This is a genomic window from Chryseobacterium lactis, assembly GCF_003815875.1.
Taxonomy (GTDB): domain Bacteria; phylum Bacteroidota; class Bacteroidia; order Flavobacteriales; family Weeksellaceae; genus Chryseobacterium; species Chryseobacterium lactis.
This window is the reverse complement of sequence record NZ_CP033924.1, coordinates 4,036,773-4,267,458: the sequence shown is the minus strand read 5'-3', so window position 1 is coordinate 4,267,458 and position 230,686 is coordinate 4,036,773. Positions and strand designations below refer to the sequence as shown.

General features: G+C 35.9%; 215 protein-coding genes, 1 other RNA gene, 1 pseudogene and 1 riboswitch (1 of these 218 running past the window's edge). Of the genes and pseudogenes, 118 read left to right on the top strand and 99 right to left on the bottom strand.

Features of this window, described 5'->3' with window-relative positions:
* The first annotated feature begins 207 nt into the window (after positions 1-207).
* The 3 genes from EG342_RS18970 (at position 208) to EG342_RS18960 (ending at position 2,346) form a co-directional block, all read left to right on the top strand.
* Positions 208-816 (top strand): outer membrane protein, encoded by a 609-nt coding sequence (locus tag EG342_RS18970; protein WP_103292243.1) that lies wholly within the window; start codon positions 208-210, stop codon positions 814-816.
* Positions 817-1,024: 208 nt separating this feature from the next.
* Positions 1,025-1,687, top strand: coding sequence for a porin family protein (locus EG342_RS18965; RefSeq protein ID WP_103292244.1), 663 nt, complete (start codon positions 1,025-1,027; stop codon positions 1,685-1,687).
* A 14-nt stretch (positions 1,688-1,701) separates the two neighbouring features.
* Positions 1,702-2,346, top strand: coding sequence for an OmpW family outer membrane protein (locus EG342_RS18960; RefSeq protein WP_103292245.1), 645 nt, complete (start codon positions 1,702-1,704; stop codon positions 2,344-2,346).
* Between the two features lie 81 nt (positions 2,347-2,427).
* Here the strand turns inward: EG342_RS18960 and ffh are convergent, their stop codons facing one another.
* The 3 genes from ffh to EG342_RS18945 all read right to left on the bottom strand — a co-directional run bounded on the left by ffh (position 2,428) and on the right by EG342_RS18945 (position 5,396).
* Entirely contained in the window at positions 2,428-3,789 is a 1,362-nt protein-coding gene (gene ffh, locus EG342_RS18955) for a signal recognition particle protein (protein WP_103292246.1), read from the bottom strand.
* 83 nt (positions 3,790-3,872) lie between these two features.
* Positions 3,873-5,129 carry a radical SAM protein gene (locus tag EG342_RS18950; RefSeq protein WP_103292247.1) on the bottom strand — a complete coding sequence of 419 codons (1,257 nt, stop codon included), beginning with the start codon at positions 5,127-5,129 and terminating at the stop codon, positions 3,873-3,875.
* A gap of 57 nt (positions 5,130-5,186) precedes the next feature.
* Positions 5,187-5,396 (bottom strand): hypothetical protein, encoded by a 210-nt coding sequence (locus EG342_RS18945; RefSeq protein ID WP_103292248.1) that lies wholly within the window; start codon positions 5,394-5,396, stop codon positions 5,187-5,189.
* A gap of 596 nt (positions 5,397-5,992) precedes the next feature.
* Here EG342_RS18945 and EG342_RS18940 point away from each other — a divergent pair.
* The 34 genes from EG342_RS18940 (at position 5,993) to EG342_RS18775 (ending at position 40,788) form a co-directional block, all read left to right on the top strand.
* A complete protein-coding gene (locus EG342_RS18940) occupies positions 5,993-6,364 on the top strand; it encodes a hypothetical protein (protein ID WP_103292249.1) in 372 nt (123 codons plus the stop codon).
* A 59-nt stretch (positions 6,365-6,423) separates the two neighbouring features.
* Positions 6,424-7,521 (top strand): F0F1 ATP synthase subunit A, encoded by a 1,098-nt coding sequence (atpB, locus tag EG342_RS18935; protein ID WP_103292250.1) that lies wholly within the window; start codon positions 6,424-6,426, stop codon positions 7,519-7,521.
* 47 nt (positions 7,522-7,568) lie between these two features.
* Entirely contained in the window at positions 7,569-7,763 is a 195-nt protein-coding gene (gene atpE / locus EG342_RS18930; protein WP_002979108.1) for an ATP synthase F0 subunit C, read from the top strand.
* A gap of 82 nt (positions 7,764-7,845) precedes the next feature.
* Entirely contained in the window at positions 7,846-8,343 is a 498-nt protein-coding gene (locus EG342_RS18925; protein WP_103292251.1) for a F0F1 ATP synthase subunit B, read from the top strand.
* Positions 8,344-8,345: 2 nt separating this feature from the next.
* Positions 8,346-8,885, top strand: a complete 540-nt coding sequence (atpH, locus tag EG342_RS18920; protein ID WP_103292252.1) for an ATP synthase F1 subunit delta — start codon at positions 8,346-8,348, stop codon at positions 8,883-8,885.
* A gap of 16 nt (positions 8,886-8,901) precedes the next feature.
* A complete protein-coding gene (gene atpA, locus EG342_RS18915; protein WP_103292253.1) occupies positions 8,902-10,479 on the top strand; it encodes a F0F1 ATP synthase subunit alpha in 1,578 nt (525 codons plus the stop codon).
* Between the two features lie 77 nt (positions 10,480-10,556).
* Entirely contained in the window at positions 10,557-11,420 is an 864-nt protein-coding gene (gene atpG / locus EG342_RS18910; RefSeq protein ID WP_103292254.1) for an ATP synthase F1 subunit gamma, read from the top strand.
* Positions 11,421-11,688: 268 nt separating this feature from the next.
* Positions 11,689-13,047: a hemolysin family protein gene (locus EG342_RS18905; protein WP_103292255.1), complete on the top strand. Its 1,359-nt coding sequence runs from the start codon at positions 11,689-11,691 to the stop codon at positions 13,045-13,047.
* A 15-nt stretch (positions 13,048-13,062) separates the two neighbouring features.
* A complete protein-coding gene (locus EG342_RS18900; protein ID WP_103292256.1) occupies positions 13,063-13,368 on the top strand; it encodes an ATP-dependent Clp protease adaptor ClpS in 306 nt (101 codons plus the stop codon).
* Positions 13,369-13,575: 207 nt separating this feature from the next.
* Entirely contained in the window at positions 13,576-14,190 is a 615-nt protein-coding gene (gene udk / locus EG342_RS18895; protein ID WP_103292257.1) for a uridine kinase, read from the top strand.
* A 2-nt stretch (positions 14,191-14,192) separates the two neighbouring features.
* Positions 14,193-14,549 (top strand): FtsB family cell division protein, encoded by a 357-nt coding sequence (locus EG342_RS18890; RefSeq protein WP_103292258.1) that lies wholly within the window; start codon positions 14,193-14,195, stop codon positions 14,547-14,549.
* 102 nt (positions 14,550-14,651) lie between these two features.
* The gene (locus EG342_RS18885; protein ID WP_103292259.1) at positions 14,652-15,812 is read left to right on the top strand and encodes a methylmalonyl-CoA mutase family protein; all 1,161 of its coding nucleotides are present in this window, start codon (positions 14,652-14,654) and stop codon (positions 15,810-15,812) included.
* A gap of 143 nt (positions 15,813-15,955) precedes the next feature.
* A complete protein-coding gene (locus EG342_RS18880) occupies positions 15,956-17,125 on the top strand; it encodes a class I SAM-dependent methyltransferase (protein ID WP_103292260.1) in 1,170 nt (389 codons plus the stop codon).
* A gap of 136 nt (positions 17,126-17,261) precedes the next feature.
* Entirely contained in the window at positions 17,262-17,528 is a 267-nt protein-coding gene (locus EG342_RS18875) for a hypothetical protein (RefSeq protein ID WP_103292658.1), read from the top strand.
* Positions 17,529-17,694: 166 nt separating this feature from the next.
* Positions 17,695-19,074 carry a dipeptidase gene (locus tag EG342_RS18870; protein ID WP_103292261.1) on the top strand — a complete coding sequence of 460 codons (1,380 nt, stop codon included), beginning with the start codon at positions 17,695-17,697 and terminating at the stop codon, positions 19,072-19,074.
* 225 nt (positions 19,075-19,299) lie between these two features.
* A complete protein-coding gene (locus EG342_RS18865) occupies positions 19,300-20,106 on the top strand; it encodes a T9SS-dependent choice-of-anchor J family protein (RefSeq protein ID WP_103292262.1) in 807 nt (268 codons plus the stop codon).
* 190 nt (positions 20,107-20,296) lie between these two features.
* Complete coding sequence (locus EG342_RS18860) at positions 20,297-21,214, top strand: T9SS type A sorting domain-containing protein (protein WP_103292263.1); 918 nt, start codon at positions 20,297-20,299, stop codon at positions 21,212-21,214.
* A 116-nt stretch (positions 21,215-21,330) separates the two neighbouring features.
* Entirely contained in the window at positions 21,331-22,083 is a 753-nt protein-coding gene (locus EG342_RS18855; protein WP_103292264.1) for a hypothetical protein, read from the top strand.
* An 8-nt stretch (positions 22,084-22,091) separates the two neighbouring features.
* Positions 22,092-23,804 carry a T9SS type A sorting domain-containing protein gene (locus EG342_RS18850; protein WP_103292265.1) on the top strand — a complete coding sequence of 571 codons (1,713 nt, stop codon included), beginning with the start codon at positions 22,092-22,094 and terminating at the stop codon, positions 23,802-23,804.
* Positions 23,805-24,083: 279 nt separating this feature from the next.
* Positions 24,084-24,974, top strand: coding sequence for a T9SS-dependent choice-of-anchor J family protein (locus EG342_RS18845; RefSeq protein WP_103292267.1), 891 nt, complete (start codon positions 24,084-24,086; stop codon positions 24,972-24,974).
* Between the two features lie 276 nt (positions 24,975-25,250).
* Positions 25,251-26,252, top strand: a complete 1,002-nt coding sequence (locus EG342_RS18840) for a T9SS type A sorting domain-containing protein (protein ID WP_103292268.1) — start codon at positions 25,251-25,253, stop codon at positions 26,250-26,252.
* A 75-nt stretch (positions 26,253-26,327) separates the two neighbouring features.
* Positions 26,328-27,035 (top strand): SDR family oxidoreductase, encoded by a 708-nt coding sequence (locus EG342_RS18835; RefSeq protein WP_103292269.1) that lies wholly within the window; start codon positions 26,328-26,330, stop codon positions 27,033-27,035.
* A 197-nt stretch (positions 27,036-27,232) separates the two neighbouring features.
* Complete coding sequence (locus EG342_RS18830; RefSeq protein ID WP_103292270.1) at positions 27,233-27,979, top strand: electron transfer flavoprotein subunit beta/FixA family protein; 747 nt, start codon at positions 27,233-27,235, stop codon at positions 27,977-27,979.
* A 122-nt stretch (positions 27,980-28,101) separates the two neighbouring features.
* Positions 28,102-29,049, top strand: a complete 948-nt coding sequence (locus EG342_RS18825; RefSeq protein ID WP_103292271.1) for an electron transfer flavoprotein subunit alpha/FixB family protein — start codon at positions 28,102-28,104, stop codon at positions 29,047-29,049.
* Positions 29,050-29,226: 177 nt separating this feature from the next.
* Positions 29,227-29,826, top strand: coding sequence for a bifunctional nuclease family protein (locus tag EG342_RS18820; protein WP_103292272.1), 600 nt, complete (start codon positions 29,227-29,229; stop codon positions 29,824-29,826).
* A 21-nt stretch (positions 29,827-29,847) separates the two neighbouring features.
* Positions 29,848-31,230 (top strand): nucleoside permease, encoded by a 1,383-nt coding sequence (locus EG342_RS18815; protein ID WP_103292273.1) that lies wholly within the window; start codon positions 29,848-29,850, stop codon positions 31,228-31,230.
* A gap of 295 nt (positions 31,231-31,525) precedes the next feature.
* Complete coding sequence (locus EG342_RS18810; RefSeq protein WP_103292274.1) at positions 31,526-31,930, top strand: hypothetical protein; 405 nt, start codon at positions 31,526-31,528, stop codon at positions 31,928-31,930.
* Between the two features lie 2 nt (positions 31,931-31,932).
* Entirely contained in the window at positions 31,933-32,343 is a 411-nt protein-coding gene (locus EG342_RS18805) for a hypothetical protein (RefSeq protein WP_103292275.1), read from the top strand.
* A gap of 57 nt (positions 32,344-32,400) precedes the next feature.
* Complete coding sequence (locus EG342_RS18800) at positions 32,401-33,579, top strand: acetyl-CoA C-acyltransferase (RefSeq protein WP_103292276.1); 1,179 nt, start codon at positions 32,401-32,403, stop codon at positions 33,577-33,579.
* A 106-nt stretch (positions 33,580-33,685) separates the two neighbouring features.
* A complete protein-coding gene (locus EG342_RS18795; protein ID WP_103292277.1) occupies positions 33,686-35,176 on the top strand; it encodes an MFS transporter in 1,491 nt (496 codons plus the stop codon).
* Between the two features lie 168 nt (positions 35,177-35,344).
* Positions 35,345-37,507: a M12 family metallo-peptidase gene (locus tag EG342_RS18790; protein WP_246008661.1), complete on the top strand. Its 2,163-nt coding sequence runs from the start codon at positions 35,345-35,347 to the stop codon at positions 37,505-37,507.
* Between the two features lie 184 nt (positions 37,508-37,691).
* Positions 37,692-38,618, top strand: coding sequence for a mevalonate kinase family protein (locus EG342_RS18785; RefSeq protein WP_103292279.1), 927 nt, complete (start codon positions 37,692-37,694; stop codon positions 38,616-38,618).
* A gap of 10 nt (positions 38,619-38,628) precedes the next feature.
* On the top strand, positions 38,629-39,558 hold the full coding sequence (locus tag EG342_RS18780) for a UbiA family prenyltransferase (protein ID WP_103292280.1): 930 nt from the start codon (positions 38,629-38,631) through the stop codon (positions 39,556-39,558).
* 63 nt (positions 39,559-39,621) lie between these two features.
* A complete protein-coding gene (locus EG342_RS18775; protein ID WP_103292281.1) occupies positions 39,622-40,788 on the top strand; it encodes a proline dehydrogenase family protein in 1,167 nt (388 codons plus the stop codon).
* Positions 40,789-41,229: 441 nt separating this feature from the next.
* Here the strand turns inward: EG342_RS18775 and EG342_RS18770 are convergent, their stop codons facing one another.
* Positions 41,230-41,766 carry a helix-turn-helix domain-containing protein gene (locus EG342_RS18770; protein ID WP_103292282.1) on the bottom strand — a complete coding sequence of 179 codons (537 nt, stop codon included), beginning with the start codon at positions 41,764-41,766 and terminating at the stop codon, positions 41,230-41,232.
* A 954-nt stretch (positions 41,767-42,720) separates the two neighbouring features.
* Between EG342_RS18770 and EG342_RS18765 the strand changes: the two genes are divergently transcribed.
* The gene (locus EG342_RS18765; RefSeq protein WP_103292283.1) at positions 42,721-43,830 is read left to right on the top strand and encodes a M14 family zinc carboxypeptidase; all 1,110 of its coding nucleotides are present in this window, start codon (positions 42,721-42,723) and stop codon (positions 43,828-43,830) included.
* Between the two features lie 79 nt (positions 43,831-43,909).
* Here the strand turns inward: EG342_RS18765 and EG342_RS18760 are convergent, their stop codons facing one another.
* Positions 43,910-44,410: a DUF4920 domain-containing protein gene (locus tag EG342_RS18760; RefSeq protein ID WP_103292284.1), complete on the bottom strand. Its 501-nt coding sequence runs from the start codon at positions 44,408-44,410 to the stop codon at positions 43,910-43,912.
* Positions 44,411-44,552: 142 nt separating this feature from the next.
* Here EG342_RS18760 and EG342_RS18755 point away from each other — a divergent pair, with 142 nt between their 5' ends.
* From EG342_RS18755 to EG342_RS18730, 6 genes are all read left to right on the top strand, one after another.
* The gene (locus tag EG342_RS18755) at positions 44,553-45,959 is read left to right on the top strand and encodes an APC family permease (protein ID WP_103292285.1); all 1,407 of its coding nucleotides are present in this window, start codon (positions 44,553-44,555) and stop codon (positions 45,957-45,959) included.
* Between the two features lie 318 nt (positions 45,960-46,277).
* Complete coding sequence (locus tag EG342_RS18750; RefSeq protein ID WP_103292286.1) at positions 46,278-46,718, top strand: GPW/gp25 family protein; 441 nt, start codon at positions 46,278-46,280, stop codon at positions 46,716-46,718.
* Positions 46,719-46,743: 25 nt separating this feature from the next.
* Positions 46,744-48,627: a type VI secretion system baseplate subunit TssF gene (locus EG342_RS18745; protein WP_103292659.1), complete on the top strand. Its 1,884-nt coding sequence runs from the start codon at positions 46,744-46,746 to the stop codon at positions 48,625-48,627.
* A 24-nt stretch (positions 48,628-48,651) separates the two neighbouring features.
* Positions 48,652-49,581, top strand: coding sequence for a DUF3829 domain-containing protein (locus EG342_RS18740; RefSeq protein WP_103292287.1), 930 nt, complete (start codon positions 48,652-48,654; stop codon positions 49,579-49,581).
* 236 nt (positions 49,582-49,817) lie between these two features.
* Positions 49,818-52,646, top strand: a complete 2,829-nt coding sequence (gene uvrA / locus EG342_RS18735) for an excinuclease ABC subunit UvrA (RefSeq protein WP_103292288.1) — start codon at positions 49,818-49,820, stop codon at positions 52,644-52,646.
* Between the two features lie 308 nt (positions 52,647-52,954).
* Positions 52,955-53,359 (top strand): hypothetical protein, encoded by a 405-nt coding sequence (locus EG342_RS18730; protein ID WP_103292289.1) that lies wholly within the window; start codon positions 52,955-52,957, stop codon positions 53,357-53,359.
* A gap of 330 nt (positions 53,360-53,689) precedes the next feature.
* Here the strand turns inward: EG342_RS18730 and EG342_RS18720 are convergent, their stop codons facing one another.
* Positions 53,690-54,238: a hypothetical protein gene (locus EG342_RS18720; RefSeq protein WP_103292291.1), complete on the bottom strand. Its 549-nt coding sequence runs from the start codon at positions 54,236-54,238 to the stop codon at positions 53,690-53,692.
* 106 nt (positions 54,239-54,344) lie between these two features.
* Between EG342_RS18720 and EG342_RS18715 the strand changes: the two genes are divergently transcribed.
* The 4 genes from EG342_RS18715 (at position 54,345) to EG342_RS18700 (ending at position 55,997) form a co-directional block, all read left to right on the top strand.
* Positions 54,345-54,857 (top strand): DUF421 domain-containing protein, encoded by a 513-nt coding sequence (locus tag EG342_RS18715; RefSeq protein ID WP_103292292.1) that lies wholly within the window; start codon positions 54,345-54,347, stop codon positions 54,855-54,857.
* A 5-nt stretch (positions 54,858-54,862) separates the two neighbouring features.
* Positions 54,863-55,354: a GNAT family N-acetyltransferase gene (locus EG342_RS18710; RefSeq protein WP_103292293.1), complete on the top strand. Its 492-nt coding sequence runs from the start codon at positions 54,863-54,865 to the stop codon at positions 55,352-55,354.
* 102 nt (positions 55,355-55,456) lie between these two features.
* Entirely contained in the window at positions 55,457-55,645 is a 189-nt protein-coding gene (locus EG342_RS18705; protein WP_103292294.1) for a quinol oxidase subunit 4, read from the top strand.
* 124 nt (positions 55,646-55,769) lie between these two features.
* Positions 55,770-55,997 (top strand): hypothetical protein, encoded by a 228-nt coding sequence (locus EG342_RS18700; protein ID WP_246008660.1) that lies wholly within the window; start codon positions 55,770-55,772, stop codon positions 55,995-55,997.
* Between the two features lie 53 nt (positions 55,998-56,050).
* Here the strand turns inward: EG342_RS18700 and EG342_RS18695 are convergent, their stop codons facing one another.
* Positions 56,051-56,365 carry a DUF4286 family protein gene (locus EG342_RS18695; protein WP_103292295.1) on the bottom strand — a complete coding sequence of 105 codons (315 nt, stop codon included), beginning with the start codon at positions 56,363-56,365 and terminating at the stop codon, positions 56,051-56,053.
* 148 nt (positions 56,366-56,513) lie between these two features.
* Between EG342_RS18695 and gyrA the strand changes: the two genes are divergently transcribed.
* The 8 genes from gyrA to EG342_RS18655 all read left to right on the top strand — a co-directional run bounded on the left by gyrA (position 56,514) and on the right by EG342_RS18655 (position 65,222).
* Complete coding sequence (gene gyrA / locus EG342_RS18690) at positions 56,514-59,102, top strand: DNA gyrase subunit A (RefSeq protein WP_103292296.1); 2,589 nt, start codon at positions 56,514-56,516, stop codon at positions 59,100-59,102.
* 27 nt (positions 59,103-59,129) lie between these two features.
* Positions 59,130-60,155 carry a tetratricopeptide repeat protein gene (locus EG342_RS18685; protein WP_103292297.1) on the top strand — a complete coding sequence of 342 codons (1,026 nt, stop codon included), beginning with the start codon at positions 59,130-59,132 and terminating at the stop codon, positions 60,153-60,155.
* Between the two features lie 367 nt (positions 60,156-60,522).
* A complete protein-coding gene (locus EG342_RS18680) occupies positions 60,523-61,359 on the top strand; it encodes a 1,4-dihydroxy-2-naphthoyl-CoA synthase (RefSeq protein WP_103292298.1) in 837 nt (278 codons plus the stop codon).
* Between the two features lie 74 nt (positions 61,360-61,433).
* Entirely contained in the window at positions 61,434-62,363 is a 930-nt protein-coding gene (menA, locus tag EG342_RS18675) for a 1,4-dihydroxy-2-naphthoate octaprenyltransferase (RefSeq protein ID WP_103292299.1), read from the top strand.
* Between the two features lie 17 nt (positions 62,364-62,380).
* Positions 62,381-62,827: an SRPBCC family protein gene (locus tag EG342_RS18670; protein WP_103292300.1), complete on the top strand. Its 447-nt coding sequence runs from the start codon at positions 62,381-62,383 to the stop codon at positions 62,825-62,827.
* 66 nt (positions 62,828-62,893) lie between these two features.
* Complete coding sequence (locus tag EG342_RS18665; protein ID WP_103292301.1) at positions 62,894-64,066, top strand: hypothetical protein; 1,173 nt, start codon at positions 62,894-62,896, stop codon at positions 64,064-64,066.
* A 3-nt stretch (positions 64,067-64,069) separates the two neighbouring features.
* A complete protein-coding gene (locus EG342_RS18660) occupies positions 64,070-64,405 on the top strand; it encodes a hypothetical protein (protein ID WP_103292302.1) in 336 nt (111 codons plus the stop codon).
* Positions 64,406-64,535: 130 nt separating this feature from the next.
* Entirely contained in the window at positions 64,536-65,222 is a 687-nt protein-coding gene (locus tag EG342_RS18655; protein WP_103292303.1) for a metal-dependent hydrolase, read from the top strand.
* Positions 65,223-65,337: 115 nt separating this feature from the next.
* Here EG342_RS18655 and ffs read toward each other — a convergent pair.
* An RNA gene (ffs, locus tag EG342_RS18650) (signal recognition particle sRNA small type) lies at positions 65,338-65,435 on the bottom strand.
* Positions 65,436-65,566: 131 nt separating this feature from the next.
* On the opposite strand from ffs, the gene EG342_RS18645 reads away from it, so the two are divergent.
* From EG342_RS18645 to EG342_RS18585, 13 genes are all read left to right on the top strand, one after another.
* Entirely contained in the window at positions 65,567-66,169 is a 603-nt protein-coding gene (locus EG342_RS18645) for a DUF4199 domain-containing protein (protein ID WP_103292304.1), read from the top strand.
* A gap of 17 nt (positions 66,170-66,186) precedes the next feature.
* Complete coding sequence (locus EG342_RS18640) at positions 66,187-67,137, top strand: glycosyltransferase family 2 protein (RefSeq protein ID WP_103292305.1); 951 nt, start codon at positions 66,187-66,189, stop codon at positions 67,135-67,137.
* Positions 67,137-67,529, top strand: coding sequence for a hypothetical protein (locus EG342_RS18635; protein WP_103292306.1), 393 nt, complete (start codon positions 67,137-67,139; stop codon positions 67,527-67,529). The genes EG342_RS18640 and EG342_RS18635 overlap by 1 nt, the downstream gene beginning before the upstream one ends.
* A gap of 332 nt (positions 67,530-67,861) precedes the next feature.
* Complete coding sequence (locus tag EG342_RS18630) at positions 67,862-68,563, top strand: GIN domain-containing protein (protein ID WP_103292307.1); 702 nt, start codon at positions 67,862-67,864, stop codon at positions 68,561-68,563.
* Positions 68,564-68,693: 130 nt separating this feature from the next.
* On the top strand, positions 68,694-70,409 hold the full coding sequence (locus EG342_RS18625; RefSeq protein WP_103292308.1) for a phospho-sugar mutase: 1,716 nt from the start codon (positions 68,694-68,696) through the stop codon (positions 70,407-70,409).
* Positions 70,410-70,426: 17 nt separating this feature from the next.
* On the top strand, positions 70,427-71,344 hold the full coding sequence (locus EG342_RS18620; RefSeq protein ID WP_103292309.1) for a hypothetical protein: 918 nt from the start codon (positions 70,427-70,429) through the stop codon (positions 71,342-71,344).
* Between the two features lie 21 nt (positions 71,345-71,365).
* Positions 71,366-72,619 carry a pyridoxal phosphate-dependent aminotransferase gene (locus EG342_RS18615; RefSeq protein WP_103292310.1) on the top strand — a complete coding sequence of 418 codons (1,254 nt, stop codon included), beginning with the start codon at positions 71,366-71,368 and terminating at the stop codon, positions 72,617-72,619.
* A 203-nt stretch (positions 72,620-72,822) separates the two neighbouring features.
* Complete coding sequence (locus EG342_RS18610; RefSeq protein WP_103292311.1) at positions 72,823-73,326, top strand: hypothetical protein; 504 nt, start codon at positions 72,823-72,825, stop codon at positions 73,324-73,326.
* Positions 73,327-73,454: 128 nt separating this feature from the next.
* A complete protein-coding gene (locus EG342_RS18605; RefSeq protein ID WP_103292312.1) occupies positions 73,455-74,447 on the top strand; it encodes a phosphatase PAP2 family protein in 993 nt (330 codons plus the stop codon).
* A 233-nt stretch (positions 74,448-74,680) separates the two neighbouring features.
* Positions 74,681-75,403: a 3-deoxy-manno-octulosonate cytidylyltransferase gene (gene kdsB, locus EG342_RS18600; RefSeq protein WP_103292313.1), complete on the top strand. Its 723-nt coding sequence runs from the start codon at positions 74,681-74,683 to the stop codon at positions 75,401-75,403.
* A gap of 90 nt (positions 75,404-75,493) precedes the next feature.
* Positions 75,494-76,156 carry a histidine kinase gene (locus tag EG342_RS18595; protein WP_103292314.1) on the top strand — a complete coding sequence of 221 codons (663 nt, stop codon included), beginning with the start codon at positions 75,494-75,496 and terminating at the stop codon, positions 76,154-76,156.
* 36 nt (positions 76,157-76,192) lie between these two features.
* The gene (locus EG342_RS18590) at positions 76,193-76,768 is read left to right on the top strand and encodes a glutathione peroxidase (protein WP_103292315.1); all 576 of its coding nucleotides are present in this window, start codon (positions 76,193-76,195) and stop codon (positions 76,766-76,768) included.
* A 74-nt stretch (positions 76,769-76,842) separates the two neighbouring features.
* Positions 76,843-77,358 (top strand): VOC family protein, encoded by a 516-nt coding sequence (locus EG342_RS18585; protein WP_317126827.1) that lies wholly within the window; start codon positions 76,843-76,845, stop codon positions 77,356-77,358.
* Between the two features lie 53 nt (positions 77,359-77,411).
* Here the strand turns inward: EG342_RS18585 and EG342_RS18580 are convergent, their stop codons facing one another.
* Positions 77,412-78,068: an NAD(P)H-binding protein gene (locus tag EG342_RS18580; protein ID WP_103292316.1), complete on the bottom strand. Its 657-nt coding sequence runs from the start codon at positions 78,066-78,068 to the stop codon at positions 77,412-77,414.
* 71 nt (positions 78,069-78,139) lie between these two features.
* Here EG342_RS18580 and EG342_RS18575 point away from each other — a divergent pair, with 71 nt between their 5' ends.
* From EG342_RS18575 to EG342_RS18565, 3 genes are all read left to right on the top strand, one after another.
* Positions 78,140-78,499, top strand: coding sequence for a toxin-antitoxin system YwqK family antitoxin (locus EG342_RS18575; protein ID WP_103292317.1), 360 nt, complete (start codon positions 78,140-78,142; stop codon positions 78,497-78,499).
* A gap of 51 nt (positions 78,500-78,550) precedes the next feature.
* Complete coding sequence (locus EG342_RS18570) at positions 78,551-78,907, top strand: MmcQ/YjbR family DNA-binding protein (protein WP_103292318.1); 357 nt, start codon at positions 78,551-78,553, stop codon at positions 78,905-78,907.
* Between the two features lie 87 nt (positions 78,908-78,994).
* On the top strand, positions 78,995-79,492 hold the full coding sequence (locus EG342_RS18565) for a hypothetical protein (protein WP_246008659.1): 498 nt from the start codon (positions 78,995-78,997) through the stop codon (positions 79,490-79,492).
* Between the two features lie 60 nt (positions 79,493-79,552).
* Here EG342_RS18565 and EG342_RS18560 read toward each other — a convergent pair whose 3' ends face one another.
* Complete coding sequence (locus tag EG342_RS18560; RefSeq protein WP_103292319.1) at positions 79,553-80,473, bottom strand: bifunctional riboflavin kinase/FAD synthetase; 921 nt, start codon at positions 80,471-80,473, stop codon at positions 79,553-79,555.
* Between the two features lie 208 nt (positions 80,474-80,681).
* Between EG342_RS18560 and atpD the strand changes: the two genes are divergently transcribed.
* The 3 genes from atpD (at position 80,682) to EG342_RS18545 (ending at position 83,452) form a co-directional block, all read left to right on the top strand.
* A complete protein-coding gene (gene atpD, locus EG342_RS18555) occupies positions 80,682-82,190 on the top strand; it encodes a F0F1 ATP synthase subunit beta (RefSeq protein WP_103292320.1) in 1,509 nt (502 codons plus the stop codon).
* 81 nt (positions 82,191-82,271) lie between these two features.
* A complete protein-coding gene (locus EG342_RS18550) occupies positions 82,272-82,553 on the top strand; it encodes a FoF1 ATP synthase subunit delta/epsilon (protein WP_103292663.1) in 282 nt (93 codons plus the stop codon).
* An 80-nt stretch (positions 82,554-82,633) separates the two neighbouring features.
* Entirely contained in the window at positions 82,634-83,452 is an 819-nt protein-coding gene (locus EG342_RS18545; RefSeq protein ID WP_103292321.1) for a hypothetical protein, read from the top strand.
* 356 nt (positions 83,453-83,808) lie between these two features.
* On the opposite strand, the gene EG342_RS18540 is transcribed toward EG342_RS18545, so the two are convergent.
* Complete coding sequence (locus EG342_RS18540; protein WP_103292322.1) at positions 83,809-85,998, bottom strand: B12-binding domain-containing radical SAM protein; 2,190 nt, start codon at positions 85,996-85,998, stop codon at positions 83,809-83,811.
* 192 nt (positions 85,999-86,190) lie between these two features.
* Here EG342_RS18540 and EG342_RS18535 point away from each other — a divergent pair, with 192 nt between their 5' ends.
* Both EG342_RS18535 and EG342_RS18530 read left to right on the top strand, forming a co-directional pair.
* Positions 86,191-86,778, top strand: coding sequence for a Crp/Fnr family transcriptional regulator (locus EG342_RS18535; RefSeq protein ID WP_103292323.1), 588 nt, complete (start codon positions 86,191-86,193; stop codon positions 86,776-86,778).
* 137 nt (positions 86,779-86,915) lie between these two features.
* Positions 86,916-87,566 carry an NADPH-dependent F420 reductase gene (locus tag EG342_RS18530; protein WP_103292324.1) on the top strand — a complete coding sequence of 217 codons (651 nt, stop codon included), beginning with the start codon at positions 86,916-86,918 and terminating at the stop codon, positions 87,564-87,566.
* 36 nt (positions 87,567-87,602) lie between these two features.
* Here EG342_RS18530 and EG342_RS18525 read toward each other — a convergent pair whose 3' ends face one another.
* The 3 genes from EG342_RS18525 to EG342_RS18515 form a co-directional block, all read right to left on the bottom strand.
* Positions 87,603-88,481, bottom strand: a complete 879-nt coding sequence (locus EG342_RS18525; protein ID WP_103292325.1) for a DMT family transporter — start codon at positions 88,479-88,481, stop codon at positions 87,603-87,605.
* A 75-nt stretch (positions 88,482-88,556) separates the two neighbouring features.
* Positions 88,557-89,828, bottom strand: a complete 1,272-nt coding sequence (locus EG342_RS18520; RefSeq protein WP_185126911.1) for an aminotransferase class I/II-fold pyridoxal phosphate-dependent enzyme — start codon at positions 89,826-89,828, stop codon at positions 88,557-88,559.
* An 82-nt stretch (positions 89,829-89,910) separates the two neighbouring features.
* Positions 89,911-90,948 (bottom strand): PLP-dependent cysteine synthase family protein, encoded by a 1,038-nt coding sequence (locus tag EG342_RS18515; RefSeq protein ID WP_103292327.1) that lies wholly within the window; start codon positions 90,946-90,948, stop codon positions 89,911-89,913.
* A gap of 222 nt (positions 90,949-91,170) precedes the next feature.
* Between EG342_RS18515 and EG342_RS18510 the strand changes: the two genes are divergently transcribed.
* From EG342_RS18510 to EG342_RS18475, 8 genes are all read left to right on the top strand, one after another.
* Positions 91,171-94,656 carry a glycosyltransferase family 117 protein gene (locus EG342_RS18510; protein WP_103292328.1) on the top strand — a complete coding sequence of 1,162 codons (3,486 nt, stop codon included), beginning with the start codon at positions 91,171-91,173 and terminating at the stop codon, positions 94,654-94,656.
* 89 nt (positions 94,657-94,745) lie between these two features.
* Positions 94,746-96,239 (top strand): hypothetical protein, encoded by a 1,494-nt coding sequence (locus EG342_RS18505; RefSeq protein WP_103292329.1) that lies wholly within the window; start codon positions 94,746-94,748, stop codon positions 96,237-96,239.
* A 91-nt stretch (positions 96,240-96,330) separates the two neighbouring features.
* Positions 96,331-96,858: a DUF1697 domain-containing protein gene (locus EG342_RS18500; protein WP_103292330.1), complete on the top strand. Its 528-nt coding sequence runs from the start codon at positions 96,331-96,333 to the stop codon at positions 96,856-96,858.
* A gap of 327 nt (positions 96,859-97,185) precedes the next feature.
* On the top strand, positions 97,186-97,995 hold the full coding sequence (gene kdsA / locus EG342_RS18495) for a 3-deoxy-8-phosphooctulonate synthase (protein ID WP_103292331.1): 810 nt from the start codon (positions 97,186-97,188) through the stop codon (positions 97,993-97,995).
* A gap of 43 nt (positions 97,996-98,038) precedes the next feature.
* On the top strand, positions 98,039-100,282 hold the full coding sequence (locus tag EG342_RS18490) for a TonB-dependent receptor plug domain-containing protein (protein WP_103292332.1): 2,244 nt from the start codon (positions 98,039-98,041) through the stop codon (positions 100,280-100,282).
* A gap of 174 nt (positions 100,283-100,456) precedes the next feature.
* A complete protein-coding gene (locus EG342_RS18485) occupies positions 100,457-100,837 on the top strand; it encodes an HYC_CC_PP family protein (protein ID WP_246008658.1) in 381 nt (126 codons plus the stop codon).
* 115 nt (positions 100,838-100,952) lie between these two features.
* Positions 100,953-101,426: a DUF3347 domain-containing protein gene (locus EG342_RS18480; protein ID WP_103292333.1), complete on the top strand. Its 474-nt coding sequence runs from the start codon at positions 100,953-100,955 to the stop codon at positions 101,424-101,426.
* A gap of 90 nt (positions 101,427-101,516) precedes the next feature.
* Positions 101,517-104,174 carry a multicopper oxidase domain-containing protein gene (locus EG342_RS18475; protein ID WP_164465204.1) on the top strand — a complete coding sequence of 886 codons (2,658 nt, stop codon included), beginning with the start codon at positions 101,517-101,519 and terminating at the stop codon, positions 104,172-104,174.
* 58 nt (positions 104,175-104,232) lie between these two features.
* Here the strand turns inward: EG342_RS18475 and EG342_RS18470 are convergent, their stop codons facing one another.
* The 6 genes from EG342_RS18470 to EG342_RS18445 all read right to left on the bottom strand — a co-directional run bounded on the left by EG342_RS18470 (position 104,233) and on the right by EG342_RS18445 (position 109,562).
* Positions 104,233-105,351, bottom strand: a complete 1,119-nt coding sequence (locus EG342_RS18470; RefSeq protein ID WP_103292335.1) for an FAD-dependent monooxygenase — start codon at positions 105,349-105,351, stop codon at positions 104,233-104,235.
* A 57-nt stretch (positions 105,352-105,408) separates the two neighbouring features.
* Positions 105,409-105,909: a GNAT family N-acetyltransferase gene (locus EG342_RS18465; RefSeq protein WP_103292336.1), complete on the bottom strand. Its 501-nt coding sequence runs from the start codon at positions 105,907-105,909 to the stop codon at positions 105,409-105,411.
* Between the two features lie 5 nt (positions 105,910-105,914).
* Complete coding sequence (locus EG342_RS18460) at positions 105,915-106,508, bottom strand: hypothetical protein (protein WP_103292337.1); 594 nt, start codon at positions 106,506-106,508, stop codon at positions 105,915-105,917.
* Positions 106,509-106,722: 214 nt separating this feature from the next.
* Entirely contained in the window at positions 106,723-107,355 is a 633-nt protein-coding gene (locus tag EG342_RS18455; RefSeq protein WP_103292338.1) for a hypothetical protein, read from the bottom strand.
* Positions 107,356-107,421: 66 nt separating this feature from the next.
* Positions 107,422-108,288 (bottom strand): sigma-70 family RNA polymerase sigma factor, encoded by an 867-nt coding sequence (locus tag EG342_RS18450; RefSeq protein WP_002979276.1) that lies wholly within the window; start codon positions 108,286-108,288, stop codon positions 107,422-107,424.
* A gap of 482 nt (positions 108,289-108,770) precedes the next feature.
* The gene (locus EG342_RS18445; RefSeq protein WP_103292339.1) at positions 108,771-109,562 is read right to left on the bottom strand and encodes a S1/P1 nuclease; all 792 of its coding nucleotides are present in this window, start codon (positions 109,560-109,562) and stop codon (positions 108,771-108,773) included.
* Between the two features lie 488 nt (positions 109,563-110,050).
* Here EG342_RS18445 and EG342_RS18440 point away from each other — a divergent pair, with 488 nt between their 5' ends.
* Genes EG342_RS18440 through EG342_RS18430 form a run of 3 tightly spaced genes read left to right on the top strand, consistent with a single transcriptional unit; the run spans position 110,051 to position 113,091 of the window.
* Positions 110,051-110,968 carry a type VI secretion system baseplate subunit TssG gene (locus tag EG342_RS18440; RefSeq protein ID WP_246008657.1) on the top strand — a complete coding sequence of 306 codons (918 nt, stop codon included), beginning with the start codon at positions 110,051-110,053 and terminating at the stop codon, positions 110,966-110,968.
* Positions 110,969-111,022: 54 nt separating this feature from the next.
* Positions 111,023-111,925, top strand: a complete 903-nt coding sequence (locus EG342_RS18435) for a TssN family type VI secretion system protein (protein WP_103292341.1) — start codon at positions 111,023-111,025, stop codon at positions 111,923-111,925.
* Positions 111,926-111,951: 26 nt separating this feature from the next.
* Positions 111,952-113,091, top strand: coding sequence for a hypothetical protein (locus tag EG342_RS18430; protein ID WP_103292342.1), 1,140 nt, complete (start codon positions 111,952-111,954; stop codon positions 113,089-113,091).
* A gap of 81 nt (positions 113,092-113,172) precedes the next feature.
* Here the strand turns inward: EG342_RS18430 and blaIND are convergent, their stop codons facing one another.
* Both blaIND and EG342_RS18420 read right to left on the bottom strand, forming a co-directional pair.
* The gene (gene blaIND, locus EG342_RS18425; protein ID WP_103292343.1) at positions 113,173-113,904 is read right to left on the bottom strand and encodes an IND family subclass B1 metallo-beta-lactamase; all 732 of its coding nucleotides are present in this window, start codon (positions 113,902-113,904) and stop codon (positions 113,173-113,175) included.
* A gap of 179 nt (positions 113,905-114,083) precedes the next feature.
* Positions 114,084-114,737: a metal-dependent transcriptional regulator gene (locus tag EG342_RS18420; RefSeq protein ID WP_103292344.1), complete on the bottom strand. Its 654-nt coding sequence runs from the start codon at positions 114,735-114,737 to the stop codon at positions 114,084-114,086.
* Between the two features lie 245 nt (positions 114,738-114,982).
* Between EG342_RS18420 and EG342_RS18415 the strand changes: the two genes are divergently transcribed.
* The 3 genes from EG342_RS18415 (at position 114,983) to EG342_RS18405 (ending at position 119,766) form a co-directional block, all read left to right on the top strand.
* Positions 114,983-117,994, top strand: coding sequence for a zinc-dependent metalloprotease (locus tag EG342_RS18415; protein ID WP_164465203.1), 3,012 nt, complete (start codon positions 114,983-114,985; stop codon positions 117,992-117,994).
* A gap of 207 nt (positions 117,995-118,201) precedes the next feature.
* Complete coding sequence (locus EG342_RS18410) at positions 118,202-118,636, top strand: hypothetical protein (RefSeq protein WP_103292346.1); 435 nt, start codon at positions 118,202-118,204, stop codon at positions 118,634-118,636.
* Between the two features lie 98 nt (positions 118,637-118,734).
* Positions 118,735-119,766, top strand: a complete 1,032-nt coding sequence (locus tag EG342_RS18405; RefSeq protein WP_103292347.1) for a threonine aldolase family protein — start codon at positions 118,735-118,737, stop codon at positions 119,764-119,766.
* Between the two features lie 50 nt (positions 119,767-119,816).
* Here the strand turns inward: EG342_RS18405 and EG342_RS18400 are convergent, their stop codons facing one another.
* Positions 119,817-120,317, bottom strand: a complete 501-nt coding sequence (locus tag EG342_RS18400) for a hypothetical protein (RefSeq protein ID WP_103292348.1) — start codon at positions 120,315-120,317, stop codon at positions 119,817-119,819.
* Between the two features lie 166 nt (positions 120,318-120,483).
* Here EG342_RS18400 and EG342_RS18395 point away from each other — a divergent pair, with 166 nt between their 5' ends.
* Complete coding sequence (locus EG342_RS18395; protein WP_103292349.1) at positions 120,484-121,452, top strand: hypothetical protein; 969 nt, start codon at positions 120,484-120,486, stop codon at positions 121,450-121,452.
* 183 nt (positions 121,453-121,635) lie between these two features.
* On the opposite strand, the gene EG342_RS18390 is transcribed toward EG342_RS18395, so the two are convergent.
* The 12 genes from EG342_RS18390 to EG342_RS18335 form a co-directional block, all read right to left on the bottom strand.
* Positions 121,636-122,193 carry a DUF4256 domain-containing protein gene (locus EG342_RS18390; RefSeq protein ID WP_103292350.1) on the bottom strand — a complete coding sequence of 186 codons (558 nt, stop codon included), beginning with the start codon at positions 122,191-122,193 and terminating at the stop codon, positions 121,636-121,638.
* 395 nt (positions 122,194-122,588) lie between these two features.
* Complete coding sequence (locus EG342_RS18385) at positions 122,589-122,990, bottom strand: DoxX family protein (RefSeq protein ID WP_103292351.1); 402 nt, start codon at positions 122,988-122,990, stop codon at positions 122,589-122,591.
* 21 nt (positions 122,991-123,011) lie between these two features.
* The gene (locus tag EG342_RS18380) at positions 123,012-123,590 is read right to left on the bottom strand and encodes a YdeI/OmpD-associated family protein (protein WP_103292352.1); all 579 of its coding nucleotides are present in this window, start codon (positions 123,588-123,590) and stop codon (positions 123,012-123,014) included.
* 228 nt (positions 123,591-123,818) lie between these two features.
* Positions 123,819-124,277 (bottom strand): SRPBCC family protein, encoded by a 459-nt coding sequence (locus EG342_RS18375; RefSeq protein ID WP_103292353.1) that lies wholly within the window; start codon positions 124,275-124,277, stop codon positions 123,819-123,821.
* Between the two features lie 100 nt (positions 124,278-124,377).
* A complete protein-coding gene (locus EG342_RS18370) occupies positions 124,378-124,710 on the bottom strand; it encodes an ArsR/SmtB family transcription factor (protein WP_103292354.1) in 333 nt (110 codons plus the stop codon).
* Positions 124,711-124,852: 142 nt separating this feature from the next.
* Positions 124,853-125,890 carry a hypothetical protein gene (locus EG342_RS18365; protein ID WP_103292355.1) on the bottom strand — a complete coding sequence of 346 codons (1,038 nt, stop codon included), beginning with the start codon at positions 125,888-125,890 and terminating at the stop codon, positions 124,853-124,855.
* 633 nt (positions 125,891-126,523) lie between these two features.
* A complete protein-coding gene (locus EG342_RS18360; RefSeq protein WP_103292356.1) occupies positions 126,524-126,886 on the bottom strand; it encodes a hypothetical protein in 363 nt (120 codons plus the stop codon).
* A gap of 19 nt (positions 126,887-126,905) precedes the next feature.
* The gene (locus EG342_RS18355; protein WP_103292357.1) at positions 126,906-128,549 is read right to left on the bottom strand and encodes a hypothetical protein; all 1,644 of its coding nucleotides are present in this window, start codon (positions 128,547-128,549) and stop codon (positions 126,906-126,908) included.
* Positions 128,550-129,023: 474 nt separating this feature from the next.
* Positions 129,024-129,497 carry a DUF6265 family protein gene (locus EG342_RS18350; protein WP_103292358.1) on the bottom strand — a complete coding sequence of 158 codons (474 nt, stop codon included), beginning with the start codon at positions 129,495-129,497 and terminating at the stop codon, positions 129,024-129,026.
* Positions 129,498-129,562: 65 nt separating this feature from the next.
* Positions 129,563-130,375, bottom strand: a complete 813-nt coding sequence (locus EG342_RS18345) for a helix-turn-helix domain-containing protein (protein ID WP_103292359.1) — start codon at positions 130,373-130,375, stop codon at positions 129,563-129,565.
* 80 nt (positions 130,376-130,455) lie between these two features.
* The gene (locus EG342_RS18340) at positions 130,456-132,810 is read right to left on the bottom strand and encodes a hypothetical protein (RefSeq protein ID WP_103292360.1); all 2,355 of its coding nucleotides are present in this window, start codon (positions 132,808-132,810) and stop codon (positions 130,456-130,458) included.
* 403 nt (positions 132,811-133,213) lie between these two features.
* Positions 133,214-133,609: a VOC family protein gene (locus tag EG342_RS18335; RefSeq protein ID WP_103292361.1), complete on the bottom strand. Its 396-nt coding sequence runs from the start codon at positions 133,607-133,609 to the stop codon at positions 133,214-133,216.
* Between the two features lie 98 nt (positions 133,610-133,707).
* On the opposite strand from EG342_RS18335, the gene EG342_RS18330 reads away from it, so the two are divergent.
* Positions 133,708-134,259 carry an SMI1/KNR4 family protein gene (locus tag EG342_RS18330; protein ID WP_103292362.1) on the top strand — a complete coding sequence of 184 codons (552 nt, stop codon included), beginning with the start codon at positions 133,708-133,710 and terminating at the stop codon, positions 134,257-134,259.
* Between the two features lie 44 nt (positions 134,260-134,303).
* Positions 134,304-134,897 carry a hypothetical protein gene (locus tag EG342_RS18325; RefSeq protein ID WP_103292363.1) on the top strand — a complete coding sequence of 198 codons (594 nt, stop codon included), beginning with the start codon at positions 134,304-134,306 and terminating at the stop codon, positions 134,895-134,897.
* 135 nt (positions 134,898-135,032) lie between these two features.
* Here EG342_RS18325 and EG342_RS18320 read toward each other — a convergent pair whose 3' ends face one another.
* The 6 genes from EG342_RS18320 to EG342_RS18295 all read right to left on the bottom strand — a co-directional run bounded on the left by EG342_RS18320 (position 135,033) and on the right by EG342_RS18295 (position 140,594).
* Positions 135,033-136,517 (bottom strand): caspase family protein, encoded by a 1,485-nt coding sequence (locus EG342_RS18320; RefSeq protein ID WP_103292364.1) that lies wholly within the window; start codon positions 136,515-136,517, stop codon positions 135,033-135,035.
* A gap of 139 nt (positions 136,518-136,656) precedes the next feature.
* Entirely contained in the window at positions 136,657-137,697 is a 1,041-nt protein-coding gene (locus EG342_RS18315; RefSeq protein WP_103292365.1) for a TIR domain-containing protein, read from the bottom strand.
* Positions 137,698-137,797: 100 nt separating this feature from the next.
* On the bottom strand, positions 137,798-138,679 hold the full coding sequence (locus EG342_RS18310) for a hypothetical protein (protein WP_103292366.1): 882 nt from the start codon (positions 138,677-138,679) through the stop codon (positions 137,798-137,800).
* A gap of 139 nt (positions 138,680-138,818) precedes the next feature.
* Positions 138,819-139,727 carry a hypothetical protein gene (locus tag EG342_RS18305; RefSeq protein WP_103292367.1) on the bottom strand — a complete coding sequence of 303 codons (909 nt, stop codon included), beginning with the start codon at positions 139,725-139,727 and terminating at the stop codon, positions 138,819-138,821.
* Between the two features lie 98 nt (positions 139,728-139,825).
* Positions 139,826-140,122 (bottom strand): hypothetical protein, encoded by a 297-nt coding sequence (locus tag EG342_RS18300; RefSeq protein ID WP_103292368.1) that lies wholly within the window; start codon positions 140,120-140,122, stop codon positions 139,826-139,828.
* A gap of 10 nt (positions 140,123-140,132) precedes the next feature.
* The gene (locus EG342_RS18295) at positions 140,133-140,594 is read right to left on the bottom strand and encodes a hypothetical protein (protein ID WP_103292369.1); all 462 of its coding nucleotides are present in this window, start codon (positions 140,592-140,594) and stop codon (positions 140,133-140,135) included.
* Between the two features lie 305 nt (positions 140,595-140,899).
* Between EG342_RS18295 and EG342_RS18290 the strand changes: the two genes are divergently transcribed.
* The 8 genes from EG342_RS18290 to EG342_RS18255 all read left to right on the top strand — a co-directional run bounded on the left by EG342_RS18290 (position 140,900) and on the right by EG342_RS18255 (position 150,547).
* Complete coding sequence (locus tag EG342_RS18290) at positions 140,900-141,574, top strand: response regulator transcription factor (RefSeq protein WP_103292370.1); 675 nt, start codon at positions 140,900-140,902, stop codon at positions 141,572-141,574.
* Positions 141,575-142,825 (top strand): sensor histidine kinase, encoded by a 1,251-nt coding sequence (locus tag EG342_RS18285; protein ID WP_103292371.1) that lies wholly within the window; start codon positions 141,575-141,577, stop codon positions 142,823-142,825.
* A 78-nt stretch (positions 142,826-142,903) separates the two neighbouring features.
* Positions 142,904-143,332, top strand: coding sequence for a PepSY-like domain-containing protein (locus EG342_RS18280; RefSeq protein WP_103292372.1), 429 nt, complete (start codon positions 142,904-142,906; stop codon positions 143,330-143,332).
* Between the two features lie 140 nt (positions 143,333-143,472).
* Positions 143,473-144,741, top strand: a complete 1,269-nt coding sequence (locus EG342_RS18275; RefSeq protein ID WP_103292373.1) for a TolC family protein — start codon at positions 143,473-143,475, stop codon at positions 144,739-144,741.
* A 2-nt stretch (positions 144,742-144,743) separates the two neighbouring features.
* Positions 144,744-145,670: an efflux RND transporter periplasmic adaptor subunit gene (locus tag EG342_RS18270; protein ID WP_103292374.1), complete on the top strand. Its 927-nt coding sequence runs from the start codon at positions 144,744-144,746 to the stop codon at positions 145,668-145,670.
* Positions 145,671-145,674: 4 nt separating this feature from the next.
* Positions 145,675-148,704: an efflux RND transporter permease subunit gene (locus tag EG342_RS18265; RefSeq protein WP_103292375.1), complete on the top strand. Its 3,030-nt coding sequence runs from the start codon at positions 145,675-145,677 to the stop codon at positions 148,702-148,704.
* Entirely contained in the window at positions 148,701-149,486 is a 786-nt protein-coding gene (locus EG342_RS18260; protein ID WP_103292376.1) for a phosphatase PAP2 family protein, read from the top strand. Before EG342_RS18265 ends, EG342_RS18260 begins: the two co-directional genes overlap by 4 nt.
* A gap of 35 nt (positions 149,487-149,521) precedes the next feature.
* Positions 149,522-150,547, top strand: coding sequence for a YncE family protein (locus EG342_RS18255; protein ID WP_213083891.1), 1,026 nt, complete (start codon positions 149,522-149,524; stop codon positions 150,545-150,547).
* Between the two features lie 80 nt (positions 150,548-150,627).
* Here the strand turns inward: EG342_RS18255 and EG342_RS18250 are convergent, their stop codons facing one another.
* The 5 genes from EG342_RS18250 to dinB form a co-directional block, all read right to left on the bottom strand.
* Positions 150,628-151,512, bottom strand: coding sequence for an MBL fold metallo-hydrolase (locus EG342_RS18250; RefSeq protein ID WP_103292378.1), 885 nt, complete (start codon positions 151,510-151,512; stop codon positions 150,628-150,630).
* A gap of 87 nt (positions 151,513-151,599) precedes the next feature.
* Positions 151,600-152,478, bottom strand: coding sequence for a helix-turn-helix domain-containing protein (locus EG342_RS18245; RefSeq protein WP_103292379.1), 879 nt, complete (start codon positions 152,476-152,478; stop codon positions 151,600-151,602).
* 278 nt (positions 152,479-152,756) lie between these two features.
* Positions 152,757-154,247, bottom strand: coding sequence for a BspA family leucine-rich repeat surface protein (locus tag EG342_RS18240; protein ID WP_103292380.1), 1,491 nt, complete (start codon positions 154,245-154,247; stop codon positions 152,757-152,759).
* A 291-nt stretch (positions 154,248-154,538) separates the two neighbouring features.
* A complete protein-coding gene (locus EG342_RS18235; RefSeq protein WP_103292381.1) occupies positions 154,539-157,592 on the bottom strand; it encodes a DNA polymerase III subunit alpha in 3,054 nt (1,017 codons plus the stop codon).
* 20 nt (positions 157,593-157,612) lie between these two features.
* Positions 157,613-158,758, bottom strand: coding sequence for a DNA polymerase IV (gene dinB, locus EG342_RS18230; RefSeq protein WP_103292382.1), 1,146 nt, complete (start codon positions 158,756-158,758; stop codon positions 157,613-157,615).
* Between the two features lie 61 nt (positions 158,759-158,819).
* On the opposite strand from dinB, the gene EG342_RS18225 reads away from it, so the two are divergent.
* Entirely contained in the window at positions 158,820-159,599 is a 780-nt protein-coding gene (locus EG342_RS18225) for a LexA family transcriptional regulator (protein WP_103292383.1), read from the top strand.
* Positions 159,600-159,608: 9 nt separating this feature from the next.
* Positions 159,609-160,214: an alpha-ketoglutarate-dependent dioxygenase AlkB family protein gene (locus EG342_RS18220; RefSeq protein ID WP_103292384.1), complete on the top strand. Its 606-nt coding sequence runs from the start codon at positions 159,609-159,611 to the stop codon at positions 160,212-160,214.
* A gap of 144 nt (positions 160,215-160,358) precedes the next feature.
* On the opposite strand, the gene EG342_RS18215 is transcribed toward EG342_RS18220, so the two are convergent.
* Both EG342_RS18215 and EG342_RS18210 read right to left on the bottom strand, forming a co-directional pair.
* Complete coding sequence (locus tag EG342_RS18215) at positions 160,359-162,740, bottom strand: TonB-dependent receptor (protein WP_103292385.1); 2,382 nt, start codon at positions 162,738-162,740, stop codon at positions 160,359-160,361.
* 309 nt (positions 162,741-163,049) lie between these two features.
* Positions 163,050-163,304 carry a bacteriocin-like protein gene (locus EG342_RS18210; protein WP_103292386.1) on the bottom strand — a complete coding sequence of 85 codons (255 nt, stop codon included), beginning with the start codon at positions 163,302-163,304 and terminating at the stop codon, positions 163,050-163,052.
* Positions 163,305-163,731: 427 nt separating this feature from the next.
* Between EG342_RS18210 and EG342_RS18205 the strand changes: the two genes are divergently transcribed.
* Positions 163,732-164,517, top strand: coding sequence for an XRE family transcriptional regulator (locus tag EG342_RS18205; RefSeq protein WP_103292387.1), 786 nt, complete (start codon positions 163,732-163,734; stop codon positions 164,515-164,517).
* 104 nt (positions 164,518-164,621) lie between these two features.
* Here EG342_RS18205 and EG342_RS18200 read toward each other — a convergent pair whose 3' ends face one another.
* From EG342_RS18200 to EG342_RS18190, 3 genes are all read right to left on the bottom strand, one after another.
* Entirely contained in the window at positions 164,622-165,437 is an 816-nt protein-coding gene (locus EG342_RS18200; RefSeq protein WP_103292388.1) for a ferritin-like domain-containing protein, read from the bottom strand.
* Positions 165,438-165,462: 25 nt separating this feature from the next.
* Positions 165,463-166,179 carry a ferritin-like domain-containing protein gene (locus EG342_RS18195; protein ID WP_103292389.1) on the bottom strand — a complete coding sequence of 239 codons (717 nt, stop codon included), beginning with the start codon at positions 166,177-166,179 and terminating at the stop codon, positions 165,463-165,465.
* A 68-nt stretch (positions 166,180-166,247) separates the two neighbouring features.
* The gene (locus EG342_RS18190) at positions 166,248-166,817 is read right to left on the bottom strand and encodes a fasciclin domain-containing protein (RefSeq protein ID WP_103292390.1); all 570 of its coding nucleotides are present in this window, start codon (positions 166,815-166,817) and stop codon (positions 166,248-166,250) included.
* A 390-nt stretch (positions 166,818-167,207) separates the two neighbouring features.
* Between EG342_RS18190 and EG342_RS18185 the strand changes: the two genes are divergently transcribed.
* On the top strand, positions 167,208-167,684 hold the full coding sequence (locus EG342_RS18185; RefSeq protein ID WP_103292391.1) for an RNA polymerase sigma factor: 477 nt from the start codon (positions 167,208-167,210) through the stop codon (positions 167,682-167,684).
* Between the two features lies 1 nt (position 167,685).
* Positions 167,686-168,495 carry an anti-sigma factor gene (locus EG342_RS18180; protein WP_103292392.1) on the top strand — a complete coding sequence of 270 codons (810 nt, stop codon included), beginning with the start codon at positions 167,686-167,688 and terminating at the stop codon, positions 168,493-168,495.
* Positions 168,496-168,614: 119 nt separating this feature from the next.
* Here the strand turns inward: EG342_RS18180 and EG342_RS18175 are convergent, their stop codons facing one another.
* The 8 genes from EG342_RS18175 to prpB form a co-directional block, all read right to left on the bottom strand.
* Entirely contained in the window at positions 168,615-169,397 is a 783-nt protein-coding gene (locus tag EG342_RS18175) for an enoyl-CoA hydratase/isomerase family protein (RefSeq protein WP_103292393.1), read from the bottom strand.
* Positions 169,398-169,460: 63 nt separating this feature from the next.
* Positions 169,461-170,345 carry a 3-hydroxyisobutyrate dehydrogenase gene (gene mmsB / locus EG342_RS18170; protein ID WP_103292394.1) on the bottom strand — a complete coding sequence of 295 codons (885 nt, stop codon included), beginning with the start codon at positions 170,343-170,345 and terminating at the stop codon, positions 169,461-169,463.
* A gap of 64 nt (positions 170,346-170,409) precedes the next feature.
* Entirely contained in the window at positions 170,410-171,513 is a 1,104-nt protein-coding gene (locus EG342_RS18165; RefSeq protein ID WP_103292395.1) for an enoyl-CoA hydratase/isomerase family protein, read from the bottom strand.
* A gap of 85 nt (positions 171,514-171,598) precedes the next feature.
* Positions 171,599-172,759 carry an acyl-CoA dehydrogenase family protein gene (locus EG342_RS18160; protein WP_103292396.1) on the bottom strand — a complete coding sequence of 387 codons (1,161 nt, stop codon included), beginning with the start codon at positions 172,757-172,759 and terminating at the stop codon, positions 171,599-171,601.
* A gap of 86 nt (positions 172,760-172,845) precedes the next feature.
* Complete coding sequence (locus EG342_RS18155) at positions 172,846-174,342, bottom strand: CoA-acylating methylmalonate-semialdehyde dehydrogenase (protein WP_103292397.1); 1,497 nt, start codon at positions 174,340-174,342, stop codon at positions 172,846-172,848.
* Positions 174,343-174,416: 74 nt separating this feature from the next.
* Positions 174,417-175,868: a bifunctional 2-methylcitrate dehydratase/aconitate hydratase gene (locus EG342_RS18150; RefSeq protein WP_103292398.1), complete on the bottom strand. Its 1,452-nt coding sequence runs from the start codon at positions 175,866-175,868 to the stop codon at positions 174,417-174,419.
* Positions 175,869-175,945: 77 nt separating this feature from the next.
* Positions 175,946-177,100: a bifunctional 2-methylcitrate synthase/citrate synthase gene (gene prpC, locus EG342_RS18145; protein WP_213083890.1), complete on the bottom strand. Its 1,155-nt coding sequence runs from the start codon at positions 177,098-177,100 to the stop codon at positions 175,946-175,948.
* The gene (gene prpB / locus EG342_RS18140) at positions 177,087-177,995 is read right to left on the bottom strand and encodes a methylisocitrate lyase (RefSeq protein WP_103292400.1); all 909 of its coding nucleotides are present in this window, start codon (positions 177,993-177,995) and stop codon (positions 177,087-177,089) included. Before prpB ends, prpC begins: the two co-directional genes overlap by 14 nt.
* 412 nt (positions 177,996-178,407) lie before the next feature.
* Positions 178,408-178,598, bottom strand: a riboswitch (cobalamin riboswitch).
* Positions 178,599-179,049: 451 nt separating this feature from the next.
* Between prpB and EG342_RS18135 the strand changes: the two genes are divergently transcribed.
* Entirely contained in the window at positions 179,050-179,301 is a 252-nt protein-coding gene (locus EG342_RS18135; RefSeq protein ID WP_103292401.1) for a transporter suffix domain-containing protein, read from the top strand.
* Positions 179,302-179,352: 51 nt separating this feature from the next.
* Here EG342_RS18135 and EG342_RS18130 read toward each other — a convergent pair whose 3' ends face one another.
* The 12 genes from EG342_RS18130 to EG342_RS18075 form a co-directional block, all read right to left on the bottom strand.
* Complete coding sequence (locus EG342_RS18130; protein ID WP_103292402.1) at positions 179,353-179,838, bottom strand: hypothetical protein; 486 nt, start codon at positions 179,836-179,838, stop codon at positions 179,353-179,355.
* A 79-nt stretch (positions 179,839-179,917) separates the two neighbouring features.
* Complete coding sequence (locus tag EG342_RS18125; RefSeq protein ID WP_103292403.1) at positions 179,918-181,042, bottom strand: ABC transporter permease; 1,125 nt, start codon at positions 181,040-181,042, stop codon at positions 179,918-179,920.
* On the bottom strand, positions 181,039-182,145 hold the full coding sequence (locus tag EG342_RS18120) for an ABC transporter permease (RefSeq protein ID WP_103292404.1): 1,107 nt from the start codon (positions 182,143-182,145) through the stop codon (positions 181,039-181,041). The genes EG342_RS18125 and EG342_RS18120 overlap by 4 nt, the downstream gene beginning before the upstream one ends.
* 46 nt (positions 182,146-182,191) lie before the next feature.
* Positions 182,192-182,935, bottom strand: a complete 744-nt coding sequence (locus tag EG342_RS18115; protein ID WP_103292405.1) for an ABC transporter ATP-binding protein — start codon at positions 182,933-182,935, stop codon at positions 182,192-182,194.
* Entirely contained in the window at positions 182,925-183,866 is a 942-nt protein-coding gene (locus EG342_RS18110) for an ABC transporter ATP-binding protein (RefSeq protein WP_103292406.1), read from the bottom strand. The genes EG342_RS18115 and EG342_RS18110 overlap by 11 nt, the downstream gene beginning before the upstream one ends.
* Positions 183,867-183,885: 19 nt before the next feature.
* Positions 183,886-184,815 (bottom strand): HlyD family secretion protein, encoded by a 930-nt coding sequence (locus tag EG342_RS18105; RefSeq protein WP_103292407.1) that lies wholly within the window; start codon positions 184,813-184,815, stop codon positions 183,886-183,888.
* 15 nt (positions 184,816-184,830) lie between these two features.
* Entirely contained in the window at positions 184,831-186,120 is a 1,290-nt protein-coding gene (locus tag EG342_RS18100; RefSeq protein ID WP_103292408.1) for a TolC family protein, read from the bottom strand.
* A gap of 92 nt (positions 186,121-186,212) precedes the next feature.
* A complete protein-coding gene (locus tag EG342_RS18095) occupies positions 186,213-186,839 on the bottom strand; it encodes a TetR/AcrR family transcriptional regulator (RefSeq protein WP_103292409.1) in 627 nt (208 codons plus the stop codon).
* A gap of 243 nt (positions 186,840-187,082) precedes the next feature.
* Positions 187,083-188,405: a phosphatidylserine decarboxylase family protein gene (locus tag EG342_RS18090; protein WP_103292410.1), complete on the bottom strand. Its 1,323-nt coding sequence runs from the start codon at positions 188,403-188,405 to the stop codon at positions 187,083-187,085.
* A 219-nt stretch (positions 188,406-188,624) separates the two neighbouring features.
* Complete coding sequence (locus EG342_RS18085) at positions 188,625-190,019, bottom strand: alkaline phosphatase (protein WP_103292411.1); 1,395 nt, start codon at positions 190,017-190,019, stop codon at positions 188,625-188,627.
* Between the two features lie 85 nt (positions 190,020-190,104).
* Positions 190,105-191,307, bottom strand: a complete 1,203-nt coding sequence (locus EG342_RS18080) for a GTP-binding protein (RefSeq protein ID WP_103292412.1) — start codon at positions 191,305-191,307, stop codon at positions 190,105-190,107.
* Between the two features lie 8 nt (positions 191,308-191,315).
* The gene (locus EG342_RS18075) at positions 191,316-191,654 is read right to left on the bottom strand and encodes a MerC domain-containing protein (protein WP_103292413.1); all 339 of its coding nucleotides are present in this window, start codon (positions 191,652-191,654) and stop codon (positions 191,316-191,318) included.
* Between the two features lie 88 nt (positions 191,655-191,742).
* Here EG342_RS18075 and EG342_RS18070 point away from each other — a divergent pair, with 88 nt between their 5' ends.
* Positions 191,743-192,138, top strand: a complete 396-nt coding sequence (locus tag EG342_RS18070) for a Fur family transcriptional regulator (protein ID WP_103292414.1) — start codon at positions 191,743-191,745, stop codon at positions 192,136-192,138.
* A 119-nt stretch (positions 192,139-192,257) separates the two neighbouring features.
* Here the strand turns inward: EG342_RS18070 and EG342_RS18065 are convergent, their stop codons facing one another.
* Positions 192,258-192,695, bottom strand: coding sequence for a hypothetical protein (locus tag EG342_RS18065; protein ID WP_103292415.1), 438 nt, complete (start codon positions 192,693-192,695; stop codon positions 192,258-192,260).
* Positions 192,696-192,860: 165 nt separating this feature from the next.
* Here EG342_RS18065 and EG342_RS18060 point away from each other — a divergent pair, with 165 nt between their 5' ends.
* Positions 192,861-193,937, top strand: a complete 1,077-nt coding sequence (locus tag EG342_RS18060) for an alpha/beta hydrolase (protein WP_213083889.1) — start codon at positions 192,861-192,863, stop codon at positions 193,935-193,937.
* A gap of 25 nt (positions 193,938-193,962) precedes the next feature.
* Here the strand turns inward: EG342_RS18060 and EG342_RS18055 are convergent, their stop codons facing one another.
* Complete coding sequence (locus EG342_RS18055; protein WP_103292417.1) at positions 193,963-194,466, bottom strand: GNAT family N-acetyltransferase; 504 nt, start codon at positions 194,464-194,466, stop codon at positions 193,963-193,965.
* A gap of 159 nt (positions 194,467-194,625) precedes the next feature.
* Here EG342_RS18055 and EG342_RS18050 point away from each other — a divergent pair, with 159 nt between their 5' ends.
* Positions 194,626-195,120, top strand: coding sequence for a hypothetical protein (locus tag EG342_RS18050; protein WP_103292418.1), 495 nt, complete (start codon positions 194,626-194,628; stop codon positions 195,118-195,120).
* A gap of 276 nt (positions 195,121-195,396) precedes the next feature.
* Here EG342_RS18050 and EG342_RS18045 read toward each other — a convergent pair whose 3' ends face one another.
* The 3 genes from EG342_RS18045 to EG342_RS18035 all read right to left on the bottom strand — a co-directional run bounded on the left by EG342_RS18045 (position 195,397) and on the right by EG342_RS18035 (position 197,371).
* Positions 195,397-195,861, bottom strand: coding sequence for an NUDIX hydrolase (locus EG342_RS18045; RefSeq protein ID WP_103292419.1), 465 nt, complete (start codon positions 195,859-195,861; stop codon positions 195,397-195,399).
* A gap of 74 nt (positions 195,862-195,935) precedes the next feature.
* Positions 195,936-196,547, bottom strand: a complete 612-nt coding sequence (locus EG342_RS18040) for a hypothetical protein (protein WP_103292420.1) — start codon at positions 196,545-196,547, stop codon at positions 195,936-195,938.
* A gap of 38 nt (positions 196,548-196,585) precedes the next feature.
* Positions 196,586-197,371: a hypothetical protein gene (locus tag EG342_RS18035; RefSeq protein ID WP_103292665.1), complete on the bottom strand. Its 786-nt coding sequence runs from the start codon at positions 197,369-197,371 to the stop codon at positions 196,586-196,588.
* Between the two features lie 670 nt (positions 197,372-198,041).
* Between EG342_RS18035 and EG342_RS18030 the strand changes: the two genes are divergently transcribed.
* On the top strand, positions 198,042-198,527 hold the full coding sequence (locus tag EG342_RS18030; RefSeq protein WP_103292422.1) for a DoxX family protein: 486 nt from the start codon (positions 198,042-198,044) through the stop codon (positions 198,525-198,527).
* A 63-nt stretch (positions 198,528-198,590) separates the two neighbouring features.
* Here the strand turns inward: EG342_RS18030 and EG342_RS18025 are convergent, their stop codons facing one another.
* The 19 genes from EG342_RS18025 to EG342_RS17940 all read right to left on the bottom strand — a co-directional run bounded on the left by EG342_RS18025 (position 198,591) and on the right by EG342_RS17940 (position 222,386).
* Positions 198,591-200,108, bottom strand: a complete 1,518-nt coding sequence (locus tag EG342_RS18025) for a TSUP family transporter (protein ID WP_103292423.1) — start codon at positions 200,106-200,108, stop codon at positions 198,591-198,593.
* A 5-nt stretch (positions 200,109-200,113) separates the two neighbouring features.
* Positions 200,114-202,990 (bottom strand): TonB-dependent receptor, encoded by a 2,877-nt coding sequence (locus tag EG342_RS18020; protein WP_103292424.1) that lies wholly within the window; start codon positions 202,988-202,990, stop codon positions 200,114-200,116.
* Between the two features lie 415 nt (positions 202,991-203,405).
* Positions 203,406-205,082 (bottom strand): NADPH-dependent assimilatory sulfite reductase hemoprotein subunit, encoded by a 1,677-nt coding sequence (locus tag EG342_RS18015; RefSeq protein ID WP_103292425.1) that lies wholly within the window; start codon positions 205,080-205,082, stop codon positions 203,406-203,408.
* Between the two features lie 35 nt (positions 205,083-205,117).
* Entirely contained in the window at positions 205,118-206,830 is a 1,713-nt protein-coding gene (locus EG342_RS18010) for a diflavin oxidoreductase (protein ID WP_103292426.1), read from the bottom strand.
* The gene (gene cobA / locus EG342_RS18005; RefSeq protein WP_103292427.1) at positions 206,820-207,665 is read right to left on the bottom strand and encodes a uroporphyrinogen-III C-methyltransferase; all 846 of its coding nucleotides are present in this window, start codon (positions 207,663-207,665) and stop codon (positions 206,820-206,822) included. Before cobA ends, EG342_RS18010 begins: the two co-directional genes overlap by 11 nt.
* Before the next feature lie 24 nt (positions 207,666-207,689).
* Complete coding sequence (gene cysK, locus EG342_RS18000) at positions 207,690-208,601, bottom strand: cysteine synthase A (protein WP_103292428.1); 912 nt, start codon at positions 208,599-208,601, stop codon at positions 207,690-207,692.
* 27 nt (positions 208,602-208,628) lie between these two features.
* A complete protein-coding gene (gene epsC, locus EG342_RS17995; RefSeq protein ID WP_103292429.1) occupies positions 208,629-209,459 on the bottom strand; it encodes a serine O-acetyltransferase EpsC in 831 nt (276 codons plus the stop codon).
* Between the two features lie 5 nt (positions 209,460-209,464).
* Entirely contained in the window at positions 209,465-210,703 is a 1,239-nt protein-coding gene (locus tag EG342_RS17990; protein WP_103292430.1) for a sulfate adenylyltransferase subunit 1, read from the bottom strand.
* A gap of 108 nt (positions 210,704-210,811) precedes the next feature.
* The gene (gene cysD / locus EG342_RS17985; protein ID WP_103292431.1) at positions 210,812-211,720 is read right to left on the bottom strand and encodes a sulfate adenylyltransferase subunit CysD; all 909 of its coding nucleotides are present in this window, start codon (positions 211,718-211,720) and stop codon (positions 210,812-210,814) included.
* An 11-nt stretch (positions 211,721-211,731) separates the two neighbouring features.
* Positions 211,732-212,445, bottom strand: a complete 714-nt coding sequence (locus EG342_RS17980) for a phosphoadenylyl-sulfate reductase (protein ID WP_103292432.1) — start codon at positions 212,443-212,445, stop codon at positions 211,732-211,734.
* 82 nt (positions 212,446-212,527) lie between these two features.
* Complete coding sequence (locus tag EG342_RS17975) at positions 212,528-212,944, bottom strand: RrF2 family transcriptional regulator (protein ID WP_103292433.1); 417 nt, start codon at positions 212,942-212,944, stop codon at positions 212,528-212,530.
* Between the two features lie 514 nt (positions 212,945-213,458).
* Positions 213,459-213,944 carry a GNAT family N-acetyltransferase gene (locus tag EG342_RS17970; protein ID WP_103292434.1) on the bottom strand — a complete coding sequence of 162 codons (486 nt, stop codon included), beginning with the start codon at positions 213,942-213,944 and terminating at the stop codon, positions 213,459-213,461.
* Between the two features lie 412 nt (positions 213,945-214,356).
* A complete protein-coding gene (locus EG342_RS17965) occupies positions 214,357-216,513 on the bottom strand; it encodes a M43 family zinc metalloprotease (protein ID WP_103292435.1) in 2,157 nt (718 codons plus the stop codon).
* Positions 216,514-216,561: 48 nt separating this feature from the next.
* Positions 216,562-216,693, bottom strand: a complete 132-nt coding sequence (locus EG342_RS25645) for a hypothetical protein (RefSeq protein WP_260232371.1) — start codon at positions 216,691-216,693, stop codon at positions 216,562-216,564.
* Between the two features lie 32 nt (positions 216,694-216,725).
* The gene (locus tag EG342_RS17960) at positions 216,726-217,991 is read right to left on the bottom strand and encodes an NAD(P)/FAD-dependent oxidoreductase (RefSeq protein WP_103292666.1); all 1,266 of its coding nucleotides are present in this window, start codon (positions 217,989-217,991) and stop codon (positions 216,726-216,728) included.
* Positions 217,992-218,005: 14 nt separating this feature from the next.
* On the bottom strand, positions 218,006-219,004 hold the full coding sequence (locus EG342_RS17955) for a 4-hydroxyproline epimerase (protein ID WP_103292436.1): 999 nt from the start codon (positions 219,002-219,004) through the stop codon (positions 218,006-218,008).
* Positions 219,001-220,491, bottom strand: a complete 1,491-nt coding sequence (locus tag EG342_RS17950; RefSeq protein ID WP_103292437.1) for an aldehyde dehydrogenase (NADP(+)) — start codon at positions 220,489-220,491, stop codon at positions 219,001-219,003. Before EG342_RS17950 ends, EG342_RS17955 begins: the two co-directional genes overlap by 4 nt.
* Before the next feature lie 16 nt (positions 220,492-220,507).
* Positions 220,508-221,413, bottom strand: a complete 906-nt coding sequence (locus EG342_RS17945; protein WP_103292438.1) for a dihydrodipicolinate synthase family protein — start codon at positions 221,411-221,413, stop codon at positions 220,508-220,510.
* Positions 221,414-221,501: 88 nt separating this feature from the next.
* Complete coding sequence (locus EG342_RS17940) at positions 221,502-222,386, bottom strand: AraC family transcriptional regulator (protein WP_103292439.1); 885 nt, start codon at positions 222,384-222,386, stop codon at positions 221,502-221,504.
* Positions 222,387-222,572: 186 nt separating this feature from the next.
* Between EG342_RS17940 and EG342_RS17935 the strand changes: the two genes are divergently transcribed.
* From EG342_RS17935 to EG342_RS17915, 6 genes and pseudogenes are all read left to right on the top strand, one after another.
* Entirely contained in the window at positions 222,573-223,967 is a 1,395-nt protein-coding gene (locus tag EG342_RS17935; RefSeq protein ID WP_103292440.1) for an aminopeptidase P family protein, read from the top strand.
* 12 nt (positions 223,968-223,979) lie between these two features.
* Positions 223,980-225,257 (top strand): annotated as a pseudogene (locus EG342_RS25740) (DPP IV N-terminal domain-containing protein); the annotation flags it as partial.
* 231 nt (positions 225,258-225,488) lie between these two features.
* Positions 225,489-226,151: an alpha/beta hydrolase family protein gene (locus EG342_RS25735; protein ID WP_394338018.1), complete on the top strand. Its 663-nt coding sequence runs from the start codon at positions 225,489-225,491 to the stop codon at positions 226,149-226,151.
* A gap of 87 nt (positions 226,152-226,238) precedes the next feature.
* The gene (locus tag EG342_RS17925) at positions 226,239-226,625 is read left to right on the top strand and encodes a hypothetical protein (protein WP_123868131.1); all 387 of its coding nucleotides are present in this window, start codon (positions 226,239-226,241) and stop codon (positions 226,623-226,625) included.
* A gap of 45 nt (positions 226,626-226,670) precedes the next feature.
* Entirely contained in the window at positions 226,671-226,892 is a 222-nt protein-coding gene (locus EG342_RS17920) for a hypothetical protein (RefSeq protein WP_103292443.1), read from the top strand.
* Positions 226,893-227,153: 261 nt separating this feature from the next.
* Positions 227,154-227,759: a DNA-3-methyladenine glycosylase gene (locus tag EG342_RS17915; RefSeq protein WP_103292667.1), complete on the top strand. Its 606-nt coding sequence runs from the start codon at positions 227,154-227,156 to the stop codon at positions 227,757-227,759.
* An 8-nt stretch (positions 227,760-227,767) separates the two neighbouring features.
* Here EG342_RS17915 and mug read toward each other — a convergent pair whose 3' ends face one another.
* From mug to EG342_RS17895, 4 genes are all read right to left on the bottom strand, one after another.
* Positions 227,768-228,268: a G/U mismatch-specific DNA glycosylase gene (mug, locus tag EG342_RS17910; RefSeq protein ID WP_103292444.1), complete on the bottom strand. Its 501-nt coding sequence runs from the start codon at positions 228,266-228,268 to the stop codon at positions 227,768-227,770.
* Positions 228,269-228,568: 300 nt separating this feature from the next.
* The gene (locus EG342_RS17905) at positions 228,569-229,270 is read right to left on the bottom strand and encodes a LytR/AlgR family response regulator transcription factor (RefSeq protein WP_185126906.1); all 702 of its coding nucleotides are present in this window, start codon (positions 229,268-229,270) and stop codon (positions 228,569-228,571) included.
* The gene (locus EG342_RS17900) at positions 229,251-230,324 is read right to left on the bottom strand and encodes a sensor histidine kinase (protein ID WP_103292445.1); all 1,074 of its coding nucleotides are present in this window, start codon (positions 230,322-230,324) and stop codon (positions 229,251-229,253) included. The genes EG342_RS17905 and EG342_RS17900 overlap by 20 nt, the downstream gene beginning before the upstream one ends.
* Before the next feature lie 122 nt (positions 230,325-230,446).
* A protein-coding gene (locus tag EG342_RS17895; RefSeq protein ID WP_103292446.1) for a DoxX family protein crosses the window boundary here: on the bottom strand, positions 230,447-230,686 show its 3' portion. The gene runs 144 nt beyond the window's last position; only the last 240 of its 384 coding nucleotides appear in the window; its start codon lies off the right edge, out of view; it ends in the stop codon at positions 230,447-230,449.

The window sequence follows — 230,686 nt, the reverse complement described above, 5'->3', positions numbered from 1 at the left end:
GGCGAAAGAGTAAATATATTGGACTCTGGTTGAGAAATTGGAGTTTTTTTATTCATAATATTGTGAAAAACTCAAAGCCTTTCTTTTAATATGATTTATTTTTACAAAATGCTTAAAAACAATAGTGATATTAATCACATTAACAAATTTTAATATTCGTGGTAGCCACTGTAAATTTGCCTCCAGAAAGTATTAAAATTTTTTAAAATGAAAAAAATATTATTAGCGGGTGCTGTCGCACTTTTTGGTTTATCAAACGCTCAGATTGCTAAAGGAACTACATATTTATCAGGATCTGTTGAGTATTCTCAAAAAGAAACTGACAATGGTAATTATAAAAAAGAAAAATTCAACGTATTACCTACAGTTGGATATTTCGTTGACACTAACTTAGCAGTTGGATTAGGTATTGGATACCAAACTGAAAAAACAACCACAACGACTACTTTAACTGAGAATGTAACTAAGAAGCCAGCTTTCGTTGTTGCTCCTTTCGTAAGAAAATACTGGACTTTATCTGAAAAATTATACATCTTCGGACAATTAGCAGTGCCAATGCAGTTTGGAAAAACTGAAATTGAAAACACAGTAGGAAACACTACAACTTCTAATGAAGCTAAATACACTCAGATCGGTGTTACTGTGAAGCCAGGTTTAGATTATTTCTTAAACAAGAACTGGTCTATCGAAGCTACTATCGGTGAGTTTGGTTACAACAACTACAAGCCAAAAGATGGTGATGCTACAAACAACTATAACTTCGGATTGAACTTATCTTCTGTAACTTTCGGAGTTAAATATGTATTTGCAAAATAATAAACAAAGCATATAATAAACAAGCCCTGAGATCTTTCTTGGGGCTTTTTTTGATACGTTAGAAAGATGATTGTAGGTTGAAATCCTGTAACCTGAAATTATTTCTTCTGTAACTTTTGGAATAAAAAACAGACTAACAAAACAATGAAAATGCAGGTTAGAAATAAATTTCCAAAATCTGCATTTAAATAACTTAAATATAATAATCATGAAAAAAATCTTAATGGCATCTGCAATTGTCTTATTTGCAGGGCTAAATGCGCAAACTACTTTTGGTGTAAAGGGTGGGTACGCTTTGTCAAAATTAAACCTCAATGAGAATGATATTGAATATGGTGGAGTAGAAGGTAGCTTCAAATCGAAATCCGGATTTTATATCGGTGCCTTGGTAGAACATAAGTTCAGTGGTAAGTTTGCAATTCAGGGGGAAGTTGAATATGCTAATTTAGGTGGAAAAACAGAAGTCTCATTGCCTGGAGTTACCGTGACTGAAAAGCTAAATCTTAATAGAATTGTTATTCCGATCTCCGCAAGGTATTATGTGACTCCTGAACTAGGTATATACGCAGGTCCATATGTAAGCTTCAAAACAAATAATAAAGTAAAATTTGAAATGAGCGGGATGAATGGTGGAATGGCAGATCCAAATGCAGTGAGAGAAGGTGAAAAATATGTAGAGAAATTTTTGGATGATTCTTTAAAGTCTACTGATTTCGGATTGTTCTTAGGGGCAGATTATACCGTTTATAAAGGGTTATTTGTGGATGCTCGTTATAGCTTTGGGCTGACTAATATGATTAAAAATCCTGTAGATGGCGAAAAAATGAAAATGAACTTCTTCCAACTTGGACTAGGATATAAATTTAAATAATTCAATTAATAATCATGAAAAAACTATTATTAGCAGGCGCTATTGCGCTTTTCGGGCTTTCTAATGCTCAAATGACTAAAGGTGACTGGGTGATCAGTGGAAACACAGGGATGGGTTTTAACAATACGACAACTACTGTAAAAGTAGCGGGAAAGTCTATTGACGGGCCTAAGACCAACACTTTTTCAGTTTCTCCTTCCGTAGGATATTTTGTTATTGATAAGTTAGCGGTTGGTATAGAATTAGGATACATGACGACTACGACCAAGTATCAGGGTACTAAATCTACAAGTTCGAATTTTTCTGTAATGCCTACAGCTACCTATTATTTCACTAATTCCACGAAATTTGTACCGTTTTTAGGAGCAGGTATCGGATATGCATCGAATACAACAAAGTTTAATACTGATAGTGTATATGCCGGTGATCCTTTACTGCAGACTGATACAACAACGGATGGTTTAGCATGGAAAGTAAAAGGAGGAGTGACTTATATGGCTACTTCGTCTTTAGGAATCAATTTAGGACTTTCTTATGATCAGTTCTCAAATAAAGAAACAATATTGAATACAGAGGTCAAAACCAATGTTAAAACTTTTGGAGTGAATGTTGGGTTCTCTTACTTTATCAAAGGTAAAAGTCAAAAATCAGATAAATAATCTATCTGTTTAGAGATAAAAAACAAAAAATCCGACTCAATTTTGAGTCGGATTTTATATTTTGAATAGTATGTTTCGGGATTATTTTCCAAACATTCCGCCCATTCCAGGCATATTCGGCATTTTGCTCATCATCTGCATCATCTGCTTTCCTTGAGGTCCTTGCATCATCTTCATCATTTTGCCCATCTGATCAAATTGTTTCATCAACTGATTTACATCTTCAATCTTTCTTCCGGCACCTTTTGCAATTCTATTTTTTCTTTGAGTATTAATGATAGAAGGTGTTCTTCTTTCGTCAGGCGTCATAGAATAAATGATCGCTTCAATATGTTTAAAGGCGTCATCACTGATTTCTACGTCTTTGATGGCTTTTCCAACACCCGGAATCATTCCCATCAGGTCCTTCATATTACCCATTTTCTTGATCTGGTTGATCTGCTTCAGGAAATCATCAAAACCGAACTCATTTTTAGCGATTTTCTTATGAAGTCTTTTGGCTTCTTCCTCATCAAACTGTTCCTGAGCTCTTTCTACTAAGGAAACAACGTCTCCCATTCCCAGGATTCTGTCTGCCATCCTTTCCGGGTAGAAAAGATCCAAAGCTTCCATTTTCTCTCCTGTAGAGATGAATTTGATTGGCTTTTCAACTACAGAACGGATCGTTAATGCAGCTCCACCTCGTGTATCACCATCTAATTTGGTTAAAACAACTCCATCAAAATTCAAAGCATCGTTGAATGCTTTTGCCGTATTCACAGCATCCTGACCCGTCATGGAATCCACTACGAAAAGTGTTTCCTGTGGCTTGATGAAATAATGTACCGATTTGATCTCGTTCATCATTTGCTCATCAATCGCCAAACGACCGGCAGTATCCACGATTACTACATCGTGATTATTGGCTTTTGCAAAATTAATAGCATTCTCAGCAATAGTAGAAGGGTTTGTGGAACCTTCTTCAGTAAAAACAGGAACATTGATCTGTCCTCCTAACACCTTTAGCTGGTCAATTGCTGCAGGACGGTAAACGTCACACGCTACCAATAAAGGTTTTTTATTTCTTTTGGTTTGTAAATAATGAGCAAGCTTTCCGGAGAAAGTTGTCTTACCTGAACCTTGAAGACCCGCAATAAGGATTACAGATGGTTTTCCTGAAAGATTGATTCCTTCCTGAGAACCTCCCATCAGATCTACTAATTCATCATGAACAATTTTTGTCATTAATTGTCCCGGAGTAAGCGAAGTAAGAACATTTTCTCCTAATGCTTTATCCTGAACTCTTTTGGTAAGATCTTTTGCTACTTTATAGTTAACGTCGGCATCCACCAATGCTCTACGGATCTCCTTTACGGTTTCCGCTACATTGATTTCAGTAATTTTTCCTCTACCGGAAATATTGTGTAATGCCTTGTCTAATTTATCCTGTAAACTATTAAACATATTGATTGTAAATTATAGGTTTGCAAAAATAAGGAATTAATTTTAAAATTCTCATTTATGCAAGGTATATATGTTTATAAATGCTAAGCTTTTGCATAAAAATGGCTTAACAGTTCATCTGTATAAACCGTATTGTCTTCAAGAATATTTTGATTTCTGATTTTTTGAATTTTTTCAGGGCTTAATCTTTCGATTCCGGCTTCTTCTATCAGTTGTTGTGGTAATCTGTCTATTACTCTGTTTTGAATATGCGAGATCAGCTTTTCAAGATCTGAACAGTAGATAGATGGATTGTCAAATCCGTTTTTTGAAGAATATCTGTTAGCTAAGTCACCACCTCCACATGTTTCGTTAATAGGGCATGATCTGCATTTTTTACATAAATGTTTATGACTATAATGATAAAGCTTTGCTAGAGGCGTGTCTAAGGCTTGATTAATTGAAAAAGAGCTAACATTAGCACCTGTTTTTGTAAAGCCATCTCCACATGATTTCAAACCGTCTACAGCTTCCATGGTTCCGTCGGTTTCTATTACCAGAACTTCATTGTCTTTATTTCCTAAATAATCAGCCATGATATCATTTCCAAATATTGAAGTTGTAATATCCCCAAATAATCGGATAGATGGTCTTGTGGTTTCATCTTCGTTGTACCAGGTATCAAAAATTTTAATCAGCCAATCAGCATAATATGTATTTTCGGTGCTTTCGGTTTTCCCTAAAGGAGGATTGTCGTATGTACCATATGGAAATAGAAAGTCGCCACCTTTTAAATCCAGACTTTTGAGATGGTCATATGCTTCAATAGAGTCTGAATCTATATTCATAACAGATAATAACCCTGTACGTTCCTTGTATGATCTGTTATTAAGCAAAAGATTTATGCCTTTTATCACATCATCGTAAGAACCCTTTCCATTATGGTAAAATCTGTGTTTGTCGTTTACTTCCTTAGGACCATCCAGGCTTACCCCGATATGAACCCTTAATTTTTCAAGAGAATTTACAATGTCTTCGGTAAGTAAAATTCCATTGGTTTGAAGGTTGTATCTGAAGTTTACCCTGCCTTCAGCCATCCTTTTACCGGTGTTTACGAAGTCTTCGATGTATTTTTGTCCGGCTAATAATGGTTCTCCACCATGTAAAATGATCCCGAAATTTTTAATATGATGTTCTTCGCAATGCTCAATGATCCTGTTATAAATATTTTCAATCGTTTCTTTGCTCATTACTTTAGGTTGATTTTTATAAGTTTTATCACCCAAATTATACATATAACAATACGAACAATTTAAATTACATCTGCTTGCAATTTTTAATACAACAATTTTAACTTCCATTTCTATTTTTTCTAATTTAAAAAGGCCTGTAGAAACAGGCCTTATATTGATATGAGTTTACCAGTTGATACCATTTCTCCAGGCATTGCTCCAGCCCAGATTTGACCAATTGTTAGACCATTCCGGCTCAAGAGATTCGCCAGGATTACCAGACTTTCCTCCTGTGATTGATTTGCTGATTTCTCTTTTTAAGAATTTGTCTTGTAATAAATCAGAATGTTTTTCCATTTTTTTTGAATCTGATTTCAAATCGAATTTAAATTTCATAATGTTAATTTTTAAAATAAAGAATTCCACTTTTTATATCAAGGAATTTTTTTGATAGCTATTTAATTCTGTCCAAATAGCAGACACTATATATTGCCTAGGTCTATAGTAAAAGTTTATAGGTGGATTTTTAAAAAAGGTGTTAAGTCTATGAAATCAACTTAAAACAAACTTCTTGGTTGAGCAAACTTACAGAGCCTGGTTTTATAAAGAAAGTGATGACTTTCTATATTTATAAATTAACACTATAGATTTATAAATACTGATATGTGAAATGTTCTGTTTTTGAATTTAACTATATGAATTTCAGTTTTTTATTTGTGTTTTTAATAATATGCGTTTTTTAGAGTTAATTTTTGCTTCCATCTTCTGATTACTATGTGAAATAGACTTTTTCATAGATGATTTTTATAGAAAAATAAGAAAGGGAAGTGATAATTAACTTTAGAATGTAGCGACCTGAAAAGAGATTGTACATATAATATTATATATATAGAAAAAATGATAATTATCAAATCTTACTATAATACGATAGAAAAAGTCTATTTTTGCGATCAATTAAAATAAACCTTGACTAAAGGTGAAATAATTTTAAAATGAAATCTAATCCCAATATTCTTATTGTAGTCCTTTTTTTTCTGACGTTCCTGATTCACTTTTCCCTTTGGAAATTTGTTTTTCATCTGGATGAAATTGTCATCATTAAATTTTATCTTTTCTTAAGTGTGATGTTTATGATGATGATTACTTTAATTATTTTGATCAACAGGATAGCCCCGGAATTTTTAGGATTGTCTGTTATCGGTTTAATCCTTTTAAAATTTGGTTTAATGTATCTGATTAGGAAAAAATTGAACTTTGAAACAATCCCAGGCTATAAATTTCATTTTATCTTCCCTTATTTTGTCCTGACAGCACTACTTACGTACTACGCAATCAAGCTAATTAATCATGATAAAAAACAGTAAAATTATTTATTGAAACTAGAAAAAATATCATATTTTTGCACAACGAAAAAAACCTATCAATGTTTAAGAAATTCGCAGTTTTATTCTACAGTATTTTTGTATTAAACGTAGTGTCTGCACAGCACAATGAAGATGGTGCTGCGGCGGTTCCTGCTCAAGAGCTTTCAGAGAAAGACAAAGTAAGTAAAGAAAACAAAGAGTTCATTGATCATCACTTGTTGGATGCTCATGATTTCACATTGATGGTTGACAAAGAAGGTCACCACATCGGTTTCCCTCTGCCTGTTATTTTTTATGATAACGGTTTCCACTCTTTCATGAGTAATAAAGAAGGGTTCATGCACGGAGAGCCAACTGAAGTAGACGGATCTTTCTATGTGTTGCACCACGAAAAGATTTATAAGACTGATGCAGCTGGAACTATAACTCTTGATGATCACGGTCATCCAACTAACGAAAAGCCTTTGGATCTTTCAATTACAAAGAGTGTTCTTATTATCCTATTAGTGTCAATCTTTATGTTGGTATTATTCGGTGGAATGGCTAAGTCTTATAAGAAATCTGTAGTTCCTACCGGAGCAGCAAGATTCCTGGAGCCTTTGATTATCTTTGTAAGAGATGAAGTTGCTATCCCGAATATCGGTCATAAGTATAAAAGATTTATGGGATATTTATTAACCGTATTCTTCTTTATCTTATTCCTGAACGTATTAGGACTAATGCCTTTCGGAATCAATGTTACAGGTAATATTACCATGACGTTCTTCCTTGCTATTCTTACTTATTTGATTACAACATTCTCTGCAAATAAAGATTACTGGAAACACATCTTCTGGATGCCGGGAGTACCAGTGCCAATGAAATTGATTATGCTTCCTATCGAATTATTAGGAACAATCACTAAGCCATTCGCATTGATGATCCGACTTTTTGCCAACATGACTGCAGGTCACATCGTAGTAATGAGTTTGATCGGACTGATCTATGTGTTTAAGAACTTTGCAGCAGGTGTTGCTTTCCCATTCTTAACCTTAGTAATCTATTTATTGGAAGTATTGGTAGCGTTCCTACAAGCGTATATCTTCACGATGTTATCAGCTTTATTTATCGGAATGGCAGTGCAGGAGCACGAGCACGAACACCACGCTGCTCACTAATTGAAAATTAAAATTAAAGTAAAACAAATTTTTTAAAATTATATATTATGGAAATCCCTAAAATTGTAGGTGCTGGTATCGTAGTACTAGGTGTAGGTATCGGTCTTGGTAAAATCGGAGCTGCTGCTCTTGAAGCTATCGCTAGACAACCTGAACAATCTGGAAAAATCCAAACAGCTATGCTTATTGCAGCTGCCCTTGTAGAAGGTGTTGCGTTTGCTGCTCTATTCGCAGTAAACTAATTAAACTCAAATCATTATCTGCAACGGTTGGTTGCAGGTAATGATTCTTTAAAAAAGTAATAATTATTTATACATTTATATAATGGAATTAATTCATCAGTTTTCATCAGGATTATTTATTATCCAGTCTGTTATTTTTCTAGCGTTATTATTTCTGTTAGGTAAATTCGCTTGGAAACCTATTTTAAACTCTATTAACGACAGAGAAACTTCTATTGTTGACGCTCTTAATCAAGCTAAATTGGCTAGAAAAGAGATGGAAACTCTAAAAGAGGACAACGAAAGAATCATTCGTGAAGCTAAAATCGAAAGAGATGCTATCCTTAAAGAAGCTAGAGAAATTAAAGATAGAATCGTAGGAGAAGCTAAAGATGCTGCTAAATCTGAAGGAGACAAATTGATTGAAGCTGCTAAGCAGAGTATCCAGGCTGAGAAAAATGCTGCTATGGCAGATATCAAAACTCAAATCGGAACTTTATCTGTGAACATTGCTGAGTCTATTTTGAAACAAAAATTAGACAACAATGAAGCTCAAAACGAATTAGTTCAAAATTATTTAAACAAATCAAACCTTAACTAAGAATGCTTACATCTAAAGTAGCTAAAAGATACGCACAAGGTTTACTTGATTTCACAAATGAGTCAGGTCAAACGGCTACTGTATTTTCTGAAATGAAAGATGTAGTAAAGGTAATGTCTGAATCTAAAGATTTAAACAAGTTTTTCCTTACTCCTTACATCGATTCTAAAAAGAAAATAGAAGTAGCAAACGAAATTTTCAAAGGTTTATCTGTTTCTTCTCAGAACCTTATTAAATTGGTTATTAAGCACGGGCGTGAAAACCAATTGAAAAATATTGCTCAGGAATTCATCAATAAAGTTGAAGACCTTAGCGGTGTACAAAGAGTAACGCTTACTACAGCAACTCCACTTTCAAAAGAGAATCTTGATCAGATTTTAAGATCTACCAATCTTGTAAATGCTGATTCAAAATTTGATTTAAAAGTAAATGTAAAACCTGAAATTCTTGGGGGATACGTTCTAAGAGTAGGTGACCAGCAGGTAGACGCGTCTGTGAAGACAAAATTGAACCAAGTTAAAAAAGATTTCCAATTAAATTAAGAAAAACAACCATACAATGGCAGAAATAAATCCGGCAGAAGTATCTGCGATCTTAAAACAGCAATTGGCCAACTTCGATACTCAATCAAACGTTGAGGAAGTAGGTACAGTTTTAACCATCGGTGATGGTATTGCTCGTGTATACGGGTTAGAAAACGTACAATACGGAGAGTTGGTGAAATTTTCTAGTGATGTAGAAGGTATTGTACTTAACCTTGAAGAAGACAACGTAGGTGTTGCTTTACTAGGTGAAAGTAAATTAGTAAGAGAAGGTGATACCGTAAGAAGAACAAACAGAATCTCTTCTATCAAAGTAGGAGAAGGTATGTTAGGTAGAGTAGTAGATACTCTTGGTAACCCTATCGATGGTAAAGGTCCTATTACTGGAGAATTATACGAAATGCCATTGGAAAGAAAGGCTCCTGGGGTTATCTTCAGACAGCCCGTAACTGAACCTTTACAATCAGGTATCGTAGCGATTGATGCAATGATCCCTGTAGGAAGAGGACAGAGAGAGCTTATCATTGGTGACAGACAAACAGGTAAAACTACTGTTGCGATTGATACGATCATCAACCAAAGAGAATTTTTTGATGCAGGTAATCCTGTATATTGTATATATGTTGCCATCGGACAGAAAGCTTCTACCGTAGCACAAATCGTTAAAACTCTTTCTGATAAAGGAGCTTTAGCATATACTGTAATCGTTGCAGCTAACGCATCAGATCCAGTTCCAATGCAGGTATATTCTGCAATGGCAGGTGCTTCTATCGGTGAGTTCTTCAGAGACACTGGTAGACCAGCTTTGATCGTTTATGATGATTTATCAAAACAAGCAGTTGCTTACCGTGAGCTTTCTCTACTATTGAGAAGACCACCGGGCCGTGAAGCTTATCCTGGAGACGTTTTCTATCTTCACTCAAGACTATTGGAAAGAGCTGCAAAAGTAATTGCTGATGATAATATCGCTAAGCAAATGAACGATTTGCCGGAATCTCTTAAACCAATCGTGAAAGGTGGTGGTTCATTAACGGCACTTCCAATTATCGAAACTCAGGCAGGTGACGTTTCTGCATATATCCCAACTAACGTAATCTCTATTACAGACGGACAGATCTTCTTGGAGTCTGATCTATTCAACTCAGGGGTTCGTCCAGCGATCAATGTTGGTATCTCTGTATCAAGAGTAGGGGGTAATGCTCAGATCAAATCAATGAAAAAAGTATCTGGTACATTAAAATTAGACCAGGCTCAATATAAAGAACTAGAAGCGTTTGCTAAGTTTGGTTCTGACCTTGATGCTTCTACTTTAGCAGTTATCTCTAAAGGAGAAAGAAACGTAGAAATCCTTAAGCAGCCGGTAAACGCTCCGCTTCCTGTAGACAGTCAGGTAGCAATCGTTTATGCAGGAACAGAAAACTTAATGAGAAACGTTCCTATCAGAAAAATTAAAGAATTCCAACACGAATATATCGAATTCCTAAGATCTAAGCATCCTGAAACAATGGCTGCAATCAAGGCTGGGAAAATCGATAATGATATTACAAGCGTTCTTAAGCAGGCAGCTAACGATTTAGCTTCTAAATACAACTAAAAAAATTCAATGTTTAAGGTTTAAAATATAAAGTTTTAAGCCTTAAACTTTAGACCTTAAACTTTGAACCCAAATTAATGGCAAACTTAAAAGAAATACGAGGCAGAATCACGTCAATTTCATCTACGATGCAGATTACCCGTGCTATGAAGATGGTTTCCGCAGCGAAACTGAAAAAAGCACAGGACGCAATCGTAATGCTAAGACCATATTCTGAAAAATTACAGGAGCTTATCCAGAATGTAAATTCTAGCTCTGATCCTGATCAGATTTCTGTATATGCTCAGAAAAGGGAGGTTAAAAGAGTACTTTTCATCGCTGTTACTTCAAACAGAGGTCTTGCGGGAGCTTTTAACTCTTCCATCGTAAAAGAGCTTAATCTTCAGTTTCAGAACAATTCTCAATACGAGATTGAAGTTCTTCCTGTTGGTAAAAAAGCATATGATGCTGTAAGAAGAAATCGTTCAGTATACGCTAATGGAAGTTCTGTTTATGATAATTTGAATTTTGATGCAGTTGCTCATATTACTGAAGGGGTAATGGCAAGTTTCAGAGAAGGTAAATTTGACGAAGTTTATGTTATCTACAACAGATTCGTTAATGCTGCCACTCAGGAAGTAACTACAGAACAACTTCTTCCTATCTCAATGCCTGAAAATACAGAGCCACAGGTTGAAACAGATTATATCTTTGAACCGAACAGAGCTGAGATCCTGGATAATTTAATTCCAAAATCGATCAAAACTCAGGTTTTCAAGGCAATCTTAGATTCAGTAGCATCTGAGCACGGAGCGAGAATGACTGCAATGCACAAAGCTACAGACAATGCCGAAGCGTTGAGAAATGATCTTAAGATCTTCTACAACAAAGCGAGACAGGCTGCAATTACCAACGAAATTTTGGAAATTGTTTCCGGAGCAGAAGCTTTGAAAAATTCGTAAGAATTATTTTAACATATAATAAAAAGCATCGATAGTATCGGTGCTTTTTTTTGGATTAAACTTAAAAAACTCATTGTAGACACCTAAAACCTTTCTTTTGTACAGGAACTGAAGAAAGATATCCGATTATTTTTTTTAATACAAAACAGATGTATTTATGAGTCTCAAATTTCTCTCTAAAAAATCATTTCATTGAAATAATAGATCCCTTCTCAGGTTATTTTTATTTTGTCTATCTTTGTAGCTAATAAAATTATACAACTTCTAAATGGACTCGGACATAGTCAGGCTATTGCTGGCCTTATTTCTTGTTTTACTAAATGGCTTCTTCGTAGCCGCAGAATTTTCAATTGTTAAAGTTCGTTACTCACAAATTCAAATAAAAGCCGCAGAAGGTGATTCTATGGCAAAGCAGGCGGAACATATCATCAAACATCTCGATGAATATCTTTCTGCTACACAATTAGGAATTACATTAGCCTCTCTGGCCCTAGGTTGGGTAGGAGAAAGTGCTCTGCACCACATTGTTGAAAATATTTTCAACTCCCTCAATATGAATATGAGCCAGGCTACCATTACTTCGGTATCGCTGATCATTAGTTTCGTAGTAATTACCATTATGCATATCGTATTTGGTGAGCTTATTCCAAAGTCAATCGCAATCAGGAAATCTGAAGCGACTACAATGGCTACAGCAGTTCCGTTAAGGGTTTTTTACACGATTTTTAAACCGTTTATCTGGTTGATGAACTCAATGTCTAATGGTTTCTTAAGGCTTATTAAAATACATCCTGCCTCTGAACAGGAAATTCACTCCACAGAAGAGCTTCAGCTTTTGGTAAAACAAAGTGCAGATAGCGGTGAAATTGAAGAGGAAAACTACGAGATCATTAAAAACGCTTTTGATTTTACAGATCATTCTGCCAAGCAGATCATGGTTCCAAGACAAAATATTACTTCCATCGATTTTGAGGAAGATGTGAACGATATTATCAATAAAATTATGGATAGTGGTTATTCACGTATTCCTGTATATGTTGATTCTATCGACAATATCATCGGGATTTTTTATACCAAAGAAATCATCAGGGAATTTGTTAAAAGAAAAGGGGATTTGGATCATGAAGATCTTAAAGACCTGATGCGTGATGCTTTTTTCGTGGTAGAAAGCAAAAAAGTTTCGGACTTACTGAAAACATTCCAGTTGAAAAAACAGCATATAGCAGTTGTTATCGACGAATTTGGAGGAACAGAAGGAATTATAACGCTGGAAGATATCCTTGAAGAATTGGTAGGTGAAATTCAGGATGAAGAAGATGATGAAGAAAAGATTGTTGACAAAATAGCTGATAATACCTATTGGGTACAGGCTACACAGCCGTTGGATGAAATCAATGAATTCCTGCCTAAGAAATTACCGCTTTCTGAGGAAAGTGAATACAACTCATTAGCGGGATTCATTCTTTATGAACTGGAAGAGATTCCACAGGAGAATCAGGAGTTTGAGCTTGAAAATTATCATTTTAAAATTCTGAAAATGAATAATAAGAGTGTTGAACTTGTCGAGCTTATTTATCTGGAACCCAATCCTATAAATGATATGGCCGATAATATTGGTGAAGCGTAAAAGTTTAAAAAAAAAATGAATTTCTATAATACAATAAAAGATTACGAAAATCCGAAACGTCAGTATGAAGAGGAAGTTTTAGTTCTCGATGACACGGATGATGTTTATAAACTGGTATTGCACAATGATGATGTTCATACCTTTGATTATGTGATAGACAGCCTGATTGAAGTATGTAAGCACACACTGGAACAAGCCGAACAATGTACAATGCTTGTTCATTACAAAGGCAAATGTACCGTAAAAACCGGCTCAATAGATGTATTGAAGCCTATGCATGAAAAATTACTTTCGCGGGAATTAACAAGCGAAATTGTATAAATAAAAAACCGACAAATTATTTGTCGGTTTTTTTATTAAATTCAGAGGCGAAATAAGACTAATGAGCTTAAGTGACAAAGGATAAGCAATTCCTTGAAAATCTTTTAATTTTTTAATCCTGTAATCTTTTAATTTCTCAATATTCTTTCATTGTCATATTTTATCTAAAATAGTATATTTGTACCAACTATAAAGAAACAAAAAAGAATGCTTGTAATAGGAATTGCCGGTGGGACAGGATCCGGCAAAACTACAGTTGTTGATAAGATCCTTCAACAGCTTGATATTGAAGGAATGAATATCCTCTCTCAGGATAATTATTATCATGATAATCCAAATCTTACGCTTACAGAAAGAGAAGCGCTTAATTACGATCACCCGAAGTCTATAGATTTTGATTTGTTGATAAAACATGTTAAAGCTTTAAAAAATAATGAGCCGATCGAACAGCCGATTTACAGCTTTGTAACGCATTCAAGAACAGGAGATCATGTCACTGTAGAGCCTAAAAATGTATTGGTGGTAGAAGGAATTTTGGTTCTTACCAATAAAGAATTACTGAAAGAATTTGACCTGAAGGTTTTCGTTCATGCAGATTCTGATGAAAGATTAATCAGGAGGATCAGAAGAGATACTCAGGAAAGAGGAAGAGATCTGGGCGAAGTATTACACCGCTACCAGACGACTCTGAAACCAATGCACCAGGAATTCATCGAGCCATCTAAAAATGATGCCGATCTTATTATCCCAAATATGAAACAGAATTCCGTTGCGATTGATTTTTTAACTACTGTTATTAAAAACTCGTTGAGAAAACATTAAAAATGGAAGAAAACAAACTTATCAAAGACATTCAGCCGAAATCAGAAACATTCAAACTTATACAGAAATATGTTTTGAATAAATATACCATTACGATTTGTCTGTTTTTGGTATGGATGATTTTCTTCGACAAAACCTCATTTCTTGTGATCAATGAACTGAATGGTGAGATTCATAAGAATGAAGAGCAGCTCGCGTACTATAAAAAAGAATACGAAAAGAACGATGCTTTTTATAAAAAACTGATGAACAACAAATCAGAAAAGGAAAAATACGCAAGAGAGAATTATTTTATGAAAAAACCAAATGAAGAGATCTTCATTCTGGTGGTAGACAGCACGAAAGTCGCCAAAAAATAATAACATTGAATAGAATCCGTCAATATTGAATTTTGTTACCAGTTTTAAAACTTCAAGGGCAAGCAAAATTCACTATTGACCATTCACAAATACATAAAACTAATGTCATATCATACACTTCCAAACTGGGAAAGCTTAGTAAAAAAACAACTTAAGACAGAGGATATTTACCCTATTTTAGCAAAAGAAAATTTGGAGGGAATAGAGGTGAAACCTTTTTATACAGAAGTTCAAAAGCCTTTGGTAAACCTGCCAAGAGTTGAAGAAAGCACCCACCTGGTAGCCAGCTATCATGAAAGTCTGGAAGATGAAGTATTTGCATTTATGTTAGATCGTAATGTTGAGAATCTGGAGGAGAAAACCATTTTCGTTAATAATAAAGATCTTGCGGGTCATATAAGTCCAAAAGAAGAAGATCAGTATTTTTCACTGATCGATGTATTTAACGAAAAAGAAGGAAGCATTGATGATCAATTGGCAAAAGAACTCTTAGCAAAGGAGTTTAAAAGAAGCATCTGTCTTGATATTTCTCTACATCAGAATGCCGGTGCAGCTATTTATCAACAATTAGGTATTGCTCTGGCAAAAACGAAAGAGTTAGTAGAGCTATACGGTTCGGAAATTTTAAACCAATTGATTTTCAGGATCGCTGTAGGAGGAAATTATTTCTTCGAGATGGCTAAACTGAGAGCGTTTAAAATAGTTTTCAACCAGCTTTCCAAGGAGTATGGATTGGATGAAGTTCCTTACATTTTTGCAGAGACTTCTTTAAGAAATAAAGCGGTTGCTGATAACGAAAATAATCTGATCCGATCAACTCTTGAACTTGCTGCAGCAATGATTGGTGGTGCCGATGCAGTGTTCACAAATAATTACCTGGTAGGCAGAAGTACAGCCAACTCTGAAGAGATTTCTTTTAAGCAGCAAATTGTGTTGGCCTATGAAAGCATTATCAACGTGTTTGAAGATGCTTCCAACGGGAGTTACTATATTGAAGATATTACACAGCAAATTGCAGAAAAATCATGGGCTTTGTTTGTGGAGATCGAAGAAGCAGGAGGATATCTTGAGCTTCTGAAACAGGGCGTTGTTCAGAAAAAGATCTACGAACATGCGGTGAAAGAACAACAATGGATCGAAGAAGGTAAAATAAAGCTCATTGGAGTGAATCTATACCCCAAATTAGACGTTAAAAAGTCAATCGAAGACTTGTATAACGAAAATGAAATAAAAGCCGTACGCTGGGCTGAAATGTTTGAATAGAACGCTTTAAAATAACTAAGATCCTTCGGCTCCGCTCAGGATGACAATGTTAAAATATATTGCTTTAATTTTTCAAATTGTAAATTATGCATTTAGTATGAGCGCTGTCATGCTGAGCGAAGCCGAAGCATTTTTAAACTTACATGATCCATAATCAAAGAGAATCTGTGGTTAAATTACTAAACAAAGACGTTCAAAACTATATCAATGCAAATCTACATACCGATCTGCATTCGTTGTTATTAAAGAAATCCCCATTTTCAGAGGTTTCCATGCAGGAAATCGTACAGCAGATCAAAGGAAAACAGGTAGCAGAGAAAAAGTTCCCCTTCTTACTGAAAGAAGGCATTATTTTTCCACCACAGCTCAACCTGGAACAGGCATCATCCGAAAAAACGGCATTGTATAAATCTGAGATTTTAAAAGGACAAAAATTTATTGATCTTACCAGTGGCTTTGGAATTGACGCTTATTATTTATCCAAAAATTTTGGCGATGTTACTTTAGTAGAGCAAAATACGGAACTTTTAGAGGTTGTAGAGCATAATTGGGGCATATTGGGCAGAAAGGCAAGGTTCATCAATCAAAAGCTGGAAGATTTTTTGAATGAAAACCAGGAAACTTTTGATGTTATTTATCTTGATCCGGCCCGAAGAGATCAGAATAAGAATAAAGTATTTCTTTTAGAAGATCTATCACCCGATATCCTTGAAATACATAAAAAATTACTGTCTGTTTCCAACCAGGTTATCATCAAACTTTCCCCACTCATTGATCTCAAGTATCTTATTTCGGTTTTACCTTCTGTTTTCAGACTTGATATTATTGCTTTAAAAAATGAGGTGAAGGAAGTAGTTGTATTTTTATCCGATGCTAGCAAAAAAGGTATTATCTGTAACTGTGTAAACCTTGAAAGTGATGAGCCGGCCTTTAGTTTTACTTTTGGAGAAGAAGAAAATGCCCGGTCGGAGTATGGGGAACCTGAAAAATTCATTTATATTCCCAATAACTCCATTTTAAAAGCGGGTGTTTTTAATTTAATTTCAGAAAAATTCGGCTTAAAAAAGCTTCATCCCAATACCCATCTTTATACTTCATCAGAAAAGAAAGATAACTTTCCGGGAAGGATTTTTGAAATGGAAGTTGTTGATTCTAAAAGTATTAAAAAGAAAGGACAGTTTAATCTTATTTCAAAAAATTACCCCTTAAAGCCTGAAGAAATTAAAAAAAAATACGGATTGAAAGATGGCGGAAATGATTACCTTATTTTTACACAATCCAAAAAAGGAAAAATTATATTAAAATCAGTCTAAAAATGTTGCCGAAAAAAGCAGGATTTCTTACTTTTGGGCAATCAAAAATGTAAGCATGAAATCGCTCGTTGTTTGGATGATCAGAATAGATTACCATCATGCGATTCCACATAATCTTAAAAAAATAAATTTACATATGAAAAAATTAGTTATATGTTTAGCAATTGCAACTGTAGCTGTAAGCTGTAAAAAAGTATCAGCTGGAGGAAACAGAGGTACTTTGAAACTGGAGGAAGGAGTAGAAAGATATTCTGACGCTCCTCAGGGAGAAGCTCACGGACATGAAGCTGCTGCTACAGAACATAAAGAAGATGCTGCTGCAAAACCAGAAGCTCCTAAAACAGATAGTACTGCTGCTGCAAAGCCTGTTGAAACAGAAAAGGCTCCAAAAGCTGAACACTAATTAGTAGTATAAGATATACAATGCCCTGTTTTTCGCAGGGCATTTTTTATTAAAAAGATTATTACTCACCAAAAGGTAAAGAATAAAGTAAATTGCAGGAAAATTCTATGCTTTTGCTTGCTCCTGCGGAGCATTTTTTTTAATTTTAACAAAATAAATTTTTACAATGCAAGAGACATTAAATTACATTAACGAAAACAAACAGCGTTTCGTAGATGAATTATTTGAGTTATTGAGAATCCCGTCTATTTCTGCGGATCCGGCATATAAAGCTGATGTATTGAAGTGTGCAGATGTAGTAGCAGAATACCTTAAGAATGCAGGAGCGGATAATGTTGAAATATGTGAAACAAAAGGGTATCCTATCGTTTTTGGAGAGAAAATTATAGATAAAAACCTTCCTACAGTATTGGTATACGGACATTATGACGTTCAGCCGGCTGATCCATTGGATTTATGGAAAAAGCCTCCTTTTGAGCCTTATATTGAGAAAACAGAACTTCATCCGGAAGGAGCGATCTTCGCAAGAGGATCTGCTGATGACAAAGGACAGTTCTTTATGCACCTGAAAGCTTTTGAAGCGATGATGAGAACCAATACTCTTCCTTGCAACGTTAAATTTATCCTTGAAGGCGAAGAAGAAGTAGGATCTGTAAGTTTAGGAGACTTTGTTAATGAAAATAAAGAAAAGCTGGCTTGCGATTGTATTCTGATTTCTGATACTCATATTTATAGCAATGAGCAGCCAACTGTTACCACAGGGTTAAGAGGATTAAGCTATGTTGAAGTAGAAGTGGAAGGTCCAAACAGAGATTTACACTCAGGATTGTACGGAGGAGCGGTTCCAAACCCTATTCATGTGCTTTCAAGAATGATAGCCAACCTTATCGATGAAAACGGACATATCACTATCGATGGATTCTACGATAATGTAGAGGTGGTTTCAGATTCAGACAGAACTGAAATGAACAAGCTGAAAGATAATCCTGAAGAATATAAAAAATCAATCGGATTAAGCAATATCGAAGGTGAAAAAGGCTATACAACATTGGAAAGAGCTTCTATTCGTCCTACTTTAGATTGTAATGGTATTTGGGGCGGATATACCGGAGAAGGTGCTAAAACAGTGATTCCTTCAAAGGCTTTTGCTAAAATTTCAATGCGTCTGGTTCCTTATCAGACTCCTGAAGAAATTACAGAAAAATTCACAACCTATTTCAAGAAAATAGCACCCGATACCGTAAAGGTTAAAGTAACCCCTCACCACGGAGGAATGCCTTACGTTCTTCAAAGTGATACCAAAGAGTTTTTAGCTGCTAAACAAGCGATGGAAACAGCATTTGGGAAAGAAGTTTTACCATACCGAAGTGGTGGTAGTATTCCGATTACATCCATGTTTGAAAAGGTATTAGGAGCTAAGTCTGTATTGATGGGCTTTGGATTGGATTCTGATGCCATCCACTCACCAAACGAACATTATGGATTGTTCAATTTCTACAAGGGAATTGAGAGCATCCCATTGTTCTTTGAGAATTATGCAAAATAATCCTTGATATTATATAAAAATAAACCCATTAATAAAGCGTTTCGGTATCGGAACGCTTTATTATTTTTATGACGTTTATATCTAATACTTAAAAATATTTCCCTTTTTTAAGTATTTATTAGGTTTTTTTGGTTGTTTTATGATTTTTATTTGATTGAAGTTTGTTTTTTATTGTGATGTGTTTATTTTGGAGGCTTAAATTAAACACAATAAAATTTTAATCTTATGAAGAAAACATTATTTTCGACGCTACTGCTGAGCGCAGCATTACAGTTTAATGCGCAAACCACTATTTTTGAAGAAACATTTGATAGTACACCAGATTATAGCTTACCTTCCGGCTGGAATAATAATAGCCTTAATGATACTCTTTGGAAGTGGTATTGTCAACCTGGATCATTGGGAACTAATGCTATGGGGTTCTCAGGAAAAATAGCTAGTGTGGGAAAATATAATACCACTGACGATCAAAGCTTGGTAACTCCTGTGATAACTCTTTCATCAGGAAATTCATACTTGCTGACATTCCTGATTGGTGCATTAGGAGCTGAGCAACGTTATGCTGTTTATGTATTGCCAGCTGGAAATACATTTACCGGTTCAGAAACACCGGTTTTCGAAGAAACAATTTCACAGGAAAGAATTGCTTTATCTCAAAGTATTGATCTATCAGAATATGCTGGACAAGATATTAAGGTTTATTTTAGGACTTTTGGTCTTAATCGTGTTAATTCATCTGCTGGCTACTATCTTGATAATGTAAGGATTACTCAGCAACCTCAGCTGGCCACTTCAGAAGTATTCTTGAAATCTTCCGGTGTAGGGGTTTATCCTAATCCAACAGCAGATTATGTTTACTTAAAATCACCATCAAAAATTACCAAAGCAGAAGTATTTGATAGTTCAGGCAGAAAAATGAATACATCATTAAATGATAATAAAATTGATATACGAAATCTTCTACCAGGAGCCTATGTAGTCAAGATGACAACTGATAGGGGAAGTTATTCTCAAAAGGTGATTAAAAAATAAAACAATTTTCAATACTATTAGAAACGCTTCATCAGAAGCGTTTTTTTATGCTTTGGCTTCCCTAAAGCAATGATATTTTGATCAATAAAAAATCAAGTTCATTGAGAATAAATATCTTATTTTTATTTATTGATAAATTATTTCACTATTCAAGGAAAGTTTATAATTTTAAGCAAAACTTGAAATTACTATGAAAAAATTCTATCTAATCGCATTTTCTTTGCTTTCTGTGTATTCTATGGCACAAGAAGCCATTTCTTTTGAGAACGATGAAGGTTTCACAATGGGTGACATTAATGGCCAGGGAGCCTGGATCAGTACTCCAACTGGGGGTATCCCTGCTAATGTAACCCATCAGGTTATTAGCGCAGACTATTCCACGGCTGGAAGTAACTCTCTGAAAATAGTTAAAGAACCCACTTATGGAACTCAGTCTGATCCTATTATCGGAGGCTTTTATAACCTTTCGAATCCGCTTTCTTATACCAATTTTTCAGTTTCATTTGATATCAATATTTCTCAACTTGATGGTTCTGTTTTTGGTTTTCAGGGAATGGATAGTGTAGGAGAGCAATTTGTCGCTCGGGTAGACTTTGATAATACGGGAGAGATCAAAGTGTTAAATACAGTGTCAGGTGTCCAGACTCTGGTTGCTATTCCGGCAATATGGTCGCCGAATATCTGGTATCGACTGAAAGTAGTTGGAACCGCTACAGAGGTCAGATATTATCTTAATGATCTTCTGATCTATACCGGTACTACCACTATTCCAATTAATATTGATCAGCTCCGTTTTGTACATAATAATGCATCAGGCGTAGCCTTTATTGATAATATTAAAGTAAATGGCGAGCTGGTATTGGCAGTTAAAGAAGGTAAGAGCAAAAACAAAATCCTGCAAGTTTATCCTAATCCGGCCTCAGATATTTTAAATATTGTAGCAACTTCAGAGATCAAACATGTGTCTGTCACTGATATTTCAGGTAAAATGATCAATGTAAGATTAGAAGGTAATAAGATTGATGTAAAAAGTCTTCCTACCGGAAATTATATCTTGAATGTTGAAACAAAAGAAGGAAAATCAGCGCAGAGATTTATCAAAAAATAAAATAAATGATTTATCATTAAACAGAACGCTCCCGATTGGAGCGTTTTTTTATTTTAAGCTATTGTAAGTTAAAAATATTCTACATATTTTTATAATTCAAGAAAAAAATTAATAACATGAAAAAATTAACGACAGTTTTATTCGCACTTTTGTGTGCAAATTCTTTATTTTCTCAACAATGGGATGGCAATAATGATACTTCCGGTAATATTTCCAGGGTTGGAAATGTGAGTGTTGGTACAGCAGATTCTTATGATAAACTTACTGTATTCGAAAATTTACGAATGGTAAATGGCAAAATTAATTTCGGATATCATTTGCCTAACAGAGGAAGTTATTTAGATACCTTTTTTGCTATTGAACATATTCCGTTTGCTGGTTTAGCTGGCGGAGATGGTCTTTATATACATCCTGCTCATAACTATTTTAATTTAGACGGAACTGTTCCAGATCAAAGTAAGGCGTTCTATGTGTCTTCTTCTTCCCGAATCGGAATGGGAACCAATGCAGTGAATTGTGTTACTTGTGACGGGTATCGTCTTTTTGTAAAAGATGGAATCAAAACTGAAAAAGTAAAAGTTGAAGTGGCTGCGAGTAACGGCTGGGCAGATTATGTCTTTGCAAAAGATTACCAACTGATGCCTTTACAGGATCTGAAGTCTTTTATCAATAATAATGGTCACTTGCCGGAAGTTCCAACGACCGAAGAAGCCATCAAAAACGGTATCGAATTAAAAGAAATGAATATTCTTTTGCTGAAAAAAATAGAAGAACTTACCCTGTATACTTTACAACAGCAGGAGAAAATGGAAGAACAGTCAAAAAGGATTGAAAAGCTGGAAAACAGTACAAAACTCAACGTAAAATAAGAATAGATATGAGAAAAATATGTTTAACAGCCCTGTTAAGCTTTCCTTTGCTCTTATTTTCACAAGGTGAAAACAATCACTGGTATTTTGGAAACAATGCGGCAGTTAAGTTTGCCTCACCCACAACTCCAACTGTTTTGACGGATAGTAATATGAGTGCCGACTGGAACGCAGTGGGAAGTGTAAGTGATAGTAATGGAAAATTGTTGTTTTATACGAATGGAAAATCAGTATGGAACAGACAGCATCAACTGATGAGCGGAACTATTCTAAGCGGAGGGACACAAGCCGGGATGCAGCTTGCTATTTTGAAACATCCTTCTAATCCGGCCTTGTATTATGTTTTTGATCCTGTACCTTTCATTTATGCAGGAGGATCATATTCACCGGGAATCAGCAATTATTCTATCATCGATATGTCCGCCGGAGCTTTAGGAACAGATGGGAATCCTTTGGGAGAATTTCTTCCCAATAATATTTCTATTCCTCTTACTGGGCCTGATGAAAGATCATTTTCCGCGTTGAATGTCGGGGTGGTACAGCATGCTGATAAAAAATCATTCTGGGTATTGATTCCGAGTAAAGAGAAGATGTACAGTTATTTAGTCGGAAATCAGGGGATTGTAAATTATCCGGTGATCAGTGATATGCCATTTCCAATTACCAATTTCAGCTATACTTCCGGGAGTGCTTATATGAAGGTTTCTCCTATATTAAATAATAATCCGAATTTTTCAAACTTTGTATATCTTTCCTATTGGGGAGCCGGAGTTCCGGATTGGCAAAAAACAAGAGTTTTATCTTTTGATAATGCTACCGGTAAAATTACTCCCAATTATGTTTTAGACATTGATTTCGATCCTCAGTCTAGTTCGTCGGCAGAGTTTAACAAAGACGGATCAATCATGTATGTTGCCAACAATTCAAACAGCAGTACATACGCGCTTGATATGACAAGTACAGCCAATCCGGTTCCGAACTATCTTCTTCCGGTGAATAGCAGCAGTCCTGCACTTGAAGCAGAAGATATTCAGAGAAATAAATACGGAGATATCTACATCGGATACGGGACCAATACAGACTATCTTGCAAAAATTATAAATCCGAATGTTTTCAACGGAGCGAATGTAGATGTTAACAACTTATATTTGCAAGGAAGATCTACATCCCATGTTTTACCAAAGCTGAATCAGATTTATGAAAGTAATTCGGCTCAATGTTTACAGGATATTACCTTGAATTCTCAGGAGCTTAATGCCGCATATACCTATCAGGCAAGCAATACGATCAAGACGGAAATTGCTTATTCTATTGATGCAGGAAAGGATATTACTATGAAGGCGGGGCAAAGTATTACATTACTACCTGATACGAGTATTAATGGGAAATATTATGCAACTATCGAAGATTGTCCGTCATCTGTGATGAAAATGATGAAAAAAGAAAGGAACCAAAATGTTAGGGTAAGTTTAGATTTGCGTACCAAGAAAGAAGTTGCATCTTCTAAAGTTTCTATATATCCTAATCCTGTTTCGGATGTTTTACAGATCAGAGCTTCTTCAGATATTAAAAATATTTCTGTCACTGATATTTCAGGTAAAATGATTAATGTTAAATTAGATGGTGATAAGGTCGATGTAAGAAATTTACCTTCAGGGAATTATATTCTTACCATTGAAACAAAAGAAGGTAAAACGACCAATAAATTCATTAAAAAATAAAAACTTCATATAATCTGTTATTATTGAAATGCTCCAATTGGAGCATTTTTCTGTTAAATTAAGAACTTGAAAATGTGAAAAATAATCTTGATTGGTTGAATTAAACCTTTTTTGAACTGTAAAAAAATAGTTAAATAGAAGTTTTTATTGGAATATATATAGTGTAATTGAATTTTTTTATCTTTTTTGATTGCTTTTTGCATTATTAGTGCTCGAAATTTTGAATTAGGAATAAAGGGTTTTACCTTTCTTAAAACAAATTGAAAAAACATATTTATTATGAAGAAAATTTTACTTTCGAGTGCTTTTCTAGCAGCATGCTCATTAAATGCACAAACGACCATCTTTGAAGATAGTTTTGAGAACTACACAGATTTTGCTTATACAACAGGAACTGTTGGAAACTGGACATTAAGAGATTTAGATGGAAAAATCTCATATACTATAGAAAATTCCACTTTTCCAAATCAACGAATTCCTAAAGCGTTCATTGTTTTTAATAGAGGAGGAATTGTTCCTGCAACTCTTGCTGATCAGACTGCTGCCCGAACAGGAAATAAAGCGATGGCATGTTTTAACGTCAGTTATCCAGCACCTTTGGTCAATAACGACTGGTTAATTAGTCCCCAAATAACTTTAGGGTCAGCCGGAAATACTCTGAGTTTTTGGGTTAAACCCATTCATGCTGATTACGGATTGGAAAAATTCAATGTCTACGTTTCAACAACAGATACACAAACAACAAGCTTTACTAAAATTAATACAAATCCAATAGTAACACCGGCAGTTGTACAATGGGCTGAACAAACTTTTAATTTAGATGCTTATGCCGGGCAGAATGTATATATTGCAATACAATGTGTTTCAGAGGACCAGTTTGCCCTATTCGTAGATGACTTTAAAGTAACTACAACAGGTACTTTGGCGACTTCTGAAGTATCTAAGTCCTCTTCTTCGATTTTTGTTTTTCCTAATCCGGTAGCTGATGTTCTTAATATCAGGTCTAGGGCAAAAGTTAACAATGTTGAAATTTTTGACAGAAGTGGAAGAAAAATTCCTGCTGATCTGAATAATGACAAAGTAAATGTAAAAAACCTTAGTCCAGGAAGCTATATCATCAATGTTGAAACCAAAGAAGGAAAGACAAGCAGTAAATTCATTAAAAAATAATCAGTTGAATTTTAGTATGTAATAGAAACGTCCCACGAGGGACGTTTTTTTGATAAAAATAAGGTTGAAATATAAAAAAACAACTGTCATTGGTTGAAGTTTCAAACCGATTAAACTTTAAAATTTCAACGGTTAAGTGCTTTATTGTTAAATGATTATAAGTTAAATTATTGGATGTGTCCCAATTGATTGAAATTTTTTAATATTTCCATTTTTCATTTGGAATCGCTTATAAAGGTTTTTATCTTTTCAAAACAAATTGAAAAATAAAATCTTATGAGAAAAAAACTATTTTTTGCAACCGCTTTAGTCATTGCATTTTCGACCTCCGCACAGGTATTGGAATCTGATAATTATAACTCTTATACCGTAGGGAATGTTACTAACTCTATGACTACGGTGGGACAAGGAGGGATGAGAGTATTGAGTGGAACAATTTCGGATTACAAAATTGTTGCAGGCAATGCCTCCCACGGCAACTATTTACAAGTGACCGGAGGAAGTGATGCGACCGATGCTTCAACTCGTTATGTTCTCAAGGATAATGGTTTACCATGGGCAACCAGAATTGCAGGTAATAATATAATAAAAGAGTCACTTGATATTTTTACCGGAACAGCAACAAATCAACATGTATCAGGAGTTTATATTCTAAATTCTGATTATGACGGGATTATTGGAATTTATTATGATTCTCAAAGCAGATCAATTATAGCAGGGGCACGGCTTAATAATAATGGTCAGCCAGGTTACTATATTTTTACTATTACAGCGGCTACGACTCAATATCCTGCAAACACCTGGATTAATGTAGGATGTATTTATAATAAAACTACCGGAGAAGTTATGTATAAGATTGGAAATGTAACTTATGGTCCTATGACTTTTACAGGACTTACGACAGTATCTGGGCTGGATCCTGCTTTTCATGTTGTACAAAATACATTTACTACTGGCAGTACTAATGCGGGACCTACAACTTTTGGTATTGATAATTATCGTGTTGAAGCATCTAATGATACAACATTGGGGACATCAGAAATTAAAGTTTCAAAAGCATCAATTATTGCTATTGGACCTAATCCCACAGCAGATTATCTGAACATTTTAACGGATTTAAAAATTAACAAAGCCGAGATCTTTGATATGAGTGGAAGAAAGATAGATCTACGTCTTGACGGAAATAAAATAGATGTAAAAAGCCTAAATCCGGGAAGTTACATTATCAATGTTGAAACAAAAGAGGGTAAGACAAGCAGTAAATTCATCAAAAAATAACCTGACAAATATTAGCATTGTCGAAACGCTTCAATTGGAGCGTTTTTGTTATTTTAGAGAATTAAATTTTGAGTTATGTCAGAAATGAAAACAGCTTATATCACAGGAGGAACTAAAGGGATAGGTTTCGGTATCGCGAAGGTGTTGCTGGAAAATGGTATTGCAGTAGCATTTTCGGGACGAAAAAGAGAAGATGTCATGAAGGCGGAAGAAGAACTCAGACAATATTCAGAAAACGTATTGGGAATTGTTTCTGACGTAAGAAGTCTGGAAAGCGAGCAGGAAGCCATACAATATAGTATCGGAAAATTCGGAAGACTGGATTTTGTAATTGCCAATGCCGGTTTAGGTATTTTTAAACCTGTAGACGAACTCACTGCCGAAGAATGGAATGATATGATAGAAACCAACCTTACAGGAGCGTTCTATACTTTAAAAGCTTCCGTAGAAGAATTAAAAAAGACTGAAGGCTATTATATTACAATTTCAAGCCTTGCCGGAGCCAATTTCTTTGAAAACGGAACAGGATACAATGCTTCAAAATTCGGCGTAGTAGGATTTACCCAGGCAGCGATGATTGATTTAAGAAAATATAATATCAAATCGACGGTCATTATGCCGGGATCGGTAGCAACTTACTTTAATGGAAATACTCCTTCAGAGAAAGACAGCTGGAAGATACAGCCCGAAGATATGGGAAATCTGATATTAGATATTTTAAAGATGAATCCAAGAGTTTTACCCAGTAAAATAGAGTTTCGAGCAACGCAGCCAGGCAAGTAAGTACATCTAATGTATTGAATAATAATTTACTAAGTATTATGCATGCATAATATATTTTTTATTTATATTAGCAAAAATTAATTCAAACAAAATCTCAGCATAAACTCTCGTGATTTTATGTCTGAAAGAGAAAAATAAAATAATACACATGAAACCGTAAGGTTACATATGACCAGATAAAAAATTAAGAACAACATATGAAAATATTAGTTTGCATTAGTAGTGTTCCGGATACTACTTCCAAAATTAACTTTACAGCAGATAAGTCTGCTTTCGACAAGAACGGAATTCAGTGGGTAATCAATCCTTTAGACGAATTCGCATTGACAAAAGCGGTTAAACTTCAGGAATCTCAGGGAGCTACAGTAACAGTAATCAACGTAGGGGATGCTGCTACTGAACCGGTAATCAGAAAAGCTTTAGCTATTGGTGCTAATGATGGAGTAAGAGTAAATTTAGATCCTAAGGATAGCTATTCTACAGCAAAAGAAATTGCTGCTGTAGCTCAAAACGGAGGATATGATCTTATCCTTTGCGGTAAAGAATCAATCGATTATAATGGAGGTTCTGTACCGGGAATGGTAGCTCAGTTATTAAACCAACCTTTCGTAAATGCATCTGTAGGTTTAGATGTAAACGGAAGTGAAGCAACTGCGGTAAGAGAAATTGAAGGAGGAAAAGAAACCATTTCTGTGAAGTTACCGGCAGTTATTGCAGGTCAGAAAGGATTGGTAGATGAGAAAGACCTTATCATCCCGAATATGAGAGGAATTATGTCTGCAAGAACAAAGCCTTTGCAAGTGGTAGAGCCTTCTTCTTCAGAAGTTAAAGTTCAGGGAGTATCTTATGACAGTGTTCCGCCAAGAGCAGCTGTGAAAATGGTTTCTCCTGACAATTTGGATGAATTGGTAAGATTACTTCACGAAGAAGCTAAAGTAATTTAATAAGAACCAATTAAAAAGTAAAAAGATTCAGGATAATATCTGTATAAATTAGGAATTATCTCATTTACATCATACATTCAGTAACCTTGAATCTTGAACATTAAACCTTAAACAACTTTAAAATGGCAGTATTCGTATACGCAGAAAATATAAACGGAGTTTACAAAAAAGCAGCTTTTGAGGCAGTTTCCTATGCTAAAGCTGTTGCAGACAAAGCTGGAGATACCGTTACGGCAATCTCTGTAAACCCTACTGATTCTTCAGATTTATTGTACAAATATGGAGCATCAAACGTTATCAATATCAAAGACGAAGGTCTTAAAAATTTCTCGGCAAAAGCATTTGCTCAGGCTGTAAATGAAGTGGCAGACGGAAACACTATCGTTTTTCCTCACACGACTGATGCTTCATCTATTGCTCCCATGTTGGCAGTGATGAAGAACTATTCTTTAATTACCAACGTTTTGGAAGCTCCTGAAAGCCTTTCTCCTTTCCAGGTGAAAAGAAGAGCTTTCTCAGGAAAAGGATTTATGCACGCAAAAGCTGAAGGAAACGGAGTAATTATTACTGTTTCTCAGAATGCTTTCGGAGTGAAAGAAAATGCAGTATCCGGTTCAGAAGAAGTTAAGAATCTTTCAGTAGCCAATGAAGACACTAAAGTGATCTCTCATGAGCAAAGTTCAGGTAAATTAGACCTTAAAGAAGCTGAAATCGTTGTTTCTGCAGGTAGAGGGATGAAAGGTCCTGAAAACTGGGGAATGATTGAAGATTTAGCTAATGTTTTAGGAGCTGCTACAGCATGTTCTAAGCCGGTTTCCGATATCGGATGGAGACCTCATACTGAGCACGTAGGACAAACAGGTAAAGCAATTTCACCTAATCTTTATATTGCAGTAGGTATTTCAGGAGCAATTCAGCACCTTGCCGGAGTAAACTCTTCAAAAACTATCGTAGTAATCAATAATGACGCTGAAGCACCTTTCTTCAAGTCTGCTGATTATGGAGTAGTAGGAGATGCTTTCCAGATTATCCCTGCATTAACAGAGAAAATCAAAGCATTAAAAGGATAAAAATTGAACGGTGAATCGTCAACTCGCCAGCTTTTTAATTTTTTTAAAATTAACCTGCGACGCAAAATTAACGACTAACCTGATCATAAATAACATCATAAAAGCTCGGCTTTCCGGGCTTTTATTTTTGTGTAAAAAAGTAAAATCACAACAAAAAATTAATCTATATTTGCAATTATGGATTATAAGCAGCTAATTATTCGCGGAATATCGTATAGCCAGACTCAATCAGGGGCATACGCATTGTTACTGGAGCATGAAGAGACACACATAAAATTACCTGTTGTTATAGGAAATTTCGAAGCTCAATCTATCTCTCTTGGATTGGAAAAAGATATCCATCCACCGCGTCCGCTTACTCATGACCTATTCACAAAATTTATAGTTTCTGCCAATTATGAATTGGTTTCTGTTATCATTTACCAAATTGTAGACGGCGTTTTCTTTTCAAATATCAACTTCAAAAATAAAGCTAACGAAGAGGAGCTTATCCTTGACGCAAGAACTTCTGATGCTGTTGCGATGGCCGTAAGATTTGATGCACCTATCTTTACCACACAGCAAGTTTTAAATGAAGCAGGAATTCTATTAGAACTCGAAGACGTTTCAAAAGAAGAACAAGGTTTTTCAGAAACGGTACAGTCGGAAGATAATCTGAAATCGCTTTCTATGGAAGAGCTTCAGAAATTACTGGATGACGCCGTTAAAGAAGAAGATTACGATACCGCCCTTGAAATTCAGGAAGAAATTAAGAGGCGTAAAAAGAAAATTGACTAAAAGAGATATTTTATATAAACTATGAATTTAAAATTACGACTGACCATCCTCAGTTTTCTCCAGTTTTTTGTCTGGGGAGCATGGCTGATTACGATGGCAAACTTCTGGTTTGGCACAAAACATTGGGAAGGAACACAGTTTGGAGCTGTTTTCGGAACCATGGGAATTGCTTCTATTTTTATGCCAACCATTACTGGAATTATCGCTGACCGTTGGATAAATGCCGAGCGAATCTTTTCAGTATTACATATCCTTTATGGAATTATTCTTTTCATATTGCCACATTCTGCAGATCCGAATTCCTTCTTTTCAGTGATGCTGGTTGCCATGTGTTTTTACATGCCGACGATTGCTTTGGCTAATTCAATTTCCTATACGATTTTGAAAAACAATAATTTTGATGTGGTAAAAGACTTCCCGCCGATTCGTGTATGGGGAACCATTGGTTTTATTGTAGCGATGTGGATTACCAATCTTAGTGGAAACAAAGCTACGGAAGGACAATTTTATATCGGAGGAGCCGTTGCCATATGTCTGGGAATATATGCACTTACTTTACCGAAATGTCCACCTCAAAAGTTAATTGATAAAAGTTCACCGTTATCAGAACAATTAGGCTTAAATGCATTCAAGCTTTTTGGAAACTATAAAATGGCATTGTTCTTTTTGTTTTCAATGCTTCTGGGAGCTGCACTTCAGCTTACCAATGCATATGGAGATGTTTTCTTAAGTGAATTTGCCCATTTCCCGAAATATGCAGACTCATTTGTAGTACAAAGATCTACCATTATTATGTCAATTTCTCAGGTTTCAGAAACCTTATTTATTTTGGCAATACCTTTTTTCCTGAAAAAATTCGGAATCAAAAAGGTAATGTTGATGTCTATGCTGGCATGGGTTTTAAGATTCGGATTCTTTGCTTACGGTGTTCCGGACGGATTCGGATTATCTCTGATCATCCTTTCCTGTATCGTTTACGGAATGGCTTTCGATTTCTTTAATATTTCAGGTTCTCTTTTCGTAGAAACAACCACAGATAGAAAGATCCGTTCATCAGCACAAGGGTTATTTATGATGATGACCAATGGTTTCGGAGCTGTTTTCGGAAGCTATATTGCTGGCTGGGCTATTGATAAATTCTTTACGCACAAGTTTACAACCGCATCAGACTTATCTACTTATTTAGATACTACTTCAGATAATCCTACTTTCCTGGAGATTTTAAAATCCAGTTTCAATACCGTAGTAAATTCTGATGGAACCCTTTCTTCAGTTGTTATGGTAAAAGATTGGCACCAGATATGGCTTTCTTTTGCAATCTACTCGTTAGTTCTTGCTATATTTTTTGCTGTACTATTCAGGCATAAACATAAGCCGGAAGATGTATCTTCAGTAAGCCACTAATTCAAACAATAATAATAGAATATAAAATTGCACTTTTAGTTAAAGTGCAATTTTTTTTGTTTAAAGTATTGTCAGTGTTGAGGTTGGCTTCCGGAAAATAAAAATGGGCTAGAAAACTAATTATAAGCAATGATTTTAATTTTAAATTAATCAATAGAGAATGTGTATTGTTAACAAATAATTAAAATTAATACTATTTTATTGTGACTAATGAGTGTTAGGTAGGAAAATATTGGTTTGAAAATCAGATGGTTTAAAACTGTGTTTTTTTTTGTATTTTGGCACTTTAGTAAATATGAAAAATATTCAATTATTAGGATTATTATTAGTGGTTATAGGTAGTTTTTTACCTCTCGTACACGTTCCTATTATCGGGAACTGGAACTACTGGAAACTGGATCACTATTTAGCTATTGCATGCTGGATTTTAGCAGCATTTGCCGTTTTTGGAATTGTAAATAACAATGCGAAGGTTGTAAAAACTTTTGGAGTTTTACTTATCCTTTTATTTGCTTTCACTTTAGTAGCTGTGAAAATGCAATCGTTGCAATATTTCAGCTTTTTACCTTTTAAATCCTGGAGAGAAACCTTTGCAGGAGTAGTTAAACTAAAGTGGGGCTGGATCATAGAATTTCTAGGAGCTTTTCTGATGATTTTTGCAGGAAGCAGTGAAAAAACCGATAAACGCACACAGATATAGATATGAATTTCTTGAAAATATTTTCAGCAGGAATATTGCTGCTAACGGCTTCACAAGCCCAAGCTCAGACTAAAGAACAGAAAAAACCGGATAATCCGGCCAAATGTGCCAATATCAAAGAAGGTAAGTTTTTACGAGCCAACTATCCGGAATCAATCTGGTATATGACCATTAAAGATAATATTCAGACTGAATATTTCAACAACGGAAAAGACTTTATAAAGTCGACGCTGGTTTTTGTGGATGATTGCAATTACAAAGCAATTGTTATGGAGAAATCTGATAAAAAAGATCCTGCTCAGGTAGGTGATGTTTTCAGCAATAAAGTAATGGAAACTCAGGATAATTTCCTGAAAATTCAAACTAAAATAGATAACGCACAGTTTGTCGTAATCTATGCGAAAGTAAAATAAATTTAAAATCAAAAATGGAACCTGGTTTCATTTCAGCTAAAAATAAAAATTAGATACATGAAAGAAGTATTCATTGTTTCCGCAGTAAGAACTCCTATGGGAAGTTTTATGGGAAGCTTGTCAACAGTTCCGGCTACCAAATTAGGGGCTGTTGCAGTAAAAGGAGCATTAGATAAGATTGGTCTTGACCCGAATAATGTTCAGGAAATTTATATGGGAAATGTCCTGCAGGCAGGAGAAGGACAAGCTCCGGCTCGTCAGGTAGCTTTAGGAGCAGGTCTTTCAAACAATACTCCATCTACTACCGTAAATAAAGTGTGTGCTTCAGGGATGAAGGCTGTAACAATGGCTGCACAGGCTATCAAAGCCGGAGATGCTGAAGTAATCGTTGCTGGAGGTATGGAGAATATGTCTTTAGTTCCTCACTATTATAATGCAAGAGTTGCTACAAAATTAGGGGATATCAAAATGCAGGACGGTATGGTTCTGGATGGCCTTACAGACGTGTACAACAAAGTGCATATGGGCGTGTGCGCCGAGAAATGTGCTGTTGATTATAACATTACAAGAGAAGATCAGGATAATTTCGCAATAGAATCTTACAAAAGATCAGCAAACGCCTGGAGTGAAGGGAGATTTAAAGAAGAAATAGTACCGGTTTCTATTCCTCAGAGAAAAGGAGATCCTGTAGTTTTTGCAGAAGATGAAGAATACAAAGCAGTAAACTTCGACAGAATCAGAACTCTTCCTACAGTTTTCAAAAAAGAAGAAGGTACGGTAACAGCAGCTAATGCTTCTACTTTAAATGATGGAGCTTCTGCTTTGATCCTTGTTTCCAAAGAAAAAATGGAAGAATTAGGATTAAAACCATTGGCAAAAATCGTTTCTTATGCTGATGCGGCACAAGAGCCTGAAAACTTTACAACAGCACCTGCGAAAGCATTACCAATTGCTCTTAAAAAAGCAGGTTTAGAAATTGCAGATATCGATTTCTTCGAGTTTAATGAAGCTTTCTCTGTAGTAGGATTAGCTAATAATAAAATTTTAGGATTAGATGCTTCCAAAGTAAATGTAAACGGAGGAGCAGTAGCATTAGGACACCCACTGGGAAGTTCAGGTTCAAGAATTATTGTTACACTGATCAATGTATTGAAGCAAAATAATGCAAAATACGGAGCTGCAGCAATCTGCAACGGTGGTGGAGGTGCCTCTGCAATCGTAATTGAAAATATGTAATATATTGTTTTATAACATATTACCATTAAGGAATAGATAATTTTTTCAAAAACTTATCCATTTCTTAATGGTTTTTCTATTTTTGTGCTACTAATATTTATTTGAAATGTCTGAAACTGAGAATCGACAGCCTAAAAACATAAAAAATAACCCGAAGATTATGAAAGCCTGGGCAGTATACGACTGGGCCAATTCTGTTTACTCCTTGGTTATTACTTCTACAATTTTTCCTATTTACTATTCTATCCTCACCACAGCGTATGAGAAAAAAGAATATATAGCGGAAACAAAAAAATGGATTGATGTTCCGGTAAGGCATACCATCAAAATCTTTGGTGAAGGATATCAGCCGGATGCGGTGTATGGATATTCTTTAACGATATCATTCTTTATTGTAGTATTGTTATCTCCATTTCTGTCTTCTTTAGCTGACACTATTGGAAATAAAAAATCCTTCCTGCAGTTCTTCTGCTACCTGGGAGCAACTTCATGTATGGGGCTTGCAATGTTTACCGGAATGCATAATGTATTTTTAGGTCTCTTATTCAGTATTACTGCGAGTGTCGGATTCTGGGGAAGTCTTGTGTTTTATAACTCGTTCCTACCTGATATTGCAACACCCGACAGACAGGATGCTCTTTCTGCAAGAGGATATGTCTATGGATATATCGGTTCTGTAGTTCTGGTTGTGATCTGCTTAATATTGATCCAGGTTTTTGCCAAAGGAGCAGCACAGCAGTTGCTATTTACAAGAATAAGCTTCCTGTTAACCGGTGCATGGTGGTTTGGTTTTTCTCAATATACTTTCAAACATCTTCCACAATTCGGAGATGTAAAAGACAAGCTTCCAAAAGATCTTGTGTTGCTGAATTATAAAAATATTTTTAAAAAGCATGCAGAACAAGGTGGCTTTTTTGAGGTTTTTAAAGACAATATGAGCTTCTATAAGGATATTGCCAAAGAAAGCTTCCATGAGCTGTTTAAAGTAGGCGGAGAATTATTCAAGGATAAAAATCTTAAATTCTTTTTGTCCAGCTTTTTCTTTTACAGCGTAGGAATGCAGACTATATTCCTTATGGCAACCTTATTCGGGAAGAGTGAAATCAATCTTGCTCAGGATAAACTGATAGGAACCCTTCTGGTAATTCAGATTGAAGCCATTATCGGAGCTGTGATTTTTTCCAGACTATCCAAAAGAATCGGAAACAAAAACGTTATTTCGATTGCGATCATATTATGGATTGTTGCCTGTATCTGGGCTTTCTTCCTCAACAAGGAAAACCCTACAGTAGAGTATCAATTCTACGGAGTTGCTGCAGTCGTAGGATTAGTAATGGGAGGACTTCAGGCGATGTCAAGATCTACCTATTCAAAATTACTTCCTGAAAATTCTATGGAAAATACAACGTATTTCAGCTTCTACGACGTGTTGGAAAAGATAGCCATCATTATTGGAACATTTATCTTTGCAACATTGATTGAGCATTTTAATAATATGCGTATTGCCGCTTTATCGATGACCTTATTTTTTGGTGCAGGATTAATATTAATTCGGTTTTTAAAGGTCCAAATGAGAAAGGACAGAGAAACTTTATAAAATGAAAGACGTTATTTTTAACGTCTTTTTTTATTTTCATCCAATCATCTTTTTGGTGATTTGAGCTTATTTATTGCTATTTGTTTTAAAATATTAAAAAATGATAGTAATTTTTCACTATTGTTTGATTTTTTTTGTTAATTTGTAAACATTAAAAAAATCAAAATAATGAAAAAAGTTCTACTATTTTGCATACTGCAATGCTTTGCTTTTAGTTTTTCACAGAAATTAAAACCGGTTGCTGAAAAAATTTCAGAATATCATAACACGAAAGTAACATTCAAAAGCTATGATTTGTTTGAAATAAATAATTCTGCTGATAAACTTGCCGAATACAAAAAGGCAGCAACAGATATTACTGTTATTTCCTTAAAGTCTGCCGAATTAAAAAAGCTTGTCAGTGAAAAACCTGAATTTATTGAAATTACTTTTCCATACGCCGGTGGACAATCTATCACCGTTGAAATGTACAAAAACCAGATTTTCACCAACGATTTTAAAGTAGTTACTGAAAAAGGGAATACAGTACAATATACCCCGGGAGTTTATTACCAGGGAATTATAAAAGGAGATAATACCTCTATTGTTGCTTTTAGCTTTTTTGATAATGACATTGTAGGAGTCTCTTCTGCCTTGGGAATGGGAAATATTGTTGTAGGGAAAGTTAAAAATTCTGATGACTTTGTCAGCTATTCAGATGCCAAATTAACAGGTTCCAACCCATTTGTTTGCGGAACAGATGACTTGAAAGAGGTTTCATCCCAAAAGATCGCTTTTAATCCTGATCATGTAAATGATAAGAAAACGGATAATTGCGTCAGAATCTTTTACGAAGCAGGGTATGGACCTTATACTCAAAATGGAAGTGATACAACCACTACTACTAATTGGGTTACTGCCATGCATAATAATGTTTCAACATTATATGCCAATGATAATATTAAAGTAGCTCTAAGTGGAGTCTTTGTTTGGACGACTACTGATCCTTATTCAGGATCGCCAAGCGCAATCCTTAACCAGTACAAAACGACAAGAACTACTTTTAATGGTGATTTGGCACAATTATTAAGAAATCCTGCTACAACAAGTATAGCTTACGTAAATGGAGTTTGTACTAATTCAAGATACTCTTATTGTGGTGTGAATTTTACCTATCAGAATGTTCCGACTTATTCCTGGAATATAGAAGCAATGACGCATGAACTTGGTCATAATTTAGGCTCTCCACATACACATGCTTGTTTCTGGAATGGGAATAATACCGCTATTGACGGATGTGGACCTGCATCAGGAAACAATGAAGGATGTAATGCGGCGCTTCCACCAGCCGGAGGCGGTACTATTATGAGTTATTGTCATTTGGTTTCTAGTGTTGGGATTAATTTTGCCAATGGATTTGGCGTACAGCCGGGAGCACAGATCAGGAATACGATCGATTCAAAAGGGTGTCTTGGGACCAATTGTACAACATCATGTCCTCTTTCAGTTACCAACCTGAATATTGCAAATATTACACAAACTTCGGCAAATGCAGCTTTCACAGATGCAACGTCAACATCCTGGAAACATAGACTTACCAGAATGGATGGAACAGTAGTGTCTACTGGAAATGTAAATACACAAGCAATTAACTTTACAAATCTTCAGCCGGCAACATATTACAAACTTAATGTGGGAAGTGATTGCAGCGGACCTAATGCCTACCAAATATCAAAAATGTTTTTGACAGATGGCGCGTGGTGTGATGGAGTTCAATTTACAGATACAGGAGGTCCAACCGGAAAGTATGCAGATAATGAAGATCTTGTAAAAACGTTTTATCCAACTTCTGGTTCCTCATTGACAATGACCTTTACCGAATTTGCTCTTGAGCAAGATTACGATTATATGTATGTTTACAATGGAACTTCTACTGCCTCACCATTATTTACCAATGGAAATAATTTGACGGGGAATACGATTCCTGGCCCTTTCACATCTACAGACCCTTCAGGAGCAATAACTGTGAAATTTGTTTCAGATGGAGGAGTTACCGATAATGGCTGGAAGGTAAATTTCTCTTGTGGCGTTTTAGGAGTAGAAGATCTTACTGCAAAAAATAATTCAGTAGGTATCTACCCGAATCCTGCGAAAAATGCTATTGTTATCACTTCCAAAGAAGCACTGAAGGCTTATAAAATTTATGATGAATCCGGAAGGCTGGTTATTTCAGCTTCTTCTCTAAAAGGGACTCAACATGAAGTTAACCTCTCATCTATTCAGACAGGAAACTATGTAATCACAATAGAAACGGTAAAACAGACTGTAAATAAAAAGTTGATCAAACAATAAATCACGTATATATAAATAACAAAAAGCCTGAATTTTCAGGCTTTTTTACATTGCAAATCTTGATTTTCAATGCTCAACAAATGATAGAAATAAATCTATTGTTAAAATATGTTAGAATTCGGCCTGAATTTTGTTTATATTGAGCAGAATAATTTTTAACTTTGCAAAAAGATTTATTGTCAACATGACCAACCCTTTATTTTATGCAAAAATAATTCTGTTTGGAGAATATGGAATGATTGAAGATTCCCAGGGGCTTGTTGTACCATACAGCTTCTATAAAGGAACTTTAAAATTTTCAGATTTGAGTTCTGAATTTGAACTTAATTCCAACAGACATCTGCAAAAATATTCAGAATTTCTTACGACGCTGGATCTTTCTGATGATTTCAAACTGAATATCGATAGCTTGAAAAATGATATTTCAAACGGACTTTTCTTTGATTCCAACATTCCTCAGGGATATGGAGTAGGAAGTTCGGGAGCATTGGTAGCAGCGATTTTTGAAAAATATTCAATCAGTAAGCTAAATCCTGAGAATATTTCAAAAGACAATCTTAAAAAATTAAAAGCTGTTTTCGGCGAAATGGAAAGCTATTTCCATGGTAAAAGTTCAGGAATGGATCCTTTGATCTGTTATATGAATCTTCCGATTCTTATTGAAAATAAAGAAAACCTGGACAGAGTATCCATCCCGGATGGCGAAGAGGGCAAAGGAGCCATCTTCCTGATTGACTCGGGTATTACAGGAGAAACAGGACCTATGATTCAGATTTTCTTTGAGAAAATGAAAACAGAAGGTTTCCGTAAAACCCTTAAAGAAGAATTTATCCGTTACAACAACGCTTGTATCGATTCTTTCCTGAAAAAAGATATGAATCCTTTCTTTAGAAATCTTAAAAAACTTTCTTATTGGGCTTATGAACATTTCCGTCCCATGATTCCTGAAAGTATTTTTAATATCTGGAAAAAAGGCCTGGATTCCAATGCTTACTATTTAAAACTCTGCGGAAGTGGTGGTGGAGGTTATATTTTGGGATTTACCAAAGATTACGAAAAAGCTGAAAAAATGCTTGACGGCTTCCAAAAAGAGGTGATTTACAGATTTTAAATAGATTGGAATGAATTCTGAAAAAGAAACTTTCCAATCTAAAAATTATATCTCAAAATCTCTATTTTACAGATTTTCACAATTCGTGGGCTTTCTGCTCGGAGCAAGGTTTTTTGTAGCTGCTTTGCTTACATTTGCACTCTATGTTTCTACATTCTTTCTGTTTAATCAGGATGAAAGTTTCAGAAATTTTGTTTTTGATTTTAAAGTTCATGGCATTATTTTCTGTACCGTTCTTACTATTTTAGCAGGCGGAATTATCAACCAGTTTTATGATCTGGAGAAAGATCATATTGTAAAACCGTTCAGAACCAGAGTTCAGAGCTTTATAAAACAAAAATACTTTCTGTATGCGTATCTGGGATTGAGTGCTATTTCATTGGGAGTAGCATGGATGATTTCCCATAATGTTTTTATTTTCTTTGTTGTCTATCAGTTTTTTATGTGGTTTTATAGCCATAAACTAAGCCGCATTCTCATTGTCAACAATCTTACTTTTGTAAGTCTTACCCTATATCCTTTTTTTGGAATGATGGTGTATTATGAAACCTTTTCTAAAAAGGTATTCCTGATGGCTGTCTTTCTTTTCCTTATCCTTTTATGTATTGATATTGTAAAAGACACCCTAACAAGGACAGTTGATAAAACTTTTGGATATACAACGATTCCTAATTATTTTAAAAGCAGAAACACAAAGACAATCCTTATCACATTGCTGGTGTTTACAATGACGGTCTCGATGAAAATTATTACCAAAACAGGGGTGTCAGGATTTATGGCTTATTATTTTGCCGGAGGTCTATTTGTGATGATCTCTTGTATTTATCTGCTCTTAAATTCTTCCAGAAGAAGTAACTTTTTCACCCTGAACCTATTACGTTTTTGGGTTTTTGTTGGAATTATTGCGATGCTTTTAAATGGAATAGAGCATAAATTATAAAAAAATTCTTTAAATAAACTAAGGTTATTATTACCTTTGCGTAATTAAATTTAATAAATAGGAATGCCCATTTTTAACGATACCAAAGTTGCATTTGCAGATAAAACAGATGCACAATTGAGAAAGGCTTACTGGATGTTTAAAATGATTGAACAACCCGCTCTTACCAGCCTTGGAACATCTGTTCTTAATTTCACAGTACACAACAATTTTCCTTTCGTTACAGGAATTGTAAAAAACACTTTATTTGAGCAATTCTGCGGAGGAGAAACCCGTGAGGAAAGTATGAAAGTGGTAAAACAGCTTTTCAAAAGAGGTGTCGGAAGTATTTTTGATTACTCTATTGAAGGGAAGGAAGATGAAGAAACTTTTGATGCCGTATGCAAGGAGATTAAGGATATTGTAAGGTTTTCGGTAGGAAATCCGGCGATTCCTTTTATTGTTTTTAAGCCTACAGCTTTTGGTAGAATTGATATCTATGAAGCAGTTGGAAAAGGAGCAGAGCTTACCACAAGCCAGAAAGAAGAATGGGAAAGAGTGGTGAGAAGATTTGATGAGGTATGTAGTCTTTGCCACGAAAACGATAAAAAAGTAATGGTAGATGCTGAGGAAACCTGGATGCAGGATTCAGCAGACCACCTTTGTGAGGAAATGATGGAGAAATATAACCAGGAAAAACCTATCGTTTGGAATACCATCCAGATGTACAGAACGGGAAGACTGGAATATATGGAAGAAAATCTTAAAAGAGCCAGAGAAAAGAACTACTTCATCGGCTATAAGATCGTTCGTGGTGCTTATATGGAGAAGGAAAGAGCCAGAGCAGCAGAGAAAGGATACGCAGATCCGATTCAGCCTACCAAAGACGCTTCCGATAAAAATTATAATGCCGGAATCGACTTTGTGATGAATCATTTGGATAAAGTATCAGCTTTCTTCGGTACTCACAATGAGATTTCTTCAGAGTTGATTATGGATAAAATGAAAGCTAAATCTTTAGCAAACGATAACCCACACGTTTATTTTGGCCAGCTTTACGGAATGAGTGATAACATTACCTTCTATTTGTCAGATAAAGGCTATAATGTAGCTAAATATCTTCCATATGGACCTGTAAAGGATGTTGTCCCATATTTAACCAGAAGAGCCAGAGAAAACACTTCTGTGGCCGGACAAACAGGAAGAGAACTTGGACTGATCAAAAAAGAGTTGGAAAGAAGAAAAAAGTAATACTATTACTTTCAAGATACATAAAAAGACCTGCAGTATATGTAGGTCTTTTTGTTTGAATTAAAGTCAGCAATGATGATCAGTTCAATCAGTCATTAAATTTATATCGTATTGACAATAATCGTATTAATTATTTATTACATTAATTATTTGTTAAAATAATTTAATTTTTATTGCTGATTTGATTTGAATTTATTATATTTGGTTAAATGATAGGAAATGACAGGTGAAAATACCGTCATCGATGCATGTAACATAATTTTTTAACGAAAGTAAATATGATCTTCTAAAACTTCCATAACCTTAAATGGTTTAAAGAATATAAAAGATCAATAGTAGATAAAAAGTTCTAACCACGAATTTTAAAATAAATAAAGCAAATAGCTTTAGTTTTCTTCTTCAAATATTTTTTAACCTGACCATTTTCTTTGGTCAGGTTTTTTAAGGCTCAAAACTTTCAAATTTTCCATTTTCGTAGAACAAAACAATACGTTTGATCTTATTCTCCTGATTACCAAATACTTGGCTTAGAATCTGGCCGCTTGAATTTTCTAATCGCTGAGAATCGGATATATTTTCTGGAGCTTTATCCTTTGTCGATATAATCGATTCTCCAGGACTTGATTGGGCAGGCTCAATATCTGTTTCATCAGCTCCGAATTCATTATCATTGTTCATCATCGTAAACAGATCGGGCAGAGGAGTGGTCCTTACTTTATCTTCCACATGTTCTTCAACGACCGGTGCTGCTTCCGGTAATTCTGATTTCAGCATTTCACCTTCTCCAGTAACGAGCCAGTCCCAAAGAAGTTCAGGGAACCTGGATTTTATTTTTATGATAAACTCCAGAGACGGTTTGTTTCTTCCGGATGTAATATGAGAAATTGATGAACGTTGAACATCAATCTCATCTGCAAATTCAGAAGGAGTAAGATTGGAATACTCTATTACTTTGGAAATTCTTTCGTTGAGGCTCATAAAATAATCTTTCAATGATATTACAAATGTAACTTATATAATTTACAAAAGCAAACTACAAATGTAAATTTAAAAATAATTTTATGATTTACAAATGTAACGTAGTTATAAATACTTATAATACAGCTTATTAAATTCTAATTACAACTGTATTTTGCTATATACTATATTAAACTTCAAATACCATGAAATAGTTTTCATGTCGAATATACTCTCTAAAATCTCCTAAAAAACTGGTTATAAATGTAAATTATCTTCAATGATGAGCTCATTTTAAGCGGTAAATTCTGTTTACAGTATTAAAATACAATAATTCTTATATTGAAATGCTTAGAACGTCAAAAATAGCGTTTAAACCACTTAGAACAAGGTATTGTAGTGATATACAAAAGTAAATAATACTGTAAATTACCAATGTAAACGCCTACTTTGGACTATTTAACCCCTATTTCTCTCTTTCAGGATTCAGTAAATTTCTTTCCTATAAGAATTTCTTTTCAAAGTCTAAAATTCAAGAACAGTTATGGCTAAATTTCAGGATTTTCAGTTTATAGGACCTGTTTATATATGTAAATAGCTGAGTTTTCCACAATATATATGTTTAATAAAATCATGCCCATTTGGCTTTAAATAGGGTTTTCTATACTTCAAGTAATGTTACAAAACCTATTGAGATAAAATACATAACTAATTGACTATTATGTTTTTAAATATATTGAATTAAATTATTCGCAATCCACAATTTTACCAACAGACAAATTGACAATACGTACTGTTTAATATTGTTACAGATGTTAAATACTGTTTTTGGCGAAAACAACACTTGTTTGATGGTTGTAAATTAAATTAAAAACATTGAAACATTTGTAAATTACCTTTTTTTAAGCTTTGTTACAAATGTTAATCTTCTTTTTAGACCAAAAATGGTTAAATTTGATCTGTAAACTATTCCCAATGACTTTTGAACAAATCTATATTCAGAACCTTAATTTCTCTAATCGCTATATTTCTCCTGAAAAATTATTTTCTTACTTACAGACAAATCTCAGCGATTATATTCAGGAGATCGGAAGATCCTATTTAGATAAACCCATTTATCAGTTAAGCATCGGAACCGGAAATATTCAGATTCTGGCCTGGTCGCAGATGCATGGTAATGAATCGAACGCCACACATGCAATGCTGGATCTTTTGGTAAGTTTGGATAAGGCTCCTGAAATGAAAGAGGATTTATTGAGTAAAATCAGATTGGATTTTATTTTTATGCTAAATCCTGACGGATCTAAAAAGTGGACAAGGCTTAATGCTGCCGATATTGATCTGAACAGAGATTTTCATAATGAAGCAAGTAAAGAGATTAAGTTTCTTAAAAGAGCAGCGGCTTCAAAAAAATATGATTATGCATTAAACCTGCACGAACAAAGAACGATCTTTACCACTGACGGTATTCATCCAGCGACACTTTCTTTTCTGGCTCCTTCCGAAAATCCTGAACGTACCGTTACTGAAAACAGGAAAAAGTGTATGGCAGTGATTGCAGATGTTTACACCCATTTAAAAGAAATGATCCCTAATCAGGTCGGTAGATATTCTGATGAGTTTTATCCTACTTCTACAGGCGATAATTTCATAAAAGCCGGGATGCCTACCATATTATTTGAAGGTGGACATTTTGTAGAGGATTATACCAGAAAAAGAACAAGAAAATATTATACGATTGCTCTTTATTATGCACTGAAAGCAATGAGTGAACTCAATTCTGATACTACAGGTTGGGAAAATTACCTCACTATTCCTGAAAATAAAGAAACCCACTATGATATTATATACAGAAATGTAAAACTGAATACAGAACATGAATGTATTTTAGACATCGCTGTTCAATACAGAGAAATGAAAGAGGACGGGAAAGACGAGATTTCTTTTATTCCTTATGTAATGGAAGCAGGAGAGGTGAGAAGGAAGAAAGGCTGGCTGGAAGTAGACTGTACCGGTAAAAGATTTGTGTCCGCTACCAAATATCCGAAACTGGACTCGGTAGTAGATTTTAAAATAGAGGATTAAAAAAAACGGCAATCGAAAGATTGCCGTTTTTGCTTTTTATTTCTTCAGTAGAAAAAGCTTTCACTAAAACTGAAAAATATTAATTAACTACTTTGATACCGTTGGCTACAAATCTGATCTCTTCTTTCGGCTGCGTAATCGCATCAATTTCAGATTGAGGTTTCTTTGCATCTTCAGCATAATGTTTCTGCTCATTTACAGAAGTTACTTTTCTTTCAGCACTTCCTTCCAAAACTACATTTTTCCCCTTCAAAGCGGTAGGTACAAAAAAGGCATAATCTTTCATTTTAACAAAAAACTTTGAATTGTCTTCTGTCTGAATCGTAAGCCAACATCCTTTTTTATCACAAACATCAGTTACTTTACCTTTAATGGCTACATTTTCAACTTTCTTGTTGTCTTTTTTAAGTTGTTTGTTCAGTTTATCTACTGTTATGGCTTTAGATTCCACGGATGAAGAGACTTCACCTCCATAAGTGTCACCTGCTAAGGCATTTCCTGCCGGTGGCCCCATCTCCTGTGCAAAGGCCAAAGTAGAAAAACTTACAGCTGCCGCGAATAATATAGCTTTGAATTTCATTTTTAATAATTTTTCCAAAAATACTAATTAAAACTGAATCATAACAGAATAAAAAATGATAAAAAACAGGTGTTTTTGTAAATTTTAAACAAAATTCAAAATCAATAAGAGATTTGTTTATATTTGACGCCTATACTTGACTATGCAAAAAAAACTGAAACTTTGGGACGCCATTATGCTGGTAATGGGATCTATGATCGGAAGTGGGATCTTTATTGTAAGCGCCGATATGATGCGCAATCTGGGATCCGGATTCTGGCTTATTGTGGTATGGGTGATTACAGGAATAATGACGGTGGCAGCAGCAATCAGCTATGGTGAGCTTTCTGCCTTATTTCCAAAAGCAGGTGGGCAATATACTTATCTTAAAGAAATTTTCGGAAAAAGAATGGGTTTCCTTTATGGTTGGGGACTATTTACCGTTATACAAACCGGAACAATCGCTGCCGTAGCAATGGCTTTCGGTAAATTTACAGCTTACCTGATTCCTTCACTCAATGATGCAGCACCTATTTTTCAAAGTGGTGAGTTTAAAATTACGTGGATCCAAATTCTGGCAATTGCAGTCATTCTTTTGCTTACCTATATCAATACAAGAGGAGTAGAAAGTGGAAAGTTTCTGCAGAATATCTTCACAGGATCAAAAATTATAGCCCTGCTTGGGCTGATTGCATTAGGCTTTATCTTAGTGAATGCTTCACATCTAGCAGAAAGTTTCAGCTTCGGCTCATTTAGTAATCTTAAAAAAAATATCGATGGAAGTTTTCTGAAAGAAGGCTGGCAGCCCATCGGAGGGATGACTTTACTGGGTGGAATTGCTGCCGCAATGGTTGGATCCGTTTTTAGTTCTGTAGCTTGGGAAAGTGTGACCTTTGTTTCCGGAGAAATAGATAATCCTAAAAGAAATGTGGTAAAATCAATGATTTATGGTACTTCTGCCGTAATGATTCTTTATATCGCCGTGAATTTTGTGTATTTAAATGCATTAGACCGTGATGGAATTGCCTTTGCAGCAAATGACAGGGTAGCCGTAGCCGCATCTCAGAATATTTTTGGAAGTGCCGGAACCATTATTATTGCATTGTTGGTTATGATCTCCACATTTGGATGTAATAACGGGTTGATTTTAGCCGGAGCGAGAGTTTTTCAGACGATGGCAAAAGATGGTATGTTTTTTAAATCAGCAGTAAAAAATAATAAAAATGAAGTTCCGGAAAATGCTTTGTGGATGCAGGGAGTCTGGGCTTCTATCTTATGCCTGAGCGGTCAGTATGGAAATCTTCTGGATATGATATCGTTTGTCATTGTACTTTTTTATATGATTACTGTTTTTGGAGTTATTTACCTGAGAATTAAACAACCAGAGCTGGAAAGACCTTACAAAACCTGGCTTTATCCGGTAACTCCGGTTATTTACCTGTTGATTGGAGCATGTTTCTGTATTTTACTTTTAATTTATAAGCAACAATACACATGGCCGGGATTCGTACTTGTATTATTGGGGCTTCCGGTCTACTATTTTATTAATCGAAAGAAGACCGTTGAATAAAATACAATAGAGATAATAGTTACAGGGCTTTCAATTCACTTTGAAAGCCTTTATTTTTAAATAATATTTGGTAACTGTATACAATTTTACACCATTGTCATTCTGACGAAGGAAGAATCTCATGTATGGCTAGATTCTTCATTTCACCTCGTTACATTCAGAATGACAGAGTTATAATAACTAAGATATCAGGATTAGAGTAAAATTGTATATAACCACCTAATATTTTAAGGTATTATGACAATTATTTAGTGAAAATGTGTATTTTGGTATTTCGTTTTTAAGTAAACGCAACCATGAAGTAAAAAATAGAAAGCTATGGATACACCAAATTACAGAATGCCCTTCGTCCCATCTACTTTAATGACCGAAGGCGGAAGTATCGATACCTGCGATATGGGAGAAAGTATTGCCCATAACATTATGCTGCTGATCACGACTAAAAAAGGGGAGAACAGATATGATGAAAACTATGGAAACGACGTTTGGAACCTGGAATTCGATAACGGAGTAACCAGTGCCATATGGGAAAATGTTTTTGTTAAAAGTCTCAGAAGACAGATCCAGGAGTATGAACCCCGAATTGTACATCCCCAGATTGACGCCCACATCCAATTTGTAGAGCACAGCTACGATACCAAAGAACACACAGAAATTAAAAAGAAAGTAAGAATTGCCATCAATGCAAAAATGGAGGAAACAGGAGAACGTTTCAGTTTTTCAACCGAACTGTTCCTGAGTCCGATGTCTATTGATTAAAATTTTTAACACCGAAAAACAAATCATGAATTTAGATCAGAATATCTATTCCAAAGAATCTGTAAAAGCAAGAATGCTTCAGAATGCCACTAAAGTCTGGGGACTGAAAAGCCCGCAGTCATTAGATCCTTTTGTAAAGCTATTGATAGATGCATTCAGTACAGAAGTCTTTAAAGCAAATAATGAAATACAGACTGTTAACGCCAGAATTTTAGAGAAACTGGCAAAACTGCTGACTCCTTCTATTTATACCCATCCTATACCATCTCATGCCGTTGCTTTTACGCAACCTTATGATTCCTCCGAAGTATTATTGGAACATACGGAGTTTTTCTTCCGTAAGCAGATGACATCCACTGTAAAATCAGAGTCGGATAAACAGCTGAATATTCCTTTTACTCCGGTAGGAAATGTAAGAATCAATAAAGTTCACACCTCCATCATGTTTGTAGGAAATACCTGCTACAGCATTGATGACAGATTCAACAAAATACCTATTGCACGATTTCAGGGAAGACCGGAAGATTACAGAAAAATTACGGTAGGAGTGGATGTCAGTAAATATGTAAGTGAAAACTATCCTAAATATCTAAGCATATATTGCTCCAATCCTGCTTTTGAACATCTGGATTTTGTATATAAATTGTTGCCATATATCACGGTTTCCAGTAATGGAAATCCTTTATTCGTAAGAGAAGGACTGAGTTATCTTACCGAAAGCCATTCGGATGGATACGAACAAATGTTCAAAGAGCAGTCTATCCGTAGAAAAGTTATTGAAGATATTAAAAGTATTTATCGTCATAAATTTATTGAGATTACAGGAATTTCTCAAAGCTTATTTTCAGAACCGGGACAGCTGCCGCAGAATCTTGATTTCCTTTCCGGGAAAGAAGAGATTGTAAAATATTTGGAGAATAAACCGTATTTGTGGCTAACTTTTGAGTTCCCACCGCAATTTTCTGCTGAAATTCTGGATAACTTTTCATTTGTTTTAAATGCTTTCCCTGTCTACAACAGAGGTTGGAAAAAAACAGAATACAGTCTGGATATTATGGGGAATAATATTCCTTTGGTAACAGACGAGGGTGAACATTTCCTGTATGTAGATGAGGTTCAGGATGGTGATGGAAGAAGGTATTCGGAAATTCCATTTACTCCTGCCGATGATTTGAAGAAGGGGTTATATACGGTAAGAAAAGGAGGAATGGAACGTTTTACCAACAGAAATGCGGTAGATATGATCGCTAACGTTCTGGAGCTGACACGAGATGAAATTGCCGCATTTTCCCTTTTAAACAGGGATAATGTAAAAGGCGTCCTCAGTGAAATGTCTGATAAGATGAAATCGATGGTGCAGAAAGTGAACAATGCCAAACGAAATATCAGACAGGAACTGAATTACGTCATCATGGAACCCGTAGAGAAAACAGATCACACCTATGCTGCATTTTGGGTAACTCATTGTACACTGGCCAATCATATGCGTCCCGGAACAGAACTTTCAAACCAATTAAAATCTCAAACCGTAGTTTTGCTTACCGAAACACTAGGAGGTTCAGAAGAACAAAAAGGGACAGACAGTATTCAGGCTTATAAATATGCATTAACCACTCGAGACAAAATCATTTCTCTTGAAGATGTTAAAAACTATTGCCGAATGATTCTCAAAGACGAATTGAGAGAGGTAAAGGTCAGAAGAGGAACAATGATCAGCAATAAGCCTAAAGAAGGTTTTGTAAGAACTGTGGAGGTAGAAATCATTCCGCAGAATTATTCCTTCTATGGAAGAGCCTATTGGGAAAATATGGCCAATATTATCAGAAATCAGATTATAGCCAAAGCTATTGACGGAATTGAATATCTTGTGAAAATAAGCAATGAAGATATTGAATTCCAGGATATGTAAAACGAAAACCAAAACGAATAAAATATGAGAAAGATTATTGTAATGGCAATGGCTATGTCTTTGACGGCTACGGTCATAAGCTGTAAAAAAGGAGCCGACGGCATTGCTAATACTGTTTTAAATTTAGGAGGAGAAGCTGAGGCTAATGCTATTATTGACTTTAACAATAACTTCATCGATTCTTATAAAAATACTTCCAAATTTGTTGAAAGAGTCTTAAAATATGCAGATGAATCCGTTGTAAAAGCAAAAGGAGGAAATATTTCGATCATACCTATAATAGGCAGTTCAATGGATTATACGCTTTCCAAAATTAAAAGCATTCCATCTGGATTCGGAAAAGATAAAACAGCCATTGAAAAGGATTTTGCTATCTATAAGGCTAAAAAAGAAAATATAGAAAAAAAGTTTGAAGAACTGAAGTCCTATATAAGTTCTGAAGATTATAAAGACGATAAAGGAGCAAAAGCAGAGGCTATTAAAAAAGAGATTGAGACTGATGCAGAAGCTTTGTATGTCTCAGGAGAAAATGTGATGGCTAAAATTAAGCCTGCCACTGATGCCGCTGAGAATGTGATTTTAAAAGACCATCCAATGAAAGAATATATTATCTCATCCAAAAATGTGATGAATTCTTTGGATTCGGTTATCGATCTTTTAGGAAAACAGTATGCAGGAAAATTTAATGAAGCTGAAGCTCAGAAAAAATATGACGAGTTTGCCAAATTGGTAGAAACCAATTCTAAAATGGATTTTAATGTGAAAGATCAACAGTATTCCCACAAAAAATCTGAGTTTGAATACTTTAATAAAAGCGCTTCCACCTTCGTAGATAATTACAGAAAACTGATCAGAGATTCTAAAGAAGCCGGTAAAATCCCGGATAGTGACATCCAGCAGATGGATTCTTCCTATGAAACCGTATTGAGTGCCTACAACACATTTGTGAAGTAAAAAATATTCTATACTATAAAAAGACTGATATCATTTGTATCAGTCTTTTTGCTTTCTATACACTGAAAAGAAACATACTGAAGCATCTTAAGGCCGGTTTTGATTCTTATATCATTACCTGAGTTATCAAAATAAGTTGATAAAGGATAACTTTTATCCATCGTATAGTTTAAAAAATTCCATAAAAATTCCGTATTTTTGCACGTTGTGATTTTCAGGCAAAACCACTCCAAATTATGAGCAAATCAACAGAATATATAGAAGTTTACGGAGCACGTGAACACAACCTAAAGAATATTAATGTTAAAATTCCGCGAAACGAACTGGTAGTGATTACCGGTCTTTCAGGAAGTGGAAAATCTTCACTGGCTTTTGATACGATCTTTGCAGAAGGCCAGCGTCGTTATATAGAAACATTTTCTGCCTATGCACGTCAGTTTTTAGGAGGATTGGAGCGTCCCGATGTAGATAAAATTGAAGGACTTTCTCCTGTGATTGCCATTGAGCAGAAAACAACCAATAAAAATCCACGTTCTACCGTAGGAACAGTGACTGAGCTGTATGACTTTTTGCGTCTTTTATATGCAAGAGTTTCTGATGCCTATTCATTAACTACCGGACAAAAATTGGTAAGTTATACCGAAGATCAGATTCTTGAGACGATCAAAGAAAATTACAAGGGAGAAAAGATTATGTTGCTGGCTCCTGTTGTGCGTTCAAGAAAAGGACATTACCATGAACTTTTTGTACAGATGGCCAAGAAAGGGTACGGACAGGCAAGAATTGATGGAGCATTACAGGATATTGAATACGATCTGAAACTGGACCGTTATAAAACCCACGATATCGATATTGTGATCGACCGTTGGATTATCGGAGAAAATGCTTCAGAAAGCAGAATGGAAAAATCATTGCGAACAGCAATGGAAATGGGTGAAGGAATTATCGGAATCCAGAAGTTGGGAAGTACAGATATCGAATATTTTTCTAAAAACCTGATGGATGCGGAAACAGGTCATTCACTGGCGTTACCAGAACCGAATACTTTCTCATTCAACTCGCCAAAAGGAAGTTGTCCCAATTGTAAAGGATTAGGAATGATCAAAAAGATCAATACCGATTACTTTATAGACAATCCGAAATTATCAATCAACCAGGGCGGATTACTGCCTTTGGAAGATATTAAATCCAACAAATGGATTCTTTCACAAATCAAAAATATCCTGGAGATTTTCGGACTGGGAATGACGACTCCGCTAAAAGATATCCCGGAAGAAGCACTGGATTATATTTATAACGGCTGCCATAAAGAATTCAACAAAGATCTTAAGTATGCCGGAATTACCAAAAAAATAAAAATCAGCTTTGATGGCTTAATTGCTTTCATGGAAGAAATGATCGATGAAAGGGAATCTTACGAAGCAATTTTACTGGAAAGACATTTTACGACAGAAGAAATTTGTCCGGAATGCGGCGGAACACGTCTTCAGCCTTCAAGCTTAAGTTTTAAAATAGACGGGAAGAATATTGCTGAGGTTAATGGATTAAGCCTATCAGATTTAAAAGAATGGTTGGCTGATGTTAAAGATAAATTTTCAGAGAAAAATAAAATTATCGCTCATGAGATTTTAAAAGAGATTGAAACCAGACTTCAGTTTTTATTGGATGTCGGTTTGGATTATTTAAGTCTGAGTAGAAGTTCAAAAACCCTTTCCGGAGGTGAATCGCAAAGGATTCGTCTGGCAACACAGATAGGATCTCAGCTTGTGAATGTGTTGTATATTCTTGATGAACCGAGTATCGGATTACACCAGAGAGATAATGAAAGATTGATTCATTCGTTGAAAAATCTTAGAGATATCGGAAACTCCGTGTTGGTAGTAGAACACGATAAAGATATGATTTTGGAAGCCGATGAAGTGCTGGATATTGGTCCGAGAGCCGGAAAGTTCGGTGGAGAAATATTGTGGCAGGGAAAACCAAAAGATTTGCTGAAAGCAGATACCATTACGGCACAATATATCAACGGAAAAAGAAAGATCGAGATTCCTGCAGAAAGAAGAGCAGGAAGCGGTAAAAATATTGTTTTAAAAGGTGCTACCGGAAACAACCTTAAAAATGTCACATTAGATATCCCACTTGGGAAGCTGGTAGTGGTTACAGGAATTTCAGGAAGTGGTAAATCATCATTGGTTAACGGAACTTTATACCCGATTTTGAATAAGCACTTCTACAGAGCCGTTCAGGAGCCTTTACCTTACAAAAAGATCGAAGGACTGGAAAATATCGACAAAATTGTAGATGTAGACCAGACGCCGATCGGAAGGACACCTCGTTCAAATCCTGCCACTTACACAGGAATGTTTACCGATATCCGGAACCTTTTTGCCGAATTACCGGAAAGTAAAATCCGTGGCTACAAACCGGGGAGATTCTCCTTCAATGTAAAAGGTGGAAGATGTGAAACCTGTCAGGGTGGTGGATTGAAAGTGATTGAAATGAATTTCCTTCCCGATGTATACGTTCATTGTGAAACCTGTAACGGAAAACGCTTCAACAGAGAGACACTGGAAGTTCGCTACAAAGGAAAATCGATTTCTGATGTCCTGGATATGACGATTGACGAAGCCGTTGATTTTTTCCAGCCGATTCCTAAGATTTTTGCTAGAGTAAAAACATTACAGGATGTCGGCCTCGGATATATTACCTTAGGACAGCAGTCAACGACCCTTTCCGGAGGTGAAGCACAACGTATCAAGTTAGCGACCGAATTGGCAAAAAGACAAACAGGAAATACCCTTTATATCCTTGATGAACCAACAACAGGTCTTCATTTTGAAGATGTGAAAATTCTGATGGATGCCATCAATAAGCTGGTAGAACTTGGAAACTCATTCATTATTATTGAACACAATATGGATGTGATTAAACTGGCAGACCATATTATTGACGTAGGTCCTGAAGGAGGAAAACATGGTGGACAAATTGTAGCCCAGGGAACTCCGGAAGAAATTGTGAAGTCGAAGAAAAGCTTGACAGGGAAGTTTTTGAAGAGGGAGTTGTAGTAAGAAAATATCAACTAATTATAGAAAAGAATTTGCGAAAGCAGATTCTTTTTTTTGTTTTTAAAATATTTGATGAAATGACCTGTTTCTGTCAATGATATAAGCTTAATTCTAAGTTTTTATCATGATTAATGAGCTTCCAATATTAATTTTTCAATTATTTTAAAAATTATATACCTGTAAATCAATATATTATGTTTTAATGTTAACTCAATGTTAACTCAATATGAATTTAGTATAAATTATTTTAATAACTTTGGTTAAGAGATACAAAATAAGGTTAGTACAATATTTAAAACCAAATAGTTATGATAAATAAAATTCAAATAATAATAGCCTCACTTTTCATTTGTGGAACGATAACAGTCGTTAATACTGTTAAAGCACAAACTACCGATCATAATACAATTCAGGAAATTCAACTGAATAAAAATGAAACGTTTTATGATATCAGAACTCAGCTGACTGAAAATTTTGATCTTACAAATCCTGATTATAAACAGGGGACTGTAAATTCAGTGGTGAAATTTGATATCGCTAAAAACGGAAAAATTGTCAACGTACATTCTACCGGTGATTGTAAAACGGTAAGCAAAGAAATTGAAACCGTTCTAAGTGATCTTGATTATAAAGTGGATCGTAAAAAATTAAATGAAAATATGGTTGCCTATACTTATGTAATGCCGGTAACCGTTGAAATCCACAACAGATAATAACAAAAAATCATATCTTCCTTTCGTTCTTTGAGTTATGTATTTTGAATCTGTTTTAATTTTATATTATAGGTAATAATTCTGTAAGATTATTCTTGGAATTTGTAATATATAAAAATAAATTACCCATAATTTTGCAATACCATAAAATTAAAACTATATGAAAAATGTAAAGAAACTATCTAAGTTAGATTTGAAGTCAGTGTACGGAGGACAGCCAAAACAATATTGTACGTATTGTGAATGGGCAGACAAAGTTTTTTGTAGTGAAATTCCAATCGTTCAATGTCCGTAAAAAGATCAAAACCGCTTTCGCAAGCGGTTTTTTTATTAAGGATTGGCCTGAGCAAACTCTGTCAGCCTTGCTTTAAGGTTCTTTGAATTGCCTATACTATCAAAACTGATATTGTCAATTTTCCATTTGTTTTCCGAATTGACCAGTTGTACTTTATCTTTCCAGACAACGGTCGGTTTTACCATATCATATTCAAATTGTACCATTACATCGGCTGTCTTATCATGAATATCCATAGATTGAATTTTATAACCTGTAAAGCCTTCATACAAACTTGAAAAAATAGCTCCTTCAAATAACAGAGGCTTTTCGTCAGGGTGGTCGCTTTTCTTCACTCTTTCAATATCTTCTTTTGAAGCATTGATGGCTTTTTCCAGAACATTTTTCAAATCCGGAGAAAATAAATCACCTGAGATAGGTTGATTATAGACCATTTCATTAGATTTTCCGTACTGATTGTAGAGGGTGTTGATTGTACTTGTGATCGCGGCACTGTCTGTTGTCGATGAAGTCGCTTCTCCTTTTTTATTGCAGGAAACAAAGGCAACGAAAACACTAACATATAAAAGAAATTGTTTCATCATAATTTTGCGTATTGATGTTATTACAGGTCACAAAAGCTATACCAAATCAAAAATACTTTCATTATCAATAGTAAAAAATCAATACATTTGAGTAGATAAAAAAATTGTGGATTCTATTCTTAACGTTGCCATTCGTTCCCTTTGCGTTTACCTTTTCATGGTAATTGCTATTCGTTTATTTGGTAAAAATCAGCTTTCCCAGCTTAATGCCGGGGATGTGGTTTTGTTACTGCTTATTTCCAATGCCGTTCAGAATGCTATGGTAGGGCCGGATACTTCATTGCAGGGAGGTATTATCGCCGCGCTGGTTCTTTTTGTGGCTAATTTTATCTTAAAAAGAATAATGTTCTCCAGCCGTTCTTTTGAGGCTTTCATGGAAGATGAACCTGTTATACTCATTAGAGATGGTGTGGCAGATCAGGCAGCTTTAAACAGGGTAAAAATTACACAAGATGAGCTGGAAGAAGCAATAAGAGAACATGGGATTGAAAAAATAAAAAATGTAAAGTTGTCTGTATTGGAAGTTGACGGGAATATCAGTGTCGTTTCCGAAGATGAAAAGAGCAAACAGACCCATTATGCAAGGATCAAGAGAAAAATAAAAAGAAAATATCACTAAACGCAATGAATTACGAACTAAGAGAAATGCTTCCCAGCGATGAAAATCGGGTGCTGGAGATTTTCAAACAAGGTGTAGACAGTGGAATGGCCACTTTTGAAACAGAAATTCCCACTGCCGAAGCCTGGGATATGGAATATTTTAACGATTGCCGCTGGGTGCTCGAAAATGAAGATAATAAAGTCGTAGGGTGGTGTGCTTTAAAACCCGTAAGCAGAAGAGAGTGTTTTAAAGGAGTCGCAGAAGTAAGTATTTATTTTGATAACGAATACCAAGGAAAAGGTTTGGGTTCCGTGCTGCTTAAAAAAATGGTTTTGGATAGCGAGGATCACGGATTCTGGACGTTACAGACTAATATCTTTTCAGAAAATGAAACTTCAATCAAATTTCATCAGAAAAATGGCTTTAGGATCGTAGGGGTTCGTAAAAAACTGGGAAAGCTTAACGGCGAATGGAAAGATGTCATCATGTTTGAAAAGAGAAGCGAAATTGTGTAGTTTAAAACAATAAAAATATTTTATCCTAGGCTGCCACTTTTCAATTTTACCTAATGGCATTAACCTTGCAATATTCACGATTAAGTTTGAAAAGAAAAAATAATGAAAAGTATAGCTAAAATTACGGGAGTTCTTATCGTTACATTGATGTTGACTTCATGTGTTGCCTATGATAATACAGGATATAATGGTAACGGAAACAGACTTCCACCCGGGCAAGCCAAAAAAATATATGGAGGAAGTGCCAAAGATTACGCTCCGGGGCAGGTGAAAAAAAGAAATGGATATTAATTGTGAAAGAAGGTAAAAAATCCTTTAAAAAAATTAACAAAACATTGTGTTTAAAGTCTGAATTTCAGACTGTTTTGGTATTAATATTGATTGTTTTAATCCGGAATAAAAAAGTACAAATACAATGAAAACTATGTTTAAGGCTTTAATGGTCATGACAATAATATTCACGCTGTCATCCTGTACAGATGCATATTATGGAGTTAGAACGCCTGGATATGGATATTACGGACCAAGATACTACAATGGTTATGGCCCAAGATATACAGAAAGAGTATATGTTTATGGTGGAGGACATCACGGAGGATTTCATCACTATGGAGGAGGTCACCATAACGGATTTCACAGATAAAAATACTGAAAAATAAAAAAGCACTGATTGATTTCAGTGCTTTTTGTTTGTATTTACAATCTCGATTTTTTCGGATTTAAAAAAGTATTGAAAATCATTACTTCCTGTCCGAATTTGTTCTCGACATGCTGTGCTATATTTTTTAGCTCACTTTCGATAAACTGATTTCTTAATTCATCATTATCAAACATCAGCAAAAGATTATAATTCTTACCTTCCTCAATGAAATCACTGTGAACTTCGGAAAGAATATATTTGTCGACATCCATTAAATTTTCGGTCATTAAAACCAGGGTTTCATCAATATAATTTTCCCATTCTTCGAGATTATCTTTCGTGCAGTGGAAAGTTATACTTAATAGGCTCATATTTTAAGAATTTTTAAGATTTTGTGGATAAATTCTAGGGCAAAAATCGGCAATTTTTTCGTAAATTAGCCCGTTAATAAAAATTCGAAATAAATAATTTTCAGACTTGCAGCTAAAGGTCTGAATATCATTATAATAAAATTTGTTTATGCAAAAAGAAGGAGAAAGACTGATTCCTATCAACATTGTTGATGAAATGAAGTCATCTTATATCGATTATTCGATGTCGGTTATCGTTTCAAGAGCGTTACCTGATGTAAGAGATGGCTTGAAACCCGTTCATAGAAGAGTGCTTTATGGTATGTATGGATTAGGGGTTTTTTCTAATAGAAAATATTTAAAATCTGCGAGAATTGTTGGGGATGTTTTGGGTAAATATCACCCACACGGAGATTCCTCTGTATATGATGCAATGGTAAGAATGGCCCAGAACTGGAGTTTGCGATACCCACAGGTTGACGGACAAGGTAACTTCGGTTCCATGGATGGTGACCCGCCGGCGGCAATGCGTTATACTGAGGCCAGATTGAAAAAAATCTCTGATGAGGTTCTTTCAGACTTAGACAAAGAAACAGTTGATTTCCAGAATAACTTCGATGACAGTTTACAGGAACCAACGGTAATGCCAACTAAAATCCCTAACCTTTTGGTAAACGGTACTTCAGGTATCGCAGTAGGGATGGCAACAAATATGGCTCCTCACAATCTATCCGAGTCTATAGATGCGATCTGTGCCTATATCGATAATAAAGATATTACTATCGATGAATTAATGCAGCATATTATTGCTCCGGATTTCCCTACAGGAGGTATTATCTACGGATATGACGGGGTAAGAGATGCTTTCCATACCGGAAGAGGTAGAGTGGTTCTGAGAGCTAAAGTTAACTTTGAAGAGATTGGAAACAGAAACGCAATTATCGTTACTGAAGTTCCTTACCAGGTTAACAAAGCAGAAATGATCGCGAGAACGGCAGAGCTTGTAAAGGATGAAAAAATCCCGGGCATCCACGAGATCAGAGACGAATCGGATAGAAAAGGACTTCGTGTTGTATATGAATTGAAAAACGACGCGATTCCTAACGTTGTCTTAAACTTATTATATAAATATACAGCACTTCAGACTTCTTTCAGTGTAAACAATATTGCATTGGTACACGGAAGACCGGAGCAGCTGAACCTGAAAGATATCATTCATCACTTCGTAGAACACAGACATGAAGTAATTGTAAGAAGAACTCATTTTGAGCTTAAAAAAGCAAAAGAAAGAGCGCATATCTTAGAAGGTTTCATGAAGGTGATCGGAACTCAGGATTCTTTAGACAGAGCTATTTCTATTATCCGTCACAGTGCCAACCCACAGGCTGCGAAAGAAGGCTTGATCGAGGCATTTGAACTTTCAGATATTCAGGCTCAGGCTATCCTTGATTTGAGATTAGCTCGTCTTACAGGAATGGAACTTGACAAGATCCGTGACGAGTATGACGCTATTATGAAAGAGATTGCTAATTTGGAAGATATCTTAGCCAATGAGCCAAGAAGATTCCAGATTATTAAAGATGAATTAGTTGAAGTTAAAGAAAAATACGGCGACGAAAGAAGAACTGAAATCGACTATTCAGGAGGAGAGATGTCTATTGAAGATATCATCCCGAATGAATCTGTAGTTCTTACCATTTCTCACGCTGGATATATCAAAAGAACTTCACTTTCAGAATATAAAGTTCAAAGTAGAGGAGGTGTAGGAAATAAAGCGGCAACAACAAGAGATGCTGACTTCCTGGAATACATTGTTTCTGCAACCAACCACCAGTATATGTTGTTCTTTACAGAAAAAGGAAGATGTTACTGGCTAAGAGTATTTGAAATTCCGGAAGGCTCCAAAACTGCCAAAGGAAGAGCAGTACAAAACCTTATCAATATCGAACCTGATGATAAGATCAAAGCATATATCAGAACCAATAATCTTAAAGATTCTGAATATGTAAACCAAATGAGCGTTGTAATGGTAACGAAAAACGGAACCATTAAGAAAACTTCGCTTGAAGCTTATTCAAGACCGAGAGTAAATGGGGTGAATGCCATTGAAATCAGAGATAATGACCAGTTATTAGGAGCTTACCTTACCAACGGATCTTCTCAGATTATGATCGCTACCAAAAATGGTAAATGTATCCGTTTCCCTGAAGAAAAAGTAAGAGAAGTAGGTAGAGGATCTATTGGAGTAAGAGGTATCTTGCTTGAAGACGGTGACGAAGCTATTGGTATGATTGTTGTGAATGACGTAGAGAACGAAACAGTACTTGTGGTATCTGAAAAAGGATACGGAAAGAGAACTGCAGTAGAAGACTACAGAATTACAAACAGAGGAGGAAAAGGAGTTATCACCCTAAACATTACCGAAAAAACAGGAAATCTGATCGCTATTCAAAACGTAACAGATGAAGATGGGTTGATGATTATCAATAAATCAGGTGTTGCTATCAGAATGGGAATGGATGAAATGAGAGTAATGGGAAGAAACACTCAGGGAGTTCGTGTAATCAATCTTAAGAAAAATGACGAAATTGCAGCCATTGCAAAAGTAGCAATGGATAAAGATGTAGAAGAGGATGCTGAAGACCTTGAAGAAGGAACAGGATTGTTATTCGATGACGAGCAAGATGATAGTGGGGCTCCTCAGGCTGAAAATGAAACTCCGGCAGAAGAAAACGGAAACTCTGATTCTGAAGAATAAATGTACAATTAATATAAAATAGTTATTATGAAGAAACTAATTTTAGGAATGGCTATCGTAGCGTCAGCATTCGTCTTTGGACAGAAAGCAGATGTAAATGCTCAGCTTCAGACGGCTAACAAAGCTGCTATGGATGCATATAATGCAAAGAACTATGCAGTTGCTGCCCCTAAGTTTGTAGAAATTTACGACTTATTAAAGGCTAATGGTCAGGATAATAAAATTTATATGTATTATGCAGGGCTTAGCCATGCATTAGCCAATAACAGTGATGCATCTATCAAGATATATACTGATCTTGTTAATTCCGGATTTACAGGAGTAGAAACTACTTATACTGCTAAAGAAAAGAAATCAGGACAAGTAGTAAATCTTGATAAAGCTACCTGGGAGCTGATGAAAAAGAATGCTGATTATTCTGATTTTAAAACAGAACAGACGAAAAGTATAGAGCCGGACTTGTATGAAACATTAGCTTCATTGTTACTTAATGCAAAAAAAGGAACTGAGGCTGTCGCTATTATTGAAAAAGGATTGGCTAAGTTCCCTAACAATGCTAAGCTTAAAGAAGCTCAGACTACCGCTTATCTTCAATCAGGAAATACGGATAAATTTGTTGAGGGATTAAAAGAGCAATTAGCTAAAAACCCTAACGACGCCACAAACTGGTACAACTTAGGAGTAATGCAGGCTAAAACCCCAGCTACCGTTAATGATGCTTTAACTTCATTCAAAAAAGCAGTAGAGCTGAAGCCTGATTTTGCTGAAGCATACCAGAATCTTGTCTACACAACGATTGGTGACGATGGTAAAGTAGTAGGAGAAATTAATGCTTTAAGAAAAGATAAACCGGACGAAGCTACTAAATTAATTGATGCCAGAAGAGAAAGATTCGCCAAGGCATTACCATTTGCAGAAGGATGGTATAAGATAGCTCCGAAGAGTCTTGATGCCGTTACTACCCTAAAAGAAATTTATGTGGTAACTAAAAATATGGATAAAGTGAAAGAAATGAAAGCTAAAGAAGCTGAATTAAGCGCTACGGCAAAATAATCATTTTCACAACATAATAGTAAAACCGGAACAGAAATGCTCCGGTTTTCTGTTTTAAAATTTAAATGTTCATAAAGGCTTAAAATAGTAATCATGGTTATGGCTCACAGGTAGGTCGTAATAAGCGGATGTGCCTATGCGGTTTACAAAATCAAATACTTTAAAGCTCGTAACGATTTTTCTATAAACATAACAGGTTTCTGAAACCTGTTATGTTTTGTAACCAGCGACCAGATATGCTGTTTCTGGCGAAAGTATTCACACGAAATTATTTATTTAAAATTTCTCTCTTTTATCATGATGAACCTTAAATTTCACCCTAAGAAATTCTCTGTAATTCCGTATCTTTGAGAAAAATTTTTATAAGATGATTGAGTGGAAAACCGCCAAGGAATACGAAGATATTACCTATAAAAAATGTAATGGTGTAGCGAGAATCGCTTTCAACAGACCGGAAATCCGTAACGCTTTCAGACCTAAGACAACTTCAGAATTATATGATGCTTTTTATGATGCTTCTGAAGATCCTTCAATAGGAGTTGTTTTACTTTCAGGAGAAGGGCCAAGTCCTAAAGATGGAGGTTGGGCTTTTTGTAGTGGAGGAGACCAGAAAGCAAGAGGTCATCAGGGATATGTAGGAGAAGATGGAAGACACCGTTTAAATATTTTGGAAGTTCAGCGTTTGATCCGTTTTATGCCAAAGGTGGTTATTGCAGTAGTTCCTGGATGGGCTGTAGGCGGCGGACACTCACTTCATGTAGTATGTGACCTGACTTTAGCAAGTGAAGAACATGCTATTTTTAAACAAACCGATGCTGATGTTACAAGTTTTGACGGTGGTTACGGATCTGCTTACCTGGCAAAAATGGTAGGTCAGAAGAAGGCTCGTGAAATATTCTTTTTAGGAAGAAACTATTCCGCTCAGGAAGCTTTTGAAATGGGAATGGTCAACAAAGTTGTTCCACATGCAGAATTAGAGGATACCGCTTACGAATGGGCTCAGGAAATCTTAGGAAAATCTCCAATGTCTATCAGAATGCTGAAGTTTGCTATGAACCTTACCGATGACGGAATGGTTGGGCAACAGGTTTTTGCTGGAGAAGCAACTCGTTTAGCGTACATGACAGCCGAAGCTCAGGAAGGAAGAAACGCATTCCTTGAAAAAAGAAAACCCAACTTCGGAGAAGATCAATGGATATCATAACATTGGTGATGAGTAATAAGTAATGAGCAATATTTCTCATTACTTATTACCCATTGCTCATTACTTATAAATATATGACTGATTGGATAAAAGCCGCAAGGCTCAGAACTTTACCGCTATCATTAAGCGGAATTATTATGGGAGCTTTCATTGCAAAATGGAGACTTTACAGAGAAGGTGGAATATGGGACTGGAAAATTTTTGCGCTGGCACTTTTGGTAACCCTTTTATATCAGATTTTATCAAATTATGCCAATGATTATGGCGATGGAGTAAAAGGAACCGACGCAAAGAGAATCAATGAAGCAGAAGCGAGGGCAGTTGCCTCAGGGAAAATTACAGCAAAACAAATGAAAAATGCTGTCATTCTTTTTTCAGCATTGTCTTTCATTGCTACCATTGCGCTATTATATGTTGCTTTCATTCCGAACTATATGAATGAATTTTATATTTTTATTGGTTTAGGTGTGGCTTGTATTTTGGCGGCAATCGGATACACGGTAGGGAAGAAACCATATGGTTACATGGGATTGGGAGACGTCTTCGTGTTCATCTTTTTCGGGCTGGTTTCTGTATGTGGAAGCTATTTCCTGTTTACAAAAACATTCAGCTGGGATATGCTGTTACCGGGAACTGCTGTAGGAATGATGAGTATGGCTGTTTTGAACCTGAACAATATGAGGGATATTGAAAGTGATAAATTATCAGGAAAAAATAGTTTTGCATTAAGAATCGGATTCAAAAATGCTATGATCTATGAAATGATCCTGTTACAACTTCCATTGATATTAGTCCTTATCTTTTTAGGGATAAACGGATTTATACAGCAGCAAAATTATTACGTATTCATCGTCATGATTTTGTTATTTCCATTGACGAAATTAAGAAGAAATATCATGTCTGTAAAAGAGCCGAAAGAATTAGATCAATATTTGAAGCAGGTTGGGATCATGACGTTTGTAATGGCAATTCTTACAGCAGCCGGACTTAATTTATTTAACTAAATCTAAAATATTATATCATGAGTTCTAATGTCTATGTTGAAGCTCAAATGCTTATCAGAAAACCGATTGAAGATGTCTTTGAAGCATTTATCAATCCTGAAGTAACGACTAATTTCTGGTTTACAAAATCAACCGGTAAACTGGAAGAAGGTAAAACGGTAACCTGGGAATGGGAAATGTACGGTGTGAAAAATGTCGTAAATGTTCATCAGGTTATTCCAAATCAGTTGATCAAAACAGAGTGGGGAGAACCTTCGGTTCATGTAGACTATGAGTTTAAAACTATGGAAAAAGGAACTCTTGTGGTGATTAAAAGCTATGGATTCAGCCAAACCGGCGAAGATCTTCTTAGACAGGTTAATGACAATACAGGAGGCTTTACAACGGTATTAGACGGTTGCAAAGCGTATCTGGAACATGGGATCAATCTGAGACTTATTGAAGATAAATTTCCATCAGAATAATTAAATTTTTATTTATATTAACTCCTGACAAAAATTTGAATTTTATCCATCAAATATTTTTAGCCTATGTCGCCAGGAGTGGAATTTGATATAAAAAAGCCCATCAAAAGAAAGCTTCTCTCCATGTATTTTGTGAGAGGCTGGTGGACAGATAAGCATAATCGTCCTATAAAAGAAGCCGGAATCGGAGATACTATACGTTTTCATATAGAAACTGAGCATGTAGATGGCGGAGATGAAATCATTTTTGCGGTATATGATTCCGATGGAGCAGAATTTCTGGATGATAAACTTAGCCTTACCATACAAGGAACTACCAATGATTATAATAAAGTTAAAATAATAGGTAACAAAGGCTTTATTGAATGGACAACGGGAGAAGGAAGTCGTGCTCTTTTGCTGGAAAACTTTGAAGGCGATGAGTTGGAGCTGTATGTAAAATGTGAATACAAAGGTAATATAGTAAGCTTACCTCATGATAGCGATAACTATCTGCTGCTGTATGAAAAAGAAGTGTTGATTACAGTTTTGATAGAGTTGCCGCATTCTAAAGAAACAGGTTGGGGTGCAAAAGGTCTTGCAGGACATTCAGCTATGGCAATAGGAGAGCAATATTTTGATTATGGACCTGATTATGATTTGAATAATAATGGAACTCCAAATCAAAATTCTTCAGGAGAAATTGTTCCAATGAATGAAAGAGATTATGATGTAGATTTTAATAATGACGGTGATAAAGATGATATTGTTAATATAGATGAAAATACGCTTGATTTCAAAAATGCACCTGGAAGACCATGGTGGGGAGAAATGGTTGCAAAAAGGTTAAATAAAATACCTGAAGATGTAAAATTAAGTGAGGTTTTAAGTTTTATTAATTTAGACTGGTATAACGATGGAACGAATATTTATGGAAAAGTTCATAAAATAGAATTTTACGTAAAAGATAATGAAGCTAAGAAAATGATGAGGTGGTGGCAAGAAAGATATAAACATCTTAAAATTTATAGTGTATTTCCATGGGCGGGAGAGCAATGTACAACTGCAGTAAAGTCTGCAATTCAAGATGCATTTTCTTTTAAAACTAGAGGAGAAAACTGGATCCCTGATACTACACAAACTCCCAAAGGATTGTTAGAAGATTTGCATGCATTTGTAAGCACTTCTAAACAGCATTCAGGACAATTAGCAAAAATTACAGTTATTAAACAAGAAGATATTGATTGGCCAAATCCTTAACAAATGAAAAAATATATAATTATTATGGGTTTATTTTCTCTTTTCGGTTGTAATGAAAAAAAATACTCAGGGAGTACTGGTTTTATTGAAATAGAAAAGAATGCAGAAATTTCAAGTACACAAGCTTTTGCAATCTACAAAAGCTCTTTTGATAAAAACTTCAGTGTAGAAAAGAGTCCTTATGATATAGATTCATTTTATCAAGTTATTTATATATATAATGAGGCTTATTATATTGGCTTCGCAAATAAAAACGACAAGAGAAATAAGGAAGAAGCACCCTTGTATTTTTTAGCCAAAATTAATTCAAAAACAGGGGAAATTTCAGTTGAAAAATAGAGCTTACATAAAATAAAAAAAAGAATAAACCAGGGATGACATAAATGCTTTCACGAATTTCACGAATGGTGTTATTTACGAAACTATTTGAGTCATTTGCGTTTAATAATATTTTAAAATTAAATTTAAAATGAAAATACAATTCTTAGGGCAAAATTGTTTCCTGTTCACATACAAGGACAAGACAATTTTAAGTGACCCTTTCTACAACTACAAAAAAGCGGAATCAGGTTTTGATATTACCGCTCAGAAAATTGATTACATCCTGTTGACTCATGCTCATGGGGATCATATCGCGGATGTAGCAGAAGTGTTACAGCATTATCCGGAGGCTACCGTAATTGGAGTACCTGAAGTATGCGGATACTTTACACAGGCTAAAAATAAAGACGATGTAAACTTAGGAGGGTCGGCAAAAATCGACGATCTTAAAATTTCCATGGTTCCGGCTCATCACACAAGTTCTTTCCCTGACGGAAGCTATGGAGGCGTTCCTGTGGGATATATTTTCAGATTACCTGAAGGTAAGAATATCTATTTGGCAGGTGATACAGGAGTAATGGCTGATATGGAGCTGTTTCCAAGATTGTATGGAAACATAGACCTTTCTATCCTTCCAATCGGAAGTCACTATACCATGTGTCCTAGAAAAGCATCTTTTGCTGCAGCAGAATTATTGAAAACTCCAAAAGTAATCGGATGTCATTTTGATACTTTCCCTGCTATTGAGATCAATCATGAAAGTGCTTTACAACATTTCGCTGATAAAAATGTAGAACTTGTTTTACCAAAACTAGGCGAGACGTTCGAATTTTAATCAAGTAATTAACCGGGGTAATCTGAAATTAGAAAAAATGGAAATAATGCAAAAGGTATTAAAAACAAAAAAAGATAATTATCAAATTACCTCTCTTCTTACTTTAAGACAAAAAAAATGGCAAGCTACCTAAATCACACCGCTACGACCGATTACCTTTGCTGCGTTCCCACCCTGGAGGATTCTCAGGAGCTGGTTGTTTAGGACTTGCCGTTGCAAAGGTAGGAATATTTTATTAACTTCAAAACTTTATCAAAGAAAATTAGTTGAAAAAATGCAGTGGTAGAGCTAATCAACTGACGTTTAGGGGAATAATTTTTCAACTTTTTTCTAAAAATTTAAATATGACGAAAAGTCCATCAACACTAGGAATTATACTTTTTATAGCTACAATGATCGTTTTCTTTGTAGTATACACTTTTTTCTCAGGAATTAACTATTTTGATATTTCCCTGAAAGCCAATGCATTCGTTCTGCCTATCTTATATGCGGGTGCTGCATTTTGGTCGGTGAAATTGTATTGGAACAACCATAGAGTAGTTAGTTTTAAAGAAGCTTTCAAAAGAGCTTTTGTCCCGATGTTCATCGGTGGAATTCTTTCTATTTTCAGCATTTATGCTTTCTTAAACTTTGCAGATACTGATGCTAAAAAGCTGTTGAACTATCAATATGTTCAAAGACAAAAATCAGAACTGGATACAGAATATACTTCTGCAAGGAAGATTTTAAAACATCAGAAAGATATTGATGAGCTGGATCAGAAGTACAAAGAAAGATTGGAAAGCTTCACTCCTGAAGCTGTTAAAGGAAAAGATATGCTTACCGCAAGTCATTTTTCAGGATATTTTGCAGCGATTCTTATATTTTACGTAGTTTTGTCGGTGTTTTTCGGGGCATTTTTCAGAACAAGAACAATTTATCAACCCGAAGAAGAAAATCAAGCCTAATTTTTATTAAAAATTAAATGAATTTATCTATAGTTATTCCGCTACTGAATGAAGAAGACTCTTTGGAAGAGCTTTTTTCAAGAATCGACAACGTCTGCAGATCCAATAGTTTATCGTATGAGATCTGGTTTGTAGACGATGGAAGTACGGATTTATCGTGGAGCATTATTGAGAATTTGAAAGTACAATATCCTCAGATCCACGCCATTAAATTTTCCAGAAATTATGGAAAATCACAAGCACTTCACGCTGCATTTGAACGAACAAACGGTGATGTTGTGATCACCATGGATGCTGATTTACAGGATTTTCCTGAAGAAATTCCGGAATTATATAAAATGGTTACCAACGACAACTACGATATCGTTTCCGGTTGGAAAAAGAAGCGTTTCGATAATGTAATGACGAAAAATGTTCCGTCAAAATTATTCAATGCGGCAGCCAGAAAAGTTTCCGGAGTTGAGCTTCATGATTTTAATTGCGGTTTGAAGGCGTACAAGAAACAGGTAGTTAAATCCATTGATGTCTACGGTGATATGCACCGTTATATCCCGGTATTGGCTGCTAATGCAGGATTCAGAAGAATTACTGAAAAGGAAGTACAACACCAGGCCAGACCTTATGGAACTTCAAAATTCGGAACCGAAAGATTTATCCGAGGTTTCCTGGATTTGGTAACCCTTTGGTTTGTAAGTCGTTTTGGAGGAAGGCCAATGCATTTCTTCGGAGCTGTAGGAACCTTGATGTTTATTTTCGGTTTTCTTTCTGCCCTTTGGTTGGGATTATCAAAGCTGATCGATGTTTCGAGAGGAATTTATGGCCATTTAATCACCAATAATCCTTGGTTTTTCATCGCCTTAACAATGATGATCATGGGGACCTTGCTGTTTGTTGCCGGATTCCTGGGAGAAATGATTATCAGAACCAACCGTGAGCATAAGAATTATAATATCGACGAAGTGATATAATGGAAGAAAAATTGCCCAAAATTTATTCTAAAAAAGCCATTTTAGGATTTTCTATTTTTCTTTCAACTCTTTTCGGAGGGGTTTTGTTATACCAAAATTTAATTGAGGTTAACAAAAAGAAGGAAGCATATACAGTTTTGGCAATTTCTATTCTATTAACGATTCTTACAGTAATTATTGTAAATATTCCAGAAAATCCTAAAAGTTCACTAGCTTATTTATGTGGTCTTGGAGGAGGCTGTTTGCTTTCATATTATCTTATGCCGAAATATTTTCCGGATGAAGAAAAATATCCTCAGAAAGCAATATGGAAGCCTTTGATTATTGCAGTAATTATAGTTGCAATTATTTTGTTTTCAGTGATTTATACTACTTCAATTGAAAATAGCTAAAATAAAAAAACTATAACTTGTTTCAATCATTATAGTTTAATAATGAAATAGAATATAGAGCACTCTGTTAGCAGAGTGCTCTTTGTATTTTGAACTTAAAAGCAAAAGAAAGAGAAAAGAAGAAAGAGTCTTTTCCTGAAAAGTAAACAATTGAAAATTATCAGGTATTTTATTGTCAAAAGACAAAGTTTTTTAAAAATTTTAATCCTATTTTTGTTACATAATACTGTTGGAAGTTTTCTGAAGTGAGTCTGAAAAAAGACTTTGAGAATTTTCAATAGGAATGGTCATGTTTGGCCACTACGACTATAATAGAATATTTAAAGATAAATATGAAGAAAATTGTATACACATTGATGCTGGTTGCGGTAGTTTCCTGTGGAAAGGTTTCACCAAAAGGAAATATTGAAAAGAAAGATGTGGATGTCTCTGAATTTGTTAATTTAGATCTGGACGGAAAATTTCGGGTATTTTATGCCAGAGGACCGAAGAATTTTGTAGAAATAGAAACCTACCCGAATGTAGCCGGTAACCTTGATGTAGATGTAAAAGACAAGACTCTTTCCATCAAGGAAAAAAGAGGAACAAAAGGGGTCGACTTTTACAATGTAACGATTTATTCAAAATATAACCTTGAAAAAGTAGCGATTTCAGATTCTGTAGAAATGAATATTTCAAGCGAAATCAAGACTGATAATTTCAGGCTTAATTTAAAAAATTATGCTACCTTCATGGGATCTGTGAATACAAGAAGAGCTGAAGTGGAAATGCATAACAGAAGCAGAGCCAACTTTTTAGGATTGACTAAAGAAGCAGTGATTAAGATTTCAGATACGGCAAGTTTAATTGCTCCTTACTGGAAAATTACGAACCTGAATATTGATTCTAAAAACGGAAATTATGCTGAAGTCAATGTAAAAGATTCGCTAAAAGGACATATCCAAAATACGGCAAAATTTGTCTATTATAATGATCCGATCAGAGCTTTTAAAATTGATAAGACAACAAAGGTTGAGAATAAGAAACTGGATTAAAAGCCGGGAGAACCGGTAGTTTATCATACTTCTTTTTCCAGTTTTTAAATTAAAAAATAAAATAATAAATAAAGGCAGAAGTTTGAGTCAATACAACATAACTATTGCCCTTCAAAAATTTAACATAAATATGACAACATTAGAAAAAGCGAAACTTTGGTTAAGTGATACGTTTGATAAAGAAACGAGAGATGCTGTACAATTATTAATCGACAGCAATTCTCCTGATCTGGAAGATTCTTTTTACAGAGAATTGGAATTTGGGACAGGAGGAATGCGTGGAATAATGGGAGTAGGAACCAATCGCTTAAACAAATATACATTAGGACAGGCAACTCAGGGATTGGCCAATTATATGCTGGCACAATTCAAGGGCGAAGAGATCAAAGTAGCCATCGCTTATGATGTTCGTAATAACTCAAAAGAATTCGGAAAATTGGTAGCTGATGTTTTGACTGCCAATGGCATAAAAGTATTGCTTTTCAAAGATCACCGACCGACTCCTGAGCTTTCTTTCACGGTTCGTGATAAAAAATGTAACGGAGGAATTGTATTAACGGCTTCTCACAATCCACCAGAGTACAACGGTTATAAAGTGTACTGGAATGACGGAGCACAAATTGTCCCGCCAAATGATGAAGCGATCATCAATGAGGTATATTCTGTGAAATTTGATGAAATTAAATTCAATGGAAATGATGATCTGATCGAATGGGTCGGAGAGGAGCAGGATGATATATATATTGATGCTTGTATCGAAAATTCTACCTATCAGAATGTTGGGAAAGGAAATTTAAATATTGTTTTCACTTCTATTCACGGTACAACTTATACAACAATTCCAAAAGCATTGGAAAAAGCCGGATTTAAAAAGATAGATCTTGTAAAAGAACAAATGATTCCAAGCGGGAATTTTCCAACCGTAGATTCTCCAAATCCGGAAGAGCCTGCAGCGTTGGAAATGGCATTGGATCTGGCAAGAATTACCAATGCAGATATTGTGATCGGAACAGATCCGGATGGTGACAGATTAGGAATTGCCGTAAGAAACCTTGATGGTGAAATGCAATTGTTAAACGGTAACCAGACCAATACGATCCTTACCTATTACATCTTGAATGAATGGAGAAAACAAGAGAGAATCACAGGAAAAGAATTCATTGGTTCTACGATTGTTACCTCAGATATTTTCTATGATATCGCGCAGAAATTCGGAGTGGAATGTAAAGTAGGTCTTACAGGATTCAAATGGATCGGAAAAATGATCCGTGAAGCGGAAGGAACACAAAAATTTGTTTGCGGAGGTGAAGAAAGTTTTGGTTTCATGACCGGAGATTTTGTGCGTGATAAAGATTCGTGCGGAAGTATCCTTTTAGCTTGTGAAATTGCTGCATGGTGTAAAGCCAACGGAAAAACGATGTATCAGTATATGATCGAGATCTATGAAGATTTGGGAATGTACTATGAAGGATTAATCAACATTGTAAGAAAAGGAAGAGAAGGTGCTGAAGAAATTCAGAATATGATGAAAAATTTCCGTGAAAATCCTCCAAAAGAATTAGCAGGATCATTAGTGGAAGAAGTGAAGGATTTCAAGGAACAGACAAGCCTTACAGTTTCTACAGGTGAAAAGAAAGTAATGAACGATATTCCAAAATCGAATGTATTGATTTATTATACTCAGGATGGAACAAAAGTTTGTGTAAGACCTTCAGGAACAGAGCCTAAGATTAAATTTTATGTTTCAGTAAAAGACTCTATCTCTTCTGAAGCAGATTTTAAAAATAAATTAGAATCATTGGAAGCTAAAATTCAGGCTGTTAAAACAGATTTAAAACTGGATTAATTTCCTGATCGGAACAAATGATAAAAAGAATTACAGCAATTTGTATGATATCCGTTTTTGTAGTTTCCTGTAAAAAGGAAGCTGCAACTTCCGGTAAGCAGCCTGCGAATGATTCAATTGCTAAAACAGAGGTCAAAGAAGAATTATATAAGCCAATTGATACGGCATATTCTTCTAAAAATACAACTGAGGATTATATTAAATCCCTTGAATATTACAAGTCCAAAACAGAGCAGGATATAGCAACAGGAAGTCCTGAACAGAATAATAAACGATACGAAGATTTTGCTAAGATCAGAGAAAAATATATTGAAGGTCTCAGCAAATTGCATATCGGTATTTTGGATAAATATATCAATTACTATGATTCTGAAAGCGAATCTTATAAGCTTCCTGAAAATGTAAAAAAGCTTTCGGCTGAATTAAAAAAAACAGGTCTTGAATTTAGAGAAGTAGGAGAAGGAATGACTGAAATATGGACTATTCCGGGATATTATTCTTCTATTTTTAAAAATAAAGTCACTCCTGATTATAATGCCTATATTTCACAAACTGACAAAGAAAGTGAAAGCAATTACGCAGCAGATGCCGGATTAATTATTACTTGGGAAGAATTGGGTGACAGATTGATGTTCTGGGAAAATTTCATGAATAAATATCCCAACAGCAAATTGATTAAAACGGTGAAACAGAATTATAATAATTATCTGTATGACTATTTGTTAGGAATGGACAACACGCCAACCTTTGAAAGAAACTATGAAAAGGGAGACGGAAAACTATACGATGAAAACAGAGCGGAATTCAGCAGAATTATAAAAAAATATCCGAATTCCAATACGGCAAAAAAAGCAAAAGAACTAATAGCCCTTTTTGATGCCCAAATGCCGGTAGATCAAATTGAGAAGAGAATCAATATAGAAAGAAATTATTAGTAAATTTTAAATAAGAATAAAGTGAAAGTTTCAAAATTAGCAGCGAACCTGATCGGTTCTGAGATTGTAAAAATTGGTAACGAAGTAAATGATCTAAAAGCAAAGGGAGCAGAAATTGCCAATCTTACTATTGGTGATCTGAATTCTAATATCTATCCTATTCCGGCATTGCTGAAGGAAGAGATTCAGAAAGCCTATCAGAATAATCTGACAAATTATCCACCTGCCAACGGACTTTTATCTTTAAGAACAGAAGTTTCCAAAGACTTAAAAAACAGATGGAACCTGGATTATTCTCCTAACGATATTTTGATTACAGCAGGATCAAGACCATTGATTTATGCCGTATACAAAACAATCGTAGACGAAGGAGATAAAGTAATATATCCTACACCGTCTTGGAATAACAACCACTATGCTTACCTTACTTCTGCCAATGCAGTAGAAGTGAAGACAAAGCCGGAAACTAACTTTTTGCCAACGGCAGATGATTTGAGACCTCATTTGGATGGAGCTGTTTTACTAGCTCTTTGTTCACCGTTGAACCCTACGGGGACAATGTTTACAAGAGAGCAACTTTCAGAAATCTGTGAGCTGGTGATCGCTGAAAACAAAAAAAGAGGAGAAGATCAAAAACCGTTATACCTGATGTATGACCAGATCTATTCTAACCTTACTTTTGGTGCAGAACATGTAGATCCCGTTTCTCTTTTCCCTGAAATGAAAGAATATACGATATATATTGACGGTATTTCTAAATGTCTTGCTGCAACAGGGGTACGTGTAGGTTGGGGATTCGGGCCTGCTCATATCATTGATAAAATGAAGGCTCTTCTTACTCACGTTGGAGCGTGGGCGCCAAAACCGGAGCAGGAAGCTACTGCAAAATTCTACGAAAACCCTGAAAACGTAAATGTATTTGTAGAAGATTTCAAAGGAAAACTTGAAAACAGCTTAAAAGTTCTACACGGAGGAATTCAGGATTTGAAAGCAAAAGGACTTGCTGTTGACAGTATTGAACCGATGGGAGCTCTTTATCTGACGATCAAATTAGATTATATCGGAAAAACAAAACCTGACGGTGGTGCTATTGAAAACTCTTCTGATCTGGTATTCTACCTTATCAATGATGCAGGAGTTGCTTTAGTTCCTTTCTCAGCATTTGGAGAAGAGAAATCTGAACCTTGGTTCCGTGCTTCTGTAGGAGGATTAGCGATCGATGAGATCAAAGTAATGCTTCCGAAATTAGAAAGTGCTTTGAACAACTTAAAGTAATCTCTACATACAATATATGCTTCGACTTCGCTTAGCATGACATCGTTAAAACAACTCAATCATATTAGCCGTGTCAAGCTAAGTGGAGTCGAAGCTTTTTTTATATAAAACACATCTATGAAGCTTTCCTCTAAATATTTTCTTGAAACAAAGTATTTATTTTATTCAACATTAGCCATTATTGCACTGGTAATTCTTTGTGTATGGATTTCAGGAATAGCTTCTCATCGTTCTTTGTTTCAAAACTCTATTGCATCAACATCTATTTTGGCAGGATCATTTTTCTTGTTTATCACCTTAGGGTTATATTTTGGTTTAAAATTAAAAGTAATATCGGAAGGATTTTAAACAGTGAAAGGTTAAAACGATATGTTAGCAAAACACCAACAATAAATGGTTTCGAAATTGATCCTCCGGATGTGGGAGATGGAATAGGAGGAGCTATTCTTTCTCTTGTTCTATGGATCGTATTTTCAATATTGCTGGTATTTCTTTTACCTTTACTCGGACTTTTCTTCTGGTCTTCCGTTTTATCCCTAAGTGCAATGTTATACTGGATTTTTTTCAGAGCTTTACGATTGGTGTTTAAAAATTCAGGGAAATGCAAGGGTAACCTTTTAAAAAGTATATATTTCGGACTTTTTTATTCCTCTTTGTATATTTTCTGGATCTATGGAATTATTTTTTTGATTAAATACATCAACTGATCGCAGTTTAATATGAAAAAAATTAAATAAACCTTAAAAATTAAATAAATATTTTGTAGTAAAGTCCACTAGGAATTACCTTTGGGGCTTTTATAAACTAAGAATAAATAAGGTTGAAAACGACGACGATGAAAAAATTGAGATTTCTGCTATTACCTGTCTCTATATTAGTATGTTCACAGGAAACAGATACATTGCAGATTAATGAATTACCACACGAACTATCCAAAGATTTACCAAAAGTACAAACCTATACGTTGAAAGACGGCTCTGTAAGAACCTATCCAAAGCCAAAACTTCTGGATTTTGTAACCAAGCTGCCCCGAAACTTTATTAATACCAACAAAGACTTTGTAGCTAAAGATCATGCATATTATCTGGGAGGTGCAGTGGCTTCAACATTGATCCTGTTGCCGTTTGATCAGAAATTAATTGATAATTCAAGAGAGTTAGGCGAAAGATGGGGAATGGATAAGGATAATAACTATACCAAACTTGGAGGTGTTTTTAAAATCCCAAAAGATATCGGGTCAACATTATATCTGATTGGAAATGGTTCTACATTGGTGCTACTAGGAATCGGTTTCGGAACCTATGGTTTGATTAAAAATGACTACAGAGCTCAAGCCACAGCAAGCGGATTGATGGAAAGTTTAATTCTTTCCGGAGTTTTCACACAGACGATTAAAAGGATTACCGGAAGAGAAAGTCCGTTTATTGCAGAAGAAAATGGTAATAAAGGAGGAGCCTGGAACCCGTTCCCGAGTTTTTCAGCATTTGGTAAAAATACATCCAATTATGATGCAATGCCGTCAGGACACTTAACAACGTTTATGGCCGGGATTACAGTGATTGCAGATAATTACCCCGATGCCGTATGGATCAAACCGGTAGGATATACCTTAGCAGGAGCTTTATGTTTTCAAATGATGCAAAGTAAAGTACACTGGGCTTCAGACTATCCGCTAGCGCTGTTAATGGGATATTTTATAGGAAAAACAATCTCAAAAAGCCGATATACTTCGACAGAAGGAACAATAGGAAAAACAAAATATAAATTTGACCTTATGGCGTCTCGACAATGGGAATACAATATGGTAGGAGTAAAACTATCTTTTTAAATCATCGACTCATTTAATAAAAATCTATACCCAATTCTCACATTTTTAATGAAAATGTGGGAATTTTGTTTTTTGAAAAGGATGGAAATTAGATGATTTACAAAACAGTGGAGCAGAATGCCGCATTTTATAGAACAAACTAAAATAGTTTTCACTATTTTTGGTCTGAATAAGCCATATCATTCATCTTTTGAAATGATGGTTTGGAAATACTTAATTAATATTTTTATTGAATGAAAATAATCGCTGTTATTCCTGCACGATACGAAGCAAGCCGTTTTCCGGGGAAATTAATGCAGATTTTAGGAGAAAAAACCGTGATCACCACAACCTATCAGAATGTAGTAGAAACAGGACTGTTTGATGAGGTGTTTATTGCTACAGATTCTGAAATTATTATGGATGAAATTGTGAAAAACGGTGGAAAAGCTGTAATGACGGGGCAACATGAGACGGGAAGTGACCGCATTGCTGAAGCGGTAGAGAATATTGATTGTGATATTGTGATCAATGTTCAGGGTGATGAACCTTTCCTTAAACTGGAACCTTTACAACAGCTGATCGAAGTTTTCAAAAAAGATGACAATAAGGAAGTTTCTTTAGCATCTTTAAAAATAAAATTATTTGAAAAAAACGAAATTGAAAACCCCAACAACGTAAAAGTAATTACGGATAACAATGGTTTCGCCCTTTATTTCAGCCGTTCTGTTATTCCTTTTCATAGAGAAATTTCTTATGATATAAGCTATTTTAAACATATTGGAGTATATGCTTTCAGAAAAGAGGCTTTATTACAATTTTCAAAATTGGAAATGAAACCCCTTGAAATATCAGAAAAAATTGAATGTATCCGCTACCTGGAATACGGAATGAAAATCAAAATGATTGAAACCAATTTCGTTGGTGTAGGTATTGATACCCCGGAGGATTTAGAAAAAGCAAGAAAATTAATTTAAAAATGTCGTGAGGTAAAAGCTGGATTCGCTTCTCACCCTTTTTGCAATTTCGCTTAAATCCCCTTATATTTGAATTTATAAATAAAATTAATGAAGAAGTTACTTTTAGTATTTGGCCTGATATTTTCACATTTAATTTTTGCACAGACTGCAAAGGAGATCATTGATAAAAATATTGAATTATCCGGAGGATTGACAAATTGGAAGCTCTTAAACTCGGTACTCCTTCAGGGAAAAGTGGTGTTGGGAATCAAAGATGAATATCCTATTAAAATCTATCAGCAGCGCCCAAATCTTACTAAAACATTGATTGTAACCGGAGGAAAAGAAACTGCTATTGAAGGTTTTGACGGTAATAAAGGCTATGCCATGAACTATGCTGCCAATAAACTTCAGGTATATCCTGAATATGTGCCTGAAAGCTTCGACAACGATTTTATCGATTGGGAAAATAAAGGTTTTGAAGCCAAATACCTTGGAAAGGAAAAAGTAGGAGAGATCTATTGTCACAAAGTAGAATTGACAAAGAATGTGAATAAAAATCTCTATTTTTTCGATACCAAAACATATATGCTTTTAAAAGAAGTGAAAAAAGATGAAACGGTAATCTATTCCGATTATAAAAAGGCGGGAAACCTTACGATGCCTTTCAGGATTGAATCTTCAAGCACCAAGAAAGACGGAGATTATGTGATGTTATTCAACAAAATTGATGTGAATAAAGTATTTCCGGCTAATATTTTTAAGTTTTAAACTCAACTGCAGTCAAGCTGCTTAAAATTTATAAAAATGAAAAATGTTTTTTTACTGCTGCTTTCTTTTATTGCATTTCTGCAAAGCTGCACCAATCAAAAAAGTGAAATTTCTGAAGCTAAAACCAAAGAACTTATGGGAAAAACAATATATGATTTCAAAGTAGAAAGCCTTGACGGCAAAGAAATTAACTTTGCCGATTTTAAAGGAAAGAAAATTCTGATTGTAAACACTGCTTCTGAATGTGGTTTTACACCACAGTATGCGGATCTGGAAAAAGTATACGAACAATACAAAGATAAATTGATCATCGTAGGCTTTCCAGCCAATAATTTTGGAGGCCAGGAGCCTGGTACCAATACGGAAATCGGAGCTTTTTGCCAGAAAAATTATGGCGTAACGTTTCCATTGGCAGCTAAAGTTTCTGTAAAAGGAGATGATACTGCACCAATATTTAAATATTTGACAGAACAGGAATTAAACGGGGTGAAAAACACAACCATCCTTTGGAACTTCACCAAATTCTTAATCGATGAAAACGGAAAGCTAATCGATACTTTTGTAAGTACAACTAAGCCTACAGATGAGGCGATTACGAAATATTTGAAATAAATAAAAAAAAGTATATTTTTACAAAGTGGGTGTTGAGTACATCCACTTTTTTTATTGTAAATAACCTATTTCTCATGAAAAAAATAATTTTTACCCTTTGCATTCTGGCTTCTTTTATGTTAGGATTTGCTTTCAAAGCAGCAACAGAAGCTCAATCTGACGATGTCAAAAGAGTCACAGGTATCGGTGGGATCTTTTTTAAATCTAAAGATCCAAAAAAGATGAGAGAATGGTATAAAGATCATCTGGGTCTTAATACCAATGAATATGGCGCTGTATTTGAGTGGTATCAGGGTGCTGATCAATCAAAAAAAGGATTTAGCCAATGGAGTCCATTTAATGAAAAAACAAAATACTTTCAACCTTCTGAAAAAGATTTCATGATCAATTACCGTGTTGAAAATATTGAAAAACTTGTTGATCAGTTAAAAAAAGAAAATGTGACCATTGTGGATAAGATCGAAACTTATGATTACGGGAAATTTGTCCACATAATGGATCTTGAAGGCAACAAAATAGAGCTTTGGGAACCCAATGACATCGAATATGAAAAATTAGGACAAAGCATGGGAAGTAAAACCACAAAATAATAAGTGGTAATAACTTCCTTCATTATTAATTTCTTTGAGTTTTTAGCTGGTACTTATTCATTAGTTTTCTCAGCAAAACAAAAGATATTTCCAAGCTTGATACTGGAATAGCCATTACTTTTTATTTTGGAAGAATTGATCATTGCCTTTGCCAGAATATCAGTAGGTAAAGGCTTTTGACTTTCCAGTAATCCAAATTTATTCGCAAATTTGATAATTCTGCTTCCCAGCACTTCACCGGTTCTTTCCGAATCTTTCCTTTCCAGCATACCGGGTTTGAAGATGGTGATTTTGGTGAAATGAAGTTGTTTTACGGCTTCTTCAAGCTCTCCTTTCATTTTGGAATAGAAAATTTTTGAATCGGGGCTTGCACCGTATGCGGAAACCAGAACATAATCTTCCACATTATTTTCCCTGGCTGCTTTGGCGAATTCATATTGGTAATCAAAGTCTACTTTTTTCTGTGCTTCTTTGCTTCCGGCATCCTTTAAAGTTGTTCCCAGACACGAAAAAGCGACGTCTCCTTTCACCATGTCTTTCCATTCTTCAGGTTTTTCAAAATTGACCACATGAACTTTAAGCCTTTCATTCTGAATATCAACAGGCTTTCGTACAAAAATATCGACTTCTTCAAAATCTTTGTCACTGAGTAACTGATTCACTAAATCCTTTCCTGTAGCGCCTGTAGCACCGATTACTAAAGCTTTCATAACAATGTCGTTTGATGGGATGTATTTTCTTTACTAAATTTACTAAATTTGATTTAAAGTTTAAACATTTTATGGGATTAAAACAACCACATAAAATCCGGGTCTCTTTCGATGATATCGGACATGGAGAAACGGCAGCGGAAGAATTTTTTTATAATAATGAACATTTTAACGGCTATCTTGTGTTTGATTATCATCCCAACGGAACGATTATGTATGAAGAAGAGATCAGAAATGGTGTTGTCATGGGATGGGTGAACGAATACTATGAGAATGGAAACATGAAAAGAGAAGAGATATGCATGTATAGCATACAGAACACGATTATGTTCAGAACATTCGACGAAGATGGAAAAGAAACCGATATTGGTTTGTTGGTCTCACCGGAAACTTATGAACACTATCTTTCAGAACATCATTTTTTAGATTGAATACAACAATCGTATTACTAATTGCCTATTACTCATTACTCATAAAAAATTATGGATGCCAACGAAATATTAGACTATTGTCTTGCCAAGAAAGGAGTTACAGAAAGTTTTCCGTTTGATAACGAAACGCTTGTTTTAAAAGTAGATACCAAAATGTTCCTGTTGATGGGACTTGAAAGACAGCCTTTATCGATCAATGTAAAAACAGATCCGGAATGGAGTACAGAGCTTCGCGAGCAGTATCCTCAGATTGAAGGAGCTTATCACATGAATAAAACGCACTGGAATTCCGTGATGGTAGACGGTTTGAAAAAAGATCTGATCTTTAAACTTATCGATCAATCCTACGATTTGGTTTTTAAATCGTTGACCAAAAAAGCCCAGAATGCAGTAAATGATTCCCTATAATCTGGAAGTTGAGGTGTCTTTAGGTATGAAATTTGTTGTCAAATATCAGTGAAATATCTAAACCAACATTAATAAAATAAAGAACTTATGAGAAATTACCTTTTATTATTCATGGCAGCCGGTACATTGATGCTGTCAAGCTGTACAAAGAAAGAACAAAAAAGTACTGCCGGTACTACGGAAACGCCTCCTGCTGCTTCAGCTAATGCAGAGGGAACAAACAATTTGAAATTGGAGTTTTCAGGAACCGATAAATTTATGATTAAAAATCCTAAGTTTAAAGTAAGTCTGTATGGAGCTGATGAAAGATTAGCCGATGCACCTGCGACTTTAATTGCTGAACAGGAATTTGAACAAAAATCAGTTCCGTTTACCATTGATTTAGAAGTACCTAAGGATGCGGAGAGTAAAATTACTCCAAAACCTGCAGGACCCGTTAAATATTATATTGCTGTAACGTGGGATTCCGACGGAAATGGAAAGCCAGGTGAAAAAGGAGATATATTTATCGACCACGATAAGCAATTTCCTAATGTAAAACTGAATGGTGAGACCCAGAAGGTTTATTTAAAAGTATTGAAATAGTCTTCTTAATAATACTGAAAAATAAAAGGTTATCCAACATTGGATAACCTTTTTTATATTTTAAAAATTAAATTCTTGGGTTAATTTTTTATCTTCATCCAACCTTTCGATCAGCTTTTCAAGACCTTCGAACTTAATTTCGTCATGAAGAAAATCCCTAAACTTTACCGTTATTTTTTCATCGTAGATATCATCATTGAAATCAAGAATATAGACTTCAACGGTTAGCTTTTCACCGTTTACAGTTGGGTTGGTCCCAATGCTTAACATGCCTTTGTATTGATTGCCTTTTACATCAACTTCAACAATATAAGCACCTTTCTTAGGAAGAAGTTTTAAAGATTCTGTATCGATATTAGCTGTTGGATAACCAATTGTTCTTCCGATTTTCTTTCCATGGACTACCGTTCCTGAAACAGAGTAGGAGTATCCCAGCATTTCATTCGCTTCTTTTATATTGCCAGCTAAAAGAGCGTTACGAACTTTTGTTGAGCTGATATTATTTTCGTGGATATTAATAGCTTCCATCTGTTCCACCTCAAAATCAAGTTCTTTGGATAGCTTCACAAGAAGATCAAAATTCCCGCTTTTATTTTTACCAAATGAGTGGTCGTAGCCTATAATAAGGTATTTTACATTCAGTTTATCAATCAGAATCTGACGTACAAACTCTTCACCGGTTAGGTTTCTGAACTCTTCATCAAATTCTTTCAGGAATAAGTTATCAATGCTATATTTCTCAACCAGCTGTTTCTTTTCTTCCAAGGTATTCAGAAGCTTTAAATCTTCATTTGGGTTGAAAATAAACCTCGGGTGGGGCCAGAAAGTAAGGATGGCGGTTTCCAGATTATTTTCTGTACCTATTTTTATGAGTTCATCAATGATGCTTTTATGACCCAGATGTACTCCGTCAAACATCCCCAAAGACAGTGCCAGAGGCTTTTGAGAGGAATAATCTTTAAAATTCTTGAAAACTTTCAAAACGAAAAATTTTTGATTGCAAATATAGATATAATGTAACAATCTATCAATATAACAATGAACCAATATTTTTAACCGGAAAATTTGATAAGTAGATAGGCAAGCTGTAACATGGATACACGAATAAAAAAGCATGATAAAAATCTTTTTTTTACCAATTGCGGGTTTATGAAGAATCACTATATTTGCACCAAGAAAAAATTTAGCAATGGCAAACCAAATTAAAGGTAAAATTTCTCAAATTATTGGTCCGGTAATCGACGTTGTCTTCAGTGATGTGGAAGCAATTCCATCCATCTATGACGCGTTAGAAATTACAAAAGAAAACGGTGAAAAAGTAATCTTAGAAGTAGAACAACATATTGGCGAAGATACAGTAAGATGTATCGCAATGGACGCTACAGATGGTCTTAAAAGAGGTCAGGATGTAATCGGATACGGAAATCCTATTACAATGCCAATTGGTGAGGCTGTAAACGGAAGACTTTTCAACGTAGTTGGGGATGCTATCGACGGACTTCAGAATATTTCTAAAGATGGAGGTCTTCCAATCCACAGAGAAGCTCCAAAATTTGATCAACTTTCAACTTCTGCAGAAGTTTTATTTACAGGTATTAAAGTAATCGACTTAGTGGAGCCTTACGCAAAAGGAGGTAAAATTGGTTTGTTCGGTGGTGCCGGTGTAGGTAAAACAGTATTGATCCAGGAGTTGATTAACAATATTGCAAAAGGACACGGAGGTCTTTCAGTATTCGCCGGAGTAGGTGAAAGAACGAGAGAAGGAAATGACCTTTTAAGAGAGATGTTGGAATCAGGAATTATCAAGTATGGTGATGATTTCATGCACTCTATGGAAAACGGTGGTTGGGATCTTTCAAAAGTAGACTTAGAAGCTATGAAAGAATCTAAAGCTGCATTCGTTTTCGGACAGATGAACGAGCCGCCAGGTGCAAGAGCTAGAGTAGCACTTTCTGGTCTTACATTAGCTGAGTACTACAGAGATGGTGGTGAAAGCGGACAAGGTAGAGACGTACTTTTCTTCGTAGACAACATCTTCCGTTTTACACAGGCTGGTTCTGAGGTATCGGCACTTCTTGGTCGTATGCCATCAGCGGTAGGTTACCAACCAACTCTTGCTTCTGAAATGGGTGCGATGCAGGAAAGAATTACTTCAACTAAAAATGGTTCAATTACTTCAGTACAAGCGGTATACGTACCTGCGGATGACTTAACTGACCCGGCTCCTGCAACAACGTTTGCTCACTTGGATGCAACTACGGTACTTGATAGAAAGATTGCTTCATTAGGTATTTACCCAGCGGTAGATCCTTTGGCATCTACTTCAAGAATTCTTGCTCCTGAAATTATCGGTCAAGAACACTACGACTGTGCTCAAAGAGTAAAAGAAATTCTTCAAAGATACAAAGCGCTTCAGGATATTATTGCAATCCTTGGTATGGAAGAACTTTCTGAAGAAGATAAATCAGTGGTTTACCGTGCTAGAAAAGTTCAGAGATTCTTATCTCAACCTTTCCACGTAGCAGAACAGTTTACAGGTATCCCAGGATCATTGGTAGATATCAAAGATACTATCAAAGGATTTACTATGATTATGGATGGTGAATTAGATCACTTACCAGAAGCTGCTTTCAACTTGAAAGGAACCATCGAAGAAGCGATCGAAGCTGGACAAAAAATGTTAGCTGAAAACGCATAAATTATTAACAATTTGAGATTTGAAATTTGAGATTCGATGAGCAATTTCAAATTTCAAACATCAAATTTCAAATTTGTTTCTATGAATATAAAAATTTTAACACCAGAATACGTAGTTTTTGAAGGCGAAGTAGATTCAGTATTATTGCCTGGTAAAAATGGTGAATTTCACATCATGAAAAACCACGCAGGAATTGTTTCTTCTTTAATCGGAGGTGATGTAAAGCTTTTTGCTAATTCTATTGATGAAGCTTTTGCTAAAAACTTTACCAAAGAAGCTGGAAAAGACTCTGTTTTTGCTTATGCTATCAAAAGCGGTGTTGTAGAATTTAATCATAATAAAGGAATTATCCTTTGTGAATAATTAAATGAAAAGCTAAATATATTTTCAAGAAAGTGTAACTTTGTGTTACACTTTTTTTATTTATGTAAAAGTCTGATTCTATGAAGAAAAGTATAATCATATTCTTTACAGTTCTGGGAATGTCCCTCAATGCTCAGAGCATTAAAACCAAAAGAGGGATTATTAATTTAGAAGGAATCCCGGTTGCAAAAATCTCCAACAAATCCAGTGAATACACATTTATGGATTTAAAGGAAACTCCACTGTATACTATAAAATTTATAGATAAGAGTGTAGTCGATTCAGTGAGAGATAGCTATATACAAATCAATAGGGTATATAACAGGGATAAAATAATTGAGATGGATTATATTTCGCCATCTGCATTTTCGGGTGAAGAAAAGTCAGCAGTTTATACCTCTGTGAAAGGCCTTAAAATCATTGATAATAAAGGAATCAATGTGAAAAATCTTGATGACCTTTTTGCTAATGCACCCAAAAGAAAACTGGATAGCAAAACAAAAGAAGGTTATACAATAAAGACTAAACTGGATAAACTTAATATTGAAGTCAATAAAGTGGGTGAGATATTGAGCAACGGTGTTCCCGTGGGATATTTTACCAATCTGCCGGTAAGTTTCGGTTCAGAAGACACCATTATGGACAAATCCCCGATTGATATTGAAATCTATGATGCGAAAAGCAAACTTATCGGAAGGTATATCACAACGACGAAACAATTGAAAACTGCAGGAGGAAAGACGTTTACCATTTACAAGGAAATGTCAGGAAGAGCATCTATTTTGAAATTTCCAACCTATAAAGCGATTGCTGAAAGGATGGCCATTATGGATCCTACTTTTATTAAAATACAGGAAAAGGTTTCCGTAGGACCGGTTGTTAAAGAGCAACCCCACTAAATATCAATAGGAACGAGCTTTAGCCCGTTCATGCAAAAAATACGTTCCATTGGCTTTAGCCGAAACATAAAACTCCGGACATTAGTTCCAGAGTTTTTTTATTTGTTAATCTAGCCTTCATTTCGTAAAAATGTAGAAATAGCATTGTAATAGATGTTGAGATTCCTATCGGAATGACAAAAAAAATTACCTTCACTATCTATATGATATCAACAAGATTTGTCATCCTGCAGAAATCCAATTTAAACGAATTTTTAAAGTGGATATTCTTTTGGAATAGTAAATGTTGCCCTATTTTTATAATATTTTGAAAAAATGCTATGATTTTAAAAATCCTTGAGAAAAAGTAAATAATTTTATAAACTCAAAATAACTCCATTTTCCTTCAATTGCTGCATTGGTTTTGAAAACCAAAATAACTCAAAATCTTCAAAATTCTCTTCAAACTGAGTCTTAAGTTGTTGAACTGTAGGTTTTTTCTGGTTTTCTATAGAGTTTTCTTCCAGCATGTTCATCAGCCATTCTGCTTTCTCCTGTTCCAGCTCAACCTTCACAATATTGGTTTTTAAGTGGAATGTAAGATGTGTATACGTACCAGAATATTTCTTTTTATTTTTTACGCGATTCTCAGCGATTACGTTTTTGGTTAAAAAAACAACTTTTGAGTTTCCTTTAAAGGTAAATTGATGATCTTCCAAAAGACAGTCATGAATATAATCGGGATGAATGGTCGTTCTTGGAATTTTAAAATCAAACCATTCCTGAAGTGGCATTTCAAAATTAACTCCATGCATATAATTGAAAAGAGACTTTTTCAATCCGAAACTGAATTTGTTATGATCGATTCCTGTTTGATCTTTAAAATCTATATCGTTGTTGGCAAACAGAATTTCCTGCTTGATTGGAGTCACTCCAAAATCTTCCGGACTTATGCCGACAGGTGAATGGGCAGTCATGGCAAACTGATGCCAGAATCCGCTTTGAAGAATTCCCATCTCAAACATCTGGCGAATCATTTCTAATGAATCTACCGTTTCCTGCACTGTTTGGGTTGGATAACCATACATCAGATAAGCATGAACCATAATTCCAGCTTCCGTAAAATTTCTCGTAACTTTGGCAACCTGTTCTACAGAAACTCCTTTGTCTATTAATTTTAACAACCTGTCACTGGCCACCTCAAGTCCTCCTGAAACGGCAACGCATCCGGATAGTTTTAGCAAATAGCATAAATCCTGAGTGAAGCTTTTCTCAAAACGAATATTTGTCCACCAGGTAACCACCAGATTTCTACGAAGGATTTCCAATGCAACCTCTCTCATCAATGCAGGTGGTGCTGCCTCATCTACAAAATGGAAGCCGGTTTCTCCGGTAGTTCTGATCAGTTCTTCCATTCTATCTACCAGAATTTTGGCAGAGATAGGTTCATAGATTTTAATATAATCTAAAGAAATATCACAGAAAGTACATTTTCCCCAGTAGCATCCGTGAGCCATTGTCAGCTTATTCCATCTGCCATCACTCCACAAACTGTGCATTGGATTGGCAATTTCGATGACGGAAATATATTCGTCCAGTTTTAAATCGGTGTAGTCTGGTGTACCGATATCGGCTTGCTTATAGTCGTGTTTTTTAGAATTATTTTTATAAACAACTTCTTTATTTTCAATTAAAAATGTTCTTTTATACTCCGGATTTTCTCGAGGATGAAGTACATTTTCGCAAAGAAGTTCGAGTGGAACTTCTCCATCATCTAATGTAATAAAATCAAAAAATTCAAATACCCGCTGGTCTTTAATTTCTCTTAATTCCGTATTCGGAAAACCTCCGCCCATGGCGATTTTAATGTGAGGAAAATTTTTCTTTATAAATTGAGCAGACCTAAAACCGGAATATAAATTTCCTGGAAATGGGATAGAAAAACACACCAACCTGGGTTGGATAAGTTCTATTTTTTCTCTTAAAATTTCTAAAGTGAACCCGTCAATAAATGTTTCCGGGCCAGACAATTTTAAATATAACTCATCAAAGGAATTGGCACTTTTGCCCAGACGCTCAGCATATCGGCTGAAACCAAAATCGGCATCCACGTTTTCAACAATATAATCTGATAAATCTTCCAGATATAAAGTTGCCAAATGTTTAGCTTTATCCTGTAATCCCATATTTCCGAAAGCAAATTCCATATCATCCAGCTGGTTGAAACGGGAAGCTTCAGGGAGGAAATTCATACTACAGATCTGTCTTGCCAGCGTAGGCGTTTTGCCCTGCAAAAAGGGAATAACCTGATCAATAGTTTTTATATATTCTGCTCTGAGTGCAAAAATTCTTTGAGCGTTTTCAGAAACATTCTGAAGATCAATCTGTTTGTTAAAAACCTTCTCAATGCCCTTTTTGGAAAATAATTCCAAAATAACATCTATACCCAAATCGACCTGATAGCTGGAAATATTTTTGGTATTTAAAAATCCTTTAATATAGGCAGTGGCAGGATATGGAGTATTGAGCTGAGTAAAAGGCGGAGTAATAAGAAGCAGATCTTTCAACAGAAATTTTTTGCAAAGTTATTCTAAAGTTTTTTCAGAAAAAAATTTTTTGATCTGATTATAAACAGGACCCTTGATACTATTATCAATACAGGGCAGAATATAATTTTATAGTTAAAAACTAAATATCAACTTATGCTTACATGTATATATTCATTTTTTTGATATATTGTCTTATAGATTTTATAAGTAATGCCAAAAGAAATAGTACCCCTTGTCAGCTATTTTAAGAGTTTCATTCCCCTTTCAAAAGAAGAAATTGAAGCTTTGGATGAGCGAATTACAGAAAGAAGGATTAAACGGAAGCAATTTATTCTGCAAGAGAATGAAATATGTCAATATTATACCTTTGTTGTTTCCGGATGCCTTAAAATGTACAGTATAGATAACAATGGCGAGGAGCATAATCTTCAGTTTGCTTCAGAAAACGATTGGATTGTAGATATAGACAGTTTTCATAATAAGAAACCCAGTAAGTTATATATTATTGCCTTGGAGAATTCCATTGTATTGCAGATTGAGAAAAATGACCTTTGGTATCTTTATACCTATTATCCAAAATTTGACAGAAACTTCAGGGTCATTATTGAAAATAAATTTATTGAACTTCAAAATAGGGTATTGCAAAACATCAGTGCTACAGGAGAAGAAAAATATGATTTTTTTCTAAAACAATATCCACAGCTTGCCAATCGTCTTCCTAATACACAAATTTCTTCTTACCTTGGAATTACCCCTCAATTCCTAAGTAAAATCAGGCAAAAAAGAGTAAAAAAATAGGTTTTATTATTGTGAAAATTAAACTTGTTTAATAGTTTTCCTTACCAAATGTCAAGATGATTTCTTAAACTTGTTTGCCGTTTTTCAAGATACTTTCTTCCTAAATTTGAAATAGATAAATATTAAAAATCAAAGAAATGGAAACAGAAAAAAAAGTAGCTGTAATTGGCCTTGGAAATATTGGAAAGGCAATTGCTCAGGATTTGACAAACAATAATCATCAGGTAATTGTTGCCTCAAGAAATAAGGAAGAATCGGATCTGTTTGCAGAGCAGTCCGGTGGGCTGGCTGAGAGTATGAATATCAGTCAGGCTATTGAAACTGCGGAGATCATTATCCCTGCAATCTGGTTTGGTGCTTTCAAAGATTTCTTTAACGAGCACGGAAATACTTTGAAAGACAAGATTATCGTTGATGTATCCAATCCTATTACTCCTGATGGAAATGGTGGATTTAAAAAAATTATCGGAGAAAAAGAATCTGCCGGCGAACTTAATAAAGTGATTCTGCCGAAAGGAGCCAAATTGGTAAAAGCATTCGGAACTCTAGGAGCAGGAAGTCTTGCGGGAGCTTCGAATAAAAGTCCTGAAAAAGCGGTTTTATTTTATGCCTCCGATGATTCATCAATTAACAATGATATTGAAAATGTTATTAACAACGCGGGCTTTGATCCTTTAAGGATAGGAGGGATTGATCAGTCAATCCGTATAGAAGTGTTTGGCGATTTACATGAATTTGGAGCACTTGGAAAAACAGTAAGTCTTTCAGAAGCAAAATCAAAACTTTAAAATAATAAAATTAAATTAAATGGGACTACGCTGGTTTTAAGCATGTGTAATTGTCTTACGTCCTCCAATTACGTTAAGAGTTACACCCAATAGAATCAGCGTAATTCCTATTGATAGATTGGCGGTAAACTTTTCATGAAACATCAATACACTTACCAGTACCGCAACTACAGGCTCCAACGCTCCTAAAATTGCAGTAGGAGTAGATCCAATGTACTTGATTGCATACACGAGACACAGGCTGGAAATAACGGTAGTCAGAAAAGCAAAAATGAGAAAATTTGTAAATATGGATAAGGATGGAATTGCCAGAGATTCCCCCGATACATTAGTCTTTACCATAAAAAATAAAGAAGTAAAAAGCATAGAATAAAAAGAAAGCTTAAATCCGGAAACTTTGAGATTTGACTTATTAACGATAATGATATAAAGGGCATAAAACAAAGAACTGAGCATTACAATTCCTAATCCTGCAAAATTAATTTCAAGACTATTTCCTTTTAAACATAAAACAATAACTCCCGCAAAAGCAAGGAGTAGAGAAGCTACCGATAACTTGGTCAATTTTTCTTTATAAATAAAAAATAGAATCAGTGCGACAATAACCGGATAAATAAATAAAACTGTAGAAGCAATTCCAGGCGTCAGCAAATCGTAGCCCAAGAATAAAAATTCTGAAGACAATGCGTAGCAGGTTCCCAAAACAGCCAATATAAAAGCTTCCTTTTTATTGACTTTAAAACTTTCTTTAGAATACAGAAGGTATCCGCCCACCATTAAAGCTGAGAAGAAAAATCTGTAAAATAAGGTAACATCTACTGAAAAATGCGCCTGTTTGATAGGCAGAATAAAAATTGGAATCAGTCCATAAGAGACAGCAGACAGAATTCCCAATAAATAGCCTCTGAGTTTCATTTCGTTTTTATAGCTTTTATAGTTTTTAAACAAAAAACCACTGAATCAGTATCAGTGGTTTTTTTATTGTTATGATTAAATCGGTTTAAAACTTAATCCCTGCTCCTGCAGTAATAATTGTTCCTGCTCTTTATAGTAACCACTTACTAATTTGTCATGAATACCTTCAAACGCTGCGAGAGTTTCATTAATTTCCGCATCCGTATGAGAGGCTGTAGGAATTAACCTTAACAGGATCATTCCCTTTGGAATAACCGGGTAGACGACTACTGAAGTAAAGATCCCATAGTTTTCTCTTAAATCTTTTACCAGAAGAGTAGCTTCTACAGGAGTACCCTGCATCATTACCGGAGTTACACAAGTATTGGTATCACCAATGTTGAACCCTCTTTCTTTAAGTCCGCTCTGTAGTTTTTCAACGTTCTCCCAAAGTTTGGCTTTAATTTCTGGTTTTGATCTCAACAATTCTAGCCTTTTTAAGCCTCCGATTACCATTGGCATAGTAAGAGATTTCGCAAAAATTTGCGATCTTAAGTTAAATTTCAGATATCTGATGATTTCTTTATCTCCCGCAAGGAATGCTCCGAAACCGGCCATTGACTTAGCAAAAGTAGAGAAGTATACATCGATCTGATCATTACAGTCCTGCTCTTCACCAACACCGGCACCTGTTTTACCAAGGGTTCCGAATCCGTGTGCATCATCTACCAAAAGTCTGAACTGGTATTTTGATTTAAGGTCACAAATTTCTTTGATTTTTCCCTGCTGTCCTCTCATCCCGAAAACTCCTTCCGTAATCACAAGAATACCTCCGCCAGTTTCTTGAGCTACTTTGGTTGCTCTCTGAAGGTTTTTTTCAAGGCTCTCCATATCGTTGTGCTTGTAGGTAAATCTTTTACCGGAATGAAGTCTTACTCCATCAACGATACAAGCGTGAGAGTCCATATCATAAACGATTACATCATTTCGGCTTACTAAAGCATCAATGGTAGAAACCATTCCCTGGTAACCGAAATTCAATAAATATGCTGATTCTTTTTGTACGAAGTCTGCCAGTTCTCTTTCCAACTGAAGGTGCTGATCTGTTTCTCCGGACATTGCCCTTGCTCCCATTGGATAGAACATTCCGTATTCTGCCGCCGCCTTGGCATCCGCTTCTATTACTTCAGGATGATTACACAATCCTAAATAGTCATTGGCACTCCAGAAAATTACTTCTCTACCCTGAAATTGCATTCTAGGGCCGATAGGACCCTCTAATCTTGGGAAAATAAAATATCCTTCTCCATAATCTGCAAATTGTCCAAGTGGTCCTGGATTTTCTTTTATTCTTTCAAAAATATCCAACATTGTATCGTAATTTTTAATTAAAAAAGCCTTTCTTGTAGAACACGCAAAAGGCTTTATTTATATCGTGATTTATTTGTTATTATTTGATAAACTCCGTTTTGAAAACTTCGTCATAATTGTGAACGCAATTGTTAACAAATCCTTGCTCGGCCATCCATTTATCACTGTATACTTTAGTGATGTATCTTGAACCGTGGTCAGGATATATTAAAACAATAAGATCATTTTCGGTCAGCTCATGAGATTGTGCATATTGCATTAATCCCTGTGTTACAGCACCGGTAGTATAACCTCCCATGATAGCTTCTTTCAAAGCAATCTCGCGGGTTCTGTAGGCCGCCATTTCATCATTCACTCTTACAAACTCATCTACCTTATCGAAAAGAAGGGCAGAAGGGATCAGGTTTTTTCCCATTCCTTCAATCTGATAAGGATGTACATCTTCCTTATGGATTTCTCCTGTTTCGTGGTAGCTTTTTAATATCGATCCGTCTGCATCTACTCCGATAATCTTAATATCCGGATTTTTTTCCTTCAAAAACTTCGCTGAACCTGATAAAGTACCTCCTGTTCCTGTACATGCAAAAAGGTGAGTGATCTTACCTTGTGTCTGCTCCCAGATTTCCGGGCCTGTAGTCTTATAATGCGCATCAATATTCAGCTCATTAAAGTACTGGTTAATGTAAATGGAATTCGGGGTTTCCTGAGCGATTCTTTTAGCCACTTCATAGTATGATCTGGGATCATCCGCTGGTACATTCGCCGGACATATATATACGGTAGCGCCCAATGCCTTCAAATAGGCAATTTTCTCAGGCTTCGTTTTGTCGCTTACCGCGAGAATACATTTATATCCTTTAATGATACATACCATTGCAATAGAGAACCCAGTGTTTCCGGAAGTAGTTTCTACAACTACAGAGCCTTCCTTTAATAAGCCTTTTTCCTCTGCGTTTTCTATAATATGAAGAGCGATTCTATCTTTGGTGGAATGTCCAGGATTATATGATTCTAACTTGGCATATACGGTTGCTGGAATATCTTTTGTAACAGTATTTAGCTTCACCATAGGAGTCTCTCCAATTAGGCCAAGAATATTATCGTAAACATTACTCATTATTTGTTATTTTCAATAAAAATCTGACTGCAAAAATACAAAAAAATAAATAATTACTAAACTTTTGTTTGATTTCTAGGGCTTCGTTTTACAAAAACTTATTTTCCTGTTTACAGTTTTAGCACGAGTATAATCGCAAATACCACGCCATTTTTTTAAAATTTGTTAAAAACAACATAAAATAATATAAAAGCCCTATTTTCGCATAATTGATTTAATACTATGAAAAATTGGACTTTTAGGCAATGGAACACCGTTTCAGGATGGGTGATTTTCGTCATTGCGTTTTTCACGTACTTGTCCACTATAGAACCCAATTTCAGTTTTTGGGATTGTGGCGAGTACATTTCTTCTGCAGTTAAACTCGAAGTGACGCATGCTCCAGGAGCTGCATTATTCCAGATTGTGGGCGCCGTGGCGGCCATGTTTGCATTAGGGAAAGGCGAAAATTACTCCATCGTGATCAATGCGATGTCTGCATTGTTCAGTGCGCTGACTATTTTATTTTTGTTTTGGACGATCACTCATTTTGTGAGAAGACTTTTAAACAAAGATTTTGAAGAAATTACAAAACATCAGGAAATCTCTATTTTGTTTGCCGGAGCAGTAGGAGCACTTTGCTTCACGTTCTCAGATACCTTCTGGTTCTCGGCAGTGGAAGGTGAGGTTTATTCTATGGCTTCAATGTTTATCGCTCTTTTGGTCTGGTTGATCACAAAATGGGAAAACGAGTATCAGGCGGCGGACAGTGAGAGATGGATTATTCTTATTTTCTTTATTTTAGGACTTTCTGTAGGGGTACACATGATGTGTATGCTGGCAACTCCGGCAGTATGTCTGGTATATTATGCAAGAAATTATAAGTTTACCTGGAAAAACTTTATCTGGGCAAACCTTATTACACTGGGAATTTTGATTATGGTTTTCAAAATTGTTTTCCCGGTTATTATGACCCTGTTCGGAAAATTGGAGATTTTCTTCGTCAACGGAATGGGACTTCCTTTCCATTCAGGAACTATTGTGGCATTTATTCTAATGGCAGCAATCTGCTATTTCATCATCAGATATGCACGAAAAGCAAAAAAGAATTTGTATCAAACGATTGCTTTATCATTGGTGTATATGATTATTGGTTTCTCTTGTTGGATGGTAATTCCGATCAGAGCAAATGCTAATCCGCCGATGAACCTTAATGATCCGGATACCGCTATCGGGATGCTGGATTATTATAACAGAGAACAGTATGGAGACTGGCCTACAATTTACGGACAAAACTATACTGCTTTCCTTGATGCAAACGGAATTCAAAAGAACGAAGACGGAAGCTTTAAGACTCAAAAAACCGGCGAAATCTATGAGAAAGATGAAAAAACCGGCACCTATAGAAAAACCGGAGACCGATTCAATTATGTATTCAATAAGTCTCAGGTAAGCTTAATGCCTAGAATGTTTAATGAGGATAAAGATGTAATGGCAAACTACATTTCAATGTACGGAGCTCCTGATTTTACATTCAATTATGGTAATGAAGATGTGGCAGACAACCCACAGGCTAAGCAAATATTTGATGAGCTGAGAACAAAATATGAAGATAAGTCAATTACGGCTGCAGATTATTTAAAAGTAAAACCTTATAACCTGATCAATGTTCAGAAGCCTTCATTGCTTCAGAATATGGATTATTTTATTTCTTTCCAGAACGGATACTATTTTGTAAGATATCTGATGTGGAACTTCGTGGGAAGACAGAACGATCTTGAAGGAAATATGGAAAGTACAAAAGGAAACTGGATTTCAGGTATTCCTTTTATCGACAACGTTATTGTTGGAAATCAGGACAAAATGCCTGCTAAGTTTAAAAATGAAAGTACGGTAAAATTCTTCTTCCTTCCATTAATTTTAGGATTGATTGGATTCTTTTTCCAACTGAACAGAGACTTCGGAAGATTCTACGCATTATTATCTTTATTCATTATAACCAGTGTCGGAATTATTTTCTACACCGGGGTAAAACCTTTTGAGCCAAGAGAAAGAGATTATGCGATGGTAGGTTCATTCTATGCATTTGCGATCTGGATCGGACTGGGAGCCGGAGCGATTTTATGGTTCTTACAATCTAAGATAAAATCCAACGGAGCCAATATCGGGTTAGGCGTTGTTTTATTAGGAGTTCCTTTTATGATGGGATTCCAGAATTATAACGTACATGACAGAAGTAACAGATATACTGCGTATGACTATGCATATTCTGTGTTAAAATCATTACCGAAGGATGGTATTTTATTCGTTTACGGAGATAATGATACCTATCCGGTTTGGGCGATCCAGGAAACAGAAAGATTCAGAGATGATGTAAAGGTGGTTAACTTCACACTTGCTTCAACACCTTGGAACTTAGATCAGGTAAAGAGAAGAACATACAATGCCAAGGGAATTCCAAGTCAATTGACTCACGAAGATTACAGAGATGGTGTAAATGATCAGATCTATATGATGAAGAAAGAAGATTGGGAAGGTGTTTTCTCTATGTTGAAAGAACAGGGAGCTCCGGAAACTCAATTCCAGTCATTCAGAAAATATCTGACTCAGGATTCTTTAACATTAAAAGAAGCAATTAACTTTATTAAATTCAAATCTCCTGAAAAAGACGAACTTTTGAAAATGTATTTCGGAGAAGAGAAATATGAAAAATATAATATTCTTCCGGTAAACAAGTTCATTCTTCCTGTAAATAAAGAAAATGCATTAAAAGCAGGAATCATCAACCAATCGGATCTTCCGAATGTTGTGAATCAGATTATGATTACTTATAAAGGAAATACGCTTTACAAAAATAACCTGATCTTATTGGATCTATTGGCAAATTTTGACTGGAAGCGTCCTATCAATTTCTCTTCAGGAGGAATCTATGACAGTGAAAATATTTTCTATCTTAACGAATATCTTCAGTTTGATGGTTTCAGCTACAGATTGATCCCGGTACATACTCCTCAGACTCCTGATGGTGATATGGGAAGAGTAGATGCGAATTCTCTTTATAATGTGGTGAAAAACTTCAGATGGGGGAACTTTAAAGATTTAAATTCTCACTTTGATGAAACGGCTACTTCAAATATTATCAGCTACAGAATGTCAGCAAGCAGAGCAGCGGCGGCATTGGCAATGAATGGTCAGAAAGCTAAAGCAGTGGAACTATTAGATCTTGCGGCAAAAGAAATTCCTGCTGAAAAATATAATGATCCACGTTCATTAAGTTCTATTGTATCAGGATATATCATTGCAGGTCAGGAGCAGAAAGGATTGCAGTTGGCAGAAGTTCTTAAAAAAGGAATTTTTGAAGAATACGACTACTACTTAAGTCTTTCTAAAGCAGATCAGAGCTACCTGAGAAGACAGATCAGAACGAAACCAATGGAATATTCTCTTGTCGTTTCTGCTGTTACAGATGCTTATACAAGAATCGGACAGAAAGAAAAAGCCTACGCTTATCTGGTAAAATCCATAGAGCCGATTGATAAAAAGTTCAATGCTTTTGTAAAGGATCTGCAGCAAATGGGCAAAGAAAAAGCGATGAAAGAATCTGAAGAGGTTCAGAAAATCACTCCTTTCTATCAGTACTTATTTGATGTCATGGAACCTTTTGATACGACATATTCGAAAGAAAAGGAAAATCAGATCACCTCTGCGATTATCAAAGCAACACAATAAAATACTTTAAAAACGGAACTTCGGTTCCGTTTTTTTGTTATTGGGAATCCTGAATTTTAAGATTATATTTGTGGAACTAAAAATGCATAATGGCCGAAACAAACACCAGCAAGTTCCCAATCTATGCCGTAATTGTTACGGTTGTTTTTAAACTTCTTTTTTTATTGACGCATTATATTCAGGAAGATGCATTCATTACCTGGAGAGTTGCTCAGAACCTATTAGACTACGGAGTGATAGGCTTTAACGGAGATACCAAAATCTCAGCTTCTACCACACATCTGTATGTTTTTGTGTCTTATCTTTTCAATCTTGTTTTTGGTAAAGAACATTTTATTGAACCACTTTTAATTTTCAATTCCATTCTTTTTACCATAGGGACGCTGCTTCTTTCTCATTTGGTACTTAAAAATCCCTGGCATAAAGCTATTTTTATATTTTTAATAGGAATTCTTCCCCCTGCAATTAAAATTTCTATCCTTGGAATGGAATATGGAATTCTGTTTTTCCTGGAGATGATTCTATTATATTATGGCTTTCATAAAGGAAAAAAATGGGTATTGACTCTTCTGCCGGTTTTAATTATGTTTACAAGAATTGATACGGTTATTTTCCTTGGAATTATATTTCTTGTAGATGTATTCTGGAACAGAAAGATCAGATGGAACTATATTTTTGGTGGGATTCTGGGTGTTTTGTGTACGGTAGCCTTTAACTGGTTCTATTTCGGAGAGTTGGTTAATAATACCATTACAGCGAAGAAATTATTATATGAGCAAAGTTTTACATTTCAGCAAAATGTTAATTATTTTCTGGTAAGTTTTGGAAACTTCTGGGGGATGTTAAAAGTACCTGGAAACTTTAATCCGGTAACAATTATTGTATTGATTTTTGAATTGCTTTGTTTCATTTATCTGGTGAGACAGAGACAAAACAGGAATTATTTCCTGTGGATTATCTTTATGTTCGGATGGGCAAAGCAAATTGTTTTTATCTCTCAAAAAAGCTTGTTTGACTGGTATTACTGGGTTCCCCAACTTCTTCTTTTTGTACCTGTCCTTATCTTTGTATTAGAGCAGAAAGTGAAGCGAAACTTATGGTTGTCATTATTAATTGTATTGTATATTCTTCCGATGATGGCTTTTCAAACTATTCATTCTATAGCAACAGGAAACGGAGAATGGAACTATCGCAGAACGATCGGATTATTTTTAAATACCTATGAAAAAGATAAAAATCAATGGATCTTACTGGAACCTGCGGGCTATGTTCCTTATTTTTCAGGATTAAAAACGATTGATGAGGTTGGACTGGTGGACAAGCAAATTCAGGGAGAGATCAAAAAAGATAAAAAGAATTATTGGATCAATACTGTAAAAAACAGAAAGCCTAAATATCTTCTTTCCTATAAAAATTTATATGAAGGCACCAATGCTGAGGCTTTATATTACCAAAGTCATTATAAGCTTTTGAAGGAATTTAGGGTAAAAGATCACCTGAATAGCGACAATAAAATTCTGGAAAAAATCTACCATTTAAAACCTTCGGGAACAGACTATAATCTATATATCAGAATTGATTAAAAAACTAAAGAGTATTAAAGTCAGAAATGGTTCTCCAGGAATTCTCTCACTCTAATACTCACTAACTCTCAAACTCAAATCTTTCAAACTCATGAAATACTGTGCTTTTCTCCGTGGTGTCAACGTAAAAGGAACGAATATGAAAATGGCAGATGTCTGTCAGGTTTTTAAAGACGCCGGAATGACAGAGGTCAGTTCAATACTGGCTTCCGGAAATATTATTTTCTCTTCAGACAAAAATGCTGAAAACTTAAAGCTCATTCTGGAAAAGGCAATGTCGGATCACTTTTCTTACGAAGCTTTTTTGTTTATTAAATCTAAAGAAGAGACACAAACATTTTGGAATAGTATTCCTTTTGAGAGGAATGATCACCACCATATCTATGCTTTTGTTGGAGTTCAAGGCGTAGAAAAAGTATTAATGGCAGAATTTCAAAAAGCCGCACAAGCTGAAAATGAAAAGGCTGAAATTGTTGACGATATATTTTATTGGCAGGTACCTAAAGGAAATACTCTTGATTCTGCTTTTGGAAAGGTGTTGGGCAAGAAAAGCCTTAAAGATCAGCTGACCAGTAGAAACGTGAATACGTTTGAAAAGGTTTTGAAAAAGATGGAATAAAATATTTTTTCTTTTGTTGCAACGAATTTATAAATTCTGCAGTCTGGATTCCTCCAGAATGACAATGTTTGTAGGTGTCATATAATTTTGTGAAGCTAACCTATTTTGTCATTCCGTAGGAATCTAAAAGTTTTGGTTAAAGCCAATGGATTTTTTATCTTTTGATAAACGGGCTAAAGCCCGTTCCCATTGAATTACCTGACTGGATTGACATGGTTTCCATCAGGATTCTTTCCAAATAATACATATAGCATAACTCCGGACCCAAATAATTTCCAAGTCTGAAACTTTCTCAGTATTTTTACTGAACTTTTTAATTACAACAAAATGATTCAGTATTTAGATAATATTCAACACAAAGATTCAAAAAACTTTTTCCTTATCGCCGGACCTTGTATTATTGAAGGGGAAGACATGGCTTTAAGAATAGCTGAGAAAGTAATCAACATCACAGATAAGTACAATATTCCATATATTTTTAAAGGAAGTTTTAAAAAGGCTAACAGAAGCCGTGTAGATTCTTTCACGACAATTGGTGAAGAGAAATCTCTTGAAATCCTTAAAAAAGTAGGAGAGACCTTTAATATTCCTACAACGACGGATATCCACGAAAATGAGCATGCTGCATTGGCTGCACAATACGTTGATGTTTTACAGATTCCTGCATTTCTTGTTCGCCAGACAGATTTATTGGTGGCAGCAGCAGAAACCGGAAAATGTGTTACCTTGAAAAAAGGACAGTTCCTTTCACCGGAGTCGATGAAGTTTGCTGTTCAGAAAATAACGGATTCCAATAATCAGAAGGTAGCAATTATTGAAAGAGGAAATTCTTTCGGATATACAGATCTGATCGTAGATTACAGAGGTATTCCAACAATGAGAGAGTATGCTCCTGTAATTCTGGATGTTACGCATTCTTTGCAACAGCCTAACCAAAGTTCAGGAGTTACAGGCGGAAGACCGGATCTTATTGAAACTGTTGCTAAAGCTGGAATTGCAGTAGGAGCTGATGGAATTTTCATTGAAACACATCCGACGCCTGAAACAGCTTTATCTGATGGAGCAAACATGTTAAGACTGGATTTATTAGAAGATTTACTACAAAAATTAACAAGAATTAGAGAATCGATTTTGTAATTGTTAAAAAAACATTAATTTTAGAAATTCTAAAACATTTCTTTTGAAAAAACTAGTTTTACCGCTTAGCCTTATAGTGCCTGTACTGATCTTTTCTCAACAGAGAAAAAAAGATACGGCAACAACTAGAGTAACCGATATAGAGGAAGTTGTATTCCAGAAAAAAACGACAGGAAGAACCAACGACCTTACCAATATAAAAATTTCAGCGAAAGATGCCAAAGCAGTGGCTTCCATCAGTGGAGGAATTGAAGGGTTAATTAAAACCTTACCTTCCGTAAACTCCAATACTGAGCTGTCTTCCCAATATATGGTACGTGGCGGTAACTATGACGAAAACCTTATCTATATTAATGATATTGAAATCTACAGACCTTTCCTGATCAGAAACTCACAGCAGGAGGGGATGAGTATCATTAACCCGGATATGGTTTCGAGTGTGAATTTCTCTGCAGGAGGATTTGAAGCCAAATATGGTGATAAAATGTCTTCTGCTCTAAATATCTATTACCGTGAACCTGAGAAATTTGAACTTTCAGGGGAAGCTAGCTTAATTGGAGGGAGATTGACCACAGGTTTAGCCTCAAAAAATAAAAAATTTACCGCTTTATTTTCCGGAAGATATAGAAATACCAATCTGGTTCTTAATACATTAAAAGAAGATACGGACTTTAATCCTACTTATTGGGATTTCCAGTCTTATCTTAATTATCACGTCAGTGATAAATTCTCGATGTCTTTCATCGGATATTATTCCAAGAATGATTATGAGATGATTCCCAAGCAAAAAAGTGTCACTTTTGGAAGTCTTCAGCAGCCGATTACAGTCGATATTGGTTACTTAGGAAAAGAAAACGATCAGTACAAGAATATGATGGGAACGTTTTCGATGAATTATAAGCCAGCCGAGAAATGGAAGCTTACATTGGATGCATTTGCCTATCAAAACAGAGAGAGAGAATATTATTCTATCCAATCTGTTTATCAGTTACAGACTTTTGATCCTGTTACCAAAGATCCTGTGGCGTCTTATGATGTAGGCAGTCAGATTGATCATGCCAGAAATGATTTGTTTGTAAGAACTTATGGAACACAGTTCAGAGCTAAATTCTCTCCAAATGTCAATACAGATATTGAAGTAGGAGTTAAATATGAAAAAGAAAATCTGAAAGACCTTACCAACGAATGGAAATTGGTAGATTCTGCAGGATACAGCCTTCCAAGACCGGAGGTGATTGATCCGAGAACCGGTGCTACAGGAGATCTGAAACTGGTTTATTATATTGCCGGAAAAAATAACATCGAGCCTTCAAGATTGTCAGCGTATGCACAATATTCCCAAAAGTTTTACTGGGGAGCGAGTAAGGTATTTGTCAATGCCGGAGTAAGAGTTGCCAATTGGAGCTTTAACAAAGAAACGATATTTTCACCAAGATTTCAATTTGCGATCAAACCGGACTGGGATACCGATATGTTATTTAAAATTTCCGGAGGGATCTATTATCAGGCTCCTTTCTATAAGGAAATTAAAGATCTGGATGGTAACTTTAATCCAAATATAAAGTCACAACGTTCTATGCAGCTGATTCTTGCCAACGATTATGAGTTTCAGATGTATGACCGTCCGTTTAAACTGACGACGGAATTGTATTATAAGAAAATGGATAACCTGATTCCGTATTATATGGATAATGTTAGAATCCGTTATTCAGGAGAAAATAATGCTAAAGGATATGCCTATGGAATTGATACGCGATTATTTGGTGAATTCGTTCCGGGAGTAGATTCCTGGTTATCGGCAAGTTACGCAAGAGTGTATGAAAATATTGACGGAAGAGGAGATATTCCGAGGCCAACAGATCAGAGATTCAGATTTGCCATGTTCTATCAGGATTATATGCCGCAATTTCCATCAATGAGAGTAAATCTTACCTTGGTGTATGCTATGGGATTGCCAACAGGAGCTCCTGTGATGTTTGACAGCAACGGGCAACCTGATTTTAATTCAGCATATACCTATCAGAAAACATTACCATCTTATAAAAGAGTGGATATAGGACTTACCAAGGTTTTTATTGATCCGAAAGATAAAAATAAAAGATCAGGTTTCTGGGGGAACTTCCAGGAATTAACGCTTGGAGTTCAGGTTTTCAATGCATTTAACATTAATAATACAGTGGCCAACCAGTGGATTACGGATTATAACTCAGCCAATACAAATATCTATCCGGTTCCGGTACGTCTTACAGGACGTTTCTTTAATGTTACCCTGAACTTTAGACTATAATAGGCTAGAAATAGCGACTGATTTTATAACGATATCATCTGATTCTTTTCAGAGTATAAAAATAGAAAGCTTTTGAATTTTTTTCAGAAGCTTTTTTATTTGCCGGAATTTTATAACAACAATACCGAATTTTATAACAACGGTTTAACGGATATTTTTAACTTTGTCATACTAATGAAAAAGATTCTTGCCATACTATTCTCTATTTTCTACTTTGGATTTTCTTCCGGGGCAGCTTTTAGCGTTCATTATTGTATGCAGGAATTTGTTTCTGTGAGTCAGAAAACCAATGATATCTGCGGTAAATGCGGTGTTAAAGATAAAAAAGGATGCTGCAAAACAGAAATTAAAATTGTAAAAGTTGATGATTCTCAGAAATCGGATTTTCTCAAAATTGATTTTTTAAGCCAGATTTCAGAAATTCCGGCAGAACCTCAGTTTTTCTTTGTAGACCGATCTTTTTCAGTATCGAAATTCACTCAGATTCAGATCAATGCACCACCGGAATACAGACCGGTACCTATCTATATCAATCATTGTAATTTTAGAATTTAGAATTCATCCGTCGTTTTCCACATGATTATCATAGGGTTACAGACGACATGCTCTGACGCATTTCCTGTGCGTTCTCAATAATTCTTTATTAAAATTAATTCTAAAATTTAAAACAATGAAAAAATACATCATAACAGCAGCTTTATCAATATTCTCTATTATTTCGCTTTCAGCACAATCTAAAAAAGATGCTAAAGTTTCAAAACTCTATCAGAACTACATCGCTATCAAATCTGCTTTAGCTTCTGATGATGCCGATAAAACTTCCAAAGCTGCAACAGAATTCATTAAAACAGCTTCAACGATCGATTATAAGTTAGTTTCTGAAGGCAATCTTAATATCCTCAGAAAAGATGCTTCTGCTATTTCCGACGCAAGAACTGTTACCGCACAGCGAGAGACTTTTATGAACCTTTCAGACAATATGATTGCTCTGACAAAACAATTCAAACTTTCCGAAAAACCGGTTTACGTACAATACTGTCCAATGGCCGACAGTAGCTGGTTAAGCGATGAAAAACAAATCGCAAATCCTTACTATGGCAAGTCTATGCTTTCATGCGGAAGTGTGAAGTCAGAAATTAAATAAGTGTTGTACTCGTTTTTAAAACAATAAGTTGCATAGCTTATGTCATCATTGACTTTAAGTTGTGCAGCTTCTATAAAAGTTCGAAATATTATGAAAAAGCTAATAATGTTTCTGGTGCTTTTGTTCTCTGTTTTTATTTTCGCCCAAACAACAAATACTTCTTATACCTGTCCGATGCACGCGGAAGTTGTTTCCTCAAAACCTGGAGACTGTCCCAAGTGCGGAATGACATTGGTGAAAAAAAAGGTTGCAAAGCCGGCAGAGAAAGCTGTATCTCAAACAGAGATAAAGACAAAATCTACAGAAATTAAATTAAATAAAACTAACCCTCAGTCTCAAACTACTTATACTTGTCCAATGCACCCGGAAGTTATTTCCGATAAGCCGGGAAAATGCCCAAAATGTGGAATGGATTTAGTAGAAAAGGAAAATCATCAGCATGAAACTGCTGAGGTTCCGTCAGAAGAAAAGACTGTTTTAAAAAAGAATTCAGAAAACGGAAGGCTTACTTTTGGAGGGAAAACGGTTCGATATGACCTGTATGTAAAAGATACGATTGTCAATTTTACCGGAAAAAACCGTAGAGCTCTTGCCATAAACGGTAAGCTCCAGGCTCCGACTTTGTATTTTACCGAAGGAGATACTGCAGAAATCTATCTGCACAATATGCTCAAAGAAAATACGGGTCTTCACTGGCATGGTGTAATTCTGCCCAATGAGCAGGATGGTGTTCCATATCTTACCACTAAACCTGTAAAACCCGGTGAGACTCACTTGTACAAATTCAGAATTTCTCAAAACGGAACCTATTGGTATCATTCCCATGAAGCACTTCAGGAACAGATTGGGATGAATGGGATTCTGGTTTTTAAAAAGAGAGAAGGAGAGCCTGCGATAAAATACAACGCTGAAATTCCCGTATTGCTGGGCGATTGGAGTGATGATGATCCTATGCAGATTGCCAGAAGGCTTCATATGGCCAACACCGATTGGTATGCAGTTAAGAAAAATGCAGTCCAAAGTTATTGGGAGGCCATTAAATCCGGAAACTTCGGAACAAAAGCTTTGAATGAATGGAAAAGGATGGAGGCAATGGATGTAAGTGATGTATACTATGATAAATTCCTTATTAACGGAGCTCCAAGTTCAGATTATTCTAATCTAAAAGCAGGTGATAAAGTACGATTAAGAGTGGCAAATGGTGGCTCATCTACTTATTTCTGGCTGAATTATGGTGGCGGAAAAATAAAAGTGGTCGGAAACGATGGAAATGATGTGGTTCCTGTGGAAGTTGATCGATTGATTGTCGGGGTTTCCGAAACCTATGATATTGAGGTCACTATTCCTGAAAATAAGAGCTTTGAATTTCGTGCGACTTCAGAAGACAGAATTGGACATGCATCGCTCTGGTTGGGTTCTGGAGAAAAAGTGGCAGCTCCTGATTTGCCGAGATTAATGCTTTTTGAAGGGATGAAAATGATGAATGGAATGATGAAGATGAGCGGAAATATGAAGCCGATGAATATGACGATGGGGAACCAGATGATGGATATGAATGAAGTAATGTATCCTGAATTATCTGAAAGCCAGCGAAAAACCACAATGAAGCACATGAATGAGATGATGGGCGTGAAAACCAAAGAAGAAAAAAAGAAGGTAGATCATTCGGAACATTCAGGAATGGATATGCAGGAGGAAAAGCAGATTAAAAGACTTTCATACAACATTTTAAAATCTCCTGAGAAAACCATTCTTCCAACTGATAGCATTCGTGAAATGAAATTTACCCTGGAAGGAAATATGAATCATTATCTGTGGACTCTTGATAATAAAACGGTCACAGAAACGGATAAGATCCTTATTAAAAAAGGAGAGGTGCTGAGAGTTAAGATGTATAACAATTCAATGATGCGTCATCCTATGCACCTTCATGGTCACGACTTCAGACTGATTAATTCAAAAGGAGAATATTCACCGCTGAAAAATGTAGTAGATATTATGCCAATGGAAACGGTTACGATTGAATTCGCAGCCAATCAAGATGGAGACTGGTTTTTCCACTGTCACATTTTATACCATATGATGGCGGGAATGGGTAGAATATTCAGTTATGAAAATTCAAAACCCAATCCACAGCTTCCGAACAGAAAACTGGCATGGAAGAATTTCATGAAAGATAACCAGATGATCAGTTCTATGGCAATGCTGGATGTAGCAAGCAATAAGATACATGCTGAGACGATGACAATGTTTGGGCCAAGATGGGCTAATCTTAATGAATTTCATTCCAACTGGAACTTTGATCACCTTGAAGGAAGTGTAAAAGCAGGAAGATTTTTAGGAAAATTCCAGTGGGCGCTTCCCTATGTGGGGTTCAGATTTCAGAAGAACCATGAAATTATGGAAAGGCAGATGGCAGAAAATATGGGAGCTGATTTCCATGGAAAAAAGACGTGGTTCGGTCAACAGAAAGCTTCAAAAAATAAATTCGCTTTCATAGTCGGGATGCAGTATGTGTTGCCAATGTTGATTACCGCTGATGCAAGTGTTGATCAGAACGGAAAAGTACTATTGGAGTTAAGCAGAGAAGATATTCCGCTTTCCAGAAGGCTGAGAGGAAATTTCAGTGTCAATTCAGACGGAGAGTTTTCAACAGGATTGAGATACATTGTTCAGAAATGGATGTCTCTCTCCGGAAACTATGATAATGAAATGGGCTGGGGAGCCGGTATTACTTTTACTTATTAATCAAATTAAATACAATTGAAAGCTGTCTTACCAAAGGCAGCTTTCTGTTTTATGAATATTACATTTCCAATTCAATAATTTTCCTGGCCATCTTTTCATTCGTACTTTCCGGAATCAGTCTCATTAAAAAATTACGCAATGTATTTCCATGTTCCCACTGAGAAACTTTTCCAATGCTACGGCTTGTACTCACAATATAATCTACCTTTTTTCTCCTGATTTTCTGAAATTCTTCAAAAATAGCATTAAAGTCACTGCTTTTCTCCAGCAATCTTCCGATAATATAAGCATCTTCAATTGCCTGACAGGCTCCTTGTCCCATATTAGGAGTTGTGGCATGTGCGGCATCTCCAATCAGACACAGGTTTTCAGAATACCATTTTGGAATGGGAGAGAGGTCGGTGATGGTATTACAGATGATATTTTCTTTTGAAGTAGATTCAATAAGATTTAAAACTAAAGAATCAAAATCCTTGAAAATCTCTGCAATCGTGCTATAGTGGCTGAAACTTTTCTCATTTACACAAGCATACCAGTATATTTTTTTATCGGAAATCTTAACAAATCCAAAGCGTTTTCCTTTTCCCCATACTTCAAAAGCTTCCTGATGGTATTTCTCCGGTAGTTCAAAGTCTACCAGGCCGCGCCAGCATTTCTGTCCTGAATTTCGTATCGTTCCGGATTTTAAAACTTGATTCCGGATTGGCGATTTTATTCCATCTGCTCCAAAAATGATCCTGCTTTCTGCCCGGACACTATTTTCAAAACCTAAAATATAATGATCTTTCTTTTCAATGTTGACTAAAGAATGATTAAGCTGAATATTTTCTGAACCTATATTTTCCACAAGAATCTTTTGAAGTTCAGCCCTATGAATTGCTACATTACAGGAATTGTACTGTTTTTCCAGGTCAAGAATTTCAGTTTTTGAAATGGTTCGCAGCGACTCATCGGTTATCGTAATTCTATGAATTTTATTTCCGGCTTTTTCGATTTTTTCTTTTAAACCCAACCGGTCAAAAACCTGCATAGCATTCACAGCCATCATAATTCCGGCTCCAACAGGTTTTATTTCAGAAGCTGATTCGTAAATCGTAAAATCATATTGATGCTGCTTAAGGACATTTCCCAGAGTAAGACCGCCGATTCCGGCACCGACTATTGAAATTGTATTCATCCGTATAAGGTTTTAGATAAAAAATGTACTGAGCTAACTTTTGAAATAAGTGTTCTTTTATAATGTTAACATAAAACTTTCGGATACTTTTTCAAAACCATATTTACCAAAGAAATGGTGCGCTCCATGATTATTAACACCACTTTCCAGCATAATAAAACTGATATCCCATTTTTTAGCTTCCGTGATTACCTCTTCCATAAGCTTACTTCCCAGGGATTGTCCTCTCACAGCTTGATCCAACAGCATATCTTCTAAAATAGCATACTTTTTAAAAGGGCTGCTGATAATGTTAAAAACCAGCATTCCTACAATTTTTTCATCTTCATTTTCTGCAATTAAAATCTTCAGTTTTGAAGTTCCGTCATAGTCATAATCGGTCATAAGCTGTTCTGTAAATACAGCTCTGAGGTCAGGATTCCAGTGTTGAGCATCTAAGGCTCTGCCGTACATAATCTCACTGTGGGAAATATAGGAGTCGGTTTTATGCGTAATAAAAAAATCAACGAGTTCTTCAACACGTGTTTTATCAGTAAGCCATTTCGTCGTATAAGTCATAAGTGTTATTTTAATTTTTTTAATTCTTCCACCAATGTATTTTGTCTATTGATGAAACTGTCCAGGCTATCTGTTTTCAGGGGATGAGCCTTTTGATACTTTTCAATTTCAGGAAGTGTTTTTCTGATTTTAAAAACAGTATATAAATTGGTTAATGTTTCGTTGTTTTTGGTAATCAGATTGATACGATCTGTGATATTTTTAACTTTAAGATCATACTGATCAGAGCTGGCCTGAATTTCTTTTTCTACCTGCTGTTTTACCAATGAATCTGTAATATTTTTTGTCTGATAACTGGCATCCTGGTAAAATGAAGCTGAAGTGTTTAATATGTTTTTATATTGAGCTACAACTTTGCCACTTTCTTCAAAGGTTTTTACTATTTTGGAATTAAGTGCTGTAAGCTTTTTGTCATTTTTAATTAATTCAAAATATATATTGTCTACTGTTGTTTCATTACCACGATAACTTTTAAATGAGGTGGAAACAGAAGATTCGGCATTGTCAACCGCATTGTCCGCCAAAGGATTCTCCGGTTTATTTTCTCTGCAGGAAATTATAGCAAGAGCAAGAGTAGAGGCGAAGAATATTTTTTTCATAGATTGTTTTGTATTAATTGGTTCATTTTATAGAAAGGCCTTCTGCATCAACGAATAAAATTAAGCATTTAAATTCTTTTCAGATTTGATATCGAATATGATTTTAATTAGTTGAACAAACTTTTGAAATTGTTACAAAAAAAAACGGAGCCTGAAAACAGACTCCGCCTATAAAATTTTGTTTCGCTAAAATTATTTATAATATGATTAATTATTATTTTAATCCATATTCTAATAAAAGATTTCCTCTTTTCGTAATTATATAGGTTATATTATCATATTCAGCATCTTCTATTTCAGTTGAATCAAAATTTCCCATTTTTTTTATGTCAATCAATCCTAAATTATATAGTTCCTCATCTAAATCGATATAAAAATTGTTGTTTTTACATTCTTTAAGTAAAATTAAATCATAGTATAATGCTTTTTCAACTATGTTTGAAAGCTTTAAAAAATCATAATATTTTATATTTTTTGAAATAAAATTCTTAAATAACTTTCCAATAATCTTAGGCTTTTCATCGGAATCAATTCTAGTAATAATCTCTAATAATTTTTCACCAACTTTTTGTTTGTATTTTGGGGAATCATCAATATATTGAATTTCTCTTAAGATTATATGTCTATCTACATTTTCTAATTCCATTAAAAAATAATATAATTTTTTGATGAATAGCTTATCATTAATACTAATACCAATACTTAGTGCTTTTGCTATTGTTCCAATTATCGGAATTTCTTTTATAACATTATTATCGATAATGCTATCTAAGGTCATTTCTCCAAAATCGGAAATTAAGCCAAATGTTTCACTCTTTATAATTTGATTAAATTTATTTTCTTCCATAAATACAAAAATAAAAAAACGGAGCCTGAAAACAGACTCCGCCTATAAAATTTTGTTTCGCTAAAATTATTTACCTAAATAAGATTTCAAAATCTTACTTCTGGTATTGTGCTTCAATCTCTTGATCGCTTTTTCTTTGATCTGACGCACTCTCTCTCTTGTAAGATCGAAAGTTTCACCAATTTCTTCTAAAGTCATTGGGTGTTTTCCGTTCAGTCCGAAGTATAACCTTACCAAATCTGCCTCTCTTGGAGTCAAAGTATTCAATGCTCTTTCAATCTCGATTTGTAGAGATTCAAGCATCAAATCTTTATCCGGACTTGGTGATTCCCCTGAACGCAATACATCATAAAGGTTAGAATCTTCACCTTCTACTAAAGGTGCATCCATAGACAAATGTCTTCCGGAGTTTTTCATCGATTCTTTAATATCCTCCTCACTCATGTCAAGAACTTCAGCCAATTCTTCCGGAGAAGGTGGTCTTTCATTTTCCTGCTCAAGGTGAGCGTATGCTTTATTAATTTTATTGATGGAACCAATTTTGTTCAACGGAAGTCTTACAATTCTTGATTGCTCAGCCAACGCCTGTAAAATTGATTGACGGATCCACCATACTGCATAAGAGATAAATTTGAAACCTCTAGTTTCATCATACCTTTTTGCCGCTTTCATCAATCCTAAATTTCCTTCATTAATCAAATCGGGTAAAGAAAGGCCTTGATTCTGGTACTGTTTAGATACGGAAACCACGAAACGAAGGTTGGCTTTGATTAGTTTCTCCAGTGCAGCTCTGTCGCCAGCACGTATTCTTTGTGCCAATTCTACTTCTTCGTCCGCAGTAATCAGTTCTACTTTACCAATTTCCTGCAAATACTTGTCTAATGAAGCAGTTTCCCTATTGGTTACCTGCTTAGTGATCTTTAATTGTCTCATTTATTTTTATCCTCAAAAAAGAGTTACTATATATTATACGTATAGAAACATGAAAAGGTTACACAAGTTTTATTTTTTTGTTAAATATAATCGTCGGAAGCAAATCGAAGAGATCAGAATAAAGAGAAAATAGGCAAGAAAGAAATGTAATCTTAACATTCTTCAATAAGAACGACTTCCCTCATTCCCCTCCTTTGGAGGGGTGGCGAAAATTCAAAGAATTTTTGACGGGGTGGTTGAAAGCTATACAAAATCAATACAATCCACACGTATATTAAAATTTAGATTCCTACGGAATGACAAAACGTGTTAACATCACAAAATAGGATGATACCTGCAAACATTGTCATTCCGTAGGAATCCGGGTGCATTTATTTACTCTTTTTGGTCTTGGCGGCTACCTTTTGAATCAAGGACTTTAAACAAAAAAAAACGAAACCGAAGTTTCGTTTTTATATTCTATTGTTGAAATTAATTTTCAATTAAAAAAGCTCGTTTAATACTTTTGCTAGTCTCAAACCTCCGTAAAGAAGTTGTCTTTCAAGAGTTTCGTTGAACTTATATTGATAGTCGTATGATAATTTTGAGCCATCAGGGGTCTGTGCATAGATCTTGTTGGCAATTTTGTGAGAATCATATAACCAGTCTTCCAGTGTTCCGGATTGAATTTGTTTTACTTCGTCTTTAGATTTAATGTCTAAAAGTTTAGAATACTCCGTATAACTGTATTTTTGAGAATCTACCAATTTCCCATCCCAAACGGAGTGTAAATTCGTTTTATCACCAAAATAAGTAACGTTGATTTTATTTCCTCCTAAATCTTCTGCTCTTCCTACGTGTAGAGGCTGTGCGAGATCACCCATAATATGGATAAGGAAAATCAGAGCAATCTTTCTGTCTTTTTCAGACGTATTTTTGTCCTTGATCTGGCTTGATAACGTGTTTACCTGCGTGTAAAGACTAGGTCCTGCCTGCATTTTCAGATTTTGATCAAAATTTTTGAAATCAGTCTGAGGATCAATGTTGACATAATGCCATGATGAAGCCTGTTTCCAAACTCCTGTTGTATCAGATTTGATAAAATCCGGCCAGTTGGCCCAGTACGCCAGGCGTTCTTTTCCCATTATTTTTCTGATCTCTCTTCTTGCTTTCCCGGAAAGGTGGTTTTCTGCGATGTCTGCAATGACTCTGTGCCCAGTTAATCCCCACGCATAAGAATAAAGTGAAGAGGAGATGAATGCTAAAATCAGAATTTTAGAATAAATACTTTTCATTTTAAATAACAATTTTCAGTCTGCAAAGATACGGCCCGAATTCGGAATGAGCATGACTTATCCCGGATTTATTCTATAATATTATGTTAATAAAATTTAATCCAATTAAAATAGAAATTGTCCTAGGTTTGGAAAGATTTATAAAATGTGTTTATGTTTAAGAATATAAAAATGGAATAGAGGAGAGGAATAGTAAACATTTTATACTTTAATTTAGCCAATGAGTTACCATAAAACGGGAATAACCAGGAAACATGAATTTTTAAACATCTGGTTTTTAACACCAAACTTTAGATTTTATAAGGGCAACAAATCTGCTTTTCCCCGTATTTTTACGGAATTTGCGGAATTTTTTTCTTTTTAATACCAATAAATTAGTATTTTTAAAATAAAATTATTGGTAAAATATTTTTTCAAACTTGAGAGATATATTATCTTTACAAGTCATAATCAGAGGAAACACTATGCATGAGAATAATATTGTAGACATGAATTACAATAAGCTGCAGACAGACTTTAAGGCTGAGGCTGTGGCTGTTAATCTGTTGAAATACCACCGGACAGTAAGCAATATTTTTATTGAACGGGTCGGGGTAAATGACCGCGCCTATTTAAAGGATATTAAAAGTATTTCAAGCAGTTATTTAGGCTTTGACGAGGAAGTATATACTATAGAAAGCTACAGAGAAGGTATTTACGATTACCTTCCTGAAGGGTTGTTTCATCCACCGTCTCTCGGAGCTTCCAGAAAAAATGTAGACACGGTAGTAAGAGAAATCAGGAAACAGAAAAGGGTAGAAGATGATGCAAGGAAGTTTTTCCGTCCTTTTGAACTGGAAGTATTTTTTACTGAGATCAGTGCATTACTCAAAGAGTCTGAATTTGACATCACAAGCAATACAGATGCTTTACTGGAGACTGTAAGTGAACTTTGGCCTCTGATCAGAATGCTGGATAAGCAGAATGCCTATATATTTATGCATATTTTACCGTTTTTTCACCAGATCAGAGGAAGCAAAAAATGGTTTGAACGATGTATGACCGCTTTTCTGCAAGTGCCGGTAGAAGTAACGTTTTCACCTAATATTATTGATGAAATAGAGAAAAATGACGACTCGATGTTATTGGGGAATTCCAGATTGGGGGTAACCTATATTCCGAGTGGAAGACATATGGACGGGCAAAGAAACTGGGTGATTAATATCGGCCCTATTCCTTATGAGGATATGAAAAAGTATATTCCGGGAAGTCCGTTCAGAAAAGTACTTGAGGCACTTTATGATTACTTTCTTCCTGTAACCGTAGATGTGGAGGAAAATTTTGTTACCGAAAAACTGGAATATTCTTTCAGTCTTGAAGATGATGAAAGAAATGCCAGCCGCCTTGGATACTCTACATTCCTCTAAATTATTTTATTATATTTACAACTACCAACAAAGTATAAATTCGAAAAGAAACAAATGGAAATTTCTTCAGTAAAAGGTATTTTTTTAAGGTATATTTTAATGCCTTTAATCGCAATTATTATGATGGTTATACTCGGTGTAATCAGGAGAAATAAACCTGCGATCAAAATTAAAGTAATTATTGTATACATTCTTCTATGCAGTTTATGTCTGGCTATTCCCGGAGTCTTTGGGTTTGCCGGAAATCTTTTTAACCCGTACTGGTATATTATTGCTCAGATCATTTATCTTATTTTTGGGATTATTCATGTTAACTTATTGCATAAATATTTTAAGAAGCATATTGATTCTATTGCGATGAGTATTTTATTTGAATCCATACTTTCAATAACGTGTATTGTATTGGGTGGCTATTTATTTACCCTACTTTTTAACTGGATGAGTAAAGGAACAGGATATCCGGTGATGGCTGCAACAAGCATGGTGATTTTTGTTGTTCCAATGGTATTTTATTACTGCTATATTCAGTTTATCAGTATTCCTTTTGATATTTATAAAACCTGGAGATATTCTCCGGAGCAGAAACTTCCCGATTTTGAAGGGGCAGATTTTGACAGATTAATGGTTTTGAATGTTGAATTAAGTAAAAAATTAGAAGATTCAAACCGATTCAGAATTAAAGCAAAAACACTTCCGACCGGAGTTACTTTCGGGGACTGGTTTTATAGAGTAGTTGATGATTACAATCATAAAAATCCGGGTTCTGTTATTCACCTTTCAGATGAGGAAAAAGAGCCTTATTACTGGATTTTCTATACTAAGAAATCATTTTTCAGTTTTAGAAAATATATAGATTTTGACCATGATATTTCTACAAACAACATTTCTGAGAATGAAGTGGTAATTTGTAAAAGAGTTATTCAACATGAGGAGGAGGGAATCGTAAGAAAAGCATAAACACAAAAAATTAAAAAGTATTAAACATGATACAACCTATTAAACATTTTGCAATCAATTGGGTGGATGGGATGAAAGTTTCCCAGAGACACCTTAATGATCAGGATAATTTCTTAATTGATACGATCAGAGATTCCAATTCACTTGGGATTACTACATATAATTACGGTCTTTTACCTATTTCTAACGAATATACAGATCGTACGATTTTTGATGTACACAATACCGCTACCAATGATGTACAGTTGGTCATTAAACGATGCAGCGCTGTTACGATGGCAGGATATCGCATTGAATTAAACGACAGAAGAATCAGTGTAAAATCATTAGCAAAATCGATGAACGAAGAGCAGGCAGACGGGGAATATTATATCCTTATTTCTGTTAATCCTTTTGATAAAGTACCTTTCGGTGATATTGATCCGGAAGAGATCCCGCCGCGTCATCCCAATGCACAACCCAATCACCACATTGAATTACTTCCTGTAACTTCGCTCAACAGCAGCTATTCGGGAGGAAATTATCTGATCGTTGGGAAAGTAGATCTGAAGGCCAATATTGCACAGGTAGATTCTAATTTTATCCCGCCGTGTACCTCTGTTCAGAGTCATCCGGCTTTGATAGAATACTACAACAGCTACGCAAAATCCATTGGAAATCTGCAACAGTATGCATTTAAAATTATTCAGAAAGCATCGCATAAAAATCAGAATACAGCACTGGCACAAAATGTTAAGTTTCTTTGTACCACAATGGTAAATACCTTTGGAGATATGTATTTCCAGTTTAGGAATATTACGCCGTGGCAACCGCCGGTATTCCTGATCGAATCTTTTGCAAGGCTGGCACTTCATTTATATAATTCCACTCAACTTCTTGTTCCTGCTGAATTGGAAGAAATGTTGAATTATAGCCTTGAATGGAGCGAAATTGCTCCACATACCTTATTAAATCAGCTTTCTATTGTGGCTGAGACCAACTATGACCACCACAACTGCGGAGAGCCGTTATTGTATATTCAACAGATGTTGAGAAGTCTGGAAACGATCTTCTCTAAACTGAGTGAGCTGGATTATATCGGTCAGAGAAAAGAAAATATTATTGTTAACGAACAAGAAGTTTCTACCAATACCAATCCGAAGAGAGGATGGAGTGTTTTGGATTAGAAAATACAGTAAAATACAAATCCCGGATGAAAGTCCGGGATTTTTTTTGTTTTTAATATGGATAACAAATGATGTCTGTTTCTAATTTCCTTTTGGATTTTTATTTAGGAGATCAAGGGTATGCTCTACATGTCCGCCACCTTTCCATTCATCATGTCCGGGAATAATCAGAGTGGCCTGCGAATATTTGGATTTCAGTTTTTCCATAGTTTGCGGCCATTGGGCTACGTTGGCTTCTCCTGTAAAGCCTAAATCGGTTGCTGTTCTGCTTTTTACGAGACATCCACCATCTAAAACTTTATATTTTGGAAACCATACCACTACATTGTCAACGGTATGACCTTCTCCAAGAAAATCTACCACAAACTCTTCTCCGCCTATTTTATAAGGTTTTCCGACTTTTATAATGTCTGTGGAAGTTGCTTTTCCGTCTTTCTTAAGTAGCTCATTCGTTTTTGCTGTAGCGAACGTTTTAATCCCTTTATTATTGTAAAAGCTTAAATCTCCGGCTCTGTCATCATGTGAATGTGTTGCAAATACAGCAATAACAGGTAAGTTATGACGCTTTTTTATTGTATCCATTAAGGTTTGATACTGTTCTTTCGGCCATGGAACATCAAATAAAACCACTCCTTTTTTGGTGATGAGGTAGGCTGCATTAGCAGAATATTCTCTTCCTCCAAATACTCCAAAACTTTTGTAAATATATAAGTTGGGTTTAATCGGGGGTTCGATGACAAAATCCTTTATCTGAGCATTCATCAATGGGCTTAAAAACATCGACATCATCAAAAGCTGAATACTTTTTTTCATAATTTCTAGGGTAATAATAAAGTTTTAGTATGGTCCGGAAAGATTATATCCGGGTAGAAAATTTTAGCAAACCTAATAAAATTAAAGTATTCAAGTATTTTATAAAAAAAGTTTAACCGTTTTTTAACAGTTGTGAGGCAAAAAAACTGTTCCAAAAATGAAACAGTTTTTAATGATGATTATTTCTTTACCAATATCTTTTCTGTAGCTTTTTTGCTGAGAATTTCCTTTTTTCCATCAATCTCAATGGTCATGGATTTATCAAAGCTTTCAATTTTAACGACTTTTACCTGCGTATTGAGAAGAAGTTTTCTTTCATTTAAATAGCTTAAAAAAGCATCATCAGAAAGCGTCACTGAAGCAAAAACTACAGCTTCTCCTTCTTCACAGTTGCTCAGTTTCTGCAAATCCTGGGAAATAATATTTCCGTCTTTATCAGGAATAGGTTCTCCGTGAGGATCGAATTTGGGATAGTCCAGAATCTCGTCCATTTTATCGAAAAATACCTGAGAATGCACATGTTCCAGCTGTTCAGCAATCTCATGAACATTTTCCCAGCCGAAATTCATTTTTTTAACTAAAAACATTTCAGTGAGTCTGTGTTTACGGACTACCAGAGCTGCTTCACGCCTTCCGTTTTCTGTAACAATCAAAGGTTTATAGGTCTCATAAATGACCCATTTTTTCTCTGCAAACTTTTTCATCATATTATTAACGCTTGGCATTTTTACATTTAAAAATTTGCTGAGTTCGTTAATGGTCACCTTTCCTTCATTGTCAACTAAATGAAACAAAGCTTTCAGGTAATTTTCTTCTGTTAGGGTTGTTCTCAAAATGTTAGATGATTTTCAGTACAAATCTAACAAAATTATATGAAAACTCTGTAATGTAGACTAATGAAGTATAGTTTTAAGAGATTGTTATTATTTAAAATAAACCTTACTATTTGCAGTTGCGAAGGAGGTGAGAATATTATTCTTAAATGATAGGTATTTTGGTTGTGATTTTCAATAATTTATATAGGATGTGTAAAATTTATATTGGTTTATTATTTATCTTTAAGAAAAAAACATTTACAATGAAATTGAAAATTACACTCCTTTCTATCTGTGCTTCTTTCCTGATGAATGCACAGATATTAGACACCAATGATGTACACGCTAATGATCTTCCCGGAACCACTTTTAAGCTGAATACTGAAAATTTCAGAAGAAATGTGGAGGGCAAGAAAAAGAATTCCGGAAAAATCACCAATCAGTCAATTGTCTTAACTCTTATTGATGGTAAGCAGCAAGAATTTATCTTATCAGAGAATAATCTTGTCAGCAAAAGGCTGAACAATATTGTTACTTTTGACGGATATTCAAAAGACAGACAGTCAAAGATAAAACTGACACTTGCTGGAGATAAGGTTACGGCAATAATTAAATCAGACAAAGGTTATTTTATCGTAGAACCTTACAAAACCAAAGCTGGAGAATACAGGATTTATAATTCCTCAGAAATGTTTGGTGAAAATTTCCAGTGTGGAACTGATGAAATGGAATTTAAAAAAAGCCTGGAAGCTATTGCTCAAGGACTTCACGTTCAGAAATCGGTAACAGGTTTTCCTTATGGAGGTCAGATGAAAACATTTAGAATGGCTGTAGCCACAACGGGTGAATTTACAACGGCATTTGGAAATCAGGATGCAGCCCTTGCAGAACTGGTGGCCATGATGAATCTTATTAATCAGATTTATGAGTCTGAGTTATCTGTTTCTTTTCAGTTGATTGATAAAACAGTAAACAAAACGTTACTTTTTACAGACGGAGCTACTGATCCTTTTACCATTAATGCTTCTTTTGCTTCAGCAGCCAATTCCCAAGCTGGTTTTGACATTATGAATACGAATGGCACGCTTCCTTATGCTGATTATGATATCGGCCATACTTTTAATATTATGCCGGGTGCCGGTGGCAGTGCACAGGGACAGGCAGGACCACAACCTTGTAATTCAGGCTTTAAAGCAAGAGCATGGAGCCAATGGACAGTTGCGATGCCAAAATCTTTAACTGCGAATCTGATTGTTCATGAAATGGGCCATCAATTCGGAGCATGGCATACTTATAATGCCGTAGGCGGATCACCAGGAAGCCCAACATTCTGTACAGTGGGATGGAACGGTGATTCTGCGGTAGAACCGGGAGCTGGATCTACGATTATGGCCTATGGAAATAACTGTACTACACCAAACGATCAAACCAACTCAGGAAATAACGGATTAAACTATTTCCATGCAAAAAGCATCGACCAAATTCTCAATACTTTAAGTGTATCATCAACCTGTTTTAATGCCGTTGCAGTAGCAAATACGCCGCCTGTTGCCAATGCCGGAAATGCAGCGATCAGCATTCCTAAAAATACCCCTTTCAAATTAAAAGGAATTGGAACTGATGCAGAAGATACCAATCTTTCCTATACCTGGGATCAGGTAGATGTGGCTTCGGCAAATGATAAAGGAGCCTTTGGCAGTACGATCAACGGAACCGGTGGTTATTCTGCGGTAAACAGTACAACGGCGCCATTATTCAGATCAGAGCAAAGCACTGCAACTACAGAAAGGTATTTTCCTAAAATGAGGTTTGTATTAAATAATCAAAATACACCTCCGACGAGTGCTGCAGAAGCATTACCTCTGGTAGCAAGAACCATGAAAATGAGATTTACGGTAAGAGATAACAGCATCGTTTCCGGAGGAGCCGATTCTGACCAGGTATTGGTGACGGTGACGGATCAGGGACCTTTAACGGTTACTTATCCTAACTCTAATGTTACGGTAAATAATGACAGCAATATCAATGTGACATGGGATGTAAATCAAACCAATACTTTAAAAAATACAGTAAATATTCTTCTGTCTACGGATGGAGGTGATACTTTCCCATATGTACTTGCTTCAGATGTGCCTAACAATGGTACGGCTAATGTATTGATTCCGTTTGTAGCGTATACAGACAAGGCGAGAATTAAGGTGACGGCAGTCATTAATAATTATGCAGAGTTCTTTGATGTTTCAAATACGAACTTTACAATCAATTCAACCTGTAATGCTTTCCCATCTGTTATGGTGGAAAATGCTAAAGTGGTAACGGCCATTCAGGGAAGTGCTCAGGCCAACCTGAATCTTCAGCCGCAGACCTCTTCCGGTGATTCTTATAGTTCTAAAGTATTAACTTTTGCTACAGCAAATATGAGTCCTGATGCTTTATACATCTATAATCAGACCAGCACCGCGCCATACCAGATTCTGGCCAGTACCAGTTTAATTCCTTATAAATTTAAAGTAACAGAAACAGGAAGTTATACGTTAAGCTATCCTTCTCCTGATGCTGTAATTATGACCATATTTAAAGGAAATCAGGTAAATGTTGCCAATTTTATAACGTCTAATGGCGTATATAGTGGTACAGGAACCGGTTTGAGCTATTACAGATCATTCTCTGCAACTCTTGAAAAAGGAGTGGAATATTATGTTACGGCTAAAAATCTGGGCAGCACAACAATAGGATCAAGTGTTACCGTTAGCAATGACGGTTCCGGAAGCTTCTACAATGTGATTGATTCTCCTGTGGGAATCAACTATACCTATGTTGCTATTAATACAGCTACCAATACGATTGTTGCACAAAGTACAACTGCGGACTTTACAACTTTACCGGTGGGAACATATACTGTACAGGGGATTTCGTATACCGGTGCGGCAACCGACCTGATTAACAAATCAATTGCCAATCTTATTCAGAGTAAAACATGCCACCAACTGAGCAAAAATAATATTACTTTAAATATTACAGCAGCATTGGCAACAACTGATCTATCCAAAAAACAGATCGGGCTGGTACCAAATCCTGTGAAAGATTATCTTCATGTCTACAGTGATGAAAAGATTACACATTATGAAATATATGACGCATCCGGAAGATTGATGGAAATGAATGTGATGAACAATTCTGAAATTAATTTTTCTAAATTCAAAACAGGCGTTTATATGTTGAAGTTATTAAATAACAAAACTGTAGTCAGCCAATCTAAGGTGATTAAGAAATAATCATTGAAGGATCAATTTAAAAAGGGTTATATTTATATAGCCCTTTTTTTATATCTGATGCTAACGTATTTTGTCATTCCATAGGAATCTAAATAGACTTTTATACAAATAAGATTAGAAAAAAATAGGAACAGTCTGGATTCCTTCGGAATGACAATGTTTGTGGGTATTATCCTATTTTGTGATGCTAACGTAAAAATTTTAAAGATGAAAAATACATTATTAATATTCCTGCTTTTTACTGTATTTGGTACCGCATTGCGAGGGCAGTCAAGACAATTTGTTTTCTCTTTTAATCCTAAAAAATTGATACAGGACAATAAATTGGACATGAGCCATAAAGAAGAGGTTATCTTTAATTTATATGATATAGAAGGGAAGGAGACAAAATACATCATGCTTGATAAAACAAGTGATGCATTACGGAAAGCAAAAATATTCACCTTCAAAGGGAAATCTGAAGATGGTACCAAATTGATGACATTAACGATTGCTTCCGGGAAATTGACAGGATCTTATCTGGAAAACGGAAAAGCATATTTTATTGAGCCGTTAAAAGAAAACTGCAAGAAGAAATATAAAATTTACTCAAAGCCTGATGGAGAGTATAAGGTAGGGCAGCCCATTGATTTTGTAAAATAAATATATCATTGTCATCAATGCTTTCGTATCCTTATTTTTCTGATATTTTAACTCTTTTTCATAGGGATAATATTCTTCTATTTTTTTAAATTTACTCTATGAAATTTTCATTTAAAAACGATTACTCGGAGGGATGTCACCCAAATATTCTACAAACCCTTTTACAATGTAATCTCGAGCAGCAGGCTGGCTATGGAGAAGATAAGTACTCATTACAAGCTAAAGAATTAATTAAGGAAAAAATAAAAAAAGCAGACTCAGATGTTTATTTGGTTTCTGGCGGAACACAGGCCAATCTTATCGTGATTTCTTCTGTTTTAAAACCTTACCAATGCGTGATTTCTGCATCTGTAGGGCACATTCTGAATAATGAAACAGGAGCCATTGAAGCTACAGGCCACAAAGTATTAAGCATTGAAAAAGAGGATGGGAAACTGACACCTGCCGATATTATTCCGGTATTGGAAAATCATAAAAATATCCCCCATCAGGTTATGCCTAAGCTGGTGTACATCTCCAATTCTACAGAACTTGGAACCATTTATCAGAAAAAAGAACTGGAAGAACTTTCTAATTTTTGTAAAGAAAATAAATTATATCTATTTATGGACGGTGCAAGACTGGGACACGGTCTGACCTCTGAAATAAGTGATCTTAGTCTTGAACAAGTGGCTGAACTTACAGATATTTTTTATCTGGGAGGCACCAAAAACGGAGCTTTAATAGGGGAGGCTATCGTGATCAATAATCCGTCTCTTCAGGAAGATTTTGCTTTTAACATCAAGCAGAAAGGAGCATTATTGGCAAAAGGAAGGCTGTTGGGAATTCAGTTTATGGAATTGATGAAGGACGATCTGTATTTTGATCTGGCAAAACACGCCAATCAACAGGCGATGAAAATCAAAAAAGCAATGCAGAATAAAGGAATAGAATTTCTTTCAGATACCTATACCAATCAGATTTTTCCTATTTTAAATAATAACGTTATTAACGTCTTATCTGAACATTTTGAATTTTTTGTCTGGAAAAAGGTAGATGAGAACTCTTCAGCCATCCGTCTTATCACTTCGTGGAATACAGGAGATGAAGGAGTAAATCAATTGATTGAAATTATTGACCAACTAGCATAAAATAAAAAAACAGCCTTTTCTAAGGCTGTTTTTCGTTTATCATCTGATAATTATTTCAATGCTTTGGTAACAGTTGCACAGTCTGAAGCATTCAGTTTCTGTCCGTCTTTGTAGCTTACTTTTTTATCGTCCGCATATTTAGACTGTCCGTCTTCTTCTTTGTGATCTCCGATTCCTTCCGTTAGCGTATTGCCTTTCTGAAGAAAATAAATATCTCTCTTACTCTTTTTACCCTCAGAGGCGAATTCATAGATCAGCTTTAAAGTATCTCCTGATTTGAATCCGGTTACTTCACCTTTAGAACTGTCTTTTTCACTGTTTTTATAAGATAATTTTCCGGTAATCGTTCCCAGGTTATCATCAATAGAAGCAAAAACACTGTCTTTTCCCGTTACGCCTACATAGCAAAATGATTTTGGTCCTAATGTATCTACTACAGGTTCTTCTACAGCAATGGTATCGGCTTCAATTTTCGGAGCAGGGGTTTCAGTTTTTTTGTTGCAATTGATCATCAATACTGAAATACTGCTCAGTAAAATTAATTTTTTCATATCCTTAGTTATTTAAAATCAAATTTCGAATCGCTAAAATAGCGATTGTATTTAAATTTTGAATAATATTCTAAACAAATAAGAATAATTTTATAAAGTTTAAACAAAGTGAAAGATTAGGCACGAAAAATGATTCATAGTAGTTTATTTTTAAATTCATGTTTTTATGAAAAGGATGATCGGGAGATTAGGATTGGCATTATTAGTTTTTGGATTCTGTTTTTTTAAAGGACAGACTCCTCAGAATTATATTTATACTTCCTCAGGAGACCTGCAGGAAATAGAAAAAATGATTACACGAAAAGATGTTGGCGGAGTGCAGATTGTTTATAACTGGAGAGCATTGGAAACCTCAAAAGACGTTTATGATTTTTCTGTGATTGAAAAAGATCTGCAGTACCTGACCTCTTTACATAAAAAGCTGTTTATTCAGCTCCAGGACAGGTTCTTTGAGCCTCAGGCAAGATATATTCCCGATTATGTTTTGAACGAAAAAGAATACACCGGCGGATTGGTTGCTCAATATGATAATCCGGGTGAAAATAAACCTGTAGGGAGCGGATGGGTTACCCAACAATGGAATCCGGCCGTTAGGATGAGGTATCAGAAGTTGATAGGAGAGTTGGCAAAAAAGTTTGATGGGAAAATTCAGGGTATTAATCTTCCGGAGACTTCGATAGATATCGATATGAAAAAAGATAAAACAAATTTCAGTTGTGACCGCTATTTCCAGGCAGAATTAGATAATCTGAAGTTTGCAAAAAGTGTGTTTCATCAATCCTATGTTTTACAGTATGTCAATTTCTTTCCTTGTGAATGGGAAAATGATCATCAATATATGTCCAGGCTGTTTGATTTTGCCGATAAAAACAATATTGGATTGGGAGGCCCCGATATTGTTCCCGATAAAAAAGCACAGATGAAGAATTCTTATCCGTTTTTCAATAAGTATAAAGGAAAATTGTCTCTCGTGGCTATGGCCGTTCAGGAACCGACTTTAACCTATACCAATCCAAAAACGAAGAAACCTTTTACCAAAGAGGAATTTGTGAGCTATGCGCAAGACTATCTTGGTGTCAACATTATTTTCTGGAGCGTGGAATCTCCCTGGTTGAGAGATCCCAAAATTGACTAGAAACAAAAAAAGACTGTGCTAAAAATCAGTGCAAATCTGAGAAATCTGTGGTTTAAAAAATAATGTTTAAACACTTAAGTTAATTAAGTTTCCAGCTTTGTGTATATGAAGTATACTAAAGTTTTTAAAAATCTTTGTTTTTAATTTTCTCATACACTCTCAAACGCTCCCACACTAATACTCTCAAACTCTCAAACTCCCCCTAAACCCTCTCGCTGCGTAATAAGAATCCGCACCGTTGTGGTACATAAAAACAGTATTATAACGTCTGTCACAGAAAATGGCTCCTCCAAGTTCTCTGATCTGATGAGGTGTTTGTATCCAGCTTGATGTTTTCTGATCGAATTTACCGAGTCCCTGAAGTTGACGATATTGTTCTTCCGTTAATAATTCAATGCCCATTTCGGTCACGGTATCGATGGCGTTGCTTTCCGGTTTGTTGGCTTTTCGGGCGTCCCATGCCGGGTAGTCATAGCAGAGGCTGCGACGTTTCGGACTTTCCGGGGAGCAGTCGAAAAAGATGTATTCGTCGGTTTTTTGATCATAATCTACTACGTCAGGTTCACCTTCTGTTTGTTCCATTTGATATAAAGACCATAATTTTTCAGGATGGGCATCTAGCTTAGTCTTTACTTTTTCCCATTTTATGGCTTTGTGGCGGGGCATGTTTTTTTCGAAACGGATTTCTAAGATTTTTAAAAGTGATTCGACTTGCTCGGGTGTTAATTGTTTGTTTTTCATATCAAGTTTTGTATTTATTGTTGGATTATCGCAAAGGCGCAAAATTATTGTGAAAAAGAGGTTGTAAGGCGCAAGGATTTTATCTACGATAAAATTTATGATGTTGAAATGGATTTGGTTTGTTTGGGTGTTAATTGTTTGTTTTTCATATCAAGTTTTGTTTCTGATTGTTGGATTATCGCAAAGGTGCAAGTTATAATATTTAAGACTGTTAGTAGACGAAGGGATTTTATCTCCGATAAAATTGAATGCTGTATATCATTATATGTACACGCTTGCTGAAAATCTTGGATTTTCTTGTGCCTTAAAAATAGCATTACGTTGTAATTCTTAGCGTCTTAGCGATATTCCAACAAAGTCAATATAATTATCTGCGATAAAATTTTAATTGTGTCTTAGTTGTTGTTGAGAGAGATTTTTCTGTTGGCAGGCCTGAAATACCATGAAATTATCACTAAAACAAATAATAAAACAGCAGGGAAAGTTCTTCCAGCCGTATCTCCAACGATGAGGTGGGAAATAACCGCTCCCGACATCACAAAGAAAAAGCCTGCATATGCCCATTCTTTTAACAGCAGTTGCTTTGGAATCAAAATGGCGATTACACCCAATATTTTCCATATACCTATGATGGTCATAAGATAAGAAGGGTAGCCTAAATTGGTAAAGTTAGCAAGTTCATCCTTATTTTTTATGAGCTGAACGATGGCAGTAGAAATCATGCCGAGGGCCATCCACAGGGTAAAGATCCAGTAGATGATTTTTTTGCGTTTTTCTGATGTGTTTGGTGTTTCCATTGGGGTTGTTTTTATTTGGTGTTAATCGTTGATTCCTTTTCCTTCAAGGATTTGCGGAATACATTTTTCAATTCTTGATTCACGGGTTTTGCTTTGTTTGGCAGACGAAAAGTGGAGCAGGTAAGCTCTTTGTCTTCCTGGTGTCAAAGCTTCGAAGGCTTCTTTTAATTTAGGATTTTTATCAAGTTGTTGTTGAAATTCTTCCACCATTTCAAATTCTTTGGTTTTCTTCATTTCAACTTTAGCTCCTGATTCTTCGATTTCAACAGCCTCAAACATATAATTCCTAAGAATTTTTTCCAGATCATTAATCTGTTCTACATTGGTAAATCGGATTTGTCTTGCAGCCTGCACATTTTCAGATTGTTGAATTAAAATATGGTCAGGATCTTTCATCAATGCTCCTTTAAAAAAGAGAAGTGCACAATATTCTTTAAAACCGTGAATGAGGAAAATATTTTTTCCTTCGTAGGTATAACAAGGGCATCCCCATTTTAAATCTTCTACCAGTTCGGTACTGAGCGCAATGGCTCTTAATTTTTTAAATTCTTCTTTCCATTGTGTGGCTTTATCGAAGAAAAAATCAACTTTTGGATTCATGCTTTTGAGTTTGAGGGTGGGAGTGTTTGAGAGTATTAGAGTGGGAAGATGAGAGGGTTTAAGGTTTGATGTTTAAAGTTCAAGGTTGTTATCCTTTCAGTGATGATTGATGATTGATGATTCACTTGCGAAGCAAAATTGGCTATTGACGTTTACAAGTTAAGCTTTGACATCAGTGTCTCTCATCTCTTCGTCTATTATCTATCAGTCTTTCCTCTCATAAAAGTCTTACTTAAAAAGCTCCTGCAAACGGTTATGCGCCCAATTAATTCCCTGCGCAAATGGCATTTTAAGGTGCTGATCTCTGAAATCTACTGATTTGTAGATGCTTTGAATCGTGATTTTACTGGTGGTATCCGTTAGTTTTTCAAATTCTAAAAACTCCATCTGAACAGGAAAAGGCGTGTTTTCCATCTGAAAGGTCCGGGTAATTTTCTGATCGGGAACAATCTCATGAATGGTTCCGTTGGCACTGAAAACGACTTCTCCCTGAGGATTTAAGGTTTCAAAACGGTAACCGCCATGTTGTTTGTTTTCCATCTTGACGACTTTGCTGCCCATCCATTGTTCGAACAATTCAGGTTCTGTATATGCTTTGAAAAGAAGTTCAACAGGAAGATCAAATTCTCTGGTGATAAAAATTTCCTGTTTGCCGTCTTCGGCGTGAATTTTTGTTTTTAGTTCCATGATTTTTGGTGTTTGAGGATTTGAGTATGGGAGAGTATTAGAGTATTAGAGTGGAAGGGTTTGAGTTGTATAAGAATATAAAACTATTACTCATTGCCCATTACTCATTACTTATCTTTTTCTGGTACGCTTTCATCACACTTTCCAGTTTATTGAATTTTTCGTCCCACATTTTACGGAACGGCTCTATAAAGTCGGCGATTTCTCTCATTTTATTGGGATTAAGATGGTATATAATTTCACGACCGTTTTGTTCAGACTTCAGCAATTCACATTCTGTAAGGATCTGAAGGTGTTTGGAAACGGTAGGTCTTGCAGTATCGAAATTGGAAGCAATGGCTCCGGCAGTCATCGACTGAGCTGCCACCAGCATTAAAATAGATCTTCGGGTAGGATCGGCTATGGCTTGAAATACATCTCTTCTTAAATTCATTGTGTAGTTATTTGACTACAAATATATGTGTAGTTATTTAGCTACGCAAGTTTTTTTTAAAAAAATAATCTAATACAGTCCCAGATAACTATATCTGAGACTGTTGATTATAGATTTTAAATATTAATTTTTGCTGAGAATTCTATTTCCCGTATAGTTGTGCCAAGCCTACTAGTCCGAAAAGCCTTGGAGAGGTTGAATAAGATCCCGTAGATTCATCTTCTCTGTTAATACCAAGTTGAAATGTATAGGTACCTGGTGTAAGTCCTGATACAACAATAGCTACAGGAGCAGAAAATCTGGTGGTTCCAGCTCCGGAAATAAATGACCAAGAGGACATCATGATGCTATTTGTCTGGGTTGTAATATTATTATTAATTTGTTTTAGGCCATAACGTAAAGAACCTCCTGCAGTTTGTTGCGGAGAAACATCTCCCCAAAGATCCCATCTCAATACTGCTTGATAGGTGTTGTAGCCTGATGGAACAACAAGAGTTAATGTAGAATTTGGAATAAATTGATAATTATTTATACCCATATTGTTTAAATTTTGAGTAGAGTTAAGATTAGCAACATCAGTAGCTAAAAGTTTATAATAATTATCTGTTGTGGAAATATTATTTGTGGTAAGAGATAAGTCCCAAGTATTTCCACCACTTGTATTGGTATTGTTTACAATTTCTACTATAGAATTGGTAGGTATGTCAACGGTGTTGGAACTGGAGGTGTTATTTAATCTTATTTTATCTGTACCATTCGCTTTTATTGTAAGCGTACTGGAAGAGATATTTTTGATTTTATAAATCCTGCCTGCAAAACTGGATGACCCAATAGCCACTGCAGGAAGACTAACAATGGCTGATGTATTTCCTGTGTAGACAATGTAAAAATCAGTGTCTGTGAGAGTTGTGCTGGACGTAATTTCTTTATAAGCTGCTTGTAGCGATCCATTAATGGTAAGGCTACTATTGGGTGTGATTGTTTTAATCCCTACTTGACCTATAGAAGTCACTACAAAATCATTTGCTTGTTGTGCAGGTGAAAGTATATCTCCTGCTAAAGGGTTATCTTTACCACCATCAATATGGAGTATGGCCTTTGGGTTTGATGTATTAATTCCGATTTGTGAAAATAACAATGACGGAACTACCAGAAATAATAAGAAAGATTTATTTTTCATAGCTTGATTTTTTTTTACAAATATTATAAAAAAAAGTTTTTTTTACTATAAAAGATGCTGTTACTTGGATACTACATTTGCGTTGTATATGTATTGTATATAATAAGTATTCATTTTCTATTTATCATATTTCTGGTATTGAAATATTTTAATGTAATCTATTGAATTTTTTTAGAAAATCTATGTATGTATGTTCAAATAAGAACGACTTTTTAAAATCAAGATTGCAAAGAAGGTCCTGGTGAACATTAGCAGAAACCATATTATTTGAAAAAAGAGATGAGTTATGGAGAAATCTAAATTGTTTTTTTTCTCGCAGAATTTGGAGATTACGCAGATAGGTGAGTGTTTAGGATCTGCGATATCTGCTTTATTTGCGAGGTTATCTTTCTTTTTTAAACGCAAGGGTTTTGATGAGTACGCTTATTTTTAGGGAGCTAAGAGAGGCAAGTTCACTTGCCTGATGAAGGTTTGAGGATGATATGTTTCGGCGGCCGGAGGCCGCCGAAACATATCCCAAAACAAAAAACTAATCTCAGATTCTAAAAAAACAGGAATGAGAGATACAATTTTTTTAAACAAATAAGCCTTGACCAAAATCGGTCAAGGCTTATTCTATAAAGTAAAATCTAATTATTGTTTTTGAAAACTGTAACTTCCTTTTAAATTATTCTTTGTCCACATTCCATTGCTTGCGGAACTCTGCAAATAGCCGGAAAAGGTGTAGTTGGTTTTAGTATTCATATCAAATTTTCCGTCAAAATTAACATAGCCATTAATGGCTTCTGTTGTATTGGTTTGATTGAAATGAATTTCGCCAACCATTGTCCCTTCTTTTTGCACGACAAAGGTAAGGGTGCCGCTTTCATCTCCTGAAAAGCTTCCGGTCCAGTTGCCCTGAAATGCAGAATTGACTTGCCTTGCGCTTTCTTCATCAGACACACATGAGCCGAATGAGAATAAAACAATGAATAATAAAATGAGATTGGTTTTCATATAATAATGTGCTTAATTTCTATTTTGCATTTAACTTAACACCGTGCCAGGCTCCGTTTTTCTTAGCAATTCCATACATACTTACTGCAACGGCTGTTGGCTGAAGGAAATCAAACTTATAGCTTGTAACAGCTACACCTGTTCCCGTACCTCCACCAAAAGTATACGTAAACTGAGGAGTTGCAACACCCCAATTGAAGATTCTCTCAATAACATCCTGATTATCTTCAATCTGGCTGAAGTCATAATACTGGATATAAGTTTGTTCATAAGAATCAACAACGAAAGCCACTCTGTTAAGCTTTTTGTTTTGCCCTTCCATGAATTTATTTGCTTGCTTCCATGCATTTTCCCAAAATAACTTATTCAACTGCTCTTCAGTAAGCCCGGAAAGATTCGTGGTAAACTGAATAACAGCATCAACGGTTGCATTCTTGGAGAAAGGGAAAGTAGGCATAGTAGCAGGTCCAACATTTACATAATCGGTATTATTGGCTGCTTTATACATTTTGCCATCTACCCAATATACTTCTCTTGGAGTATTATTGGAAGCATAGGTAAGTGAATGTGAAAACTTCCATGAAATTGAATTAATACCAATTCCTAATTTCTCAGCATTCTCTTTTCTCCATAAACCTGTCCATCCTTTATATTGGTGTTTTACTTTACATCCTACAGCATACACAAGATACAGGTTTTGTGAATAGAACTTCACTTTTACCCTTCTTTTGCTTTCATACTTATCATAAGTAGTCCATGTTTTTCCGAAAACGTTTCCTAACCATGGTTTTCTTACTTCTCCGATCGGTAAATTTTGAACGATGGTAGCAATCGAAGGCTCCTGAGGTTGTGGTGTAGTAGTAGGAGGGTTTCTGAAACCACCATTACCACCTGTTCTTGGGCCAGTATTGCCATCACCACCTCTAAATCCGCCATCGCCGCCATCTCTAAATCCTCCATTTGCACCGCTTCTTCTGTCAACCGGAGAGGAGAAATAACTGATCGTGTTATCGGTATTCGGTAAAGTAACCAATTCACCACTTGGCATATCTGTAATGAATTGTTCTCTTACAGAAGCCTCCGTAGGAATCAAAAGATCCGGAGAGATCCTTCTTACTTCAAGATAATTTTGTAGTCTGGAATAATTCTGTTCTGTTGTAACAAACATTCCGGCATCCGTATATTTATAGATTTTGTCTGCAATTTGTATTTCTGCGCTGCCGTTCAGCATGGACGCATATACTTCATCACCTACAACTTCCTCTAAATCATCAAGATCATCATAGATATCTTCATCGGAAACAGGTGATACAGATTCGCCTCTCATCAACATAGATGAAGTTTTTTGCAGGGATCCGATTTTTCTGGATTTTAATTCCGAGATAACTTCGTTTTCATTTTTGTTAGTGATAACAGGAACTAAGGATTCAATTCCTTTTTCCTCGATAAAATGCTGAACTGTTTCAGGATCTTTCTTTTTAAGATCTGCGTAAGTGGCATTTAAAGATTCTTTGTTTGGAAAATAAAGTCGTCCGTTTTTTACAGTTGCCTGTTCAATGACATTGGCTTTATCAGCGGATGCTTCTGTAAGTTCTTCACGGCAAGAAAAGGTAACGGTTAATAAGCTAAAAACGGCTATTTTTAGTAATTTTGAGTTTTTCATTTGTTCAAAATAATTTTTATCTCATTTGTATCTCAAACACAAATAAAGATAGAATATTGAATTGTATTATTAGTATTATAGTGTGTGCAGCCTGTGTTTTTTTTGCAGATAATTACCAGACCCGAAATTACCTGCTTTCGTTTCTAAGAGTTTCATGGTTTTTTGCCTATCTAAGACCGAAATACATACGTCAATTTCGTTGCTCTTAAATAAGGAGTTATTATTTTTTTACTTTACAAAAATGCCTGTCCAAAAATATATGGAGTAGTTTAGTAAAAATGGTAATGTTTTTGTGTTTTTTCAATTGTGTCGATTATTTGTTTTTGTCCCTGAATTCCATAAAAAAACAGGAATCCAATCATATTTTTCTTTTATTAACACACTAAATAGTGTCATATATTATGATTGCAAATCTATAAAAATAATTTTTTAAAAGGATGATAACTCAAGAAAAAAAACTATGATATTTACACACTATTTTATCTTTTTCATAGGAAATGCCTGTTTAGCTATTTTTCCGTTCATCTTTCCGGAAATTTCAGCAAATAAAGAGTCTTTAGCAATCTTTTTATAGGTAATGATCTGAGGAAAATCGTTCTGCTGATTTTCAAATACAAGGGCAGTTGAGTTTGATCCGGCTGTAGATACAAAATCGACTGGCTGCTCGTGATGCTGGCCGGTGACAGATACAATATAATGCAGTTTTTTATCTTTTTCTACCAATTGTACCCGTTCAAACATAATGGTATCTTTTTTATTCAGATAATAGCTTTTTGCCTGAAATTCAGAATTGCTTTTTTTGATCCATGTTTCATAAAGCTTTCCTTTCGGAGTTCTGGTTTCCCAGGTTCCCAGAAGCCATTCTAGTTTTTTGATTTCACTCTGCTGTTGAGCCCAGCTGCCAAGGATGCTTATACCCAAAAGAGCAGCAATTAGTTTTGTTTTCATTATTGTTTATTTTATCAAAACAAAATTCCCGATAAATCAAGGTCGAAAATTGTAAAAATGCGACATCAGGGATTTATTCTGTAAAATAAGGAAGACATTTGCAGGTGGTCACCATAAAACTCTCTGGGAGTGAGGCCGGTAAATTCTTTAAAATCTTTGATAAAATGAGCCTGATCATAATATTCTGATTCATGAGCAAGAGCTGTAAGCGTAGTGTATTCTTTGTTCAGAAGAAGTTTAAGAACTTTTTGAAGTCTGATGATTTTAGAAAGTTGTTTAGGACTAAGTCCGATGGATGAAGCGAATTTTCGTTCCAATTTCCTTTTGCTCATTTTAGTTTGTTCGGAAATTTGATTTACAGGAATTTGTCCGTTCATCGTTAAAAGAAGATCTATTGTAGATTGTAAAATTCTGTCAACCGCTTCTGCATTAATCCTTTCCAATAAAAATGCTTCTACAACATTTATTTTTTCCTGAATATTTTGAGCCAGAAGAACCTTTTGTTCAAGTTCAACTCCGTCAGTTCCAAATAATTTTTCCAAAGAAACTGCTTTATCATCCATTTCTTTAATGGGTAATGTAGCAAACGGCATGAAGCCATCATGGTGAAAGCGCACGGAAAAAATACCGGTAATTCCGGTGGGTTCTATTTGCAAAGGCTGGGTCAATTGTCCAAAAACACAACTTCTTGGCTGTATGACAGCTTTTCCGTCAATGTACTGGTTGTAAAGATCTCCATAATGAAAAATCATTTCCATGCAGCCATCCGGAACAATGGTTTGTGCCTGAGGATTATCTTGCTTCGGACTATCCAGAGTCCAATAGCATTTTATAAAAGGAGCCAGATCTGCATGAGGCTGAAAGATTTGATAATCCATATTAATACTGTTCTTACTTTATAAAACTATTAAATAAAAATGGAATCATAGAGAATATAACCTGCTGGCTGATAATTATTTTACATCCAGCCTTTGGATTGCGAAGTCACATTAATGACCTTATTATTAAACTTAATCTGTACTGGATTTTTCATATTATAATGAAGATGAGTTACAACAGGTTCTCTTGGCGTGACAATAACTGTATTGGCAGTTCTTTGTACTTTACAATTAAAACCAATGATACTGCCGTCTTCCTTTTCTATAACATAGGCATTATTTAATAAAATTTCATTCAGACATTTAAAAATTTCATGAACATCATTATCACATTTACCGCCATCATATCCCCAATAGCCTGTGACAAGAGTATTGGGTTTTGCTCTGTACCAATCACCGATCATCGGAAGGTATCGTTCTCCTATAATTTTCTTTTCATATATTCCTTTGGAATTATCTTTCGGATCTTTAGTAAAGTACTGTGAAACAATATAAGGATCTGTTATAAACGCCCAGTTTAATGTATCTGTTTTAGGATCTAAAAGTTGTATGCATGTGCCTATAGCATTCATCATTTGTTCCAGATACATGTATTTTCCTGTTAATTCGTACAGGTTTTTTAACCCATAAATTTGCCATGCAGACCAGCCGTGCGGAGAATTCATCATATTGGGACCGGATAATATGTCATACTGAGCCTCCCAGAACCTTAAGGAAGCTCCATTCATACGGGAGTCCGGGACTAATAACTGGGAAAGACATTGATGAAGCTCCACTAATTTTTCGGCAGCAGCAATATATTTTGCCCTTTCCGGAGAGCTTTCAGGAAGAAGTAAGGCAAACTGTGAAATCTGAGTATAGGAACATGAAATCATCCCGTCCTCAAAAGTCATTTCACCTTCCGTTTGAATATTATCTAAATTTTTGCTAAGATCGTCAATGGCCTTTTTTACAGAATGGAAGTGTTTTTTGTATTGATAGGCCCAGAATTCGGAAGCAGCAGCCATAGTTTTTTCCTGTTCCATCACTTCCATAATGGCTTTTGCAATATAAATTACAGAAGTATAATGGGTGTGACCATTACGATAGGCGCCGTCCGGAGATTGTTTGGATAAGATATAGTCTGCCAGATCTGATGCCCGTTTGAGATCACGAATATCTTTAGACGCTTTGTACTTTTGTGCAAAAAGTGCAGCCATCATCGCATGATTCTGAATCCTTTCCATAAAATGAACCGGTATATTGGTAATAGAATCATACATTAAGGGATAAATTTCATTGAATTTTTCATCAATTTTTTGATCCTCTGCCGCTTCAGGGAACTTTTCTTTTGCAATATATCCCGAAAAAAGTCCATACCAGCCTTCAGTATGAGAAGAAGCTATTTGCGCATATTTAATGGCTGCCCGCCGTGCTGATTTTATATAATCCGAGTAATTTTGAGAAATACACGTGAATTTTGCTTCCGAAATCTTTTTTGTCCTTGGATCAGTTACATGCAGCGTATAAATCCCTTCTTTTGAAGGTGAAAAGTTAATTTCATAATACCCATTTTGTTTCTGAAGTGAAAGAGGTATAGATTTATTTTCTCCCAGAATCATTTGTATAGAAGGAGGAGAGGTTGAAAATATCGTTATTTTACTCTTTTCGCCGTCATGCAAGGTGTAGAGATTTGCCTTGACCATTGGTGCTTGTGTATTTTTTTGCACGATACCAGGCACGGATTCAAGATGGGGAGATTCCTGTAAATAAAATCTCCATTTTTTAGTTTCTCCCGGTAATAAAGAAGAATTGGTAGGATGCCTTTTCGGTAAGGGGCCGGGATGCAGAAGGTTTAACGAAACTGTTCGTATAAGATGACCGTGATCAAAAATATTCTTACTGTTATTGTAATGTAAAGTATAGGAAGCTATAGGGTCAGGAGAGGCAACTGTTACTATTCTTCCGTTTGGTGTCATCAAATATCCCCAAAAATGTGTTTTTTCGGCTCTCATTAACGTTGGAAAAAACTGATCTCTCCAATCCGGATATTTTTTGAGTTCCGTATTGATTCCTAGTACTAAAGATAGGTTAACATTATGTAGCGAGACAGGAGAAGTGGAGATTGCTGTAATTTCAATGCCCAACCTGTTGGATGTTGTGATATATTGTAAACTGAATTTTACGTCTTTTGCTTGTCCGGTGAAAAGATTGTCTTTGGTGGCTGATAATTTTATTTTCTCTTTATTTAGCCATATTGAAGGCCCCGACAAGCTATCTGTGCGGAATTGAATAGCCGGAGAGGTTTTTTGCAGCGTATTTATTGAAAGATTTTCTGCAGTGCCGTCTCTATTAACTTTCAACGCTATTGTTTGTTGATCATTTATTATGGAATCCTGAGCTCTTATTAATCCCAGGCTGAAAAGTAGCAGAACAAATACAATTTTGGCTTTCATATATTCATAATTTGTGTAGTATCAAATCTATTAAAAAGAATAATATGAAATATTTGTTATTTTTTTTAATTTTTTGTCTTTAATCTATGAATAAGCGTTTTTTATTTAAATTATTTTTGATTTAAGTATTAAAATATAAAAGATATTCAACATAGAATATCCTTTATATCAAAATTTTAAGATTATAATTTTTCAATATTTTTTTAGAATGATAAAGGAATGGTTTAGAAAACCTCAGAAAGGCTCACTTTTTTAAGAAACTCATAAAGCTCCAAATAAGCCATACTTTTTAATCCAGTACCTATGCTATCTGCCTAGAAACTGAAGGGGAATATGAGGCTAAATTACATTGTATATAATATTGATAATCAATTAGTAATAAGCATTATTTGATTGAGGATTATTACATATAAAATACATTAAATTTATGCCCATCGGGATCCGCAAAGACAAATCCGTAATAGTTGTCTCCAAAACTTTCAGGCTCTGAAACAATCTGGCCGCCGGCATTTTTTACTTCATCGGCCCATTGATCTACCTGGTCTCTGGTTTCAGCGGAAAGAGTGAATATAATTTCATTGGAATCCTGTGAATTGTTGAATGTCAGCATTTTTAGATTATTTTCAATGACGCTTTTCAGGAAAAAGTGGATGATGAATTCATTTCCAGCTACAAAAAAGCTTACTAATTCGTTAGAAGTATGGGGGCCGTTGGGTTTAAATCCCAGTTCTTCATAGAATTTTTGTGTTCGCTCAAGGTTGGCTACGGCCAGGTTGGCCCAAATCATTTTTGGTTTCATACTATTTTATTTTTGGTTAGGATAAAATTACATCGTTTCATCATATTTAAGATTGTCTTGTGGCAAGATTTTGTATTTTTAAAGAACAGATGAAGACCATGGAAAATATACTGCAAAAATTAGATATAAACCTCAGAAACCTTAGGCCTGAATTCTATAATAGGTTAAAAAATTCGTTGAATGACGAGAAAATTAAAAAATTAGAATCCCGGTATCATATTCAGATTCCAATTGATTTAAAAGCTTTTTACCAATGGAAAAACGGGCAGGAGAGTAGCTGTTATGATGCTTTTGTCAACAATTCTATGTTTATTCCCCTTGATGAAGCTCTCGATACAGCGCAGGAATTAACTTCCATGATCGGGACGGATTTTGAAATCGAAAACTGGTGGAATAAAAGCTGGATTCCGATCTTCCATAATGGAGGCGGAGATTATATTTGCTATGATCTTGAAGGAACTTTTACAGGAGATGCTGGGCAAATCCTTGAATTCTGGAACAAAGATGACGATAGGAATATTATTGCCGGAAGTCTTGAGAGTTTTTTAAACCAACTCAACGATTATTACAAAAACAAAGCTAATAATGAGTGGGATGATTTTTTTACATTGGAAGATAAAGAAGGCTTTCCTAAAAGGTTTACAGTTTAGAAATTTAACATAATATAATTTGATTTTTTAAAGAAATAACCAGAATGAACGAAAAAATTATACAGAGAATCAATACGCTAGGCGGAAATACAGACGCTGTGAGTCGGGATAAAAATTTTTTTGAAAACTGGCGTAGTATCAGTTTTAATCATCATCTGTATGACAAAGATTGGGATGTGTACGGGATAGACAAATTTCATGATTCACACAAAGAGCTTTATCAGAATGATAGAGAAAAATTCTTTGAGAATTTGATTGAGCATTATTTTTCAAACCATGAACAGCCGTATGGGCAGTATTTTGTCAAGGATTGGCTATTTACGCCGTTTAAAGAAAATACGGAGGATTATGGAGAGCTTGACGGGTTTGTGGAAGAAAATGAATTGAAAGAAATTATTGACGGCTCCAAAATGGAATTGCTCTGCATATTTTATTTTTACGGATATCCGGATCATTTTTTTGTTTGTACAACAGATCCTGATCAATCGAATCCGAAAGTCTACAGTACGGACCACGAAGTTTATTTTGAAGAAATCGAAAATAAAGGAAACATGGAAACGTTTCTGGATCGGTTTATGACCAAAGAAGAGTTCCGAGAAGTCGTTACAGAATATCTGGGAGGAAAATTAGTTGAATAACGGATTCTCAGAGGATTATCGCTCTACTTCGGGTATAAATAAAATATCCTATAATTTATATTATGTTAAATGATAATTGAATCACGAATAAACTAAACCTTTTATCAGAATCCAAAATTCCCCCCGCTAATTGATCTATTCATTTAGCATTTTCTGCACGCCTTGGTGTCCAAGTTTTTGATAAGCATTTTGGCAGGATAAAACTAAATTTTGAGGTGAATTTTTATGATGCATTAAGATTTTAAAAGTTTGTCCTGTCAAAATAATCTCACCTGAAAATCCATTCACTTTTATTCTACAACTATTTGTATTGGTTCTTTCATAGTCAACACTTATTGTATCTTCATTATCAATTTCTTCAATTTTGTCTATTATACTTTCAATATCTAATTTTTTATTTAACCATAATTCTAACTCATCAAAAGAATCTTTAAAAATTTGATTAAATTCTGGATTATTTAAAATAGCTCCGTTTTTAAAATTTTCAATACTTTTCGTCAAAACATAGGTGTCTGCTTTTTTTTTGGATTGATTTATTGTTACGATATAGTCAAAATCTACTGTTGATAATTGACCTGAACCACCGTCAATAATTGGCTCATAAATATCTTTTCTTTTGTATTTTAGCTTTTGCCTCAATTCATTTGAGATTTGATTGAGCTCTTCTTCGATTAGTTCCTTAGAAATTGATTTTATCCAATTATCGTGGTGACTACTAATTTCTTTTGGTAGTTTATGTGAAGATTTAAAACCTGGTAGATTTCTTACCCACCCATCTTCACTTGTCAATATTGTAGCTGTTTCAAATCTAATTCCTTCAGTGCTCTTCTTTATTTCTCTTTCTTCAAAAATCTTCGATAAATCAGCTACAATAAATTTATCTGTAGTTTCTTTACCGAATTTAACTGGTGTTTGATTTTTCTTATCAGCAGTAATCATTTTTACCCTCTGAAAAGTATTTTCTCCTAAGTATTTTTGCAATTTGTCACTAAATAGAATTGCACCATCATAAATACCCTTAGCATTTCCACTTAATGCTTCAAGTAGATAATAAGACCAGACTCCGTGTTGCCTTTCAGTGTCTGCTTGTGATTTTTCATCACTTTTACAAGAGGCAAAAACAGTTAGATGTTCTGCATTGTTATATTCATATTTTAATTCGTCTGTTGAAAACCCACTGACTGGACTTCTTTCAATTTCGCTAAATTCTATTCCACTATGACAACAATCAAGAAACGCAATTACCTTATTTGACTTACTTTTATCTAAAGCCGCAATAATCGAATTAATTTCAATTGTTGTTGTTTCTAATGAACTTAAAGAAGTATCTACACAAGAAATTAAATTTTTGCCATTATAGTAGAAGCCGTGCCCCGCATAATAAAATATAATTATGTCAGAAGATGTAGCATTCTTTGATATATCTTTAATCCTTTCTTCAATTGTTGTTTTAGTTGCTATATTATCTGGCAGATATTGAAGTTTAGATTTATCGCTACCCAGATTGCCTAAATTTTCGATAAATGCTATTGCATCATTACTCGCAAATTTTACTTTGCGTAGATTTTTACTGTCATGGTAATTTTCGACCGAAATCACTAGCCCTATATAATTTTTCATTTTAAAAATTGGATTATACTATTTGTTTTAATTGGTACTGTGTTGTCATAAAATTAAAGCTACACTTAAATTTATACATTGTGTTAATATAAATTATATACTCAACCACAATGTTGCAAATCGATGTTAGCCGCAGCCATTATATGCTATGGTCAATTTTATTTAAGGGTATTGATAAGAACCCCAACGCCATAATGACTCTTGGTAATTGATTGATAAAAATAATTTCTATATTACTTTCATTAAATGTAAAGTTTATATTTTCTTCTGTTATATACTCACAATAATTAATAAGTACTTCTTGCTGTTCTTCATTTCCAAATCTATTTATTGAATCAATTAAAAACTTTTGAAGATTATCGTAATTAACTATTTCATTAAATCCTATTTTCGTTTCAGGATTAAATCTAAAATTTAATGTTTGTATTGATGTATGTGGGTGAGCTTGCCCCATATAGGACTCATATGTGATACTTATACTTAGATAATCTTTTGTTATATATTCTACAGTTCCATTAATTTCCAAATAACCTGAGTTTTCCGGATTTTGAAAATATATTATCTCATCTTCAGTATTTTTCCTATATACATCAATTATGTCTAAAGCTCTTTGTTGTATAAATGGATTAATATAATTTGCATCAAAATAATTATTTTTATGGAATAAGGGTAAACTGCAGTTATAATCTATATTTTTTACGTTAGATTTTAAATCAATTGAAAAAGTTGTATAATCATTTAGTGAAATTTGATCCGGTGGAAGGCTTTGGATGTATTTTTCTCGCTGATAATTAAGTGATTCTAAGATCTTTTTTCGGTAGTCATCATCTCCAATTTCTATCCATTGATATTTTGAAAGATGATCTGGAACAGTACATTTATCTAGTAAAATGGGAATTATATAAATATCATCATGCAGCTTAGTTTCAGAGTATTCTAATGCATATTTAAATTCACGCTGAACATATCCTCTTTTATTTACTGAAGTAGATGATAAAAGAATTATAACAAAAGTGGAATTTTTTAAAGCATTTTTGATTTCAAAATCCCAGTTTGCTCCTACCCGTAATTTTTTTTTATCAAGCCAAGGTTCATAATTATTTTCATTTAGAAAGTCATATAAATCTTCGGCATATTGTATATCTTCTTTTGCGTGGCTTATAAACACTTCTTTAAACATTTTTATAATTTGTTATTAGTTTGTTATTAGTTTGTTTGAAATGGTATCATTTTTTGAGATTAAAAATTATATATTCCAACCAAGCCTGTTTTTGTATCAGCTATTTTCTTGGAGCAATTTCATACATTATACCAACAGAATCATCCACATCCCCACAACGATGCCAGTCCTCTTTTGAGATAATTACACAATATATACAAAAGTCAGTCCTGACATGTTGATTTTCAATAATAATGGTTATCTTATTGAAATCTTCTTCAAATGTTGAACTTTCCTTTTTATCAAATATCCAGTTAATGGTGTAATCATTTTTATCAAAACTAGAGTCAACATCGACTTCAATACTTATTCTATCCCCTGCGTACAAAATATTATTTTCATTTAATCTGGTTTCACAAATGCCTCTACCTGTAGAGTTTCTTTGAATTTGACTAGAATAAAATATATTACCTAATGAATCAGTTACTTTTATAATTGTTGGCACATTATATTTTTTTTCTACATTTTTCATTTTATAGTAAAGTTTAATTGAATCTATAACGTCATTTGAATAGCACATTACTTTTTCTGCTTCTCTTACGGAAATCGGATTACTATGATATAGTTTATTTCTGATAGGAATTAATTGATTTAAAAAGCTTCTTGCAACATCATTCCCATTTGGATATGCAGCTTGCAAAGCTTTATTAAAACATATTCTAAATAAATTTGGATTGCAAATAATTTTAATTTCGTCATCTAGTAACATTGCATCAATAGTTCTAGGATATCTTTCAGGATCGCTAGCCTTTCTTTCTGAAGCATCTTTGACAATTTCATTTTTTATTAATCTAGACCCATCAGCATTTACAAATTCAAGATAATTATCACCATAATTTTCTAGTAACTCATTGTCGATTAGATTACGTAACCATACTTCCAAATTTTCGATTGTATTTTTACATTCACTCCTTATTAAATCTATTCTGATATTATTGTACATATTTTATTTATTGTGATTAAATTTAATTACATACTGAACCGATACTAATCGTTTTTTGAGACTAACCCAATTTTTAGAATAGGAATTATCGATTTTACGTAAGGTATTTAAAAAATTCTCTCTTAGACATTACTATATATTACAGTCGACGTCTATTATTAGTTCTTCTTATTTTTAAATTTTCTATAAATGTTATAACCCGTCCATTTATATAATATTTCAAATAGCTTAAGGGTTGAATTGATATGTCTTCATGGTATTCTTCTCGTATACTTTCAACTCTTTTTCCGAAGTCAAGTACATCAAATGAATCATAACTCAAATTACCACTATCAATTTGGCTCTGAATAAAATGAACAAAATTTTCTTTATTATCAATTGATTCTTCAGTCAGATCAAATTTTACAAATACTTTTCTTTTGTAATCATTTTTGAGAATTGGTTTGACATAATCTTCTTGCCCATTATTCTTCAAAATCAACAAAAATAATGTGTTAGATCCATAGTTTTTGTCTTTATAACTTAATCTACAAGGTTGTATTACCGCAGTTGTGTAATTAGTGAAAAATAAACTATCTACACTCCAACGTTTAGTGTTTGTTTTTACAATGTATTTTCCTTCAGTAGTGGAAAGAATTACTTTTCTTTTCGGATTATGCAGATTTTCATTGATAATCATTTTATCCATATTTACTGTGTAAAATAAAATAGGATCGTATTCTTTGAAATAAACTTCAAATGGTTTAAGAATCAATGGTGCATCATTAAATTCTTCGATCAATAGAAAATTATTGTAGCCTATTCTAAGATAAATCTCAAAGATTACAGTTGCTTTATCTTTTAAATTTTCTAAAGTTATACTAGAAATGTAGTTTTCATTAGTCTCAATCGTAGACATTGTTGAAATGTCACATCTAATCTTATTTCCACGTTTCAATAAATAGGAGACAATCGTATAAACTAAAGCAATGATTGAAATTATCAATGCTATAATAGAAATTAAAAGCGTAATAGAATTATAATCTAATTTTACTGGAAATGTTGTCATGATGGAAATACATTATTAGTTTTATGTGCGTACTCACGTTAGCAAGATAGTATCTAAATTTAAGATCAATAAAATCGTTTTTTGAGATTTATTCATTTTTATTTTACTATCTCGGCTATCACATCGAATTTTTCCATCAATAGTAGCTTATAAAGTTCTTTGACTTCGTTCCAATCCTTAGCTTGATATTGGGTTTGTTGTCCTTTAAAAATTACAAAAAGTGATAAATCTTTATTTACTTCAATTACATTTTCATCATCGGTTATAACTGAAACCCAAAATGCTCCATGCTCCTCATCCATTAATTGAATGTCTGATATAGCTTTTACTATATCCTTTTCATCAATATTGTCTTTTTGGTAGCCGTCAGCATATTGTATATAATTTTCTGTCATAGAATTTTTTTTATTTTACTTCATCTTCAAACTCTAAAAAATCTTCATGAAGACCTTGGATCATCTGTCCTGTAGATTCAAAATTTTCATCAGTCTTCATCAGTGTCCAGCTTATTTTATCTCGGTCAGCTTCCTGGTTTCCTTCATCTAACAGTCCAATGACATTGTAAATAATACCTTTAGAATAGGAAGTTAGAAAACTCAATAATTTTTCCTCTCCAACGATATCTTTTATGACGTTATATTTTTCCTCTACTTCATCATCAAAGTCAGAGGCCATAGCGATATTGTCGTCTGTAGATTTTGCGATGTCAAATAGAGACTTAAGGATGAGAAATCTGGCAAACTGTGGTATTCCTTCAGTGACTTCGCTGGAAGCCCAACTGGACGGATTTTTGGCACCTGCGTTGCGCAATCTCATGACTAGGCTTTCATATTCTTCTTTTTGCAGGTCTGTGAATGTAGATTTCATAGGTTCTTTATATATATTTATTCTTTAATTAAGTATAACCCAAATTGGTGGGTAAATATATAGTGTTTTTGCAAGAATCACATATAAAATTGTTTTAAAGGTATTAAAATGCTTTGATAAAAGATATTTCTTACTACGCAACCTACTATCATATATCACTATTTTGTGAAATTATTCTTTTTTACTTCATCATTAAATCTGGAAAGCAAATATTTAATATGTTTACAAATTAGGATCCATAAAATATATTTATAAAATTCAGTTTTCATTCAGATTTTAATTTTACTTTTAATTAAAATAATTGCATGAAAATATTGGTTATTGAAGATGAAGCTGCACTGAGCAAAAGTATTGTTACCTATTTAAAGCAGGAAAATTACCTTTGTGAGGTTGCTCCCAATTTTAATACAGCCATTGAAAAGGTAGATTCTTATGATTATGACTGTATTCTGTTGGATATTTCATTGCCTGATGGTAACGGACTGAATGTTTTAAAAGTTTTAAAAGAAGACAACAAAACTGACGGTGTCATTATCATCTCTGCTAAAGATTCTATAGATGATAAAATAGCCGGTTTGCAGCTGGGCGCAGATGATTATATCCCGAAACCTTTTCATTTATCAGAATTAAGTGCACGCATAGCCGCTGTTATCCGACGTCGAAGATTTAATGGCGGGAATATTCTGGTATTTCATGAAATAACCATTGATACGATAGCCAAGACAGTAACCGTTAATAACCAATCCATTGATGTTACCCGAAAGGAATATGACCTCCTCCTCTATTTTACCATCAATAAAAACAGAGTTCTCTCTAAAACGGCCATTGCAGAGCATCTTTCAGGGGAAAATGCTGATGTTTATGATAATTATGACTTCATCTATGCCCATATTAAAAACCTGAAAAAGAAGCTTGCAGCTGCCGGTTGTAATGACTATTTAAAATCTGTATATGGAATGGGATATAAATTTGAATATTAAATGAAATTAATCAATTACATATCAAGGCGTTATGTTATTTATGCCATATTTATTTTGTTAATAGCAATTCCTGTATTCTATTTTTCCCTGCAATATCTGATGCTGAAAAGTCTTGATGAAAATATGAATCATCAGAAAACGTGGATTAAAAAGCAGTTAAAAACAACAATACCGGATAATTTTATTTCTTTTGAAAACAGTATTGTGGTGCGTCCGTCCCACAACCCCAAAGTTTTTGATTCCATATATAATGAGCCTGTTTTTATTCCTGATGATAATGAGACGGTTATGCATAGAATTTTGCTCTCCAATACAATCGTTAATGGAAAGGCCTATGAAATCAGGATTCAAAAATCTATGATTGAAGATGAAGATCTTCTTAACAGCATTTTGATACTGCAATTGGTTTTGGTAATTATTCTATTGATAGGTTTAATGATTATTAATTTTCGGCTGTCAAAAAAATTATGGAAACCTTTTAATGATATCGTTGAGAAGCTGAATCTTTACCGTGTAGATAGCAATGATGAGTACCAACTGATGCCGACTCATATTGAAGAATTTAAAAATTTAGGAATCTCCATTAAAGATCTTACAAAGCGTAATCAAAAATTGTATAAAACCCAGAAAGAATTTACTGAAAATGCCTCTCATGAGCTCCAGACTCCTATTGCAGTGATACAGAGTAAGTTGGAATTGCTGATGCAGACTACCCCACTCTCTGAGGAACAGGCAGAATTAATAGAGGGAATTTCAATCGCCGGAAACAAGATGCAACGCCTCAATCGTACGCTGTTATTACTGACTAAAATCGAAAACAATCAGTTTCCGGATACCGAAAGGTTAAAGGTTAAAAGTATTGTCCAAAAATTACTGAATCAGTATGAAGAGCCTGCACAGCAGAAAAATATTCAATGGAAAACCCAGTTGGATGGCGAAATTGAAGTCACCGCTAACCCGATTCTTATTGATATTTTAATCGGAAATATCTTATCGAATGCCATAAGACATTCAACGAATGGAGATACAGTTTCTGTGAAAATATCCCGGCAAAAACTTATTATTGCCAATCCGGCAACGAAAGAACTCAATGAAAAAGATTTATTTCAACGGTTTAAAAAGCAATCAGAAAATACCAATAGTATTGGGCTTGGGCTTGAAATGAGCAAAAAAATATGTGATCTGTATCACTATAAGATTCAATATAACTTTGCTGACCATCAACATATATTCAGCATTTATTTCGAATAATTTTTACTAAGTCTGAAAAATTCAGGATCTCTACAGAATGTTTAATCAGTTTTACACTATTAATAAAAAAGTGTAGCAATGAAAATAACAACTTTGATCTTAGTATTCACAACAGGATTTAGTACGATAGTTTCCGGACAGGAAAAAAAAGAGAATGTTAAAGTTCCTTTAGCAGTAGAAAAAGCATTTCAGAAAAATTATCCCAATACCAAAGCCAAATGGGAAAAAGAAGCGGGAAAATACGAAGCCGGTTTTAAACAAAACGGGAAAAAAATGAGTGTATTGTATTCTGAAACCGGTATGATGGAAGAGAGCGAAATAGAAATTCCAATCAATCAACTTCCGGCATCTGTTGCCCAATATACTGCACAACACAAATTAGGAAAGATAAAAGAAGCTGCAAAAATTACAAAAGCAGACGGGGCCGTACTCTATGAAGCTGAAGTAAAATCAGGAGATGCCTTATTTGATGCTAAAGGTAATTTTGTGACCATACAAAAAGACTAGCGTCATAGAATAATGAAATATTGATAAGAAACCGGCTGGAAACAGCTGGTTTTTTTGTAAAAAAATAACTGAGCTTTAAAAATTCAGAATTCAAACAGAATTGTGTTCCACCTTTGAACTAAGAATTTGAAATAGTTTGTATGAACACAACCTACACATATCTGACCCGATGGTTTATCGTTCTGACTACCTTAATACTCTGTTTTTCTGTGAAAGCACAAACAACAGAGCATGCACTTCCCTATTTCATTAAAACGGCTCAGATCAACAGTCCCCTACTCAACGACTATAATAATCAGGTGATTTCCAATAAAATTGACAGCCTGAAATTGAGAGCTACCTATGGTTTTATTATTACTGGAGAAGCCAACGCGGGATATTCGCCCAATATTAAAGGTTGGGGATATGATAATGCCTTAACAAACGGACAGTCGCTATTCGCCGGAGTAAGAGTCGTTAAAGAATTCATCAGCCGGAATAATCTTGATACAAGGTTAAAAGCATATGATGCAAGCATTGCCCAGATTCTGGCTCAGAAACATCTTACCATTCAGACTTTAAATAAGCAGATTACAGATCAGTATATTGCTACTTATAGCAGTCAGCAACGATATGAGCTAAGCCGGGAAATCATCAGTTTACTGAATCAGGAGGATGTGATTCTAAAAAAATTAACCCAATCTTCTGTTTTCAAACAAACGGATTATCTAACCTTTAAAGTTACCTTACAGCAGAACGAGCTTACCCTGCAACAACAGCAAGCTGATTGGCAAAGCAATTATGCCCTGCTTAACTATCTGTGTGGTATTGTAGATACACATTTTCCTGCTTTAGATACTCCAAGTATTAGCAAAACACCTATCCCTACCGATTTTAAAGAAAGTGTTTATACCCAGGCTTATAAAGCTGACAGTCTCAAAATCACTAATGACAGTGAGATTATCAAGTATAATTATAAACCAAAGATTACCGCATTTTCTGATGGAGGCTATCAATCTTCATTTACCCAGACCCCTTATAAAAACTTCGGATTGGGCGTCGGTGTAGGTGTTTCGATTCCGATATATGATGGGCATCAGAAAAAGATGCTTTTGCAGCAAAATCAGCTGGCTTTACAGACTCGTCAAAAATATCTGGAGCAAACGGAGAGACAATACCAACAGCAAATTTTTCAAATACAAAATCAGATGGAACAATATTATAAAATGATAGGAACGGCCACTCAGCAGATTAATTATGCTAAGACACTGGTAGAAGCCAATGCCAGACAACTTCCCACGGGAGATGTAAGAATGGTGGATTTTATTTTGTCAATTAATAATCTACTGAATCTTAAAGGCAATATCATTCAGTATAACGCCACCTTATTCAATTTACAGAATCAGATGCAATATCTCATTATCCAATAGTCATGAAACAATTATTTTACCTGATATTAGTGAGTATTCTTACATTCAGTTGTAAGAAAAATGATCCTGGTGCTTCAGAGGAAGCAAAACCTGCAGCGAAGCCTAAAACCGAAGTTTCTGTTGCCTATCCTTCTGATACCATTCAGCTGAATAATGATATTACCCTGAATGCAACAGCAACTTATCTTTTAAAGTCCGATGCAAAAGCCAATAGCACAGGGTATATTACCAATATGACCGTTAGACTGGGAGACAGAATAAGCCGTGGCTCAGTTCTTTTCGGGCTACAGACCAAAGAAGCAAGAGCTTTAGGCAATACGATTAATCAGTTGGACAAGTCATTTAGATTTAGCGGAACAACAACCGTTGTGAGCCCAGCAACAGGATATGTGGTGATGCTCAATCATCAAATCGGAGATTATGTACAGGATGGTGAAATCCTTGCGACGATTACTGATGCTTCCAGTTTCGGATTTGTCGTAGACGTTCCATATGAATATTTGCAGCTGATTAAAAATAAGAACTCTTTATCTGTAAAATTACCTGACGGAAACAGCCTTCCGGCCAAAGTTGCCAAAGTAATGCCTTCAGTGGATGCCATATCTCAGACCGTAAAAGTACTTCTTCAAGTTCCAAACAGCAATAGTATTCCAGAAAATTTAATAGGTACGGTTACTTTTTCAAAATCAACGGCATATGGATTATCAGTACCCAAAATGGCAGTGTTAAGTGATGAAACCCAATCATCTTTTTGGGTGATGAAAATGACCAATGATACAACCGCTGTAAAAACACCTGTGGAAAAAGGGATTGAAACGGATCGGTTTATTCAAATAAAATCAGGGAATCTTACCACAAAAGACAGAGTGATTACTTCCGGAAACTTCGGACTCGATGATACGGCTGCTGTGAAAATTAAAACTCCTTAATCAGATGAAAAAATCATTTTTTGTAACCTACAGAAGTCCCCTTTTGATCCTGATTTTTCTGATCCTTACAGGTGGCATTTATTCTTATACCAAGATACAGTCTGCCTTATTTCCGCAGGTTACTTTTCCGAAAATAAAAGTGATTGCAGATGTAGGACAACAGCCTGTAGGGCAAATGACTGTGGGAGTAACCAAAGTATTGGAAAATGCTATTAAAAAAGTTCCTGACCTTCAGGTTCTTAAAAGCACAACCAGCAGAGGAAGTTGTGAAATCTCGGCATTTATGTCCTGGAAAGTAAATGTAGATCTGGCAAAACAACAGGTAGAAAGCAGCATTAATGAAATCAGAAATCAACTGCCACCGGAAACCAATATCACCGTAGAAAAGATGAGTCCTTCTATTCTACCGGTAATAGGATATTCTTTGAATTCTGACACCAAAGATCCTATAGCTCTTAAACAGCTGGCATTATATACTATTAAACCTTTTCTTTCTCAGGTTCCCGGGGTAAGTGAAATAAGAGTCATCGGTGGTCAGGACAAAGAATTCCGGGTATTGATGAACCAGCAGATGATGGCCCGTTTGGGCATTACTTCAGCCAATGTTGAACAGGCCATTAATACTACCAATTTTATCAAATCAAACGGATATTCTTCGGACTTCAGATATCTGTATCTCACACTTACTGATGCACAAATCCGTAATGAAAGTCAACTGAAAAACCTGGTAGTCAGCAATAATGGAAACCGTATTGTTTTATTAGGTGATATTGCTGAAATTAATATTCACAATGCCAAACAATATATTAAGGTAAATGCCAATGGTAAAGAAAGTATCCTGATTGCTGTCATTCAGCAGCCTAATGCCAATGTAGTGGAACTTACGAACGCGATGAATGCTAAAATTAGTGATTTGCAGAAGACACTCACAAAAGATGTGGTACTAAAACCTTATTATGTACAGGCAGACTTTGTAAATGATTCTATCAAAAGTGTAACAGATGCTTTATGGATAGGTCTTTTGCTGGCAATTATTGTCGCTATTATTTTCCTCCGTTCCTGGAAAGCCAGTGCCGTTATATTAATTACAATTCCAATTACTTTAAGTCTTACGATGCTGGTTTTATATGCCATCGGGCAGACTTTCAATATTATGACCCTGGGAGCTATTGCTGCTGCAATCGGACTTATTATAGATGATGCCATTGTCGTTGTGGAGCAAATACATCGTACCCACGAAGAACACCCGGAAGAATCGTCCAAAACACTGGTTCAGAAAGCAATCAATTATCTGTTGAAGGCAATGGTGGGTTCTTCCTTAAGTACTATTGTTATATTTTTACCTTTCATCCTGATGAGCGGAGTTGCAGGAGCCTATTTCAAAGTGATGACTGATACGATGATCGTTACTTTGATCTGTTCCTTCTTTGCTACGTGGGTTTTGCTTCCCGTCATCTATTTATTCCTTTCTTCGGGAAAGGCAAAAGAAAAAAACCTGCAGCATCACGATGTAAAAGAAAGAAAATGGGTTGGATTTTTCATCAGAAAGCCTTTATTCAGCTATCTATTTATCTTATTTCTGATCATTATTACTGCTTTGATTTTACCCAATATCAGTACAGGTTTTTTACCGGAAATGGATGAAGGAAGTATTGTACTCGATTATAAGTCTCCTCCCGGAACTTCATTAGAAGAAACTGACCGGGAACTAAAAATAGTAGAGAAAATCATTGTTGCAAACCCGGAAGTTGCTGCCTACAGTAGAAGAACGGGAACCCAAATGGGATTTTTTATTACAGAACCCAACACGGGGGATTATCTGATTCAGCTGAAAAAAGACCGAAGTAAAACAACAGCTGAAGTCACTGATGAGATCCGATCAAAAATAGAAGCGTCGGGACTTCCTTTAACCGTTGATTTCGGGCAGGTCATTTCAGATATGCTGGGAGATCTGATGAGCAGTGTACAGCCTATTGAAATTAAAGTTTTTGGCACTGATCAGAAAATTATTGAAAATTATTCAAAAAAAATAGCTGATATCGTTGGTAAGGTAAACGGTACCGCTGATGTATTCGATGGAATTGTCATCGCAGGTCCTTCCATGATTATTACTCCTAAACTCCCTGTTTTAGCTCAGTATAAAATAGCATTACCGGATTTCCAGAGCCAGCTTCAGGCTAATCTTGACGGAAATGTTGTCGGAAATATTTTTGACCAGGTGCAGTTCACCCCTATCAGATTGCTGTATAATAGTAAAACCAATCAGTCTCTCAACGATATCAATAACAGTATGATTTCTTTGCCCAACGGAACTCTGAAGCCTTTAAGTGAATTTGCAACTGTAGCTGTTACCAGTGGTTCTGCAGAAGTAAACAGAGAAGATCTGCAAACCCTTGGCATTGTAACGGCCAGACTTGATAACGGTGATCTTGGAGGAACAATTAATGAAATTCAAAAGCAGATTGACCAAAAAATAAAACTTCCGGCAGGTTACTCTGTGATCTATGGTGGTGCTTATGCAGAACAACAGCGATCCTTCCGGGAGCTTCTGATTATTTTGGGGATTTCCTGTTTGCTTGTATTTTCTGTCATGCTTTTCTTATTCCGGAATATTACGGTTGCTTTTCTTATATTATTTATTTCCGTGCTGGGGATTTCCGGGGGAATATTGCTGCTATTTCTTACCAATACGCCGTTGAACGTAGGAAGTTATACAGGATTGATTATGATGGTGGGGATCATTGGAGAAAATGCCATTTTCACTTACTTACAATTTCATGAAAGCCTTGCTGCCAAAACAAAAGAGCAGGCTATTATATATGCGATCAGTACAAGACTCCGCCCCAAGTTAATGACTGCATTAGGAGCTATCATAGCTTTGATGCCCCTCGCACTGGGGATCGGAACAGGAGCTCAGATGCATCAGCCTCTAGCCATTGCTGTGATTGGCGGGTTTTTGGTAGCGCTGCCGCTTTTACTTATTGTATTTCCGACTTTATTAAACAAAATCCATTTAAAACAAACAGAAGAATGAAATTTTTAATCTTCCTTCTATTGCCTTTCGCAATATCCGCTCAGAATGACAGCCTCAATAAGCCGGTAAAGGACAGTGCCGCGATTATGGCTTATAACAGTATTATTAGAGATAGTCTGTCTACTCCGACTCCTTTTAAGCTAAAACCCAGGCAGTTTATTATCCCAGGTGTATTAATTACCTACGGAGTACTGGCTACAGAAACTAAATGGTTTAAGAAAATCAATTTTGATACCCGAAACGAGATTATGGAAGATCATCCTACTTTCGGAACCAGTATTGACAATTATACCCAATTTTTACCGGGCGCTGCGGTATTTGCTCTTCAGGCTTTTGGAATAAAAGGCCAAAGCTCTGTGAAAAAAGAATTGATCGTTTACGCAATGTCAATCGGGATTTCTACGGCTATTGTAATTCCTACTAAAAAATTGACTCATCAGGAAAGACCGGATGGCAGCAACAATCAGTCTTTTCCTTCCGGACACACTGCGCTGGCTTTTGCTTCTGCAGAATTTCTTCGTAGAGAATATTGGAATGTCTCTCCCTGGATAGGTGTTGCAGGCTATGTGGTTGCTACAGGAACAGGAATTCTCAGAATGTACAATAATAAACATTGGCTGGGCGATGTTGCGGCGGGAGCCGGTGTTGGTATCCTTTCTACAACTCTGTCTTATTGGCTTTATGATAAGATTCACATCGGTAAAAATAAAAATAATCAGGTTCACCTATTTCCGGGCTATAGTGATAAGCAATTTTCTATTGGCCTGATCAAACAATTTTAATCATTTTTTTCATTTAAATAAATATAAATAAGATTATGAATACAAAACTTATTTCAGTACTCGCCATTTCCCTTGCATTTTCATTCAATGTTTATGGACAGAAAGCTTCTCCTATGAAAGTTATTGATACCTTTAATATCGGTGGTGATGACAGCGGATGGGACTATTTATCTTTAAATCCTCAAAACAATCAATTATATGTAAGCCATGGCAGCCGCGTTAATATTATTGATAAAATGACGGGAGCTCCTGTTGCCGAAATTGAAGAAACAAATGGGGTTCATGGAATTGCCTTCGTTCCCAACACCAATAAAGGGTATATTTCCTGTGGAAAGCTGGATAAGGTGAAAGTAATTGATACCGAAACCCACAAGGTAACCAATGAAATCCAGGTGGGGAAAAATCCTGATGCTGTATTTTATGAGACATTTTCAAAAAATATAGTGGTCTGTAATGGGAAAAGCAATGACTTAAGTATAATTGATCCTAAGACCAACACGGTTATAAAAACTATTAATGTTGACGGAAAACCTGAAACTGCAGTGAGCGATGGTAAAGGCAGAATATTTGTAAATATTGAAGATAAAAATGAAATAGTGGTTATTGATGCTAAAACTTTTACCGTATTATTTCATTGGGGACTGGATCATGAAGAAGGACCGTCCGGGTTGGCAATAGATATAAAAAATAACAGATTGTTCAGTACATGTGATAAAATGTTGGTAATCCTGGATGCCAATACAGGAAAACTTATTAAAAAACTACCTATCGGAGATCATTGTGATGGTGTTGTATTTGATGCAAAAAGCAATACTATTTATACCTCCAACGGTGAAGGAAATATCTCTGTTATTCATCAGGACAATGCCCGTCAATATGCTCAATTACCAAATATTGAAACAAAGAAAGGGGCACGTACGATAGCATTGGATAGCTCCACCCATCATTTATATCTTCCGACAGCTGATTTTAGTGCGACAGAAAAAGACAGCAGAGGAAGAGCCAGGATATTGCCGGGTACATTTCAGGTGCTGGCAGTAGGAACGACTAAAAATAAATAAGCGATAAGTTTTTCTCAGCAGATGTAAAATAACAACTCCCGTCTTCAAATTATATTGACTGAAGACGGGAGTTGTCTTTTTTAACTTAAATACTTTTCTATAGAGCTGTTCAGAATTTGTTTTACATTTTTTGTCAGATTCTGGTAGCTGTAAAAACCATACACTGCATCAAATTCCAGGTCCTCGAGGCGTTTTTTGATCCTTTTGATTTCCGATATGGGCAATGGCATTCTGTTGGGATAACTGTACATAATGGCAAAGTGCTTTAAATTGGGCGAAAGATACATCGTATCACCACTAAGCATGGTGCCTTTTTCCGACATGTTTTTATGGAGTAAAATACTGCTGCCGGCAAAATGTCCGCCGATATTTACTATTTTAATATCATCCCACAGAGGCATTTCATTGCCTTCCCAAAGCTTAATTCGACTCCCTTTTTCATTGATGTACAGCTCGTCTTTTTTATGAATATAGATCGGACATTTAAACTGTTCTGCCCAATCATTCATATTGCTGTAATAATGAGGATGTGAAATAGCAATGGCCTGTACACCTCCTTTTTCATTAATAAAATCAATCACATGCTGATCCAGTAAAGGAATACAGTCCCAAAGGATATTCCCGTTTTTTGAAACCACCAGAAAAGCCCTCTGTCCTATGGCAAATCTGGGGGTAATGACAATCTCATAAAGATGCTCATTCAATTGTACAATCTGGGTGGTATGATTCGTAAGAAGCTGTTCATGAGTTGTCCACGTTTGGCCGGTCACCGGAATATATTGTCTTTCTTCATTGCAGATGGCACATAATTTTTCATTATAATCTTCCGGGAACTGGGTTCCGCATGCTGTACATAATTTTTTCATTGGAGTTGGAATTTTATCAGGTTTTTTCATAAAAGATAATAAAGGAACTGCCGCTACGGCTAAAGCTGAGTTTTTTAAAAATGTTATTCTATCCATCATTTTACGGTATTATTGTCCTGTAAAATTGGGCAGAATCCCCCGATTATGAAATGGATAAAACTTCCGGAGTATTGGACTTTTGGGAAATTATGTATTTGCCTTCTTAAAATCTGAAGGATTCTGAAGAACATTCGAAGTAAAGAACCTTGTAAAGTAGGCATGATCCTCAAATCCCAGATGATAAGCCACTTCCTTTACCGACAGATCGGTGTACATCAACATTCTTTTGGCTTCCAGAAGAATTCTTTCTTTTATTAACTCCTGAGCGGTTTTATGACTGATCAGTTTACAGACGGTAGAAAGCGTTTTGCTGCTTATTTTTAGTTTTTCTGCGTAGAAACTTACGCTGTGATGTTGAATAAAATGGTTCTCCAAAAGTTCCTGAAATTGTTTAAACCTTAAAAAACGATGATCTGAAATATCTTCAATACTACAACTCTTCTTTTTAATCTGATAGATCTTAAGCAGAAAAGATTTGAGTAAATTCAATATAATGTGCGCTGAAAAAGCATCTCCGTTATCAGACTGTTTACACATCAGTCGGAAAAAATCGGTGATCTCTGCTTTTTCTTCCTCATTCAGATTGATGACCGGTAGCACGTCTATATCATCAAAAACACCGTATTTCAAAAGAAATTTCGAATGAGAATCTTCATTGACGAAAAAGTTATCATTAAATTTAATAACGCCTCCACTGGTAGGTGTTTCTTTGTAGATTCTGTGCACATTCTTAGGATGCAAAAGGAAAAGACAAGGCCCCGAAAATTCATAGTTTTTAAAATCTATGGTATGCACACCCTTTCCCTTTTCTATCCAGATGATTTCATAGTAAGTATGCTGATGGCTGTCTGTACGGTTCAGATTTTTCCTTTCATCCTGATAATAAGAAATATAAAAATTTTCAATGGTATCAGTTTTGAAACTCTCTTTTTCATTATAAACAGTGATTTGCTTTTGAGTTTTCATAAATATCCGTATTGAGATTGTATATTTTTTATTTGATTTAAATGTATAAAAATAGCGTTGAATTTTTATGTTTTAATCTAAAAAATATACGTAATGACGGACTGGAATGGGTTTAAGGCACAGCAATCTTTGGAAATCTGAGTAACCTGCGGTGACAATTTATAGGCGAAATACATAGAGTTTTTGTCATAATAAACAAGCTCCAAAGTTCATAGACTTTGGAGCTTAATTTAAATTAGGTAATCCTTCGGAAACCTATCATGAATTTTAAAAATAACCTATTTCTTAATTATTTTAGTGAAAATACTGTTACCTTTTAACAGATAATTTCCTGCTGGATATTCGGTAAGGTCAATACGGTTATTTCCTTTGCTTAGAGTTATATTTTTAATGATTTTACCAGTACTGTCATATAAATAAACATTTTCGTTGACAGTAGCTTCAACAGTTATCATTCCTGTTGTTGGATTTGGATACGCTTGGGTTTTTAATTGTTTTGAAGGTTCTGTTGTTGATAAAACACATGTAGAATAGCTGTCTCCAATAATATTAAGCCCTTTGTTAACCAATTGAGCTCTTGCCATAATAGCTTGTGGTGTAGAATAGATAAGCCCTGTGGCGTCTATACTTCCAGATGTTATTGTTGAGCTGGCCCAGGTGGGATTATTATTTAAAGCAATTAAGAAATTATTATAATTTGTACATGATAAACCTGAATTTTTTAATCCAAAGAATATTGAATTTCCACTAAAGTTTTGAAGCTGTATATTCCAGGTAGAAATATCCTGATCAAAATGCGAGGCTCCGTTAAACATATTAAAACCAGCACTATAATCAACTTTACTAACATCCCAGTTACCAATCGGTTGATTAAATGATACAGCATCTGCAAACATATGTTCAAAATCTGTTATTTTGCTTGTATTCCAATGATCAAGGGGCTGATTAAAAGATGCTGTATTAGAAAATACATATCGGAAATTAGTAGCATTTGATGTATTCCATGAATTTAGTGGTTGATTAAAAGCTGCTGCACCCGAAAACATTGATGAGAAATTGGTTCCGGAAGCTGTGTTCCAATTAGAAAGATTTTGATTAAAAGCAGAGGTATTGGAAAACATACTGCTAAAGTTTGTGACATTCGCAGTATTCCAGGTTCCTATATTTTGATTAAATAATGTTGCTCCGCCAAACATACTACTCATATTAATAATTGTGCTTGTATTCCAATTAGAAAATGAAGTATTACCAATTAAAGACGGACAATTAAAGAACATCTGTGATAAATTGTTTATTTGTGTCAGATTCGGAGTATCTGTGGCCGTTACGTTAAGGTTTGGGCAGCTTGCAAATCCTCCATTAAACTGCTGAAGCCAAATAATATCTCCCCATTGACTTACTTCAACGAGTTGTACAGTTGGAAAAGTACCAATAGTATTTAGACCTGCTCTAAATCCATAAAATAAGCCACTACCATTTGAAACTTTAAGTTTGTAGGTCGCCTGGACAGGATTTGTATTTAAAGATGTTCCAAAAGAAATGGTAATAGGATTGCCACTATTAGATGTTACAGAATTAAGAACCCCGGTATGCTGAGGATATCCTACTTCTTCCCATTGAATCGTGTAACTGGTTCCGGTACCACCAAAAGATATTGCATTAGAGATTGTGCCGTTTATATTAGGCTTCCACGAAGTAATAAATTCAGTCTGTGCATAAGAACTGAAAAATAGAAAAAGAAAAATGGTTACTAGTTGTTTTTTATACATAATTTAAAAAATTTAACAAAAATAAATGTTATTTTAAAAAATAAGAAATTAATATTAGTTTAAACTGAATTATATTAACATTTAGCTTTAATAAGACCATAATCCCGGAATTTTTAATCTTATCTCTGATACAAAGATATAGGTGCACAACGTCAGAACATGTCGTAATACATTTTTTTACATATTTTTTTGTTCTGTCGGTTTTAGAAGAATCTGATTTCCATGAATTATTTGAAAAATGGTATAGTACTTCTACCATTTTACCTGTTTTGTTGATATGATCCGGTAATTTTACAATGTTTTACTTCTTGGCAATCCTATTTCATGTTCCTGTGGATAGGGTTTTCTGAAAGTCATGCTAACATCCTCTTTAATCTGCCGGTGTATATCATATTGCTTTTCCTGATCATAGGCATAGCGGGGATCCGGAATAAACGGCATTTTTGCCATTTTATGAATTGTTATGGTTGGAAAATGAAAATCAACTTCTACAATTCCCAGCAGCAAATAACATCCGCCTCCCTGAAACGGATATTTTTCTAAGCTATCCGGAAAATGGGCAGTATCGAAATAATTTCCATTCACATCAATCCAGGTTCCGAAATACATGGTTCCTTTTTTGGTAGGAACATGCTTTCTGGCAATAAGATAGGCCATCATTTTTACCTGTTTTTTATGAAATTGCAACAGATCCTTCACAAAAACAGATCCTCTGTAGCGGGTTTGTAGCAAATCAAATGGACTGCATGATACAGGGAAGCCCAGAATTTCAATTTCATCAAAAGCATCCTCAAAAAAATTACGTTCCAACCGGGGAAGCCTGTATTCCTGAATGGGTTCTTCAATCAATAACAACCCTCTGTTCTCGGGCTTAAAGTTGATCAGCAGAAGTCGGGCCTCTATCAGCAACTCATTTTTTTGCTTTCCGGTAAACCGGAATGCTCCGATGAAAATAAGAGTTTGAATGGTTTCGAGTCCTACAGGAATACGACGGATAAAATCATTCAGAGATTGATAAGCACCGTTTTGCTCACGTTCTTCTACGATTCCGTGGGCGATTCTGGTTTCGAGTCCCTGTAAAAGCATCAATCCGAGATAGATATCTTTTCCTTGTAATGAAGTTTGATATTCACTCTCATTAACACACGGATTCTGAATGATTCCACCGGACATTTTAGCCTCATGAATATACACTTCTGTACGGTAAAATCCTCCCTGATTATTGATCACAGAAACCATAAACTCCAGCGGATAATATACCTTCAGATAAAGACTCTGATAACTTTCTACGGCATACGATGCTGAATGCGCCTTACAGAAAGAATATCCGGCAAAAGATTCAATTTGCCTGTAGGCTTCAGCAGTAAGCATTTCCGAATGCCCCTTTTCTATGCATTTTTCAAAAAAATTAGCTTTTACTTCTTGCAGCTTTTGAATGGATCGCCCTTTTCCGCTCATCGCCCTGCGTAAAATATCACCATCAGCCAAGGACAATCCTCCAAAATACTGGGCAATCTTCAGAACATCCTCCTGATATACCATAATGCCATACGTTTCTTTCAGGTGTTCTTCAAATATGGGATGGAAATACTCAAATTGATCAGGATGATTGTGCCTGAAAATATATTCACGCATCATTCCGCTTTGGGCAACTCCGGGCCTGATAATGGAAGATGCGGCGACCAGAATTCTGTAATTATCACATTTTAATCTTCTTAATAGCCCTCTCATTGCCGGAGATTCTATATAAAAACATCCAATCGTATTTCCTGTGGCCAGATATTCGCTGGCTTTCTGTTCATCTTTGGAAATCCTGGTATCCCGGATATCGATATCTATCCCTCTTGTTTTTTTTATCAGCTCAACAGTATCTTTAATCGTTCCGAGGCCTCGCTGAGACAGAATATCAAGCTTTTCCATTTTTATATCTTCCGCTACATTCATATCAAACTGAGCAATCGGAAATCCTTTAGGTGGCATTTCTAATGCGGTATAATGAGTAATAGGTTCTTCTGAAATAAGGATTCCACAGGCGTGCATACTTCGTTGGTTAGGAAACTTTTCCAATAGTTTACCATATTTCTCAACTACTTTTACAACAGAATTTGAGTCATCTCTCTGTGTCGATTTGCTTGTAAGATCATCCAATTCTTCTTTAGGCAGGCCAAAAACTTTTCCAACTTCCCTGAAAATTGACTTGTATTTAAACTCAACATTAGTCCCACAAAAAGCGACATGGTCCTTTCCATATCTGTCGAAAATATATTCCAATATAGCATCTCTGTTCTGCCAGCTCCAGTCGATATCAAAGTCCGGAGGTACCTGACGGTTAAGATTGAGAAACCGTTCAAAATAAAGATCAAGCTCCAGAGGACAGATATCTGTAATTCCCAGACAGTAACTCACAATGGAATTGGCACCACTTCCGCGTCCTACATGCATAAATCCCATGCGATTGCTATAACGGATAATATCCCACGTGATGAGATAATGAGCACAAAAGTTGAGTTCATCAATAACCTGAAGTTCTTTTTCAACTCTTTTCCCCGCAATTTCATGGTTCAGTCCATATCTTTTTTCTAACCCTGAATAAGCAAGCCTGCGGAGAAGTTTCAAATCATTTTCTTTTGATTTTGTATAGAACTTCTTGTTCTTAACTTCTTTAAAATCAAATTCAAAATGGCAGTCATCAAGGAGGAGATTTGTATTTTCAATAATCTGAGGATATCTTTCGAATGATTTTGCAATCTGTTGCCCGGAAATAAAATATTCAGACTTACGGCAAACTTCTCTTTTCGTGAGCTTGGAAAGCAGTGTATTATGATCAATAGCCCGGAGAATCTTATGCAATTCATATTCCTCATCAGTACTAAAGGTAATGGGATGGAGAACTACCATTTTAGAAATATATTTTTCATATTCCGGACGTATCAGAAAGTTTAGCTCATCTGTTCTGACACCTATAAACTCATTGTCTTTCAATTCTGAAGGAATATTACTCATTGGATAAATAATAAATACTTCCTTAAATTCAGGAGCCACTTCCTCTAGCTCTTTACCATCACAGTTATAATCTGTAATGACTTTGTTGATTTCACCAATTCCTGAGAACTTTCTGGCTATAGCTACATAAAGAAGTCTTCCATCCTTTCTGATTTCAACGCCGGGAACAGGTTTTATCCCATGATCTTCACATTCTTTTTTAAAATCATAAATCCCTGTCACCGTATTGATATCGGTAAGCACAAGCTCTTTGATGCCTAAAGTTTTGGCCTGTTCCACTAATTGTTTTATCGATAATGTGCCATAGCGAAGACTATGATATGAATGGCAGTTGAGAAACATACTCTGTTGATTTTAAAATTTTACTTCCCGAAATCAAAACCTGAAGCTCTTCCGACGGCATCAGATCCGAAGCGGTTCTTAAGATAATCCATTGTTTGATATAAACTCATTTGTTCCTCGGTATCTTCAAATAAATTCATCTGATGATTTCCGTGTACCAATCCTGTAAACCGTAATCCTATGAGCCGAAGTCTCATTCTTCGGGTATAAGCTTTGTTAAAAAGATCAAGTGCTACCCTAGACAAAGTATGATCTGCCGATGTATAAGCCACTTTGCATTGTTTGGTTTCCGTATCAAAATTGGCATAGCGTATTTTTACGGCAACTGTAGAAGTCAGCCATTTTTCTTTTCTCAGCTGATACGCTAATTGTTCAGCCATGCCTGCCAATAATCTCTTTAATTCTACAATATCCATCGTATCTGAAGTGAATGTCCTTTCCGTAGAGATCGATTTTCGTTCTGAATAAGGAATCACCGGATTTTCATCTATGCCATTGGCTTTTTTCCAGAGTTCACGGCCGTTTTCACCAATCATTTGCTGAAGAACAAGAAGTGGCATCTCAGATAGCGTATGAATAGTACGGATCCCTACCCGGGAAAGAAGTTGAAATGTTTTGTCCCCTACCATGGGTATTTTTTTTACCGACAAAGGATCAAGAAATGGTTTGATTTCCTGAAGTTTAATTTCCATTCTTCCGGGTTTTGCTTCTCCGGTTCCTATTTTGGAAACGGTTTTATTGGCAGATAATGCAAAGCTTATCGGAAGTCCTGTTTCCTTGAGAATCGAAGCTGCAATTTCTTCCGTCCATTGATAACACCCGAAAAATTTGTCCATACCGGAAAGGTCCAGGTAGAATTCGTCGATACTGGCCTTTTCCATTACCGGAACTTTATTTTGGATAATTTCTGTAACCAGATGTGATAAATTAGAGTACATTTCATGATCACCCCTAATGACTTTAGCGTCAGGACAAAGCCTCAGGGCCATTCGTATCGGCATCGCTGAGCGAACTCCGAATTTCCTGGCTTCATAGGAACATGAGGCTACTACTCCACGGTCGCCACCTCCTATGATCAGAGGGATTCCGTTAAGCTGAGAGTTATTACGCCTTTCACAGGATACAAAAAAAGTATCCAGATCCATATGTACAATTGCACGTTCCATGGTACAAATTTAGTTACGTTTTTGAACAAAATTTGTATTTTTGTTGATATATTTTGTAACAATGTCAATTTTCTCAGATAACATAAGGTTTTTAAGAGGTAAGAAAGAAAAAACTCAACAAGAGTTGGCCGATTCTTTAGCGATTACCCGCTCAAGGTATGTTGCGTATGAAGATGGCAGATCGGAACCGCCCATCGAATTGATTGTAAAGATTTCTAAACTTTTTCATGTTAGTATTGACCTGCTGGTGTCTGTAGATATCAGGAAATATCCTGTAGAAGAAATACTTAAGCTGCCCGATAACAGGATTGTTCTGCCCGTGATAGTAGATCATTCCGGTAATAATGTGATAGAAATTGTTTCTCAAAAGGCATCAATGGGATATCTGGAAGGCTATAGTGATGTGGGATATATTGAAAACCTTCAACGGGTCACACTCCCCTTTTTAGCAAATGGAAAGTACAGAGCTTTTCCTGCAGATGGAGACTCTATGCCACCTTTTAAGAATGGTTCCTATATCGTAGGAAAATATGTAGAACAAATAGATGATCTGAAACCGGGAAAAACCTATGTTTTTATTACCCTGAACAATGGAATTACCTATAAACGCTTTGCTGGCAGATCAGGTAATAAGATCAGTGTGACAGCAGACAACGTATTCTATGAACCTTATGACATTCCGGTTGAGGAAATTGTAGAAGTATGGCAGTATGCTTCAGGGATTTTTCCTGCAGATTTTGAGCCGGATCACTCAGAGCAGGCTGATATTAAGGAAATGTTTTTTGAACTTAAAAAAGATATCCGGGAACTGGAAGATAAAGTTTCCGGAAAAAGTAAATGATTTTTAATAATGGAACAACTTAGCTTATTCAACACAGAAGATTATTATCAGTTTCCGAAAGAATTGCTGGAATATACAGAACACTTTTTGACAGAAAATGAGGCTTCCGAACTTGTTGATCTTTTAATGGAAAAAGTTCCCTGGAAGCAGAGGACACAGAAAATGTATGATAAAATGGTGTTAACTCCGCGTTTAACGGCATGGTATGGTGATGAAAAGAAGACCTACCAGTTGGGAGATAATCGCTTTGTTGCTCATCCATGGCTGCCGGAACTGCTGGAGATCAAAAACCGGATTGAAAAATCTACAGGGTACACATTCAATTCAGTGTTGTTGAACTTGTATCGTGATAAAAATGATTCTGTAGCCTGGCATCGCGACAAGGAAAGTCAGCTGGGAAACCGCCCTGTCATTGCTTCGGTAAGTCTTGGGCAAACCCGGAATTTTGATTTCAGGAGTGTAGATGATCATTCCAACAAATACAGTCTGCCTTTGCCTCACGGTTCTTTGCTGATTATGAAAGGTGATCTCCAGATGAACTGGGAACATCGGATTGCCAAATCTGTTTTACCTATGAAGCCGAGAATTAATATGACTTTCCGATTAGTCAGATAACTCACGGTTTCATTGGCAATGTTGAAGAAACATATTATTTTTAATCGCAAAGAATGATGACTCAAATGTTTAAACTTGGTCAGATAAAACCGTTGTTATCGGTGAAAACAATATTTTGTCAAGCTGATAACAACGGATGAATTATTATATTTTGACCTTCACTCCCACCGAAATATTGATTCCTGCCATTGGACTCAGGAATTTCATTTGAGAATTTTGAAGTCTGGCTTCTGTATTTAAAAGGTTATTTCCTGTAATATAATATTCTATACTACCCATTTTCAAACTGTTGTCTTCATAAGCAATACGGGCATTAAGAAGTGAAAATGCAGGCATCGGAAGTTCAGGATTAATATTTTTTCCTAAATATTTTTGTTTTAAATAATGATCCAGGCCTACGTTGATGCTAAAATTCTGTATACTTCCTGTCAGGTTGAATCCAAAACGGCTCGTAGGCATATTGGGCATATAATCCCCGTCACTCCATTTTCTGATAGAACTGTCGGCAACACTGATGTTTCTCACCAGGTCATAATAGGAGCCAATTTCCCATTTTCCGAACTTCTGAAGATCCATTTTATAGGCTGCTTCAGCTTCAATTCCGTTAATTTCTGTATCATCAGAACGCCATTCTTTAACCAGAAAAACTTCCCGTGACAATCCGGTATGCGCCAGATAGATATAATTTTTATAATTGGTGTGATACCAATTGGCAGACAAGCGAACATTTTTTAAATTAAGCCCACCTCCTATTTCTATGGTTTTTGCGATTTCTTTATCCAGTCTGTCATCTCCGTTTTCTTCGGTAAGGATAGCGAAATGGTTGTTTCCTGAATACAATTCATTCACTTCAGGCGCTCTTTCCGAGTGGTTGTATTGTACTTTCAGGTAAGCTTTTTTATAGATATTCCACTGTGCAGCTGCCTGAAACTGATTAAGGGTAAAGTCCCTTCCGGTGAGTTTTCCTCCAGACATTCCGCGGCTTCTTTTATAGGTATTATCGGCTTCAGCCTGGCGTTGCACATGATCGTTCCGGTACCCAAAGTCAAATTCAAGGAAATTAAAATCAAGATGCTGCATAGTGAAAAATCCAATCTCCCGGCTGATTGTATTCGGTAAATACCTTTGGCTTCCACTGCCTTCCATATCTCTGTATTGTACTTCCATTCCGGTGGTTCCGGTTAGAAATTTCATTTTCTGCTGGGTAATTTCCAGGCGGCCGTTGTGTTGTTGTACGTTAAACTGATTGGCTCTATATCTTTCAAGAAGTTCCATGTTTTTTGAAAATACACCCATATAATTCAGTTTGATACTGGCAATCGGAAAGTTATTAAACTTGTAAGCAGATTCAAACATCGCTTTATGAGACAGACTTTTTATATTAATCGGTAAATATTCGATCTTTTTTTGAGGTTTTCCATGAGAATGTGCCGGCATTTTGGGCATGGCATAACCGGGAACTCCAAAATAGGAATAAGAATTCTGGTAAGCTCCTCCGAGGTAAAATGATTTTCCGATATAACTCGTTCCGATATAAAATGAGTTGCTTTCTGAATGGCTGTTGGAAATGATGCCGTCTTTTATCGGAACAATATCATTAATACTGTTTACCTCGCTTCTGTAACGGTCTTTTGAAGGATCCTGGCCAGGAACATATTTGTCATTCTTGGGATTAGGATAATATTTGCCATCCGAAGGATTGTAATATGTAGGGCTGAATGTGTAAAGATCATCTTGTGAAAGTTCATATTCTATCATATGATCAATTGCAAACTGACTGATATAGGGAAAAAGACTCGTATTGAGAACATTTCTGGAATCAACATTGAGCTGGCAAAGCGACTGTAAGATGCTGTTGAATCCCACCAGATTCGGGTCATAACATCTGCCGTCTTTAGATTTTCCGGGAATTCTGACAATTTCCTGCTTTTGGTTACTTGCTCCAACGGTTAACACCCAGTTCTTGGCTATGGTACCCTTTGCTGAAAATGCCTGCCGCTGCCCACTGTTACTACCTCCTTCAAGAAGTGCTTTAAAATTAAAATTCTTTGAAGGAAGCTGCCGGGGAATATAATCGGTCTCAACATCTATGGCGCCTCCAATGGCTTTTCCACCATATAAAACCGAAGCTGAATTTTTGTAAACCGTTATACTTTGAACATTATCCATTTCAATATCCATATTAAAATCAGGACTTATTCCTGAAAGATCATTAACGGCAGTTCCGTTTTCCAGTACTTTTACCCTGTTTCCGCTTAAACTTCTGATAACCGGTGCACCCGCATTTGGGCCATAACCGGAGTTTTGTATCCCTGGAATTTTACTTAATGTCTCTCCCAATGTATTCGATTGAATGAAATCTAATGTTTTTCTGGTGACTGTAACTGCATCGTGATTCAATTTGCCCTGAATATCGACAGATTCTATGTCCTGTACCTCTTTTTTAGGCGTTTGTTTCTGAGCTTTCAAAACAGGAGAAAAAGAAATAAGACTTCCTCCCATCAAAAAAATAACGGCTTTTTTCATGTGCATATGCTTAAATAATCAGGCAAAGCTAGATAATTTAATTTTTTATCGCAACAATGTTGCATTAAAAATAAATACGTATAAAAGAAATCAGTTATAAAAGTTGAGGTAAGACTGGAATATTAAGACGTAAATAATTTTTTTAAATTTTATGCAAAGAATTTTAGTATCTGTAATTGCATTTTTAAAAGGACTAACGTTGGATCAATTCATTGATTATAAGCTTTGTCAGTAACTTTGCTGCTTGACTTTTGTGCATAAAAAAACCGCTCTTTTCAGAGCGGTAATAATTCTTAATTTTTGTTGATCCTAGCAAGTTCTAGCCCCACAGTTAAGTACTTTAAGGTAAATAACGTGGTTAACTTCGCACTGTACCTGGCAAAGTCCGTTTTCAAGAACGTTAACAACACCGCTAACAGTACCTCCTACAACACCTCCGATTCCTCCAACGATACCTCCAACAGCGCCAACAACACCTCCGATTAAGTGTCCGATTGGATCAAGTAGTCCTTCTCCTGAAATTGATTTCAATTCGTTTCTGTCTAATTTTTTTAAGTTTTTCATAACTATAATTTTATATGATTAATACATCACGAATATAGGAATAATAACAATACGATGGTATATTTTTTTGAATAAATTAATGTATTATTTATATAATTTAATATTTCATTAATATAAAGGTGATTTGATATAAATATCATTTTGATTTATATGTGATTGATTTTCTAAATGTTAAAAATAATATGTCAAATTAAGAAATTTAGAGTTATTAATTTTCAAACAAATATTGTTTATTTATAAATATTCCTTAAAGTAGATAAAAGCATATAATCTTGGGTAATTCTGGGAAAAAGAAGTGATTTTGAACACCAAAATTTTGGCGAAATCAGTCATGAAAATTGAATTTGCTGATTTCCTTTGTGAAAACCGGTTCTTATTATTGATATAGGAAGCAAATTTTGTATTTTTGCTGACATACCTTTTATCAATGTCAATTTTTTCAAATAATATACGCTTTTTAAGAGCCAGGAGAAAAATCTCTCAACAAAATGTAGCCGATGAATTAGTAATCTCCAGGGTTCGATATTCTAAATATGAGAATGGAATTTCTGAACCTCCTATTGAGCTGCTGATAAAAATTTCAAAATATTTCCATGTCAGCATTGATCTGTTGCTATCTGTAGATATCGATAAATATCCAATGGACGATATGATGAAACTGCCGGATAACAGAATTGTACTTCCCGTAGCAGTAGATGATTTGGGAAATGATACAATTGAAATCATTCCTCAGAAAGCATCCATGGGATATCTGGAAGGATACAGCGATGTGGAATATATAGAAAGTCTTCAACGAATTGCACTGCCTTTCCTGACCAATGGAAAGTACAGAGCCTTCCCTGCTGACGGAGATTCTATGCCGCCGTTCAGAAGCGGTTCTTATATTGTAGGAAAATATGTAGAAGGCATCAGCGATTTGAAACCGGGAAAAACCTATGTTTTTGTAACATTGAACGATGGGATTACCTATAAACGTTTTAAGGAAAGAAAAGATAATGCAATCTGTGTAAGTGCAGATAATTCATTCTATGAAGCCTATGATATCCCGTTTGAAGAAGTAGTGGAAATCTGGCAGTATGCTTCGGGAATTTTCCCTGAAGATTTTGAACCGGGGGATTATGAAAGCTACAACTTTAAGGAAATGTTCCGCGAGCTGAGACAGGATATTAAAGACCTGGACCGTAAAGTATCCGGCCGCCGCAGAAAATCTTAATTGCTCTCACAAAAATCTGATCAACTTTCAAGATAATAAAAACCCTTTTCCAAAAAGCTTCGGAAAAGGGTTAAAAATCTCGGCTGTTATTGCCTCGTATATATCTAAACTATGAACAAAGAGGCAATAGCCTGAGCATCACTACCACTTAAAACTTCATCATAAGCTGCCGAACCTGCTGCTGCACCAAACAAATTTGCAGTATTAAATCCAGCCTGGTTGGTATTATCTTCACCTGCATACACAGGATTGGTTGCTGATGGCATATTCCCACCATTGGCGAGTTCTATCCATCCTTTATTGGCTCTCATTCTTCTTACCTGAGAAGCATGTCTGGCTTCCACCGAATGAATCTGTAAAGCAGCCTGTAAAACCACTTTATTAGACATTACATTTCCGGCCTGGCCTTTATATGCTCTTACTCCCGTATCTTCAAAAGCCTGAGCAAGAATAAGAAACTGGTTATAATCGGTAAACGGAGAAAAATTTCCGTTTGCTGTAAAATCAAAAGTTGGTTTTGCTCCGGGAGTTGTCCCTAAAGAGGTTAACGTACTTTTCAAAAAATTAACATGAGCAGATTCATGTTTTGAGATCTGCATAAAAACGGTTCTGTCTGCATTGGGAATTAATCCGGCAGCGGATAAGCCCATTCCGTAGTATTCGCTTTCAAGATATTCAAGGACTAAAGCCAGTTGTAAAGCATCCGTTAAAGTGCTTTTCAAAAAACTTCCGGTTACTTGAGGTTTTTGTGTTTCTGCCTTTACAGGAGATGCCATCATACCGGCAAGCCCAAGAGGAACTGAAGCTACAGCAGCTTTTTTTCCAAAGGCAGAGATATTGCTAATAGCGTCTAATCTTGTAGCTTCCGTAGTAAAGAATTTATCATTAGAAAGCTTATCTAGTAATTTAAGGATATTCATAATATTAATATTTGAGGGTGAATGGTTAATTAATACCTCTTTCTTTCCAGGTAAAAGATGTTTTTATAAATCCTCCTGCAGCCATTACAATATCTTTAGGTTCTTTGGCCAGGTCAAGTCCGTTTGCGTCTATTACGTCATCTCCTGAAAAATCTGCAGATCCGGGGTTGATCAGGTTTCGTATTGCCGATGCATGTCTGGCTTCTACTGAAACTATTTTACCGGCAATAACAAGATAATCGGGATTCGAAATATATTTTCCGGCTCCGTTATAAGCTGCTACTCCCGTATCTTCCAATGCTTTTGAAGTCGCTAAAACAGAATTCCTGTCATTAAAATTGACATTAGGATACTGGAATTCTAGTTTTGGGAGAACATTTTGTGTAACACCACTGATTGCCGCTTTGAAGAAGTCCCGGTGAACGACCTCATGATGATAGAGATCCGTGAAAATTTCCTTTTCAATACTGGAAATTCCTGAATAAAAATTATTGACAACTTTGGTATAGAAATCGGCTTCAAGCTGTTCCAGAGCGTAGGCATAATTTAAAATTCCAACATCACCTGTTCCCAGGTCAAAAACCTGATTGTTATTATCCGGAAATTGGAAATCATTATCATCACTACATCCTATCATCGTAAGTCCGGCGATAGCCAGTCCTACTCCACTTAGTTTCAAAAAGTTTCTTCTGTTGGTATCAAGGGTTGCACCCTGATTGGAAACGTGAATTGTTTTTTTCATAATATTAATTTTTAAGTGTTTGATTAGAAAAAACGAAAAAAACAGCATAAGGATATGCTGTTTTAAAACTATGGCATTAACACCGTATCTATTACATGAATTACTCCATTAGACTGATTTACATCAGCTATTGTAACTTTTGCACTATTCCCTTTAGCATCTTTTACATAAAGGTCTTTACCTTTTGTCCAGAATGTAAGTTCTTCACCCTGTACTGTTTTCATCATGCTTTTACCTTTTCCTGCTGCTACTGCTTCCCATATTTGCTTGGCACTATATTTACCGGCCAGAACATGGTAAGTTAATATTTTAGTAAGCATTGCCTTGTTTTCAGGTTTTACTAAGTTCTCTACTGTTCCTTTAGGAAGCTTTGCAAAGGCTGCATCTGTAGGTGCCAATACAGTAAATGGGCCAGCACTTTCCAGGGTTTCTACCAGACCGGCAGCTTTTACTGCGGCAACCAGCGTTTTGTGATCTTTAGAGTTCATTGCATTTTCAATGATATTCTTAGACGGGTACATGGCGGCTCCTCCTACCATAACTGTTTTTTCTTTCATCGTTTGTGCAGTTACCTTTCCACCGAATGCAAATGATAAAGTGACCATTGCTAAAACTGCGATTTTTGATTGTGTGTTCATTGCGTTGATTTTTTTTAATTATTATGAAGTATTTGTGTTCTTACTGTCATTTACGAGGATGGTTTTTATTTAGATTTAAAAAAACATGATTTTTATCATAAAATACTGTTAATCAGGTTAATATTTTTTATTGAATTTAATTTAAACCCCTATAAGATTGCTGTTTTCTGATTGTTTTAAAGAATAGCAAGACCTACATGGTATCCTTTTTAAAAATTTTCACATATTTCTCTGAAATATTGATTGATATAAAAGAATATTTAATTTTCACTTGTGATATCTATAATTTTACTACATTTGAACTGAAAAACAAGAACTATTAAAACAACCTACTCAGAAGAAGAACTTATCGTTTTACTTAAAGAAAAAAACGAAGTTGGTTTTCATTATTTGTATGACCATTATTCTGGGGCATTATATGGTGTGATCCTTCGGATCGTTCAATCTAAAGAATATACCGAAGAAATCATTCAGGATGTTTTTGTTAAAATCTGGAATTCAATCCAGCAATATGATTCTTCTAAAGGACGGTTTTATACATGGATGATTAATATTGCCCGCAATACGGCAATAGATTATCTGAAATCAAAAAGTTTTCAAAACAATCTTAAGAACCAACCGCTTCCGGATTTCGTATATAATACTACAGACTTTTCAATCTCTAATAATTCATCCGATTATATCGGGTTTAATAATGTGCTTGAAGGCCTGGAAACAGATAAGCAGGAACTTATTGATCTTGCCTATTATCAGGGATATACTCAAAATGAAATATCCGAAAAGCTAAAGATACCGCTGGGAACGGTAAAGACGAAAATGCGGAATGCATTGATGAAATTAAAAGATTTGCTAAAAGATTATCAATAAATTGAACACTAAAGAATACATATCATCCGGAATTATAGAATCTTATATTCTAGGCCATGCTTCTCCTGAGGAAGCGGGCATTTTGGAGTGTGTGATGAAAAATAATACTGAAGTAAAGACGGCTTTTGAAGAAGCTCAAAAAACTTTAGAAGAACTTGCCACAGCACAAGCTGTAACGCCTCCAAATGATTTAAAATCTAAGATTTGGGCTAAAATTCAACAGGAACAGACGGTTGAGGAAATAAAACCTGTCGTTTCTACAGATATTCCTGCTGCCAAGCCTCAGGAAGAAATTAAAATTCAGGGAAATAACAATTGGAAAATCTTTTCCATCGCGGCTTCTGTTTTATTTTTATTAAGTATTGCAGGCAATCTTTTCTGGATGAATAAGCAGTCCGGGACAAAAGAGGAAATAGCAAAGATGAAGACAGAAAAGCAATCTCAGGAGTTGGCAATGCAAAAGATGAATCAGAAAATGAAGATGTTTTCCAATCCGGAAATGCAGATGGTCATGCTGCAGGGAGTAGAAAAACATACTGATTCTAAAGCTATTGTATTTTGGGATAAAAAAACGAAGGAAGTTTATTTAAATGCTGAAAGTCTTCCAAAAGCTCCTGAAGGAATGCAGTACCAGCTTTGGGCCATTGCAGACGGAAAACCGGTAAGCGCCGGAATGTATACTGACGAAAAAGACAGCAAAATAGCACTGGCTAATATTCCAAAAGCACAGGCTTTCGCAATAACACTTGAAAAACAAGGTGGAAGCAATGTCCCTACCATGGAAAATATGTATGTAATGGGCGGAGTTTAGCATTGACAAAATAAAAACCCGGAATTTCTTCCGGGTAATCAAATATCGGATTGTAAAAAAATGGAAAATCCTGTTCGTCTTCCATTGTGTTTTCACTCTTAAAGAATGAACAATATTTATTATTCTCCTTTAAAATGAGGTTGTCTTTTTTCTATAAAAGCGCTTATCCCTTCATGATGATCGGTTGTTGTAAACAATTCTCCGAATAAAGCTGCTTCCTGCTGTAATCCTTCTTTAATATGAAGTTCAAATCCTGTATTCAGCGATTGTTTTGCTTTAGCTACGGCGACAGGTCCCCTTGATGCAATGGTTTCAGCGAGTTTCTGAGCTTCATTTAATAATTCTTCAGGAACGATGACACGGTTTACAAAACCAAATTCCTTACACACTTCTGCTGAATAAAATTCTCCGGAAAAAACCATTTCTCTCGCTTTATATAATCCTACAGCCCTGGGCAAACGTTGGGTACCCCCGAAACACGGCAGCAGGCCCAAAGTTACTTCAGGTAATCCGAATCTGGCTTTTTCACTGGCCAATATAATGTCACAGGACAAAGCTAACTCACATCCGCCACCCAATGCAAAGCCGTTTACCGCAGCAATTACGGCAAATGGTAATTCTTCAATGGCATTGAAGGCTGTTTGTGCTGCTATCGAAAAATCTTCTGCCTGCTGTGGAGTCATTTCCTGCATGGCTTTGATATCCGCTCCGGCGACAAAGGCTTTTTCTCCGGAACCGGTAATAATTAATACACGAATATCTCTGTCAGATTTAATGTGCTCTGCAAAGAGTTTCAGTTCTTTTAAAACCTGTTCATTTAAAGAGTTTAATGCCTGCGGTCTATTAATGGTTAAAAGACCGATGTGATTATTTTGTTGATATACCAGTGTTTCGAAATTCATTTTGTTGACTTTAAAAATTAAACCTGAAAGTGATTTTAAAAGCTAAAATAGTATGTCCAGCTTTTAAAGTTCTTTATTTAAGAATTGTATAATACTTGAAAAATCTATTTTCCCGTTTCCGGCTTCACTCCACATTCTGTAAAGATTTAAGGCCGCATTACCCAAAGGAGTCGATGTTTTTGATTCTAATCCCGCTTCTGCTGCCAATCCTAAATCCTTGGTCATTAAATCTACTGCAAATCCTCCCGAATATTCTTTGGATGCCGGAGCATTTTCCATCACTCCGGGATAAGGATTATAGACTTCTAATGACCAGTTTTTACCGGAGCTTTTCTGCATAATCTCACTGAGCACTTTAGCATCCAGACCATGTCTGGTTCCCAGATTAATCGCTTCAGAAGTTCCGATCATATGAATGGCTAATAACATATTATTACAAATCTTGGCTACCTGTCCGGCTCCTGAATTTCCGGCATAAAAGATATTCTGACCCATACATTTCAGGATGGGACGTGCCTTTTCATAATCTTCCTGCTTGCCGCCTACGATAAAGGTTAAAGTTCCTGCTTTAGCACCATTGGTACCTCCGGAAACGGGAGCATCAATCATTTTACATCCTTTGGAGCAAGCCAGCTCAGCCACTGAACGGGCTGTCACCGCATCAATCGTACTGCTGTCAATAATTAAAGTATTGGATTTCAGTTGACTGATGAACTCTTCCGAATACAATTCCGCAACATGTTTACCAGAAGGCAGCATCGATATCACTACATCTGCTTCTTTAGTGGCTTCCAGTGCTGAATTTGCAGTTTGTCCACCGGCAGAAGCCAGCGCTTTTAAAGCTGAATCTGAAAGATCAAAACCAACAACGGTATGACCCTTTTTTACGAGGTTGGCCGCCATTGGACCACCCATATTTCCTAATCCTATAAATGCTATTTTTGACATTTTTTTAGTTAAAAGTTAAAAGTTTTTAAAATCTTGTCAGAACCACTACAAAGAACCTGGAAGGTTAAAGTTTTTCACTTTCCTCTTTCAACTTTCCACTTTTAAGTATCAATTTAAAATAGGAGTCTATCCATTCTTCGGTAATATCATCCCATGTTGCGGGATTCCATTTTGGAGAGAGATCTTTATCAACCAATAAAGCTCTTACTCCTTCTGCAAAATCAGGATGAAGACAGCACTGGCATGAAAGATTCAATTCTGAATGAAAGACTTCTTCTAAGCTTAGATTTCTGCCCTGCTGTAATTGTCTGAAAATGATATGTGCTGAGCTGGGAGATCCTGCTTCAAAGCTTTTTATCCCATTGTTGATCCATTCGTCTTTATCAGGATGATGGGTTAAAATATTTTTAAACTGTTCAACAGATTCTACACCTTCAAATTGCCTGATAAAATACTGATGACCGGCTGCCTGTGATTCAGGAACCGTATGATCTTCAGAAGCTGAATTCAGAATCCCGGAGACTATTTTGTAAGGATCCCCTTTCCAGCTGGTTTGTTCTAAAGCGTTTATAATATTTTGTTTTGAAGACGATTCCACATAATAATCTGCCAGACCTAAAAAAAGGCAGTCAGCACCATCTAATCGCGCTCCTGTCAGCCCAAGATAGATTCCATAAGCTGAAGGCATTTTATTCAAAAACCAGGTACCTCCTACATCAGGATAAAGTCCGATCGTAATTTCCGGCATAGCCAGTTTGCTTTTTTCGGTAACAATACGATGGGAAGCTCCTACCATTAAGCCTATTCCGCCACCCATGACAATACCGTGCCCCCAGACAATGACAGGTTTCGGGTAAGTATGGATATCAAAATCTACCTGATATTCTTTAGAAAAGAAATCATAACAATCCTTCGGAACCTTGGTGTGATCAATATTTCTTTGATCGATTATGGCATCATAAAGCTTTCGGACATCTCCTCCGGCACAGAATGCTTTTTCACCGGCACCCTGAAGGAAAATGCAGACTATTTCATCGGAAGTTTTCCAATCGGTTAACACCGTCTGCAATTCTTCAATCATCGGTAATGACAGGGAATTAAGTGTTTTTTCGGAGTTCAGTGTGATAAACCCTACTCTATTTTTTATCTTGGTTGCTATCCAATTCATTTTGTTTCGTTGAAATTAAAATTGATGTGAAAACGATATTTTCGTCCTGTTTTAAACTTTTGTTAGTGATTTTTACTAAAATAAGTTATCTGATCTGAACCGTTGCTCCTTCTTCCAGAATTTTTCTGGAAATTACCAGCTTCATGATTTCATTAGTTCCTTCCACAATCTGATGTACTCTTGCATCGCGCATCAGCCGTTCTACCGGGAAATCCTGCGTACAGCCATAGCCACCTAATATTTGAAGGGCTTCATTACAGATATTAAAACACATATCTGTAGCCAGTCTTTTGGCCATGGCACAATAGGTTGTCGCATTTGGATCTTTGGAATCGAGTTTAAAAGCTGCTAAATGTATCATTTGCCGGGCAGCTACCAATTCGGTTGCCATATCCGCCATTTTAAACTGAAGCGCCTGAAATTGAGCAAGTGATTTTCCAAACTGCCGCCTTTCATGCATATACTTTTGTGCCAGGCTGATGGCACCTTGTGCAGCTCCTACAGAACATGTTCCGATATTAATACGGCCACCGTCCAGCCCTTTTAATGCAATTTTAAAACCTTCACCCAATTCTCCGAGGAGAAAATCCTCATCTACTTCCACATGATCAAGAAATACAAAACGGGTAGGTTGCGTATTCCAGCCCAGTTTTTTTTCTTTTTCCCCAAAACTGATCCCTTTTGTTTGAGCGGGTACAATAAAAGCACTGATTCCATTGGCTCCAGATTCTCCCGTTCGAGCCATCACAATCAGGATATCGCTTTCTCCGGCTCCTGAAATAAATGCCTTAGTTCCATTGATGATATATTTGTTTCCTTTTTTAACTGCTGTCGTTTTAAGAGCGGCTGCATCTGATCCGGAACCCGGTTCAGTAAGGCAATAAGAACCTAATAATCTGCCGGAAGCAAGTTTGGGACAAAGCTCTTTTCTTATTGTATCTTTTCCAAATTCATCAATCATCCATGAAACCATATTGTGAATGGTAATATATGCTGTGGTCGACGGGCAGGCTGCAGCCAGTTCTTCAAATATAATGGCGGCATCCAGCCTCGACAATCCTAAACCTCCGGAATTTTCTCTGGTATAAATTCCGCAAAACCCCAATTCTCCAGCCCTCGTTATAGCTTCCCTTGGAAATATTTTTTGGGCATCCCATTCGGAAGCAAAAGGAAAAAGTTCTTTTTCGGCAAATCTTCTTGCAGCATCCTGAAAGGCGTGTTGTTCTTCATTAAGGTTAAATTCCATCTTAGTGAGTTGAAAATTAAAAGTTAGAAATTGAAAATGTCTTGATTGAAAGTTGAAAACAATTATTTACCACTTTCCACTTTCAATTATTTCAGACTGATCGTCATATTCACATTACCTCCCGGAACATCTTCCTCGAACCAGCGGGCAGTAATGGTTTTTGTTTCTGTGTAAAAACGAACGCCCTGTTTACCATAAGAATGCAGATCGCCAAAGAAAGATTTTCTCCAGCCTGTAAAAGAGAAAAACGGAAGCGGAACAGGAATAGGAAGATTGACCCCGATTTGCCCTACTTCAATTTCGTGCTGGAATTTTCTTGCGGCAGCTCCTGAATTGGTGAATATAGAAGTTCCGTTACCATAAGGATTGGCATTGATAATTCGGATAGCTTCATTTAAGGTTTGAGCTTTTAACAGTAATAATGCAGGGCCAAAAATTTCTTCTTTATAAATATCCATTTCAACAGATACATTGCTAAATAAAGTTGGTCCTACAAAATATCCGTTTTCATATCCTTCCACATGGCAGTTGCTCCCGTCTAACAATACTTCTGCTCCCTGATCATAGGCTGTTTTGATTAATCTTACCACCTTTTCTTTGGATTGTTTATTGATCAGGGGGCCATATGCTGCAGATTCATCCGACCATACTCCAGGTTTGATCGTACTTAAAGCAGCTTTAATATCATTCACCCAATGTTGCGCTTCTCCCACCAGAACAGCAACACTGATTGCCATGCATCGCTGACCGGCAGCTCCACAAGAAGCTCCAACCAAATTGTTGATCACCTGCTCCTTATTGGCATCAGGCATTACTACCATATGATTTTTTGCACCACCAAAGGCCTGAACCCGTTTCAAATTGGCTGTTCCCGTACGGTATACATGTTCAGCCACCGGAACCGATCCCACAAAAGAAATCGCTTTTATTTCCGGATGATTCAGGATATGATTGACCTGGTCTTTAGATCCATGAACAATATTTAAAACGCCTTTAGGAAAGCCAGCCTGTAGAAACAGTTCTGCCATTTTTATGGAAGTCATAGGTGTTTGTTCAGAAGGTTTTAAGATAAAAGTATTACCACAAGCAATTGCCATGGGGAACATCCATAAAGGAATCATAGCCGGAAAGTTGAAAGGCGTAATTCCTGCACAGACTCCAAGGGGTTGGATGTAACTGTAGGTATCTACACCTCTGGCTACATTTTCTACCGTTTCACCCATCATCAAAGTGGGAATGTTACAGGCATGTTCTACGACCTCGATTCCTCTCCACACATCTCCCATTGCATCGGCAAAAGTTTTTCCGTTTTCTTCAGACAGAATTTCAGCGATCTCTTTTTGATGCTCTTTTAAAAGCTGCTGGTACTTAAGAAAGAATCTTGCTCTTTCCGGAGTGGCTACTTCTTTCCATGTTTTAAAAGCTTCCTGAGCACTTTCTATCGCTTCATCTATCTCTGATAAAAGCGTTAAAGGAACTTCTGCAAGTACTTCTCCGGTAGCCGGATCTTCTACCGGAAGGTGTTCCGTAGTTTTACTTTCCAGAAAGTTTCCATTGATTAATATTTTTACTTTTTGTGACATATTTTTTAGAATTGAAAAATGGAAAGTTGAAAAGTGATTCATAAAATAAAATTCCTTCAACTTTCCATTATTATTTAAATTACCAATAAATCAACAAATTCATTGACATTAAGGTTGATCAGTGTATCATATTCCAATGAATTTTCCAGGACGAGTTTTTGCTGCTTTTCCGGGAAAATACGGGCTAAATTGATCTTATATTTTTTGATCAGCTCTGGAATTCCCTCCTCTCTTCTTCGCTGGTGCCCTATCGGATATTCTACAACGATTTCATCCAGTATAGTTCCGTCATTCAGTTCAACAGTTAATGCATTGGCAATGGAACGTTTTTCAGGATCGTGATAATCTTTAGTAAATTGAATATCTTCTACACATTCGATTTTATCGCGAAGAATATCAATTCTGGCGTCTGAAGCAATGCTATCTTCATAATCTGCGGCAGTGAGCCTTCCGTGAATCATTGGAACGGCAACCATGTATTGAATACAGTGATCGCGGTCTGCGGGATTATTTAAAGGGCCTTTTTTATCGATGATACGGATGGCAGCTTCGTGGGTACGTATCGTAATTTTTTTAATGTCATCTGTTGTTTTTCCAAGGTCTTTTAATCGTGAATGTAATGTCATTGCCGCTTCTACTGCTGTCTGAGAGTGAAACTCTGCAGGGAAAGATATTTTGAACAATACATTTTCCATTACATAAGAGCCGTAATCTCTCTGAAATTTAAATTCGTTTCCTTTGAAAGAAACATCATAGAATCCCCATGTCTTGGCAGTTAAAACAGAAGGATATCCCATTTCGCCTGTTTTTGCGATCAAGGCAAGGCGAACTGCTCTTGAAGTTGCATCACCGGCAGCCCAGGATTTGCGGGAACCGGTATTCGGAGCATGACGGTAGGTTCTCAATGATTGCCCGTCTACAAAGGCTAATGAAACGGCATTGATCAGCTCATCCCGCGTTAGTCCGATCAGCTTTCCTACTACCGCCGTAGAAGCAAGCTTTACCAATAATACATGATCTAAACCTACTTTATTGAAGGAATTTTCAAGTGCAATTACTCCCTGGATTTCGTGAGCCATAATCATTGCTTCCAATACCTGTTTCATTTGTAAAGGTGCTTTTCCTTCTGCAATATGGGTTCTTGACAACCAGTCTGCAGTGGCTAAAATACCTCCTAAATTATCTGAGGGATGTCCCCATTCGGCAGCCAGCCAGGTGTCATTAAAATCCAGCCAGCGGATGATCGCTCCAATATTGAAGGCCGCCTGTACAGGATCCAGCTGAAATTGAGTACCCGGCACTTTGGCTCCATTAGGAACAATGGTACCCTTTACAATAGGACCTATCAATTTAGTGCATGCAGGATAAGTTAATGCTTCCAATCCGCAGCCAATAGTATCTAAAAGACAATAATGCGCCGTTTTCCAGGCTAAGTCATTTTTTATTTCATAGTTTAAAACATAATCCGCAATATCTGCCAATACTTTATCCGGTTGCGGTCTTTCATTTGAAATGTGTGAACTCATTGTATAGTTTTAATTTAGTGGAAAGTTTAAAGTGAGAAATGTTGATATTCCAGCCACTTTAAAATTCTGATTTTCAATTATTTTCTGTTGTTGATCGGTACAAATTCTTTATTTTCAGGACCTGTATAATTGGCACTTGGCCGTATTATTTTTCCATCTTGTCTCTGTTCGATAATATGGGCGCTCCATCCTGTTACTCTTGAAATGACAAATAATGGAGTAAACATAAGGGTTGGCACTCCCATTAAATGATAGGATACAGCAGAAAACCAGTCCAGATTCGGGAACATTTTCTTCTCTTCCCACATGATCGTTTCCAATCTTTCTGCAACATCAAAAAGCAACATATCACCAGCTTCTTCCGAAAGTTCCTTTGCGACTTTTTTAATCACTACATTTCTAGGGTCGGATATTGTGTAAACCGGATGTCCAAATCCGATAATAACTTCTTTACCGGCAATTCGCTGGCGAATATCCTGTTCTGCTTCGTCCGGAGAATTGTAACGGCTTTGAATTTCAAATGCCACTTCATTAGCCCCACCATGTTTAGGACCTCTTAAAGCACCAATAGCTCCTGTAATGGCAGAATAAATATCAGAACCTGTTCCTGCAATAACGCGGCTGGTAAAAGTTGAGGCATTAAATTCATGCTCTGCATACAAGTTTAATGAGATCTGCATAGCTTTTGTCCAGGATTCTGAAGGTTTCTTCCCGTGTAACAAGTGTAAGAAATGGCCGCCGATAGTATCGTCATCTGTTTCTACATCGATCTCTTTACCGTTGTGAGTATAGTGATACCAATACAACAAACCTGAACTGAAAGAAGCTAATAATTTGTCAGCAATATCCCTGGCTCCAGCCATATTATGGTCGTCTTTTTCCGGCTGAATACTACCGATTGCCGATACCATAGAACGCATGACATCCATAGGATGCGCTGCTGCAGGAATACTTTTCAGAATATTTCTTACGGAATGAGGCAACCCTCTTAAAGATTTCAACTTAGCCTTGTAATTTTTCAATTGCGCTTCGGTAGGTAAATGACCATATATTAAAAGATAGGCCACTTCTTCAAATTGAGTTTTCTCAGCAAGATCCAGGATGTCATATCCTCTGTAGTGAAGATCATTTCCGCTTTTGCCGACACTGCACAGAGCGGTATTGCCGGCTGCTACTCCTGAAAGGGCTACGCTTTTTTTTGGTTTGAAGGTTGGTTCATTACTTGTTGACATCATTATTCTTTTTAAAAAGGTTATCTAATTTTTGTTCATAATCATGGTATCCGATGCTTGTATACAATTCTTCCCTGGTTTGCATCGTGCTGAGTACATGAGCTTGTGTACCATCTTTCCGGATATGTTCGAATACATTTTGAGCCGCTTTGTTGGCTGCACGGAAAGCAGATAACGGATAGAGGATTAATCCTACTCCGGCATTTTTAAGCTCATCAACAGTGTACATCTTTATCATTCCAAATTCTGTGATATTGGCTAATACAGGAATTCCTGTAGCCTCTACAAATTTTCGGTAAAAACTTAAATCAGGAACAGCTTCTGCAAAAATGAAGTCGGCTCCGGCATTTTTATAAGCTACTGCTCTTTCTATCGTTTTTTCTAATCCTTCACCTGCAAAGGCATCTGTTCTGGCGCCAATTACAAAATCATCGTCCGTTCTGGCGTCTACAGCAGCTTTTAACCTATCCGACATTTCTTCTTTGCTTACAATTTCTTTTCCGGGACGGTGGCCGCAACGTTTGGCTCCCACCTGATCCTCAATGTGTAAAGCAGCAGCACCGGCTTTGATAAGAGATTTGACTGTTCTGGCTACATTAAATGCTGAAGGCCCAAATCCTGTGTCTACATCCACCATTAAAGGCAGATCGCATACGTTGGTAATCCGTTGGATGTCGATTAAAACATCTTCAAGAGTAGTGATTCCCAGATCAGGAATTCCTAACGACCCGGCAGCAACTCCTCCTCCTGAAAGGTAGATTGCATTAAAGCCTGTCTGTTGTGCCAGTAATGCATGATTGGCATTGACAGTTCCTACAATCTGAAGAGGGTTTTCTTTTTTCATGGCTTCCCGAAATCGTAATCCGGGAGACCCTGAGCGTTCATTTTTAGTCATTTTAATATGTATAATTTAGTTGAATAGATGTAGCAGAAAATTATTTGTATAGGGATAGCCGGCTGGAAAAACCGACCCAATTAAAATATGAATGAGGGCAAAAATTTAAACCTAAAAAGCTTATTTTAAATGATTTTCCTATCTCTACCTGATAATTCAGATCGGGATGAATGTAATATCGTGTTTGCATATCCTCAATTTTTTAATGGTTAAACCTGTAAAAATTCTTATTGAGCTTCACGATAACTTTAAGGGAAAAGAAAATTGAAGAAAGGGAAATACGATAAATAGACACAATAATGCAGCTTTACTGCAATATTTATCTAAAAACGAATAACATGATTAGAAATATTGTTTCACAATGTTATCTGTACCGTATCATACCTGACTATAAGCTTCAGACCGCGAAAGCATCGTCAATTCGAAATAGGCAGGTCTCCTGACTTGTAACAGTTTTTATCGTCCTTCCCATTTACCGGAGCAAACAGTGGACATGATTGGATAAAAACCTTGGTGTTACTTACAGTTGCGCGACAGTTCGTGATTTGCACACGATTCCCTTTTAATACACGGCTAAGTGTAACCAGTTTCGGTTGATAAAGAAGGTGTTAAGAACTCCTTGGTGGTAAATATAGCCATTTTATTGAAACAGCCGCACCGGGATTTGTTTTTTATTGTAAAAAAGCTTTAAACCATTGAAAATATGAGGGATATTTTGTTTTTATCTTTTGTTTTTATAAGTAAAAAGCAATCAATTTTGGAAATGTTTATAATTTTTTAACACCAAAATTATGCGATGAATAAAAGATGATAATGTACCTTTTATTTTTTTGAGCAAAATAATATTAAATATTTATGAATTTTTAAAATAGATTTCAACCTTTTGGATGATTCGAATTAAAAGTACTTTTTATTTATTCTTTTTGAAAAAGATATTCAATCTGATTTCAAGTTATAAAAATGACACTTCATCGCCATGAATATACACTTGGCTTACAAAACGTACAGATTGTATAATTAAAATAAGTTGCTTTGTCATGAAAAAACCAACAAAATGTCGAAGGAAAAGTATAATTTAAAAAGTAAGCTGGAATACACTTTTCTGGGAATCGGAACATTATGTTTAGTAGGAGTTCCGATTCTTTCTTTTATGGATTTTCCGGATAAGGCGGCCACGGTTTTAGTGATATTGATTATTGGTGAAGCTTTATTCCTCATCACCATTACTTTATCGGGAAAAGATTATATGGAAAAAATAAAAGAATCGCTGTCTGAATTCTTCTTTTTTAAAAGGAAAAAAAGATAAAAAAAGACAGAAAAAGTCGGTTAAACCACTTTTTCTGTCTTGCAAGAATTGTTATAAAGAAGATATATATACTTCTATTTTTGTTCCGTCATAATTAAAGGTTCCGTCTTCGTTCATTTTGCCTAAAACCCAGCTTAGATCTACAGCTTCATTCCATCCTGATCCCAGCTTAAAGCCATTTACAGATCGGATATAATCCATATTTCCTGTTGTAATTGCTGAATGAAAAAAAGTTTTATCTATTAATCTGTAGAATCCTACGGCCTTTCCTTTTGGAATCACGGAATATCCGTCCCATTTTTCTCCTCCTAAATAATTGAATTTTCTCAGCCAAGCCTGGCCGGTAGATTCTGCAAGTTCATTGGGACTTATACTGGCGCCTCGCATGTAGAGCGTGTAAGCTACTACATCATGACAAACTCCGGTGTTATACTTTACAATATTTTCTAAGCCTGAAAGAAGGGCATTAGCAACCGGTACTCTATCTGAAGAATCTAACTGAGCTTTTCTGGCTCCTTCTGGTGTTATGAATGACATATTAATATTTTTTTGGTGTATGTAAATATACCAATTTTAAATTAAATGTTTATTGAACAGCTATTTAAGACGTTCTTAGTTAACTTGTTTTTCTATAGTTGAAAATCGCGAGACCATTCAACACAACTGCGAATCCGATCAGATAAAAGAATTCATTTTTTACTTCGGAAAAACGGCTTCCTTTCAATACAATTAATCTTACGACTTTAATAAAATGTGTTACCGGAGTGAAGTTTGACATTATTATTGCCCAGTCGGGCATACTTTCGGTATTGGTGAAAAAGCCACTCATAAGCATGAAAATCATCATAAAGAAAAATGCAATGAACATGGCTTGTAATTGTGTATCAGCAAAGGTAGAAATCAATAGACCCAATCCCAGTAAAGCGATCAGGTAAACGGCAGCAAATGTGTATAGCGTAAGCAAGCTTCCTTCCGGAAAAATGCCATAAATTACATACATGACAATTAATCCAATGGTGAAAACAGTCATTCCTACAATCCAGAAAGGAATAAGTTTTCCGAGAATAAACTGCCATTTTTTGATAGGTGTTACATTGATCTGTTCAATGGTTCCGATTTCTTTTTCCTTTACGATATTGAGAGCGGTGATGAAGCCTCCGATCAGAGTAAGCAGCAATACGAGAATTCCGGGTACCATATAGTATTTGTACTCTGCTCTCGGGTTGTACCAATTGGAATTTTCAATATTGATTTTTGCCGGACGAACAGTTACAGTACCGTTGGGAGATTTAATGTTAACATCCAGGTTTGTATTAAAATCAGCAAGAACTGAAAGAAGATAACTGCCTCCAACCGAAGATTTTGTCCCGTTGATTGCATCTACAGAGAGATTGATTTTCTGGCTTCCTTCACGTACGAGATTACGCTCAAAACCCGGTGAAATTTCTAATACAACATCAGCCGTGCCTTCTTCAATCATTTTTAACCCTTCTTTATATGAATTTGGACCTCCTGCGAGTTTAAAATACCCTGAAGAGATAATTTTATAAATAAGCTTTTGAGAGTAGCTACTGTGGTCATGGTCAATATAGACAATATTGATATTTTTCACTTCAAAATTTGCGGCCAGTGGCATAATGATCAGCTGAACCGTAGGCATCACAAACATCATCGCCAGAATAATTTTATCCCTGAAAATCTGACGAAACTCTTTCTTTAATATAAATCTCATTGTTTTCATGACAAGCGGATTTTAAATTTCTTTAAAGCAAGAGTCAGTAAGCCCGCAGACATAGCTAATAAGACAAGGGTTTCTTTCCACACATAGCTGAAACCAAGGCCTTTCAACATGACCGATTTTACAATGTCGTAATAATACCTTGACGGAAGAATTCTTGAAATTACCTGAAAAATCCAGGGCATATTTTCGATAGGAAACATAAAACCTGTTAACAGCAAAGTAGGCAGCATCATCCCCATCATGGAAATCAGCATAGCCGTTTGTTGTGAATTGGTAAGATTGGAAATCAGCAATCCTAAGGAAAGGCAGGTAATGATAAACAAAATGCTTTCTGCAAACAATAAAATAAGGCTGCCACGTATTTCTACGTTGAGAAGATAAACTGAAAGCAACAGAATAATAATAAAATTAACCAAAGAAAGAACCAGATAAGGAATTGCTTTTGCAATTAAAACCATAACGGGTTTAAAAGGTGAAACCAACAGTATTTCCATGGTTCCCATTTCCTTTTCCCGAACAACGGCAACGGATGTTAAAGCAGTACTGACAATCATGAATATTAAGGCAATAACCCCCGGAATAAAGTTCAGGGAGCCGTTCTGCTCTTCATTAAAAAGCTGCCGGACTTCAGGGATGATCTGATACGAAGGTTTTAATGCAGGATTAAGCTGCTGCTGATAATCCGAAATCATAGCATTCAGGTAATTGGTAAGAATGGTTGCTGTGTTCGGGTCTGAAGCATCTGCTATGATTTGAATGCTGGCTCCTTTGCTATTGTAAAGATCTGAACCGAAGTTAACGGGAAATACGACAGCACATTTTATACTTCCTTCTCTGAATTTTTTCTCGATATCAGGATAGTTTAATACTGGTTTCTGCATTTCAAAATAGGGGCTGGATTTAATTTTAGAAATAATCTGTTCTGATTGTACATCATGAGCATTATCCAGTACGGCAATACCAATATTTTTAACCTCACTACTCAATGCGTAGCCAAAAAGAATGATCTGTACAACGGGAAGACCAAAGAGGATCAACAATGTTCTGCGATCCCTGAATACATGATAGAATTCTTTTCTGATGAATACTAATAATTGTTTCATTTTATTCGTTTTGTGCTAACTGTTGCCGCTTTGTATATGATTTATATTAATCTCCTGATCTTTTTGCTCCCCTTGCCAGCTCGTAAAATACTTCATCCATAGAATATACATTGAATTGCTTTTTCAGGTTTGAAGGTGTATCTATGGCTTCTACCCTGCCGTCAACCATCACTGAAATCCGGCTGCAGTATTCTGCTTCATCCATATAATGAGTGGTAACAAAAACGGTAATTCCGTCTGCTGCTGCTTTGTAAATCATATCCCAGAACTGGCGTCTTGTAATAGGATCCACCCCTCCTGTGGGTTCATCAAGAAATACAATTTTGGGCCTGTGAAAAATAGCAACAGAGAAAGCCAGCTTTTGTTTCCATCCGAGTGGTAAAGCACCAACAAGTTTTTTCGCTTCATTTTCAAGACCTAATGTGGAAACCAGCTCAGCACTTCTTATTTTTATGTCAGAGCGGGAAACACCATATACGCCGCCATAAAATTCAATATTTTCGAGGATAGTAAGGTTGTCGTATAATGAGAATTTCTGGCTCATATAGCCAATATTTTTTTTGATTTGTTCCTGCTGCTTATACACATTGAAACCGGCTACAGAGGCTGTTCCTGAGGTTGGATAAGATAATCCGCAAAGAATTCGCATTGCGGTTGTTTTACCGGCTCCGTTGGCCCCCAGAAAACCAAAAATTTCTCCCTGATCGACCTCAAAAGAAATGGCATCAACAGCTTTAAAGTCACCAAACTGCTTGGTAAGGTCTTTACAAATAATGGCTTTATTCTCCATGAGTATTTTCTGTTATACCTTTTTGTTCATGCATCAGCCGAATGAAGCTATCTTCAATGGTTGGTGTAATTTTCTTTATTTCCAATTCTTCAGGTTGATATTGAGACGCAATATCTCTGACTGTTTGTTCATTTCCTTGCCTGTCTGACAGAGTAAGGTGAAGATATTCTCCGAATGCATAACAGCTTTCAATAGCCGGATCTGTACGCAGATTTTCCAACAATTTGTAAATGTTTTTACTTTTAGCTCCAAAAAGAGTTTTAGGAAAACTTTTTACAATAGTTTCAGGTTCATCTACAGACATTATTTTCCCATTCTGAATCAAGGCAATGCGGTCACAGAGTTTAGCCTCATCCATATAAGGTGTTGATACCACAATGGAGATGTTTTGATCTTTGAGTTTCCCAAGCATATCCCAGAATTCCTTTCGGGAAACGACATCGACTCCAGTGGTAGGTTCGTCGAGAAATAATACCTCAGGTTTGTGAATCAGGGCGCAGCATAAAGCCAGTTTCTGTTTCATTCCGCCGGAGAGCTTACCTGCCCTCCGGTTGCTGAACGGTTTAATCTGTTCATAAATATCTTTTATCAGATCATAATTCTCTTCGATGGAAGTTTCAAAAATGGCTGCAAAGAAATTCAAATTTTCAGCTACGGTAAGATCCTGATATAACGAGAATTTCCCAGGCATATATCCTACTTTATTTCTTATGATCTGATAGTCTTTTACAACATCGTGTCCTTCCACACTTGCTGTTCCGCTATCAGCTAATAAAAGTGTAGTTAGAACCCGGAATAGAGAAGTTTTTCCGGCACCATCCGGTCCGATAAGTCCAAAGAGTTCTCCTTTCTTTACTTCAAAAGAAACATCATCAACAGCTTTCACACCATTGTAGGTTTTGATTATATTTTTTGCAACAACAGAAAACATTTTTTATTTTTTTATAGTATTAAAAGATGGTTTCCCCGTACATCCCTATTTTCAGATAACCATCATTCTTTACTTTTATTTTGATGGCATAGACCAGATTGGCTCTTTCATCTTTGGTTTGAATAGTTTTGGGAGAGAATTCAGATTTGTTTGAAATCCAGGTTATGGTTCCCGGATATTCCTTATATCCTTTTTCACCTTGATCGATTCTTACCTTTACATGCTGGTTTAATTTTATTTGAGGGAGTTGTGTTCCGGTAATATAAGCCCTAAGATCCAAAGTGCTGATATTTGCTATTTTATATAAGGGTTTTCCAACGACCTGCATTTCCCCCTTTAAAGCGTAATTGACAAGTACAGTTCCATCAATAGGGTTGATAATCCGGCCTTTATTGATCTGCTCCTGAAACTGGGCTGCTGTTTTTTCCAAAGGTGCTTTCTCACTTAAGATGCTTCGGTTTTGCGTGCTGTTGTTCGAATTATTCACAAAGAGCTGCTGTTGTGTAACAGCGATTTGTTTTTTCAGCTGTACAATTGCTGCATCTATATCATCGAGTTGTTTACGGGTTGCAGCATCTGCTTTTACCAGATTGGCCGTCCGGATACGTTCATGGAGCTGTTGATCCAGTTGTGCTTCCTGTACCGCCAGTTGTTTTTTTACCAAAAGATCCTGTTCGCTGGTATTGCTTGTCTTTTGCTGCAATGCGCTGATGGTGGCTTCTGCCTGTTCTTTTTGGAGCTCTGCAATTTTGACATCAATTTGCCCAACCGTAGCATTTGCTTTGAGCAAGGCTCCTTCCTGAACAGAATAAGAAATTAATTCACCGGTTTGCTGTGCAGAAACAATGACTTCATCGGCTTCAAAGTTCCCCGAAGCATCAAAGTTGTCCTTTTGTTTACATGCAATTAATAAGATGAAAGTACTTAATATGATGGTGGCTTTTTTCATAGGATTCGTTGATTATTAATTTCCGGATATGAATTTCTGATTATATTTTGCCTGCAATAACTGGATCTGATGAAGAACCATGGTCTGTGCAGCAAGATGTTCGGTATTGAGCTTCTGAATATATTCATGAGTGGTAATCACGCCGTTGGCCAGCTGAGCTTCAGCAGATTTTGTAACAGACCGGCGAAGGTTGATAACTGTTTCATCCTGTTTTAATAACTCATTATATTTTTTAACGTCTTCATTTTGTTGAGACAAATCCATTTTGGTAGTAAACAGAAATGTTTCCCGATCCGTATCTACAGCTTTTCTGTTAAGCTCTAATATTGATTTCTTATTGGAAGAAGTGTATAAACTTTCCAGTGACCAGCTGAACCGTAGTCCGGTAATAAACCAGGGTCCGAATTTATTTTCAATGATGTTAAGAGTGGGCCGTCCATAGGCTCCCTGAAAGAATGCACTGACTTTGGGCAGAAGGTCTGATTTCAACTGCTGTTCCTGCACATTGTAGATTGATTTTTGAAGGTCAAATGCTTTCAGTTCAGGTCTGTTAATGTCCGAAGATAAAAGTTCCTGATCGGGAGATTCAAGTTCTGAAGAACCGGAAATATTCTGACCAATAAAAACGGCAAGCATTGTAAGATAAGCCTTACGATTGGAGCTATATTCCGTGTCGGTCATTTCAGTATTGACTACTTCTGCTTTTAATTCATCTACATTACTTCGGTAGGCGGTTCCGTATTGTAAAGCCGCTTCGGCTTTTTGAACCTGTGTCTCCAAACTGTTTTTTTTAATTTGATTTTGCTTTAGCTGAGCATCCATTAAAAGAATAGAGAAAAACAAAGTATTGATTTTTTGTCTCAGGGCATACAGACTGGTTTCTATGTTTTGAGTTTGCAGTTCTGCATTGGCTTTAGTTAATGCTTTCTGATGATGGATTACTCCCCCATCATATAAAATCTGGTCGACTTCTCCCTGTATTTTGTACTGATCTTTGCTTAATGACGGAAGAGATGTACTTATGGGAAGAGAACCCAATACATCTGAAAAACTGATGGTTTGTGACTGATAGGTGGCCTGTCCTGCAAAAGAAATTTGCGGAAGATAGCTTTTATTGGCATTTTCAATGGTATAATCGGCTGTTTTTGTAATGATGCCCAGCTTTTTGATCATAGGATAATTTTCTTTGGCAAGCCGGTAGCATTCTTCCAAAGTCAACTTTGAAGTTTGAGCTTTAAGAGTAATGGAAGGAGCTGTACTCAGGAAGGCAAGAACAATCAAATGTATCTGAATATTTCTACACATAAGAATTGATATTTTTAAGTTAAAAATCAATATCGGTTATCATTATAATGATCGTTTGTTTTAATCATTTGATTAAATAATTGGTAAAAAAATTAGCCTGCGGACATAGTTGCTTTGATCCACATCGGGATGAGTTTTTTACGTTCCAGCATCAGGTTTTCAAATTCTTTATCATTCAATTCATTACTTCCCAGTAACATAGGTTTGGCAATAAAAGGAAATACGGTAAGCCCTAACATATTGATTAAAAAATGCAACGGATTAGATGCTTTAATGATTCCCTTTTCTACAGCTTCCTGATGTTGTTTGAGAAATACAGACGTTTTGATGACTTCTTTTAAAGGGATTCTTTGAAGCAACAGATTAGGATTATTACGAAGTTCACTGATGATAAAGGTTGGAATTTCAGGCTCTTTGATAATCAGATCAATATATCTTCCCACAACTTCCTCTACTTTCTCATCAAGAGTCGTCTTTTTGTTGTTCAGCACGATCAATAAATTTTGAAAAAATCCTGACATTGTTTCTATCATAATGATTTCAAACAATTTGGCCTTACTTCTGAAATAATAATTCAGCAATGCCAGATTGATTCCTGCTTCTTCTGCAATATCTCTTGTTCTGGTTGCGGCAAATCCCTTTTTATAAAACACAATACGGGCAGCATTTTTGATTTTTTCTTCCGTACTGGGATCTATTTTTTTTATTCCCTCTTTCATTTTTATTTTTTTCTATTACAAAGATAAAAACAAAATCGATTCGTTAAACAAATATTTTAATCATTTGATTAAATTTATGTTTTAATTGATAATTAGATACATGCCTTCATTTTTGATACAGCAGACGATTCTGATTTCTTCTATTTTATGGGGGAATAATCTTCATTTTTAACAAAATAAAAAAGGCAGAAAGATAATTTTCTGCCTTATTACAATGTATATGAATTTAAAGTCTTGATTTAATTATTTAACGACTCCGATTCTTGCTTTTAAAGGAATGTTGTAGGTATTCAGGCAAGGAGTTTGACCATGAAAATCAAAATCAATGTTTACGTCAGGTCTGAAAATTAGACAGTGTGTTGAGCCACCAAAGTGGAAAGTACCGATAGGATCTCCTTTTTTCACATATTGGCCTTCTTTAACGGTAATTTCACAGCTGGAAACTTCTGCCATGCCGATGGCCACAAAGCACATCAACCCGATTTTTTCATTATCCGATTTGATGAATATCAGGGCACGGGCTGCTAATTCGGTGATATATCCCTGAGAATCATTAGGTCCTGATGGATCATAGCCTTCAATAGGTGCTTCAGCATAATATGTTCCCGGGACATTTTGGATGGCCACGATCTGACCGTCCACAGGGCTATTCCATCTGTGATAAGTTTTTGCACACAAAAATGCCTGGTACACTGTGCTGTTGTCTCCAAATTGCTGAGCCAGTTCATGATGATTCATGATATCCAGTAAAGAATACGGCTGCCCCTTCATCCAAAATTTATCTTTCATTTTGGCATTGGTAACGCAGTTGTAAGGTGCAGATTCGCAGGCATTGACAATTACTGAAGGATCCTGATCTGCCGGGCTGACCTCACGAATACCGGGATTAAATTCTCTGGTGAAGAAATCATCCCAACTCTTGAAACCGAAGTAAGGTTGATCCGGCTGGCATTGATAATTATAGATAAAATTCTTTAATGCATCCTGAGGATTATTTCCTTTTCCTCTCAATGGATCCATGGCAGCAATAGCTTCTAAAGCGGGCGGAGAAAACCAGCCTACCGGATTGGTGTAATCCGGCTGAGGTTGATGTACAGCACCTTCTACCAACACATATTGTGAAGCCGAAGTTTCAAGGAATGTCTTCCATTCTGCTAATATTTTGCTTAATTTTTCATTCACTACAGGATGCAGAAATGTTAAATACCCTGCCTGAGTTCCCATTGCCCAGTCTACTATAGCATTGATGGGAAAACCAACCAGTCCGATACTGTCTTCGATTGTACTGTAGCAAGGAGCTTCCTGTAAAACCTGATTGATAACAAGCAGCATCGTTTCAAAGTTTTTCACCGGTTCGTTGTATCCTTGCGGGATTTCGTCATACATACTCGTAAAGCTCATGAATAAGATGGGATCATTATATATTGCATCTCTAAGTTCAGCAACAGCGGGATTCAGTGGGAGGTTGCTGTTCTTTGCCTGATTCACTTTTTTCTCTATCCAGCTGTTTAAAAAATCTCTGTCGGAGGGAAGCCATTTCCCTACTCTGTACTTTACGTGGTTCATAAGATGAGTATTTAAAGGTTATTTTTTGTAGTATAAAGTTACTTTTGTTTTTAAAATAATGCAATAGTATTTCTACTCAAAGTGATTTACGTAAAACTACTGATGCTTTTAAAATAAATAATTCCATAGCTCAATACACAAAACAGGATGAATAAAATTCATCCTGCTTCCAAAACCTGTTAAAAATGTAAAAATATGTATGAAAAAAATATTTCCTGTTTATATCTGAGATGCTTTTAACATGAGATCATGAAGATCCGTATTCTTAATAAATGGCTGTAAAAGCTCACTACCAGGGCCATAAGCTGCTACTTCAACATAATCTCCGGAATGGTCCATACTGATCCAGCCTACCGCATTATGTTTTTTCTGAATTTCTGAATACAGCTTGAAAGGCAGCTTCTTATAATTGTAAAGACCTTCCTCCTTTTCAAGACCGTTGTAAAAACTGAGAAGTTGCTTAGCTTCATCATTTTGTAAAGCAATTTTATTTCCTTCGTAGACCCAGTCTGTGATATCTTTTACCGAATAGTCTTTATGAATTTTATTAAGAAGATATTCGTTGGTGTATCGATAATCCGAGATGCTGTTGAAGTTCCTGGTCGCATCATTTCCATAAATAGTTCCCGGATTGGCGTTCCCATGATCGGTAGTAATGATGACCAGAGTATTTCCATCTTTTTCAGCAAAATCGGTCGCTACTTTTACGGCTTCATCAAAGGCAAGCTGGTCATGGATAAGAGCTGCCACATCATTGGCGTGAGCTGACCAGTCTACCTTTCCGCCTTCGATCTGAAGAACAAAGCCGTTTTGATGATCTTTCATTTGATTAATTGCTGCCCTGGCCATCTCAGCTAATGTGGGTGTTTCTTTAAACTCAGAAAGATTTGATCTGTCGATACTATAAGGCAAAGCTCCTGTACTGAAGATTCCCAGTGTTTTCACTCCTTGTTGTATGGTGTTGAGAGCATGACGGTCTTTAAGAATTTGGTAGTTCTTTTTTCTGTACACCGCATAAAGATCTTTTTTGTCTTCTCTTTTTTCGGGGTTAAAAAATTCATCTCCTCCGCCCATGACAACGTCAAGTTCAAGATCAGCATACATTTCTGCAATTTGAGGTTCGGCATTTCTTTGAGCTGAATTAACACAAAATCCTGCCGGTGTTGCGTGGGTAATGGTTACGGTAGTGACGCAACCTGCTTTCTTTCCTGCCTTTTTGAATTTTTGCCAGATAGGCAGGTATTTTTCTCCATTAGCTCCCATATTCAAAACTCCGTTCTTTACTCTTATTCCTCCTCCAAAGGCAGAACTTGCCGCAGCAGAATCTGTTACAATAGAGCTTGCTGAAGCCGTATCCATCAGAGCACGGGATACTTTCCTTTCCTGGTAAAGATTAATCCAATTACTGCCTTTTCCCAATATATTTTTTGAATAAAGATCTGCCATAGAAAGGGTTCCAAGACTCATCCCGTCACTCACCATAAATATGATGTTCTTTGCTTTCCCAAGAGGATTGGGTGTGACTTTATTTTTAGAGCTAAACAATTCAAACGGTGATAAAGTAAGTACACCGGACAATAATGCTGAGCCTTTCAGAAATTTTCTCCTATCCATTTTCTTTAAAAATTTTAGGGCAAGTTATCTTTTTTATCCTTTTATCGTAACTTTGTTGCATTAATAAATAGTTAATTTTCTTTCCTTAAATTTCCTGTGGAAAAGGATCCTGAAAAAATTGTTTCCGACTAAAAAATTCTCTTTCATGATCGCTGATGAGACATTTTTCCAGATCCTCCAACATTTGATCTTTATTTAAATCTTGTCCTATAAAAACAAGTTCGTTGATCCTGTCGCCCCAATCTTTATCCCATCTGCTTTCAATAAATTCCTGATTTTGAATAAATGAGGCATATTGTACCCGATGATTCATCGGCATGCTGCACCACCAGACACCTGCTTTTTCTAACCGGAATGAGCCTCCTGCCTGAGAAAAGTTAAGTGCATCATCAGGTCTTGAAGCCAGCCAGAATAACCCTTTTGCCCTTAAAGTTCCTTCAGGATATCTTTCATTAAGATATTCCCAAAGTCTTGTGGGATGAAAAGGTCTTTTGTTTCTGAAAACCAAGGAACTTATTCCGTATTCTTCTGTTTCCGGATTGTGATGGTCTGCCTGAAGTTCTTTTTGCCAGCCTGCTGAAGCCTGTGCTTTATCAAAATCAAAAAGGTTAGTATTGATGATTTCACGTAAATCAACTTTACTGAATTCAGATTCAATTATTTTAGCCTCAGGATTGAGTTTGTGAAGAGCTGCTTTTAAAAAACCTAAAGCCTCAGAATCAATAAGATCCGTTTTGTTGACAACAATAACATTGGCAAATTCAATCTGATCTGTTAAAAGATTGACAATAGTTCTGTAATCGCCTTCCATATCGATAAGGTCACGGTCTGCCAATAAGTCAGCGGTTCCAAAATCTTTGATAAAATTGAGGCCATCCACCACAGTCACCATGGTATCCACATAGCTGAAACGGGAAAGGTCAATTCCGCTTTCTTCATCAATATAGGTGAAAGTTTGAGCCACCGGAACCGGTTCACTGATCCCGGTACTTTCAATTAACAAATAATCAAAACGGTTTTCTTTTGACAGGCGTTCAACTTCCATCATAAGATCTTCTCTGAGGGTACAGCAAATGCAGCCATTGCTCATTTCTACAAGCTTTTCTTCGGTTCTTGAAAGAGTGTTCTGATTTTCTACCAGGCGTGCATCAATATTGATTTCACTCATATCATTCACAATAACAGCTACTTTTAAGCCTTGCTTATTGTGAAGGATGTGATTGAGTAAAGTGGTTTTTCCGGCTCCGAGGAAACCACTCAGGACAGTCACGGGCAATTTTTCACGCATGATGGTAATTAATGTTTATGATTTTTAAAATTGATAATGTGAGCCGTAATTAATCCTGCAGCTCCGGCATAAATCAGTGGAATATGAATTTCGAATATCAGATCTGTACCTACGGAAATTGAGATCAGCACAATGGAAAGCCAGAATAAACCCTTCAGCCAGCGGTTGGTTATTTGCCTGGTCACTCTGAATACCACTCCAGCTCCGATAAGGAGAAATGCCAGGTCGACATAGGGATTATGCGATATTCCCAACGGGATTACCAGTAATAAGGGAAAAATAATGCAGTGAATAAGGCATAAAACAGCAGCAGAAATTCCTACCGCATCCAGTATTTTTGATTTCATAAAGCAAGGTAATTTGATTTTGTTATCGTAACTTTGTTGCAAAAGTAGAGATTAATTTTTAAATAACGCAACTTTGTTGCATTAAAAAATGAAACAAGTAAGAAATACGCACGCAAAAACCGAAATTTTGAACCTGATTAATGGTTCTGATATTGCCTTAACACATTCTGATATTCAAAAGAAACTGGGAGATTTATGCAACAGGGTGACGATTTACAGAGTACTTGAAAGATTAGAAAACGAAGGCGCGGTCCACAAAATTGTCAATATTGACGGGGTAGTTAATTTTGCAAAATGTAGTGGTAAATGTACTCATGAACAACATTTTCACAATCACGTTCATTTTAATTGTAAGGAATGTCATTCCGTGACATGTATTGAAAATGCTATTCCTGAAATCAGTTTACCGGAACATTTTATTGCTCAGGAATACAATTTTATTATCAGTGGAATTTGTCCGAAGTGTGTAAGTGTTGCTCTGTAATACAACAAATATATGATCATAACTTTGGTGTATGATAACGGGATTTTAAAAGTGTTTTTTTACTTTAGATAAATAATGTAAATAATTGATATTTAATTCATTTCAATTATTTATTTAAGCTATTGATTCTGACGATCTATTTCTTCTTTAATTTTAATCCAATTGATGCTGTCTGCGATAGCAAGCTGCTGGTCAAAGCGTTGTTTCCAGTCTTTTCCCAACGTCTTTTCCATACTTTTGAAATAGATAGCGTTGGAAGATTCATATTGTTTTTTCAACTTTTCAATACTGTCTGTAATTACACAGCCGGCCTCTATTCTGTGGTAGCACAGATTCCATTTTTTAACCAGACTGTCAATGCCATGATAAGCCCTTTCAGGTGGAAGTTCTCCATACCGAAAATCATTCCAGCAAAGAGAATCTTTTTTTTCTTCTGCTTGTTTTGGAGCATCAGGCTTTTTACAGGAAAAAAGAAAGAATAAAAGGCTTGCTACCAGTATTGTGTTGACTATCAAATTCTTTTCACTGTGCCTGGATATTGGAAATAGTTGTACCATTGGATTGAAAGTGTGGTTATTTCTTTTTTAAATGTAATCAAAAATAGTATTGCCACTTTAAAATAAGATCATTTAATCTGAAAAATTTGAGGTTAATTATTAAAATTATATGTTTAACTTGGCTCTTACAATCAGATATTTAGAAAAAAACAGATGAAAAATAAAATGATATCCATCATAATTCTATTATTTTCAATAGTAGTATTGGGACAAAATAATAAACCTTGTGATGAATATGCACAAGCCAGAGAAATTATTAAGGATCTGGATTCAATTGTTACTCCGAATGGTATTCAGGAAAGATATAAAGCAGATATCGGAAATGTAAAACAATGGGTCTATGTTCGCGGTCAAAATAAAGAAAATCCAATTATACTTTTCGTGCATGGAGGGCCGGCATCTCCTTTATCACCGATAATGTGGATGTTTCAGAGACCTATCGAGGAATATTTCACTGTGGTGAATTACGATCAGAGAGCTTCAGGCAAGACGTACAATGCGAATGATACGCTGCGGCTACACAACACCATTACTATTGAACAGTATGTTGATGATGCGATTCAAATGGCTGAATTGATTAAAGAAAAGTATAAAAAGAAGAAAGTCATTCTCATAGGACATAGCTGGGGAACAATAATTTCTATGAAAGCCGCAATGAAGAGACCTGACTTGTTTTATGCCTACGTCGGTATCGGGCAAATCATCAATACCAAAGACAATGAACGCCTGAGCGTTGATTTCGCTGTAAGAGAAGCAACCAGGCTTAAAAATGATACCGCTTTGAAAGAGCTCTCATCTATTGCTCCTTACCCGGGAAATATGCCAATTACCAGACAACGAATTATTATTGCGAGAAAGTGGCCTCAGTATTATGGCGGCCTCACTGCTTTCAGAAACAATTCCAGATACTTTTTCCAGGCTCCGCTGTTATCACCTGAATATTCTTATAACGATGCGGAAGCAATTGGAAAAGGCAGCCAGTTTACCCTATCAAAAGTTCTTCCTGAGTTTCTTGATACTGATTTTAAAAATATTAAAACCTTTCCTATCCCGATTTTCATGTTCATGGGAAGACATGATTATACCACGCCTTCAGACCCTACTTCCCAGTGGTTGCAACAGGTGAAAGCTCCTGCCAAGAAAGGAATCTGGTTTGAAAACTCTGCTCATTTAATTCCTCTCGAAGAACCAGGGAAAATGCTGGTTACTTTGTTGAATGATGTAAAACCAGTCTGCAAATAAAGGCAGTGTAATTGTAAAGGGATTTTTAAACTTCCAGCTGGAAAAGTTCCATAGTCGCATTATGGTAATGGGCGGGAAGTCCTTCTGTATCTGTCATTTTTTTTGGTCCCAGATGAGAAAATCCGCATTTTACGTAATAATCTGTAAGCCTTTGGTTTCCGGCGGTGGTATCCATTCTGACGTACAGTTTATTATTTTCTTTTGCAAATTGCTTTGCCCATTCTACGATTTGTTCTACAAATTTTTTCCCTTTAAAATCAGGATGAGTGGCAATTCTGTGGATATAAATGGAAGGTTCGGCATTTCGATCATCCCAAACCTGATAATCTTCGTATGTAATACTCCAAACACAGGCAATAGAATCATCTACCATAATTTTCCAGTGTCGGTTTTCTTTGATTTCGGCTTCGATCATGTTTCGATCAAATTCCGGCCATTGTACACCGGATATTTTTTTCTTAAAGTCCGAAGCTATTTTATACACTTCAAAAACTTCTCCTATATCTTGTAAGGATGTATTCACTATCATTATTCCGTTCTTATCCCCAAAAATACTGAAAAAATAGCAGATCTCTTCCTGTTATTGTTATTCAGAATGGGTATAAATACCACTCTATTCATGTCATTCCGTTGGGAGAAGTAAATAAAAATACTATTTTTATCGCCCGATAAAAAGAAAAGACTAATTATGCCGACTGACGCTTCTCATAAGCTGATCCCGATGACGACTTTCGTAATTGAATATTATTCAAACGAAGGATATGCCGATCTTCAAATTTTAAATTTGATGAATAATTACGCCAATTTTCTAAAAAAGCCTCTTAGTCTTGGAATGTTTGTTCCTGTTGATGTGCATGGAAACGTCCTGAAAGAACCCAAAAATTATGCTTCATGGAAGTCTCTTGAACATAATGACGGGAAAAGAACTGATACGGCGGGGTTCGAAGAATATACCGAATATCAGAAAGCAGAAGTAAATTGTATGTTTGAAGGCTTTAAAGTAGATTATAACGGATATTCTAAAGTAAGAATCACAGCTTCTTATGATCCTTCAATAGAGTTATCCTTCAATAAAAATGATCTCCTTCCGGCCGGATATAATGATGTGGAATCACTGACCGTTTTTGATGATATTTTTCTGACAACAAGTGCTTTAAAAGCGATCGGAATCAAAAATTTGTAATTTCTGAGTTTAACTGAGTCAAGTCAGAATGTTATTTAAACTCATACTGTTTAGGTTTCACCCAAAGATTTTTATTATATCACTATATTTTAAAGGAGGCAAAGATAGAATCAATGAAGTTGATTCTTTTCAAGCAAGCGTATAATCATATAGTTTCATCAGTGACTTTGTCACCCACTTAGCTTCACCAATTTGAACGTGGTCTTGCATTTTAGAAAAATTAAGAATGCCATTTCGAAACTTAAGAGACAAATCTATATTATTAGTCCCCAGATTTTAATCCTTATTATTAAGTATTTCCTCCAGTTCATTGATTAAAGCTGCCTGTGCAGGGTTAATTCTTTTTTGTGCTTCTTCCGATGCAAACCATTCCCATTGGTTGACTTCAGGAATTTCTATCATTTTACCTGATCTGGGAGGCCACTCTATTTGTGCGGTGTTACTGTAAAGGCCTGAAGTGTCTATATCCTTTTCTAATGCCCATGCATACACGGTTTTGCCGCCTTTTTGCATGACCGGAGATAATTCAAGGAACTCTCCTTCTATGGCTGTTCCTGTTTCCTCGTGAAACTCAATCAGAGCACGTTCCAACAGATCTTCTCCGGGAAGTATTTCTCCTTTGGGAATAGACCATGCTCCCTGTTCTTTGTTTTTCCAGAACGGCCCACCGGGATGTACTAAGAAATAATACAAACTGTCTCTTTCTTTTTTAAAAAGTAAAATACCTGCACTTATTTTCATAGATTCAAGTTTGGTTATTAAATTTATGCAAATTTTTCTACAGGTATTTGGTTGTGTGAAGTTGTATACAAGACTTATTTGACTCCTGAGGTACTAATAAGCTCAAGTTTGTTATTTTTGTAAACATAACTGACCGGTTTACTTTCTCCTTCCGGAAAATGAAATCCGGGTTCTTCCAATCCCTTTACCACTCCATCTTTTATACTTTTAAAAAAAGTTTGTGTTTCTGCCAGATCGCCGCCTCTGTCGAAAGAATACTGATACTGGAGCTGACCGTCCTTATTGATGAAGACAGCATAATGAGCATCCCAGTTGTTTCCTCCATCCCGACCTTCAATAGAAAAAGGCATAATGGCATCATCAACCTGATCTCCATTCAGGTCTCCTATAAGAATTGGGCGTTCTGAATCAAAAATAGAACCGGAAAGATCCTCTTTTATATCAAAAGACAGATCTTTACCAAATTTCTTTGTTTCAGAAGCTTTCTTAAAAGCCAGCAATACCGCCGTAGTATCCACTACGGGTAATTTTGTGTGCTTTGTAGGGTTATCGGGTTCTTTTTCTATACTTGTATTGGTGTGAATCGTATCATGGGTTTTAGCTTCTGAGACGGTTTTCTTTTCTGGTTTACAACCTGTAATCACAGCAATAGCCAGTAATGAAAAATATATTTTATTGAAGTACATATGGTAAAATTAATATATGATTATATAGTGTAAGCTTACTATTTTCCCTCTTTTTCCAGTTCTTCCTGAAATTCAATTAAAGCTTTTGTGGTACCTGATTTTAAGCTTCCGTTCTTTTCTCCTTCTTCCCAGGTTTTGAAAGCTTTCTCCCTTAATCCTAATGTGAAATAATAGCTTCCCAATATGGTATATCCTTCTGGTTCACCAAGATCTATAATTTTTTTGGATAGTGAAATCAATTCAGGGTGTGGTTTTATATTTTTTGACGAAATTTTTACAGGATCTGTTAAAAGGCCCGGAGTATATTGTAGCATTTTTAATCCGAAAAGATTCATACAGGCCTTTGCTAATCCTTTATTACAAAGATCTTCATTGACTTTGGAGGTTTTACCGGAGACTAATGCTTCAAAATCAAGATCTGACCCTGAGGCGCTTTTTGTCTTGTCATAATATTCGGCTAAAAGCTGAGCTTTCTTTTTAGCATCTTCGGGATTACGCCTGTTATTGATTTCCGAACTGTCTTTTTTAGGAGCCCAGACTCCTTTTTCCACCCAATTTGAAATCCCGGTTAGCTTTCCTTTTTTGATTTTGAAAATGAAAATACTCTTGTCAGGATAAACGATCACACTGTCATTTCTTGTAAAATAATCTCCATAATCCATATCGGATATTAAGACTTTTCCGTTTCCATCAAAGTTAAAACTACCATATAGCGTTTTATCATTATTTGCTTTGTAGTATCCTTGTAAAGAATTGTCAGCAACCTGTGCAGATAAAATGTATCCGGCGAAAGATAATGCCATCAAAAATAATTTCTTTTTCATAATTTGTCCCATTCTTTTTGGTATCGAATGTACAAAGCTATTGAATAGAAAGGGGAATTTCAATAGTCAATTTCAGCTATTTTATTCATTTAAACCAGCCATATCCGGAAAATCAGCTATAAATATTTTACTATATTTGTTTCATTGGAAAGGAAAATTACGCATAAACACATTGATTTATTGCATTATATAAAGATAGCAGGTCTGTTTTTAATGCTTTTCCATATATTCATTCAAAAAACAGATTATAGCAGATTCTCCGTAGCAGTTTTAACCATTTTTCATGATTTTCAAACAGATTCTAAGCAGAAATGTAATAAGATCTATCTTGAAGAAAATAATAAGACTCCAATAAAATGTAACAGTAATTATTGTTCTAATTCTTCACTCTTTTTTACTGCTTCTTTTCCTTCTTTTGGTTTTGATAAATTCATTGGTGTAGAAATATTCAATCGTTTCTTTTTATACGATGATCCGCCCTATTCTTCTTATTTTAATTCTATCTGGATTCCTCCAAAAATAAAATCTGATTTTCAATAAGGTGAAATACCACTATTGGAAATCTGACATAGATTAATTTTTCACAAACAATATAAAATGACATGACCTGTTACGGCTCATGGTGCTGCTGTATCATTATGGTTATGTATAAAAATAGAATTTAAAAATAATGAAATCAATACTATTCAACTTCGAAAAAAATACCAACAACATTTATATATTATGTAGAATACTCATTGGATTATTCTTCTTTATTGCAGGATTTAATAAGCTTTTCCATCCTATTTTTCAGGGATATATGTTTAATACCATCAGTACTATAGGATTTCCTTTCCCACAGTTTACCGCTAATTTTACGGCCTTGTTTGAATGTTTGTTCGGATTGTTTTTAATGCTGGGTTTATGGATCCGAATAAGCTCTGTATTTTTAATTATCATTATACTGGTAGCATTATTTACCCATGATTTGAGCTCAATTCCTAAAGAACTTATACCTATTAATCCTGCAACAGGAGTCTACGAAATGGATCCTTTTACATGGCTGAGTTATTTCCTGTATCTGCCACAAACGTTGTACCTTCTGTTTTTGATACTGTTTCTTTTTCAGGGATGTACAGGATTGGGAATTGATACCTATAGAAAGAAAAATATCTGATCCAATAGATCATAATTATTTGAAAAGCTCTCTGTTTTGAGAGCTTTTTTATGACCTGAAATTTTATCGGACTAATGATTTTATAATGGTAATTAGACTCATCGCAATCACGACTATCCCTACTACCACAAACATTTTTTTTGTAGGCAGTTTTGAAGTAAGCATAGCTGAAAACGGAGCTGTAAAAACTCCTCCCAGCAAAAGTCCCAGTACAATATTCCAATGATGGATGCCAATGGTAAAAATGAAAGTAATGGCACTTGTTATGGTCAGTAAAAACTTGGCTACGGTGGAACTGCCGACAACATATCGTGGAATTCTTCCTTCTTTAATCAATGTTCCGGTAACCAAAGGCCCCCAACCGCCGCCTGCAAAAGAATCTATAAAACCACCGATCAATCCCAGTATTCTCAAGTTCGTTCTTCGTTTAGGTTTTCTCTGTGTTGATTTTTTATTTTTGAAAGCATTTTTCAGAATATTTAATCCCAGATATAAGGTATAACAAGCGATGATCGGCTTCACAATATGAGCATAACGTTCACCATAATGAGACAGTGTTAATGCCCCAATGACGGAACCTACGATGGCCAGCGGAAATAATACCCAAACCATTTTTTTATTGACATTTCCAAGTTTGTAATGGCTGAAACTTCCTGCAGCAGTTGTGAAAGATTCCGCAGAATGAATACTGGCACTTACAACCGGTGGTGGTACATTGAGCAACAACAAGATGGTTGTACAGATCACTCCGTATCCCATTCCCATTGATCCTGCAACAATTTCTGCCATAAAACCGGCAAATAGCATCCAATAAAAAATATGACCATCTTTATTCAGAAAATCCTGAATATCATCAAAAAGATTAAATTGATAGACCACAAGTCCGAACACTCCAAAAAGCAGCAAAACACCTATAATCGCCAGATAAATATTGGCCTTTCTCTGCGCTGTTTTAGTAATGCTGATCAGCTTTTCGATTTCCATATCTGGTTTTGACGAACCTTTTTTGTCCGACAGATATTCTGTAGTAATTTTATTGAGTTCTTTAACTTTATAATTAAAATCTCCTGTCAGCTGATTCCTGATACTTTGCATATTGTCGAGTACATCCTCCATTTCATCGGGAATGATCTCAGTAAAAGTTTCTCTTAATCTTTTGGCAATTGTCGGTGACTTTCCATTAGTTGAAATGGCTATTTTAAGATTCCCTTTTCTGACAATGGACCCGAGATAAAAATCACATAAATCCGGTTTATCAGCAACGTTGACCAGAACATTTTTCTGATGGGCTTTTTCTCTGATTTCACCAGCCAGCTCAATGTCATTGACGGCAATAATAGCAAGATCAACAGTATTAAAATCGTCATCGTTGTAAGGTCTCTCATGCAAAGTTATATTGGGAAATTCATTTTGCAGAATTCTAACTTCAGAACTGATTTCCCTAGCCACCAGGGTGATGGAAGTCTCCGGTGAATTTCCAAGAACGGATTCTAATTTTTCAAGAGAAACCTTGCCTCCCCCAATGATAAGCAAGGACAAGGTTTCAAGTTTTAAGAATATGGGATATAGTGAATTACTCATTGTGGTTACAATTTTAAATCATACGTAAAAGCGAGATAATATAAGCCCCCGATTTCAGGGCCGGCAGCATATTGAAAATAGCGTCTGTTCAGCAGATTGGTTGCTCCAATTTTTATATTAGCATGAATTTCAGGTAGTTTCCAGGTAGCCTGTGCGTCAATAGTATAGTAAGCCGGAACTTTTCCCGAAGCTAAAGGACTTTCCCACATAAAACTGTTCTGCCAACGGGCAACAACGGTAAATCCGATGTTTTTAATAATTTCTCTGTTTCCGGCACTGAAATTAACCATCCATTTGGGAGTATTAAAAGCTGTAATAAACAGGTCAGATGTATTATTGGAAGCGAGATCGTTATAAGAAACATTCGCATTGATATTATAATTACTTACTACATTATACCGGATGCCTAATGAAGTCCCGTAGCTTTTATATGTATTGTTACTGTTGGTGTATACTCTGTAGCGATCCTGTTTGCTTCGGTCAAGCATGGCGAGAACAGCGGCATTGCTTCCAACCTGGCTGTTTTTAGGAACTGCGACTTCTACCTGTCCCAGAAATCCTTCATAAATGTTGTAATAAAAATCCCAATCCAGTACGAGTTTATTGTTGAAGAAAACGGATTTATAACCAACCTCAAATGAGTTGATTTTTTCTGGCTGCAGCTTTTGCAAGTTCGCTACGACTAAAAATTGCTTATTGTCCTGAGCGGCCTGGTTTTGGCTTTTTCCGCCATCAACATCGCTATTTACTGCAGACGTGAATTTGTCGATAGAAGCAAGTGTATATGAATTTTCCAGATATCCTAGTCCTTCATTCACTTTTGAAAGCCCGCCTACTCTTCGTACATTGCCATTATTAACGAATGAAAGTGCTTCAAACAGAGAAGGAAACCGGTATCCGTTTTGAAAAGAAGCTCTGAAATTATGTTGATTCACCGGAGAATATACAATACTTATCCTGGGATTCAATTTTGCTTCAAATTCAGGATTTCTGTCAATGCGCAAAGCTGCATTTAATTTTAATTTATCCCCAAAAAATAGCTTGGTAATCTGTGCAAAGGCCCCGTATTTCTGGTAAATTACATCCTTTCCGAAAGTTCCATTAGCTAAAGGAATATTTCTCGCATTCACCGGCCGATTAAAATCAACGAAATTATTCCCGTCAGGAGTTATACTGTACAGGCGATAATCGATCCCGGCAAGAAGGTTAAATATTTTCACAAATCGACTGAGGTCATACGTCAGTTCGCCTTGATAAAAACGGGATTTTTGCTCTAGTTTGGCGCCACCTGTTGCCGGAGCACCCGCAATTCCTGCATTTGCAGAATCCCAGTTATTGATCCCAATAATGGTATTTTTTAATTGTTCAAAGGCCGTACTTCCAGGTAATACCCTATTTTTATCGGCTTCCTGACGGGCAAGAATAAATGCCTGATTGAGGTCTGTTCCTGAATTAATATTATTTTGTAAAGTAGTTTGAAAGATATTTTTCCAATTGTTATTGGAAAGGTTAGTGAGATCAAGATTATCAGCCAACGGTTTCAGGTTATAAGAATCTCCTGTATTTTCAATCGACACGTAAGCTCTGAAAGTCAATTCTTTGCCCGTCAGTTCAACCTTATGATTCTGAACAGTAGCATTCTGTAAACGAATTTTATTTCCTCTCTGGAAAGTTCCGTCCAATAATCCATAACGGTATACATAAGATGCTTTCCATTGATCTCCGAAGCGATAATACAATCCTGCATCAAACTTGATATTTTTTACTTCAGGATTTACGAGATCTTTTTCGAAATATCCTGTCCTGGAGACATTAAAAGTTGTGGGTTTTCCATTATAATCTACTTTTACGGCCATCCTGTTATTTCTTTCATCTCCATATTTGTTCCACAGGTCTTCAGCAGGATTTGAGGTTAACGGATAATTAGGATTGGCAGTAATGAGTGAATTTGGATTCTGATCAGTTTGATTGTTGGAGATCCAGTCTACTCCGGTGAAATAAGAGGCATTAACTTTCACTGCCCAGTTTTTATTAAAAACTTTCGCAAACCGGATGGCACTTTCTCCCAAAGAACTCATCTTGTGATTGATATGATCAACATGGTTGACACCACCCCGGAAATAGACGCTGAGTCCTTCAGAAGTGAAAGGATCTTTGGTTTGAAGACTGGCTAAACCGTTAATAGCATTCATCCCATACAATGCAGAGGCTGCTCCCGGTGTCACTTCCATAGATTGAATATCCAGCTCTGTAGGGCCGATGGCATTTCCTAGCGGCACTCCTAATGTTGCCGATTGAACGTCTACCCCATCTACCAACTGCATAAACCGGAAATTATTGGGAGAATTGAAACCTCTGGAGTTAGGGATTTTTAAAGTAAGACTGGAGGTCAGCAACTGCAACCCTTTTACATTTTCCAGGGTTTCATAAAAGGATGCTGCAGGACTTTCCCTGATTGTTTTGATATCTATTTTCTCAATAGCTATGGGTGATCGTAGTATTTTCTCAGGAACTCTTGATGCTGAAATAACCACGGCATCAATAATGGTATTTTGAGGATTAAGGGCAATGGTTATTTTATTGGAAGAAGAAAGAACTTCAACAGTCTGGCTGGTAAAACCCTCTTTATTAATAACTATCCGGAACGGAATAGTAACTCTTGTCCTTATTTTAAAATTTCCCTGTAGATCAGTGAATGTATTGTCTTCTGTGTTTTCGATCTGCACCTTTACAGAATCAAGGCCTTTGCGGGTACCCGTATTTTTGATGATCCCACTTAATTCGATAAGCTGCTGCTGAGCTTCCGCCAGATTAAAAAATAGAAATGTAAATGCAATAATACTTGCTTTAGGTAGAAAATTTCCCTGTTTTTTGTTTTTCATTTTTCTTCATTTTTAGGTTAAGAATGAAGCTGTCTGAATTTTTATATCAAATATTTTCGACCACAAAGTCATCAATGCTTTATGTACAATAAGTACAGATAAGATACACGAAAACCAAAGATTTTCTTGACTACCTCCATTGAAGCGCCACGGATTCCCCTCCTTTGGAGGGGTGGCGAAAATTCAAAGAATTTTTGACGGGGTGGTTTTAAACCGTTACTATAATTATTGAGATTGCTTCAGCTTTGGTTTGCAATGACAATGTGTGGTATTAAACTTCTTTAACGATTTAAAATATTCAAACAGCTATGTATTGTTATGTAAGAATCAACAACACATACACATTCGTCCGCCTAAAAGAAGAGGTTGATATTGTTTTAGTTTTTTCCGTTCATAAAAAAGGCTAGTCATATTTTCAATTTAAGGTTTGTAAGTAACGGTATGAAAAATCACCAAATGTTTCTTCTGCAAGTTTTTGCTGTACATATATTCCGAAAAGATCATCCAGAGTGGTCAGAATTTCTTCCTCTCCTATATTTTCTTTAAACTTTGTATTTAAACGCATTCCTAACCGGTCTCCGCCAATATGCAGATTGTATTTACCATAGGCAGTTCCAACAAATCCAATCTCAGCATTCGGGGATCTTCCACAGCCATTAGGACAGCCGGTCATACGAATCGTGATATCTTCCTGTAAAAGACTGTATTTTTCAAGAATAGGTTCAATTTTTGTGACCAATGAAGGCAAATAACGCTGTGCTTCGGCAAGAGCTAATGAACAAGTATTTAAGGCAACACAGGCTACAGAATTTTTACGTAAGGCACTCGCTTCTTCCGTATAATCTGAAATTCCATGTTCCTTTAAAATATTTTCAATATCAGCTTTATCCTGTTCATCAATATCAGCCAGGATAAGGTTCTGATTACAGGTAAAACGGAAATTGGCTTTGCCAGTCTCAGCAATTTTTAATAATCCTGATTTTAAAGGATATTCGTTTGTGTTGAGAACTCTGCCATGTTCAACAAAAAGGGTATAAAACCATTTGCCTTCATGATTTTGTATCCAGCCATAACGATCTTTTCTTTGTTCAAACTTAAATTCCCTTGCCTGTTCAAATTGAAATTCGGTTCTTTTTTCGACTTCTGTTCTGTATTGGTCAATACCAAGCTTATCAATAGTATATTTTAATCTGGAAAGCTTTCTGTCGCTCCTGTTTCCAAAGTCTCTCTGTACGGTAATAATTTCGTATACTGCTTTTAAAACTTTTTCTTCGGTATCAACAAAACCAAGCACAGAAGCCAGCCGGGCATAGGTTGCTTCATTCCCGTGGGTAGCTCCCAATCCACCGCCTGCAGCAATATTATACCCAACAATTTCGTTGTTCTCAATAATGGCAATCAAGGCAATATCATTGATGAAAACATCCACGTCGTTGTTGGGCGGAAATGCAATTCCTATTTTCAGTTTTCTTGGAAGATATCTGTCCTGATATAAAGGATCTTCTTCTTTTTTTCGATCCACTATCAATTCATCATCAATCCATATATCGTAATACGACTGAGTTTTAGGAAGACACATTTCACTGATTTTCCCCGCCAGTTCGTAAGCCTGCTGATGAAAAGGTGATTCTGAAGGGTTTGCAGTACACGTTACATTTCTGTTGACATCCCCACAAGCCGCGATGGAATCAAGATGCTGCAGATTAAAACTCTGAATAGTGGGTTTTAATTGTGATTTTAAAATACCATGCAGCTGAATGGTTTGTCTCGTGGTAATTTTTATAGTTCCTGTCGAGTGATCCTCTGCCGTTTTATTCAGACCTACCCATTGTTCCGGGGTTAAAAAGCCGCCGGGAAGTCGTAGCCGGATCATATAAGAATACAACCATTCAAGCTTTTTGGCAACGCGATCTTCTCTCCTATCTCTGTCATCCTGCTGATACATCCCATGGAATTTGATCAGCGTCTGATCATCTTCTCTGATGGCTCCTGTAAAATCGTCAGACAGGCTTTCTTTTAAGGTTCCTCTGAGTCCGTTACTGCCGGTTTTAATCCTTTCTACAGCCGAAAGATTATCTTTATCGTTATTCATTTTTGTTTTTTTTAATTTGGTAATTTTAATGCCGTTTAATAAACATCTTTAGCATATCTGCCATTTAATTCCATTTCTTCCAGGTATTGAAGAGCTTCATCTTTAGTTCGTTTCCCTTCGTTTTGAATGATATTCACTAAAGTTTGCTCTACGTCATGGCTCATCGGTTCCTTAGCACCACACAAATAAACGGATGCACCGCCTTCAAGCCAGTAAAAAATCTCCTGAGATCTTTGTTGGAGTTTGTGCTGAACATATACCTTTTCGTCAGTATCTCTTGAAAAAGCAAGATCTAAATGGGTCAGACTGCCTGTCTTAAGAAAATCCTGAAGTTCCGCCTGATACAAAAAGTCAGAAACAAAATTCCTGTCTCCAAAAAATAGCCAGTTTCTCCCTTCGGCACCTACAGCATCACGTTCCCAAAGGAATGATCTGAAAGGAGCAATGCCTGTTCCCGGACCGATCATAATCAAATCTTTGTCATGTTCCGGAAGTTTGAAGTGACCTGCATCCTGAATGTAGAATTCAACGTCTTCTCCTTCACTGAATTCACTAAGGAAGCCACTGCATAAACCATTATGTTTCTGGTGATCGATAAGGAATTCTGATTTTGCAACGGTAATGTGAATTTCAGTATCACCATGAGCTTCCGGCGATGAAGATATAGAGTACAGACGAGGTGCCTGTCCTGTTAATATTCTGATAACATCCTCGAATTCTTCAGCATTTTTCACAGGATAAATTCTTAAAAGATCAAGAAGACTTAAGCGAACCTCCGGAATGGAATGTCCTGTAATCTTTGCATATTGTGCTACCACCGATTTCAGCAGATAACTAACATTAAGATGTTTTCGTAAAAGCGTTTCTACATTATCTGTAACTTTTGTGGTTTCAACTTGTTTTTTAGCATCAATACCGGTGAGCGCAATAATGTCATCAACGACTGATCTGGAGTTGAAAGGTAAGATTCCTAATGCAGCACCGGGCTGATACACAAGCGCTTCTTCGGTTTCTATTTCGATGTGATAGGTTTCCTTTTCAGAAGTAATATCATTCAGATTAATAATGGAGGCTACTTTCCCTTGATATTTCTTTCTTCCGCTTAAAACTTTTGGGATTAAAATATTTTTTTGAGTCCCAGCAGAATTTTTACTAACTGTTTCAAAGACATGATCTATCCATTGAGCAGCTTCCTGTTCATAATCAATATCACATTTTTTCAATGGAATAATACGCTGAGCACCCAGTATTTCAAAACGACTATCCACCTCTTCTCCTGTTTTGCAAAATTGAGGATAGCTGCTATCTCCCAGTGCCAGCACTCCAAATTTCAGAGGGCTGAGATTGATTTCATTTTCATGAATATAATCATAGAACTTTTTAGCAAGTGCTGGTGGCTCTCCTTCTCCCTGTGTACTGATGATGACAAAAAAGAATTCTTCTTTCCCAAGATCTTTTGGTTTGTATTGTGAAAGATCAGCTAATTTTACCTGAATACCTTTTTTCTTTATAATTCCTGCCAGTGAAGTAGCCAGTTTTTTACTATTTCCCGTTTCGGTTCCGTAGGCCAGTGTTATTTTCTTTACAATATTCACGATATTGCTATCAGTTTGTTGCGGAGGCAACGTGGCTGCCAGAGAGCTTCCTCCGGCCAGACCTGCCAGATATCCGCTTGCCCAGATGGCTTCATCTCTGGAGAAATCTCCGGATATTTGTTTTAATACATTCAATTTATTGTCAGACAGCATATTCAAAGAAATTTTGAGTGTTGGGGATTAGACTTCCATTCTCTACAGATTTAAAATAAAGCCCTTCCTGCTCAGCATTTTCAAGCCAGGAAAATTCTTCATGAAGATTAACGATCTTCCCTATAACAACCAGTGAAGGAGAAGCAAAATTTTTATCTCCAAAAGTTTCATTAAAACCTTCAAACGAAGAAGTATACACTTTCTGGTAAGGAGTGGTAGCTTGTTCAATAACCGCTATTTTCTTTTCTTCCGAAATTTCAAGGGCAAGGAATTTCTCCACAAGAGCAGTAAGATTACCTTTAGACATATAAAAAACAAGAGTATCATTAGTTCCGGCAAGCTCTTTCCAGTAGTCTTCGTTCAGAATATCAGATTTATAATATGTTAAAAACCGAACCGATGTGGAATATCCTCTCGCGGTTAAAGGCATACCTGCGTAAGCTGCTGCTCCTAAAGCTGCAGTGATTCCAGGAATAATCTCGTAGGGAATATAATTTTGTTTTAAAGCCTGTAATTCATCCAGAATATTGGAGAATATGGAAACATCGCCACCTTTAAGCCTTACGATAGTTTTATTCTGGCGGGCATAGTCTACCATCAAAGTATTGATATGAGATTGAGGGGTTGATGCATTTTTACTGCATTCTTTGCCTACGTAGATGATTTTTGTATGTTTCCGGGCATATGTTTCTAGGATCTCAGGGCTTACGAGACGGTCACATAAGATGACATCAGCCTGAGCGATTGCTTTTACAGCTTTTACAGTGATCAGTTCAGGGTTGCCGGGCCCTGCACCGATAAGGTAAACCTTTGGTGATTTTATAATTGATTTCATTGAAAGTCGGTGTTAGTTGAGGATTTAGAAGAGTCCTTCTACTGACAGATACCTTTCTCCGGTATCGTAGTTGATGGTAAGAATTTTGGCGTTAGGTTGTATTTCCGGTAAGTGTTTGGCTATTGCTGCTAAAGCTGCTCCTGTAGACACTCCTACAAAAAGACCTTCTTTTTTTGCAGCATTGATGGCGTACTCATACGCTTCGTCTTTTCCTACTGTGATCACTCCATCCAAAAGGGTGATGTCTAAGATTGAAGGGACAAAACCAGCTCCCAGCCCTTGTAAAGGATGTGGTGCGGGACTTCCGCCGCTTAATACCGGTGATAATTCCGGCTCTACTGCAATCACTTTAACATTTGGAAATTTCTCTTTTACCGCTTTTGCAATTCCGGTGATATGTCCTCCGGTTCCCACTCCTGTAATGATATAATCAAGGCCATCCGGGAAGTCTTTTATGATTTCCTGAGCGGTTGTTTCAACATGTATCTGTACATTGGCAGGATTGTCAAATTGCTTTGGAATCCATGAATTGGGTGTTTGTTCTGCCAGCTCATTTGCTTTTTCAATAGCCCCTTTCATCCCTTTTTCTCTTGGAGTAAGTACAAATTCGGCTCCGTAAGCCTGCATGATTTTACGGCGTTCTATACTCATACTTTCGGGCATTACCAGAATAAGTTTGTATCCCTTCACTGCAGCTACAAGGGCGAGACCTATTCCTGTATTTCCACTGGTAGGCTCTATAATCGTACTGTTTTTGTTTAATAATCCTTTTGCTTCTGCATCTTCAATCATCGCTAAAGCAATTCTGTCTTTAATGCTTCCTCCGGGATTGCTTTTTTCCAATTTGATCCAGATTTCATGATCTGAATTGAAAAGTTGATTAATCTTTACGACTGGCGTATTCCCAATCGTTTCCAATGTGTTCTGAAATTTCATACCAATACAATTTTTATTTTTTTTAATTTATATAACAAAGGTTAGAGATTCTGGTAATGAACTGTTTTCCTTTATTTTTATTTCACTTTTGTGATACACCAGAGAATTGGCAGGAACATCCTGTGTTATCCAGACATTTCCTCCGATAATACTTTCTCTGCCTATCGTTGTATTTCCGCCCAGAATAGTAGCTCCTGAATAAATGATGACATCATCTTCAATGGTTGGATGCCTTTTCTGGTTGGCTTTTTCTTTGGAAACATTCAAAGCTCCGAGGGTTACTCCCTGATAGATTTTGACATGATTTCCGATAATTGTTGTTTCTCCAATGACAATTCCTGTTCCGTGATCAATAAAAAAAGATTTTCCAATTTCTGCTCCCGGGTGAATATCTATTCCTGTTTTACTATGTGCATATTCTGAGATCACACGGGGTAGGATCTGAACATTCTGACTCCAGAGCTGATGCGAAATACGGTAGACGTAGGTGGCAAAAAAACCGGGATAGGCAAGATATACTTCTTCCAGAGAATTTGCGGCCGGGTCGAATTCTAAAATAGATTGTGCATCCAACACCAACTGATCATACAACTCATCTAAAGCCTCAAAAAACCGGTTGACATTAGCTTCAGTACTTTCTCTATTTCCTGTCACAATAATAATCAGGTCAAAAAGATGCTGGTTCAGGGCTTCAAAATTTGCTTTCAATTGTTTTTCAGTATTGTTTCTTTGAGGAAGAAAAAGCACTTCGTACAAATCTTTAACAAATTTTTTAGTCTTTATTTTATCGAAGAATCCATGAATATTATTTTGCTTACTGTGATGAATTCTTTCAATCAAATGATGGGGAATTGCCATTTTTTCTATTGGATTATGCAGGCTGCAACCGTTGAATTGGAGGTTTCATCCACCAAAATTGCAGACCCTGTTGTTTTATTACTGATAAAACTATCATAGACCAAAGGTTGTGCCGTTCGCAAGGTAACTTTCACAATTTCATTGAGTTTAATGTCACCATCAACCTGCTCCCTGCTAAGGGTGTTGACGTTGATTTTATAGTCCACTTCCTTTACAATGGCTTTAACCAATCTGCTATTTTGCTGCAGCAGGTATTTATTACCAGGTTGCAACGGCTTTTGATCAAGCCAGCACAAAAGAACTTCGAGATCTTTTTCTACTGCCGGGAGCTGTTCCTCATTGGCAAACAGATCTCCCCTGCTGATATCCAGGTCATGGGCAATGTGAATGACAACGGGCTGTCCTTCAACTGCTTCTTCTTGTTCTTCTCCATGGATTTCAATTTTAGAAATCTCACTTGTTAAACCTGCCGGAAGAATATGAATTTTATCTCCTTTTTTAAATTTTCCGCTTAATATTTTCCCTGCATATCCTCTGTAATCGTGTAGTTCTTCTGTTTGAGGACGAATTACATACTGAACCTGGAAACGGCTTCCATTGTTGAATTCTTCATTTAACGTTACCTGTTCCAGATAATCCAGAAGAGATTGGCCTTCATACCATTCTGTTCTTGATGATGTTGAAACAATATTATCCCCTTTCAATGCAGAAATCGGAAAATAAGTAACGTCATTCAGTCCCAGGTTATCTGCAATTTTAGAATAATCAGATTTTATCGTTTCAAAAACTTCTTCCGAATAATCTACCATATCCATTTTATTAATGGCCACTGCAACTTTTTTCAACTTTAACAATGATGCAATAATGGAATGTCTTCTTGTCTGCTCAATAACTCCTTTACGGGCGTCAATCAGAATAACCATAAGATCAGAGTTTGATGCTCCGGTAATCATGTTTCTGGTATATTGAACGTGACCCGGTGCATCGGCGATGATAAATTTTCTTTTAGGTGTTGAAAAATATCTGTAGGCCACATCAATCGTGATTCCCTGTTCTCTTTCTGCCCGCAAACCGTCAGTTAAAAGAGCAAGGTCTACTCCGTCTTCATTTTTGTTTTTAGAATGTTTTTCAAGTACTTCCAACTGATCCTGTAAAATACTTTTGCTATCGTAAAGCAGGCGTCCGATAAGGGTACTTTTGCCGTCATCAACGCTTCCTGCTGTTATAAATCTTAATATATCCATCCGACTTTAATTATTAATAATGAGTAATAGGTAATGAGTAATACTGTGATTGTTAAAAGTAATAAGAGGTCAAATTCTATTACTTATTACTCATTACTGATTGCTAATTTAAAAGTAGCCTCCTTTCTTACGGTCTTCCATGGCAGCTTCCGTTACCCTGTCATCAATACGGGTTTCGCCACGTTCTGAAATTCTGGTCGCAACAATCTCTTCGATGACCGCATCAATGGTTTCTGCATGGGATTCCACAGCAGCGGTACAGGTCATATCTCCAACGGTTCTGTAGCGTATTTTCTTTGTAGTAATAATATCATCCGGATCCAAGAATACATGCTCAGAATTCGCAAGCCATTGTCCGTTAAGATCTACCACTTCCCTTTCATGCGAGAAATAAATGGAAGGTAAGTCAATTTTTTCTCTTCGGATGTAGTTCCAGATATCAAGTTCCGTCCAGTTGCTGATCGGGAAAATTCTTACATTTTCTCCTTTATGGATTTTTCCGTTAAAAATATTCCATAGCTCCGGGCGCTGAAGTTTTGGATCCCATTGTCCGAATTCATCACGAACCGAGAATATTCTTTCTTTAGCACGTGCCTTTTCCTCATCTCTTCTGGCTCCTCCGATGCAGGCATCAAATTCAAACTCCTCAATGGTATCCAATAAAGTGTATGTTTGAAGCCAGTTTCTGCTTGGGAACTTTCCTTTAGCTTCCGTGAGTTTTTTACTTTTTATCGTATCTTCAACTTTTCTTGCTACTAATGTAACATCCAGCTGATTGACCAGCTGATCGCGGAAATTCAATACTTCCGGAAAGTTATGGCCGGTATCAACATGTACAAATGTAAACGGGATTTTTCCATGCAGAAATGCTTTCTGAGCCAGATGAGCCAGTACAATACTGTCTTTTCCTCCACTGAATAATAGAGCCGGACGTTCAAACTGTCCTGCTACTTCCCTTAATATATAAATAGACTCGGACTCCAGTTGATCTAAATAGTTTAATTGATGTCTTGACATTTTTTCTTTTTTTATTGATGAATATGCAGACCGCATTCTTTTTTGTTCGCATCTTCCCACCACCAGCGGCCGGCTCTGAAATCTTCTCCTTCTTTAACGGCTCTTGTACAAGGCTCGCAGCCTATACTGACGAAACCTTTTTTATGAAGATGGTTATAAGGTAAATGATGAGCCTTTACGTACTCTGTTACCTGTTCAGATGTCCAGTGAAGGATCGGATGAAATTTGATGATTTTATTATCCGGATCCCATTCCAGCTGGGGCATATTCTGTCGGTTTGCAGAATGCTCTGACCGAAGACCGGTAATCCATACTTTATAACCTTCCAATGCTTTTTTCAAAGGATGAACCTTACGGATTGTACAGCAGGCTTTTCTTTGCTCTACAGACTGATAAAAAGAATCGGGTCCGTTTTCTGATACGAATTTTCTGAGTTCTTCGGTATTCGGATAATACGCCTTGATATTTTTCTTAAAAAAAGCTCTTGTGGAAGTCCAGGTTTCATAAGTCTGTTCGAAAAGACGTCCTGTATCCAATGTGAAAATATCAACATCCAGATTTTTTATCAGATGAGTAATCACCTGATCTTCATAACTGAAACTGGTGGAAAAGATAACCTTACCTGGAAATCTGTCTACCAATACCTGTAACCCATTATCTTGAAAAGAAGCAATTAAGGCTTCTTCCTGTAGTTTTTCAAATTCATTTTTCAGATTGTTTTCCATATCCAATTGAAATTAAGTCTTGCAAATATATACAAAATTCTACAACTCCTATCAAATTAGTAGAATTTAAATTAAAAAAAATTTAAGATTGATTGATAAACTTGGTTAAAGTGGCTTCCATCATGCTTTTTCTCGTTTTTTCACGAACAATAATTAATTCATTTCTGAGATAGCAGGATGCTTCATCCACACAATCATCACATGGTTCATAGAAGTTGAGAGATACACACGGAGTAAGAGCGATAGGGCCGTCAAAGATCCGGTAAATATCGGCCAAAGATACCTCATCAGGAGATTTTAATAAGTAGTAACCTCCTACTTTTCCTTGCTTACTGTTAACCAGTTTTGCTCTTTTAAGTTCCAGGAGAATTTGTTCTAAGAATTTTTTAGGAATGTTCTCATCTTGTGCAATAACAGAAGTGGGCAGAAAGCCTTGATTGTAATTTCTTGCTAATCTGACCATTGCTTTCAGCGCATATTTGCAACGTTTTGACATCATAATTGTTGCAAGTTATAACAAATTATCTGATAAATGAAATGTTTTCCGATGGGGACAATAATTATATGTTCACAAAAATTTATTAATCGTTGGTATGCTTAATTATTGTTTTTTTAACACATAAGTTGATTTAAGTTATCAGAAAACCGCGGACAAGTTCACTTAAGCTTGAAAATCTCTAATTTTCATAGGATGTAAAAATTACACCATTAAGATTTAAGGATATAAGAATAATTAAGAAAAGCTTCGCTTACAATATTGCGCTTTAAAAAATCTTTGATTTTCCCTTAACTACTCTTAATCACTTCATTTTTCTTAATGGTTTGAAAATATTATTAAAAACAAAAGCTTTTAAATACTTAAGTTTTGAAAATCTCCGATTTTCATAGTATTACAATGTTTTTCTCGTTTGGATGAGCGTATTTTCTAAACGTTATAGGTTTTTGAAACCTATAACGTTTGTGGTTTTTAGAAAATTAAAAATAAGTTTGACATATATCAGATTTTCATACAATTATAAAACAAAGTAAGCTAGCTCCCTATCTTCTCTAATCAGATTATCTATTCTTCTGAAACCTGTTTTTGTAAGGACTTTCTGAGATCCGATATTATCCAGATCGGTAAGGGCAACAATGTCTTTTTGTTGGTTTAAAGAAAAGCAATACTCAACAAGAGCTTTGCACACCTGAGTTCCAAGGCCTTTTCCCCAATAGCTTTCTGATAAGGTATAGCCTATTTCCAACTGATCCGGATTATCAAGGAAAATTCTTGCCAGGCACATTCCAACAAAATCATTGTTCTGAACATCAAATATTGCCCATCTGCTGAATGGTCCTTCATGATAGTCTGCCAATGCTTTATCATACATTTCTTTATATTCTTCGGGAGTTTTATAAGGAAGATAACGGGTAACGTTTTCATTTTCAAAAAGCTCTGAGAATAAGTAAAATTCCTGTGGTGTGAATTCGCGGATGATGATTGTATCGTTTTTATAATACATAAGATATTGTGTAGTAATGTATGAAATGATTAAATAAAAGTACGTAAATAAACTATAACCAGACTGCTATTTATCATAAAAAATTGGACTTACATCATAAGTACAATCTTTACTCACCATTGAAATCCACCTCATCATTTCCACTTTTAGAATACTATTTATCTAACAAAGAACATTTAAAAAGTTTTAAACCAAGCCGTAACGGCTTTGAAATAATAATCAGGAGGTTGATGATCAGGATAATTACCTCCACCTGAATATTGCTCTTTGCTTGCGCTTAATAGATTGTGGTATAGAAAAAAGAAAGATGAGCTCAATGAGCCCATCTTAAACCTGTATCATCTCAAAAATACAAGCAGTTAAAATAAAACCTATTACTAACGATCATATTGTATCGATATAGCGTTTGATCCTATTTTTTAATGAATTTTTGGGAAGATTTCCCTAAAGAAGTTTCAATATCAATTAAATAAGTTCCGCTTAGGAAGTGTTTAACATCAACCCTATCACCCATAACTTTGGCATTCATTTTTCTTCCAGACATGTCGTAAACAGAAATTGATTTAATTTTCCCTTCTGTTTTAATATTCAATATATCAGAAACTGGATTCGGATAGATGGATGTTTCTGAGTTTGTTGTATCAACGTCTGAAGTGGATAATGATGATAATGGTAATGCACAAGGTGTTGTAATACTGCCATTTGGTTGTGTATTATATGCAAACTCAGTTACAGAATAACCTGAACCATTGGCCCCAACATTCAGTTTGAAATAGCCGTTAATATTGTAGCCTTCGAATTGGTTTCTAAAACCAACATAAGCTGTTTTACCAGACCAGGTAGTGTAAGTAGGGGTATACACGTCAAGTTGTCCGGGAGTACCCGTTGGATAACCTATAATATTTGCATTACTTATAGTGGTGCAAGACGGAATTAAACTAATATTTCTTGTCCCTGCCCCACATACTAATCCTTTCCAATAGGTTTCCAATTTTAATTGATTTGCTCCATAGTACCAAGCACCATACCCTGCATCATCACTAAGCTCCGGATTAATGATAAAATATTTCCAAGTTGCCCCGGAGTTAGTTGTTACGGTTGTTGGTGTTGGATTGGCATAACTTTCCAAAGGAGTTCCTGTAACTATTTTATAGGGATCTTTGTAAGAAAAAGTTAATGCTAAAGCTGTTGTGGATCCTAATGACGTTGCACCTCCTGTTATAGCTGGATTTAGGAACGTAATTGATGAATTCAGGATCTGACTTTTAGGATGACTGGTTGCCGCACCATTTATGGTAAGTGTAGCAGTAGTAGGGCTTGTAACTGCTATAGTTGCTGTTTGTCCTGCTGGTAATGAAGAAGTGAAATGTGTTCCTGCAATAAGAGTTGTTCCATTCGATACGGCAAATGTTGCTCCGTTTAGGGTAATGGTTGATGTAGGAACAGATGCTACAGTTCCATCTAATGACACGGCTCCATTATTGTTTAAGTTCTCTGTAAAGGTACTGTTGCTAAGAGTTAATCTGGGCGGAGTATTGGCAACACCGGTTGCAACTAAGTTTGCGGGCTGCCATAAATTCATTCTCGAAGGATGGTTTAATGCTGCTAGCATTCTGTTAACTTGTCCATTGGTAAACATTTTATAACAACCAGCGGAACCGTTGTATCCCATATAGTTTTCAACGTTCACTTTTTGTCCAAGACAATTGTTTCCAGCTGTACATCCTAATCCGGAAGAATTATTTTCTACAGGGGTGTCAGCAACTCCGTCACCATCATTACCAGGATTTGCGGTTGAACAAAGAACATTGAACGTGTGTTGAAGATTTAACCAATGCCCAAATTCGTGAGTGAATGTATCAGAAAACTCGTTTGAAGCAACAGTTCCTGCAGCATCATATATATAACGGCCATTATAAACTACTCTGGCTGTATTTACTGAAGACATGTATGAATCCGGATACCAGGCAACTCCTGATTGATATAAATCTTTATTGGCATATAGATCATTTTGTATATACACATTCATATACTTTGTATTATCCCATGCATCTGCGCCAATTTGTGCATCATATCCGCCTCCGTTGCCATATCCACTTTTGAAAGGGTGAAATACCACTCCGCTTGTTGCTTTTCCGGTTGGGTCAATTTTAGCTAATCGGAATTCAATACTTAATGTACTCCTAATCGGCTGGAAGTAAGGATCTATAGTGTTTGAATCGGTATTAGTTCCATTGAAATTTAAGTTGATTTGTTGCAGCAAGTCAACTACTTTTTGGTAATTTACTTTTACATTACTCTGAGCTTCTCCATACACATGGAAAACCACAGGGATAATATAGGTGGGGGCGTTGACCTTGTTATTCAATGGAGTTTTGTTTGATTCCATTTTTTTTACAAAATCTTTGGTGAATTTTTCAAAATTTTCATATTCAGCCTTAGATTCAGGGTGCAGTTCAAAATGTTTTTTCATCATTTCATCTGCTTTACACTCATGAGGTCTATTTTCCTGAGCAAAACCTATTATTGGAAATAGGGAAACAAGTAGTAGTAATTTAAATTTTTTCATGATTTTTGGATTTGTTTGTTAATAAATTATTTGAATAGTCAATTTTTTCTATGTTTTTGTCAACAACTTTACCATCTCCAATGGTTCTGATTCTTTGCTTTCATAGGAATAGCAAAATAAGAACCCGTTAAAAAATGCAATCTTCATAATAGAATGTATTGCAAGAGCTACTGTTTTCATAAATAATAATTTTGTGTGTTATGTGATGTTTTCTAATTAAATCTTTCAGGGTTGAATATCTTTATCTCAACCATTGGCTTTTGGTCATTGGCAAGTTCAGAAACTGTTTTCCCGAAAATGGGACCGAGGCTTAGTCCCATCATTCCGCCACCGCCTGCGATGATCAAGTTTTTTAATTGGGAAGATTGTCCCAGATATGGAAGTCCATCCGGAGCGCAAGGTCTGTATCCAAACCAGATTTCCGATTCTTTGGGTAATATAACCTGAAAATTTGGTAAATATTTTGGGATAGATTGTACGATTCCCTCTACCCTTTTCATATTAATTTTATCCTTATGGGAAGCCAGCTCCATGGTTCCTCCAAAACGGATTTGTCCATTCATGGGGGTTACCGCTACTCTTGCCTCCAATAACAATGCGGCATGTTCCAATGTATGGACTGGGTTTTCAGGAGTATGCATAAAAGAATAACCTTTCCCTGGCATCAATTGAATTTTAATCCCTGCTTTTTGGGCAAGTTCCGGCAAAAATGATCCTCCGGTCATGACGAAACGGTCTGCTGTAAACTTTTTATCATTCGCTATGATCGCATTTATGGTGTTTCCTCTAATTTCATATCCTGTTACTTTATGCTGTGTATGGAAAATTGCCCCATTGTTTTTAAGATAAGAGATCATTTGCTTCATCAGCTTTACCGGATTCATGTGGCCATCACATTTGTAATTGATTCCTCCGATGACATCCAGTTGAGCATTGGGTTCCAGTTCCTGAATTCCCTTTTTATCCAGAATATCAACCGGTAATCCCATATGAATTGCTTTATGGGCAAGCTCTATTTCTTCTTCGGCTACTTTTTCTGTTTTATAGAGCATCAGAATACCATTCTGGTTAAGTTCAAAATCAAACTCATCTTTTTTAGCAATTTCATCATAAAGTGCACTGCTGGCCATATTAAGATCTCTGATTGCGGATGCTGAGAGATCCACATGTCTTTGGTTGGAATGTTTTAAAAAATTCATTCCCCATGATATAAGTTTGGCGTTGAGCGAAGGCTTAACATAAAACGGACTTTTGCTGTCAAACATCCATCGGATGCCCTGGGCAACTACTCCGGGTGCTGCCAATGGGGTAAAATGACTGGGCACGATCATTCCTGCATTGCCGTAAGAACAATTATTGGTAAGATCATTTTGCTCCAGGATTTCTACCTGCCATCCTTTTTGTAAAAGATAATATGCTGAACTTAGTCCTGCTATTCCTGCACCGATAATCAGTGCTTTGCCTTTATTTTGTGTCATATTTGTTACCAGCTTTACATTACCTGAAATCCTTGCCAATAAGGATCTTCATCATCAATAATAATCTGATTATAACCGGTAATTCTTGCCCAGCCTTCGACCGACGGAATAATGGCTGATTTTCCGGCAACCGTAGCCGTTCCTTCAATTCTTCCGATAAACTGAGACCCGATATAGCTTTCATGGATAAATTCTTCTCCTTCTTTCAGTTTTCCCTTAGCATACCATTGAGCCATTCTTGCAGAAGTTCCGGTACCGCATGGTGATCGGTCTAAAGCATTTTCACCCACTAAAACAGCATTCCTCCCACTGGCTTTAGGATCGGAAGGTTTACCGGTCCATTGGATGTGACTCAATCCGGAAATATGTTCATTTTCAGGATGGATGAATTGATATTTTTCATTAAGTAATTTCCTGATGATCTTCCCATAATGAATAAGCTGACTGGCCGTAAAATCAGCAATGTCTCTGAAGTTTTCCTGAGGATCAATAATGGCATAAAAATTTCCTCCATAGGCAACATCAGCACTTATTAACCCCAGATCCGGACATTCAACTTCGAGGTTTTCAGCGTATAAAAAAGACTTCACATTGGTTAGTTTCACAGACTGTACTTTTTTCCCTTCCTGTATATAATCTATAAGAATAAGTCCGGCCGGTGTTTCAAGACGTAATTTTCCAGGAATTTTCGGAATTACCAAACCTTCTTCTATCGCTATCGTTACCGTACCGATTGTCCCGTGTCCGCACATGGGAAGACATCCGCTGGTTTCAATATATAATACTCCGATATCATTCTGATCATCAACGGGAGGATATAAAATACTTCCACTCATCATATCATGCCCACGGGGTTCAAACATGAGTCCTTTTCGGATCCAGTCATATTCTTTCATAAAATGGAGCCTGCGTTCCATCATCGAATTTCCTTTTAAAATAGGTCCACCGCCTGCAACAAGGCGTACCGGACAGCCACAGGTATGGGAGTCTATACAAAAAAATGTTCTGTTCATACGGTTTCTAATTTTAATGATCCTGAATTCACCTCTCCATCCACTATTCTACTTATTTGCAAAGGGTTTTCATCCTTAAGTTCTTCCGGCAAAAACTCATCCGGCCAATTCTGAAAAGAAATTGGGCGAACAAATCGCTTAACAGCATCCGGTCCTACAGAGGTAAAACGGGTATCTGTTGTAGACGGGAAAGGCCCTCCGTGCTGCATGGCATACACCACTTCTACTCCAGTAGGCATTCCGTTGAATAATAGTCTGCCACATTTATCTTTCAGAAGGTTGATCAGATTAAGATTTTCACGTACATCTTGTGCTGTACCTGCCACTGTTATGGTTAACTGCCCTTTTAACTGATGGGCAATCTGTAGTAATTCTTCAGACGTTTCACAGGCTACAATAATTCCAAACGGCCCGAAAATTTCTTCACTTAATATCGGATTTTGAATAAAATTCTGCCCGGTGGTTTGTGCAACAACCGCCCGTCCCTGCCATTCATTAATTTTCGTGTTTACTTCTGCTATGATCTCTACTTCTGATTGTTCAGAAGCAATACCTTTCAGCTTTTCAAAGTTGTCGAAAATGCCTTTGTGAAGCATATTGACAGGAACAATTTCCGTAATTTCCTTTTTTAATGCAGTAATAAACCGGTTAAGGTGATTTCCCTTCAGAGCAATAAATACACCTGGATTGGTACAGAACTGTCCGACTCCTAAGGTTAATGAAGAGGCATACTCTTTAGCCAGATTTTCCGCCTTATCTTCCAATAACTGTTCAAAAGCGAATACAGGATTGATGCTTCCCATTTCTGCAAATACAGGAATAGGATTTTCACGGCGGTTAGCAATATCAAATAAGGCCTTCCCTCCATTGAATGATCCTGTAAATGCTACAGCATGGATATCTTTATGTTGGGTTAAATAAGAACCGATTTCATGGGATGTTCCGGTAATATGGCTGAAAATCCCTTCCGGCCACCCGGATCTTTCTACAGTAGCTGTTATTGCATCAGCCATAATTTGAGAAGTTTTTGGATGTGCAGGATGAGCCTTCACAATCACTGGGCAACCTGCTCCAATAGCGCTCGCCGTATCACCTCCGGCTGTAGAAAATGCAAATGGAAAATTACTGGCTCCGAATACAAGCACAGGCCCTATGCCGATATTGTATTTTCTCAGATCTCCTTTTTGTTTCTCAGGTTGAGCGAGATCAATCCGGGATTCTGTGTATATTCCGGACGCTACTGCTTTTGCATAACTTCTCCATTGGCCTATTGTTCTGGCTTTTTCACCGGTAAGTCTTGCCAGAGGTAATGAAGTTTCAGCATGCGCTGTTGTCAAAAGTTCTTCACCTAACGCTTCGATGTGATCGGCAACAGCATTCATGAATTCTGCTCTTTCTTTGATAGTCGTATTTTTCAAAAACTGGTACGCTTCAACAGCAAGCTGTATTTTGTGATCCATAGTTTTTTTTGAAGTTTCTTCAATCATAGCCTTATTTCTTGGATTAATCTAATGCCGGACGTTTAGCTCTGCCCTCTTCAATAATCCTTTTAATTCTTGAAGCTTCTTCACCTTGTAATTCTAAACGTGGAGCTCTTACATAAGGATTACTGATTCCTTCCGCAGTTGCAGCAAGTTTGATATACTGAATGAGTTTAGGATTAATATCAAGTTCTAACAAAGGCATAAACCATCGGTAGATCTCCAAGGCTTTGCCATACTCGCCTGCTTTTGCATAGTTATACATGGCCATTGTTTCGTTAGGGAAAGCATCTACAAGTCCTGCTACCAATCCATCTGCTCCAAGCATCAGTGTTTCCAGGCAAATCGTATCTACTCCACCCAGAATTTTAATCCTTTTTCCAAAACGGTTAATCATTCTGGTTACGTTGGCCAGATCTCTTGTAGATTCTTTAACAGCTTGAATAGTCGGATATTCAATAAGTTCATCAAACATTTCCAGGGTGACATAAATTCCGTAATCAACAGGATTGTTATAGATAAGGATAGGAAGATCTGTAGCTGTGGCAACCGCTTTGAAATATTCTACCACTTCACAGCTGTCTGCTTTATAACGCATTGGAGGGAGAAGCATTAATCCATCCGCTCCCAGTTCTTTTGCTTTTTGGGCAAAGCCTACTGCATTTTTGGTTGTATTTTCAGAAAGGTTAAGAATAACAGGAATTCTTCCCGCTGTAATTTTTTTTGCATATTGGAGAAGTTCAAACTTTTCTTCGGTTTCCAAGACACTGGCTTCTCCTAATGTTCCGGCAAGGATAATTCCATGAACTCCGGCTTTAATCTGGGCTTCTGTATTGACTGCAAACATTTCAAAATCAATTTTTCCTTCTTTTGTAAAAGGAGTTAATACAGCAGGATAAATCCCTTCCCAGCTTAGTTTTGTACTCATATCAAATAATATTTATTCAAAACTAGGTGAATTTTAAAACGCTAAATGTTAATATTTTAATGTATTCTAACCGTATTTTAACATGTGATTATTCGTGGTCTGTAGTAGCCTCTTTATAATGCTTCAGATATTCTTTTGGAGGGTATTTCATGATGGATTTAAATACCCGGTTGAAGTTGGTAAGACTAGTGAATCCGCTGTTAAAAGCAACGGAAGAAATGTTGTACATACTGCTGGAGGTTAATAATCTACAGGCTCTCTGCACTCGTAATTCATTAAGATATTGAATATAGGTAATTCTGGTATGTTTTTTAAAAGATCTGCAAAATGCCTGTGGAGTCATACAAGCTTCTTTCGCAATCAGATCAAGGGTGAGTTTCTGCTGGGTGAAATTTTTCTTAATATAATTCTGAGCATCTATAATCCGCTGGTCATTATCCGAAATATGATTAGGCAGGTTCTTTTCTGAGGATAAAGGAATATGTAAATGCCTGTTCTGCATCAGGTGATTTAAAATCTTTATAAAGTCTATAATCTGTTCTATGCCCTGTGTTTTTTGTAGGGCAGCCATACTTTCTGCTATATTTGATTTTAATTTTGCTGCCACCTGAAAACCTACTTTTGAGTGCTCGATGAAATTTTTAAGCTCTTCAAATTCAGGAAGATCAAAAAATGCTGCTATTTTTTTATCAGGATCAAAGAATATAGAAATGGCATGAACCTTTTGTTTTTCGTTTTCATTAAAAGCTCCTTTAAAAACATGAGACTGATTGGCTCCCAGATAGAAAATATCTCCTGCTTCAAAATTGAAAAGATTCTGTTCTATAGCCAGTGTTCCATGTCCTTTAAGAATCCACATAATCTGAGTTTCCGTGTGACGATGGAAGTAAGGATAGAAATTTGGCATAATATCTTCCTGTATGCGGATACTTTTGTTGGTGTCAGCAGGTACAGAAAATTGAAGACTCTTCATGGGATTAGTATTTTATGGAGATAATAATTTGGTATGTTAAAATATTGCCGAATTTAAGCAAAATATGAACACTGAATATCATATTTAAATCCAACCTTTACTTATTATTTATTTTAATGAACAAAGCGGTGTAAATAGTACAAAATCGTAACTTTAAACCTTTAATTAAAAAAGTATTCATAATATATGTTTTCAGCACAAACGTACCAAGAGAGAAGAGAAATCTTAAAAGGCAGTGTAGATCATGGAATCTTACTGTTTTTGGGAAATATTGAAAATCCCGTGAACTTTGAAGATAATGCGTATTATTTTCGCCAGGATAGTACCTACTTATATTATTTTGGAATTCAGGAGCCTAAAATTGCTGCTATTATCGATATTGATGAAAATAAGACGATTGTTTTCGGAGATGAATTAAGTATTGATGATATTGTATGGATGGGCAGACAGGAAACTCTAAAGGAGAAAAGTTTTAAAGCCGGCGTACAGGATACTTTGCCTTATTCACAACTTTTCAACTATATTCAGAAAGTGCAGTCTTCTGGCAGAAAGGTGCATTATCTCCCACCGTACCAGTCTTCCAATAAAATTATACTGAGTGATTTGCTTGGAATTAAAATCTCGGAATTACAACCGTCTGTTGAAATGATCAAAGCGATTGTAAAGCAGCGTTCCGTGAAAGAAGCACAGGAAATAGTACAAATAGAAAACGCTGTGAATGTTTCTAATGAAATGCATCTACTGGCTATGCGTACTGCAAAACCGGGTATTAAAGAATATGAAATCGCAAACGCTATTCAATACCTTGCAGCAAATAAAGAATGCCAGATGTCTTACCCTCCTATTGTAACCATCAACGGAGGTATTCTTCATAATCATTATCGCCTCAATACCTTACAAAGCGGCGATCTTTTCCTCAATGATTCAGGAGCTGAAACGGCGATGGGATATGCCGGAGATCTAACCCGAACTTTCCCTGTTGATAATACTTTTTCTACAAAGCAAAAAGAAATGTATGAAATTGTACTGAATGCTTTTAATAACGCACAGCAACTTCTGAAGCCGGGCATCCGATTCAAAGATATTCACTTGAAAGCTTCTCAATATCTGGTTGAAGGCCTTATTGATCTGGGATTGATGAAAGGCAACCCAGAGGAAGCCGTGAAAAACCATGCCCATACCCTATTTTTTCAATGCGGGCTGGGACATATGATGGGGCTGGATGTTCATGATATGGAGGATCTTGGAGAGCAATATGTGGGTTATACTGAAGAAGAACCAAAGGATACTCAAACTTTCGGACTAAAGTCTTTGCGTCTGGGAAGAGCTTTAGAACCTGGATTTGTTTTGACGGTAGAACCCGGTATTTACATAATTCCTGAACTTATCGATATATGGCAGGCTGAAAATAAAAATGCTGATTTTATTAATTATGATAAAGTGAATGAATACAGGAATTTCGGTGGGGTACGTATAGAAGATAATTTTCTGATTACGAATGACGGATACAGACTTTTAGGAAATGGATTGATTAAAACCGTTGAAGAAATTGAAAACTACAGATCAGAACACTTATCTTAATCAAATATCCATATGAAACGTATCAAAAAATTCATCAATATTGCGTTATATTTTCTGTGTTTATCGCCACTGGCAGCACAAAAAATGCAATGGACACCTGATGGTAATGCTTATTATTCCTTTACCAAAAAGGGCATTGAAACAGTCAATTTATTAAATCCCGATAAAAATCAGACGTTTTTAAATAATAACGAATTGATTCCCTCCGGATCGTCAGAACCTTTAAAAGTACAGAGTTTTCAGGTATCTCCTGATGAAAAAAACTTATTGCTTTTTGCCAATACCCAAAAGGTTTGGCGTGATAATACCCGTGGAGACTACTGGATTTTTGACCGGAATACTAAAAAACTTACTCAGCTTGGAAAAGGTCTACCTGCAGCTTCATTGATGTTTGCCAAGTTTTCTCCGGACGGAAAAAAAGTAGCCTATGTATCTAAGCATAATATCTATATCGAAGATCTTTCAAACCATCAGTTCGGTAAAATTACCAATGACGGAACTGACGGAATGATTAACGGAACCTTCGACTGGGCGTATGAAGAAGAATTCGGAGCTCAGGATGGCTTCAGATGGTCTCCGGACGGAAGCAAAATTGCCTACTGGAAACTGGATGCCCGAAATACCAAAAATTTTCTGATGATTAATAATACAGATAGTTTGTATTCGTTTACCATTCCTGTAGAATATCCAAAAGTTGGAGAAAATCCATCAGGTTGCACCATCTGGATCTACGATGTATTGGCTAAATCTTCAAAAAAAGCTGCTGTTGAAGGTGATGAAATACAACATTATATTCCAAGAATGGAATGGGTATTGGATTCAAAATCAATCATCCTGCAACAGCTGAACAGGAAACAAAACCAAAGTAAAATTATCATAGCAGATGCGGGTTCAGGAGCAGCGAAAACAATTTATACGGAAGCAGATCCTGCCTGGATTGATATAAAATCGAGCTGGAATAGTGGTGATCCGAGTGGATGGGACTGGATTGATAACGGGAAAGAATTTTTGTGGCTATCTGAAAAAGACGGTTGGAGACACATTTATAAAATAGGTTTAAACGGAAAAGAAACGCTGATTACAAAGGATGCTTTCGATGTTATAAAACCTGACTTTTTTGATATTCCCAACAAGCTTATCTATTTCTCTGCCTCCCCTAAAAATGCTACTCAGAAATACCTGTACAAAGTGAGTCTTAATGGAGGAAAAGCCGAAAGAATCACCCCGGAATCTTATCCCGGAACTAATAAATATACCATTTCACCCAATGGGAAGTTGGCAATGGTAAATAATACGAATGTCAATTCACGTTCATCAGGAGCAGTGATCTCACTTCCTAATCATAAGGAATTGGTTCCGCCCGTAAGTTCCACAAAGGCCGATCCTACAAAATCCAAAGCAGAATTTTTCCAGATTACCACTCAGGATGATGTAACGCTGGATGGATGGGTGGTAAAGCCTAAGAATTTTAATCCTGATAAAAAATATCCTGTTGTTTTCATGGTATACGGAGAACCGGGAATGCAAACGGTAACCGACAATTTTTATACCGGCTGGAATGAATTATATATCGGAGATATGGCTGAAGACGGCTATTTATATGTTTCTCTGGAAAACAGGGGAACGCCGGCTCCACGAGGCCGTGAATGGAGAAAGTCTGTTTACCGTAAAATCGGACAGCTTAATATCCGTGATCAGGCAATGGGTGCTAAAGCCGTATTTGCAAAATGGCCCTATGCAGATACTTCCAGAGTGGCAGTATGGGGATGGAGCGGCGGTGGCTCTTCAACCTTGAATCTACTGGGACAATATCCGGAAATTTATCAGACAGGAATTGCCATTGCTCCTGTAGCCAATCAGCTATTCTATGATAACATCTATCAGGAAAGATATATGGGACTTCCCCAGGAAAACAGGGAAGATTTTGTAAACGGCTCTCCACTGGCATATGCCAAAAATCTAAAAGGGAATCTTTTATTGGTACACGGAACGGGAGATGATAATGTACACTATCAGAATACTGAAGTCTACATTAATGAACTGGTGAAGTACAACAAGCAATTCCAGTTGATGTCTTATCCTAATAGGACTCACGCTATCGACGAAGGAGAAGGAACATCTCTTCATCTGGCTACATTATTTACCAAATATTTAAAAGAACATTGTCCTCCAGGAGGAAAATAAAATCGAAAAAGTCTCACGTTGCGTGGGACTTTTTTGTTTTTCTTTAAATAGATGACAATAAATGCTATATTTGAGAAAACTATGTTCATGAAAAGAAAGCTTATTTTATATTTTTCAATTGGCCTTTTATCTTGTGGCCTCATTGTTACTTTGTTTGCCTATGATAAGAATAGCCTCGCTTCAAAGATTTCTCTTATCGGTTTGTTGCTTGGCACTGGTGGTTCTATATTATCTCTATTTATGCCCACTTACTACGAAAGAATATTTAAAAAAGATGAATGGAAGACAGATGATAAAGGCTTATACATTATGATACCTAAGAGAAAACATGGTTTTGATAAACCAACTATAACAATTTCTATTCAAACGGATGGTGTTTATCAGGCTATATATGCTCCAAGGCAAGTTAATGACAAAGGTGATGTCATTGTTCGGGTCAATAATCCTGTGGATTGTAAAATAAAAATTTCGTAATTTTTACATAAAATATCTTTTAAAATAAAACTAAAAATAATTATCATGAAAATTAAGATTACAAACTCTGGAAAAGAAATAGAATTTTCTCTAACAGGAGATTCTGCAAGCAAATTTCATATGGATTTAAAAAATTGTTTAGCGAACCCAGGAACCTTTTTACATTACAATAATAATAACTCAGTACTTGTATTGCCAAGTGAGCTTTTAAAAAACAGTTCTATTGAAATTTTGATAGATAGAAATGAAGAGGTAAAATTTGAATAGATTTTTTTCAACGGATCAATCTAAATATTCAAACATAAAAATCCCCGGATTTCTCCGGGGAATAAAAGTGTCAAAACCTATATTTTTATATAGTGGTGTAAAATGATGTTGGAAATAATGCAACAATGGATGTGCCAAATTAATCACTAATTAATGAAAATTGACTTTTTGTGGTATCTATTTAACTTCAACCCTTAATTATCTTATTTTTAAAAGAAAATATCGTTATTTTTGAGTGAAGAATTACTAAAAATCAATTCCTTGAAATTACCACTCTCCTATTATTCCAATCAAGACGTCCTTTTCCTGGCTCAGGATCTTTTGGGAAAGATTCTTTTTACAGCGATTGATCATGAAGTAACGGCCGGAATTATTGTAGAAACAGAAGCTTATTTTGGAATTCAGGATAAAGCTTCGCATGCCTATGGAGGCAGACGTACTGACCGAACTGAACCATTGTACAATCATGGCGGTATTTCTTATGTGTATTTATGCTATGGAATTCATCATCTTTTCAATGTTGTAACTTCTGTAGAAGATGAACCTCATGCCGTTCTGATCAGAGCTATTGAGCCATTGATAGGAAAAGAAATGATGGAACACCGCAGGAATATGCCCGCCTCTAAAGCTGCTATTTCCTCCGGTCCGGGATCTTTGGCAAAAGCTTTAGGAATTGATAAATCTTTTAACAAAAAAGATCTGCTGGGAAATGAAATTTGGATTGAAGATCATGGAATTGAATACTTGCAGGAAGAAATTGTAAAAACAACGCGTATCGGTGTTGAGTATGCAAAGGAAGATGCCCTTTTACCATGGCGTTTTTTTGTGAAAGGAAATAAATATGTAAGCAAACCTAATAAGGTATAATTTTTCAACTATTCTTTTATAACCCGATAAAATTCGCTGTAAAAGGTGACAAGATCATCAAGGGAAAATCCCCGGTTTAAACCACTTGTATTTGGTAATACCCAAACGCGGGCACCGCAGAAATCGTCAGGCTGTTCTCCCCATTGAATCTCTTTCTTTTTAGAAAAAGCTTTGTAGGCTGCCTTACCCAGAAAGGCGATATATTTAGGTTTAAATTCTGTTATTTTGAGGCTAAAGGCTTCAAAAGCATTATCAAATTCTTCTTTTGAAAGTTCATCGGCTCTTGAGGTAGCTCTTGCAACAGCAGTTGTCAAGCCATATCCGAATTCTAAAATTGTAGTATCATGAATGGCCTGAATCTCATACGACGTAAAGCCGGATTGATGCAAAACCCTCCAAAAACGATTACTTCGTCCTGAAAAATGATGACCGTCATCTGAAGATTTCAGCCCGGGATTAATTCCGCAAAAAAGGACACTGAGGTCGTGAGCAATAATATCTGTTAGCATCGAAAGTTGATTAATTAAGATAGCAATATAGTGATATTATGTTTTTGCCACCTCTGACTTTAAGTATATAAAAACAAAAAATGGCTTAAGATCATTACAGATCATTAAGCCAACGTCTTATTCAACATTGAATAATAAACGAACCACATTCTATTATCATTATCCTAAATACTTATTTCTGACATCAAATTTGAGCAAATAGATACAAATTTGGAAATCACAGCTACCAACATAAAACTGAAGTCTACCAACGTATTAGAATAAGATCTTTGAAAAAAAATGATTGATTGAACAGGATGATCAAAGTTCGATAAAAGGCTTGTAAGTTCTGCCTACAGGAAGCTTTTTCCCATTAACCTGAATCATATTGGCCGATTTAACCTCAATTTTTGATTGCGAAACGATATACGACTTATGAATACGGGTAAACATTGCAGAGCTTAGGCTCTCCTCTATTTTGCTGATGGGCGTTTTAAAGGTTAAAGTTTCTGATTTTGTATGAATATGAATATATTCTCTTAAACTTTCAATATAATAGATGTCCTGCAAAATGATTTTAATTTGTTTTTTGCCGCTGCTTATGAAAATATAATCGCGCTCAGCCACTTCCAAGAGGGCATCTTCTGCTTCCATCAAATACTTAAACTTTGCGATAGCTGTTGCAAATCTATCATAAGGAATAGGTTTCATAAGATAATCTGTGATATCCAATTCAAATCCTTCCACTGCATATTGATGATAGGCGGTTGTAACAATAACAAATGGTGGATTTTTTAATTTTCTTAAAAAATCAAAGCCTTTTACCACCGGAAGATGAAGATCCAGAAATATCAGATCCACATCATGAATACTTAAAAGATTACTGGCATGCACTGCATTGGTAGATTTCCCTACCAGATTCAATGCAGGATCACGGGAAATGAAATTTTCAAGAATTTCGGCCGCGATGGGTTCGTCTTCTACAACAATGCAGTTGTATTTTTTAGGCTCTGAATGTATCATTGAAATCTATGATTAGTTGTACAATATATCGGTCACTTTTATCTTCAACAATCAGAGAATGTTTAGGATAAAGAAGCTCAAGCTGTCTTCGGATATTTTTTAATCCTATTTTGGTGGAATGCTTGTGAAGCATTTCTTCCTTGGAATTTTCTATAAAATAGGTAAGAATTCCGTTTTTCAAAACGATTTTAATTGTGATAAATGCTTCTCCCAGACTTTCGGATACCCCATGTTTGAAAGCATTTTCAACAAATTGAATGAGTATAAGAGGCGAAATTTCCTGAGAAGGATTATCCAGATCTTCTGTAAAATTCATACTAAGATGACGATAGCGAATTTTCTGAATTTGTATAAAATCCCTGATGTTTTCCAAATCTTTCCTGACAGATATACTTTTTTCCGCTGCCTCATAGATGTTGTATCGCATTACTTTTGAAAGCTGAAGAATCACTTCCGGGGTTTCATCTGCTTTTTTGAGAGCCATCCCGTAAATGTTATTAAGAGTATTAAACAAAAAATGAGGATTAATTTGCGCTTTAAGCATTGTCAGCTCCTGATCCAGCTTTTCTGATTTTAATTGTGAAATCTGTTCTTTCAAAACGTTTTTCTGCCGCGTAATTTCGACCCCAAAAACCAGACCTACCATGAAAATAAGATCCATAAAGGAATTGAAGGCGACCAATCCATTGATATACCCTGAAAGCTCCTTACCATCCAATGTTTCCGTAACTCCATAAATATAGGGATACATGATAAAATGAGTGAAAAATCGATGGACAAGCACCGCCAGTACAATGATGAGAAGGCCAAGAAAATACTTGGAAAATCTTTTTATAGCCGGGTTTTCATACACGTACAGCAGGGAATACGCAAGCGGAACTTTAATCAAAAGATAGCCCAGCTCCAGCATAAGGGTATTCTGAAGCCTTAGTTGCCATGAAAAATCAGGAAACTGATACCGAGACCAATAAAAGTCAAGATAAACCTCCAGAATATAATACAATATCCAAAAGAGCAGATGGATCCGGAGTTTAGATGTTCCGATAGGTTTCAAATCAGTTTTTATTTAAAAGTACAAAGTAATCCGATTCAATCCAATATAAAATATAAAGTCTACCAAATTGTGATACTGATCTATCAACGACCGTTTCTTAACGGTGGTATTGAGGTATTAAATTATACTTTCTTTTTCAGTTGAATTTCAGGAAATATAAGATTGAGAAAAGAAAAAATAAGCAGGATATTAAATTCAATTCCATTCGTTCCGCCTCCTACTACAAACCAGCCGTTTCCCCAGTGAATATAGTAAATTCCCAAAATAAAGATAAAGATATTACAGATCGCAACAGTTTTAATATACCGGTCCGTCCAAAGTAAAGGAACCGAAATAAGATGAGTCAATTTGACCACCCAAGC

What these genes read in the sequence shown, in the direction of transcription:
- EG342_RS18745 (WP_103292659.1), top strand. Translation starts at nt 46,744, where the DNA reads ATGAATTTAGATCAGAATATCTATTCCAAAGAATCTGTAAAAGCAAGA.
- EG342_RS18295 (WP_103292369.1), bottom strand. Translation starts at nt 140,594, where the DNA reads ATGAAATCTACATTCACAGACCTGCAAAAAGAAGAATATGAAAGCCTA.
- EG342_RS18965 (WP_103292244.1), top strand. Translation starts at nt 1,025, where the DNA reads ATGAAAAAAATCTTAATGGCATCTGCAATTGTCTTATTTGCAGGGCTA.
- EG342_RS18710 (WP_103292293.1), top strand. Translation starts at nt 54,863, where the DNA reads ATGAATTACGAACTAAGAGAAATGCTTCCCAGCGATGAAAATCGGGTG.
- atpH (WP_103292252.1), top strand. Translation starts at nt 8,346, where the DNA reads ATGCTTACATCTAAAGTAGCTAAAAGATACGCACAAGGTTTACTTGAT.
- EG342_RS18460 (WP_103292337.1), bottom strand. Translation starts at nt 106,508, where the DNA reads ATGAAAAAAATATTCTTCGCCTCTACTCTTGCTCTTGCTATAATTTCC.
- EG342_RS18340 (WP_103292360.1), bottom strand. Translation starts at nt 132,810, where the DNA reads ATGAAAGCCAAAATTGTATTTGTTCTGCTACTTTTCAGCCTGGGATTA.
- EG342_RS18375 (WP_103292353.1), bottom strand. Translation starts at nt 124,277, where the DNA reads ATGGAACTAAAAACAAAAATTCACGCCGAAGACGGCAAACAGGAAATT.
- EG342_RS17955 (WP_103292436.1), bottom strand. Translation starts at nt 219,004, where the DNA reads ATGAACAGAACATTTTTTTGTATAGACTCCCATACCTGTGGCTGTCCG.
- EG342_RS18325 (WP_103292363.1), top strand. Translation starts at nt 134,304, where the DNA reads ATGAACGAAAAAATTATACAGAGAATCAATACGCTAGGCGGAAATACA.
- EG342_RS18285 (WP_103292371.1), top strand. Translation starts at nt 141,575, where the DNA reads ATGAAATTAATCAATTACATATCAAGGCGTTATGTTATTTATGCCATA.
- EG342_RS18010 (WP_103292426.1), bottom strand. Translation starts at nt 206,830, where the DNA reads ATGCTGTCTGACAATAAATTGAATGTATTAAAACAAATATCCGGAGAT.
- EG342_RS18900 (WP_103292256.1), top strand. Translation starts at nt 13,063, where the DNA reads ATGAATTTCTATAATACAATAAAAGATTACGAAAATCCGAAACGTCAG.
- EG342_RS18265 (WP_103292375.1), top strand. Translation starts at nt 145,675, where the DNA reads ATGAAAAAATCATTTTTTGTAACCTACAGAAGTCCCCTTTTGATCCTG.
- EG342_RS18405 (WP_103292347.1), top strand. Translation starts at nt 118,735, where the DNA reads ATGAAATTTTCATTTAAAAACGATTACTCGGAGGGATGTCACCCAAAT.
- EG342_RS17980 (WP_103292432.1), bottom strand. Translation starts at nt 212,445, where the DNA reads ATGGAAAACAATCTGAAAAATGAATTTGAAAAACTACAGGAAGAAGCC.
- EG342_RS18810 (WP_103292274.1), top strand. Translation starts at nt 31,526, where the DNA reads ATGAAAAATATTCAATTATTAGGATTATTATTAGTGGTTATAGGTAGT.
- EG342_RS18820 (WP_103292272.1), top strand. Translation starts at nt 29,227, where the DNA reads ATGGATTATAAGCAGCTAATTATTCGCGGAATATCGTATAGCCAGACT.
- EG342_RS18270 (WP_103292374.1), top strand. Translation starts at nt 144,744, where the DNA reads ATGAAACAATTATTTTACCTGATATTAGTGAGTATTCTTACATTCAGT.
- atpD (WP_103292320.1), top strand. Translation starts at nt 80,682, where the DNA reads ATGGCAAACCAAATTAAAGGTAAAATTTCTCAAATTATTGGTCCGGTA.
- EG342_RS18190 (WP_103292390.1), bottom strand. Translation starts at nt 166,817, where the DNA reads ATGAACACACAATCAAAAATCGCAGTTTTAGCAATGGTCACTTTATCA.
- EG342_RS17945 (WP_103292438.1), bottom strand. Translation starts at nt 221,413, where the DNA reads ATGAGTACAAAACTAAGCTGGGAAGGGATTTATCCTGCTGTATTAACT.
- EG342_RS18970 (WP_103292243.1), top strand. Translation starts at nt 208, where the DNA reads ATGAAAAAAATATTATTAGCGGGTGCTGTCGCACTTTTTGGTTTATCA.
- EG342_RS18770 (WP_103292282.1), bottom strand. Translation starts at nt 41,766, where the DNA reads ATGAGCCTCAACGAAAGAATTTCCAAAGTAATAGAGTATTCCAATCTT.
- EG342_RS18590 (WP_103292315.1), top strand. Translation starts at nt 76,193, where the DNA reads ATGAAAAATGTTTTTTTACTGCTGCTTTCTTTTATTGCATTTCTGCAA.
- mmsB (WP_103292394.1), bottom strand. Translation starts at nt 170,345, where the DNA reads ATGTCAAAAATAGCATTTATAGGATTAGGAAATATGGGTGGTCCAATG.
- EG342_RS18055 (WP_103292417.1), bottom strand. Translation starts at nt 194,466, where the DNA reads ATGATAGTGAATACATCCTTACAAGATATAGGAGAAGTTTTTGAAGTG.
- EG342_RS18610 (WP_103292311.1), top strand. Translation starts at nt 72,823, where the DNA reads ATGGATTTCAGGAATAGCTTCTCATCGTTCTTTGTTTCAAAACTCTAT.
- EG342_RS18440 (WP_246008657.1), top strand. Translation starts at nt 110,051, where the DNA reads ATGAATTACAATAAGCTGCAGACAGACTTTAAGGCTGAGGCTGTGGCT.
- EG342_RS18960 (WP_103292245.1), top strand. Translation starts at nt 1,702, where the DNA reads ATGAAAAAACTATTATTAGCAGGCGCTATTGCGCTTTTCGGGCTTTCT.
- EG342_RS18205 (WP_103292387.1), top strand. Translation starts at nt 163,732, where the DNA reads ATGTCAATTTTTTCAAATAATATACGCTTTTTAAGAGCCAGGAGAAAA.
- EG342_RS18245 (WP_103292379.1), bottom strand. Translation starts at nt 152,478, where the DNA reads ATGAAAACTCAAAAGCAAATCACTGTTTATAATGAAAAAGAGAGTTTC.
- EG342_RS18075 (WP_103292413.1), bottom strand. Translation starts at nt 191,654, where the DNA reads ATGAAATCAAAAATACTGGATGCGGTAGGAATTTCTGCTGCTGTTTTA.
- EG342_RS18510 (WP_103292328.1), top strand. Translation starts at nt 91,171, where the DNA reads ATGAAAAATTGGACTTTTAGGCAATGGAACACCGTTTCAGGATGGGTG.
- EG342_RS18135 (WP_103292401.1), top strand. Translation starts at nt 179,050, where the DNA reads ATGTCGAAGGAAAAGTATAATTTAAAAAGTAAGCTGGAATACACTTTT.
- EG342_RS18835 (WP_103292269.1), top strand. Translation starts at nt 26,328, where the DNA reads ATGTCAGAAATGAAAACAGCTTATATCACAGGAGGAACTAAAGGGATA.
- EG342_RS18310 (WP_103292366.1), bottom strand. Translation starts at nt 138,679, where the DNA reads ATGTACAATAATATCAGAATAGATTTAATAAGGAGTGAATGTAAAAAT.
- EG342_RS18830 (WP_103292270.1), top strand. Translation starts at nt 27,233, where the DNA reads ATGAAAATATTAGTTTGCATTAGTAGTGTTCCGGATACTACTTCCAAA.
- EG342_RS18155 (WP_103292397.1), bottom strand. Translation starts at nt 174,342, where the DNA reads ATGTCACAAAAAGTAAAAATATTAATCAATGGAAACTTTCTGGAAAGT.
- kdsB (WP_103292313.1), top strand. Translation starts at nt 74,681, where the DNA reads ATGAAAATAATCGCTGTTATTCCTGCACGATACGAAGCAAGCCGTTTT.
- EG342_RS18275 (WP_103292373.1), top strand. Translation starts at nt 143,473, where the DNA reads ATGAACACAACCTACACATATCTGACCCGATGGTTTATCGTTCTGACT.
- EG342_RS18015 (WP_103292425.1), bottom strand. Translation starts at nt 205,082, where the DNA reads ATGAATAACGATAAAGATAATCTTTCGGCTGTAGAAAGGATTAAAACC.
- EG342_RS18030 (WP_103292422.1), top strand. Translation starts at nt 198,042, where the DNA reads ATGAAATCAATACTATTCAACTTCGAAAAAAATACCAACAACATTTAT.
- EG342_RS18330 (WP_103292362.1), top strand. Translation starts at nt 133,708, where the DNA reads ATGGAAAATATACTGCAAAAATTAGATATAAACCTCAGAAACCTTAGG.
- EG342_RS18795 (WP_103292277.1), top strand. Translation starts at nt 33,686, where the DNA reads ATGTCTGAAACTGAGAATCGACAGCCTAAAAACATAAAAAATAACCCG.
- EG342_RS18110 (WP_103292406.1), bottom strand. Translation starts at nt 183,866, where the DNA reads ATGTTTTCTGTTGTTGCAAAAAATATAATCAAAACCTACAATGGTGTG.
- EG342_RS18260 (WP_103292376.1), top strand. Translation starts at nt 148,701, where the DNA reads ATGAAATTTTTAATCTTCCTTCTATTGCCTTTCGCAATATCCGCTCAG.
- EG342_RS18620 (WP_103292309.1), top strand. Translation starts at nt 70,427, where the DNA reads ATGATAAAAAGAATTACAGCAATTTGTATGATATCCGTTTTTGTAGTT.
- EG342_RS18805 (WP_103292275.1), top strand. Translation starts at nt 31,933, where the DNA reads ATGAATTTCTTGAAAATATTTTCAGCAGGAATATTGCTGCTAACGGCT.
- EG342_RS18940 (WP_103292249.1), top strand. Translation starts at nt 5,993, where the DNA reads ATGAAATCTAATCCCAATATTCTTATTGTAGTCCTTTTTTTTCTGACG.
- EG342_RS18945 (WP_103292248.1), bottom strand. Translation starts at nt 5,396, where the DNA reads ATGAAATTTAAATTCGATTTGAAATCAGATTCAAAAAAAATGGAAAAA.
- EG342_RS18100 (WP_103292408.1), bottom strand. Translation starts at nt 186,120, where the DNA reads ATGTGTAGAAATATTCAGATACATTTGATTGTTCTTGCCTTCCTGAGT.
- EG342_RS18815 (WP_103292273.1), top strand. Translation starts at nt 29,848, where the DNA reads ATGAATTTAAAATTACGACTGACCATCCTCAGTTTTCTCCAGTTTTTT.
- EG342_RS18050 (WP_103292418.1), top strand. Translation starts at nt 194,626, where the DNA reads ATGCCGACTGACGCTTCTCATAAGCTGATCCCGATGACGACTTTCGTA.
- EG342_RS18740 (WP_103292287.1), top strand. Translation starts at nt 48,652, where the DNA reads ATGAGAAAGATTATTGTAATGGCAATGGCTATGTCTTTGACGGCTACG.
- blaIND (WP_103292343.1), bottom strand. Translation starts at nt 113,904, where the DNA reads ATGAAAAAAAGTATTCAGCTTTTGATGATGTCGATGTTTTTAAGCCCA.
- EG342_RS18865 (WP_103292262.1), top strand. Translation starts at nt 19,300, where the DNA reads ATGAAGAAAACATTATTTTCGACGCTACTGCTGAGCGCAGCATTACAG.
- EG342_RS18225 (WP_103292383.1), top strand. Translation starts at nt 158,820, where the DNA reads ATGTCAATTTTCTCAGATAACATAAGGTTTTTAAGAGGTAAGAAAGAA.
- EG342_RS18025 (WP_103292423.1), bottom strand. Translation starts at nt 200,108, where the DNA reads ATGAGTAATTCACTATATCCCATATTCTTAAAACTTGAAACCTTGTCC.
- EG342_RS18765 (WP_103292283.1), top strand. Translation starts at nt 42,721, where the DNA reads ATGACTTTTGAACAAATCTATATTCAGAACCTTAATTTCTCTAATCGC.
- EG342_RS18670 (WP_103292300.1), top strand. Translation starts at nt 62,381, where the DNA reads ATGAGTTCTAATGTCTATGTTGAAGCTCAAATGCTTATCAGAAAACCG.
- EG342_RS18860 (WP_103292263.1), top strand. Translation starts at nt 20,297, where the DNA reads ATGAAAAAATTCTATCTAATCGCATTTTCTTTGCTTTCTGTGTATTCT.
- cysD (WP_103292431.1), bottom strand. Translation starts at nt 211,720, where the DNA reads ATGTCAAGACATCAATTAAACTATTTAGATCAACTGGAGTCCGAGTCT.
- EG342_RS18855 (WP_103292264.1), top strand. Translation starts at nt 21,331, where the DNA reads ATGAAAAAATTAACGACAGTTTTATTCGCACTTTTGTGTGCAAATTCT.
- EG342_RS18095 (WP_103292409.1), bottom strand. Translation starts at nt 186,839, where the DNA reads ATGAAAGAGGGAATAAAAAAAATAGATCCCAGTACGGAAGAAAAAATC.
- EG342_RS18200 (WP_103292388.1), bottom strand. Translation starts at nt 165,437, where the DNA reads ATGAATATCCTTAAATTACTAGATAAGCTTTCTAATGATAAATTCTTT.
- EG342_RS18125 (WP_103292403.1), bottom strand. Translation starts at nt 181,042, where the DNA reads ATGAAAACAATGAGATTTATATTAAAGAAAGAGTTTCGTCAGATTTTC.
- EG342_RS17925 (WP_123868131.1), top strand. Translation starts at nt 226,239, where the DNA reads ATGAAAAGAAAGCTTATTTTATATTTTTCAATTGGCCTTTTATCTTGT.
- EG342_RS18160 (WP_103292396.1), bottom strand. Translation starts at nt 172,759, where the DNA reads ATGGAATTTAACCTTAATGAAGAACAACACGCCTTTCAGGATGCTGCA.
- EG342_RS18570 (WP_103292318.1), top strand. Translation starts at nt 78,551, where the DNA reads ATGGATGCCAACGAAATATTAGACTATTGTCTTGCCAAGAAAGGAGTT.
- EG342_RS18070 (WP_103292414.1), top strand. Translation starts at nt 191,743, where the DNA reads ATGAAACAAGTAAGAAATACGCACGCAAAAACCGAAATTTTGAACCTG.
- cysK (WP_103292428.1), bottom strand. Translation starts at nt 208,601, where the DNA reads ATGAAATTTCAGAACACATTGGAAACGATTGGGAATACGCCAGTCGTA.
- EG342_RS18115 (WP_103292405.1), bottom strand. Translation starts at nt 182,935, where the DNA reads ATGGAGAATAAAGCCATTATTTGTAAAGACCTTACCAAGCAGTTTGGT.
- EG342_RS18105 (WP_103292407.1), bottom strand. Translation starts at nt 184,815, where the DNA reads ATGAAAAAAGCCACCATCATATTAAGTACTTTCATCTTATTAATTGCA.
- atpE (WP_002979108.1), top strand. Translation starts at nt 7,569, where the DNA reads ATGGAAATCCCTAAAATTGTAGGTGCTGGTATCGTAGTACTAGGTGTA.
- epsC (WP_103292429.1), bottom strand. Translation starts at nt 209,459, where the DNA reads ATGGCAATTCCCCATCATTTGATTGAAAGAATTCATCACAGTAAGCAA.
- EG342_RS18875 (WP_103292658.1), top strand. Translation starts at nt 17,262, where the DNA reads ATGAAAAAATTAGTTATATGTTTAGCAATTGCAACTGTAGCTGTAAGC.
- EG342_RS18585 (WP_317126827.1), top strand. Translation starts at nt 76,843, where the DNA reads ATGAAAAAAATAATTTTTACCCTTTGCATTCTGGCTTCTTTTATGTTA.
- prpC (WP_213083890.1), bottom strand. Translation starts at nt 177,100, where the DNA reads ATGTCAACAAGTAATGAACCAACCTTCAAACCAAAAAAAAGCGTAGCC.
- EG342_RS18870 (WP_103292261.1), top strand. Translation starts at nt 17,695, where the DNA reads ATGCAAGAGACATTAAATTACATTAACGAAAACAAACAGCGTTTCGTA.
- EG342_RS18685 (WP_103292297.1), top strand. Translation starts at nt 59,130, where the DNA reads ATGAAGAAACTAATTTTAGGAATGGCTATCGTAGCGTCAGCATTCGTC.
- EG342_RS18355 (WP_103292357.1), bottom strand. Translation starts at nt 128,549, where the DNA reads ATGAAAAACTCAAAATTACTAAAAATAGCCGTTTTTAGCTTATTAACC.
- EG342_RS18840 (WP_103292268.1), top strand. Translation starts at nt 25,251, where the DNA reads ATGAGAAAAAAACTATTTTTTGCAACCGCTTTAGTCATTGCATTTTCG.
- EG342_RS18580 (WP_103292316.1), bottom strand. Translation starts at nt 78,068, where the DNA reads ATGAAAGCTTTAGTAATCGGTGCTACAGGCGCTACAGGAAAGGATTTA.
- EG342_RS18505 (WP_103292329.1), top strand. Translation starts at nt 94,746, where the DNA reads ATGGCCGAAACAAACACCAGCAAGTTCCCAATCTATGCCGTAATTGTT.
- EG342_RS25645 (WP_260232371.1), bottom strand. Translation starts at nt 216,693, where the DNA reads ATGAAAACAGTAGCTCTTGCAATACATTCTATTATGAAGATTGCATTT.
- EG342_RS18575 (WP_103292317.1), top strand. Translation starts at nt 78,140, where the DNA reads ATGGGATTAAAACAACCACATAAAATCCGGGTCTCTTTCGATGATATC.
- kdsA (WP_103292331.1), top strand. Translation starts at nt 97,186, where the DNA reads ATGATTCAGTATTTAGATAATATTCAACACAAAGATTCAAAAAACTTT.
- EG342_RS18150 (WP_103292398.1), bottom strand. Translation starts at nt 175,868, where the DNA reads ATGAGTTCACACATTTCAAATGAAAGACCGCAACCGGATAAAGTATTG.
- EG342_RS18790 (WP_246008661.1), top strand. Translation starts at nt 35,345, where the DNA reads ATGAAAAAAGTTCTACTATTTTGCATACTGCAATGCTTTGCTTTTAGT.
- EG342_RS18435 (WP_103292341.1), top strand. Translation starts at nt 111,023, where the DNA reads ATGGAAATTTCTTCAGTAAAAGGTATTTTTTTAAGGTATATTTTAATG.
- EG342_RS18775 (WP_103292281.1), top strand. Translation starts at nt 39,622, where the DNA reads ATGCCCATTTTTAACGATACCAAAGTTGCATTTGCAGATAAAACAGAT.
- EG342_RS18465 (WP_103292336.1), bottom strand. Translation starts at nt 105,909, where the DNA reads ATGACTTATACGACGAAATGGCTTACTGATAAAACACGTGTTGAAGAA.
- EG342_RS18305 (WP_103292367.1), bottom strand. Translation starts at nt 139,727, where the DNA reads ATGACAACATTTCCAGTAAAATTAGATTATAATTCTATTACGCTTTTA.
- EG342_RS18385 (WP_103292351.1), bottom strand. Translation starts at nt 122,990, where the DNA reads ATGGAAACACCAAACACATCAGAAAAACGCAAAAAAATCATCTACTGG.
- EG342_RS18455 (WP_103292338.1), bottom strand. Translation starts at nt 107,355, where the DNA reads ATGGAAGAAAATAAATTTAATCAAATTATAAAGAGTGAAACATTTGGC.
- EG342_RS18220 (WP_103292384.1), top strand. Translation starts at nt 159,609, where the DNA reads ATGGAACAACTTAGCTTATTCAACACAGAAGATTATTATCAGTTTCCG.
- EG342_RS18825 (WP_103292271.1), top strand. Translation starts at nt 28,102, where the DNA reads ATGGCAGTATTCGTATACGCAGAAAATATAAACGGAGTTTACAAAAAA.
- EG342_RS17935 (WP_103292440.1), top strand. Translation starts at nt 222,573, where the DNA reads ATGTTTTCAGCACAAACGTACCAAGAGAGAAGAGAAATCTTAAAAGGC.
- EG342_RS18415 (WP_164465203.1), top strand. Translation starts at nt 114,983, where the DNA reads ATGAAATTGAAAATTACACTCCTTTCTATCTGTGCTTCTTTCCTGATG.
- EG342_RS18750 (WP_103292286.1), top strand. Translation starts at nt 46,278, where the DNA reads ATGGATACACCAAATTACAGAATGCCCTTCGTCCCATCTACTTTAATG.
- EG342_RS18175 (WP_103292393.1), bottom strand. Translation starts at nt 169,397, where the DNA reads ATGAATTTCGAAACACTGGTATATCAACAAAATAATCACATCGGTCTT.
- mug (WP_103292444.1), bottom strand. Translation starts at nt 228,268, where the DNA reads ATGCTAACAGATATTATTGCTCACGACCTCAGTGTCCTTTTTTGCGGA.
- udk (WP_103292257.1), top strand. Translation starts at nt 13,576, where the DNA reads ATGCTTGTAATAGGAATTGCCGGTGGGACAGGATCCGGCAAAACTACA.
- EG342_RS18300 (WP_103292368.1), bottom strand. Translation starts at nt 140,122, where the DNA reads ATGACAGAAAATTATATACAATATGCTGACGGCTACCAAAAAGACAAT.
- EG342_RS18655 (WP_103292303.1), top strand. Translation starts at nt 64,536, where the DNA reads ATGAAAATACAATTCTTAGGGCAAAATTGTTTCCTGTTCACATACAAG.
- EG342_RS18605 (WP_103292312.1), top strand. Translation starts at nt 73,455, where the DNA reads ATGAAAAAATTGAGATTTCTGCTATTACCTGTCTCTATATTAGTATGT.
- atpB (WP_103292250.1), top strand. Translation starts at nt 6,424, where the DNA reads ATGTTTAAGAAATTCGCAGTTTTATTCTACAGTATTTTTGTATTAAAC.
- EG342_RS18315 (WP_103292365.1), bottom strand. Translation starts at nt 137,697, where the DNA reads ATGTTTAAAGAAGTGTTTATAAGCCACGCAAAAGAAGATATACAATAT.
- EG342_RS17920 (WP_103292443.1), top strand. Translation starts at nt 226,671, where the DNA reads ATGAAAATTAAGATTACAAACTCTGGAAAAGAAATAGAATTTTCTCTA.
- EG342_RS17965 (WP_103292435.1), bottom strand. Translation starts at nt 216,513, where the DNA reads ATGAAAAAATTTAAATTACTACTACTTGTTTCCCTATTTCCAATAATA.
- EG342_RS18290 (WP_103292370.1), top strand. Translation starts at nt 140,900, where the DNA reads ATGAAAATATTGGTTATTGAAGATGAAGCTGCACTGAGCAAAAGTATT.
- EG342_RS18085 (WP_103292411.1), bottom strand. Translation starts at nt 190,019, where the DNA reads ATGGATAGGAGAAAATTTCTGAAAGGCTCAGCATTATTGTCCGGTGTA.
- EG342_RS18780 (WP_103292280.1), top strand. Translation starts at nt 38,629, where the DNA reads ATGAATTCTGAAAAAGAAACTTTCCAATCTAAAAATTATATCTCAAAA.
- EG342_RS18470 (WP_103292335.1), bottom strand. Translation starts at nt 105,351, where the DNA reads ATGAATACAATTTCAATAGTCGGTGCCGGAATCGGCGGTCTTACTCTG.
- EG342_RS18845 (WP_103292267.1), top strand. Translation starts at nt 24,084, where the DNA reads ATGAAGAAAATTTTACTTTCGAGTGCTTTTCTAGCAGCATGCTCATTA.
- EG342_RS18390 (WP_103292350.1), bottom strand. Translation starts at nt 122,193, where the DNA reads ATGAAAAACAAACAATTAACACCCGAGCAAGTCGAATCACTTTTAAAA.
- uvrA (WP_103292288.1), top strand. Translation starts at nt 49,818, where the DNA reads ATGAGCAAATCAACAGAATATATAGAAGTTTACGGAGCACGTGAACAC.
- EG342_RS18045 (WP_103292419.1), bottom strand. Translation starts at nt 195,861, where the DNA reads ATGAAAATAAGTGCAGGTATTTTACTTTTTAAAAAAGAAAGAGACAGT.
- EG342_RS18255 (WP_213083891.1), top strand. Translation starts at nt 149,522, where the DNA reads ATGAATACAAAACTTATTTCAGTACTCGCCATTTCCCTTGCATTTTCA.
- EG342_RS18445 (WP_103292339.1), bottom strand. Translation starts at nt 109,562, where the DNA reads ATGAAAAGTATTTATTCTAAAATTCTGATTTTAGCATTCATCTCCTCT.
- EG342_RS17990 (WP_103292430.1), bottom strand. Translation starts at nt 210,703, where the DNA reads ATGGATATATTAAGATTTATAACAGCAGGAAGCGTTGATGACGGCAAA.
- EG342_RS18720 (WP_103292291.1), bottom strand. Translation starts at nt 54,238, where the DNA reads ATGATGAAACAATTTCTTTTATATGTTAGTGTTTTCGTTGCCTTTGTT.
- EG342_RS18625 (WP_103292308.1), top strand. Translation starts at nt 68,694, where the DNA reads ATGACAACATTAGAAAAAGCGAAACTTTGGTTAAGTGATACGTTTGAT.
- EG342_RS18210 (WP_103292386.1), bottom strand. Translation starts at nt 163,304, where the DNA reads ATGAAAAACTTAAAAAAATTAGACAGAAACGAATTGAAATCAATTTCA.
- EG342_RS18635 (WP_103292306.1), top strand. Translation starts at nt 67,137, where the DNA reads ATGGAAGAAAAATTGCCCAAAATTTATTCTAAAAAAGCCATTTTAGGA.
- gyrA (WP_103292296.1), top strand. Translation starts at nt 56,514, where the DNA reads ATGCAAAAAGAAGGAGAAAGACTGATTCCTATCAACATTGTTGATGAA.
- EG342_RS18035 (WP_103292665.1), bottom strand. Translation starts at nt 197,371, where the DNA reads ATGAAAAAGAAATTATTTTTGATGGCATTATCTTTCGCCGGATACATT.
- EG342_RS18195 (WP_103292389.1), bottom strand. Translation starts at nt 166,179, where the DNA reads ATGAAAAAAACAATTCACGTTTCCAATCAGGGTGCAACCCTTGATACC.
- cobA (WP_103292427.1), bottom strand. Translation starts at nt 207,665, where the DNA reads ATGAAATCAATTATAAAATCACCAAAGGTTTACCTTATCGGTGCAGGG.
- EG342_RS17970 (WP_103292434.1), bottom strand. Translation starts at nt 213,944, where the DNA reads ATGTATTATAAAAACGATACAATCATCATCCGCGAATTCACACCACAG.
- EG342_RS18485 (WP_246008658.1), top strand. Translation starts at nt 100,457, where the DNA reads ATGAAAAAGATTCTTGCCATACTATTCTCTATTTTCTACTTTGGATTT.
- EG342_RS18280 (WP_103292372.1), top strand. Translation starts at nt 142,904, where the DNA reads ATGAAAATAACAACTTTGATCTTAGTATTCACAACAGGATTTAGTACG.
- EG342_RS17975 (WP_103292433.1), bottom strand. Translation starts at nt 212,944, where the DNA reads ATGATGTCAAAACGTTGCAAATATGCGCTGAAAGCAATGGTCAGATTA.
- EG342_RS18380 (WP_103292352.1), bottom strand. Translation starts at nt 123,590, where the DNA reads ATGAATCCAAAAGTTGATTTTTTCTTCGATAAAGCCACACAATGGAAA.
- EG342_RS18350 (WP_103292358.1), bottom strand. Translation starts at nt 129,497, where the DNA reads ATGAAAACAAAACTAATTGCTGCTCTTTTGGGTATAAGCATCCTTGGC.
- EG342_RS18565 (WP_246008659.1), top strand. Translation starts at nt 78,995, where the DNA reads ATGAGAAATTACCTTTTATTATTCATGGCAGCCGGTACATTGATGCTG.
- EG342_RS18120 (WP_103292404.1), bottom strand. Translation starts at nt 182,145, where the DNA reads ATGAAACAATTATTAGTATTCATCAGAAAAGAATTCTATCATGTATTC.
- EG342_RS18065 (WP_103292415.1), bottom strand. Translation starts at nt 192,695, where the DNA reads ATGGTACAACTATTTCCAATATCCAGGCACAGTGAAAAGAATTTGATA.
- EG342_RS18630 (WP_103292307.1), top strand. Translation starts at nt 67,862, where the DNA reads ATGAAGAAAATTGTATACACATTGATGCTGGTTGCGGTAGTTTCCTGT.
- atpG (WP_103292254.1), top strand. Translation starts at nt 10,557, where the DNA reads ATGGCAAACTTAAAAGAAATACGAGGCAGAATCACGTCAATTTCATCT.
- EG342_RS18890 (WP_103292258.1), top strand. Translation starts at nt 14,193, where the DNA reads ATGGAAGAAAACAAACTTATCAAAGACATTCAGCCGAAATCAGAAACA.
- EG342_RS18880 (WP_103292260.1), top strand. Translation starts at nt 15,956, where the DNA reads ATGATCCATAATCAAAGAGAATCTGTGGTTAAATTACTAAACAAAGAC.
- EG342_RS17905 (WP_185126906.1), bottom strand. Translation starts at nt 229,270, where the DNA reads ATGATACATTCAGAGCCTAAAAAATACAACTGCATTGTTGTAGAAGAC.
- EG342_RS18020 (WP_103292424.1), bottom strand. Translation starts at nt 202,990, where the DNA reads ATGAAAAACAAAAAACAGGGAAATTTTCTACCTAAAGCAAGTATTATT.
- menA (WP_103292299.1), top strand. Translation starts at nt 61,434, where the DNA reads ATGACTGATTGGATAAAAGCCGCAAGGCTCAGAACTTTACCGCTATCA.
- EG342_RS18060 (WP_213083889.1), top strand. Translation starts at nt 192,861, where the DNA reads ATGATATCCATCATAATTCTATTATTTTCAATAGTAGTATTGGGACAA.
- EG342_RS18365 (WP_103292355.1), bottom strand. Translation starts at nt 125,890, where the DNA reads ATGAAAAATAAATCTTTCTTATTATTTCTGGTAGTTCCGTCATTGTTA.
- EG342_RS18800 (WP_103292276.1), top strand. Translation starts at nt 32,401, where the DNA reads ATGAAAGAAGTATTCATTGTTTCCGCAGTAAGAACTCCTATGGGAAGT.
- EG342_RS18320 (WP_103292364.1), bottom strand. Translation starts at nt 136,517, where the DNA reads ATGAAAAATTATATAGGGCTAGTGATTTCGGTCGAAAATTACCATGAC.
- EG342_RS18760 (WP_103292284.1), bottom strand. Translation starts at nt 44,410, where the DNA reads ATGAAATTCAAAGCTATATTATTCGCGGCAGCTGTAAGTTTTTCTACT.
- EG342_RS18345 (WP_103292359.1), bottom strand. Translation starts at nt 130,375, where the DNA reads ATGGATTATCAAATCTTTCAGCCTCATGCAGATCTGGCTCCTTTTATA.
- EG342_RS18695 (WP_103292295.1), bottom strand. Translation starts at nt 56,365, where the DNA reads ATGAGCCTATTAAGTATAACTTTCCACTGCACGAAAGATAATCTCGAA.
- EG342_RS18215 (WP_103292385.1), bottom strand. Translation starts at nt 162,740, where the DNA reads ATGAAAAAAGCCGTTATTTTTTTGATGGGAGGAAGTCTTATTTCTTTT.
- EG342_RS18705 (WP_103292294.1), top strand. Translation starts at nt 55,457, where the DNA reads ATGAAAAGTATAGCTAAAATTACGGGAGTTCTTATCGTTACATTGATG.
- EG342_RS18480 (WP_103292333.1), top strand. Translation starts at nt 100,953, where the DNA reads ATGAAAAAATACATCATAACAGCAGCTTTATCAATATTCTCTATTATT.
- EG342_RS18080 (WP_103292412.1), bottom strand. Translation starts at nt 191,307, where the DNA reads ATGCGTGAAAAATTGCCCGTGACTGTCCTGAGTGGTTTCCTCGGAGCC.
- EG342_RS18550 (WP_103292663.1), top strand. Translation starts at nt 82,272, where the DNA reads ATGAATATAAAAATTTTAACACCAGAATACGTAGTTTTTGAAGGCGAA.
- EG342_RS18040 (WP_103292420.1), bottom strand. Translation starts at nt 196,547, where the DNA reads ATGTACTTCAATAAAATATATTTTTCATTACTGGCTATTGCTGTGATT.
- EG342_RS18235 (WP_103292381.1), bottom strand. Translation starts at nt 157,592, where the DNA reads ATGTTTCTCAACTGCCATTCATATCATAGTCTTCGCTATGGCACATTA.
- prpB (WP_103292400.1), bottom strand. Translation starts at nt 177,995, where the DNA reads ATGACTAAAAATGAACGCTCAGGGTCTCCCGGATTACGATTTCGGGAA.
- EG342_RS18545 (WP_103292321.1), top strand. Translation starts at nt 82,634, where the DNA reads ATGAAGAAAAGTATAATCATATTCTTTACAGTTCTGGGAATGTCCCTC.
- EG342_RS18665 (WP_103292301.1), top strand. Translation starts at nt 62,894, where the DNA reads ATGTCGCCAGGAGTGGAATTTGATATAAAAAAGCCCATCAAAAGAAAG.
- EG342_RS18660 (WP_103292302.1), top strand. Translation starts at nt 64,070, where the DNA reads ATGAAAAAATATATAATTATTATGGGTTTATTTTCTCTTTTCGGTTGT.
- EG342_RS18595 (WP_103292314.1), top strand. Translation starts at nt 75,494, where the DNA reads ATGAAGAAGTTACTTTTAGTATTTGGCCTGATATTTTCACATTTAATT.
- dinB (WP_103292382.1), bottom strand. Translation starts at nt 158,758, where the DNA reads ATGGAACGTGCAATTGTACATATGGATCTGGATACTTTTTTTGTATCC.
- EG342_RS18165 (WP_103292395.1), bottom strand. Translation starts at nt 171,513, where the DNA reads ATGAATTGGATAGCAACCAAGATAAAAAATAGAGTAGGGTTTATCACA.
- EG342_RS18430 (WP_103292342.1), top strand. Translation starts at nt 111,952, where the DNA reads ATGATACAACCTATTAAACATTTTGCAATCAATTGGGTGGATGGGATG.
- EG342_RS18475 (WP_164465204.1), top strand. Translation starts at nt 101,517, where the DNA reads ATGAAAAAGCTAATAATGTTTCTGGTGCTTTTGTTCTCTGTTTTTATT.
- EG342_RS17950 (WP_103292437.1), bottom strand. Translation starts at nt 220,491, where the DNA reads ATGATTGAAGAAACTTCAAAAAAAACTATGGATCACAAAATACAGCTT.
- EG342_RS18400 (WP_103292348.1), bottom strand. Translation starts at nt 120,317, where the DNA reads ATGAAAAAATTAATTTTACTGAGCAGTATTTCAGTATTGATGATCAAT.
- EG342_RS18515 (WP_103292327.1), bottom strand. Translation starts at nt 90,948, where the DNA reads ATGAGTAATGTTTACGATAATATTCTTGGCCTAATTGGAGAGACTCCT.
- EG342_RS18850 (WP_103292265.1), top strand. Translation starts at nt 22,092, where the DNA reads ATGAGAAAAATATGTTTAACAGCCCTGTTAAGCTTTCCTTTGCTCTTA.
- EG342_RS18130 (WP_103292402.1), bottom strand. Translation starts at nt 179,838, where the DNA reads ATGTCATTCATAACACCAGAAGGAGCCAGAAAAGCTCAGTTAGATTCT.
- EG342_RS18950 (WP_103292247.1), bottom strand. Translation starts at nt 5,129, where the DNA reads ATGGAAGTTAAAATTGTTGTATTAAAAATTGCAAGCAGATGTAATTTA.
- atpA (WP_103292253.1), top strand. Translation starts at nt 8,902, where the DNA reads ATGGCAGAAATAAATCCGGCAGAAGTATCTGCGATCTTAAAACAGCAA.
- EG342_RS18395 (WP_103292349.1), top strand. Translation starts at nt 120,484, where the DNA reads ATGAAAAGGATGATCGGGAGATTAGGATTGGCATTATTAGTTTTTGGA.
- EG342_RS18525 (WP_103292325.1), bottom strand. Translation starts at nt 88,481, where the DNA reads ATGAAACTCAGAGGCTATTTATTGGGAATTCTGTCTGCTGTCTCTTAT.
- EG342_RS18730 (WP_103292289.1), top strand. Translation starts at nt 52,955, where the DNA reads ATGATAAATAAAATTCAAATAATAATAGCCTCACTTTTCATTTGTGGA.
- EG342_RS18680 (WP_103292298.1), top strand. Translation starts at nt 60,523, where the DNA reads ATGATTGAGTGGAAAACCGCCAAGGAATACGAAGATATTACCTATAAA.
- EG342_RS18645 (WP_103292304.1), top strand. Translation starts at nt 65,567, where the DNA reads ATGACGAAAAGTCCATCAACACTAGGAATTATACTTTTTATAGCTACA.
- EG342_RS25735 (WP_394338018.1), top strand. Translation starts at nt 225,489, where the DNA reads ATGCAAACGGTAACCGACAATTTTTATACCGGCTGGAATGAATTATAT.
- EG342_RS17940 (WP_103292439.1), bottom strand. Translation starts at nt 222,386, where the DNA reads ATGAAGAGTCTTCAATTTTCTGTACCTGCTGACACCAACAAAAGTATC.
- EG342_RS18090 (WP_103292410.1), bottom strand. Translation starts at nt 188,405, where the DNA reads ATGAACCACGTAAAGTACAGAGTAGGGAAATGGCTTCCCTCCGACAGA.
- EG342_RS18410 (WP_103292346.1), top strand. Translation starts at nt 118,202, where the DNA reads ATGAAAAATACATTATTAATATTCCTGCTTTTTACTGTATTTGGTACC.
- EG342_RS18450 (WP_002979276.1), bottom strand. Translation starts at nt 108,288, where the DNA reads ATGAGACAATTAAAGATCACTAAGCAGGTAACCAATAGGGAAACTGCT.
- ffh (WP_103292246.1), bottom strand. Translation starts at nt 3,789, where the DNA reads ATGTTTAATAGTTTACAGGATAAATTAGACAAGGCATTACACAATATT.
- EG342_RS18250 (WP_103292378.1), bottom strand. Translation starts at nt 151,512, where the DNA reads ATGATGGATAGAATAACATTTTTAAAAAACTCAGCTTTAGCCGTAGCG.
- EG342_RS18700 (WP_246008660.1), top strand. Translation starts at nt 55,770, where the DNA reads ATGAAAACTATGTTTAAGGCTTTAATGGTCATGACAATAATATTCACG.
- EG342_RS18500 (WP_103292330.1), top strand. Translation starts at nt 96,331, where the DNA reads ATGAAATACTGTGCTTTTCTCCGTGGTGTCAACGTAAAAGGAACGAAT.
- EG342_RS18370 (WP_103292354.1), bottom strand. Translation starts at nt 124,710, where the DNA reads ATGAATTTAAGAAGAGATGTATTTCAAGCCATAGCCGATCCTACCCGA.
- EG342_RS18530 (WP_103292324.1), top strand. Translation starts at nt 86,916, where the DNA reads ATGGAAACAGAAAAAAAAGTAGCTGTAATTGGCCTTGGAAATATTGGA.
- EG342_RS18755 (WP_103292285.1), top strand. Translation starts at nt 44,553, where the DNA reads ATGCAAAAAAAACTGAAACTTTGGGACGCCATTATGCTGGTAATGGGA.
- EG342_RS18905 (WP_103292255.1), top strand. Translation starts at nt 11,689, where the DNA reads ATGGACTCGGACATAGTCAGGCTATTGCTGGCCTTATTTCTTGTTTTA.
- EG342_RS18925 (WP_103292251.1), top strand. Translation starts at nt 7,846, where the DNA reads ATGGAATTAATTCATCAGTTTTCATCAGGATTATTTATTATCCAGTCT.
- EG342_RS18535 (WP_103292323.1), top strand. Translation starts at nt 86,191, where the DNA reads ATGCCAAAAGAAATAGTACCCCTTGTCAGCTATTTTAAGAGTTTCATT.
- EG342_RS18335 (WP_103292361.1), bottom strand. Translation starts at nt 133,609, where the DNA reads ATGAAACCAAAAATGATTTGGGCCAACCTGGCCGTAGCCAACCTTGAG.
- EG342_RS18360 (WP_103292356.1), bottom strand. Translation starts at nt 126,886, where the DNA reads ATGAAAACCAATCTCATTTTATTATTCATTGTTTTATTCTCATTCGGC.
- EG342_RS17960 (WP_103292666.1), bottom strand. Translation starts at nt 217,991, where the DNA reads ATGACACAAAATAAAGGCAAAGCACTGATTATCGGTGCAGGAATAGCA.
- EG342_RS18240 (WP_103292380.1), bottom strand. Translation starts at nt 154,247, where the DNA reads ATGTATAAAAAACAACTAGTAACCATTTTTCTTTTTCTATTTTTCAGT.
- EG342_RS18785 (WP_103292279.1), top strand. Translation starts at nt 37,692, where the DNA reads ATGACCAACCCTTTATTTTATGCAAAAATAATTCTGTTTGGAGAATAT.
- EG342_RS18885 (WP_103292259.1), top strand. Translation starts at nt 14,652, where the DNA reads ATGTCATATCATACACTTCCAAACTGGGAAAGCTTAGTAAAAAAACAA.
- EG342_RS18640 (WP_103292305.1), top strand. Translation starts at nt 66,187, where the DNA reads ATGAATTTATCTATAGTTATTCCGCTACTGAATGAAGAAGACTCTTTG.